This is a genomic window from Thalassospira australica (assembly GCF_000763295.1).
GTDB lineage: Bacteria > Pseudomonadota > Alphaproteobacteria > Rhodospirillales > Thalassospiraceae > Thalassospira > Thalassospira australica.
In genome coordinates this window covers 56,579-239,329 of sequence record NZ_JRJE01000003.1, presented here as the reverse complement: position 1 = coordinate 239,329, position 182,751 = coordinate 56,579, and the positions used below count along the sequence as shown (strand labels likewise).

General features: G+C 53.9%; 169 protein-coding genes, 5 tRNA genes and 1 other RNA gene (1 of these 175 running past the window's edge). 89 read left to right on the top strand and 86 right to left on the bottom strand.

Annotated elements, in window-relative coordinates; genetic code table 11:
- Positions 1-122: 122 nt before the first annotated feature.
- Both hemN and JF44_RS0102775 read right to left on the bottom strand, forming a co-directional pair.
- Positions 123-1,478 (bottom strand): oxygen-independent coproporphyrinogen III oxidase, encoded by a 1,356-nt coding sequence (hemN, locus tag JF44_RS0102780; RefSeq protein WP_033067405.1) that lies wholly within the window; start codon positions 1,476-1,478, stop codon positions 123-125.
- A 94-nt stretch (positions 1,479-1,572) separates the two neighbouring features.
- Positions 1,573-2,001: an HIT domain-containing protein gene (locus JF44_RS0102775; RefSeq protein WP_033067404.1), complete on the bottom strand. Its 429-nt coding sequence runs from the start codon at positions 1,999-2,001 to the stop codon at positions 1,573-1,575.
- Positions 2,002-2,166: 165 nt separating this feature from the next.
- On the opposite strand from JF44_RS0102775, the gene JF44_RS0102770 reads away from it, so the two are divergent.
- Entirely contained in the window at positions 2,167-3,459 is a 1,293-nt protein-coding gene (locus JF44_RS0102770; RefSeq protein ID WP_033067403.1) for an NAD(P)/FAD-dependent oxidoreductase, read from the top strand.
- A 58-nt stretch (positions 3,460-3,517) separates the two neighbouring features.
- On the opposite strand, the gene JF44_RS0102765 is transcribed toward JF44_RS0102770, so the two are convergent.
- Positions 3,518-4,207, bottom strand: a complete 690-nt coding sequence (locus JF44_RS0102765; protein ID WP_033067402.1) for an FMN-dependent NADH-azoreductase — start codon at positions 4,205-4,207, stop codon at positions 3,518-3,520.
- Positions 4,208-4,329: 122 nt separating this feature from the next.
- Between JF44_RS0102765 and gcvA the strand changes: the two genes are divergently transcribed.
- Both gcvA and otnI read left to right on the top strand, forming a co-directional pair.
- Positions 4,330-5,244: a transcriptional regulator GcvA gene (gene gcvA / locus JF44_RS0102760; RefSeq protein ID WP_052065394.1), complete on the top strand. Its 915-nt coding sequence runs from the start codon at positions 4,330-4,332 to the stop codon at positions 5,242-5,244.
- Between the two features lie 59 nt (positions 5,245-5,303).
- Positions 5,304-6,095, top strand: a complete 792-nt coding sequence (otnI, locus tag JF44_RS0102755; protein WP_033067401.1) for a 2-oxo-tetronate isomerase — start codon at positions 5,304-5,306, stop codon at positions 6,093-6,095.
- A gap of 20 nt (positions 6,096-6,115) precedes the next feature.
- Here otnI and JF44_RS0102750 read toward each other — a convergent pair whose 3' ends face one another.
- Both JF44_RS0102750 and JF44_RS0102745 read right to left on the bottom strand, forming a co-directional pair.
- Positions 6,116-7,378 carry a glycerate kinase type-2 family protein gene (locus tag JF44_RS0102750; protein ID WP_033067400.1) on the bottom strand — a complete coding sequence of 421 codons (1,263 nt, stop codon included), beginning with the start codon at positions 7,376-7,378 and terminating at the stop codon, positions 6,116-6,118.
- A gap of 51 nt (positions 7,379-7,429) precedes the next feature.
- The gene (locus JF44_RS0102745) at positions 7,430-8,179 is read right to left on the bottom strand and encodes a FadR/GntR family transcriptional regulator (protein WP_033067399.1); all 750 of its coding nucleotides are present in this window, start codon (positions 8,177-8,179) and stop codon (positions 7,430-7,432) included.
- Positions 8,180-8,496: 317 nt separating this feature from the next.
- Here JF44_RS0102745 and JF44_RS0102740 point away from each other — a divergent pair, with 317 nt between their 5' ends.
- From JF44_RS0102740 to JF44_RS0102705, 8 genes are all read left to right on the top strand, one after another.
- Positions 8,497-9,297: an N-formylglutamate amidohydrolase gene (locus JF44_RS0102740; protein ID WP_033067398.1), complete on the top strand. Its 801-nt coding sequence runs from the start codon at positions 8,497-8,499 to the stop codon at positions 9,295-9,297.
- A gap of 1 nt (position 9,298) precedes the next feature.
- Complete coding sequence (locus JF44_RS0102735) at positions 9,299-10,468, top strand: carboxylate-amine ligase (protein ID WP_033067397.1); 1,170 nt, start codon at positions 9,299-9,301, stop codon at positions 10,466-10,468.
- A gap of 113 nt (positions 10,469-10,581) precedes the next feature.
- Complete coding sequence (locus JF44_RS0102730; RefSeq protein WP_033067447.1) at positions 10,582-10,827, top strand: DUF2312 domain-containing protein; 246 nt, start codon at positions 10,582-10,584, stop codon at positions 10,825-10,827.
- Between the two features lie 90 nt (positions 10,828-10,917).
- Positions 10,918-11,373 carry an MmcB family DNA repair protein gene (locus JF44_RS0102725; RefSeq protein ID WP_033067396.1) on the top strand — a complete coding sequence of 152 codons (456 nt, stop codon included), beginning with the start codon at positions 10,918-10,920 and terminating at the stop codon, positions 11,371-11,373.
- A gap of 282 nt (positions 11,374-11,655) precedes the next feature.
- Positions 11,656-12,111, top strand: a complete 456-nt coding sequence (locus JF44_RS0102720; protein ID WP_033067395.1) for a hypothetical protein — start codon at positions 11,656-11,658, stop codon at positions 12,109-12,111.
- A gap of 36 nt (positions 12,112-12,147) precedes the next feature.
- On the top strand, positions 12,148-13,848 hold the full coding sequence (locus JF44_RS0102715; protein WP_033067394.1) for a methyl-accepting chemotaxis protein: 1,701 nt from the start codon (positions 12,148-12,150) through the stop codon (positions 13,846-13,848).
- A 72-nt stretch (positions 13,849-13,920) separates the two neighbouring features.
- Positions 13,921-14,391, top strand: a complete 471-nt coding sequence (locus JF44_RS0102710) for a cache domain-containing protein (protein ID WP_033067446.1) — start codon at positions 13,921-13,923, stop codon at positions 14,389-14,391.
- Between the two features lie 399 nt (positions 14,392-14,790).
- Positions 14,791-15,969, top strand: coding sequence for a patatin-like phospholipase family protein (locus tag JF44_RS0102705; RefSeq protein WP_033067393.1), 1,179 nt, complete (start codon positions 14,791-14,793; stop codon positions 15,967-15,969).
- A 42-nt stretch (positions 15,970-16,011) separates the two neighbouring features.
- Here the strand turns inward: JF44_RS0102705 and JF44_RS0102700 are convergent, their stop codons facing one another.
- On the bottom strand, positions 16,012-19,500 hold the full coding sequence (locus JF44_RS0102700) for an indolepyruvate ferredoxin oxidoreductase family protein (RefSeq protein ID WP_033067392.1): 3,489 nt from the start codon (positions 19,498-19,500) through the stop codon (positions 16,012-16,014).
- Positions 19,501-19,891: 391 nt separating this feature from the next.
- On the opposite strand from JF44_RS0102700, the gene JF44_RS0102695 reads away from it, so the two are divergent.
- The 5 genes from JF44_RS0102695 to JF44_RS0102675 all read left to right on the top strand — a co-directional run bounded on the left by JF44_RS0102695 (position 19,892) and on the right by JF44_RS0102675 (position 25,793).
- Complete coding sequence (locus JF44_RS0102695; protein ID WP_033067391.1) at positions 19,892-20,338, top strand: VOC family protein; 447 nt, start codon at positions 19,892-19,894, stop codon at positions 20,336-20,338.
- Between the two features lie 144 nt (positions 20,339-20,482).
- Positions 20,483-21,136: a Crp/Fnr family transcriptional regulator gene (locus JF44_RS0102690; RefSeq protein ID WP_033067390.1), complete on the top strand. Its 654-nt coding sequence runs from the start codon at positions 20,483-20,485 to the stop codon at positions 21,134-21,136.
- Between the two features lie 234 nt (positions 21,137-21,370).
- Positions 21,371-22,255 carry an MBL fold metallo-hydrolase gene (locus JF44_RS0102685; protein WP_033067389.1) on the top strand — a complete coding sequence of 295 codons (885 nt, stop codon included), beginning with the start codon at positions 21,371-21,373 and terminating at the stop codon, positions 22,253-22,255.
- A 24-nt stretch (positions 22,256-22,279) separates the two neighbouring features.
- The gene (locus JF44_RS0102680; protein WP_033067388.1) at positions 22,280-23,953 is read left to right on the top strand and encodes a bifunctional protein tyrosine phosphatase family protein/NAD(P)/FAD-dependent oxidoreductase; all 1,674 of its coding nucleotides are present in this window, start codon (positions 22,280-22,282) and stop codon (positions 23,951-23,953) included.
- Between the two features lie 67 nt (positions 23,954-24,020).
- Entirely contained in the window at positions 24,021-25,793 is a 1,773-nt protein-coding gene (locus JF44_RS0102675; RefSeq protein WP_033067387.1) for a SulP family inorganic anion transporter, read from the top strand.
- Between the two features lie 32 nt (positions 25,794-25,825).
- On the opposite strand, the gene JF44_RS0102670 is transcribed toward JF44_RS0102675, so the two are convergent.
- From JF44_RS0102670 to tkt, 12 genes are all read right to left on the bottom strand, one after another.
- Positions 25,826-27,025: a benzoate/H(+) symporter BenE family transporter gene (locus JF44_RS0102670; RefSeq protein ID WP_033067386.1), complete on the bottom strand. Its 1,200-nt coding sequence runs from the start codon at positions 27,023-27,025 to the stop codon at positions 25,826-25,828.
- Positions 27,026-27,303: 278 nt separating this feature from the next.
- The gene (locus JF44_RS0102665) at positions 27,304-28,263 is read right to left on the bottom strand and encodes a hypothetical protein (protein ID WP_156111570.1); all 960 of its coding nucleotides are present in this window, start codon (positions 28,261-28,263) and stop codon (positions 27,304-27,306) included.
- A gap of 160 nt (positions 28,264-28,423) precedes the next feature.
- Positions 28,424-29,608 (bottom strand): peptidoglycan -binding protein, encoded by a 1,185-nt coding sequence (locus JF44_RS0102660; protein ID WP_033067384.1) that lies wholly within the window; start codon positions 29,606-29,608, stop codon positions 28,424-28,426.
- A gap of 4 nt (positions 29,609-29,612) precedes the next feature.
- The gene (locus JF44_RS0102655; RefSeq protein ID WP_052065393.1) at positions 29,613-30,797 is read right to left on the bottom strand and encodes a hypothetical protein; all 1,185 of its coding nucleotides are present in this window, start codon (positions 30,795-30,797) and stop codon (positions 29,613-29,615) included.
- A 12-nt stretch (positions 30,798-30,809) separates the two neighbouring features.
- Entirely contained in the window at positions 30,810-31,988 is a 1,179-nt protein-coding gene (locus tag JF44_RS0102650; protein WP_033067383.1) for an OmpA family protein, read from the bottom strand.
- 265 nt (positions 31,989-32,253) lie between these two features.
- Complete coding sequence (locus JF44_RS0102645) at positions 32,254-33,063, bottom strand: inositol monophosphatase family protein (protein WP_202901467.1); 810 nt, start codon at positions 33,061-33,063, stop codon at positions 32,254-32,256.
- A gap of 67 nt (positions 33,064-33,130) precedes the next feature.
- Positions 33,131-33,697, bottom strand: a complete 567-nt coding sequence (gene efp / locus JF44_RS0102640; protein ID WP_033067381.1) for an elongation factor P — start codon at positions 33,695-33,697, stop codon at positions 33,131-33,133.
- Between the two features lie 193 nt (positions 33,698-33,890).
- Positions 33,891-34,532: a thiamine phosphate synthase gene (gene thiE, locus JF44_RS0102635; protein WP_033067380.1), complete on the bottom strand. Its 642-nt coding sequence runs from the start codon at positions 34,530-34,532 to the stop codon at positions 33,891-33,893.
- A gap of 72 nt (positions 34,533-34,604) precedes the next feature.
- Positions 34,605-35,039: a hypothetical protein gene (locus JF44_RS19810; protein ID WP_052065391.1), complete on the bottom strand. Its 435-nt coding sequence runs from the start codon at positions 35,037-35,039 to the stop codon at positions 34,605-34,607.
- Positions 35,040-35,052: 13 nt separating this feature from the next.
- The gene (locus tag JF44_RS0102625; RefSeq protein WP_033067379.1) at positions 35,053-35,775 is read right to left on the bottom strand and encodes a polyamine aminopropyltransferase; all 723 of its coding nucleotides are present in this window, start codon (positions 35,773-35,775) and stop codon (positions 35,053-35,055) included.
- Between the two features lie 121 nt (positions 35,776-35,896).
- On the bottom strand, positions 35,897-36,904 hold the full coding sequence (gap, locus tag JF44_RS0102620; protein ID WP_033067378.1) for a type I glyceraldehyde-3-phosphate dehydrogenase: 1,008 nt from the start codon (positions 36,902-36,904) through the stop codon (positions 35,897-35,899).
- A 113-nt stretch (positions 36,905-37,017) separates the two neighbouring features.
- A complete protein-coding gene (tkt, locus tag JF44_RS0102615; RefSeq protein WP_033067377.1) occupies positions 37,018-39,000 on the bottom strand; it encodes a transketolase in 1,983 nt (660 codons plus the stop codon).
- A gap of 386 nt (positions 39,001-39,386) precedes the next feature.
- Here tkt and JF44_RS0102605 point away from each other — a divergent pair, with 386 nt between their 5' ends.
- From JF44_RS0102605 to JF44_RS0102595, 4 genes are all read left to right on the top strand, one after another.
- Positions 39,387-39,653 carry a hypothetical protein gene (locus JF44_RS0102605; RefSeq protein WP_033067375.1) on the top strand — a complete coding sequence of 89 codons (267 nt, stop codon included), beginning with the start codon at positions 39,387-39,389 and terminating at the stop codon, positions 39,651-39,653.
- 3 nt (positions 39,654-39,656) lie between these two features.
- Positions 39,657-39,995, top strand: a complete 339-nt coding sequence (locus JF44_RS0102600; RefSeq protein ID WP_033067374.1) for a cell division protein ZapA — start codon at positions 39,657-39,659, stop codon at positions 39,993-39,995.
- Positions 39,996-40,166: 171 nt separating this feature from the next.
- A non-coding RNA gene (gene ssrS, locus JF44_RS20080) (6S RNA) lies at positions 40,167-40,327 on the top strand.
- Between the two features lie 172 nt (positions 40,328-40,499).
- A complete protein-coding gene (locus tag JF44_RS0102595) occupies positions 40,500-41,315 on the top strand; it encodes a TIGR00282 family metallophosphoesterase (protein ID WP_033067373.1) in 816 nt (271 codons plus the stop codon).
- Between the two features lie 97 nt (positions 41,316-41,412).
- On the opposite strand, the gene JF44_RS19805 is transcribed toward JF44_RS0102595, so the two are convergent.
- Positions 41,413-43,650, bottom strand: a complete 2,238-nt coding sequence (locus JF44_RS19805; RefSeq protein WP_052065390.1) for a methyl-accepting chemotaxis protein — start codon at positions 43,648-43,650, stop codon at positions 41,413-41,415.
- Positions 43,651-44,029: 379 nt separating this feature from the next.
- Complete coding sequence (locus JF44_RS19800; protein ID WP_081944311.1) at positions 44,030-46,204, bottom strand: HAMP domain-containing methyl-accepting chemotaxis protein; 2,175 nt, start codon at positions 46,202-46,204, stop codon at positions 44,030-44,032.
- Positions 46,205-46,665: 461 nt separating this feature from the next.
- Here JF44_RS19800 and JF44_RS0102580 point away from each other — a divergent pair, with 461 nt between their 5' ends.
- From JF44_RS0102580 to JF44_RS0102510, 15 genes are all read left to right on the top strand, one after another.
- On the top strand, positions 46,666-47,412 hold the full coding sequence (locus JF44_RS0102580) for a YebC/PmpR family DNA-binding transcriptional regulator (RefSeq protein ID WP_033067372.1): 747 nt from the start codon (positions 46,666-46,668) through the stop codon (positions 47,410-47,412).
- An 82-nt stretch (positions 47,413-47,494) separates the two neighbouring features.
- Positions 47,495-48,025, top strand: coding sequence for a crossover junction endodeoxyribonuclease RuvC (gene ruvC, locus JF44_RS0102575; protein ID WP_033067371.1), 531 nt, complete (start codon positions 47,495-47,497; stop codon positions 48,023-48,025).
- Positions 48,022-48,717 carry a Holliday junction branch migration protein RuvA gene (gene ruvA, locus JF44_RS0102570; RefSeq protein WP_033067370.1) on the top strand — a complete coding sequence of 232 codons (696 nt, stop codon included), beginning with the start codon at positions 48,022-48,024 and terminating at the stop codon, positions 48,715-48,717. The genes ruvC and ruvA overlap by 4 nt, the downstream gene beginning before the upstream one ends.
- Complete coding sequence (gene ruvB, locus JF44_RS0102565; RefSeq protein WP_033067369.1) at positions 48,714-49,781, top strand: Holliday junction branch migration DNA helicase RuvB; 1,068 nt, start codon at positions 48,714-48,716, stop codon at positions 49,779-49,781. Before ruvA ends, ruvB begins: the two co-directional genes overlap by 4 nt.
- The gene (locus JF44_RS0102560) at positions 49,781-50,242 is read left to right on the top strand and encodes a YbgC/FadM family acyl-CoA thioesterase (protein ID WP_033067368.1); all 462 of its coding nucleotides are present in this window, start codon (positions 49,781-49,783) and stop codon (positions 50,240-50,242) included. The genes ruvB and JF44_RS0102560 overlap by 1 nt, the downstream gene beginning before the upstream one ends.
- Positions 50,243-50,249: 7 nt before the next feature.
- On the top strand, positions 50,250-50,981 hold the full coding sequence (gene tolQ, locus JF44_RS0102555; RefSeq protein ID WP_052065386.1) for a protein TolQ: 732 nt from the start codon (positions 50,250-50,252) through the stop codon (positions 50,979-50,981).
- Between the two features lie 2 nt (positions 50,982-50,983).
- Positions 50,984-51,436, top strand: coding sequence for a protein TolR (gene tolR, locus JF44_RS0102550; protein WP_033067367.1), 453 nt, complete (start codon positions 50,984-50,986; stop codon positions 51,434-51,436).
- A 6-nt stretch (positions 51,437-51,442) separates the two neighbouring features.
- A complete protein-coding gene (locus JF44_RS0102545) occupies positions 51,443-52,423 on the top strand; it encodes an energy transducer TonB (RefSeq protein WP_033067366.1) in 981 nt (326 codons plus the stop codon).
- A 41-nt stretch (positions 52,424-52,464) separates the two neighbouring features.
- Positions 52,465-53,835 (top strand): Tol-Pal system beta propeller repeat protein TolB, encoded by a 1,371-nt coding sequence (gene tolB, locus JF44_RS0102540; protein ID WP_033067365.1) that lies wholly within the window; start codon positions 52,465-52,467, stop codon positions 53,833-53,835.
- 129 nt (positions 53,836-53,964) lie between these two features.
- Positions 53,965-54,462: a peptidoglycan-associated lipoprotein Pal gene (gene pal, locus JF44_RS0102535; RefSeq protein WP_033067364.1), complete on the top strand. Its 498-nt coding sequence runs from the start codon at positions 53,965-53,967 to the stop codon at positions 54,460-54,462.
- 152 nt (positions 54,463-54,614) lie between these two features.
- On the top strand, positions 54,615-55,667 hold the full coding sequence (gene ybgF / locus JF44_RS0102530; protein WP_033067363.1) for a tol-pal system protein YbgF: 1,053 nt from the start codon (positions 54,615-54,617) through the stop codon (positions 55,665-55,667).
- Positions 55,668-55,688: 21 nt separating this feature from the next.
- Positions 55,689-57,164, top strand: coding sequence for a tRNA lysidine(34) synthetase TilS (gene tilS / locus JF44_RS19795; RefSeq protein WP_052065384.1), 1,476 nt, complete (start codon positions 55,689-55,691; stop codon positions 57,162-57,164).
- Between the two features lie 85 nt (positions 57,165-57,249).
- Positions 57,250-59,193 (top strand): ATP-dependent zinc metalloprotease FtsH, encoded by a 1,944-nt coding sequence (gene ftsH, locus JF44_RS0102520; protein WP_033067362.1) that lies wholly within the window; start codon positions 57,250-57,252, stop codon positions 59,191-59,193.
- 13 nt (positions 59,194-59,206) lie between these two features.
- Positions 59,207-60,322 carry a dihydropteroate synthase gene (folP, locus tag JF44_RS0102515; RefSeq protein ID WP_033067361.1) on the top strand — a complete coding sequence of 372 codons (1,116 nt, stop codon included), beginning with the start codon at positions 59,207-59,209 and terminating at the stop codon, positions 60,320-60,322.
- Positions 60,323-60,587: 265 nt separating this feature from the next.
- A complete protein-coding gene (locus tag JF44_RS0102510) occupies positions 60,588-61,376 on the top strand; it encodes a response regulator transcription factor (protein ID WP_033067360.1) in 789 nt (262 codons plus the stop codon).
- A gap of 75 nt (positions 61,377-61,451) precedes the next feature.
- Here JF44_RS0102510 and JF44_RS0102505 read toward each other — a convergent pair whose 3' ends face one another.
- Positions 61,452-63,476, bottom strand: a complete 2,025-nt coding sequence (locus JF44_RS0102505; RefSeq protein ID WP_033067359.1) for a sensor histidine kinase — start codon at positions 63,474-63,476, stop codon at positions 61,452-61,454.
- Positions 63,473-65,473 carry a sensor histidine kinase gene (locus JF44_RS0102500; protein ID WP_162181377.1) on the bottom strand — a complete coding sequence of 667 codons (2,001 nt, stop codon included), beginning with the start codon at positions 65,471-65,473 and terminating at the stop codon, positions 63,473-63,475. Before JF44_RS0102500 ends, JF44_RS0102505 begins: the two co-directional genes overlap by 4 nt.
- Positions 65,474-65,764: 291 nt before the next feature.
- Between JF44_RS0102500 and glmM the strand changes: the two genes are divergently transcribed.
- The 3 genes from glmM to JF44_RS0102485 all read left to right on the top strand — a co-directional run bounded on the left by glmM (position 65,765) and on the right by JF44_RS0102485 (position 68,386).
- Entirely contained in the window at positions 65,765-67,114 is a 1,350-nt protein-coding gene (gene glmM / locus JF44_RS0102495) for a phosphoglucosamine mutase (RefSeq protein ID WP_033067357.1), read from the top strand.
- Positions 67,115-67,165: 51 nt separating this feature from the next.
- Entirely contained in the window at positions 67,166-67,963 is a 798-nt protein-coding gene (gene thiD / locus JF44_RS0102490) for a bifunctional hydroxymethylpyrimidine kinase/phosphomethylpyrimidine kinase (protein ID WP_033067439.1), read from the top strand.
- Positions 67,964-68,035: 72 nt separating this feature from the next.
- A complete protein-coding gene (locus tag JF44_RS0102485) occupies positions 68,036-68,386 on the top strand; it encodes a hypothetical protein (RefSeq protein WP_156111569.1) in 351 nt (116 codons plus the stop codon).
- Positions 68,387-68,410: 24 nt separating this feature from the next.
- On the opposite strand, the gene JF44_RS0102480 is transcribed toward JF44_RS0102485, so the two are convergent.
- On the bottom strand, positions 68,411-69,286 hold the full coding sequence (locus JF44_RS0102480) for an AEC family transporter (RefSeq protein ID WP_033067355.1): 876 nt from the start codon (positions 69,284-69,286) through the stop codon (positions 68,411-68,413).
- A gap of 202 nt (positions 69,287-69,488) precedes the next feature.
- On the opposite strand from JF44_RS0102480, the gene JF44_RS0102475 reads away from it, so the two are divergent.
- Positions 69,489-70,124, top strand: a complete 636-nt coding sequence (locus tag JF44_RS0102475; RefSeq protein ID WP_052065383.1) for a D-glycero-alpha-D-manno-heptose-1,7-bisphosphate 7-phosphatase — start codon at positions 69,489-69,491, stop codon at positions 70,122-70,124.
- Between the two features lie 34 nt (positions 70,125-70,158).
- Here JF44_RS0102475 and JF44_RS0102470 read toward each other — a convergent pair whose 3' ends face one another.
- Entirely contained in the window at positions 70,159-72,231 is a 2,073-nt protein-coding gene (locus tag JF44_RS0102470; RefSeq protein ID WP_033067437.1) for an O-linked N-acetylglucosamine transferase, SPINDLY family protein, read from the bottom strand.
- Positions 72,232-72,767: 536 nt separating this feature from the next.
- Here JF44_RS0102470 and ilvD point away from each other — a divergent pair.
- Positions 72,768-74,621 (top strand): dihydroxy-acid dehydratase, encoded by a 1,854-nt coding sequence (gene ilvD / locus JF44_RS0102465; RefSeq protein ID WP_033067354.1) that lies wholly within the window; start codon positions 72,768-72,770, stop codon positions 74,619-74,621.
- Between the two features lie 66 nt (positions 74,622-74,687).
- Here ilvD and ald read toward each other — a convergent pair whose 3' ends face one another.
- The gene (gene ald, locus JF44_RS0102460) at positions 74,688-75,803 is read right to left on the bottom strand and encodes an alanine dehydrogenase (protein WP_033067353.1); all 1,116 of its coding nucleotides are present in this window, start codon (positions 75,801-75,803) and stop codon (positions 74,688-74,690) included.
- 204 nt (positions 75,804-76,007) lie between these two features.
- Here ald and JF44_RS0102455 point away from each other — a divergent pair, with 204 nt between their 5' ends.
- Entirely contained in the window at positions 76,008-76,466 is a 459-nt protein-coding gene (locus tag JF44_RS0102455) for an Lrp/AsnC family transcriptional regulator (protein WP_033067352.1), read from the top strand.
- A 244-nt stretch (positions 76,467-76,710) separates the two neighbouring features.
- Positions 76,711-77,421 carry a TetR/AcrR family transcriptional regulator gene (locus tag JF44_RS0102450; RefSeq protein ID WP_033067351.1) on the top strand — a complete coding sequence of 237 codons (711 nt, stop codon included), beginning with the start codon at positions 76,711-76,713 and terminating at the stop codon, positions 77,419-77,421.
- Positions 77,422-77,517: 96 nt separating this feature from the next.
- Here JF44_RS0102450 and JF44_RS0102445 read toward each other — a convergent pair whose 3' ends face one another.
- From JF44_RS0102445 to JF44_RS0102425, 5 genes are all read right to left on the bottom strand, one after another.
- A complete protein-coding gene (locus tag JF44_RS0102445; RefSeq protein ID WP_033067350.1) occupies positions 77,518-78,357 on the bottom strand; it encodes an ABC transporter permease subunit in 840 nt (279 codons plus the stop codon).
- On the bottom strand, positions 78,354-79,295 hold the full coding sequence (locus JF44_RS0102440) for an ABC transporter permease subunit (protein WP_033067349.1): 942 nt from the start codon (positions 79,293-79,295) through the stop codon (positions 78,354-78,356). Before JF44_RS0102440 ends, JF44_RS0102445 begins: the two co-directional genes overlap by 4 nt.
- A complete protein-coding gene (locus JF44_RS0102435; RefSeq protein ID WP_033067348.1) occupies positions 79,292-80,458 on the bottom strand; it encodes an ABC transporter ATP-binding protein in 1,167 nt (388 codons plus the stop codon). The genes JF44_RS0102440 and JF44_RS0102435 overlap by 4 nt, the downstream gene beginning before the upstream one ends.
- Positions 80,459-80,849: 391 nt before the next feature.
- Positions 80,850-81,956, bottom strand: a complete 1,107-nt coding sequence (locus JF44_RS0102430; protein WP_033067347.1) for a polyamine ABC transporter substrate-binding protein — start codon at positions 81,954-81,956, stop codon at positions 80,850-80,852.
- A gap of 224 nt (positions 81,957-82,180) precedes the next feature.
- Positions 82,181-83,530, bottom strand: a complete 1,350-nt coding sequence (locus JF44_RS0102425; RefSeq protein WP_033067436.1) for a glutamine synthetase family protein — start codon at positions 83,528-83,530, stop codon at positions 82,181-82,183.
- 271 nt (positions 83,531-83,801) lie between these two features.
- Between JF44_RS0102425 and dgcN the strand changes: the two genes are divergently transcribed.
- The 3 genes from dgcN (at position 83,802) to JF44_RS0102410 (ending at position 87,356) form a co-directional block, all read left to right on the top strand.
- Positions 83,802-84,806, top strand: a complete 1,005-nt coding sequence (gene dgcN, locus JF44_RS0102420; RefSeq protein WP_033067346.1) for an N-acetyltransferase DgcN — start codon at positions 83,802-83,804, stop codon at positions 84,804-84,806.
- A 1-nt stretch (position 84,807) separates the two neighbouring features.
- A complete protein-coding gene (gene dgcA, locus JF44_RS0102415; protein ID WP_033067345.1) occupies positions 84,808-85,788 on the top strand; it encodes an N-acetyl-D-Glu racemase DgcA in 981 nt (326 codons plus the stop codon).
- 371 nt (positions 85,789-86,159) lie between these two features.
- Positions 86,160-87,356 carry a GGDEF domain-containing protein gene (locus tag JF44_RS0102410; protein WP_081944315.1) on the top strand — a complete coding sequence of 399 codons (1,197 nt, stop codon included), beginning with the start codon at positions 86,160-86,162 and terminating at the stop codon, positions 87,354-87,356.
- A gap of 7 nt (positions 87,357-87,363) precedes the next feature.
- On the opposite strand, the gene JF44_RS0102405 is transcribed toward JF44_RS0102410, so the two are convergent.
- From JF44_RS0102405 to JF44_RS0102395, 3 genes are all read right to left on the bottom strand, one after another.
- Positions 87,364-88,053, bottom strand: a complete 690-nt coding sequence (locus tag JF44_RS0102405; RefSeq protein ID WP_156111567.1) for a tetratricopeptide repeat protein — start codon at positions 88,051-88,053, stop codon at positions 87,364-87,366.
- A 697-nt stretch (positions 88,054-88,750) separates the two neighbouring features.
- Positions 88,751-89,329 (bottom strand): GNAT family N-acetyltransferase, encoded by a 579-nt coding sequence (locus tag JF44_RS0102400; RefSeq protein WP_033067343.1) that lies wholly within the window; start codon positions 89,327-89,329, stop codon positions 88,751-88,753.
- Entirely contained in the window at positions 89,329-90,195 is an 867-nt protein-coding gene (locus tag JF44_RS0102395; RefSeq protein ID WP_033067342.1) for an N-formylglutamate amidohydrolase, read from the bottom strand. The genes JF44_RS0102400 and JF44_RS0102395 overlap by 1 nt, the downstream gene beginning before the upstream one ends.
- A 234-nt stretch (positions 90,196-90,429) precedes the next feature.
- Here JF44_RS0102395 and JF44_RS0102390 point away from each other — a divergent pair.
- Together JF44_RS0102390 and JF44_RS0102385 are read left to right on the top strand one after the other, a co-directional pair.
- Positions 90,430-90,506 (top strand) — tRNA-Val (locus JF44_RS0102390).
- 16 nt (positions 90,507-90,522) lie between these two features.
- Positions 90,523-90,599: transfer RNA gene (locus JF44_RS0102385), tRNA-Val, on the top strand.
- Between the two features lie 54 nt (positions 90,600-90,653).
- Here the strand turns inward: JF44_RS0102385 and JF44_RS0102380 are convergent.
- The 6 genes from JF44_RS0102380 to JF44_RS0102355 form a co-directional block, all read right to left on the bottom strand.
- Entirely contained in the window at positions 90,654-91,796 is a 1,143-nt protein-coding gene (locus tag JF44_RS0102380; RefSeq protein WP_081944310.1) for an ABC transporter permease, read from the bottom strand.
- A 4-nt stretch (positions 91,797-91,800) separates the two neighbouring features.
- Positions 91,801-94,626 carry a ribosome-associated ATPase/putative transporter RbbA gene (rbbA, locus tag JF44_RS0102375; RefSeq protein ID WP_033067341.1) on the bottom strand — a complete coding sequence of 942 codons (2,826 nt, stop codon included), beginning with the start codon at positions 94,624-94,626 and terminating at the stop codon, positions 91,801-91,803.
- Between the two features lie 11 nt (positions 94,627-94,637).
- The gene (locus tag JF44_RS0102370; RefSeq protein WP_033067433.1) at positions 94,638-95,648 is read right to left on the bottom strand and encodes an HlyD family secretion protein; all 1,011 of its coding nucleotides are present in this window, start codon (positions 95,646-95,648) and stop codon (positions 94,638-94,640) included.
- A gap of 221 nt (positions 95,649-95,869) precedes the next feature.
- Positions 95,870-96,562 (bottom strand): hypothetical protein, encoded by a 693-nt coding sequence (locus tag JF44_RS0102365; protein WP_156111566.1) that lies wholly within the window; start codon positions 96,560-96,562, stop codon positions 95,870-95,872.
- A 104-nt stretch (positions 96,563-96,666) separates the two neighbouring features.
- On the bottom strand, positions 96,667-97,452 hold the full coding sequence (locus JF44_RS20075) for a cache domain-containing protein (RefSeq protein WP_081944309.1): 786 nt from the start codon (positions 97,450-97,452) through the stop codon (positions 96,667-96,669).
- A gap of 77 nt (positions 97,453-97,529) precedes the next feature.
- Positions 97,530-98,219 carry a FadR/GntR family transcriptional regulator gene (locus tag JF44_RS0102355; protein ID WP_033067339.1) on the bottom strand — a complete coding sequence of 230 codons (690 nt, stop codon included), beginning with the start codon at positions 98,217-98,219 and terminating at the stop codon, positions 97,530-97,532.
- Between the two features lie 173 nt (positions 98,220-98,392).
- On the opposite strand from JF44_RS0102355, the gene JF44_RS0102350 reads away from it, so the two are divergent.
- The 5 genes from JF44_RS0102350 to hydA all read left to right on the top strand — a co-directional run bounded on the left by JF44_RS0102350 (position 98,393) and on the right by hydA (position 103,399).
- Positions 98,393-99,190 (top strand): ABC transporter substrate-binding protein, encoded by a 798-nt coding sequence (locus JF44_RS0102350; protein WP_033067338.1) that lies wholly within the window; start codon positions 98,393-98,395, stop codon positions 99,188-99,190.
- Positions 99,191-99,272: 82 nt separating this feature from the next.
- Positions 99,273-99,944 carry an amino acid ABC transporter permease gene (locus JF44_RS0102345; protein WP_033067337.1) on the top strand — a complete coding sequence of 224 codons (672 nt, stop codon included), beginning with the start codon at positions 99,273-99,275 and terminating at the stop codon, positions 99,942-99,944.
- Positions 99,944-100,684, top strand: coding sequence for an amino acid ABC transporter ATP-binding protein (locus JF44_RS0102340; protein ID WP_033067336.1), 741 nt, complete (start codon positions 99,944-99,946; stop codon positions 100,682-100,684). Before JF44_RS0102345 ends, JF44_RS0102340 begins: the two co-directional genes overlap by 1 nt.
- A gap of 32 nt (positions 100,685-100,716) precedes the next feature.
- On the top strand, positions 100,717-101,967 hold the full coding sequence (locus JF44_RS0102335) for a cysteine desulfurase-like protein (RefSeq protein ID WP_033067335.1): 1,251 nt from the start codon (positions 100,717-100,719) through the stop codon (positions 101,965-101,967).
- A 16-nt stretch (positions 101,968-101,983) separates the two neighbouring features.
- Positions 101,984-103,399 (top strand): dihydropyrimidinase, encoded by a 1,416-nt coding sequence (hydA, locus tag JF44_RS0102330; protein WP_033067334.1) that lies wholly within the window; start codon positions 101,984-101,986, stop codon positions 103,397-103,399.
- A 127-nt stretch (positions 103,400-103,526) separates the two neighbouring features.
- On the opposite strand, the gene JF44_RS0102325 is transcribed toward hydA, so the two are convergent.
- The 3 genes from JF44_RS0102325 to vapB are packed head-to-tail and all read right to left on the bottom strand — an operon-like array spanning position 103,527 to position 105,151.
- Positions 103,527-104,471 carry a hypothetical protein gene (locus JF44_RS0102325; RefSeq protein WP_033067333.1) on the bottom strand — a complete coding sequence of 315 codons (945 nt, stop codon included), beginning with the start codon at positions 104,469-104,471 and terminating at the stop codon, positions 103,527-103,529.
- Between the two features lie 51 nt (positions 104,472-104,522).
- Positions 104,523-104,921, bottom strand: a complete 399-nt coding sequence (gene vapC, locus JF44_RS0102320) for a type II toxin-antitoxin system tRNA(fMet)-specific endonuclease VapC (protein WP_033067332.1) — start codon at positions 104,919-104,921, stop codon at positions 104,523-104,525.
- The gene (vapB, locus tag JF44_RS0102315; RefSeq protein ID WP_033067331.1) at positions 104,921-105,151 is read right to left on the bottom strand and encodes a type II toxin-antitoxin system VapB family antitoxin; all 231 of its coding nucleotides are present in this window, start codon (positions 105,149-105,151) and stop codon (positions 104,921-104,923) included. The genes vapC and vapB overlap by 1 nt, the downstream gene beginning before the upstream one ends.
- A 204-nt stretch (positions 105,152-105,355) precedes the next feature.
- Between vapB and JF44_RS0102310 the strand changes: the two genes are divergently transcribed.
- Positions 105,356-106,135: a hypothetical protein gene (locus JF44_RS0102310; protein ID WP_033067330.1), complete on the top strand. Its 780-nt coding sequence runs from the start codon at positions 105,356-105,358 to the stop codon at positions 106,133-106,135.
- 16 nt (positions 106,136-106,151) lie between these two features.
- Here the strand turns inward: JF44_RS0102310 and JF44_RS0102305 are convergent, their stop codons facing one another.
- The 5 genes from JF44_RS0102305 to speB all read right to left on the bottom strand — a co-directional run bounded on the left by JF44_RS0102305 (position 106,152) and on the right by speB (position 113,633).
- The gene (locus JF44_RS0102305) at positions 106,152-109,238 is read right to left on the bottom strand and encodes an FAD-binding and (Fe-S)-binding domain-containing protein (protein ID WP_052065375.1); all 3,087 of its coding nucleotides are present in this window, start codon (positions 109,236-109,238) and stop codon (positions 106,152-106,154) included.
- Positions 109,239-109,951: 713 nt separating this feature from the next.
- Complete coding sequence (locus JF44_RS0102300) at positions 109,952-110,752, bottom strand: ABC transporter ATP-binding protein (protein WP_033067329.1); 801 nt, start codon at positions 110,750-110,752, stop codon at positions 109,952-109,954.
- A gap of 14 nt (positions 110,753-110,766) precedes the next feature.
- Entirely contained in the window at positions 110,767-111,561 is a 795-nt protein-coding gene (locus JF44_RS0102295) for an ABC transporter permease (RefSeq protein ID WP_033067328.1), read from the bottom strand.
- A gap of 31 nt (positions 111,562-111,592) precedes the next feature.
- Entirely contained in the window at positions 111,593-112,570 is a 978-nt protein-coding gene (locus tag JF44_RS0102290; protein WP_033067327.1) for an ABC transporter substrate-binding protein, read from the bottom strand.
- 49 nt (positions 112,571-112,619) lie between these two features.
- The gene (gene speB / locus JF44_RS0102285) at positions 112,620-113,633 is read right to left on the bottom strand and encodes an agmatinase (protein WP_033067326.1); all 1,014 of its coding nucleotides are present in this window, start codon (positions 113,631-113,633) and stop codon (positions 112,620-112,622) included.
- A 173-nt stretch (positions 113,634-113,806) separates the two neighbouring features.
- On the opposite strand from speB, the gene JF44_RS0102280 reads away from it, so the two are divergent.
- On the top strand, positions 113,807-114,760 hold the full coding sequence (locus JF44_RS0102280) for a LysR family transcriptional regulator (protein WP_033067325.1): 954 nt from the start codon (positions 113,807-113,809) through the stop codon (positions 114,758-114,760).
- A 21-nt stretch (positions 114,761-114,781) separates the two neighbouring features.
- Here JF44_RS0102280 and JF44_RS0102275 read toward each other — a convergent pair whose 3' ends face one another.
- Positions 114,782-115,075: a type II toxin-antitoxin system RelE/ParE family toxin gene (locus JF44_RS0102275; RefSeq protein ID WP_033067324.1), complete on the bottom strand. Its 294-nt coding sequence runs from the start codon at positions 115,073-115,075 to the stop codon at positions 114,782-114,784.
- Positions 115,063-115,341, bottom strand: a complete 279-nt coding sequence (locus JF44_RS0102270; protein WP_033067323.1) for a CopG family ribbon-helix-helix protein — start codon at positions 115,339-115,341, stop codon at positions 115,063-115,065. Before JF44_RS0102270 ends, JF44_RS0102275 begins: the two co-directional genes overlap by 13 nt.
- A gap of 221 nt (positions 115,342-115,562) precedes the next feature.
- Here JF44_RS0102270 and JF44_RS0102265 point away from each other — a divergent pair, with 221 nt between their 5' ends.
- From JF44_RS0102265 to JF44_RS0102245, 5 genes are all read left to right on the top strand, one after another.
- Entirely contained in the window at positions 115,563-116,405 is an 843-nt protein-coding gene (locus JF44_RS0102265) for a hypothetical protein (protein ID WP_156111565.1), read from the top strand.
- Positions 116,389-116,967, top strand: a complete 579-nt coding sequence (locus JF44_RS0102260) for a hypothetical protein (protein WP_156111564.1) — start codon at positions 116,389-116,391, stop codon at positions 116,965-116,967. The genes JF44_RS0102265 and JF44_RS0102260 overlap by 17 nt, the downstream gene beginning before the upstream one ends.
- Before the next feature lie 157 nt (positions 116,968-117,124).
- Complete coding sequence (locus tag JF44_RS0102255; protein WP_033067320.1) at positions 117,125-118,258, top strand: LysR family transcriptional regulator; 1,134 nt, start codon at positions 117,125-117,127, stop codon at positions 118,256-118,258.
- 132 nt (positions 118,259-118,390) lie between these two features.
- Positions 118,391-119,314 carry a hypothetical protein gene (locus tag JF44_RS0102250; RefSeq protein ID WP_033067319.1) on the top strand — a complete coding sequence of 308 codons (924 nt, stop codon included), beginning with the start codon at positions 118,391-118,393 and terminating at the stop codon, positions 119,312-119,314.
- A 150-nt stretch (positions 119,315-119,464) separates the two neighbouring features.
- Positions 119,465-120,508 (top strand): patatin-like phospholipase family protein, encoded by a 1,044-nt coding sequence (locus JF44_RS0102245; RefSeq protein ID WP_033067318.1) that lies wholly within the window; start codon positions 119,465-119,467, stop codon positions 120,506-120,508.
- Positions 120,509-120,555: 47 nt separating this feature from the next.
- On the opposite strand, the gene JF44_RS0102240 is transcribed toward JF44_RS0102245, so the two are convergent.
- Both JF44_RS0102240 and JF44_RS0102235 read right to left on the bottom strand, forming a co-directional pair.
- Positions 120,556-121,020, bottom strand: coding sequence for a hypothetical protein (locus JF44_RS0102240; RefSeq protein ID WP_033067317.1), 465 nt, complete (start codon positions 121,018-121,020; stop codon positions 120,556-120,558).
- A 294-nt stretch (positions 121,021-121,314) separates the two neighbouring features.
- Positions 121,315-121,914 carry a TetR/AcrR family transcriptional regulator gene (locus tag JF44_RS0102235; RefSeq protein WP_033067316.1) on the bottom strand — a complete coding sequence of 200 codons (600 nt, stop codon included), beginning with the start codon at positions 121,912-121,914 and terminating at the stop codon, positions 121,315-121,317.
- Positions 121,915-122,093: 179 nt separating this feature from the next.
- Here JF44_RS0102235 and JF44_RS0102230 point away from each other — a divergent pair, with 179 nt between their 5' ends.
- Both JF44_RS0102230 and JF44_RS0102225 read left to right on the top strand, forming a co-directional pair.
- Entirely contained in the window at positions 122,094-123,062 is a 969-nt protein-coding gene (locus tag JF44_RS0102230; protein ID WP_033067430.1) for an alpha/beta hydrolase family protein, read from the top strand.
- Positions 123,063-123,178: 116 nt separating this feature from the next.
- The gene (locus JF44_RS0102225; RefSeq protein ID WP_033067429.1) at positions 123,179-123,730 is read left to right on the top strand and encodes a sugar O-acetyltransferase; all 552 of its coding nucleotides are present in this window, start codon (positions 123,179-123,181) and stop codon (positions 123,728-123,730) included.
- Positions 123,731-123,755: 25 nt separating this feature from the next.
- Here JF44_RS0102225 and JF44_RS0102220 read toward each other — a convergent pair whose 3' ends face one another.
- The gene (locus JF44_RS0102220) at positions 123,756-124,670 is read right to left on the bottom strand and encodes a LysR family transcriptional regulator (RefSeq protein WP_033067315.1); all 915 of its coding nucleotides are present in this window, start codon (positions 124,668-124,670) and stop codon (positions 123,756-123,758) included.
- 121 nt (positions 124,671-124,791) lie between these two features.
- Here JF44_RS0102220 and JF44_RS0102215 point away from each other — a divergent pair, with 121 nt between their 5' ends.
- On the top strand, positions 124,792-125,643 hold the full coding sequence (locus JF44_RS0102215) for a DUF4437 domain-containing protein (protein ID WP_033067314.1): 852 nt from the start codon (positions 124,792-124,794) through the stop codon (positions 125,641-125,643).
- A 94-nt stretch (positions 125,644-125,737) separates the two neighbouring features.
- Here JF44_RS0102215 and JF44_RS0102210 read toward each other — a convergent pair whose 3' ends face one another.
- Complete coding sequence (locus JF44_RS0102210) at positions 125,738-126,928, bottom strand: FAD-dependent oxidoreductase (RefSeq protein WP_033067313.1); 1,191 nt, start codon at positions 126,926-126,928, stop codon at positions 125,738-125,740.
- A 253-nt stretch (positions 126,929-127,181) separates the two neighbouring features.
- Here JF44_RS0102210 and JF44_RS0102205 point away from each other — a divergent pair, with 253 nt between their 5' ends.
- Positions 127,182-127,508, top strand: a complete 327-nt coding sequence (locus tag JF44_RS0102205; RefSeq protein WP_033067312.1) for a DMT family transporter — start codon at positions 127,182-127,184, stop codon at positions 127,506-127,508.
- A 5-nt stretch (positions 127,509-127,513) separates the two neighbouring features.
- On the opposite strand, the gene JF44_RS0102200 is transcribed toward JF44_RS0102205, so the two are convergent.
- Together JF44_RS0102200 and JF44_RS0102195 are read right to left on the bottom strand one after the other, a co-directional pair.
- Positions 127,514-128,431, bottom strand: a complete 918-nt coding sequence (locus JF44_RS0102200; protein ID WP_033067311.1) for an NAD-dependent epimerase/dehydratase family protein — start codon at positions 128,429-128,431, stop codon at positions 127,514-127,516.
- Between the two features lie 143 nt (positions 128,432-128,574).
- Complete coding sequence (locus tag JF44_RS0102195; RefSeq protein ID WP_033067310.1) at positions 128,575-129,042, bottom strand: RidA family protein; 468 nt, start codon at positions 129,040-129,042, stop codon at positions 128,575-128,577.
- Between the two features lie 582 nt (positions 129,043-129,624).
- Here JF44_RS0102195 and JF44_RS0102180 point away from each other — a divergent pair.
- Entirely contained in the window at positions 129,625-130,518 is an 894-nt protein-coding gene (locus JF44_RS0102180; protein WP_033067307.1) for a DMT family transporter, read from the top strand.
- Positions 130,519-130,584: 66 nt separating this feature from the next.
- Positions 130,585-131,205, top strand: a complete 621-nt coding sequence (locus tag JF44_RS0102175; RefSeq protein WP_033067306.1) for a TetR/AcrR family transcriptional regulator — start codon at positions 130,585-130,587, stop codon at positions 131,203-131,205.
- An 11-nt stretch (positions 131,206-131,216) separates the two neighbouring features.
- On the opposite strand, the gene JF44_RS20670 is transcribed toward JF44_RS0102175, so the two are convergent.
- Entirely contained in the window at positions 131,217-131,897 is a 681-nt protein-coding gene (locus JF44_RS20670) for a secondary thiamine-phosphate synthase enzyme YjbQ (protein ID WP_420340861.1), read from the bottom strand.
- 139 nt (positions 131,898-132,036) lie between these two features.
- On the opposite strand from JF44_RS20670, the gene JF44_RS0102165 reads away from it, so the two are divergent.
- From JF44_RS0102165 to JF44_RS0102145, 5 genes are all read left to right on the top strand, one after another.
- Complete coding sequence (locus JF44_RS0102165) at positions 132,037-132,357, top strand: hypothetical protein (RefSeq protein WP_156111563.1); 321 nt, start codon at positions 132,037-132,039, stop codon at positions 132,355-132,357.
- 128 nt (positions 132,358-132,485) lie between these two features.
- Positions 132,486-133,055, top strand: a complete 570-nt coding sequence (locus JF44_RS0102160) for a cupredoxin domain-containing protein (protein WP_081944308.1) — start codon at positions 132,486-132,488, stop codon at positions 133,053-133,055.
- 76 nt (positions 133,056-133,131) lie between these two features.
- Positions 133,132-134,817, top strand: a complete 1,686-nt coding sequence (locus JF44_RS0102155) for a copper resistance system multicopper oxidase (RefSeq protein ID WP_081944307.1) — start codon at positions 133,132-133,134, stop codon at positions 134,815-134,817.
- A gap of 3 nt (positions 134,818-134,820) precedes the next feature.
- Complete coding sequence (locus JF44_RS0102150) at positions 134,821-135,543, top strand: copper resistance protein B (RefSeq protein WP_033067303.1); 723 nt, start codon at positions 134,821-134,823, stop codon at positions 135,541-135,543.
- Positions 135,544-135,609: 66 nt separating this feature from the next.
- Complete coding sequence (locus JF44_RS0102145; RefSeq protein WP_052065371.1) at positions 135,610-136,818, top strand: ABC transporter transmembrane domain-containing protein; 1,209 nt, start codon at positions 135,610-135,612, stop codon at positions 136,816-136,818.
- 14 nt (positions 136,819-136,832) lie between these two features.
- Here the strand turns inward: JF44_RS0102145 and JF44_RS0102140 are convergent, their stop codons facing one another.
- The 6 genes from JF44_RS0102140 to JF44_RS20260 all read right to left on the bottom strand — a co-directional run bounded on the left by JF44_RS0102140 (position 136,833) and on the right by JF44_RS20260 (position 143,867).
- Positions 136,833-137,660, bottom strand: a complete 828-nt coding sequence (locus tag JF44_RS0102140) for a DODA-type extradiol aromatic ring-opening family dioxygenase (RefSeq protein WP_033067302.1) — start codon at positions 137,658-137,660, stop codon at positions 136,833-136,835.
- A gap of 151 nt (positions 137,661-137,811) precedes the next feature.
- Complete coding sequence (locus JF44_RS0102135) at positions 137,812-138,012, bottom strand: DUF3185 family protein (protein WP_033067301.1); 201 nt, start codon at positions 138,010-138,012, stop codon at positions 137,812-137,814.
- Between the two features lie 257 nt (positions 138,013-138,269).
- On the bottom strand, positions 138,270-138,836 hold the full coding sequence (locus JF44_RS0102130) for an isochorismatase family protein (protein WP_033067300.1): 567 nt from the start codon (positions 138,834-138,836) through the stop codon (positions 138,270-138,272).
- 74 nt (positions 138,837-138,910) lie between these two features.
- Positions 138,911-139,084 carry a hypothetical protein gene (locus JF44_RS20510; RefSeq protein ID WP_202901466.1) on the bottom strand — a complete coding sequence of 58 codons (174 nt, stop codon included), beginning with the start codon at positions 139,082-139,084 and terminating at the stop codon, positions 138,911-138,913.
- Between the two features lie 246 nt (positions 139,085-139,330).
- Positions 139,331-143,038 (bottom strand): vitamin B12-dependent ribonucleotide reductase, encoded by a 3,708-nt coding sequence (locus JF44_RS0102125; protein WP_033067299.1) that lies wholly within the window; start codon positions 143,036-143,038, stop codon positions 139,331-139,333.
- 517 nt (positions 143,039-143,555) lie between these two features.
- Positions 143,556-143,867, bottom strand: coding sequence for a hypothetical protein (locus JF44_RS20260; RefSeq protein WP_156111562.1), 312 nt, complete (start codon positions 143,865-143,867; stop codon positions 143,556-143,558).
- 100 nt (positions 143,868-143,967) lie between these two features.
- Here JF44_RS20260 and JF44_RS0102120 point away from each other — a divergent pair, with 100 nt between their 5' ends.
- From JF44_RS0102120 to JF44_RS0102085, 7 genes are all read left to right on the top strand, one after another.
- Positions 143,968-144,330 carry an NADH:ubiquinone oxidoreductase subunit NDUFA12 gene (locus JF44_RS0102120; protein ID WP_033067298.1) on the top strand — a complete coding sequence of 121 codons (363 nt, stop codon included), beginning with the start codon at positions 143,968-143,970 and terminating at the stop codon, positions 144,328-144,330.
- A gap of 150 nt (positions 144,331-144,480) precedes the next feature.
- On the top strand, positions 144,481-144,933 hold the full coding sequence (gene mlaD, locus JF44_RS0102115; RefSeq protein WP_033067297.1) for an outer membrane lipid asymmetry maintenance protein MlaD: 453 nt from the start codon (positions 144,481-144,483) through the stop codon (positions 144,931-144,933).
- A gap of 147 nt (positions 144,934-145,080) precedes the next feature.
- Positions 145,081-145,332: a hypothetical protein gene (locus JF44_RS0102110; protein ID WP_033067425.1), complete on the top strand. Its 252-nt coding sequence runs from the start codon at positions 145,081-145,083 to the stop codon at positions 145,330-145,332.
- Positions 145,333-145,340: 8 nt separating this feature from the next.
- Positions 145,341-145,778, top strand: a complete 438-nt coding sequence (locus JF44_RS0102105; protein ID WP_033067296.1) for a DUF2155 domain-containing protein — start codon at positions 145,341-145,343, stop codon at positions 145,776-145,778.
- A 309-nt stretch (positions 145,779-146,087) separates the two neighbouring features.
- Positions 146,088-146,678: a YceI family protein gene (locus JF44_RS0102095; protein WP_052065401.1), complete on the top strand. Its 591-nt coding sequence runs from the start codon at positions 146,088-146,090 to the stop codon at positions 146,676-146,678.
- A 116-nt stretch (positions 146,679-146,794) separates the two neighbouring features.
- The gene (locus tag JF44_RS0102090) at positions 146,795-147,349 is read left to right on the top strand and encodes a cytochrome b (RefSeq protein ID WP_033067294.1); all 555 of its coding nucleotides are present in this window, start codon (positions 146,795-146,797) and stop codon (positions 147,347-147,349) included.
- 1 nt (position 147,350) lies between these two features.
- Positions 147,351-147,926, top strand: coding sequence for a YceI family protein (locus JF44_RS0102085; RefSeq protein ID WP_033067293.1), 576 nt, complete (start codon positions 147,351-147,353; stop codon positions 147,924-147,926).
- Between the two features lie 111 nt (positions 147,927-148,037).
- Here the strand turns inward: JF44_RS0102085 and JF44_RS0102080 are convergent, their stop codons facing one another.
- Both JF44_RS0102080 and JF44_RS0102075 read right to left on the bottom strand, forming a co-directional pair.
- Positions 148,038-149,738, bottom strand: a complete 1,701-nt coding sequence (locus JF44_RS0102080) for a methyl-accepting chemotaxis protein (protein WP_033067292.1) — start codon at positions 149,736-149,738, stop codon at positions 148,038-148,040.
- Positions 149,739-149,982: 244 nt separating this feature from the next.
- Complete coding sequence (locus JF44_RS0102075) at positions 149,983-150,681, bottom strand: alpha/beta hydrolase (RefSeq protein WP_033067291.1); 699 nt, start codon at positions 150,679-150,681, stop codon at positions 149,983-149,985.
- A gap of 596 nt (positions 150,682-151,277) precedes the next feature.
- Here JF44_RS0102075 and JF44_RS0102070 point away from each other — a divergent pair.
- Positions 151,278-152,615 (top strand): MATE family efflux transporter, encoded by a 1,338-nt coding sequence (locus tag JF44_RS0102070; protein ID WP_033067290.1) that lies wholly within the window; start codon positions 151,278-151,280, stop codon positions 152,613-152,615.
- 102 nt (positions 152,616-152,717) lie between these two features.
- Here JF44_RS0102070 and JF44_RS0102065 read toward each other — a convergent pair whose 3' ends face one another.
- The gene (locus JF44_RS0102065) at positions 152,718-153,197 is read right to left on the bottom strand and encodes an Lrp/AsnC family transcriptional regulator (RefSeq protein WP_033067289.1); all 480 of its coding nucleotides are present in this window, start codon (positions 153,195-153,197) and stop codon (positions 152,718-152,720) included.
- Positions 153,198-153,661: 464 nt separating this feature from the next.
- On the opposite strand from JF44_RS0102065, the gene JF44_RS0102055 reads away from it, so the two are divergent.
- Together JF44_RS0102055 and JF44_RS0102050 are read left to right on the top strand one after the other, a co-directional pair.
- The gene (locus JF44_RS0102055; protein WP_052065369.1) at positions 153,662-154,162 is read left to right on the top strand and encodes a GNAT family N-acetyltransferase; all 501 of its coding nucleotides are present in this window, start codon (positions 153,662-153,664) and stop codon (positions 154,160-154,162) included.
- Positions 154,163-154,166: 4 nt separating this feature from the next.
- Entirely contained in the window at positions 154,167-154,613 is a 447-nt protein-coding gene (locus JF44_RS0102050) for an Rrf2 family transcriptional regulator (RefSeq protein ID WP_033067287.1), read from the top strand.
- 86 nt (positions 154,614-154,699) lie between these two features.
- Here the strand turns inward: JF44_RS0102050 and JF44_RS0102045 are convergent, their stop codons facing one another.
- Positions 154,700-156,577: a DEAD/DEAH box helicase gene (locus JF44_RS0102045; RefSeq protein ID WP_033067286.1), complete on the bottom strand. Its 1,878-nt coding sequence runs from the start codon at positions 156,575-156,577 to the stop codon at positions 154,700-154,702.
- Between the two features lie 267 nt (positions 156,578-156,844).
- Here JF44_RS0102045 and JF44_RS0102040 point away from each other — a divergent pair, with 267 nt between their 5' ends.
- Both JF44_RS0102040 and JF44_RS0102035 read left to right on the top strand, forming a co-directional pair.
- The gene (locus tag JF44_RS0102040; RefSeq protein ID WP_052065367.1) at positions 156,845-157,405 is read left to right on the top strand and encodes a hydrolase; all 561 of its coding nucleotides are present in this window, start codon (positions 156,845-156,847) and stop codon (positions 157,403-157,405) included.
- Positions 157,402-158,175 (top strand): alpha/beta fold hydrolase, encoded by a 774-nt coding sequence (locus JF44_RS0102035; protein WP_238318353.1) that lies wholly within the window; start codon positions 157,402-157,404, stop codon positions 158,173-158,175. Before JF44_RS0102040 ends, JF44_RS0102035 begins: the two co-directional genes overlap by 4 nt.
- Before the next feature lie 21 nt (positions 158,176-158,196).
- On the opposite strand, the gene JF44_RS0102030 is transcribed toward JF44_RS0102035, so the two are convergent.
- From JF44_RS0102030 to parE, 3 genes are all read right to left on the bottom strand, one after another.
- The gene (locus tag JF44_RS0102030; RefSeq protein ID WP_156111561.1) at positions 158,197-158,778 is read right to left on the bottom strand and encodes a hypothetical protein; all 582 of its coding nucleotides are present in this window, start codon (positions 158,776-158,778) and stop codon (positions 158,197-158,199) included.
- Positions 158,779-159,020: 242 nt separating this feature from the next.
- On the bottom strand, positions 159,021-159,941 hold the full coding sequence (locus JF44_RS0102025; RefSeq protein WP_033067283.1) for a glutaminase: 921 nt from the start codon (positions 159,939-159,941) through the stop codon (positions 159,021-159,023).
- An 88-nt stretch (positions 159,942-160,029) separates the two neighbouring features.
- Positions 160,030-162,012, bottom strand: coding sequence for a DNA topoisomerase IV subunit B (gene parE / locus JF44_RS0102020; RefSeq protein ID WP_033067282.1), 1,983 nt, complete (start codon positions 162,010-162,012; stop codon positions 160,030-160,032).
- A 290-nt stretch (positions 162,013-162,302) separates the two neighbouring features.
- Here parE and JF44_RS0102015 point away from each other — a divergent pair, with 290 nt between their 5' ends.
- Together JF44_RS0102015 and JF44_RS0102010 are read left to right on the top strand one after the other, a co-directional pair.
- Positions 162,303-162,728: an acyl-CoA thioesterase gene (locus JF44_RS0102015; RefSeq protein ID WP_033067281.1), complete on the top strand. Its 426-nt coding sequence runs from the start codon at positions 162,303-162,305 to the stop codon at positions 162,726-162,728.
- Between the two features lie 54 nt (positions 162,729-162,782).
- The gene (locus JF44_RS0102010) at positions 162,783-163,202 is read left to right on the top strand and encodes a hypothetical protein (protein WP_033067280.1); all 420 of its coding nucleotides are present in this window, start codon (positions 162,783-162,785) and stop codon (positions 163,200-163,202) included.
- A 57-nt stretch (positions 163,203-163,259) separates the two neighbouring features.
- Here JF44_RS0102010 and JF44_RS0102005 read toward each other — a convergent pair whose 3' ends face one another.
- The 12 genes from JF44_RS0102005 to JF44_RS0101950 all read right to left on the bottom strand — a co-directional run bounded on the left by JF44_RS0102005 (position 163,260) and on the right by JF44_RS0101950 (position 172,838).
- Positions 163,260-164,306, bottom strand: a complete 1,047-nt coding sequence (locus tag JF44_RS0102005; RefSeq protein ID WP_052065366.1) for a dipeptidase — start codon at positions 164,304-164,306, stop codon at positions 163,260-163,262.
- Positions 164,307-164,317: 11 nt separating this feature from the next.
- A complete protein-coding gene (locus tag JF44_RS0102000) occupies positions 164,318-165,082 on the bottom strand; it encodes an ABC transporter ATP-binding protein (RefSeq protein WP_033067279.1) in 765 nt (254 codons plus the stop codon).
- A 14-nt stretch (positions 165,083-165,096) separates the two neighbouring features.
- Complete coding sequence (locus tag JF44_RS0101995; RefSeq protein ID WP_033067278.1) at positions 165,097-165,939, bottom strand: ABC transporter ATP-binding protein; 843 nt, start codon at positions 165,937-165,939, stop codon at positions 165,097-165,099.
- Between the two features lie 2 nt (positions 165,940-165,941).
- Positions 165,942-166,865: a nickel transporter permease gene (nikC, locus tag JF44_RS0101990; RefSeq protein WP_033067277.1), complete on the bottom strand. Its 924-nt coding sequence runs from the start codon at positions 166,863-166,865 to the stop codon at positions 165,942-165,944.
- Positions 166,866-166,867: 2 nt separating this feature from the next.
- Complete coding sequence (locus tag JF44_RS0101985) at positions 166,868-167,935, bottom strand: ABC transporter permease (RefSeq protein WP_052065365.1); 1,068 nt, start codon at positions 167,933-167,935, stop codon at positions 166,868-166,870.
- Between the two features lie 26 nt (positions 167,936-167,961).
- Positions 167,962-169,551: an ABC transporter substrate-binding protein gene (locus JF44_RS0101980; RefSeq protein WP_033067419.1), complete on the bottom strand. Its 1,590-nt coding sequence runs from the start codon at positions 169,549-169,551 to the stop codon at positions 167,962-167,964.
- A 476-nt stretch (positions 169,552-170,027) separates the two neighbouring features.
- Positions 170,028-170,104, bottom strand: a tRNA-Asp gene (locus tag JF44_RS0101975).
- A gap of 184 nt (positions 170,105-170,288) precedes the next feature.
- Positions 170,289-170,365 (bottom strand) — tRNA-Asp (locus JF44_RS0101970).
- 288 nt (positions 170,366-170,653) lie between these two features.
- A tRNA-Asp gene (locus tag JF44_RS0101965) sits at positions 170,654-170,730 on the bottom strand.
- A gap of 304 nt (positions 170,731-171,034) precedes the next feature.
- Entirely contained in the window at positions 171,035-171,589 is a 555-nt protein-coding gene (locus JF44_RS0101960; protein WP_033067276.1) for a hypothetical protein, read from the bottom strand.
- Positions 171,586-172,080: a response regulator gene (locus JF44_RS0101955; RefSeq protein WP_033067275.1), complete on the bottom strand. Its 495-nt coding sequence runs from the start codon at positions 172,078-172,080 to the stop codon at positions 171,586-171,588. The genes JF44_RS0101960 and JF44_RS0101955 overlap by 4 nt, the downstream gene beginning before the upstream one ends.
- Positions 172,081-172,364: 284 nt before the next feature.
- The gene (locus tag JF44_RS0101950) at positions 172,365-172,838 is read right to left on the bottom strand and encodes a deoxycytidylate deaminase (RefSeq protein WP_033067418.1); all 474 of its coding nucleotides are present in this window, start codon (positions 172,836-172,838) and stop codon (positions 172,365-172,367) included.
- A 285-nt stretch (positions 172,839-173,123) separates the two neighbouring features.
- On the opposite strand from JF44_RS0101950, the gene pyk reads away from it, so the two are divergent.
- From pyk to JF44_RS0101935, 3 genes are all read left to right on the top strand, one after another.
- Positions 173,124-174,545: a pyruvate kinase gene (gene pyk / locus JF44_RS0101945; RefSeq protein ID WP_033067274.1), complete on the top strand. Its 1,422-nt coding sequence runs from the start codon at positions 173,124-173,126 to the stop codon at positions 174,543-174,545.
- A 377-nt stretch (positions 174,546-174,922) separates the two neighbouring features.
- Positions 174,923-176,431 carry a DUF2336 domain-containing protein gene (locus JF44_RS0101940; RefSeq protein WP_033067273.1) on the top strand — a complete coding sequence of 503 codons (1,509 nt, stop codon included), beginning with the start codon at positions 174,923-174,925 and terminating at the stop codon, positions 176,429-176,431.
- A gap of 5 nt (positions 176,432-176,436) precedes the next feature.
- On the top strand, positions 176,437-177,402 hold the full coding sequence (locus JF44_RS0101935; protein ID WP_033067272.1) for a hypothetical protein: 966 nt from the start codon (positions 176,437-176,439) through the stop codon (positions 177,400-177,402).
- A gap of 48 nt (positions 177,403-177,450) precedes the next feature.
- Here the strand turns inward: JF44_RS0101935 and JF44_RS19790 are convergent, their stop codons facing one another.
- The 4 genes from JF44_RS19790 to JF44_RS0101915 all read right to left on the bottom strand — a co-directional run bounded on the left by JF44_RS19790 (position 177,451) and on the right by JF44_RS0101915 (position 180,541).
- Entirely contained in the window at positions 177,451-178,251 is an 801-nt protein-coding gene (locus tag JF44_RS19790; protein ID WP_162181376.1) for a substrate-binding periplasmic protein, read from the bottom strand.
- Positions 178,252-178,362: 111 nt separating this feature from the next.
- The gene (locus tag JF44_RS0101925; RefSeq protein ID WP_081944305.1) at positions 178,363-178,695 is read right to left on the bottom strand and encodes a ribbon-helix-helix domain-containing protein; all 333 of its coding nucleotides are present in this window, start codon (positions 178,693-178,695) and stop codon (positions 178,363-178,365) included.
- A 119-nt stretch (positions 178,696-178,814) separates the two neighbouring features.
- Complete coding sequence (locus tag JF44_RS0101920) at positions 178,815-179,396, bottom strand: DJ-1/PfpI family protein (protein ID WP_033067271.1); 582 nt, start codon at positions 179,394-179,396, stop codon at positions 178,815-178,817.
- Between the two features lie 188 nt (positions 179,397-179,584).
- Positions 179,585-180,541 (bottom strand): mechanosensitive ion channel family protein, encoded by a 957-nt coding sequence (locus JF44_RS0101915; RefSeq protein WP_033067270.1) that lies wholly within the window; start codon positions 180,539-180,541, stop codon positions 179,585-179,587.
- A gap of 226 nt (positions 180,542-180,767) precedes the next feature.
- On the opposite strand from JF44_RS0101915, the gene JF44_RS0101910 reads away from it, so the two are divergent.
- Entirely contained in the window at positions 180,768-181,673 is a 906-nt protein-coding gene (locus tag JF44_RS0101910; protein WP_033067269.1) for an OmpA family protein, read from the top strand.
- Positions 181,674-181,844: 171 nt separating this feature from the next.
- Positions 181,845-182,492: a hypothetical protein gene (locus JF44_RS0101905; protein ID WP_033067268.1), complete on the top strand. Its 648-nt coding sequence runs from the start codon at positions 181,845-181,847 to the stop codon at positions 182,490-182,492.
- 94 nt (positions 182,493-182,586) lie between these two features.
- Here the strand turns inward: JF44_RS0101905 and JF44_RS0101900 are convergent, their stop codons facing one another.
- Positions 182,587-182,751 carry the 3' end of a CoA-binding protein gene (locus JF44_RS0101900; RefSeq protein WP_156111560.1) on the bottom strand. Its footprint extends 258 nt past the window's final position, so 165 of the gene's 423 nt are visible here — the last part of the coding sequence; its start codon lies beyond the right edge, outside the window; it ends in the stop codon at positions 182,587-182,589.

Genomic DNA, 182,751 nt, shown 5'->3' with positions numbered 1-182,751 from the left:
CATAAATCCGGCGTTATCCTGCTGCCTCCAAAAAAGACACATCTCGCTCTAAAAACAAAACCCCGCCTCTTAAAGACGGGGTTCGTCAGCAGTCTGAGGGGCTGGTTGCAGCCCCTTTTTTGTTATACGGCCTGTGAATGCCGGCCATGTTCCGGATCAAGATAGGTATCAAACGCCGCACAGACCGCCCGCACCAGCGGGCGGCCCATCTCACTCAGTTTAATGTAATTCGCCTGAACTTCGACAATGCCATCCTGGGTCATCACCTTGATGCGATCAAGTTCGGGCGCGAAACGATCTGCTGAAATGCCGTGACTTGTGCAAACCTCATCAAGGTTAACGGCAAGATTGCACATCAGTTCATTAATGATGTCGCGGCGCAATTTGTCGTCTGCGGTCAATGCGACACCTTTTTCTATGGCACATTTACCGTCTTCAACCGCGCGCTGCCAGTGGGCGAGTGCCGGATCGTTTTGGGCATAACCCTGCGGCAGCGATGAAATCGCAGATGGGCCAAACCCGATCAGGGCTTCGGCAAGGTCGGTGGTGTAGCCTTGGAAGTTACGGTGCAATTCACTACCGGCAAGGGCGTGTGCCATGCTGTCGGCCTGATGAGCAAAGTGATCAAGCCCGATGGCGACAAAGCCATGATCGCCAAGGCGGTTCTGGATTTCTTCGTATTGTGCCCAGCGTTCTTCGGTATTTGGCAGGGCCTCGGTCGGGATAAGCTGTTGGTGCTTTTTCATCCACGGCACATGGGCATAGCCAAACACCGACAGACGATCAGGGCAAAGTTCCACCGTCTGATCTACCGTTTCACGCAGGGTTTCAACCGTCTGGAACGGCAGACCATACATCAGATCGACATTGATGCCGTTAATTCCATGCGCACGCAGCTTGGCAATGACATTCTGGACAAGCTGCATGCTCTGGACGCGGTTGACGGCGATCTGGACCTGTTGGTTGAAATCCTGGATGCCGATGCTGGCCCGGTTAAAGCCGCATTCGACCATGGCTTCCATGAAGTCATCTGTTGCGGTGCGCGGATCCATTTCAATGGCGATTTCGGCATCATCAAGGATATGCAATCGGGCACGGATTGCCGCCATGATGGCACGCAGGTCTTCTGCCTTGAGGATGGTCGGGCTGCCGCCACCAAAATGAATATGCGAAACGCTGAAATTTTTGTCTGTTGGCAGTTTGCCAAGCGTGCCTTCGATCTCGGTCAGAAGGGCCGCGACATAGCCATTCACTGGCTTGTAGTTCTTGGTGATCTTGGTGTTGCAGCCGCAGAACCAGCACATTTCCTCGCAATAGGGGACATGCAGATAGAGCGACAGCGGTTGCTTGGGATCAAGATCACCCAGCCAGCCTTCAAACACCTTGCCGTCTACACCGGCATGGAAATGCGGCGCGGTCGGATAGCTGGTATAGCGCGGCAGTCGCAGGTCGTATTTTTCGTAAAGGGCAAGCTCCATGACGGACATCCCGATTAATTCGTTCTGTCCGTCTTTTGCATTATTCCAAATATGCAGGCCTTGATGTGCGTCAAGGGTTGGCGCTATTGCCCGGTCACAGATGCTTGAAAGCAGAAATCAGATCTGCACGCAGCGCCGCCAGTCGGTCGCGACCGGCATCTTCTTCGTAAGGGACGGCATCGCCAACACCCCAAACCGGTCCGGGCCAGGCGGGGTCATCCTTGAAACGCCCGATCACATGGCAATGAAGTTGCGGCACCATATTGCCCAGCATGGCGACATTGGTTTTGAACACGTCAAACCGGCTTTTGATCACCTTTGAGACGGCGGCAATTTCGTGACCAAGCGTAGTGCGGTCCTCGGTGGTCAGATCATCGTAGTCCACAAGATCAGGGCGTTTGGGGACAAGGATCAGCCAAGGGTAACGCGCATCATTCATCAAAAGCACATGCGACAGCGGTCCGTCGGTAACCAACGTGCAATCGGCGGCAAGCTGCGGATGAAGGGAAAAGGCGTTATTCATGTGGGACCTTTATCATCAGGACAACAGACCGTCCTTATAACGATAACACCCCGGCTTGTCTTGGCCCGTATGTGTCATTGATTGCATTGGTTTGTTTGCGCTTTCTTTCTGATGTTACTACTTGAAGCACGGGTTGGAACAATGGGCGGAACGGAGTGTCTCAAAATGTCTGATCGGAAACGTGTGGTCATTGTCGGGGCCGGATTTGGTGGCATGAGTGCCGCCAAGAAACTGGCGGGCAAGAATGTCGAAGTCATTCTGATCGACAAGCGCAACCATCACTTGTTTCAACCATTGCTGTATCAGGTGGCGACAGCCGATTTGTCCCCGGCCGAGATCGCCTGGCCAACCCGAAGCATTTTCAGCCATGCATCAAACGTGTCTGTTTTTATGGGCGAGGTTACCGGCATTGATCTGCCCAACCGGCGCGTCTTGTCTGGTGAACATCAGCTTGAATACGATTATTTGATCCTCGCGACCGGGGCGGTGACATCCTATTTCGGCAATGATCATTGGGCCGGGTTGGCATCGGGGCTCAAAAACATCACCGAGGCCACCAATATCCGCAAAAGACTGCTTCTGGCGTTTGAACAGGCCGAAAACAGCCAGGACGACGCGCAAAAACGCCGCCTGTTGAATTTTGTCGTTGTTGGCGGTGGGCCGACCGGGGTTGAAATGGCCGGGGCCATTGCGGAACTGGGCAAAAAGGCACTTTCCGATGATTTCCGCCGAATTGATCCACGCGATGCCCGCGTCATTCTGGTCGAGGCCAGTGACAGATTGCTTGGCGCATTTCCGCAAAGCCTTTCTGACTATACCCGTCAGGCACTCGAAAGTCTTGGTGTCGAGGTGCGCCTTGGTACCCCGGTTTCAGATATCACGAAACAGGGCGTTCAGATCGGCGAAGAATTTATTCCAGCGGCCAATGTCATCTGGGGGGCAGGTGTTCAGGTGCTCGATCTTAAGGATTGGACACAAAAACCGGCTGATCGCGGTGGTCGGATCCTGGTTGAACCCGACCTTTCGATTCCCGATCATGACAATGTTTTTGTCATTGGCGATGCTGCCCATATTCCGTGGGGCGATGGCGGGACTGTACCGGGCATTGCCCCGGCGGCAAAACAGCAAGGCAAATATGTTGCCGGGCGCATTCTTGATGCCATGGCCGGCACGAAAACCCCGGCATTTAAATATCGCCATGCGGGCAACCTTGCGACCATCGGCCGCCATCGTGCAGTGATTGATCTGAACGGGTTCAAGTTGAAAGGCTGGCTTGCGTGGTGGTTCTGGGGGCTTGCACATATCTATTTCCTGATCGGCATGCGTGCGCCGGCACTGGTGATGGTGCAATGGGTTTGGAGTTACCTGTTTCGTAAAAAAGGCGCGCGCCTCATCACGGGTGAAGACAAGGATAACGCGAGTGCCGTGGTGCCCGCGGTAAGACACGAAGCCAGATGATAACCTAAGTGACTTGCCGACCGGGCAGGGGGAGTGCCCCTTGCCCGGTCAGTGTTCGCTATCGAGTGGTTCTGGTGTTGTATTTCGTGATCAGATTCTCTGCGATTGTGATCGTTTCGGTTTCGGCCATGGTGATGGACCGTTCCGTGCGATCATCGCCGAATTCATCATATTCAATGGCAGCACCATACTGATCGGTGATCCCGATATATTGAAGCGGGGTGAAAAGTCCCCCTTCGACAAAATTCAGATGCGCAACCCGGCCACCGGGGTCATAGCCGTAATCCCCGCGAGACGATAAAACGACGATCGATTTGTCGCCGTTCACCATCGGCCAATAAGGTACGCCGTCTCGCGAACGATCAAACCCGAATGTTTTGCCGACACGTACGATGTTATCGACCCATGCCTTCATCTGGGCGGGCATGCCGAAATTATACATCGGAACGCCCGCAACAATAATATCGGCAGAAAGTAACTCATCGACCAGAAGGTCACTTTCTTTCAGGACATCATGCATCCAGTCTTCGCGGTCTTCCGGTTGGGTGAAGGCAGCGTGTATCCAGTCACCACTTGCCGGCGCAGGGGGATGGGCGCCAACATCGCGATAAATGATTTCATCCTGTGGGCGCGCGTTGTGCCAGTGTTCGATGAACTTGGCGGTCAGACGTCGGCTGTGTGATCCGTGGCTTTTCTGATCGGAACGGCCGGGGCGGGCGCTGCTATCGATATGAAGAAGTCTGGTCATCGAGGGATTCCTTATGATGATTTAAATTCACCTTTGATTGAGGGGTGCTCCAGACTTGTTACCTTTTGCCATTTAAGGCAAAATCGAATTCATCATGATACAGATGAGCTGAATTCATCCATATGTCTTTACCGCCCCTTGCAGCCCTGCGCGCGTTCGAAGCTGCTGCGCGCCATCAGAGTTTTAAAAAAGCCGCGGCCGAGATTGCCGTTACACCGACCGCAATCAGTCATCAGGTACGTCTTCTTGAGGAAACTCTTGGCGTGCGCCTGTTTGATCGCAGGCCAAGACAGGTGGTGTTAACCCAGGCCGGACAGGAACTTTATCCGGTGCTTCGTGATGGCTTTGTGTCTTTTGCAAATGCAATTGACCGTATAGGTCAGCGCAAGGCATTACGAAATCTGACTGTTTCGGTTGTTCCATATTTTGCGGCCAAATGGTTGCTGCCGCGTTTGCCGGATTTCCAGAAACGTCATCCGGATATTCATCTGCATTTACATACGTCGATCGAGGCAGTCGATCTTGCCAGCGGGACTGTCGATGCCGCCATCCGCTATGGCCCGGGTCCCTATCATGGACTTGTATCGCAACCGATGTTTCGCGAGAAGTTCGTGCCACTTTGCAGTCCGATGCTGGGTATTCGCAGCTTTGATGATTTGTGCAACACGACATTGCTGCATCTTGATTGGTTGAATTCGGATGATGCGACCCCGACTTGGCCGCGCTGGGCTGCGGTTCATGGGATCAAGGAGCTTAATACATCAGGCGGGATCAGTTTTTCCGATGATACCCACGCCATTCAAGCGGCAATTGCCGGGCAGGGCGTGGTTCTTGCCAGTTCCGTTCTGACCCGTGATGAAATCAGTTCCGGTCTTTTGACTGCGCCATTTGACCAGCACCTTGACGGTCACACCTATCATTTAGTGCATACCGGCCGGGGGAATAACCGGGCAGAGGCAGCAGTTTTCGGCGACTGGGCTGCATCTGAAGTCGTGAAATCACAGGCCACATCGGAAAATCCACCGAATGATGATTGACCTTGTCTGACGCATGGGAAACCATACCAACCCGTTTCCTCTCGCCCTTCAGGTGTAATATGCCCCGCTTTGCTGCCAATCTGTCTTTTCTGTTCGCCGAACTTCCATTTGAAAAGCGCTTCGCTGCGGCGGCGGATGCGGGCTTTGTCGGGGTGGAATATATCGGCGCCTATGACATGCCGATGTCTACGGTCAAATCGCTTTTGGACGACAATGGACTGGAACAGGTTCTGTTTAACCTGCCTGCGGGAAACTGGGAGGCAGGCGACCGTGGCCTTGCCTGTCGACCGGGGCGTGAGGATGCCTTTCGTGATTCCGTTGTCACCGCACTTGATTATGCCGCTGCAACCAACTGCAAGATGCTTCATTGTATGGCCGGTGTGAAAGGGGCAGGCGAAGATCCCGGTGAACTCGCACGTCTTTATTGCGACAATCTTCTTTATGCCGCCGACCTTGCCGATCAGGTGGGTGTTGATATCCTGATCGAACCGATCAATCCGCTTGATATGCCGGGATATTTGCTGAACTCAGTCGAACAGGCGGCCGTGATTCTGGAACAGCTTGAACACCCGCGCCTGAAACTGCAATTCGATATTTATCATGCCCAGATTGTTGGCGGAAATATCGCTGCACGGCTGGATAAACATATCGACAGCATCGCCCATGTGCAGGTCGCGGGCGCACCGGGCCGCCATGAACCCGACAGTGGGGAGCTGAACTATCCGTTCCTGTTCTATATGCTCGATCGCATCGGCTATGACGGCTGGATCGGGTGCGAATACAAACCCCACGCCAAGACCGAAGATGGTCTTGGCTGGGTTCGGCCATGGATGCCACAGCCCGGTGTCTGAGTGCGTGTATCCTATGTGTCCTATTCGATCAGGATGGCACGGAAATCATTCACATTGGTCAATGTCGGGCCGGTGATCAGCAGATCATCAATTTTGGCAAAGGCGCTATAGGCATCGTTATTGGCAAGATATTCCCAAAGATCGACACCCGCCTTCTGTGCCGTTTTCCAGCTTGTTGCATCAATGATCGCACCGGCATTGTCTTCGCTGCCATCAATGCCGTCGGTATCAATCGCAAGCGCACTGAAGCCTGCCTGATCGCGTAACTGCAACAAAAGCGACAGCAAAAATTCGCTGTTGCGCCCGCCACGACCACCTTTGCCGCGCACGGTGACGGTTGTTTCACCACCTGAAAGCAGCACGCAGGGTTTTGCCGCAGGTTGACCATGATTGGCGACCTGATGGGCAATCCCGGCATGCATGATGGCGACCTCGCGGGATTCGCCTTCAATCGCATCGCCCAAAATAACCGGATTAAGCCCCATCTCGCGGGCAACCTTGGCCGCAGCCTCAAGACTGTCTTGCGGGCGGGCCAGCATGACGGTTTCATGGCCGTCAAAACAGGGATCATCGGGCTTGATCGTTTCATCTTCGGCACTGCGCAGAAGGTCGTCGGCGGCTTTGGGGATGTCGATCCGATAATGGCGAAGGATATCAAGCGCGTCCTGACCGGTTGTCGGGTCGGCAACCGTCGGGCCAGATGCAATAATCGCCGGGTCGTCGCCCGGAACATCCGATACAAGATAGGTCACAATCCGTGCAGGCGCGCAGGCCTTGGCAAGGCGTCCCCCCTTGATCGCCGAAAGATGTTTGCGCACACAGTTCATTTCCGAAATGGTCGCGCCACTGCGCAGCAACGCCTTGCTGATTGCCTGCTTGTCTTCAAGGGTCAGACCCGGGCCGGGCAGCGCCAAAAGGGCCGATCCACCCCCGGAAATCATGCAAACCACAAGATCATCCGGACCGGCATTTTTGACGACATCCAGAATACGTTTCGCGGCCTCTTCGCCTGCCGCATCGGGTACGGGGTGGGACGCCTCGACAATTTCGATTTTGTCGCAGGCAACGGCATGGCCATAACGGGTCACAACCAGACCTTCGATATCGCCATCCCAGGCCTGTTCAAAGGCGCGCGCCATATTGGCCGACGCCTTGCCCGCGCCAATAACGATGGTCTTGCCTTTTGGCGGGGATGGCAGGTTGCGCGGGATTTGTACACCCGGGTCAGCAGCCTTAAGGGCCGCATCCATCAAAGCCAGAAGTTTTTCGCGCGAGGTCGTCATTTTGAGGTTCCCTGAGTAAATTATTTGATGTCGGCCATTATGGTTTTGCGATCACGTCGCTTGTTTGTCCGAGGCCGTTTTAAAGAAATCAATCACCGCCTGAAGATGGTTGGACATGGCTTTTTCGGCCGCGTCCGGGTCATGGGCAGCAATCGCTTCGATGATGTCGCGGTGGTGATCTTGCACCATGCGATCAAACGATGGACCGGTCATGTTGTTGAACCGGATTTCGGTCAGTGCGGCTTGCAATACGTCATGAAGCATCTTCATCACGTGATAATAAATGATCGATCCGCTCGCGCGGCCAATCATCATATGCAGACGATGGTCATCATCGGCACGGTATTTCGCCGCACGCCTTGGGTCATGGGCCTGTCGAAAGGCCATGCGCAACAATTTGATGTCTTCGTCGCTGGCATTGATTGCGGCCCGCCGTGCCGCCCAGGTTTCAAGGGTGCCACGGATTTCCTGCAAGTCGCGCAAGTTCGTAATCGAATCGCGAACCAGATCGGTCATGGCTGTATCCATGTCGATGCCGGTTGACGACAGAATTTCCGTACCACCACCCTGAACCGCGCGCAGGTAACCACGCGTTTTCAGTTTTTGCAGGGCTGCACGCACAGAAACGCGACTGACCGACATGCTTTCGGCAAGCTGGCGTTCCCCGGGCAGGCGGTCACCTGGCAGGAATATGCCGTCAGATATCTTTTCAAGAATTTGATCAGCAACCTGGTCGGCAATCCTTTTGGGCCGTTTGGGTTCCTGATCGTCCAATGCCTGATGTGACTTGCCAGACGGCATGTTTGGGTGTCTCCAATCGCATTTTTCTGTGCCATTCCAATCAAACCAACCGGGCATGAGCCCGGATCATCCTTCGAATGGTCATACCAGTTTAAGGGATGTTTGGGGCGGACGCAAAGTGTCGATATGTTGTGCGGTGCTTATGACAGGGCAATCTTGTCTTGATGGTGATTAATTGATAGTTCAACAAGGGCCGGTTGGCGCACCGACGGGCCTTTAACCCTTTTGGCCTTCTGTCATGTGATCGCCCCCGGTTTTGCCAAGCGATCGCTTGGCTGACCTGCCGCCTAAGATCATCGAATTTCAGGAGAATACGCGTGCCGAACCAAGCAGGGGCCCTTTTGGGCCATGATGATCCCGCCCCGTTTGAGGTTTTGAACAAAAACGGCAAGGGGCATTCGCTTTTTGTTTGCGATCATGCATCGCGTGAAATCCCCAAAAAGCTGGGAACGCTTGGTCTGCCCGAAGAAGAGCGCAAACGTCATATCGGCTGGGACATCGGTGCCCGCAAAGTGACGGAAATTCTTGTTGATCGCTTTGATTGCCCTGCGGTTCTGGGGGGCTATTCCCGTTTGGTGATTGATTGCAACCGCCAACTTTGGGACCCGACCGGGATGCCCGAAGTTGCCGATCAGACCGTGGTGCCAGGCAACCGGAACATCTCGCCGACAGAGCATATGGACCGTATCCGCGAGATTTTTTTGCCCTATCACTGGGCCATCGAAGAACAGATTGCCCGCTTCCATGCCCATAAAATTGCCCCGGCCCTGATCGCCATTCACAGCTTTACACCAGTGTTCCAGGATTTCGAACGTCCTTGGGAAATTGGCGTTTTATGGGATAAGGATGACCGTATCCCTTTGGCGTTGATGGAAACCTTGCGCACACAAAACCCGGATTTGACCATTGGCGACAATGAACCCTATTCCGGGCGTCAATTGGCCGATTACACCATTGATCATCATGGCGAAGCCGCCGGTCTGCCCTGTGTGTCGATTGAAATTCGTCAGGATCTGATTGATACTGATGAAGGATGCGTGAAATGGGCGAAGATCCTGGGCGATGCCTTCGTTGATATTCTCGCTGATCCGAACCTTTATAAAATCAGGAGAGACTGATTTGGCAGGGGCCAAGGCGCGCGAACCGGGATTTTCCATTGGCATCGAAGAAGAATTCTGGCTTGTGGATCGCGAAACCCGCGACCTGGCAACCGATCCGCCTGCCGATTTCCTCAAAGACGCCAAGGCCAAATTGGGGGATCAGGTATCATCCGAATTCATGCGCTGTCAGATCGAAACCGGAACTCAGGTCTGCAACAGTGCCGCAGAGGCCCGCGAGCAACTTATTCATATGCGCACCACGCTTTCCGAGGTGGCAGCAAAATATGACATGGCGCTTCTGGCGGCATCGACACATCCCTTTGCCCAATGGGACAATCAAAAACATACTGACGGCGAACGCTATAACACCATCGCGCGCGATTTGCGCACGGTGGTGGACCGGCTGCTTATTTGCGGCATGCATGTTCATGTCGGGATCGAAGATGATGACCTTCGCATCGAACTGATGGCACAGGCCAGCTACTTCCTGCCACATCTTCTGGCGCTTACGACCAGCTCGCCGTTCTGGCGTGGCAAGGAGACGGGGCTTCAGACCTTCAGGCTTTCGGTGTTTGATAATCTGCCGCGCACCGGCCTTCCCGAAGTTTTCGGGTCGTGGGCGGAATATCGCCGCCATGTGGACATGTTGATTGATGCAGGTGTGATCGATGATGGCACCAAGCTTTGGTGGGACTTGCGGCCCTCGGATCGCTGGCCGACCCTTGAGATGCGCATTGCCGATGTTTGTACCGATCTTGAGGATGCGGTTTGTGTGGCGTCCATCACGCGGTGCCTGATGCGGATGTTGTATCGTTTACGGCGCAACAATCAGCGCTGGCGGATTTATGCGAATATGCTGGTGCGTGAAAACCGCTGGCGGGCGTGCCGTTATGGCAGCGACCCCGGCGAGAAGGCCGGGCTGATTGATTTCGGCCGGAGCGAGATTGTCCCCTATGCCGATTTGCTCGAAGAAATTCTTGGGCTGATCCGCCCCGATGCCGAATTTTTTGACTGTGTGGCCGAAGTCGAACATGCACGCAAAATCGTCAGTCGAGGCACCAGTGCCCGACGGCAGCGCGAAACATACGACAGGGCAGTTGAAAACGGGGCCAGTTCAAAGGATGCATTGATCATGGTTGCTGATCAACTGATCGAAGAAACACAGCCCAAGGCAAAGTCTGATACCTAACGACTCTTGTCAGCGCGGAATGCATTGAGTATCGTCGCGCCGAAATGGGTTTGGGCCCTGTAAATTTCGCGCACCGGATATCCGCTGTGCAATCCATCATCGGAGAAGAATTGATGACCGAAGTCGGTGGTATCGCAGCCGATCAGCTTGCGAGCTATGTTGAGCGTATCGAACGCCTTGAAGAAGAAAAAGCCAACCTGATGGCTGACATCAAGGAAGTCTATGGCGAAGCCAAGGCGCTTGGCTATGACGTCAAAATCCTGCGCCAGATCATTCGTCTGCGCAAAATGGAAGACCACGAGCGCACCGAACAGGAAGAAATTCTAGAGGTCTACAAACGTGCTCTTGGCATGAATTGATCGCCCATCACTGACATCTTGTGTCAGGAGACCGATCCTTGACTTAAAAGCCCGCTTTTATGCGGGCTTTTGCTTTTGTAAGCTGTGCTTATGGCAACAGAAACAATGCCGACGCGCCCGGAAATCACATCTGATGTGACCCAGGGCGTTTGTCGACTTTTATATCATCACCGTATGGCGTGCCTGACGGAGCTTCGTCTGGGCAATGGACGCAGGCTTGATGTGTTGGCCCTTGGGGAGAAAGGCGAACTTTGGGCAGTTGAAGTCAAATCTTCAGTCGAAGATTTCCGGGTTGATCAGAAATGGCAAAGCTATCTGGATTACTGTGACAGGTTTTATTTTGCCGTCCCGATGCACTTTCCCAAGGAACTTATTCCTGAGGATGTCGGACTGATCGTGGCGGATCGTTTCGAGGCCGCCATCATTCGATCAGGTTCGGAGGAAAAGCTCTCCGCAGCGCGTCGAAAAAAGCTTCTGATCTCGTTTGGGCAAACCGCAGCAGGACGTTTAAGTGCATTTTCTTCAAAGGAAAACGTATTGGGATAGGTAAACCAAAGGTTATATTCCTATTATTCTTACAGATTAATATAAAATGCTAAGTCATTGATATTAAACTATAATTTTACCTGCAACTTTTACTAATCTATCGCATAGCATCAAAACGTATAAGTTTCTTTACCTCGAAACGCACTGGCCTAAAAGTTGTGTTTGTGCAATGCAATATAAGTATTGCGAGAGCGCTTGGGTCAGCGCGAGCGATTTTTGAAATTCGTTTCGACTGACCCGTGTTGGGTGTAATGCCCGGTTCCTTCTTTGGGGGACAAGGACATGGCGGAAACGAAACGTGCGATTGCTTTGGCTGGGGGCGGACCAGCTGTTGGTTTGAGTATCGGTGCCTGGCGTGCGGCTGCCTGGAAGCAATCCGATCTTGGGCGTGAATACGAACAGACAGTCGAATTTTTTAACAGGATCTGCCGGTCGCAAAAACGCTATGACCGGTGTCTGATTGCCGCTGCTTTTGCTCCGGATTTCTTTTCCCAGATCATCAACGCTGAAGAAGACGTCGAGCTGTTCAAATACAAGCTTGCTGGAGGCGTGCACGATATCCGGGTCATTGAAATCCCGGTGGAAGCCAATATCAGCTACGACTGGACGTCGGAAAACCTCGATCGCAGCATCGAGGACGGCTATTGCGCGACCGACGATGTTCTTTCTGCTTATCGAAATACGACCGGCGACGTGACCGTTGCCAAACTTCAGGCGGCTAGTAACGACGCTGCCTGACGTCACCTGTGAACGTTAATTTTGGATAGCCAAAGAATGAAGACTTTTGCGAATCTGAGTATCGGGACCAAACTTTCCATTTTGCCGGTTATTGCGGTTGTCACCATCATTGCTGTCAGCCTGATCGGCGGGCGAGCCATGATGTCGCTTTCTGATGGTCTGGAGTTCGCCGTCAGCGAAGCATATCCAGAGGTCAAGGATATCAGCGAGATTGATCGCAATGTGACCAGAGTACATCAGACCGTCTATCGTTTGCTTTCATGGTCTGCGGCTGGTGTTGATGAAGACCGGATGAACAGCGTTACCCAGGAACTTGATACGCAAATTGAAGAAGCAAAACTGTCCTTTGTGACGTTGCTTGAAAATGAAAACCTTACGGATTCCGGGCGTCAGATGTCGGTGGATGCTCAGGAACGTTTTGACGGTTATCTTGGCAAGGTCAATCAGGTCCTTGGGATGTTGGACATTGATTATACCGGCGCGCTTAGCTTTTCATGGTCCGCACAATCCGATTATGAAGCCCTGACCGATATTCTTTCAAAGCTGCGCGGTACTGCAGAGCTTCGAATGGATAGCGCAAGTGGTGCTGCAATGGCAGTGGGCAGTTCGGCCCAGGATCAGACCGTGATAGCCGCTATTCTGGCATCGGTTGCAATGGCCGTGATCAGCTTTGTGATCGCAAGCCTGATTGGCGGCCCGGTCAAAAATCTTACCCATGTGATGCGCGAACTTGCCGAAGGTAAGATAGACATTTCCGTACCCTACACCGGGCGCAAGGACGAGATGGGCAAGATGGCCGATGCGGTTGAAGTGTTCCGCCAGAATGCCGAAAGCCTCGAAGCTGCCGAAGAGCAACGTCAAGAGGATGAAGCCCGCGCAATCGAGGAAAAACGCCTTATTATGCAGGAGCTTGCCCAGGATATCGAAACCTCGGTACAGGGGACGGCAACGGCGGTAAGTGCAGCGATTGAGCAGATCGGTGCGTCCGCCTCGGCACTTCTTGGCAATGCTGAAAGAACCGACCAGCAAAGCGAAAGCGCCTTTGATGCATCGGGCAAATCGAGCCACAATATGGGCGAGATTTCCCAAGCTGCGGCCGGGCTTGCTGGGGCAATTGCCCATATCAGTGAAGAAATCCAGAAAAGCAGTCGGCAGGCGCAAGAAGCCAGCGAACAGGCCCGTGACGCGGACGAAAAAATCCGACGCCTCGAAGAAGCCAGCATCCGGATTGAGGATGTCGCAGCCCTAATCGGCAATATCGCCGAGCAAACCAACCTTCTGGCGTTGAATGCGACGATTGAATCTGCGCGCGCTGGTGAAGCGGGCAAAGGTTTTGCCGTGGTCGCAAATGAGGTGAAAAACCTTGCAAGCCAGACGGCAAAATCAACCGAAGAGATTGCAACGGAAATCGCCAATGTCCGTGCCGAAACCGGTCAGGCGGTCGAGGCGATCCGAACCATCGTCGAGAGTGTCCAGGGCATCAATGAAGTTCTGAGGCTGACGGCAGAATCTGTCATGGAGCAGGGGAACGCGACAGGACAGATCAGCACCAGTATCTCCGAGGCTGCCGGTTATGCCGAAACCGTGTCGGGCGGCATCGGTGATGTGCGCGATATCGCCCGCGCAACCCGCGATTCTGCGGGAAGTGTCGGCGAGGCAACCGCTGAGCTTAGCCGTGAAATGGCGGGCTTAAGCAGTTCGGTTGATGGTCTTGTCGCCCGGCTGCGCGCAGTCTGACGGACCAGTTTTTCTAACACTTCAACTAACCACTACTCACTACACTCATCTATGATCAAAGGGGAATTCAGGATGAATATGGTTTTGCGTTCGTTCGGTGCGGCTTTGGTGTCGTTCCTGATGGTTCTGAATGTATCGTCGGCCATGGCCCAGGATAAGGAAGCAACCGCCAAGGATCTGGTGGACAAGGCAATCGCGCTTTATGACGAAGTCGGGCAGGAAAAATCCTTTGCCGTTTTCAACGACAAGGCAGGCGAATATGTCTTTGACGAGTTCTATGTGATTGTCGCTGATGGCGAAAAGGGCACTTTCCTGACCCATGCCATCAACCCGAAACTGGTCAATAACCCTGGCCTCTGGGATCTTCAGGATGTGAACAGCAAGTTCATCATTCGTGACATGGTTGAAACCGGCAAGGCAACGCCGGATGGTGGCTGGTCCAATTATACCTGGACTCATCCGCAGACCAAAAAACTTGCTGAAAAGAAAACCTGGGTGAAAGCCCATGACAGCAAGATTTTCATGGTGGGTTATTACGAATAGAAAGTAATAACTTCGAAAAGCAAAAACCGCCCTCGGGCGGTTTTTGTGTTTCGGATTTAAAAATAATATCCAAAGTATTTGTTAAATTAAATCGACAGTGTTCAGGTTTGTAATTTAGATATTATAAATATAGATTTAATAAAAATGGTATTTTGGTATATGTTTTTCGGTTTTATATATATCTAGGTATATGTATTCGCGTGTTTTGTCACATCACTATTGAATAATTGTCTCAAATGTAGCGGCTTAAAATCATTATAATGATTGCCGTATCTACAGGTCCGCAAAGATGGACTGGTATCTCCTGGGGGTAAGCGATGGTGTAAGCGGAGGCATCCGCAACGCTTGCACCATGTTGTTTGGGCCGAAGTATTCGGTTTTCAACAAGGAGATTGCGACGTGGACAAGATCAAACGAGCTATCTTTCTTTCAGGCGGCGGGCCTGCTGTTGGCTTGAGTATCGGTGTGCTCAAACGCTTGCAGCAGGAACCGGATATCACGTTCGATATCTGGTCTTCTGCCTGTATCGGCGCCTGGCTTTCGGTTGCCTGGCATCAAGCGGACGAGGGCCAGGAACTTGACCAGACCATCGCCTTTTTTCGTAAAATTTTCCGACCGGCAAGTGTCTATGAAAGGTTTCCGATTGCATCGGCCTTTGCCCCGGATTTCTTTTCTGATTTCGCCAACAAACTCAATTACTTCTTTAACCCCGACAGCTATCAGGGATTGATTGTTCCTGATGCCATCGGCGAGGCGGTTGAACATGTGCAGCACTTCATGGGTAACCCCAAATACTGGACGCCTCACAATTTCAATGATGTTTTGCTAAACGGTTTTCTTGCGGCAAATCCGTTGTCACGTTTTCTCGTCGGATCGATTTACCAGACCCAGACCAAGGGATTGGCCAAGATCTATTCCCCAGACAGCATGTTTCTGGATCGGCTGAATTTTGATCGTCTTTATCAGCCCGACAAGCCCGCCATGTTCCACAATGCCTATAATCTTTCCAAGCAACGGCTGGAGCTTTTTACCAATAAACCCGATCACTACGATTTGCCACAGATGAATGCCCAGACGCTTTGTGCCTGTTCGGCCTTGCCGTTTATCGAGGAACCGGTCGAAATCAATGGCGACACCTATTGCGAGGGGGCAACGGTCGATTCCGTCAATTTCTTTGATTTCCTGCGACTTCACCCTGATGTTAATGAAGTTTGGGTCAGTCGCATTCTGGATCTCAAACAGGTGCGTCAGCCTGAAAATCTTTATGACGCGCTCAACAATCTGGTCATGCTGTTTGCCGCGTCGGCCAGCGAGGATGCGGTCACGGCTTTCAAACGCGAAGTCGCCGAAAGCGGTCGTAAAATCGATATCGTCGAAATCCCTGTATCTCCGCATATCAACTATGACTGGACGTGGGAAAACCTTGATCGCGGTATTGAGGATGGCTTTGTATCGACCGATCAAATGATTGCCGACTATCGGCAACGCAAACGCCACGCAAAATCCGTGCGAAGTTTGCGAGAAGAGGCGATCCGCCTTCTGCCGGAATTCCAGGGCCGTTTTCCGCGCTTCGTCTGAACAGCAAAAGGGCCGCATGTCGCGGCCCTTTTGATTTATCTTTTATTCCGCCGCCTTAAGGTGTTCTGGCGGATTGCGGAATTGTTCAAGCAGTTCGGCTTCGCGCGTTTTGACCTTGGCAATGTTGCCATCCTTTACATGACCATAGCCGCGAATTTGTTCAGGCAGGGCAAGAAGGGCGTTGGCAATGCGGACATTGTCATGATCAAGCCCGCCAATGACCTCTGCTACCAGTTTTTCGTAATCTGCAATCAACTGGCGTTCCATCTTGCGTTCGTGCGTGCGACCGAATGGATCAAGTTTCGTCCCGCGCAGGAACTTGAACTTGGCCAGAACGTGAAACGCGCTCATCATCCAGGGACCATAAACAGATTTCTTAAGCTGACCGCTTTCCGGATCCTTGTCGGCAACAGCAGGCGGTGCCAGATGGAAGTTGATCTTGTAATCCCCGGTGAAGGTCTGCGTCACTTTCTTAAGGAACGCCGGGTCGGTGTAAAGGCGTGCGACCTCGTATTCGTCCTTATAGGCCAGAAGCTTGAAGTAATATTTCGCCACCGTACGCGCCAGATCATCCTCATCGCCAAGGCGTTTTTCGGCTACTGCGACCTTATCAACAAGGGCGGTAAACCGATCTGCATAGGCCGCATTCTGATAATCGGTCAGGAAAGCACGGCGCTTGGCGATGATATCGGAAAGCTCGGTTGCAATCGGATGGGCTTCGGCATCATTCGGGCCGACCACTTCGATCACGCGCCTGGGATCATGAGCATACAGGCGGCCCCAATAGAAGGACTGCTTGTTCATGTCAATCGCCACACCGTTCAGATCAATTGCCTGCATCAGGGCTTCTTCACTGATCGGGATCAGGCCCTGCTGCCAGGCAACACCAAGCATGAACAGGTTGGTGGCAATCGAATTGCCCATCAGGCGGGTGGCAATGTCGCTTCCTTCCACGAACTTGACCCCATCCGCACCGCAGGCATCATTGATGACCTTCATATGCTCGTTGGTTTTAAGTTCGAAGTCCGGGTTGTGGGTAAAGGCCCCGGTGACGGTTTCGTGGGTGTTGATCACCGCTTTGGTAAAACCGCGACGCATTTTGGCAAGCCCTTCATAGCTTGCCGCGACCAAAAGATCACAACCAAGCACCACATTGGCTTCACCGGCCGGAATGCGTGCGGCATGCAGTTTGTTTTGATCATGGGCAAAGCGGATATGGCTGACGACAGCCCCGCCTTTTTGCGCAAGACCGGCCATATCAAGTCCGACAATGCCTTTGCCCTCGATATGGGCTGCCATGCCAAGCAACGCCCCGATGGTGACAACGCCTGTGCCACCCACACCGGTAATCAGAACCGACCACGGATCGTCAATTGCCGGCAAAGTCGGACGTGGCAGGCTGGCAAAGATTGCATCGCTGCTGGTATCTCCGCTTTTGGCGGCGGCTTCGGGTTTGCGCAACTCACCACCTTCGATGGTGACAAAGCTTGGGCAGAAACCATTCAGGCAGGAAAAGTCCTTGTTGCAGGCCGATTGGTCAATGGCACGCTTGCGGCCAAATTCGGTTTCGACCGGCACAACCGCAAGGCAGTTTGATTTTTCGCCACAATCGCCGCAGCCTTCGCAGACCAGATCATTGATGAACACCCGCTTGGGTGGATCAACCATAAGTTTGCGTTTGCGACGGCGGCGTTTTTCCGCAGCACAGGTCTGATCAAAGATCAGGATCGATACGCCTTCGATTTCACGCAGTTCTTTTTGGGTATCGTCAAGTGTATCGCGATGACGGATATCCACACCCGGCGCGAATTCCGCACCCATCGGGTATTTGTCGGGCTCGTCCGACAGAACGATGATGCGTTTGGCACCTTCGTCATACATCTGGCGCGTGATTTGTGGCACCGTCAGCGGCCCGTCTACGGGCTGGCCACCGGTCATGGCAACTGCGTCGTTAAACAGAATTTTATAGGTGATGTTCACACCTGATGCGACAGCCGCACGCACCGCAAGCGATCCGGAATGGTAATAGGTCCCATCGCCCAGGTTCTGGAAGACGTGTTTTGTATCGGTAAAGGGCGCCTGGCCAATCCATGTCGCACCTTCGCCGCCCATATGGGTAAAGGTTTCTGTCGAACGATCCATCCAGTTGACCATGTAATGGCATCCGATGCCGGCCATGGCACGGCTGCCATCGGGCACCTTGGTCGAACTGTTATGCGGGCACCCCGGGCAGAACCATGGAATGCGTGCGACATCCGGGCGGGGTTCGGCGATTTCGCGTTCTTTTTCCGCCAGCCAGTCAATGCGCTCATGGATGGCCGGGCTGTCATAAAACCGTTTGATGCGTTCGGCCAGCACCACGGCAATGCGTGCCGGGGTCAGTTCATCCATCGACGGCAGGATCCAGTCGCCCTTTTCATCGAACTTGCCGATCACGGTTGGGCGGGCGTCATCACGCCAGTTATAAAGCTGTTCCTTGACCTGATTTTCCATCACCGCGCGTTTTTCCTCAACGACGATGATTTCCTCAAGCCCCATGGCGAATTCGCGCACGTCATCGCGGTTCAGCGGCCAGCTCATGCCGACCTTGAGCACGCGAATGCCGATTTTGGCGGCGTCTTCCTCGGAAATGCCAAGATCATCAAAGGCCTGCATGACATCAAGATATGCCTTGCCGGTAGTGATGATGCCAAGCCGCGCATTCGGGCTGTCGATGACAGTCTTGTTCAGCTTGTTCGCCCGTGCATATGCCAGTGCGGCATAAAGCTTGTATTTCATCAGGCGATGTTCTTGTTCCTTGGGCGTATCGGGCCAGCGAATATGCAGGCCACCCTCAGGCATGTCGAAATCGGTCGGGATCACCGGCATGATGCGATCCGGGGCAACATCGGCGGCGGCCGAACTTTCCACGGTTTCAGCAATGGTTTTCATCGCCACCCAGCAACCGGAATAACGGCTCATGGCCCAGCCATGAATACCGAAGTCCAGAATGTCCTGAACACCGGATGGGTTCAGAACCGGGATTTGCGCATCAATAAAGGCATATTCGGTCTGATGGGGCAGGGTTGATGATTTGCAACTGTGGTCGTCACCGGCCAGAACCAGAACCCCGCCATATTGGGATGTGCCTGCATGGTTGGCGTGTTTGAAAACGTCGCCGGATCTGTCAACGCCCGGCCCCTTGCCGTACCACATGCCAAAGACGCCATCATATTTGGCATCCTTGTACATATTGACCTGCTGGCTGCCCCAGACGACGGTGGCTGCAAGGTCTTCGTTGACCCCGGCCTGAAATTCTATCTGCTGTTTGGTCAGGAACTTCTTGGCGCGCCAAAGTTGCTGATCAAGCCCGCCCAGTGGCGATCCGCGGTAACCCGAAATGCAGCCTGCGGTATTCAGCCCCGCGCGCGCATCAAGCTGGCGCTGCATCAGGGGCAGGCGAACCAACGCCTGAATGCCGGTAAGATACACCCGGCCTTCCTCAAGCGTATATTTGTCGTCAAGTTGAACTGCCGCCAATTGCTGTGCCATGACCGGTCTCCCTTGGGATCTCTCTGATATGCGGGGTCATTTCGGGCCCTTTGCGCTGCTGTTATTCATATGGGTGTTATTGCAGCGTTTCGGTATGACCTTGCGTTCTTTGTGTTTGAATGCGGTTGCGGGTCCGCTTTCACGCTTTGAATGGTAATGAATGCTGACCTTTTTTCAAAGATAACTCGCATCGCAATGAGCAAAACGCCTGATTGTATCGGTTGACGTTGGGTCAACTTATTATTTACTTATTCCGGTACCGATTTACGCGCAATAAAATTGCGATGTTGTTGCGTTGCGAAATTTCATCGGGCATCGAGTCCGTCCTCGGAACGGTAAAAACAACATGATATCCTCGCCCAGGTTTGGGTGCTCTAAACAGGAGCAGAATATGGAACAGCGTGTCTCGCTGATTACCCTTGGCGTCGCGGATCTGGATCGGTCGCGTCGGTTTTACGAAGGTGGCCTTGGTTGGCAGATGACCGAAATGGTCGAAGGGCAGGTGGTGTTTTATCAATTGTCCAACGGTCTTGCCCTTGGCCTGTTTGGACGTGCTGATCTGATCAAGGACGGTCAGTTTGAGGATGATACCGGCGCCAGCTTTGCCGGGCTGACACTGGCCTATAACACGCGCAGCGAAGAAGAAGTTGATCAGGTGATGGCACAGGCAGAAAAGGCTGGGGCCAAAATCCAGAAACCCGCCGAAAAAGTATTTTGGGGCGGGTATTCCGGCTATTTCCGTGATCCGGACGGCCATGCATGGGAAGTGGCCTTTAATCCGTTTTGGGAAATTGACGACAAGGGCAATCTGCATATCCCGTCCAAACAGCCCGATTGATCCCCCCATTTCGTTCCAACCAACGGGCAGCATTATGCTGCCCGTTTTCGGAAATATGCCAAACTACAGTTGCATCCGGGATAATTTACTTTTACATCAGTTGTGATGTAGTTTTAGTCAAAGCTTTCAAAGGGGGATAGGGGCTTGAGTTGGATTGACCAGTTTCCGGGTCTGTCAAGTTTGCCCGATGACATCCGAACCTATCTTGTTGAAGAAAGCAAAATTGTCACTGTTCCGGCCAATACGATCATTTTCGGGCCCGGAAAGTCACCGGAAAATCTGTTGTTGCTGCTTGATGGTACGGTACGTGTGCAGCAGACGTCAGATGGTGGGCGTGAAATTGTGCTGTATCGCGTCCATGCCGGGGAAAGCTGCGTTCTGACCACGGCGTGCCTTTTGGCCTATGAAGATTACTCTGCCGAAGGCATTGCCGAAACAGAAACCCGTGCGGTGGCGATCCCCAGAACCGTGTTTGACAAGCTTGTCTCGGACTCCATTGAGTTTCGCCAGTTTGTCTTTACCGCCTATTCGAAACGGATCACCGATCTGTTCATGGTCATCGAAGAAATCGCCTTTCAGAAGCTTGATATCCGCCTTGCCCACAAGCTGATTGAACTGGCCGGGGGCGAGGATACCGTTTCAGCCACGCATCAGAAACTGGCCGTCGAACTTGGCACCGCACGCGAAGTGATTTCACGTCAGCTTCAGGAGTTCCAGCGCCGGGACTGGATCGAACAATCGCGCGGCACCATCCGTCTCGTTGATCGCGCACCGCTGCAAAAACTGGCGGAAAGCTAATATTCCGGTGGTAATTCTGGCGGTAATTCAGGCGGTTCTACAACTTTAGAATTATTAGGTGCTGATATTGTGATGTTTGGTGACTTCATCACCGACAGGCAAATCGCAAATTCTTAAAATAACGGCAACAGTCAGATTTTTTGTCCGCAAATTCGGTGGGAGACAGGCGTTTTATCCCCATCCGATGCAAGCCCGTCATTGGGCAGCGCAGACACAATTGTTTAGGAGGAACTCATGTCTTCATACCCCGTAAACATGTCCGTAAAACCCGAAGTTACGGCCTTTTTTGACGAAGATACCAACACGATCAGCTATGTGGTCAAGGATCCCGAAAGCAACGCCTGCGCGGTTGTCGATTCCGTGATGGATATTGATTACGCGGCCGGTCGGATCACCTTTAGCCATGCAGACAACATCATTGCCTTTATCAAGGATAACGGCCTGTCACTGGAATGGATTATCGAAACTCATGTCCATGCCGATCACCTGTCCGCAGCGCCCTATATTCAGCAACAGCTTGGCGGCAAACTTGGCATCGGCAGCAAGATCACCGTCGTGCAGGATACCTTTGGCAAGGTATTTAACGAAGGCACCGAATTCCAGCGCGATGGCAGCCAGTTTGATCGCCTGTTTGAAGATGGTGATACCTATCAGATCGGCTCCATGACCTGCTTTGCTATTTATACCCCGGGCCATACCCCGGCCTGCATGGTGCATGTCATGGGGGATGCTGCCTTTGTCGGCGACACCCTGTTCATGCCCGATGGCGGTTCGGCCCGTGCCGATTTCCCGGGCGGAGATGCCGGCACCCTTTACGACAGCATTCAGAAACTTCTCGCCCTGCCGGGCGATATGCGCCTGTTTATGTGCCACGATTACGGCCCGAACGGCCGGGACATCAAATGGGAAACCACCGTCGGTGAAGAAAAGAAACACAACATCCACGTTGGCGAAGGCAAGACCCGCGAAGATTTCATCAAGTTCCGCACCGAACGCGATGCCCAGCTTGATATGCCGCGTCTGATCATTCCGTCGCTTCAGGTCAATATGCGTGCGGGCAAGGTGCCGACGGATAATAGCGGCAAGAAAATGCTGAAGGTCCCGGTCAACGGGCTTTAATCAAAACTCGGGTGAGGAAAAGCCATGGAAATCAATAAGATTAGCAGCGGGTTCTCTGTCAGCCCGCAGATCGTCGCAAACGATGTTGCGGAAATCGCCAAGCTTGGATTTCGCTCCATCGTCTGCAACCGGCCGGACGGCGAAGGATCTGATCAGCCGACCTTTGAAGAAATTTCAAACGCGGCAAAGGAAGCCGGCATTGAAGTCCGTTATCAGCCGATCGTCGCAGGCAAGGTCAGCGATGACGATGCCCGCGACTTCGGTCGCCTGTTTGACGAACTGCCCAAGCCGGTCTTTGCCTATTGCCGGACGGGGACGCGGTCAACAACGCTTTGGTCCCTAAGTCAGGCAGGGATTCTTGATACCAGTGAAATCCTGCGTGCTACCAAGGCCGCAGGCTATGACATGGGCGGTGTTGTGCGGCGTATCGTCAATGGTGGCAAGACACCCACCGATCAGGGCGATGCGAAATATGACATCGTGGTCATCGGTGGCGGGGCGGCCGGTATTTCCGTGGCATCCAGCCTGATGGCACGTCGTTCGGGTCTTGAGATCGCTGTGATTGACCCGGCCGATATTCACTATTACCAGCCGGGCTGGACCATGGTGGGGGGCGGCATTTTTGAAGCCAGCACCACAGCCCAGACCATGGGATCATTGATCCCCAAGGGTGTGCATTGGATCAAGGCGGCGGTTGCCGCGTTTGAACCGCAAGACGACGCTGTCATTCTCGATGGCTGTCGGGTGGTCAAATATGACCGTCTGATCGTTTGCCCGGGGCTTAAGCTTGACTGGAACCGGGTTGATGGACTGGTCGATACACTCGGGCGGAACGGGGTGACATCGAACTATCGCTATGATCTGGCACCCTATACGTGGGAACTGGTTTCCTCGATGCGTGAAGGCAAGGCGATCTTTACCCAGCCCCCAATGCCGATCAAGTGTGCCGGTGCGCCGCAAAAGGCGATGTATCTGTCAGCCGATCACTGGCATCGCAACGGTGTTCTTAAAAACATTGATATCGATTTCTGCAATGCCGGTGGTGTGCTGTTCGGGGTTAAGGACTATGTTCCCGCCCTTGAAAGCTATGTGAAGAAATACGATGCCCATCTTAATTTCTTCCACAATCTGGTGGCGATTGATGGTCAGGCGAAAAAGGCCTGGTTCGATGTTGCCAAGCCCGACACCAAGGTTGAACGCATCGAGAAGTCCTTTGACATGATTCATGTCTGCCCGCCGCAGGTGGCCCCGGACTTTATTCGTGTCTCCCCGCTGGCCGATACGGCTGGGTGGGTGGATGTCGATCAGGCAACGCTTCGCCACAAGTCGTTTAGCAACATCTGGTCGCTGGGCGATGTGATGAACGCACCCAATGCCAAAACCGCTGCAGCAGCGCGTAAACAGGCACCGGTGGTTGCCGAAAACATTGTCGCCGATATCGATGGTAAATCGCCAGTTGCGCAGTATGACGGCTATGGGTCCTGTCCGTTGACGGTGGAACGTGGCCGCATTGTTCTGGCCGAGTTCGGCTATGGCGGAACGCTTTTGCCATCTTTCCCGAAATGGCTGATCAATGGCACGCAGCCGTCGCGATTGGCCTGGCTGCTTAAGGAAAAGATCCTTCCACCAATTTATTGGAAGGCAATGCTGCGCGGCAAGGAATGGCTGGCCAAGCCTGAAAAAGTCACAAGCAAGTAAAACACCCTTCGCCCAAGGCAGTGATGAATGCTGCCTTGGGTTAACTCAGGTCTAAAGAGATCGATCAATGCGCCTGAACATGCTGCAGAAATATGTCCCGATTTTTGATTGGGGACGGACCTATGACCGGACGGCTTTTGGCAATGACATGATTGCAGCCGTGATCGTGACGATCATGCTCATTCCGCAATCGCTTGCCTATGCGCTGCTGGCCGGTCTGCCGCCCGAGGCGGGCTTGTATGCCTCTATCGCGCCGATCATTCTTTATGCCATCTTTGGCACCAGCCGCGCGCTTGCGGTCGGGCCGGTGGCGGTCGTTTCTTTGATGACAGCGGCTGCAGTTGGCAATATCGCGCAAACCGGCACCATGGGGTATGCACTGGCCGCCCTGACGCTTGCTGTGTTTTCCGGCGCGATCCTTTTGGCGATGGGGGTGTTCAAACTCGGGTTTCTCGCCAACTTCCTGTCGCACCCGGTGATTGCCGGTTTTATTACCGCATCGGGAATGATCATTGCCGCCAGTCAGCTCAAACATATTCTGGGTGTTGATGCCGGTGGGCATAATCTTTGGGAAATCGTGACGTCATTGATTGCCCATATTCCTGAAACCAATCAGACGACCCTGATCATAGGCATCTGTGCCACCGGCTTTCTGTTCTGGGTGCGCAAGGGCCTTAAGCCTGCGTTGCTTAAACTGGGTTTGGGGGCACGTTCGTCCGATATCCTGACCAAGGCCGGGCCGGTCTTTGCCGTTTTTGCCACCACGGCGGTAACCTGGTATCTCGGTCTGGCCGACAAGGGCGTTAAAGTCGTCGGGACCGTGCCGCAAAGTTTGCCGCCACTTACCATGCCGGATTTCAGCCCGGGACTGATGGCCGACCTTTTGGTGCCAGCGATCCTGATTTCCGTGATTGGGTTTGTTGAATCGATCTCGGTCGCCCAGACACTTGCGGCCAAGCGCCGCCAACGCATTAACCCGGATCAGGAATTGATTGGTCTGGGGGCGGCCAATATCGGTGCGGGCTTTACGGGCGGCTATCCGGTCACGGGCGGTTTTGCCCGCTCGGTCGTGAATTTCGATGCCGGGGCGCAAACACCTGCTGCCGGGGCCTTTACCGCCGTTGGTTTGGCAATTGCGGCAGTGGCGCTGACCCCGCTGGTTTATTTCCTGCCCAAGGCGACGCTGGCGGCCACAATCATTGTTGCAGTGCTGTCACTGGTCGATTTCTCGATCCTGAAAACCAGTTGGCAGTACTCCAAGGCAGACTTCATCGCGGTTCTGGCAACCATCCTTCTGACGCTTGGTCTTGGGGTTGAGGTTGGCGTAACCGCCGGTGTGGTGCTGTCGATTGGGTTGTTCCTTTATAAAACCTCGCGTCCGCATATTGCCGAGGTCGGCTTGGTCCCCGATACCCAGCATTTCCGAAATATCTTGCGCCATAAGGTGATTACCAGTCCGTCGGTACTCACCATCCGCATCGATGAAAGCCTGTATTTCGCCAATGCCCGTTATCTTGAGGACTACCTCTATGACAGGGTCGTGGGCTGCAAGAATTTGAAGCACGTTATTCTGATGTGCTCCGCGGTTAACGAGATTGATCTCAGTGCGCTTGAATCGCTTGAGGCCATCAATCACCGCTTAAAAGAGATGGGCATTTCCCTGCATATGTCCGAAATCAAGGGACCGGTGATGGATCGCCTGAAAAATGCGCATTTCCTTGATGAACTTACAGGCGAGGTTTTCCTGTCGCAGTTTGATGCGGCTACGAAACTTGCCGACGAGCAGATGAACGGGCCTGATTCAGACGAAACAACCGAACCAAAAATCAAACTGGTTTGAGGCATCCAACACCGGGAACACCGGGCTGCGGATCAGTCCGGTGTTTTTCCGCCATTCCGGCCATTGCGCAAATGCGTCAGGAAATAAATCAATCCTCCGGCAAGCAGGCCCCAGAATGCGCCTGATATGCCATAAAAGCTTAAACCCGCAGCGGTCACGATAAAGGTCACAGCCGCCGCTTCACGACCGTCTTCTTCCTTGAATGCCGCAACGGCCGACCCGGCAAACGCCCCGATCAGGGCAAGACCCGCGACCGCTTCAATCAGGATACCCGGTGCGAGGCTGATGAATGCTGTGACAAGGCCTGCGAGCAATCCAAACACGATATAAAAAACACCGCCAGAAACGGCTGCCCAGTATCGCTTGGCGGGATCGGGATGTGCATCCTTGCCCGCGCACAGGGCGGCTGTGATGGCGGCAAGGTTAACCGCATGGCCGCCAAACGGGGCCGATAGCAACGAGAATATACCTGTTACCGTAAACAGCGGTCCCGGTGGCGTATCATAGTCATTGGCGCGCAAAACGGCGGTGCCCGGAATGTTTTGCGATGCCATGGTGACGATGAATAGCGGCAGTGCAATGCCAATCAACCCGGTCAATGTGAATTCCGGCATGACAAATTCAACGGGCGGGGCGATGGCATGGCTCAAATCAGCCATCGCGTTTTCCGGGAAATCCACCCCAAAAAAGATGACAACGATAAAGGCAACAAGGGCCGCAGGCACAGCCAGCAAGCGGTTAAACCGCCCAACAACAATCCATGCAATTGCAATCGGAAGCCCCAGAAGCGGATCAAAGGCGACCGCCTTCACCGGCGCCAGACACAGCCCAAGCAACACACCGGCCAGCATCGCATTGGCAAGTGGGGCAGGGATACCCGCAACTGCACGGCCAAGCGGTTTCCAAACACCACTGATGATGATCAAAACCGCACAGACGATAAACGCGCCAACCGCGACCGCAAAGCCACCGCCAATCGCGCCGGATGTCGCAAGGAGTGCCGCCCCCGGTGTTGACCAGGCAATGCTGATTGGAAGACGGGTCTTAAGCGACAGGAATATCGCGCAAAGCCCCATGGAAATCGAAAGTGCCATCAGGCCCGATGCCGCCTGATCCGGCGTAGCCCCCACAGCACTCAGCCCCTGCAGAACAACGGCAAACGAACTGGCAGATCCAACAAACCCGGCCAAAAGGCCCATGAAAATACTTTGGGGCGAAATATCACGCAGCATATGGGCTCCACAGAAGGGAAAAGTTTCGCAGTGGCAGCAAACCCGGTGACCCTAGCGAGAAGCCATAAATCGGACCAGCGAAAAAGCAATATCCATAGGTTCTGATCCTCAACAGTGGATCAAGGCATAATGTGATGATCTCGCAGAAAGTGCGCAGCTATGGCGTTGGAAACGGCGCGTTGTGACCGAACCTTCGCAAGTCACCGTTGGCCTGTCACGTATCAATGAACCCCCGCCAGAACAATCCGGCGGGAGTTTGTTTATGTCAGGAAGTGTTTCTAAATCAGGGCAATAACTTGAACAGGATTGCGCGTTTTTCCGCGTCTGCCCCGCTTGCGATGAAATCTTGCGTCTCGCCGGTTCGTCCAGATGCCATCGGCAAACATGCCATCGTCACAGCTTAACGACCAGGTTCCGTTGGTCTTCGATGATTCATCTGTAATGGCGGAGCCGCTACAACTTGTGCCCGTTGTCGCGAGTTCGAGACTAAATTCGTACTGCGCGGCCCCCTTGATCGACGCCCGTCCTTCAAGGTTCTCTGTGACACCTTGCCAACTGCCGGTCAAGCGCGTTAATTCTTGCGGCGGTTCGGGTTTCTTGGGCAGTTTAAGTGGTTCAACGTTACTAAATGCCGCGATAATTTTTTCCCTGTCAGAATCATTCATCAGACCAATTTTCTGCGCCAACGTTTCGGCAGAAACCAGGAGTTTATCACTGCAAGTGCCAAATGTTACGACAGCATCGGAATAACCGCGATCATTGTCGTATGGCGTGGCTTTTTTGAAGCGTTTGGCAAATTGTCCAACTTTGCATTCAGGCGTTGATGCGATCCATCCCTTGGTTCGCGGCGATACTTGATCAAGCTCTACATAGGCGTCTGTAGGGATCGAATAGCGGTTTGCGATAACGTCGAAGTTTTCGACGTCCAGCATCCTGTCTTCAGTGCTGCGTGAAAACCACGCGCTATTGATGTACTCGATCTCTATGAACGATCGGCTTCCGTCCCAGATGACGGTTTCGCTCCAGCCTTGACCATTGTTTCGCTGTGTTGAGTTCGTAATGTACTTTTTGGAAGGTTCCAGAAACATAAAGGTATTGAACCTGCTTTCAGCAGGCTGAAATCCACCAAGTTTCTCCAGTTTCAAAGAACGCCCTGAAACGTCTCTTGGCCCGCCATCCGTCACACACGCCGATAACATAATTGCTGATAACGATAGAGCTACCGATCGCAAAAGCATGCCTTACCTCATATTGTTGTTTGCTTTGTCCCGTCGGTAAGTATGCGTAGAACAGATTGCTAAATCTACTTTTAATAGTTTTAGAATAGAAAAAAGCAGCCCCAAATTGTTTAGGGCTGCTTCTGTGATTTGGCAATCTGGCGGTGTTTGTTGTTGCAATCTACCGTTCGGTGATCTTGAACTCGATCCGGCGGTTGCGGCGATAGGCGATTTCATCATCGCGGTTATCAAGGGGCTGGTATTCGCCAAAGCCAGCAGCAACCAGACGGTTGGGCGGCACACCCTGTTCGATCAGGAATTTGACCACCGAAATCGCACGGGCTGACGACAGTTCCCAGTTCGATGCGAACTGAAGGTTACGGATCGGCACCTTGTCCGTGTGCCCGTCCACACGCATCACCCAATCAATGTCATCGGGAATTTCCGATGCAATCGTCGTCAGGGTCTGCCCCAGTTTGGCAAGCTGTTCCTGACCTTGTTCACCAAGATCAGCCGAGCCGGAGCCAAACAGAACCTCGGACTGGAAGACAAAGCGATCGCCAACCACCCGGATGTCCTGACGATCCCCAAGCACTTCGCGCAGGCGTCCAAAAAATTCCGAACGATAACGCTGCAATTCGGCAACCTTGGTCGCAAGGGCGGCGTTCAGGCGGTTACCCAGATTAACGATCTGGGCGTCTTTTGCTTCGTTTTCACGTTCGGATGCTTCAAGTGCATCCTGAATGCTGGCAAGCTGTTGGCGCAGGGCCAGCATCTGCTGATTAAGGGCTGCGACTTGTGCTTGTGCTTCTTCGCTCAGGTTTTTTTGATCTTCAAGTTCGGCTGCACGCGATGCCAGAAGGGCAGAGAGTTCGTCAATCCGGGTTTCCTGATCTTCGATACGGTTTTCCTGCGTCTCAATTGTCGCATCGGTGCTTTCGCGAAGCTCGGAAAGATCGGCCTCCTTGTCTTCAAGGGAGGCCAGCGCAGCCAGAAGTTTCTGTTCAATCTCATCAGCCGAAAGTTCGGCAGCAGCCAACTGATCGGCAAGGGTGGCCGCACGTGCCCGCAGATCATCACGTTGATCTGCGGTGTTGGAAAGCTCGGTCGTCAATTGCGTGAGCTCAAGTTCCATGCGCTGATTATTGCCACGTTCAAGCGACAGAAGGTTGGTCAGTTCGTTGACCTGTGCGGTCAAATCGCTAAGGGCTTCATCACGTCCCGAAAGGGCGGCACCCAGATAGACCTGCGCAATGACGAAGATCATCAGAAGAAAGATGATCACCATCAAAAGCGTGGCAAGCGCATCGACAAAGCCCGGCCAGGTATTTACATCGCGGTTACGACGGCGCGAAAGCCCGATCATGCGATCAGCCCTCCTCGGCGATGGCGGCGATGGTACGGGCAAGAAGCTTGATTTCGCTTCGGATTTCCTGTGTGGATTGCTGACGGCCCATGGTCAGCTCTTCGCCAACACGGGCAAGCGTATTATCAAGCGAACGGATGTGCGCCCGGGTATTGTCATCAATCCCGAAGCTGCCCATTTTCATCGAGTCTGCAAGCTGATCCAGCACCGGTTTAAGATGCATTTGGTTTTCGGCCAGCTTGACCATCAATTGTTGTTCGGCCTTCATCTGATCGGTCAGGGTGGAAAGCTTGTCTGCCAGATCAATCAATGTGTTATGCGATTTGATCTGCGAGCTTTCCGACCGCTGGATGGAGTTTTGCAACCCTTCCATATTATCGGCCATCTGTTCGATCAGGGCCGAAAGATAGGCCGGAACCGATTGCTCGCTATCGGAAATGCCACCACCCGAACCAAGGCGGGTAAAGCTTGAAAGCCATTCTTCAAGATCGTTAAAGAAGCGGTTCTGTGCCTGACCGGCCTGCATGTCCAGAAGGCCCAGAGCCAGTGAACCTGCCAAACCAAACAAAGAGGACGAGAACGCCGTGCCCATGCCGCTCAGCGGTTCGGCGAGACCCTCTTTAAGTTCCGAGAACCAAAGATCCATATTCGATCCGCTGCCGACATTGACGTTGCTGATTACACCCGCAACCGAGTTCACGGTTTGCAGCAGGCCCCAGAACGTGCCAAGCAGGCCAAGGAACACCAGAAGACCGACGACATAGCGCGACAATTCACGGCTTTCATCAAGGCGCGAACGGATGGAATCAAGGATGGTCCGGGTCGATGTGGTCGAAAGCTGCGGGCGATCGCGGCGCTGTTCGGCCATCATGCTGGCCATCGGCGCCAGAAGTTTTGGCGGTACCTGCGATGTCAGGCCGGGACGCGAACGCCGGAAATCTTCGATCCACGTCACTTCGGGCGACAGGCTGGCAGCCATACGGAAGGTGTAAATCACACCCACCACAAATACACCAAGGATCAGGCCATTAAGAACAGCATTGGCCATAAAGGCGTCCGACAAGGCCGGAAACAGCAGGGCACCAACCCCGGCAATGATGGCAACAAAAATTGCCATGCGTGTCAGATAATTTCCGGGCTTGGTAATGGGCGGGAGTGCTCCCGTGCCAGTTGCCGTATTGCTGCTCATAACGGATTAATCCTAGCGTTGAACGGTTTTGATATCGACACGATCTGACGGGCCGGACGGAACATTCGCGCCGAGCGCACGAACATCAATGCGCGTGGAACGCACACCCTTGTCGATCAGATAGGAACGGACCTGCAAGGCACGCGACAGTGACAGGCGACGTGCTTTTGATGCATTTGCGCCATCACCTGCGGCATAGGCCTGCAACTGAATGCGAAGACTGTCATCCTGCCCCATTGCTGCGATCACCTGATCAAGCTGACCGATTGCGGCCTGGCTAAGTTCAAAGCTCTCGGCGGCAAAGCCAAGGCTATATTCATCAGCACCCGTGGACGGCATCGGTTCCGGTGCCGTTTCAGGCGGAATGGATGCTTCTTCTGCCACCGGGGCCGGAGCTGCCGGTGCAGGTTGTTCGGCAACTGGGGCCGGGCTATCGGCCATCTCGGTTGCGGGTTGGGTTGTATCGGGTGCGGGGGCTGCGGGGGCTTCCGGAGTATTGTTGATCGGTTCAACTTCCGGTGCCGCAGGCGCAGCAGGGGCCGGGGCTGGAGCCGGCGGTGCGTCAGCCGTTTCGGTTATTTCTGGTTCTGGCGCGGGTGCCGGTGCAGACGCCGGTGCCGGTTCTGGTTTGGTCAGCGGTGTGGGTGCGTTTGAGGCACTGCTGCTTGCCGCGACGGTTGGTGCGGCTGGTTTGCTGCGCGGCGCTGCAGTTGGTTCCGGCTGGGTCATGACAATCGTCTGATTGGCACCATCGTCGCTGCCGGGGTCCATTCTGGGTGCGGGGGCAGACGCGGAAACACCCGGAACCCCATAAAATTCGGATTGGGTCGGAAAGGCGCTGCCGCCACTCGATCCGTCAATAACAACGGTCTCAAATCCACCGTCATCGTTGCCTGATCCGCCTGCATAGGCAAATTGTTCGCTGGCAAGGAAGGCTGATTTCGGTTTGGTTTCCGGGAAAATCAAATCCCCGCCGGGCATCACGATATGATCGCGTGAAACGTTGGATGAAAGATATTGCGGTACTGTTGGCTGCCCGCCGTAACCGTCGGCAACGTCCCAGTTGACCTGAACGCTGTTGTTAACCGATACGGGGGAGTATTGTTGTGCGGAAACGTCGCGCGCCACAAGCACAGTTGTGCCCAGTGCGGCCATCATCGCAAGCACCGAAATCTTGGAATACCCCTTCATCAAATCGCAGGCCCCTTAATACCCTGTGTTTGAAATCGTTTTGCCAACGTTGTTCTATTTCACACAGTTTTGTGTCGATCATTAGGCACCGGTAAACTTTCCGAATGCCCCCCCGTCGTGCGCGGGTCTGTTGTCAGGCCACGCAGTCCCTTGCACCATAGCTTAGAGACAGGTGATGGACAACCGCTTTGACCGATAACGCAAAAGGGGCGCTTCGGCAAATTGCGAAGCACCCCTTTCAAAAAACAGTAACAAAAGCCGGATGTTAGTCCGCAATTGCCTTTTTAAGCGTTTTGGCCAGCACTGGCTGGATATAGTCGTTGGCGGCAACCACGCTTCCCGTTGACAGCATGTTGGTGCCGCCTTTCTCGTCGCGGATGTAACCACCTGCTTCAGAGATCAGGATAATACCGGCAGCAATGTCCCACGCATTAAGGTGAGATTCCCAGTAACCGTCAAAACGACCAGCCGCGACATAAGCCATATCAAGCGATGCGGCCCCCATGCGGCGCACACCGGCACAACGGTCCATGACAGAATGCAGCTGTTTTTCGAAAACAGCATGATCGCCATGGCCCAGATGCGGTACGCCGCAGGCCAGAACACATTCGTTCAAACGACGACGGCCCGACACGCGCAGGCGGCGGTTGTCAAGAAACGCGCCAACGCCTTTTTCCGCCCAATAGCATTCATCCTTGGCAACGTCATAGATCATGCCAGCGATGATTTCGTTGCCCTTCTGCAGGGCAACCGAAATGGCAAAATGCGGAATGCCATGCAGGAAGTTGGTGGTGCCATCAAGCGGATCAATGATCCAGCGATGCTCAGGGTCGGAACCCTTGATCTCGCCACCTTCTTCCATCAGGAAGCCATAGCCCGGGCGCGAACGCTCAAGCTCTTCACGCAGGCGTTTTTCGGCACGGTGATCAGCCGCAGATACGAAATCTGCCGGGCCTTTCATCGATACCTGAAGGTTTTCGACTTCACCGAAGTCGCGTTTCAGTCCATAGGCTGCCTTTTCGACAGCCTTGTACATAACGTTGATATTCGCAGAACGACGGGCGGCGCCTCGCACGGCATATCTCCCGATAAATGAGTTAAAATAAGGCCAGCGGCCCTAAAACCAGAGAGCAGAGATGCCCTTAGTCCTTGGCACGCTCGACATAGGTGCCTTCAACCGTGTTCACGACAATGCGCGTACCCGATTCAATATGCGGGGGCACCATCACTCGAACACCGTTCTCAAGAACAGCCGGTTTGAAAGATGAAGATTGGGTCTGACCTTTGACGACAGCATCGGCTTCGACGATTTCAAAGACAACATGCTCAGGCAGCGTCACGCCAAGGGACTCACCTTCAAAGGATTCGATGGTCACAACCATGCCATCCTGAAGATAAACAGCAGCTTCGCCAACAAGGTCGGAATTTACTGTGATCTGGTCAAAGGTTTCGCTGTCCATAAAGGTGATCATGTCACCATCAGCAAACAGGTAGGTGTATTCTTTCTGCTCAAGGCGAACCTTCTCGACGGTTTCCGATGCGCGGAAACGTTCGTTCAGCTTGGTGCCGGTACGAATGTCTTTGAGTTCAACCTGGTTAAAAGCACCGCCTTTACCCGGCTTCACAGCCTGGCATTTTACTGCACGCCACAGGGCACCTTTATGTTCGATAAGGTTACCCGGACGGATTTCGTTGCCGTTGATTTTCATGGCACCAACCGTTCTTTCAGATCACAGATTCACAATGCAATAAGGGGCAAGCGCCCCATTTCAGGGGCCTTACCTATCAGTTTGCCTGTTTTGCTGCAAGCAGATTGATCAGGGATTGCGCGCATAACACCCCGTCATTCGCGCATGGCTTGGACAAATAATTGCCTGCCAAGCCGTTTCCGAATGTCGGCGGTTAGATGTCGGTCGCGGCAATTGCGGCCTTGATCGCCTTTGCCCCGGCTTCCGGTCCATCAGGGTGGTTCCAGACACCACCGGTGACCGCAATGAAATCGGCCCCGGCCAGAACGATGGGGGCAACGTTTTCGGCCGTAATGCCGCCAATCGCGACACAGGGCACGGTGGTAAAGGTCGTCCAGATTTCGAGGATTTCTGTCGTGACGCTGGTTTTTGCGTCTTTGGTTTGGGTCGGATAGAACGCGCCAAAGGCCACATAATCAGCCCCCTTGTCACCAAGAACCATCGCCTTGTGGCGGCTGTCATAGCATGACACACCAACGATATGTTCTTCGCCCATGATTGCACGCGCTTCGTCATAGCTGGCGTCGTCCTCGCCAACATGCACACCATCGCAGCCGGATTTTTTGGCAATATCAGGACGATCATTCAGGATCAGCGGAATATCGCGATCTGCGCACATCGGCAGGATGGCATCAATTGCGGTGCGGATTTCATCGTCGCTGACATCTTTTAAGCGCAACTGAAGACAGTCAACCGCGCCGGTATCAAGCACGGACTTGAGCCGTTCGCCAAAGGACGCAAGTTCTATTTTCGGCGGGGTCAGAAGATAAAGACCGGCAAGTTCGTCTGAATTCACGATGATAATTCCTGATGATTTCCTGCGTGTTATGTAACCCCTGACACGGGTTTTGGCAATCGCAGACAATGATCACGCGTCGCCAAGATACTCTTGCAATCGTCGATCCAGTTCCCCGTCCGGCAGCAGGTCATCACGCATTTCATATATGGCGTTCTGGGGGGGTAGTTCGGTCACAACCGTGCATCGCGCTTGGCGACCCATGTCCTGCAGGCGGTCAACCGGATCGTCGGGCAGGGGATCGACAATCACCCCATCAAGGCCGATTTCAATTGCCGTCAATGCCCCGGATACGCGCCCCCGGCAATCAAGAATGGTTGTGAACGTGCTGTCGGGAAATTCTTCAGATATCAATTTGATCAGGTCGGCAAACCATTGTGCCCCGTGTGACAGGGCGGCCTTTTCCGGCGACAGCAATACAAAGGGGCGTGCGCCCATCACGCGGCAGGCGGACCTTGCGCCGGTGATGCCATGAATGCGAATGATATGATCGGGAAACCTGTTCATTTCCAATCGAAACTCACACCGGTGTGCGTGCCACAAAGACCGTGTTGATGTCTTCGCGATCAATCAGGGGATGCTTGAAGGTAATCACTTCAGCCCGGATGGTGTCAAACGCGGCCTGAAGGTTTTCTTCAAACCATGGTTCGGGCAGTTCGGTCGACCACAGGGCAAAGATACCACCGGGAACGATGTGGCTTGCCAGTTTGGTCAGGCCGTCCTTGGTGTAAAGGCGCTTGTGGTCTTCGTGCAAAACATTGCCCGGCGAATGATCAACATCCAAAAGAATGGCATCATGGCGGGTCTCAGGGGCTTTTGGGTTCATGCCCGGCGTATCAGAAAGCGACGCAGCAAAGAAATCCCCATGCACTAGGGCACAGCGCGGGTCGTTTGAAAGTTGCTCGCCCAGTGGCAGCAACCCTTCGTGGTGCCATTCGATCACCTCGGGCAGGGTATCAAGCACGGTCAGTTTGCCGGTCTTGGGGTTATCAAGGGCGGCCTTGGCAGTATATCCCAGCCCCAATCCGCCAACGACAACATCGAGGTTGTCGCGATCAAGTTCCGCCAGCCCCAAATCGGCCAGCGCGATCTCGGCATCGGTAAACAGGCTCGACATCAGATATTCTTCATCAAGCTTGATTTCATAAACATCGATATCAAGGCTGAGCTCACGTCGGCGACGCAGGCTTAAAACCCCCATCGGGGTTGGCCGATAATCGAGTTCCTTGAACAAAAGGCTCACAGCCGGGCTCCTGTCTGCTTGATGGCGCGTGTTGGGAAAGAGTGACGGATTGACCGCCAAAAGAAAAGTGCCCGAAGCAGGAATACTTCGGGCACCTTTGAAATTTTAACCTAAGCGATGCTTAGAGGAACTTCGCCATTGCGACAGCAGTGTCGCTCATACGGTTGGAGAAGCCCCACTCGTTATCGTACCAGGACAGGATACGAACGAAGTTGCCGTCCATGACCTGGGTCTGGGTCGCATCAAAGGTCGAGCTGTTCGGGTTGTGGTTGAAATCAACCGAAACCAGCGGTGCTTCGCAAACGCCAAGAACGCCTTTAAGCGGGCCGTTTGCCGCTTCTTTGATTGCCGCGTTGACTTCGTCAACCGTGGTGTCACGACCCGCAACAAAGGTCAGGTCAACCATGGAGACGTTCGGGGTCGGGACGCGGATCGCAGTACCGTCAAGCTTGCCTTTGAGTTCCGGAAGAACAAGACCAACAGCCTTTGCCGCACCGGTCGAGGTCGGGATCATCGAAAGCGATGCCGAACGCGCACGGCGCAGGTCTTTGTGCAGGCTGTCCACGGTGTTCTGATCACCGGTGAAGGCGTGAACGGTGGTCATGAAGCCCTTGGTGATACCAACGGTCTTGTTCAGAACGTCTGCAACTGGTGCAAGGCAGTTCGTCGTGCAAGATGCGTTCGAAACAATGACATCATCTGCAGTCAGGGTGTCAGAGTTAACACCGTAAACAACGGTCTTGATGTCACCCTTTGCCGGGGCAGAGATCAGAACGCGTTTTGCGCCTGCGGTCAGATGTTTGCCAGCACCTGCTTCGTCAAGGAAGATACCGGTGCACTCAAAAGCAACATCAACGTTAAGGGCTGCCCACGGCAGGTTCGCCGGGTCGCGTTCGGAACAAACCTTGATCGCCTTGCCGTCAATGACGAGGTTCTCGCCTTCGGCTTTGACGTCATTGGCAAGAACGCCATGAACGGAATCATATTTCAGAAGATGTGCGTTGGTGTTGACGTCACCCAGGTCGTTGATGGCAACAACTTCAACGTCGGTGCGGCCGCTTTCAACGATAGAACGCAGAACCAGACGGCCGATACGGCCAAAACCATTAATCGCTACGCGAATAGCCATTCATCCCTCCAAAATTATAATGATTGCTACCTGGGGAGTATCAATCACGGCTTAGGGTTTCAAACCCATAGAAAAAAGGCCGGATCGGTATGTTACCGATCCGGCCCGGTATTTTAAACCAGTTCCTTGGCCGCTTTGACCAGCGCGTCGGCGGTGATGCCGAAATGCTCGTAAAGGACCGGGGCAGGTGCCGAGGCACCAAATCCATGCATGCCGATAACCTTGCCGTTATCGCCAACGTATTTTTCCCAGCCAAAGACCGAAAGTGCTTCGATGGCAACGCGCGGTGCGCTGCCCAGAACGTCTTTGCGGTATTCTGGCGACTGGGCGTCAAACAGTTCCCAACTCGGCAGCGACACAACAGCGGCATTGATGCCGTCTGCTTTGAGCTTCGCCTGAGCATCAACTGCAATCTCGACTTCCGAACCGGTTGCAATCAGGGTGACCTGACGATCGCCATCGCAATCGGAAATCACATAACCGCCGCGTGCGACAAGGTTGTCATCGCGATATTCGGTACGAAGCGTCGGCAGGTTCTGACGGGTCAGGGCCAGAACGGTCGGACCGCTTTCATTGGTGATCGACATTGCCCATGCTTCGGCGGTTTCAACCGCATCGGCCGGACGGATGACCGTCACGTTCGGCATTGCGCGCAGCGATGCGACATGTTCAACCGGCTGGTGGGTCGGGCCGTCTTCGCCAAGACCGATGGAATCATGGGTCATGACGTAAACAACGCGCTGGTTCATCAGCGCCGACAGGCGGATCGACGGGCGGCAATAGTCGGTAAAGACCAGGAATGTACCACCATACGGCAGAACGCCGCCATGCAGCGCCAAACCGTTCATGGCTGCTGCCATGCCGTGTTCACGGATACCGTAATAGATATACGCACCTTCATAACCGCCTTCGGCGGTGATCGGTGCCTGAACGCCGGTTTTGGTGTTGTTCGAGCCGGTCAAATCGGCAGAACCACCGATCATCTCCGGAATTGCCTTGGTCAGAACTTCAAGAACGTTCTGGGATGCTTTACGGGTCGCGACTTTCGGCAGGTCAGCGGTGATCTGCTTTTTATAGTCGTTGAATGCTTCGATCCAGTTTTCCGGAAGCTTGCCTTCGATGCGGCGCTCGAACTCGTCCTTCAGACCTGCATCAAGACCTTCGAAACGGCTACCCCAAGCATTGAAGTCCTCGGCACCACGTGAGCCTGCTGCAAGCCATGCGTCACGGATGTCAGCCGGGATTTCAAACGGCTCGGCCGTCCAGCCAAGTTTCTCGCGCATGCCAGCAAGTTCTTCAGCACCCAGCGGGGCGCCATGCGTTGCCGCGGTGCCACCTTTGGTCGGCGCACCAAAACCGATCTCGGTTTTGCACGCGATCATGGATGGGGTGTTGGTGGTTTTTGCTTTGGCAATGGCGGCTTCAATCGCAGCCGGATCGTGGCCGTCAATTTCCTGAACGTCCCAGCCAGCAGCTTCAAAGCGCTTCTTGTGATCTTCCGAAGTCGAAAGCGAGGTCGGACCATCAATCGAAATGCCGTTGTCATCGAACAGAACGATGAGTTTCGACAATTTCATGTGACCGGCCATCGAAATGGCTTCCTGCGAGATGCCTTCCATCAGGCAACCGTCACCGGCAATCACATAGGTGAAGTGGTCAACAACATCGTTGCCAAAGCGGGCATTCATGATGCGCTCGCCAAGGGCGAAACCGACCGAGGTCGCAATACCCTGACCCAGCGGGCCAGTGGTGGTTTCGATGCCTTCTCCGTGGCCGAATTCCGGATGGCCCGCGGTGCGGAAACCCATCTGACGGAAATTCTTGATCTGATCAAGATCGAAATCTTCATACCCGGTCAGGTGCAGAAGAGAATAAAGAAGCATCGAACCGTGACCAGCAGACAGGATGAAACGGTCGCGGTCCGGCCAGTTCGGGTGCTTCGGATCGAATTTCAAGAATTTGGTATAAAGAACAGTCGCAACGTCTGCCATGCCCATCGGCATGCCCGGGTGTCCGGATTTGGCTTTTTCGACAGCTTCGGCCGAAAGGAAGCGGATGGCATTGGCCATGCGGTTGTGTTCTACTTGCGTCGTCATGTGATGCGGTTCCTGGGGGTTTCGCGGTCGGGCGATGAAAACACTTTTCCATTTATGAACGGAATTCGCGCGGAAGATGCCCTTACAGGGGGCATACGTCAACCGCTTCTGTTGAAAATCTGCCTTGTTTCCCGAATTCTTCGCAAACAAAGTCCGCTTTTTAACATCATCGCAACCGGGCCTGTTGACCGTCACAGTTTCGCAGCCCTATGCTTTTTGATCTCTGGTTGATCTCTATGAGGCAAAACGGTTGTTGATCAGAATCTGTGGTGTTAAATCAGCCATGATCATGACATCTTCAACCGTTCAGATGGAACGTGATGATTCGGTGCAGGCCACTCCGGTCTGCGGTTTTGGGCAAAACAGCAAACAATCGGGTAGGGATAATGTCGCGGTTGCAACAGGCAAGTGATCGACTGAAAGCAGCATTGGAACGTTTGGAAACGGTTGCGGAGTCGGCGATCGAAGCAAAAAGCCAGAATGCAAACGCTGATACCGCCGAAGTTGAAGCCCTGCGCGGACAGCTTTCTGCGCTCCGCGAAGATTATGATCGGCTTAGCCGCACGACAGAGACTGTCTCAACCCGTCTGGATGGCGCGGTTGATCAGCTCAAACTCGTTCTTGATGACGACCCCGTAAAGAAACAGGCGTAATTCATGGCACAGGTTTCCATTCGCATTAATGGCCGCAGTTATGACATCGCATGTGACGATGGACAGGAAAATCGCATTCACGCGCTCGCTGGCTATGTTGATGAACGCGTTCGTGAAATATCTGATGCGGTTGGCCAGATCGGTGAACAGCGCCTGCTGGTGATGACCAGTCTTTTGATTGCTGATGAACTGGGGGCTGCCCAGGAAAAGCTCAATAATCCGCAAACCCCGATTGTCGAAGAAGGCAGTTTGTCCGCAGCCGAATGTGATGCGATGGCAGAAAATATCGAAACCATGGCTGAAAGGGTTGAGGCCATCGCAGGCAAGCTCGCCAAGGACTGATTGCCCCGCGACCTCTGCGGGATTGATGAACCGTCATTCGTCTGCTGCATGGCTGGTCCCGGTATGGGACGAATAAATGCAATCTACTTGAAATTCAGGTGTTCGAAGACTAAGTTCCGGTCGCTGACAGTTTGCGATGCGCCGTTCGCGGCGATCAAGAACCCAGCACCTAGGGGGCTGCCCTGTTCGTCAGGTTCGCTAATTCCCGGGGCCGATGCTCATTTCTCTAGGGAGCTGTCCCTGTCGAGGCCGTGGTCTCGTTATACGGCGCCCACCTGCACTCGCAGGTCACGAGGAATTACCAAATGGCCAACGGCAGTGGTGGCTCCCGTTTATTCTGCTTAGGGTCCAAACTCATTCACATGACCGACCCGATTATGTAAATGAGTTTGGACCCTGAAATTCCCTTTTCCATTGTGTGATGCCGATGACTGCGTCCCGGGGCAGGGTGCTTTAGATAAAACTTGTCTGCCTGCCTTTGGTTGACACAATACAGGAAACACAATGCGTTTACTTCATCTCGGCGACGTTCTCGGGCAAACCGGTCGCAAAGCAGCGCTTGAAGCCCTGCCGATGCTGCGTGATCGTTTGTCCGTTGATATGGCTGTGGTGAATGTCGAAAACGCGGCACACGGCTTTGGCGTTACCGCAAAGATTTGCAAGGAATTCTACGCTGCTGGTGCCGATGTTCTGACCACGGGCAACCATGTCTGGGATCAGCGCGAAATCATCGCCTATATCGATGAAGACGAAAAATTGCTGCGCCCCTGGAATTTCCCTGATGGCACGCCGGGCAATGGCGATTACGTATTCAAAACCAAGTCCGGCAAGAAGGTCTGTGTGATCAACATGATGGGCCGCCTGTTTATGGACCCGTTATCCTGTCCGTTCCAAGGGGCCAACAAGCTGTTTTCCAAACACAAGCTTGGCAAGAATGTCGATGCGATCATTCTTGATTTCCATGCGGAAACCACGTCGGAAAAAATGGCATTTGGTCATCATTGCGACGGGCGGGCATCGCTTGTTCTGGGTACGCATACCCATGTGCCAACCGCCGATGCCCAAATCCTGCCAAACGGGACGGGCTATCAGACCGATGTTGGCATGTGCGGCGATTTTGATTCCGTGATCGGCATGAAAAAAGAAAACTCGGTCCGCAAATTCCTGACCAAAATGCCCGCCGGCCGGTTTGAACCGGCAGACGGCCCGGCAACGGTGTGTGGGGTGTTTGTTGAAACCGATGACAAAACAGGTCTGGCCAAACGCATTGAATCAGTCCGCATCGGTGGCCGACTAAAAGGCAGCTGGCCCAGCGCCTAAGCACGTTCGCATTGTTTGCGACCAAAAAAACACAAAGGCCCGCCAATCTTGGCGGGCCTTTGTCGTTTGGCAGTGTTACTTGGTGGTGTCGTACCAATCAGGCAGCGCGATCACGGGCCTGCTGGCGCAGATCATCGAGAATGCTGGAAATACGTGTGCGCATTTCACCAACTTTCTCTGATGCCGATCGTGACGTTGTCAGAACCTCACCCGACAACTGACCGGTTCTGCCAGTTTCATTGGCAACTTCGGCAATTGATGCCGACACCGCACGGGTACGATCTGCTGCCCCACGCACATTGCGCGTGATTTCATCGGTGGCAGCGCCCTGTTCCTCAACCGCAGCCGAGATGGTGGTGGCAATTTCATTGAGACTATCAATGATCGAGCCAATTTCACCTATGGCAGTAACCGATTCACCGGTGGCTTTCTGAATGCCGGTGATCTGGCCTGAGATTTCCTCGGTCGCCTTTTCGGTCTGGTTAGCAAGGTTTTTGACCTCGGCCGCGACAACGGCAAAGCCCTTGCCGGCATCACCCGCACGGGCAGCCTCAATCGTTGCATTGAGCGCGAGAAGGTTGGTCTGTTCGGCGATGTCGGTGATCAGTGCGATCACCTCGCCAATACGTCCGGCCGATTGTGACAGGCTGTTGACCAGTTCGTTGGTGTGTTGGGCACGCTGTGCGGCTTCGTTTGAAATGCGCGTGGTTTCCGCCATCTGACGGTTGATCTCTGCATTCGAACTTGAAAGCTGCTCGGTTGCGGATGCCACTGTTTCGACATTGCCAGTGGCTTCATCTGCCGATTTTGACACTTCGTCGCTTTGTCCCGATACCAGTTCGGCGCTATCGGTCATCTGGCCCGAAACGCCCTGAAGCTGTTCGGCAAGGGTCGCGATTTCATTCACGGCACTTTCAACTTCGCCCTGAAGCGTATCGGCAAGTGACAGCAATTCGTCACGCAGTGCTTCGTTGCGTTCACGGTTAAGCTGTTCTTCTTCGGCCTGCATGTTCCGCACCTTGATGGCGTTTTCCTTAAACACATCAACCGCACGGCCCATGGCCGAAATTTCGTCATTGCCACCCGACGGGACGGTTGCATCAAGATCGCCACCCGCAAGCGAGATCATCGATTTCTGCAAGCCCGCCAAACGACGCAACAAGTTGCCACGCACATACACCAGATAGATCAGAAGCGGGATCACAATCGCCGCAGCACCAACCGCATACATAACAAACGAGCTTTGCTGGGTCAGTGTGCTTGCAGCATCTGCGGAACTGTCAACACCGGACTGAAGATCGGCAACAAGCATGTTGACCTCATCTTCAAGCAAGCTTGCGAATTCAGCACTGTCTTCAACGATGTCGATCTGTTCATCCGCAAGTTTAAGTTCCTTGCTGCGCAGCGATGAAATGCTGTTGCGGCCCATCGACAGTTTTTTGATGTCACCAAGGAGGCCGTTATAGAATTTCTTGAGCTTTTCATTCTCAAGTTCGTTGATCGTACTGCCAACCAGACCAACCGCCCCACGGACCTGAACCCCCATGATACGAAGCTGCATGCGGTCATCTGATGAGGCTGCGGTCAAAACCGTGTTGCTGATTTCAGCCCCATTGTTTGCAAGCTGCAGGATCGGTGCCCGGGCTGCCATCAATTCATCCAGTTTGAACAGAAGACCCTTGATTGAATCTTCCTGTTCCTGGGTCAGGAATGCGCCTGACTGACGCAAGTCATGAACCTGACTGGTGACGGCGGTGATGTTGGTCTGGGATGCCGACAGGATCGGCTGGATCATGGAGTTATATCGGCCGGTCAACTGCTGAAACTGCGACAAGGATTTCGAAAGCTCAGCAGCTATTTCAAACCGCTCGATTGTCGTGTCATGAAGCTCCTGCAACGCCGCGGCCAGTTTCTGGCTGTTGCCTTCAATCACGGCAAGCGTCTCTTCAGGCAGGCCGGACTGGTCAAGCACCGCAAGATTTTCACCTAGCGTATTAAGCAGTACATCCAGATTGTCTTTAACCGCCTGTTCTTCTTCAAGTGTGGACGCAGCGATGATGCGCGGTGCTGATGCGACGATTTTTGCACTGGTTGTCGCAAGCTGCTGGGCGGCAAACATCGGGGGGAGTTGCTCATAGGCAATCCGGTCCAACTCGTTACCGAACTTGGTAAACGAGAAAACCGATACAGCAGCAGCAAGAATTGCAATCAGGCCAACCAGAAAGAAGGCGCCAGCCAATCTTCCCCGGACACCCAGTCCCGTCTTGTTTGCTTTTTTTGTGTTTTTGGTGTTCGACGGTGACGGCTTCTTGCCGCGCTTAAAACTAAAACCCATATTTGTGTCTCCCCGTAGATCAAAGAGCCGAATGGCCGGCATGGCGATGCGCCGACGCACGTTATCGTGTCATTTGAACGTCTTTGTCCCTGCCAAGCCACATTTTGGGGATGCCCGTTTCCTGTAACAAACAGGTCAAACGGGTATAAGGCGTGGGGCTTGTTTTATTATTATGAGAACGAGCTATATCATAATAACCGCATTTCAATCATGGATTTTCGACAAGTATATACGCATGTATAGAATTTTGCGATCGATATGGCTGAGGAAACCCGCGTTGTATTTGATTTATCTGACTAAATTCGGTTCCCGATTTCTCGGGGGCCCACAAAAAAGGCCCGCCAGATGGCGGGCCTTGTCGTGAGGTCTGATGCGTTGATCAGGAAGCGGCGCGATCACGGGCCTGCTTGCGCAGATCATCAAGAATACCATTGATCCGAGAACGCAGGTTTTCGACCTTCTCGGATGCCTCTTGCGCGGTTGCAAGAACCTGACCGGAAAGTTCGCCGGTTTTGCCGGTTTCATTGGCAACTTCCGTGATCGACGATGACACCGAACGGGTACGATCCGCCGCACCGCGAACGTTACGGGTGATCTCGTCGGTCGCAGCACCCTGTTCTTCAACAGCAGCCGAGATGGTGGTGGCAATTTCATTGATGTTCTCAATGATGCGGCCAATGTCACCGATCGCGTTAACGGATTCACCGGTTGCTTTCTGAATGCCTGAAATCTGGCCAGAAATTTCCTCGGTGGCTTTTTCCGTCTGGTTGGCAAGGTTTTTAACTTCGGCGGCAACAACCGCAAAGCCTTTACCCGCATCGCCAGCACGCGCGGCCTCGATGGTTGCGTTCAGTGCAAGCAGGTTGGTCTGCTCGGCAATGTCGGTGATCAGGGCGATCACTTCACCGATGCGATCAGCTGATTGCGACAGGCTATGAACCAGTTCGTTGGTTTCCTGTGCGCGGGTCGAGGCATCGTTGGAAATCCGGGTCGATTCCGCCATCTGACGGTTGATTTCCGCGTTCGATGCCGAAAGCTGCTCGGTCGCGGCTGCAACGGTTTCCACGTTGCCGGTCGCTTCCTGTGCAGAACTTGCAACTTCTTCGGTTTGACCCGAAACCAGTTCAGCACTTGACGTCATCTGACCGGAAACACCCTGAAGCTGGTTGCCAAGTGCGGCAATCTCGTTCACGGCACTTTCAACTTCGTTCTGAAGCGTATCGGCAAGGCCAAGAAGCTCATCACGCAGGGCTTCGTTACGTTCACGGTTCAGACGTTCTTCTTCAGCCTGCATGCCGCGAACCTTAAGGGCATTGTCCTTAAAGACCTCAACCGCACGGCCCATGGCACTGATTTCGTCCTTGCCCTTGGAAGGCACGGTTACATCAAGGTTGCCATCGGCAAGCTGGACCATGGTTTTCTGCAATCCGGCCAGACGGCGCAGAACGTTACCACGAACGTACAGAACATAAATCGCAAGCGAAATCAGGATTGCGGCAATTGCCACGACACCCAGTGCCGCGAGACCCTGTTTCTCGACCACACGTGATTGTGCAGCAGCCTCATCAACTTCGGCATTAAGGCCCGCCACCAGTTCGGCAACGCTATTGCGCATCGCAATGGCGTATTGGGCACTTTGCACCACAAGCGACTGACTGGTTTCAGTTGCCGCAAGTTCCCGACCACGCAGGTCCGGAAGGCTTCCGTCACCAATCGAAAGTTTCTGCATTTTGCCGATCAGGTCGACGTAAAATGCCTTGAGGCGATCATTTTCAAGTTGATCAAGTTTGCTGAGCGCATCGGAATAGGTGCCACGGATACGCACCGGAATGATCGACAGGCGTACGGCCTGCGTTTCCGTCGTGCTGGCAATAATCATATTCGATGCCGCAGATCCCAGACGTTCGATCTCAAGAATTGGGCTACGGGTTTCGATTGCGTTGGAAAATTTCTGAAAGGCCTCAAGGACGGCTTGTTTTTCCTCTTCGTAAATCTTCGACGGATTTTCCGTGAAGGACGAGGCATACTCGGCACCTTGTGAAATGTCATTTTGCGTATAGGACAGAACCGGTTTCAGCGTATCCGCATAGCGCTTTGCAAGACCCTGGAATTCGTCAAGCTTTTCAGCTTTTTCTGCGCTGATCTGGAAGCGTTCCTGTGTCACAGCATGAAGCTGTTCCAGATTGCTTTGCAAAAGTGTGCGGTTGTCTTTGATGCTTGCGATGACATCCGGCATGAAACCGGTGCTCTCGATCTCGGCAATCAACGCGCCAAGCTCATCAAGGCGAACGGCAAGTTCGTCATTGATGGCATGTTCTTCTTCTGGATTGGCCGCGGCGACAATTCGTGGGGCAATTGCAACAATTTCCGCGCTTCCCGTTGCCAGCGATTGCGCTGCTGCAATGGGCGGAAGTTTTTCTTCGGTAATTGTCGTAAGTGCCTGGCCGAACTGGTTGAATGATATCGCGCCGACAACAGCGGAAACCACTGCCATCAATCCTACCACAGCAAACGAAATCAATAGTTTGCTTTGGACCCCGAATTTAGTTCCCATTCTATCTAACCTTTTTCCTGGCTGTTCCCGACTGGCTTCTTTGTCCATTCAGATTTTTAGCTGCGCCAAAAGATCATGCATGAGCTTACTGGTTGGCGCGGATTTGTTCCCCTAAGAGCCTTGTTCTTTAGTTTAGTGACTATTGCACAGTCTATTAATGAAAGAATATCTCGGCATCTGCAACACCTATCCGCGTCATGTGAAAAAAATGGATATGGTTCATCCCCGATCTTTGCTGTGGCCGGGCATGACCCGATGGACTGTTGCCAAGCATCGCTGGACCTTGCAGGGTAAACAGGTTATAGGAGCGGTCGAAATTTTCGTTCGTGGATGTTGCAGATGTGAATCTCTCACCCTGTACATGCCCGGACGGGCTGGTCTGTCAGGGGACGCCCGTATGACCGGCATGGTGTCTTCTGATACCGTTCCATATCGAGTTCAATGACGACAGGTTACAGGTTATGGCCGGCCATTCCCAATTTAAGAACATTATGCACCGCAAAGGTGCGCAGGATAAAAAGCGCGCCAAGATCTTCACCAAACTCGCGCGCGAAATCACTGTTGCAGCCAAGATCAGCGACGATGTCGACAGCAACCCGCGTTTGCGTGCTGCCATCGCTGCGGCCCGTTCACAGAACATGCCCAAGGACAACATTGATCGTGCGATCAAAAAGGCGACCGGTGCCGGCGAGGGCGACAACTACGAAGAAGTCCGCTACGAGGGCTACGGTACTGCCGGTGTTGCAGTCATCGTCGAAGCGCTGACCGATAACCGCAATCGTACCGCATCCGAAGTTCGTGCTGCCTTCACCAAGCACGGCGGTAACCTTGGCGAAACCGGTTCTGTTGGTTTCATGTTCAACCGTCTGGGCGAAATCGTTTACCCGGCGGACAAGGCGGATGCGGACGAAATCTTTGAAGCTGCGCTTGAAGCGGGTGCTGCCAATGCGGAGTCTGATGAACAAAACCACATCATCGACACCGAGCTTGAAGACCTCAACGCTGTGCGCGAAGTTCTGACCGAAAAATTCGGCGATCCGGAAAGCGCCAAGATGGTTTTCCGTGCCACGACCGAGGCCGACATTTCTGTCGATCAGGCCCAAAGCATCATGAAGCTTGTTGATGTGCTTGAAGACAATGACGACGTTCAGAATGTCTGGACCAACGTCAATTGGACCGACGAAATCGTCGCAGGTTTGGACAACTAATTTAATACTCTTGATAACACCCGCCTTTCGCTTTTGAATGGCGGGTGTTTTGTATCTGGTTTCTGGAAATTAGGGGCGCGCTGTGGTCAGAGTTCTCGGGATTGATCCCGGTCTTCAACGGACGGGCTGGGGCGTGATCGACCTCGAAGATAACCGGATGCGCCATGTCGCCAACGGTGTCGTTACATCTACACAGTCCCTGACACTGGCCGAACGTCTTGACCAGCTTCATACGGGGCTGATCGAGGTGATTAAAATCTGGACGCCTGATGAGGCGGCCGTTGAAGAAACCTTTGTGAATAAAAATCCGGTTTCGACCCTTAAACTGGGGCAGGCGCGTGGGGTTGCGCTGCTGGCACCGGCACGGAATGGCATTCCGGTAACGGAATATACACCCAATGCCGTCAAAAAGACTGTGGTGGGTGCCGGGCATGCTGCCAAACAGCAGGTGGAAATGATGGTTTCGACCTTGCTTCCGGGATGTGAAATTGCCGGGGCGGATGCCGCAGATGCTCTTGCGGTTGCCATCTGCCACGCGCAACATGCCGGGAACCGGTCGTTGGCCCAAAGCATGGCCGCGAACCCAACACGAAACGGGAGAAAATACAGGTGATCGCGAAACTGCGCGGAATTGTGGATTTCATCGGCGAAGACAGCGTCATTATCGACGTGAATGGTGTCGGCTATCTGGTTTTTGCCTCCCGCCGGACATTGTCGATGTTGCCGCCCAAGGGCGGGGACGCCGGGCTGATGATCGAGACCCATGTCCGCGAAGATCATATTCACCTGTATGGCTTTGCTGATAATGCTGAAAAACAGTGGTTTTCGCTTTTGACCACGGTGCAGGGCGTCGGCGCAAAAGTCGCACTGGCCTTGCTGTCTGTTCTGACCCCGACCGATCTTTTGCGTGCGCTGGCCGCCCAGGATACCACGGCCCTTTGTCGTGCGCCGGGCATCGGTCCAAAGGTCGCAACCCGCATTGTGGGCGAGCTGAAAGACAAGGCTGCCAAACTTAACCTTGGCCCGGTTGCCGCCCCGGCAAGCCCGGTCGAAGAACCGGCAAAGCCGGCGGCAAAATCCAAAAAATCAGCCAGGCCCGCCAAGGATGCGAGTGCTGATACCGTTCCGGCAGAACCCGTTGTGGATGATGGCGCGGTTTTGGCCGATGCCGTTTCGGCACTGGTCAATCTTGGCTATGGCCGCTCCGAAGCATTCGGTGCGGTGGGCAAGGCTGCCCAGCAGGCCGGTGACGACAAATCGATTGATACCCTGATCCGCCTGGGACTAAAGGAGCTTAGCGCGTGAGCGAAGAAGAAGACCGCCTGCTCAGTGGCGAGCGCCGTGATGAAGATCAGCAGGATGGATCACTGCGTCCGCGTCGGCTGGATGATTTTACCGGTCAGAAAGAAGTCCGTGAAAACCTTGACGTCTTTATCAAGGCCGCCCGTTCACGCGAAGAGGCAATGGACCATGTTCTGTTCTTTGGTCCGCCGGGATTGGGGAAAACCACGCTGTCGCAAATTGTTGCCAGCGAGTTGGGCGTCGGTTTTCGCGCCACATCCGGGCCGGTGGTGGCCAAGGCCGGTGATCTTGCTGCCCTTCTGACCAATCTTCAGCCGCGTGATGTTCTGTTTATTGATGAAATTCATCGCCTTAATCCGGCGGTTGAGGAAATCCTCTATCCGGCGATGGAAGACTTCCAGCTTGACCTGATCATTGGCGAAGGACCGGCTGCGCGTTCCGTGCGGATTGATTTGCCGCCCTTTACCCTTGTTGGTGCGACAACCCGTTCCGGGCTGCTGACAACGCCTTTGCGCGACCGCTTTGGCATTCCGTTGCGTTTGCGATTCTACGAGCCAGAAGAACTCGTCAGCATTGTTGCACGCGGTGCCAAGCTTTTGAATTTCGACATGACCGAAGAAGGCGCGATGGAAATCGCCCGCCGGTCACGTGGGACGCCGCGTATTGCCGGGCGTTTGTTGCGCCGTGTGCGAGACTTTGCTGCCGTTGCAGAAAAATCACCGGTCGATAAATTTATTGCCGATGCGGCCCTGACCCGGCTTGAGGTCGATAATCTTGGCCTTGATAGTCAGGATCGGCGTTACCTCAATTGTATTGCCGGGAACTACGGCGGTGGGCCGGTCGGGGTCGATACACTTGCCGCAGCCCTTTCCGAAGAACGCGATACCATCGAAGATGTGATCGAACCCTACCTGCTGCAACAGGGCTTGATCCAGCGGACCCCGCGTGGGCGGATGCTTGGCGTTAAGGGGTTCAAGCATCTTGGTCTGACACCGCCACGCGAAGCGGGTGGGGTGCCGCTGTCGGATCTGTTTGACACCCAACAAGGATCGGGGAACGATTCCTGATGTCACGCACCGATCACGATACCCTGTTGGGGACGCTCGATGGCAATCGGCATATCTATCCGCTTATTGTTTATTACGAAGATACCGATGCAGGTGGCATCGTCTATCACGCCAATTATCTGGCTTTCGCCGAACGCGCACGTTCAGCGATGCTTAACCTGTTGGGCTTTACCAATCGAAATGTTGCAGAACGCCACAAAGTTGCCATAGCCGTTCGACACTGTACGCTCGATTTTCGTCGTGCGGCACAGTTGGAAGATCGCCTGACCGTCGAAAGCCGGGTGATAAAGCTTGGGGGCGCGTCGCTTGGTTTTGAACAAAAGATCATGCGCGATGGCGACGAACTGGTGGTGATCGAGATTTATCTCGCCTGCATGTCGCTGGATGAACTTCGGGCACAAAGACTGCCAGAAGAATTAAGAACAGTATTTAGTCGATATCTGGATGTGAACAAGGACTGACGGGAATATGGAAAATCAAGTGGTCGACGCGGTAACGCTGGGGCAGTCGGTCATGGCACATGACATGTCTCTGTGGGGACTTTTCATGCAGGCTGGACTGGTCGTCAAAACAGTGATGATCGGGCTTTTGCTGGCTTCTGTCTGGGTATGGGCCATCGTTATCGAAAAGATTCTGCGCCTGCGCAAGCTGCGCGCTCAGGCACACACCTTCGAAGAAGCCTTCTGGTCGGGCGGGTCGCTGGAAGACCTCTATGACCGGATCGCCGATCAGCCGCGTGATCCGATGTCAGCCATCTTCGTTTCAGCCATGCGTGAATGGCGCCGATCAAACGCCAAGGGCGTTCACGGCGATACCATGCGTGCGCGCATGCAGCAGCGTCTTGAAAAATCGATGGAAATCACGCTGGGCCGCGAAATGGACCGGGTGGAACGTTATATGACCTTCCTGGCATCTGTGGGGTCGACCGCACCGTTTGTCGGGCTGTTTGGCACGGTCTGGGGCATCATGGTGTCGTTCCAGTCGATTGCCGCATCGAAGAATACATCGCTTGCGGTTGTTGCGCCGGGCATCGCCGAGGCGCTGTTTGCAACCGCCATGGGCCTTGTCGCCGCGATTCCGGCCGTGGTTGCCTATAACAAGATTTCAAGCGACCTGAACCGTTACAGCAACCGCCTCGAAGCTTTCGTGGACGAGTTCAGCTCTATCCTTTCGCGCCAACTTGACGATTCGAGAGACTGACCATGGGCGCACAGCTAGCCAAATCGGGCGGAGGACGCCGACGCGGTCGCCGCAATAACCGGCGCGCTGCCATGAGCGACATCAACGTCACGCCGATGGTGGACGTGATGCTGGTTCTTCTTGTGATCTTTATGGTTGCGGCCCCCTTGATGACTGTCGGGGTTGAGGTCGATCTGCCGGAAACCAGTGCCGCGCCAATGACCGGGCAGGATGAACCGCTTGTGGTGTCGGTGTCTGCCGAAGGCACGATCTATATTATGGATAGCGAGATCGCCCAGAGCACCCTGACGGAGAAACTGGCGGCCATTACGGAAAACAAGGCCGATACCCGTATCTTCGTTCGCGGTGACAAGGCGATTGATTATGGCCGGGTGATGGAAGTCATGGGGCTGATCAAGGATGCCGGTTTTACCAAGGTGGCCCTGATCGCCGAACTGCCCGCAAGGGATTCGTAACCGACTATGTTGCGCTACGCTCTCATATCGCTTGGCTTGCACGGTGCCCTGTTTCTGGTGGCGTGGCTTGGCCTGCCTGACCTGTTTGATGAAACACCGCTGGATTTGCAGTCCATTTCGGTCGAAGTCGTGACGGTAGATGAATTTTCTGCCGCCCCGACAAAGGCTTTGCCAAAGCCCGAGCCGAAAGAGGAACCAAAACCAACGCCCAAACCGGAACCAAAGCCAAAACCAGAGCCCAAGCCGGAACCGAAACCGGAACCCAAGCCTGAGCCGAAGCCAGAGCCAAAGCCGGAACCCAAACCCGAGCCCAAGCCAGAGCCGAAACCCGAACCAAAACCGGAACCGAAGCCTGCGCCCAAGCCCGAACCGGTGCCTGTGCCCGAAGTCAAAAAAGAGCCGGAGCCAAAGCCCGAGCCAGAACCAGAACCAGAACCGCAGCCAACCGAACTGGCGGCAGTAAAACCGACAAGCAAGCCGACGCCACCCAAACCGGAACCGGTTAAAAAGCCGGAGCCGAAAAAGGAAGAACCAAAGAAACGCGACCTCATGAGCGTTCTCAAGGACGTCAGCAAGCTTAAGGAAACGGCGGAAGCTACACCGGAACCGCAGCCCGACGAAGCCCCAGAGGAAAATGCCAGCGAGGTTGTCGCAACCCGACTGGACGCCAATCTGACCATGAGCGAACTTGATGCGGTCAAACGTCAGATTGAACGATGCTGGAGCCCGCCGGCTGGTGCGAAGGAAGCTGGTCAGTTTGCAGTGGAAATTCACGTCAGCGCAAATCCGGACGGCACGGTCCGACAGGCGCGCATTAGCAACCTGAACGAAATTCAGGGCGACGCTTCTCGCCGCACGATTGCGGAAAGTGCCCTGCGAGCAGTGCTAAATCCGCAATGCAGTCCTCTAAAACTGCCGCTGGATAAATATGAAATGTGGCGCACATTCACGTTTAATTTTGACATGCGTGAAATGCTGGGCCTTTAACTTACAAGTTCTTGAACACGCGTGGAAAATAGCGAGGCAGGATGACGATCAAGACCAACGCACGAAAACGATTTTGGGTTAAAAGCGGTGTCGCAGCACTGTGCGCCCTTGCCGTTGTCGCTGGCCTGAATGTCGGGTTCATGTCGCCGGCAAAGGCGGAACTGCGGATTGATATCACCAGAGGTGAGCTCAAACCGATGCCGATTGCGGTCACCAGCTTCCCGGGGGATGGCGTTTCGGAAACCGAAATCGGCCAGAACCTCACAAAGGTGATTGCTGCCGATCTTGAACGTTCCGGCCTGTTTTCGCCGATCAATGAAAACGCATTCATCCAGAGTGCGGCTTCATTGGCGGTGAACCCGAACTTCGCCGAATGGCGCGCGATCAACGCGCAGGCGCTTGTGAATGGCCGGGTTGTCACCGAAGCAAACGGTCTGTTGCGTGTTGAATTCCGTCTTTGGGATGTGCTGGCCGAAACCCAGATGTCGGGAGTAGCCTATCGCACGCAGCCCAATAACTGGCGTCGCATCGCGCATAAGATCGCCGATGAAATCTATAAACGCATCACCGGCGAAACCGGGTATTTTGATACCCGCATTGTTTATGTGTCGGAAAGCGGTCCGGCAGACAAGCGCGTCAAGCGTCTGGCGATTATGGATCAGGACGGGGCAAATCATCGCTTCTTGTCGGATGGTCGGTTCCTTGTGCTGAACCCGCGTTTCTCGCCGACCGCGCAAGAAGTGGTTTACATGTCGTATTTCAACGACAAGCCACGTGTTTATGTTTTGGATATTGATACCGGCGAGCTGGAATTGCTGGGCGATTTTCCGGGGATGACATTTGCGCCCCGATTCGCGCCAGACGGGAATTCGGTTGTGATGTCACAAGCGCTTGACGGGAACAGCGAGATTTATGAGCTGGACCTACGCACGCGTGAAAAGCGTCAACTTACGCGTCATCCGGCCGTGGATACCTCGCCGTCCTATTCGCCTGAAGGGTCGCGCATTGCGTTCAACTCCGATCGCAGTGGCGCACAACAACTTTATGTGATGAATGCCGATGGTGGCGGCGCACAGCGTATCAGTTTCGGTGGCGGGCGTTATGCCACACCGGTCTGGTCGCCGCGCGGAGACCTGATCGCATTCACCAAATCGCAAGGAGGTCGTTATTATATCGGCGTCATGCGGCCAGACGGCAGTGGAGAAAGGCTGCTGGCCGAAGGGTTCCTCGTCGAGGGACCAACATGGGCGCCGAATGGTCGAGTTCTGATGTACTACCGCCAACACCCGTCCAGGGACGGGACCAAGGATCGCTATCGTTTGTATTCGATTGATCTCACCGGTTTCAACGAACGAGAGATCGTTACACCGGCGGATGGGTCGGACCCAGCATGGTCACCCTTGATTCCCTGATATCTCAAGAGTATAGTCATCGCGAAGCACTGAATGCGATTCGCTTTAATCGCGGGCATTTTCGGTGTCGCGAGACATGGAAAACACCAACCTCGGGCGAATGCGTCCGGTGTTAAGGGGAAAACTTAAATGAAACTTCGTATTCTCAGCGTTTTTGCTGCTGCCGCTCTTCTGGCTGCGTGTGAAACTGCTCCTGATAGCACGGCGACCACCGGCGGCGACGGTGCAAGCACTTCTTCATCTAGCGCGTCTTCGTCAACCACGCTGTCTGAAAGCAGCCCTGAGTGGTTCGCTGTCAACGTTGGCGACCGTGTCTTCTTTGGCTTCGACAAATACGATCTTGCTGGTGAAGCACGTCGTACCCTGGAACTGCAGGCCGCTTGGCTGAAGAAATACCCGCAGTACAAGGTTGTTGTTGAAGGCCATGCCGATGAACGCGGCACCCGCGAATACAACCTTGCACTGGGCGAGCGTCGTGCGAACTCGGTAAAAGATTACCTTGTCGCTCTGGGCATCGACCCGTCGCGCGTTGAAACCATTTCTTATGGCAAAGAGCGCCCGGTTGCTCTTGGTCACGACGAAGAAAGCTGGGCTAAAAACCGCCGCTCTGTTTCGGTTATCCGTTAAGAGCGTGCAGGTGCAAGCCTGACTTGAAGATCAAGGCGCCTGTCCCGCTTGGGGCAGGCGCCTTATTTTTGCCGCCTGAAAATGTTTGAAAAGTCATAGTGTGTTTTCATAGTGCACTTTCAAAGACTGCATTGACGACAAAGGACCCGAAAATGATCCGTGTTCGATCCGCCATTTCGCCAAAAAGCCGAACTGTTTTGATGGCGCTGGCCCTTGGAACCGTGTTTGGCGTGACGTCGCTTGGGTCCGGAACAGTTCAGGCACAAGACGCCAATATGTCGCGACAGGTCGAAAAACTGCGCGAAGACCTGGATCTTCTGCAGCGCTATGTCTACCGCGAAGGAACGGGTGATGCCGGGCAGGCTGCTGCGTCTTCTGGCGGCGGGGCTTCCACACCGGCCGCGGCCCGTCAACAGGTTCAGATCAGCGACCTTGAACGTGCGACGACCCAACTGACCGGGCAACTTGAACAATTCGATTTCCGCATTCGCAAGATGGAAGACCGTCTGGAACGTCTGGTGGCCGACATTGATTTCCGCCTCAGCCAGCTTGAAGGCGGTGGTGCGTCAGGCGCAGGTGCCACAGGTGCTGCTACGCCATTGGCTGCCGGTGAAGCCGCATCGGGACAAGGGGCTTTGGCACCGGCAACATCTTCAACCGGGCAAGGCTCTGCTGCGACCGGCGAGACGCTTAATGATCAGGGCACCAAACTGTTTGGCGTGATTGAAAATGAAGGTCAGCCGCCGCAAATCCCAAGTGGCACGTCATCAAACACCGCGCCTGCTCCACAAACCCAGACCGCCGCAACCGCGACCGGGACGCCCGAAGAACAATATCGCGAAGCCTTTGGTCTTTTGCGCAAGCAGGACTTTGCCGCAGCAGAACAGGCACTTGGCAATTTCGTCAGCAGCCATCCCAACGATCCGTTGGCAGGCAATGCGCAATACTGGCTGGGTGAAACTTATTATGTGCGCGGTCAGTATGAAAATGCGGCCATTGCCTTTACCGAAGGCTTCCAGACCTATCCCGACAGCACCAAGGCACCCGATAACCTTTTGAAACTTGGTATGTCACTGGCAAATCTTGGCAAGAACGAAGATGCCTGCACGGCATTTGGGCATTTGCTCGACAACTTCCCGAATGCATCGAATGTTGTCCTTGATCGTGCCCGTCAGGAACGCCAGAACCGCGGATGCCCGCAGTAAGCGCTGCCTGCTGCAACCGTCATGATTGACCGCATCCCCCCATCTTCTGATCACACAACGGCATCCAGTGGAACACCACTGGATGCCGTTGTCTTTGATCGCCTGATGATGGATTTTGCGCCGTTCGAAGCCGTGCCAAAACTTCTTGTCGGCGTGTCGGGCGGGGCCGATAGCATGGCGTTGGCGCTGCTTGCGCATGAGTGGTGTCAGGCGCGGGGCGGGGGGATACTTGCCGTAACAATTGATCACGGTCTGCGCGCCGGTGCTGCCGACGAAGCACGCTGGGTCGGGCGGGAACTTGGCAAATACGATATCGATCACGTTATCAGGGATTGGCGGGGCAACAAGCCCGCTGCTGCTGTGCAGGAACATGCCCGCAATGCCCGGTACCAGATGTTCGATGATCTGATGCGTGAAATGGGCATTTTCCATTTACTGGTTGCCCACCATGCCGATGATCAGGCGGAAACCATCACCATGCGCACGGAACGCGGCACGACCCAGCTTGGTTTGGCAGGGATGTCAGCCCGGCGCAATTTGCGCCATGGTCGGCTGCTGCGCCCGCTTTTGTCGATCCCGAAGGCCGATCTGATCGCAACATTGAACGCACGTGGTCAGGCATGGGTTGAAGACCCGTCAAACCGCAACGAGAAATTCGAACGTGTGCGGGTGCGCCGCGCGCTTAAGGCCGGGCAGGCCTCCGATATCGATGAAACTGCAACGGCAACCCGCCGCCAGAACCTTGAAGCCCGCATCGGCCAGGTGTTGGCCGCTGCTGTGACCCTGCAGGACATCGGTGTGGCCGTTTGGGACCCGAACGCGCTTTGGGGTTGGGGGCAGGACGATGATGCATCCCGACACCTCCAACTTGCAGAAACGCACGCATTGGGGCAGGTCGTCCGCACAGTGGGCGGGGCGGCCTATATGCCTGCGTTGGATAAACTTGCAAGTGCCCTGGCACGGTTTGCGACTGATCCGGCATCAAGGATCAGTCTTGGCGGTTGTGTGCTTCATGGGCGCAAAAACCGGATTTATATTTATCGCGAACTTGGCCGGATGGATCAAAATCCGGTGGTGATAGATACCAAATCACATCCCCGCCCCATGTCGATGCGATGGGATAATCGCTTTGAATGGCGGGCGGAAGGCATGATGATTGCTGATGTGGCGGGGCTTTCGATTGGGCCGCTTGGCCTTTGTGATGTGTTTCACACGAAGTCTTTTCGGGCCGCATTGCGCGAAATTGCACCATTTATTGGTAATTTACCACGCGCAGCCCTTGCATCCATGCCTGCTCTCTACGATAAAGAAGCCTTGCGATCCGTTGGCGGGCTTGAGGTTTCGGAGCTTTCCGACGTACTATCCGCCGCCGGCTGCGCGCCGCCTCTGGGCAGGGGCGGGAACGCGTCTGGCGGAAGATGGCAGTTTGCGCCGCAAGTACCTTTGTGGGAAAGTGGTTTCAAATCGTCACCGAAACCCGACAACCTACTTGCGTAAGCGGGGCTTATGACTATTTGTTGGTCAGACCCTGCGCAGGAAGTTTTGCGTCACGGCACACATAAATTGCGACCAGTAGCTTGGAATGAATATGGGAAAAAATCTCGCACTGTGGGTTATCATCGCCATCCTTTTGGTGGCGTTGTTCAACCTGTTTCAGTCGCCCTCCGGACGGTCCGATCAGCAGACGCTGGCATTCTCGGACTTCCTTGCAGAAGTTGATAGCGGCCAGATTTCGGAAGTTACCATCCAGGGCAACAACCTGACTGCAGAAACGCGCGACGGTCGCTCTGTTACTGTTTATACCCCGGATTATCCGAACCTTGTCGAAAGACTGAACGACAAAGGCGTGCGCATCATCGCACAGCCGGAAGAAAGCCTGTCCCCGCTGATGAGTGCACTGATCAGCTGGTTCCCGATGCTACTGATCATCGGGGTGTGGATTTTCTTCATGCGTCAGATGCAAGGTGGCGGCGGCAAGGCCATGGGCTTTGGTAAGTCCAAGGCCAAGATGCTGACCGAAAAATCCGGTCGCGTGACCTTTGAAGACGTTGCCGGTATTGAAGAAGCCAAAAGCGAACTTGAAGAAGTTGTCGACTTCCTGCGCGACCCGCAGAAATTCCAGCGCCTTGGCGGTAAAATCCCCAAAGGCATGCTGCTTGTCGGCCCTCCGGGTACCGGTAAAACGCTTCTGGCCCGTGCGATTGCCGGCGAAGCAAACGTACCGTTCTTCACGATTTCCGGTTCTGACTTCGTTGAAATGTTCGTTGGTGTCGGTGCATCGCGTGTGCGTGACATGTTCGAACAGGGCAAGAAAAACGCGCCTTGCATCATCTTTATCGATGAGATCGATGCTGTCGGTCGTCACCGTGGTGCCGGTCTTGGCGGCGGGAACGATGAACGTGAACAGACGCTGAACCAGCTTCTGGTCGAGATGGATGGTTTTGAGGCCAACGAAGGCGTTATCCTTGTTGCCGCAACCAACCGTCCGGACGTTCTTGATCCGGCATTGCTGCGTCCGGGCCGCTTTGACCGTCAGGTCGTTGTTCCGAATCCCGATCTTGAAGGCCGTGAACACATTCTTGGTGTCCATGCCCGCAAGGTTCCTTTGGGTCCGGATGTCGATCTGCGCACGGTTGCACGTGGTACGCCGGGCTTCTCCGGTGCTGATCTGGCAAACCTTGTCAACGAAGCAGCCCTTTTGGCAGCCCGTCTTGGCAAGCGCGTTGTCACCATGGCCGATTTCGAAAACGCCAAGGACAAGGTCATGATGGGGGCGGAACGCCGTTCCATGATCATGACTGATGACGAGAAAAAGCTGACGGCCTACCACGAAGGTGGTCACGCCCTTGTCGCCTTGCACACCCCGGCTTCTGATCCGATCCACAAGGCCACCATCATTCCGCGCGGTCGCGCTCTTGGTATGGTGATGCGTCTGCCGGAACGCGATCAGGTGTCCAAATCCTACGAACAGCTTATCTCCGACCTTGCGGTCGCGATGGGCGGTCGTGTCGCCGAGGAAATCATCTTTGGCAAGGACAAGGTCACCACGGGCGCTTCTTCGGACATCAACATGGTGACGCAATATGCACGCAAGATGGTGACCGAATGGGGCTTCTCGGACAAACTTGGCAACGTCAAATACGTTGATAACCAGGAAGAAGTGTTCCTCGGCCACAGCGTCGCACAGCACAAGAATGTCTCGGAACAAACCGCACAGTTGATTGATGAGGAAGTCCGTCGTTACTCCGACGAAGCTTACCAGTTCGCCATGCGTGTTTTGACCGAACATATTGATGACCTGCACAAGCTTGCAAAAGGTCTTCTGGAATATGAAACCCTGTCGGGCAAGGAAATCGACGCGCTGCTGCGTGGCGAGGAAATTGACCGTCCGGGCCATTCTTCCGGCGGCGGCAAGGATTCTGGTGGTGGACGCCGTTCCACCGTGCCAACTTCCGGCAGCGCCCGCAAAGACAACCCTGGTGAAGGTGGCGGGGATCTTTCCCCGGAACCGCAACCGGGAAGCTAACAGAAAGAGACTGATGGACGAGATCAAAAGATCGGTCCTGCGAAGCCCCGCCGATGTGCGGGGCTTTGCCGATTTTGAAGGACCGCTTTACTACGCACCGACCGGTTTCATCGACCATGCCGATGATCCCAACACATTGCCCCTCGCTGGATCGCGTCGTGGCTTTTCCGCGCTTGAAATCATCCGTCGTCGCGAAGGCGGCGGGGCCGAAAGCATGATCCTGCCGTTGCTTGCGCTTGAAGGCTGGGTGCAAAACAGCGGGCGCGTTGATGAAATCAACGCAGTCCTTGACGGGCTGATGGCCAAACGTCCGGATTTTGCCGGGTTGGACATGGCGTCCTGCCACGTGATGGGCATCATCAATGTCACGCCCGACAGCTTCTCTGATGGCGGTGACTATAACTCGACAGAGCAGGCGGTTGCCCGTGGGCGTGAACTTGCCGCGCAAGGGGCATCAATCCTTGATATCGGCGGGGAATCAACCCGTCCGGGGGCGGATGATGTGTCCGAGGCAGCCGAAATCGACCGCGTCGTGCCTGTCATTCGCGAACTTGCCGCGGACGGTCATGTGATTTCGATTGATACCCGCCATGCTGCGGTGATGGAAGCCGCGCTTGAGGCCGGTGCAGCCATCATCAATGACGTCACCGGGCTTGAAGGCGACGAACGGTCGATGGAAGTTGCTGCGGCAAGTGGTAAACCGGTGATGCTGATGCACATGCAGGGCGAACCGGGCACCATGCAGGCCAACCCGCACTATGACTGCGCAGCGCTTGATATCTATGATTATCTGCTTGATCGCATCGAAAGCTGCGAGCGGGCCGGAATCGCGCGTGAGCGTATTTGCATTGATCCGGGTATCGGTTTTGGCAAGACGCTGTCGCATAATCTTGAATTGCTGTCGCGACTGGCGATGTTCCATGGTTTGGGATGCCCGGTCTTGCTGGGGACATCACGCAAGTCGTTCATTGGCAAAATAGACCCCAATGCCGACCCCAAGCAGCGGTTGGGTGGATCGATTGCCTCGGCGGTAAACGGGTGGCGCCATGGCGCGCAAATGCTTCGCGTACATGACGTTCAGGAAACCGTACAGGCAATTTCCGTCGTCAGCTCTACATCGATTGTATAGATAACCAGCTAATGCATATTCTGGTTGTATAGCTTGTGCTTTTTGCACCAATTGCTAAAAATAAGGTCCTTGATCTGTTCTGAAGGTGCACTTTGGGACGATTTTGGACCTTGTTTTTATAGGGGTCGGATTCTGGCATTTTCTGACCTTTGGTGGTTGGTGCTTGCAGAATTGCCGCCATGACCACATACCAAGAGACAGTAATTAAAATGGCGACAACGTCACTATCTATGGTTGGGCTGCAATCAAACGCGAAGGTCATTATATGAACGAGGTTGTCGTTCTGGCGGACCCGACTGCGGGCGACGCCACATCTGGCTGGAATGCGATGAAGCACTGTGTTTATGTTGTCGAAGATAATACGGATCTGAACAAGGATCTGTGTGAATATCTTGAAATGTGCGGGTTTGATGTGATCGGGTGCGAAACCGGCGCAGCATTTTACCGGGCACTTGATGCGCGTAAACCCGATGCCGTCATTCTTGATATCATGCTGCCAGATGCAGACGGATATGAATTGGCACAACATGTGCGCCAATCTGTTGACTGCGGCATTATGATGCTGACATCCCTGTCGGGCATGGATAACCATCTGACGGGCTACAAGTCCGGTGCAGATGTCTATCTGACCAAAGACAGCCCGCTTTCGGTGATCGAAGCCGCGTTAAAGCCTCTGCTTAGGCGTGCGGCACGCGTCGAAGATACGGTGACTGAGACCCCGGCAATCGCCGAGGATAGCTGGGTTCTTGATATGCTCAACTGGACGCTCAGCAATCCTGACGGTGCAACTGCAAGCCTGACGGCGACAGAACGCACGATCATCAAACTTCTGATTGAAGCCAACGGCGCATGGCTGACCCGACCGGAAATTGTCGAAGCACTTGGCAAGGCCGATACGGCCGAAAATTGCCGTAACCTTGATACGGCGATTCGCCGCGTGCGCCAGAAAATCCTCAAGGAAATCGGTGAAGAACTGCCCGTCCGCACGGCCTATGGCCGGGGGTATGCCTTTACGTCACCCGCTGCGGTTTCCGGCGAAGCAGAAGCTTCCTGATTTTACCGTCATGTCTGGCAACAACATCCGGGGATGACGCCGGGGCATAACTACCTGCTGTAGCCAATCTTGGGTTCAATTGGGTTCGGATTCTAATAGCAGGCACAGCTCGATGTTTTTTGTACTGTGCTTGCGTAAGACAATTGATCCTCCGTGAGCCTCGACAATGCGTTTGGAAACATGAAGCCCCAATGCCCGGCGCATGGAGTTTGTCTCCATGCTGCGTGTGATCAATGCGTCCCTGATCAGGATAATGTCATCTTCTTCAAGTCCTTCACCCTGACAGGGAATGCTGATTTCAATCAGCATGTCTGATTGTTGGCGAACGTCTATGGTAATCGGGCTTCCCGGCGAAAACCGGCGGGAGGTCTCAATCAGATTGGTAATGGCAAGCCCCATAAGGGTTTTATCAATCAAGATTTCATCCTGCCCAGTGTTGTGACACACCACCGCGACCCCGGCGCCTTCGCGGGTCGTCTGGGCGGCGAAATCCTGCAAAAAGCGGTCAACAGACACCAGTTCGCGATCAAGTGACATTTCCTGACTGTCAATGCCATCCTTGGTCAGGAAAATATCAACCAGCCGTGCAAGTTTCCGGGCTTGCAGCTGGATGCGTTGCAGACGTTCCAGCGCATCGTCCTTGCGATTTGCAAGTTGCAACATCAACATTTCCGATGACCGCTGAATAACGGCCAACGGGGTACGGAACTCGTGCGACAGCATGGAAATCAGTTTCCGCTGTTCTGCAACCAGTGTTGTGGTTTCCTCTGCCTTCAGCGACACCAGCACACGTTCCTTGTCCATGCTGGCCAACCTTACTGTCATCAGAATGCCGGCTCCGACCAGATGAAGGACCAATGTAAACTGATGTATCTGCATGCGCATGGGGGTCGCATCAATAACCCCTGAAAGTGCAAGCTGGATGATGATGCCACCTGCAGTCGGAATTGCCAAAACCACCAGATACCATAAGTCGAGCGGTTTTCGGTTGTCGCCAAAGGCACGCATGATCAGGATCACGCACATCACAGCCATAAACAGGGCATGACTGGGAACGATATAGGAGCCAAAGATTGTGTAAAAATCGCTGGTTGTTCCAACCGCAAAGGCCAGAATGCAAAAGCCATAGACGCAACATATTTTGTGGAATGTCGGGAAGTGCTTTTTGGCCTCGATGATATAAAGCCACAAGAATATCGCCATGCCGTATGTAGCGACATTGGTGATGCCAATCAGCACGTCATTCATCCACGGAATTTCCGGGCGCAATTCGCTTAGTGCGATACCATTGATAAGGGATGTGACCGTACCAATGGCAAGAACCCAGATACCATACAACACGACGGCCTTGTCACGTGCGATCAGACCAAGTGTCAGATAGGCCAGCCCCAATGTCAGGCAAAAACCAAAAAAGAAGTTAATCGCAAGGTTGCGAAAAGACAGCGATGAAATCAGTGCCTTCGCAGGCCAGATCTTCATCGTGATCCAATTGGCGCTATTACTTTGTATGCGCACATACATGTCATAGTCACCCGGCTCTAGCAGCGGCAAAGATGCAACATGTGTGCGCCCGCCATATGTGCGTTCGCTGCTGGGGATATGGTCGCCCAGATTGAATTCCTCGAACGGGGTGCTTTCGCCCGCACGCATCAGGAACACGTCAATGAAGTTCAAATAGGACGGCGTGATCTCAAGCAACGCGTGGTTGCTTAACGGCTGCTCGATCGAAAGACGAACCCGATGCCAGACTATATCGCTTGTATAGCCAAATGACGGAATGGCCTTGGCCTGTGCCTGTGCAAAGGCGCTTTCGGGTAGCGCAAGTATATCGCCCAATTCAAGTGCGCGGCTTGTATCGATAAATGATGCGACATGGTTGGTCAGGTCAACCGGGGATGTGACGTCGCCCGTCAGGATCAACCGGTCATCAACCACATCCGATGATGGTGCCTCTTGTACGGTCATTTGTGGGTGCGCAGACAGGGCCGGTTGCGCGATAGACAACGTCACCAGCACCATCAACAACATCATCATGATTTTGCGATGCCCCCTGCTTTGTGGCAGGGGTGGTGTATTTGGCGCAATGGTTGCTTTGGTCATGACCAAGGCCCCCCGTTGTCGGGGGTTTCTGAACGTTGTTCGTGGAACGCAACCCGGTTTCTGGTTCCATGCAGAACCGTTTTATCGCGATCAAAGGGCAGTTTGATCAGCACCGTCGTGCCGCCTTTTTCCCCAACGCTGAGTGAAAGCGTACCGTCATGGGCTTTGATAATTCTGTTGGTCAGATGCAGGCCCAGCCCAACGCCTTGGGTTTTGGCCGCATCGCGCCCGCGGTAAAAGGCATCCAGAACGTTGCCAAGCTCTTCTACCGGGATGCCGGGGCCTTCATCAACCACACGGATATAAAGATAGCCGTTCGCGGCACGTTCGCTCGAAACCCAAACGGCTGCGCCCGGGGCATATTTTCGGGCATTCTCAATAAGATTAAGGATGGCCCGTTCCATCAGGACACGGTCAATTTCCACAACTGCCATTTCTAAATGAAGCAGGCTGATGTTCTGACCGGGAACTTCACGGTGCCGCCGGGCGATCAATTCACTTAAAAACGTATCAATGGCCACTGCCTCGCGAGACGTGGTAAAGGCCGCATTATCAAGCGTATCCTTGGTCAGGAACGCATCAACAAGGCTTGAAAGCTGTCCGGCGTTGCTGCGGATCGTCGCAAGCCTGCTGATGATGGCTTGTTGTTCGTTTTGCAGATGTAGTCCCAGAATTTCGGCCGACCTTTGAATGATTGCCAAGGGGGTGCGAAATTCGTGCGATAGCATGGTGATAAAGGTGCGCTGTTCGCCCGCCAGCTGATCGGCATGTTGACTTGTGCTAAAGGCCTCTGCGCGACCATGTGCAAGTTTGAATGTCCTAAATCCCATGGCAATACCGATCATCACGATATGAACAGTCGAACTCATCGGATAAATGTTCTGGGTAAATGCATTGATCGGGGTCAGGCCGGTCAGCATCATCAGATGCACAATCACGGCGATGGTCGGGATGCCCAGCGCGACCATCAGAAAGCTGTACCTCATCAGATTTTTTTCGCGAAAACTGATGTAAACCAGAAGGATCAGCAAAACCACCAGCAGGCAGATATCGGAAATAAAGAACAGCTTGGCATATATGATGTACCAGTCTGATGTGCTGGTAACAAAACCCAGCATGGCAAGGGCTGCAAAGCTTGCAATTGCCCGGAAAGTTTTCGGGAAATATTCATTCACACGGATAATGTAACACCACATGATCAGGCTGCTGCCGATCGAAAGGGCGGTTCCGCTGCCGGTGATTGCATCGCTTGCCAGCGGCCAAAACGATGTGAACATCAAATGGGCGTATCCTGAAACACCCAGATTGATGAAAAACATCGCCAGGATATAGACCGAATACCAGCAGACTGCCTTGTCGCGCGACAGCATCCCAAATGCCAGATAAATGCCAAATGCAACGATCAGAACACCAAGGTAAACCCCCTTGAGATAACTGTCCTGGCCGGTGCTGGCGATCATGGTGCTCTCGGGCAAAAGCTTTGCTTCAAACACATGGGCGCTGTTGGTTTTGACCCCGATGGTCAACCAATAGTGTCCCGATGAAAGTTCCGGCCATTGAAGTGTGGGGTAGGGGCTTGTCAACTGATCAGCACGTGGTGGTACCCGGTCGCCAACATGATCCCACCAAACGGTTTGACCCGTTTCACCTGAAATGATCGACAGTGCAATATCATTCAAATAGGCAGCGCCGACCCTTATAAAGGCGGCGTTTTGATCCGTTGCCAAACGGTCATCAACGACGAACGGGGCGCGATACCAGACCGTATTTTTGGTATAGCCCGGCCCGCGTGTGTTCAAAACAGGTTCAAACGCCGTGCGGGGAATCTGGATCAGATCGGCCGGCTTGGTGATCCGTGCTTCTGTCGTCAATCGTTCCAGAAAATGCACCAGATCAATGTCATCGCGCGGGCCATGACTTCCGATCAAAAAGTGCGTTTTACTGTCATCTGCAAGGGACTTGGACGCGAACAAAACGCCAAGTAAGGCTGTAAGCAATATAACGATTGCAAACAGCACCAGATGTGGGCGGATATCGCGCAAAGTTACCCCGGGTCCAAACCTTTTGAATTTATCTGATCGTGATAGCTGTTTTTCCACGCAAGGTCATTGCTTTTATCAGTATGAAAGCATGTAGGATTGTTGCCCGGCTGCGTTAACGTATTTGTCGCCAACTTGCTTGTAAAATGTGTTGATTGCCGGTGGCATCGCGTCGTTACTTTGATATAACCGGCAATCAGAATTTAAAACAGGGCAACCATGCCCCTGACATAAGCAGAGACACAGAATATGAGCCGCAAATATTTTGGCACGGATGGCATTCGTGGAACGGCCAATACGGCCCCGATGACCGCCGAGGTCGCCCTGAAAGTCGGTATGGCTGCCGGGCACTATTTTACCCGGGGCAATCATCGCCATAAGGTCGTGATTGGCAAGGATACCCGTCTTTCCGGTTACATGCTTGAACCGGCTCTTGTTGCCGGTTTTACCTCGATGGGCATGGATGTCATGCTGGTTGGTCCGATGCCAACACCTGCGGTTGCCATGCTGACCAAATCCATGCGGGCTGATATTGGTGTGATGATCTCTGCATCTCACAATCCATTTCAGGATAACGGCATCAAGCTGTTTGGTCCGGATGGCTTCAAACTGTCTGACGAAGTCGAACTCGAACTTGAAGCCCTGATGGAAAGTGATCTTTCGGGCAAACTGGTTCCGGCCAATGCGCTGGGCCGTGCCAAACGTATCGATGATGCGCCGGGCCGCTATATCGAGGCCGTCAAATCCTCGCTTCCGGGCACCGTAACCCTTGAAGGTCTTCGCATCGTTCTTGATTGCGCCCATGGTGCAGGCTATTCCGTCGCTCCCAAGGTGCTGCGCGAACTTGGCGCAGAGGTGATTGAAATTGGCACCAGCCCGAATGGCATGAACATCAATGATCAGTGCGGCTCGACCTACACCAAAACCATGTGTGACCGCGTGCTGGCCGAAAAGGCCGATGTCGGGATTGCGCTTGATGGGGATGCTGACCGGGTTCAGATGTGTGATGAAAAAGGCCTTCTGATCGATGGTGATCAGCTGATGGGGCTTGTCACGACCCATTGGAAACGCACCGGTCAGTTGCGCGGGAATGCGCTGGTGGCAACCGTAATGTCCAATTTGGGGCTGGAACGCTATCTTGAACGCAACGATGTCCGTCTGATCCGCACCAAGGTTGGGGATCGCTATGTCGTCGAACAGATGCGTGCCCTTGATTGCAATGTCGGTGGCGAACAGTCCGGTCATATCGTGCTGTCGGATTTTGCATCGACGGGCGACGGTCTTTTGGCCGCCCTTCAGGTGCTGGCAGTTCTGGCAAGCCGCGAGGGACGCGTTTCGGAAATGAGCCGCGTGTTTGAACCGCTGCCTCAGATTTTGAAAAATGTACGCTATGCGGCGGGCAGTGATCCTTTGTCGCAAAGCAGCGTGATCGACGCCATTTCATCTGCCGAAAAGGCGTTTGACGGTGATGGGCGTGTTTTGATCCGTAAATCGGGAACCGAACCATTGATCCGTGTGATGGCCGAAGGCGATGACGCGATCAAGGTCGAACAGATTGTCGATGGCATTGTCGCCGAAATCACCGCTGTTGCCGGTTAAGGCCTGCACGGTGCCGCATAAAACTGAATTCGCAGGATAAGGATGGATCGTATGAAGGGTCGTGTCTTGATTATCGCCGGGTCTGATTGTTCAGGCGGGGCTGGCATTCAGGCCGATATCAAATCGGTAACCGCCCTTGGCGGCTATGCTGCGACTGCGATCACGGCACTCACGGTGCAAAACACCACCGGGGTCTTTGATGTTTTAGGCATCGCCCCTGATATGATCGTCCATCAGGCGACGGTGACGATTGATGATATTGGTGCAGATGCGCTTAAAACCGGCATGCTTCATTCTGTTCCGGTTATCACGGCGGTGGCGGAATTTATCAAATCAAAGGCCAATGGTATCCCGGTTGTGGTTGATCCTGTGATGATTTCCCAAAGCGGATCACGCTTGCTTCAGGAAGACGCGGTCGATGCGCTTATTGCCAATATGGTGCCCTTGGCGACGGTCCTGACGCCAAATATCCCCGAGGCAGAAGTGCTGTCTGGTATGAAAATCACCAGCGAAGGCGATATGATAGCTGCGGCCCATAAAATTGGCGATCTCGGTGCCGAGGCCGTCCTGATAAAAGGCGGTCACGCGGACGGCGATAAAATCGTCGATATTTTGTGGCGCCGCGATGGGGACGTCGAAGGCTTTGAAGGCACGCGCATCCCATCGGAGAACAATCACGGTACAGGCTGTTCGCTTGCAAGTGCCATTGCGACCGGACTGGCACAGGGTATGGCGCTAAGTGATGCCGTTGCCCGCGCACGGGCCTATGTCCGCGAAGCCATCCGAACCGCGCCGGGCTATGGCAAGGGAAACGGTCCGCTTAATCACGCCCATCCGGTCACCGGTTAGGGGTGGGGTCCGTGATGGACATCATGCGCCTGCCGTCTTTGGGCGCAAATCGGGCTGAAACAAGGGAAATTCATGAACCATAGAATGCTGCGCCGTGCCATTCTCGCTGGCGGGATTGCCATTCTCGCTGTGGTCAGTTTCGGTAATCCGCACCGTCATATTGCCGATCTGTTCTGGCCGGATGATGCTGCACCCTGGGAACATGTTACAGCGGTTTACACCCCCGATGTGACCCGACCCACCCGGGTTGATATTTCCGAGGCCGTCTTTGACGATCTTGATGCCTGCCAAGGCTACGTCATGGAACAAGCTGCCAAACAGGGTGACCCCAACCTTGAAAAAGGCCGGTTTGAATGCGCAATAGGCTTTTATGCCGACAAGGATGATGGCACGGGCGGTGAATATCGCCTGATCGTCAAATAACCAGCCGTTTTGGTATTCTGCTGTTTACAGAACATACCAAAGCAGCGCGGGCAGGGCGATGGCCGCAAGGAAGCTTGAGCTGATCACAACACCGGCGACTTCTTCTGGGTCGCGGTTATAAAGCTGCGCAAACAGATAACAGAACACCGCAACCGGCATCGAGCATTGCAAGATCACAACGCCGCGCTCAATCCCCGTAAGCCCCATGACTTCCGACAGGCCAAGACCAACGCCAAACCCCATGCCAAGGCGCAGCACACTTAACGCCGTGCTGCGCGCAAGGCTGACCGGGCGCAGCTTCGCAAGGGATACACCCAGCGTAAACAGCATCAGCGGAATGGTCAGTTGGCCGATCAGGTTGGTGGTGTTGTAAAGCCATTCCGGAACCGGCGTTTCCGTTGCCAAAAATCCCGTGGCAATCAGGGTTGCCGGAATGATCGGCATTTTCGCAAGTGACCGGATCGAAAAACTGCCCGACACAAAGGCAACCCCGACGGTGAGTTGGATCACCACATAGGCGGCAAAGAACGCCACCGACAAGGCAAGGCCTTCCTGCCCGTAGGCCAGCATACAAAGCGGCAAGCCGACATTGCCAACATTGGGCCAGGTCAGTGATTGCAGATATGTTCGGGGCGACAGCTTGAATACCTTCAGGATCGGCCAGCCGATCAGAACGAAAATCACATTCGCCGCAAGCGCTGCCGTCCCCATCGAAATCAGCGTATCACCCCCCAGTTCCACCGTGGCAAGTGCCGCAAAGGTCAGGCAGGGGGTTGCGAAATAGGTGACAATCGATGTGACAAGGTTGGTGTCAAAATGTTTGCCGGCCCGGGCCCAGAAATAACCCAGTCCGGTGGTAATGAAAACCGGGGCCAGAATGGCAAAAATATCGGCAAACATAAGACAGAATTCCTTGAGGTGTTCTTTTGTGTGGCGTGTTTGAACAGAAATTGTCACGTCATCTGGTGGCTCTGCAAGCGAATAATGGTATTACCACTTTGTTTTCCGCGCTGCGGAATGATTGATAGCGGCTTGTGAAGCCTTGCTATTTGGCATGTGAATACGCCATTCTTGGCAAAATTCGATAACACAAAGGTCATTCATGGCTGGGCAAACCAACACAAACGTCAAACGCCATCTGATTGATCCGGCGCCACGATTTCGCGATCAACGCAATCTTGTTCCTGCGGTGTTTCTGGATCGTGATGGCGTCATCAACGAAGAAGTCCATTATCTTGCCGATGTTGCCGATCTCAAACTGATTGCCGGGGCCGGGGATGCCATTCACCGTCTGAATGCTGCGGGCATTCCGGTCATTGTCGTGACCAATCAATCGGGCGTTGCGCGCGGTTACCTTGACGAAGACCAGCTGCTTGTCATCCACAAGGCACTGGCAACACTGCTTGGCGATCATAACGCATCGGTGCAGGGGATCTATTATTCGCCCTATCATCCCGATGGGGTGGGCGACTATGCACGTCAAAGCGATTGCCGCAAACCCGGTGCCGGCATGTTGCACGCTGCGGCACAGGATTTTGCCATCAGCCTTCGCGAAAGCGTGCTTGTCGGGGATCGCATCAATGACATCCGCGCAGGTCACACGGCAGGAACGCGCACGATCATGGTCAAAACCGGCCACGGTGCCCGCGAAACAACCCTGCCAGAGGCAACTGAAGCCGACTTTATTGCCGATGACCTAAGTGCTGCTGTCGATCATATCCTGTCGGAAATGTTCTAACCGGGAATGCGCAGGATATCGCCCGGACAACGCATTAGGGGTTCTCACGGCACCAGTTCTGCCACATCTCGCGGCAGGCCTCTTCGAATTCGGCTGCAACGGCAGGCGGGTGGAAGGCCCTGCTGCCCCGGATGCGTTCACGCATGTTTTCGCGAATACTGGCCAGCGCCTTAAGGTCGGATGCCAGCATCACGCATTTATCGACATATCCCTTTTCGGTCTCGGCCGCCAATGCGCCAAGCCCGATATCCCCCAGTAACGCAAGGCCAAGTCGCGACCCCGGCCGGTCATTGGCAAGCGATACAAACGGAATGCCAAACCACAGCATCTCGAAATAGTTTTCAAGGCTGATGGCCGGGAACGGTGCCAGTCCGATATCAATCTGCGCATACAGGGCCGCACGGTCTTCTGTTTTCACCTTACCGGCAAGATCAAGACGGTCGCGTTTGATCCCGGCTTGGCGGGCACGATCAAGAAACACTTTTGCCCCATATGAATCTTCAAGCACATCATCCTGAATGACGATGCGGCTGTTTTTGACCTTGTTGAGGATACGGGCAAAGCAATTCAGCGTTTCGTTGCTGATATTGGCCAACCGGTCAATGCAGCCAAACCGGATGATTTCCGTGCCAACCGCCGCCGGAAGCGGTGCCACGGGCAATGCGTCATCCAGTTCAATTGGCAAATACGGCCCAATCGCTAGCGGCTGAGGCCGTTCTGAAAACATTTTGTTGCTGACAGAACTGCCGCTGAACACATCCTTATGCCCGATCAGGTAATCCATCTCGGCGATGCCGGTGGTGATCGCCGATAAGCTTGCCTGCACCGGGGCGGCCTTAAGTGCGAAAACCTCAATCGGTTGGGTTGGGTGTGCTCCGCACGGATCAATCAGGATATCAACCTTGTCCTTGCGGATGCGATCAGCGATCTGCATCGGGTCCTGTCCGCACACCTCACGCCATCCATCGGCCATCACTTGCCATGACCGTGTCACGTCATCAGGTCGTGGTGTGGCCGAATATAAAAACAGCTCGATCTCATGGCGGTTCAGGTGGCGGGCGAGTGCGGCCAAAATCTTGTAAGACGGATGTTCACAGAAAAAGGGTGACAACCACCCGATCCGAAGCCGTTTATCGGCTTGCCTGCTGTTGGCAAACTCCGGTTTTGCCGCGATTGGCAGATGGTGTTTTGCCCATTCCTTGGCGGCCTTGGCGTGGCTGGTGCCTTCAATGCTGGCAAGTTTGGCCTTGGCCCGGATCAAAAGCGCATCTGCAGTAGCATTGCCCGGCGATGTCTTAAGCAACGCTTCAAGCGTCTCGATGGTGGCGACAAGATCACCGCATTTAAGCGTGATATCCGCCAGAACCATGTCGATATCATCGGTATCCTTGGTCAGGCGGCGCGCTGTTTTCAAAAGCGCAATCGCCTTGGCATACTGCCCTTGATGGGCAAGGGATTGCCCAAGTCCACGCAAACCCGGCACATATTTGGCATCGATGCTAAGTGCGCGCTGAAAAAGATCTTGTGCCGTCTTCGGATAGCCAAGGCGCAGCAGCGAAATGCCAACCCGGCAAATCAGTTCAGGCGAAATTCCGGCGGCTTCGGCCGCATGTTCCAGCGACATCAGGGCGGCTTCTTCCTGCCCCAGATCATGAAGCGCCTGCCCAAACAGCAACAACCCCTCGTAATGATTTGGCTTTAACCCCAGCAAACGGCCCAAAAGATCAACCGCCTGCCCAAGATGGCCACGCGGGATTTCAAGGCGGGCCAGATGATAAAGGGCGGTGGGAAAGTCGCCGTGATAGCTGATGGCCTGTTTGAACTGGTCAATCGCCTTGTCAATCTGGCCGGTGCTTTCCAGCGCAATCGCATAGTTGCATCGAACGGCCGGATTGGCCGCGTAACTTTTCAGGCAGCTTTCAAACAGATCAAGCGCTTCGCCGTGGCGACCAAGGCCGGTCAGAAGGGTGGCAAGAAGATGCTCCACTTCCGCATTGCCCGGTGAAAGATCAAGGGCAGCGCGATAAATCTTTTCGGCTTCTTGCGGGCGGTTGCCCTCATGCGCAGTTAGTCCACGTCGCAACAGTGTCTTGAGTTGGTCGGACATGGATGGTTGTTTCTCCGCCTTGGTAACTGATGCTTTGGACATTAAAGGGTTCGGCAGATCCTTTAAAGCATCCAGTTGCGTTTGGCGTGATAAGTTCAGAAAATTCAGACAAAAAAAGCCCCGAACCTTCGACCGGTCCGGGGCGAGAATGGGAGTGGGAGAATCGCCTGGCGGCGATAATCACCCATAGAATATGTAGTGTTTGGTTAGCAGTCGCCTATGCAATGGGATAGGTTTTTGGGTATTTGGAGTAGGTCCGACGGGACAGGGCGCAAAAACATGTGACCTCTGTCACAAAAACACACCTTTTGACTGGCACAATGTGATTTTCATGCAAATTCCAAGGGGAGAGCATCGTTGTAAAAAACAATGCCGCGTAGCAATCGTACCCATTGACGGAATTTGGCGAAATTTTCAGGCAAAAAACTGTCAAACTGCGCGAATACTGTGCTAGAACGCACCCATATAAGTAGGGTCAGGCCCGTGGGCCTTCGCCTGAAAGAAACGCACACCGCGAAGTAAGAGAGGTTCCTTCCATGCCGGAATATCGGTCCCGTACAACAACACATGGCCGCAACATGGCTGGTGCGCGCGGCCTTTGGCGCGCCACTGGCATGACAGACGAAGATTTTGACAAGCCGATCATTGCGGTCGTTAACAGCTTCACCCAGTTCGTGCCCGGCCACGTCCACCTCAAGGACCTTGGTCAGATGGTCGCCCGCGAGATCGAGGCATCTGGCGGTGTCGCCAAGGAATTCAACACCATCGCCGTTGATGACGGTATCGCCATGGGCCACGACGGTATGCTCTACAGCCTGCCGTCGCGTGAAATCATTGCCGATTCCGTTGAATATATGGTCAATGCCCATTGTGCCGATGCAATGGTCTGCATTTCCAACTGTGACAAGATCACGCCCGGCATGCTGATGGCTGCCATGCGCCTTAACGTTCCGTGCGTGTTTGTCTCCGGTGGCCCGATGGAGGCCGGCAAGGTCACCATCGAAGGCAAGGAACATCACCTTGATCTGGTTGATGCCATGGTTCAGGCCGCTGACCCGAACGTTTCTGACGAACAGGTCCTTGAAGTCGAACGTTCTGCCTGCCCGACCTGTGGGTCTTGCTCTGGCATGTTTACGGCCAACTCGATGAACTGTCTCGCAGAGGCACTTGGTCTGGCCCTTCCGGGCAATGGTTCGGTTCTGGCGACCCACGGTGCGCGTAAGGAACTGTTCCTTGAAGCAGCCCGTACCTCGGTCAAGCTGGCGCGTCGTTATTACGAAGAAGAAGACATTGGCGCGACCCCGCGTGGTATCGCAACCTTTGAGGCGTTTGAAAACGCCATGGCGCTTGATATTGCCATGGGCGGCTCGACCAACACGGTCTTGCACCTGCTGGCGATTGCCAAGGAAGCCGAAGTCGACTTCACCATGACTGATATGGACCGCCTGTCGCGCAAGATCCCGTATCTTTCCAAAGTTGCGCCGAACCATCCGATGTTCCACATGGAAGACGTCCATCGTGCCGGTGGTATCATGCGTATCCTTGGTGAACTTGATCGTGCAGGCCTGCTGCACACCGATGTTTCGACCGTGCATGCCAAAACCATGGCCGATGCCCTTGAAAAATGGGACATCAAACGCACCACCAACGAAGCTGTCCAGAAGTTCTTCCGTGCGATGCCCGGCGGCGTACCGTCCCAGACCGCGTTCAGTCAGGAACGCTATTGGGATGAGCTTGATCTTGATGAAAAAGAAGGCTGCATACGGGATGTCGAACACGCCTATAGCAAAGATGGCGGTCTTGCGGTCCTGTTTGGCAATTTGGCGGCTAATGGCTGTGTGGTCAAAACCGGCGGTGTGGATGAAAGCATCCTGAAATTCACCGGCCCGGCCGTGATCTGCGAAAGTCAGGACGAAGCGGTTGCCAAGGTTCTGGGCGGCGAGGTCAAGGAAGGCGACGTTGTTGTCATCCGTTACGAAGGCCCGAAAGGCGGTCCGGGGATGCAGGAAATGCTGTATCCGACCAGCTACCTGAAATCGATGGGGCTGGGCAAGGCCTGTGCACTGATCACCGATGGCCGCTTCTCGGGCGGGACATCGGGTCTTTCGATCGGTCACGTATCACCCGAAGCTGCGGCTGGTGGTGATATCGCTTTGGTCGAGCCGGGTGATACCATCGAAATCGATATCCCCAACCGCACGATCAAAATTGCCATCGATGATGCAGAGCTTGCAGCCCGTCGCAAGGCAATGGAGGCCAAAGGCCCCGAAGCATGGCGTCCGGCCAAGCCGCGCAAGCGTAAGGTCACAACGGCCCTTCGCGCTTATGCCGCCATGGCAACCAGTGCCGATCAGGGCGCGGTCCGCGATGTAACGCAGGTCGAATTCTGATCCAAATCGAACATGACGAAAATGGGCGCCTGATGGCGCCCATTTTTGGTTGTATGTTGGCGATGTTCAGGCCAAGGCTTTTTCGATTGGCAAATGGTCATAGCCAAGCGCATCGGCAACGGCCTTATAGGTGACCTTGCCGTCATGAACATTGAGGCCCTCGGCCAGATGCGGATCATCCTTGCACGCCTGTTTCCACCCCTTGTTGGCCAGGGCAAGCGCAAAGGGCAGGGTGGCATTATTCAGCGCAAAGGTTGATGTACGGGCAACTGCACCAGGCATGTTCGCCACACAGTAATGCACAACATCATCAACGATATAAATCGGGTCGGCATGGGTGGTTGCCTTGGATGTTTCAAAACATCCGCCCTGATCAATCGCCACATCGACAATCACCGATCCGGGTTTCATGCGCGAAAGCTGTTCTTTGCGGATCAGCTTGGGTGCTGCTGCGCCGGGCACAAGCACCGCACCAACCACCATGTCGGCCTCATAGACCAGTGCTTCGGTGTCATCGATGGTGGCATATTGGGTCTTGATACGTGGGCCAAACAGATCATCAAGATACGTCAGGCGTTTGACGTTTTTATCAAGGATCGTCACATCCGCGCCCATCCCCGCAGCAATCCGTGCGGCGTTGGTGCCAACAACCCCGCCGCCAATGACAATGACCTTGGCCGGGGCTACGCCGGGCACGCCACCCAGCAACATGCCGCGTCCGCCATTGGCTTTTTGAAGGGCGCTCGCACCAACCTGCGGGGCCATGCGTCCGGCCACTTCCGACATGGGCGCCAACAGCGGCAGGCCACCATTGCGATCGGTAACCGTCTCATAGGCAATTGCCGTCGCACCGGATTTGACAAGACCTGCGGTCTGGTCCGGGTCCGGGGCCAGATGCAAATAGGTAAACAGCAACTGGCCGGGACGGAGTTGTTCGTATTCGACTTTTTGCGGTTCCTTGACCTTGATGATCATTTCCGCAGTGGCAAAGATATCTGATGCGTTCGCGGCGATGCTGGCACCTGCCGCAACATAATCCTCATCGGCAAAGCCAACGCCCGAACCGGCCATGGTTTCGACCTGAACCTTGTGGCCGTGTTCTACAAGTTCGCGAACCGAGCTTGGCGTCAGTCCGACGCGGTATTCATGGTTTTTGATTTCCTTTGGAACACCAATCAGCATGTCGTTTCCTCCCGACAATAAACAGTGGCAATCGGGGTCTCTCCGCGGCGTTTCCGGGGATTCCCGGGCAGTATATGCCTCTTTTATCATTTTTTTGAATTATACCCTAAAAATTGGGCAATTAATCTTCAATTCAAGAGGGTTTTAGTGGTATCATTGCTAGATAATTCAACAGAACATAGCTTAAGTCGGAGGATTGTGCGAATGGAGATGGACGAACGTGATCGGATGATTCTGCGTTTGCTGCAGAAAGATGGCCGTATCAGCAATGCGGAACTGGCTGAAAAGGTGAACCTTTCGGCCTCTGCCTGTTTGCGCCGTGTGAGGCTTCTCGAAGAGGCAGGCTTTATCGATCATTACACCATGCTTCTCAATCCGGCACGGATCGGCAAGCCGGGCAACGCATTCGTAAATATTGCAATTACCCGTCAAACCCGCGAAGCACTGGAAACTTTTGAAAAGGAAATTCAAAAGGTTCCGGAAGTTGTCGAATGTTATTTGCTGGCCGGGCAAAGCGACTATTTGGTGCATGTCGTGTATAGCGACACAGCAGATTATGAACGCATCCACAGCGAAGTTCTGACCCAACTGCCCGGCGTTGAACGGGTTCAGACCGTCATCACGCTGCGCGAAGTCAAACGCACAACAGAACTTCCGGTCTGACCACCGGGTGCGCGAATCGGCCCAAAAACTGTACGATTTTACGAAAATTGATCAATTTGCTATACTGTGGTTGATCTTATGTGACCGCAATTCATCTAAAGGCTCTGGCATTCAGGTGGAAAAATCCATGAAATTTCAATGCTTCATGAATTTTGTCCATTTATTCCAACCCCGCAGTTTGACTTTTAGGTGAATTAAAATGCAATAATATGCCCGGGGAAAAACGCTGGGGGAATATAATCAAATGGAACAAGACAATCTTGTTCGCGCTCGAAGTCATGAGCAGAAACTACAACGTCGCGCCGATATTCTGGATGCTGCAAGAGAACTGTATCTGGAAGGCGATGGAACTTTGCCATCAGCCGCCGAAGTCGCACGCAAGGCCAATCTGGCAAAAGGCACGCTCTATCTTTATTTCTCAAGCAAGGAAGCATTATTTCTCGAAGTGCTGCGCCACTTTCAGAAAGGCTGGTTTGAGAACAATCTCGACATTATCGATCAGGAAGCCCTGCGTCGGCCCGAAGAACGGGATTCAACCCGTGTGGCCCGCCAGTTTGTGCAATATCTGGTCAAGAACGAGAAATTCCTTTACCTCGCGTCGCTCTCGCAAGGTGTTCTGGAATCCGGTTCGGATGATGAGCTGGTCGTTAATCAGCGACGTTTTCTGGCATCCATGGTCAAACGAACCGCCGATGCCCTGGCCGAGCTTTATGAAATCACACCCGACGATGCCAGCAAGCTGATGCGCTCTTCCTATGCGCTGGTGCTTGGTCTTTGGCAAATGTCACAGTTGCCCGACCGCGTGAAAAAGCTCATGGAGCAGAACGCGCTCAACAATCTGATCGTTGATTTCGAAGAAGCCGCCGAAGAAGCCGTGGTATCCTATTGGCAGGTCTCAGCCCCGGGCATGAAATGCCGGGAAATGATGCGTCGTGCCGCCGAAGGTAACTGCTAAGGTCAAATCGACAATCACAGTCTTTCGCCGACAAACGAAAACAGCGCCGGATGGAATGTCCGGCGCTGTTTTCGTTTTGCGATGCTTGGTGTCTGTCTACGGTTGCGGCTCTGTCCCGGCTGCGGCCCGGCTGCGCATCCGCTCGGATCGCAGGATCATCAGGCTGGCGATGATGATCATCACCGATACCGTCAGGATGATCAGGGTCGCCAACGCATTGATTTCCGGCGATACGCCAAGGCGCACCGACGAGAATACCTTCATCGGAAGGGTCGTTGACCCCGGACCGGCGACAAAGCTTGCAATCACAAGATCATCAAGCGACAGGGTAAAGGACAAAAGCCACCCGGCCAGCAGTGCGGGCAGGATCATCGGAAGCGTGATGACAAAGAAGATCTTGGCGGGCTTTGCCCCCAGATCCATTGCCGCTTCCTCGACCGAGGTATCCATCCCCGACAGGCGCGATTGCACGACAACCGCGACATAGGCCGCGCAGAATGTTGTATGCGCAATCGTGATGGTCGAAAGCCCGCGTCCGGCAGGCCAGCCGATCATTTGCTCCAGCGTCACAAACAGCAACAGTAACGACAGACCGGTAATGACTTCGGGCATCACAAGCGGGGCGGCAATCATCCCCGAAAACAGGGTGCGTCCCTTAAATCGGCCAAAGCGTGACATCACAAGCCCTGCGGGCGTACCAAGGGCCAGTGCCAATGTTGCCGACATCACCCCGATGCGCAGGCTGTTCCAGGCGGCATCAATCATGCCGTCATTAGAAAACAGCGACACATACCATTTGGTCGAAAAACCCGCCCAGACGGTCACCAGTTTGCCTTCGTTAAACGAATAGATGATGACAAGCAGGATCGGCACATACAAAAACGCAAAGCCGAACACCAGGGCGGAAATCAGGAAGGTTGACCGTTTGTTGCTCATTGCTGGCCTTCCTCCTGTTTGGTCTGGATATGCTGGAACCACATGATCGGCACGACAAGGAAGATCAGCATCGCAATCGCCACTGCCGATGCAATTGGCCAGTCACGGTTGGCAAAGAATTCATTCCAAAGCGTGCGTCCGATCATCAATGTATTCGGACCGCCCAGAAGTTCCGGGATGACAAATTCACCGACGGCGGGAATGAACACCAAAAGCGATCCGGCCAGAATGCCGGGCATCGACAGCGGCAATGTCACCTTGGCAAAGGCCTGCCAGGGCTTGCAACCAAGATCAAGGGCGGCTTCCACAAGACTGACATCCATCTTTTCCAGCGTCGAATACAGCGGCAGGATCATGAACGGCAAATAGGTGTAAACAATGCCGACATAGACGGCGAATTCGGTCTGGCGCATGATCAGCGGTTCGGAAATAATCCCGGTCCACAGCAAAAATGCATTGATCAGGCCTTCGCGGTCCAGAATGCCGATCCAGGCATAGACACGGATCAGAAAACTGGTCCAGAACGGCAAAATCACCATCATCAAAAGCACACTGCGCATCGACCCTTGCGCCCGGGCAATGCCATAGGCCATCGGATAGCCGATCAAAAGCGTGATGATGGTCGATATCGCGGCAATCCGGATGGAATTAAGGTAGGCCGTGGCATAAAGGCTGTCGGATAAAAGGAACAGATAGTTCCCGAAATTCACCGTGATGGTGATGCCTTCTTCAATCCATGAAAACAGCGGCGTATAAGGCGGCTGCGCATATTCGGCCATGGAAAAGCTGATCTTGAGAACGATCAGAAACGGCACAAGGAAGAATAAAAACAGCCAGAAATACGGGATGCCAATCACAAGCACCCGGCCATGTTTGATCATCCAGCGATCAAAACGTTGTTTAAGGGTAAGGGAACGCTCTTGCTTGTCACTGCTCATTTGTTCAGAACCGAAGCAGCCCCGGCCTCCCACGATACCCAGACATTGTCTTCCCACGTGTAGCGCGGCTCGATCTGGCGGGTGGAGTTCGGCTCTGTGACCTTGATGCGAAGCCCGCTTGCAAGGCGCACGTGATAGGTCGAAATCCCGCCAAGATAACCGATCTCCTCGACCTTGCCCGCAACGCAGTTGTATTTGCTTTCTTCCGGGGCTTCCTTGGTGATCCGCAGGCGTTCGGGGCGAAGCGCTGCCCAGAATGTCATGCCCTGATGGCCCTGAACGGCGTGATCAATATAGATATCGCACCCGGCTTCTTCGGATTTGATGACGGCGTATTTTTCATCGTCATCAACCAGAACGCCTTCGATCAGATTGACCTGACCCAGGAAGTTCGCGGTATAGCGGCTGTTGGGATATTCATAAAGCTCAAACGGGGTGCCGATCTGGTTGATCACTCCTTCATTCATCACGGCAATGCGCGATGCCATGGTCATGGCTTCTTCCTGATCGTGGGTCACCATGACAAATGTGGTGCCGACTTTTTCCTGAATATTGACCAGTTCGAACTGTGTCTGTTCGCGCAGTTTCTTGTCCAGTGCGCCAAGCGGTTCATCAAGCAACAGCACCTTTGGCCGTTTGATCAAGGATCGGGCAAGCGCAACACGTTGGCGCTGACCACCCGAAAGCTGATGGGGTTTGCGCTTGGCGAACTTGCTCATCTGAACAAGGCCAAGCATCTCGGCCACCTGCTGCTTGATCTCGCTGCGCGAAACGCCATCCTGGACAAGGCCGAAGGCAACGTTTTGTTCAACACTCATATGCGGGAAAAGTGCATAGGACTGGAACATCATGTTGGTCGGGCGTTCATAGGCCGGAACACCTGCCATATCGACGCCATCAATGAAAATCTTACCCGATGTCGGCTCTTCAAACCCGGCCAGCATCCGCAGCAATGTCGTCTTGCCGCAGCCCGATCCGCCCAAAAGGGCGAAAAGTTCGTGGCGATAGATATCAAGGGAAACATCATCAACGGCGTAGAAGTCGCCGAACTTCTTGGTCACATTCTCAAAGCGGATATAGGGAACCGCATCTGGATTGTTCCAAGGTTGCGTCTTGTGCACGTCCTCATGCGCGTCCTCCAAAACCGCCTCTGACACCAGCATTCTCCCCTTGTTCTCAATGTCGCGATAAACCAACGATATCAGACAACAGTCCCTGATGACCTGCGGCGCAATCCTTGTGTGCTGTGCCTGCGCTGATATCCCGGTTCGTTCTGATTAACAGGATGAAGCAAATCTACAATCTGTAAAGAGGGGTGTGCGATATTTTGAACAATCATCACCAAATGAACCAAAAAACGGCAGAAGAAGACCCTTGGGTGTTCAGAAAATGTGCATTATTCGATGTCGGGAATAAGGTGGGGCGCGATGTTGTGCGGGGTCTGCTGCACACATTTGTACGAGTCACGCGTGGCAGGATGTCAAACGCAAAAGAGGCGCGAAATAAATCGCGCCTCCTGGATCAGATCAAAGGCTGGCAATCGGTACGGATTGCTTATTGGCCGGTTTTAAGCTTGGTCCACGCACGGGTTCGCGTGCGCAGAAGGCGTGAGTCCGGCTCGACTTTCGAACGCAGGCGTTCTTTGACTTCCTGGGGCGGGTAGATGCCCGGATCGTTCAGCAGTTCTTCGTCTACCAGTTCCAGCGCTGCCAGGTTCGGCGTTGCATAGGCAACATAGTTGGCGATGTCTGCTTCGACTTCCGGGCGCAACACATAGTCGATGAACTTGTGTGCCAGTTCCGGGTTCGGGGCATCTTCCGGGATCATCATCGCATCAAACCAGATCAGCGTGCCTTCCTTCGGGATGACGTATTTGATCTCGTTGCCGTTGCCTGCCTCGTCAGCACGAAGTGCTGCCATGCCGACATCGCCCGACCAGCCGACAGAAACACAGGTGTTCCCGTTTGCAAGGTCGTTGATGTACTGCGAGCTATGGAAATAGGTCACATACGGACGCACTTTGTCGAGCTGCGCAAACGCGCTTTCGATTGTTTCCTTGGTCGGTGCGCCTGCGGGCGAGTCACCAAGATAGAAGTTCACAAGCGGGACCATCTCGCCCGGATCATCCAGGAACGAAAGACCGCATTTCGACAGCGGCTCGGCATATTTCGGATCAAAGATCATCGCCCAGCTATCGACCGGCGCGTCCTCACCGAGAACTTCTTTTACCTTGGCAACGTTATAGCCAAAGCCGTTCGTGCCCCAGAAGTACGGCACGGCATATTTGTTATCCGGGTCGTATTTGGCCTGCTGTTCAAGAATGACCGGATCAAGGTTGCCATAGTTTGACAGCTTCGATTTATCGATCGGCTGGAAGATTTTGGCTCTGATCAGGCGTTCGGCATCGGCCAAGGTCGGAACGACAATGTCATAGCCGGAATTGCCCGCCAGAAGCTTGGCTTCAACAACCTGGTTGCTGTCATAGACGTCATAGTTGACCTTGACGCCATATTCCTTTTCGAAGTTCGCAACCGTTTCCTCGCCGATATAATCCGACCAGTTGTAGATGTTGAGAACTTCCTGCGCTGATGCGCTGCTGGCAAAGCCTGCAAGGGCTGTTGCAACCGCGACCAAGCTGGTGGTTTTTAGAAGTGTTTTCATTGCGCTGAGCCTCCCATGTGGCAGCGTTTGAATGTTCGTCGGTTCTGTTGTTTGCGCCCCCCAGAACCCGGGGATGATGGCGATATCCTTCGAGTGCTTCGCGATATTGTCAAATAGAAGATGGAAAAATGTGCATTTTTCGCATTAAGTCGAAATTTGTACATTTAACATGCAATATTTTTGCGCCGGACGGCAAGATCCGGCGCAAAACCGTCACGCGTGATCTAGACGTTCAGCAACAGGTGCTCTCGTTCCCATGCACTGATCACGGTCTGATAAGCATCCCATTCCGCTTCCTTCACCGCGATGACAGCAGCGGCAAATTCCTCCCCCAGAAGCTCTTTTAGCTGCTTGCACCGATGGAACTTTGCCAGTGCTTCGTGGATGTGACGCGGCAGGGAATGCGCCCGATCATAGCCCGACCCTTCAATCGGGGCGGTGGCATCGACTTCTTCGATGATGCCCAAAAGACCACAGGCAAGCGATGCGGCAACCGCCAGATACGGGTTGGCATCGGCCCCCGGCAGACGGTTTTCAATCCGGCGTGCGGCGGGCGGGCCATTGGGTTGGCGCAGGCCAACGGTGCGGTTGTCCAGCGACCAGTGCATGTTGATCGGGGCATCCGACCAGGGCTGCAAACGGCGATAGCTGTTCATGTTCGGTGCCAGAAGCGGCATGGCAGCAGGCAAATAGCGCTGCAAGCCACCGATATAGTTCAGGAACATTTTCGAATTGTCGCCGTTGTCATCAGCAAACAGGTTCTTGCCGGTTTTGATGTCCAGCAGGCTCTGATGAATATGCATCGAGCTTCCCGGCAGATTGCCCATCGGCTTGGCCATGAACGTGCCATAGACCCCGTGTTTTAGCGCTGTCTCGCGCAGGGTGCGCTTGAACAGGAATGCCTGATCGGCCAATTCAAGCGGATCGCCGTGGTTAAAGTTCATTTCAAGCTGGGCCGGACCCGACTCGTGGCTCATGGTATCGGCGTCGATATTCATGGCCTCGCAATAGTCATACAGGTCTTCAATCAGCGGGTCGAACTCGTTGATGGCATCAATGCCAAAGGCGTTTGATGCCCGCTCCGGGCGGCCGGAACGGCCAATTGGCGGCTCAAGCGGATTGTCCGGATCGGTGTTTTTGGCGACCAGATAAAACTCAAGCTCCGGGGCGATAACCGGCTTCATGCCGCGTTCTTCAAACGCCTTGAGAACGCGCCTTAAAACCCCGCGCGGGGACGTTGAAACTTCCTCGCCGGAAAAATGGAAGCAGTCGCAAATGATCTGTGCCGTCGGCTCTTCATACCAGGGGACAACGCGCACGGTTTCCGGGTCGGGAACCATGACGACATCCTTTTCTGCCGGATCAAGGAATGCATCGGTTTCCTCGGGGTATCCGCCGGTCACCGTCAGGCAGAAAATTGCTTCGGGGATGGCAAGGCTTTTGGCCTCCAGCCCCTTTAGGAATTTCTGCGTTGGCAGGACCTTGCCCCGCGCTACGCCGGACATGTCAGGAACAATGCATTCGACTTCTTCGATTTTTCGCTCAGATAGCCACGTCTTGAGATCGGTGCTCATATGTAGTCGGGCGCTTTCACGCCAGTCCTTCAAAATTGCATTTTCTTGCGTTTTTCGGGCCATTCCCGACAAAATTCACAAGAAAGGATGTTGGTCTTCGAAGAGTGTTGTATTTAATTTTCTTATTGCCTTATTTTTTCGAATTATAGACGGAATATTGGGTGGATCGTCGAATATATCGTTTCATATCTCTGGAACGATCCCACCATATTGCGCTATAGTCCCACCACAATATTAAGGGCACCGTTTGGATGCTGGTCAAGGAGGTATTATGAAAATCGAACATCCCTATCTTATGTTTCTTGGTGACGCGCCGGACGAACTGGCGGCAAAAACCGCAATCGGCATCAAGCAATGGCGCCCGGAATGGTGCGTCGGTCAGCTCAGCCTGCCGAACTGCAAGGCAGATCTCGGTCTTCCGGAAATGACGATCGCCGAAGCCAAGGCAGCTGGCGTTAAAACCCTGGTTCTTGGTGTTGCCAACCGTGGTGGCATTATCGGCCCGGCATGGATGGAAACCTTGCTGGCTGCCATTGATGCCGGCATGGACATCGCCAATGGTCTGCACACCCGTCTTTCGACAATCCCCGAACTTGTCGAGGCAGCCAAGGCCAAGGGCGTAAATCTGTTTGACGTACGTCACTTCGACGGCAAAGTACCGGTCGGTAATGGCGAAAAACGTTCTGGCAAGCGCGTTCTGGCCGTTGGTACCGACTGTTCGGTCGGTAAGATGTACACCGCTCTGGCCATTGATGCCGAGTTCAAAAAACGCGGCATCAAATCCGATTTCCGTGCAACCGGCCAGACCGGTATCTTCATCGCCGGCGAAGGCATCTCGGTTGATGCGGTGATTTCCGACTTTATTTCGGGGGCGGTTGAAACCATTGCACCGGCCAATGATCCTGATCACTGGGATGTCATGGAAGGGCAGGGCAGCCTGTTCCACGCATCGTTTGCCGGTGTTTCCATGGGTCTGATCCACGGATCCCAGCCCGACGCGCTTATCGTTTGCCATGAACCAACCCGCGAACATATGCGCGGTCTGCCGGGCTACAAGCTGCCGGATCTGAAAACCTGCCTTGAAGTTAACCTGCAGCACGCCAAGCTCACCAACCCGGCCTGCAAGGTTGTCGGTTTTGCCGTCAACACCAAGGCGCTTGATGACGCAGCTGCAACCAAACTTCTGGCTGATATCGAAGCCGAATTCGGTCTTCCGGCGGTTGACCCGGTTCGGACCGGTGTGGCGTCCATCGTCGATAAACTGCAGGAGATTTAAGTTGCCAAAACTCAATGTGGTATCCGAGGTCTTCCCGCTCGCGCAGGTTTTTAAAATCTCGCGCGGTGCCCGGACCGAGGCGCATGTGGTCAAGGTAACCCTGACAGAAGGTGAAAATACCGGGTACGGGGAATGCGTTCCCTATGCCCGGTACGGCGAAACGGTGGAAGGCGTCATTGCCGACATCGAAGCGCAGGCCGATGCACTTGCGCGTGGCATGACCCGCAAGGAACTTCAGGATGCCATGAAGGCAGGGGCGGCGCGCAATGCGGTTGACTGTGCCTATTGGGATCTTGAAGCCAAGCGCACAGGGCGTCGTGTCTGGGAAATGATCGGGCACAAGGCACCCGAAGGTCTGATTACGGCTGAAACGCTGTCGATTGATACCCCCGATAACATGCGTGAAGCCGCCCGCAAGATCGCCCATGCGCCGCTGCTTAAGGTCAAACTCAATGGCGAAAACGTCCTTGAGTCGGTCCGCGCCGTGCGCGAAGGGTCGCCAAAGGCGCGCATCATTGTTGATGCCAACGAAGCCTGGTCACTTGATCTGCTCGAAGATATCGGTGCCGAACTTGATGGTCTGGGTGTGGAGATGATCGAACAACCACTCCCTGCCGGGCAGGATGATGGTCTGATCGATATCGATTGCCCGGTTCTTCTGTGCGCGGACGAGTCGGTTCACACGATGGCGGATATCCCGCGTCTGGCCAATCTCTATGACATGATCAACATCAAGCTCGACAAGACCGGTGGCCTTACCGGCGCGCTTGAATTGGCCGAGGCCGCATCTAAGGCAGGCATGCAACTGATGACCGGCTGCATGGTCGGAACGTCTCTTGCCATGGCGCCGGCGATGATTCCCGGTGCGATGTCGCGGATTGTCGATCTCGATGGTCCGATCTGGATGGCCAAGGACCGTGAAAATGCATTGACCTTCACCAATGGTGTGATGGGATTGCCTGATCGCGATTTGTGGGGCTGATCGAAGCTTTTTGCTGCGCAAGCAATGACTTGGCAAATGAGTCGGCAAAATGATTTGGAACGGCGCGTCGGATTCCCGGCGCGCCGTTTCCTTTTTGCGGGACGAAACTCATGGTTTTGCAGCTATTGGTAGCATCGCTATAGGTGGTTGCGTTCTTTTTACGGGAAATTGCCTAGAGGCAATTATGAATTTTTTGTTTATCAATCAATAGTTTGCCGAAGTGCCCTTGTTTAAGAGGGGCTTTTTTGGCGGCGAAACTGATTGCGCCACCCCTAATGTATAGTTGTGTATTTTCGTAATTAAGGGAAAGTTAAACGATTGGAAGTTGGGCGGGGATGTCTCCGCATATCAAGTGGTTGGAGCAAATCCGCGTGAAAACAAGTCCTCTCAAAAATGGCAACCTGCCCGTAAGGGGTTTTCGGTGTTGCTATCGGGACTTTCTCTACACGCCCCGTCATGCCGAACTGATGCATTTGCGCCGCAAGGAATCGATCCAGCTTTCTGCACGGTTTGCTGCCTTGTTCGTGCTTGTCCTTATGTTTGCGGCCCCGTTCTGGGATGGTTCTTTTGCCGCAGACATGTGGTTTTCCCAAACGTCGATAATGCGCCTTCTTGTCGCCGGTGTCGCTCTTGCCGTGGTTTTGAACCGTGCGGTCAGTGCGCGCTGGAACCGCCGGACACCATATCTTTCGATGGTGATGCTGATCATTGCTGCAAGCTTGCTGTGCGGGTTTGGCAGTCATGATGTATTGGCGTCAGACCGGATGCAAACGACAAACAGTGTGCTGGTTCTGGGGCTTGTCGTGATGATTGCCATCATGCCTGTCACGCTGGCCGAGGCGGCCCTTCTGGCATTCCCGCTTGTGGGCTTGCTGCTGGTCGGGGGGCAATCCGGGCTTTCGACCGGGGCGATTCCGCTGGAGATGCTGTTGACGGTGTTGCTGCCGCTCGCGCTGTTTTCTGCCTTGGTGCAGTTGTATCGCACCATTGCTGCGGCCCACGAAATTGCCATTGATCCGCTGACCGGGTGCTATACCCGTGCCTTTGGCATGGAAATGATTCGGGTCAGCTTTGATGGTGCTTTGCGCAAGAACGTCCCTTATACCGTGGCCTTCATTGATCTTGATGACTTCAAACAGATCAATGACCGTTATGGGCACGATTACGGTGATCGCATCCTGGGCGAGGTTGGCGGCAATCTGGTGCAGCGGTTCCGTCGCTCTGATCTTGTCGTGCGCTGGGGCGGGGAAGAATTTCTGATCCTGTTGCCCGAACTCGACAGCGTCAAGGCGACAGAGGTGCTTGAACGCGTCATGGCACCCGGTCTGGCCCAGCTCGAAGACGGTCAGGTCCAAAAAGCCAGTGTCGGCCTGTCAGAACGGATCGAAGATGCCATTTCCCTGCCGCAAAACCTGATTGATCTTGCTGATCAGCGCATGTACGAGGCCAAAAAACGCAGCGACCATGACGATATGATCGCCAAAGGTTACTCTGGGCAGAAATCCCCGGCGCGCACCAAGATTCCAGGTGCGGCGAAGTCGAAATCGGCGGATCAGGCTGCGAATTAAATCGCCTTTATTCCTCTTTATCCTCAAGCTTCTGCATGAATTGGAACAAAAGCGCCTGTGCTGCGAAATAGTTCTGGTCTGCAGCTTTCTGCAGATAGGGCAGGGCTTCTTTCGGTTTCTTCAATCCAAACAGTGCGGCGCCGAGCTGGAAATTAAATCTGCGATGATCCGGGTCCTTTTCCACAGCCTTGCGACATGCAGCTTCGGCCTCTACGGGGTCGTATTCTTCCGGTGCGATGGCCGCGCCAATGCGTTGTGTGTCAGCGTAAATACTGCCTGATTGGTCGCATGGGTCAATATCCTGACGGATTTCGTCGGTGTTCTGATCGTTGCCATATGATCGCCTGCGTTCGTCCATGCGATCAAGGAACGCTTGTGCTGCCGGGTATTTGCGGTTTGCTGCCTGCTTTATTGTTTCGAGTGCCAAATCATATTCGCCAAGCAACATCAATGAGATGGCCAGTTGATACATGTGCCGCGGATTGTCAGGGTTTTCTTTAAGGGCCTCGGCGCATGCCCGCCCAACTGCAAAAGGGTTATATGCCCGCTTTTCAACAGGATCGCTGATGGCGTTTTTGTCCTTGGGGACAGCGCCAATCCGGTCACACAAAGAAAGCCTTTCCTCGGCCACACTTTGACTGGTGCCCAGCATGAGGACGGTGATCAACGTAAATATACGCAGCAGGTGCCCGGTCACGTCGTCGTGCTTCCTATTGTGTTTGGTGCGTAAAAGCTTTCCCCGATTGACCAAGCTTATGAAAGACTGCGCCTGCGGGCAAGGTGGATGCGTCTGTGTTGATGTCTGTGGGCAGGGTGCGGGATGTGCTCTGATTCTGGTCTATATCGGGAATCCAGACGGTTAAAAGCTGCATTCTCGGTGTGGAATGGCATCGGATTCGCGCCGAGTCTTTGACGTATTCCGAAAATTCCATTTTCTTCAATGATCAAAAAGTAACCGCAAGATGGCAAAAAATCGGGCTTATTGCGGTGAATGCATCGAAAGTATGCATAAAAAAGTAGCAGTAATATTTCTGACAAAAAAATAGTCAAAAACCTGTTGCGTCCTCCCCGGCAAATCAGTAATCTCCATTTGTGCGCTGCGGTAGGACGCAGTGCATTCCGGCGAGCGACTTGTCGCTCGTTTCTTGGACGTTTCCTCCCTAGACTTGGGCCGCTGTCACAGGCGGCCTTTTTTTTTGTCTAAATTCAGGATGTTATGGCGTTTTGAGCATATGCTCCGCCGTTGAATACATAAATGATTTCCAAATTCGCGAAATGGTGCGCCGCAAATCAACTGGGGTGCGTCGTTGCCTGTTTCCACTAAAAGGCAGCGTTGCAAAACAAAAAGGCGCAGCCATTTGGCCGCGCCTTTTGTGCATGTGTCTTAAATTTGTTTATTTCTCGTGCTTTGGCTTGCCTTGCGGGGTGTCGCTGTCTCCGTCGCCCAGGCCGCGTTGCATGATCACGCTATCGACCCAGCGGCCCAGTTTGAAGCCTGCGGACTGCAATGTTCCGGCAACCCGAAAGCCCAGACGCGCATGCAGCCCGATAGAGGCCACGTTGGCGCTATCGCCGATCACTGCGACCATCTGGCGATAACCAAGCGCTGTGCAACGGGTAATCAACTCGGACAGCAGTGCCCGCCCGGCCCCCTTGCCAACCACATCAGGTGCAATATAGATCGTGTCTTCGACGGTAAAGCGGTATGCCGGGCGGGTGCGATAGGCCCCGGCATAGGCAAATCCCTCAACCCGGCCGTCAATTTCCGCCACCAGATAGGGCAGGCCGCGTTCGCGCACATGTTGCCAGCGCGATGTCAGTTCGGCAATTTCCGGGGCGCGTTCTTCAAATGACGCCAGCCCATGCAAAACATGGTGGCCATAAATCTCGGTGATGCGTTCGAAATCGGCGGGTTCGGCATCGCGGATGACCAGATCGCTCAAAACGTCGCTGGTGTCGGTGGTGTCTGTCATTAAAGCAGGGTCCCGTCGAGATCATGGAAGCGCGTGATCAGATCCGTCATCTGGTCGCGCAGAACGTCAAATCCGCGATGTGGGCTGATTGTGGCTTCATCCATATAAAGCGCGCGTGACAGCTCGATCTGAAGGCTATGCACATGTTCTTGCGGGCGACCGTAATGGCGTGTGCAATAGCCCCCGGCATATGGATCATTGTGCGACGGGGCAAAGCCCATATCGCGAAAGCAATCCTCCACAAACCGCGTCAATGACGGGTGGCAGGAACTTCCATAGCAATCGCCAAGCACCAGATCAACGCGGTTTTTCATGCTGTCACAAGAATCACCGGGCATGGAATGACAATCAATCAGAATGCAGTAACCGAAATGATCGCGCGTTTGGTCGATCAATTTCTGTAAAGCGCCGTGATAGGGCCGGTAAAAAGTGTCAATGCGCATGAAGGCTTCGTCGACGGGCAGGCGGCCCTTGTAAATCTCGACCCCGCCGCTGACCACACGCGGGATGGATCCCAGTCCCGAAAGCGCGCGCATCGAATTGATGTCAGAATCATCTGGCAGATCACCGTCAAACATCCGCGGATCAAGTTCCATCGCCGCCCGGTTCACATCGACATAGGCACGCGGAAACGTCGCACACAGCAACGGCGCGCCCAATTTTGGGGCGGCATTGAACAATTGATCGACAAAGGCATCTTCGGACGCACGCAGCTCAAACGACCCGATCCGGGCCTGCGCGATCAAATCCTGCGGGTATTGGCGGCCCGAATGCGGCGATGCAAATACCACGGGCAAGGTTTGCCGCGGGGGCAGGATGACGGTGGCGGGGCCGGTCGAGGCCATTTCCGAAGGCAGTTGGTTCATTGTCTTTCGTAAAACCCATCCCTGGTGACGCGATATCGGGGTTCCTGCGATCCACGCGATTGATATCTTCTAGCATATGGGAATTGCCACGGAATTGATGAACATTTTTTGTCAAAAAACCATTTCTGGGGTTGCGCCTTTGCCTGCCTTGGGCTAAATACCGCCTCGCCGACGCAAACGGCACGGACCGTTCTTTCACCCAGAAAGAGCTGGTCTTTTGAAAGATGGATTTGCGGGCCTATAGCTCAGTTGGTTAGAGCGTTCGCTTGACATGCGAGAGGTCACAAGTTCGAGTCTTGTTAGGCCCACCATCTTTCGCACCCATAGGGGCCTATAGCTCAGTTGGTTAGAGCGTTCGCTTGACATGCGAGAGGTCACAAGTTCGAGTCTTGTTAGGCCCACCATTCCCACCCCGCCGGGTTCCCGCGCGGGGTTTTGTGTGTCTGGTCCAAACCATTTTATCGCATCTGCGCGATACTTTTCCTGAACCGCATGGCGCTAAAGGCAAAGAACCCTGTGGCGATAACAAACACCAGCAGGAATTCCGGCCAGACCACCCCAATGCCCGCCCCGCGAAACAGGATGGCCTGCGCATATTTGACGAAATGGGTCGCGGGCGAGAATTGCATGATGTTCTGAAGCGTTTCGGGCATGCTTTCAATCGGCGTGCTGCCCCCCGAAAGCAATCGCAACGGCAAGACCACCAGAATAAACAGCAAACCAAATTGCGGCATGGAGCGCGTCATGGTCGCAAGGAAAATGCCCAAGGCTGTACCAAAGAACAGATACAGCACCACCCCACCCATGAATAAAAGCTTCGATCCGACCAGCGGCACGCCCAGCACAAGCTGCACGACAAAAACAAGCGACAGCATGCAGGCAATCAAAATCACAAGCCCGTTGGCCCAGACTTTCGCCAGCATGATCTCGATCGGGCTGAGTGGCATCACAAGCAGATGTTCGATTGTGCCATGTTCACGTTCCCGAATAAGGGCCGCCCCCGAAAGAATGATCGACAGCATCGTCACCGCATTGATGATTTCCATCGTGCTGGTGAACCATTCGCTCTGGACATTGGGATTATAGGCATAGCGCGTAACGATGGACGCGGCACTCTCGCTGTTCTGTCCGGCCCAGGCCGATTTGCCGCCAAGCCAGGTGCTGACCTCTTGGGCAATGATGTTGCTGATATAGCCTTCGCCGATCCCGGCCTGCATCATGGCAGTGGCATCAATGTTTAGCTGAACTTCCGGGCTGCGCCCGGCAACGATATCTGCTTCGAAACGCGGTGGGATCACCAGCACAAAGGTAAATTCACCGCTATTCATTGCGGCATCAATATCGCGTTCGGCGATGGATTTTGGCGTCTGGAAATAGGGATCAAGCAACGCATCGGCAATGCGCAGCGAAAGTGCGGAACCATCCTGATCGGCAATCGCGATCGAACCGTTGCGCAAATCATGGGAAAACCCGGTCGCGGCGTTATAGATCGCAAAGGAAAACGCCCAGACAATCAGCGCCATCAAAACGACATCACGCCGCAAACTGAACAGTTCCTTGACCCCAAGGCGATAGATATTGCTGATTTCGCGCATGCCCATGGTCTTATGCCTCCTGCTTTTTCAAAAGCAGTATCGAAAGGATCGTCAATGCCGGGAAAAAGACCAAAAGAGTGATCAGTTCGGGATAAAGCTCGGCAAAGCCCAGCGCCTTGGTAAAGGTGCCGACACTGATCGACATGAAATGTGATGTCGGAATGATGGTCGACAGCACCACCGGCACCCCTTCAAGGGATGATACCGGCTGCATCATCCCTGAAAACATCACCGATGGCACCATGGTGGCAATCGCCGTGCCAAACAGGGCGGCGATCTGGGTGCTGGTAAAGGATGAAATCAAAAGCCCAAGCCCGGTGGTGGCAATCACAAACAGGATCGCCCCGATCAAAAGCGTCAGGCCATTGCCCCGGATCGGCACGTCAAACCAGAACAGCGCCATCGCGCTCATCAACACGAAATTGACAAGCCCCAACCCGACATAGGGCAATTGCTTGCCCCACAAAAATTCAAGCCGTGAAACCGGTGTGACATAAAGGTTGGTGATCGATCCAAGTTCCTTTTCGCGCACCACCCCGACCGCCATCAGAACTGCCGGAATAAACATCAAAAGCAGGGCAATCACCGATGGCACCATCGCATAGATGCTTTTGAAATCCTGATTATAGCGATAGCGCGTTTCGATCTGCATGGTCTGGTTACGCTCGGAACTGCCAATGTCGCGTTTGGTCTTTTCGCCGAGATATTGCTGATGGATGCCTTCGACATAGCCATGAATGGTTTCGGCGCGAAACGGCATGCTGCCATCAATAAACGCGCCGATTTCCGGGCTGGTGCCGCGCCCGACATCGCGTCCGAACCCCGGCGGGATTTCAATGGCAAGCGTCACATCCCCCGAAAGCAATCGTGCTTCAAGATCAGCATTGCTGATCAGCGGTGCCTGCGGCTCGAAATAGCGCGAACTTGAAAGATTTTCGATATAGGTGCGGCTTTCGGGGGTCCGGTCGCGATCAAGCACCGCATAGGTCAGGTTTTCAACATCAAAGGTAATGCCAAACCCGAAAACCGGCATCAGGATCGCTGTGCCGATCAGGGCAAACATCAACCGGATCGGATCGCGCACCAGTTCCATGGTTTCCCGCAGCGAATAGGCCCATAACCGTCGGAAACTGAAAAGTGATGCACGCGCCGGTTTCCAGTGCGCCGCGTTGCCCTTGGCCGTTGCAAGCGCATCTTGCGGGGCGACCACTGCCTGTGCCGATGCCGGTTCCGTTGCGGTTTGCGTATCTGCGCCACCCGCGCCATCCGTGCCACCCGCGCCATCCGCTTCTTCAAGATAGCTGATAAACGCTTCTTCCAGGCTGTCGCTGCCGCGCCCTTTGGTGATTGCATCGGGGGTGTCACTGATCAAAACCTTGCCCGCATGCATCAAGGATATGCGATCACAGCGCTCCGCCTCATTCATGAAGTGGGTGGAAATGAAAATCGTCACCCCTTGATCGCGCGAAAGCTCGACCAGCAATTCCCAGAATCCGTCGCGTGCCACCGGATCAACCCCCGATGTCGGTTCATCCAAAATCAGGATTTCCGGGCTATGAATGATCGCAACGGCAAGCGAAAGACGCTGACGCACGCCAAGCGGCAAACGCGCGCTCAGATCATCGTGATAGGGGCCAAGCCCGAACCGGTCGGACAGTTCATCAATGCGTTTTCTGATCTGATCCTTGGGCAGGTGAAACAGATGGGCATGCAGTTCAAGGTTCTGCATCACGGTCAATTCGGAATAAAGCGAAAAGGCCTGGCTCATATAGCCAACCCGGTTACGAAGGGCGATATCCTGCCCGTCGACCGGTTTGCCAAACAGTTCTGCCGTTCCCTCGGTCGCATCCAGAAGCCCGGTCAGCATCTTCATGGTCGTGGTCTTGCCACAACCGTTGGAGCCGAGAAACCCGAAAATCTCGCCTTTTTCAATCCGGAAGCTGACATCATCGACAGCGGTAAAATCGCCAAACTTCTTGGTCAGATGTTCGGCCGAGATCGCCGGAGTTTCGCGGTTCACTGTGCGGGGCGGGATCGAAAGCGTGTGGTGACCCTGGCGTTCTTCTTCGGGCAACAGCGCGATAAAGGCCGCTTCAAGTGTCTCGGACCCGGTGCGGGCCAAAATCTCCGGGGCGGTGCCGGTTGCCAGAACCCTGCCATCATTCATCGCAATCAACCGGTCAAAGCGTGCCGCTTCATCCATATAGGCGGTCGCGACCAGAACCGTCATCTCGCTTTGGGTTTGGCGGATCGCATCAATCAATTGCCAGAATTGCTGGCGCGACAGGGGATCAACCCCGGTGGTTGGCTCGTCGAGTATCAGGATATCGGGGTCATGGATCAGCGCACAGCAAAGCCCAAGCTTCTGTTTCATGCCCCCCGAAAGCTTGCCCGCCGGGCGCGTGGTAAAGGGATCAAGCCCGGTCGCCGCCACAAGCCGGGCAATCCGTTCATCGCGTTCGTGCTTTCCCTGACCAAACAGACGGCCGAAAAATGCAAGGTTCTCACGCACCGTCAGATCCATATAAAGGTTCTTGCCAAGCCCCTGGGGCATATAGGCAATGCGCGGCAGGATCGTGTTGCGATGTTTGGCGTTCTCCATCGATCCGCCAAGCACTTTGACCGTGCCGCCCTGAACTTTGCGCGCACCGGAAATCAGGGCAAGCGCGCTTGATTTCCCGACACCATCCGGGCCAATGAAGCCGACAGTCTGACCCGCCGGGATTTCAAGGCTGATGTCATCAAGGGCTGTGACCTTGCCATAGCGGTGCGAAACGCCGTCAAGGTGCACGGCAAGCCGCGGTGCTGTATCGCTATTGTCGGCGCGCTCCACCATGTTGCGGCGCTCTATTGTGTGTTCTGACGCAGGGTCGCGTCATCGGGAACATTCGGGGTCAGGGCATCGGGCCAGTCCGTATGATCGGCGAGCATGATATATGCTTCTCCCGGAAGGCCGGTTTTTACTCGCTTGATATGCTCGGAAAGCAATTCCCGATTAATCCGCACCTTGACGCGAAACATCAGTTTGTCGCGCTCGGACCGCGTTTCGACTTCACGCGGGGTGAATTGCGCGTCATCGGCGACGAACGATACCTTGGCCGGAATGACAAAATCCGATGCAGCATCCAGAACAATCCGCGCTTCATTGCCAACAAAGGCAAGCCCGGCCTGACGGGTCGGCAAAAACACATTCATGTAAACATCGGTCAGGTCGATCATGGTGATGACCGGGCCACCCCCGGCCAGAACCTCTCCGGGTTCGGCAAGGCGGTACTGCACCCGCCCGTCACGCGGGGCCTTAAGGACGGAATCATCAATCTGTACTTCAATCCGTTCAAGTTCGGCCGCTGCTGCCGTCACATTCAGCCGCGCACTTTCCAGTCGGGCCTGTGCGGCACTTAAGGCTGCCTTGGCAACATCGCGATCGGCCTGGCGTTGATCGACCTGCTGGCGGGAAATATTGTTGTTTTTGACCAGTTCCTGTGCGCGTGAAAGCTGCTGCTCGGCGAAGGAAAGCTCGCTTTCGCGCTGGATGATCTGGGCCTCCGCCTCGGCAATGCCTTGTTCGGCGCCCGCAACTTCGGCACGTGCGCGGGCACGGCTTGCGATCAGTTCGGCGGTATCCATCCGTGCCAGAATCTGACCCTTCGTGACCTGATCGCCTTCCTGAACCAGAACGTCTTCAACCCTGCCGGCATACTTTGTGGCGACGCGGATTTCCTCGGCTTCGATGCGGCCATTGCCCCATGCGATATAATCGGGAATATCGGATTGCTGGGATTGCCAATAGGCATATCCACCCCCGGACGCTGCAATTACCACCACCAGCAAGATCACCACAATACGCAAGCTTTTCATGCCATTCTCCGGAAACGGGGCAGGGGCACCGATGTCGCGACTTGAGGTGCCCGTTAAATACTGCATCCTTAAGCGTCTTTTAGGTCCGGGTATCTGACCAAAATTCACTTATTAATGCAATGCAGCGATGTTGAGGGGGGATATTGGTGCCGGCACGATCCGGTTTCTTTGATGTCGCGCAACTTTCGCGCCTTTTTATCATCGGTGTAATTCAAAAGGCCCTATCGCAAATGCACATTGAGCGCATCGATAATCGTCTCTGCCTTATCAACCTCGCGATAAATCATGAGGTAAAGGTCACGCGAGCCGACATGGCTCATTTTCAGCAATCCCGCCTCAAGCGCACCGGATGCGGATTTTTCAAACATCCCGCGATAGCCCAGCACCGCATCAACCCGCTCTGCCAGTAAAAAGCGCGTCAGGTTTGCCGTTGACGGCAACGTCGTATAGGGGATGCCGCGCCCGGAAAGTTCAAACCCAAGACTGTCGCCCAGCAACACCGCCACATGCAGGTTTGCCAGCTCTTCATAGGCATAGCCGTCTGGCATAAACTTGTCGGGATGGGTCAGAACAAAGATGTCGATCTCGGCAAATTGGTCGCTGATGTAATAGTCGCGCCTGTACCAGCCGATATTCTGCGACGATACAAAACCGTCCAGCACGCCGCTTTTGATCTGGCTGTCGGCCCGAAGCCAGGGCAAAAGATGGAACTCGACGCAATATCCGGCTTCGGCCAGGGTCGGGGCCAGTCTGGTTTTTTCAATGTCAAAAAGCGAAACCGGGCCAAGCCCCTGACCAAGCTCGATGATTTCGGGCAATGCGATGCGCAACTGCCGGGCAATGTCACCCGCGCAGTCCGGTTTCTGCCAGTTTGACGGGGGGTGTTCCTGTTCCTGTGCCAATGTGGGACTCAAGCTACCCAAGCCACCCGTCAGGCAAACAACAGTGATGCCAAGGATAAAAGCCAAGCGCCGTACAGCACCCGAACGCAGGGCTGAAATTGCCGCAAAAAAGCCGATTATCGATAAGTACCCGAAGACACCATGCAATGTTCCAGCCCATAGGTATAAGCGGTCTTGTCGGCCAATTGTCCGGTCAAGGGATCTTGAAAAACATAATCTGTCCACGCTTCACCCTGTTCTTTTGTCTTTTTGACAATTTCCCTGCAGGCAAATTGACCATTCGGGTTTTGCAAGTCCCAGATGTTGCGCCCCACCAGGGCCGGGTTCAAACCATGGGCCAGAAAGGTGCATTTGTAGTCCTGCACGAAAACGTACAGATCCTTTTCTTGAAATCCCCCGTCAGGATCGGAAAAATCGCGGAATGCCTGGGACATACCTACTTTTTCAATATGGGCGACGGCCTTTTTGACCAATGCTTGCGCCTCGGCCGGGGTGCCCCGTTCAAGCCGGGAAGTCTCGGCCAGTGCCGGGCGGATCGCAAAGGCAAAACACATCAAAACCAATGTGGCAGCAAGGCGTGATAGAACCATGACATTCCTCATGGGGGACCACGGCCCCCGGATTCTACAAGATTCTATAAATTGTAAGCGCACCGATAAATTCAAGTATAACACGATAACCTGATGTGCCTTTATTTGGCCGGACTGCTGTGGGGGCGGGTCATGCCTGTGGCGTGGCGATGGCATAACACCATCGAGCTTGCCGGTCCTGTCTTCTTGCGCGGAGGGGGGTAAAAGGCCGTTCCGCACGACCTTTTCATCGTCAAATCGCCACTGCCGCTGTTGCCGGTGCCGCCCAAACTGGGCCTGCGTGTCATGACATCCAAACTCAACCCGACCCATGTGATCGACGCCTTTGCCGATCACATCAGAAAGATGCGGCCGTTTCTCTGATCGTTATGTCCGGGCGTTGGGGCAGGTCAGGTCTGCAGCCCGGCGCAGCGCGCAGTATTGCGCACATGGGCCTGCATTTCGCGGCGTGCGCCCTCGGCGTCATTGTTGCGAAGGGCTGCAATGATCTTGCGGTGTTCGCCAATTGACTCCCGCATCCGTTCCGGATCGGTGATCGGGATCGGCTGGCGCTGGGTTTCCGTGATCTTGTCACGCACTGTCTTGTAAAGGTCGCGCATCAGGCTGTTTGAGCACGCCTCGACAATCGTGCCGTGAAACTCCAGATCCGCCTCGACATTGGCAATCAGATCCTGCTTGGCCCAGCCCTTTTCCATGCGGTTGGTGGCCTCTTCCATGGCTTCAAGTTGGGTTGCGGCAAGGCGCCCGCACGCAAGGGCGGCGATTTCGCTTTCAAGGATCATGCGGGTTTGAAACACATCGAATACGCTGTGACTTTCCGAATAACGCCAGGGTGCCATATCAGCCGATGCCCGCGTGGCGGGGTCGGTCACAAATGTGCCGCGTCCGGCTTCGGTCTTGATCAGGCCCAATGTTTCAAGCGTCAGCAGCGCCTCGCGCAGGGATGCACGTGATATCCCGAATTTCTGAGCGAATTCGCGCTGCGAAGGGATTTTGTCACCGGGCGCGAGCTCGCCATTCTGGATCATTTCCTGAATTTGTCGCGCGACCGTCTGGGGCAGAGGCGTACGGTTGAACATTCCCTTGGGTCCTTCTTGCGTATTTTTTGTTCAGTGTAAGGTATAAAAACAAATCTGATTCCTTTTTGCACAAACAATCTTGCACAGGACATTCAAATATGTTTGTTTGGTCTAACTGGTCTGACCAGTTAGACCACTATTTCAGGGTTGGCTAAAAACACAAGGAAATCATAATGAAGTTCGCAAACTTTTTGACGTCATCGGTTGTTGGCGGTGTTCTTGCCGTTTCGGCTTTTGCGTCTGCAAATGCAGCAGATCTGACCGTTGGCGCCAATATCGGCAACGTTCCGTGGGAATTCGAACAAGCAGACGGCACCGTCGTTGGCTTCGAAGTTGATCTGGTCAACGAAATCGCCAGCCGTCTGGGTAAAACCGTTGAATTCGTCAACATTCCGTTCAACGGTCTGTTCCCGGCGGTTCAGTCGGACCGCATCGATATGGCGGTTTCCTCGATCACCATTACCGACAAGCGTCTTGAGTCTGTCACCTTCGCACAGCCGTACTATGACAGTGACCAGTCCCTGACCGCGATGGCCGATGGCGGCGTTTCCGGGCTTGCCGATATGGATGGCAAGGTTGTCGGTGTTGATACCGGCTCGACGGGCGATATGTGGGTCACCGAAAATGGCGGTGACTATGGCTTTGACGATGTTCGTCGTTACGAAGGTCTGTCGCCAGCCATGCTTGATCTGCAGGCCGGTCGTATTCATGGCTATGTCTCGGACATCCCGGCACTGCTGTATTATGTAAAAGACAAGCCGAACCTCAAAGTGGTCGAGCGGATCACCACCGGCGAAAAATACTCGATCATGTTCAACAAGGATGCCCCGCTTGCAACCGAAGTGAACGATGTGATTACCGAGCTGAAAAAAGAAGGCTTCATCGCAGACCTGCATGAAACCTGGTTCGGTGCAAAACCCGAAGACACCACCTCGACCGTCAAAGTGCTTGATATGCCGTCGATCGACTAAGCGCATATCGCACTTCAACACCACCGACGGCACCATGAGACTCCCGGTGTCGTCGGTGGGGCAACACTGACTTGGTGGTGAAATGGATTTATTTTCGACGTTCTTTAACATCCCCGTGCTGATGCAAAGCCTGCCGCAGCTTATGAACGGCTTGCTTGTCACCATCGGGATTGGCGCAACCAGTATTATTGCCGGGCTGATTGGTGGTCTGGTTCTGGCGGTGATGCGTCTTTATTCCGGGCCTTTGGTCAATGCGCTGGTGCGCGGCTACATCGATGTTTTTCGCTCCATCCCGCTTTTGGTCCTTTTGATCATTGTCTATTACGCGCTGCCCTTTGTCGGCATTCGCCTGTCGCCCTTCTTTTCGGCTGTGACGGCGCTGACCCTGGTGTCGTCGGCCTATACGGCTGAAATCTTCCGCGCCGGGATCGAAGCCATTCCCAAGGGCCAGTTTGAAGCATCCGCCGCCCTTGGTCTGTCAAACCGCTATACCATGACCGATGTGATCCTGCCCCAGGCGATCCGCATCGTCATCCCGCCGCTGACCAACAATTGCATCAACGTCCTTAAGGACACCGCCCTGGCGTCCGTCGTTGCCATGCCCGACCTGCTCAAACAAGCGACCCAGGCACAGGCGCTTGCCGCCAATCCGACGCCGCTGATCGGGGCTGCTGTGATCTATCTGATCCTGCTTCTGCCGATGGTGCGCTTTGTCGCGCGCCTTGAAAAACGTTTTAGCCGCGGGAGAAGCTGATGAAAGCGCCGCTGATCAAGATTTCCAATCTCCGCAAGACCTATGGCAATTTCGTTGCCCTGCATGGCATTGACCTTGAAATTGCACAAGGCGAAGTGCTGTGTGTTGTCGGGCCGTCCGGCTCGGGGAAATCCACCCTTATTCGCTGCATCAACCATCTCGAACCGTTTGAAGATGGCAGCGACATCACTGTTGATGGCATTCCGGTGCGTGCCGGACCCGATCTGGATCAGGTCCGGGCCGAAGTCGGCATGGTGTTTCAGTCGTTCAACCTGTTTCCGCATATGACCGTGCTGCGCAACGTTATGCTCGCCCCGATCCGGGTGCGCAAAATGTCGGAGGCGGACGCCGAAAAACGCGCGCGCGATTTGCTTGAACGCGTCGGCATTTCCGTACAGGCCGATAAATATCCCGCCCATCTATCGGGTGGGCAGCAACAGCGTGTCGCCATTGCAAGGGCGCTTGCCATGGAACCCAAGGTGCTACTGTTTGACGAACCGACATCCGCCCTTGATCCCGAAATGGTTGGCGAGGTTTTGGATGTCATGAAAAAGCTCGCCGGGACCGGGGTCACCATGGTGGTGGTCACCCATGAAATGGGCTTTGCCCGTCAGGTCGCCGACCGGGTTCTGTTCATGGATGGCGGCGCGATTATCGAGGCCGGAACCCCAGGCGAAATCTTTGACGCGCCCAACGAAGAACGCACGCGGAATTTCCTCCAGGCCGTTCTTGCTCATTAAAAACAAACTCAAAAATTCGGAGGATGCCTTCCATGGCAACACAGCGTACCCTTGATATGGACTATGTCCACAGCCAGTTTCCCGCTCTGTCACACGGCTGGACTTTCTTTGACAATGCCGGCGGGTCACAGATCCTCGCAAGGGCGGTCGAGCGGATGAACAGCTTCCTTTATGATCGCAATGTGCAGATCGGCGGGTCTTACGAAGTCTCCCAAAAGGCGGCAGAGGCGCTTATGGATGCCCGCAAGGCCGCGGCCCAATGGGTCAATGCCACGCGCCCGGAAGAAATCATCTTTGGCGCATCCACCACGGTTTTGCTGCAAAACCTTGCCCGCGCAATGGTCAGCCAGTTTGCCGATGGCGATGAAATCGTCGTGACGATTGGCGATCATGAATCCAACATCGGCCCTTGGGTCCGTTTGGAAGAGTCCGGTGTGAAAATCCGTTTCTGGGAACCCGATGTCCAGACCGGCCGGCTGGAGCTTGACGGTCTGAAAGCCGTGATGACCGATCGCACCAAACTGGTCTGTGTAACCCACGTGTCAAACATCATTGGTGAGATCAATCCGATCCGCGAATTTGCCGATTATGCCCACGCCAACGGTGCGAAAATCTGTGTTGATGCCGTGGCCTATGCCCCGCACCGTGCGGTGGATGTTAAGGCATTTGACGCCGACTATTATGTCTTTAGCCTCTATAAAACCTATGGCCCGCACGGGGCGCTGATGTATGGCAAATATGACCTGCTGCTCGAACTTGATACGCTCTATCATTATTTCTACGGCAAGGACAAAGTCCCCGGAAAGTTGGAGCCCGGCAACCCAAGCTACGAGATGGCCTATTCCGTCTGCGGCATTGTCGATTACCTGACCGAACTGGGCGAACGGGCAGGGGAAAGCGGCAGCACGCGCGATAAAATCGTTGCCGCCTATGACGCCATCGCCACGCAGGAAAATGCACTGACCGAACGTTTGCTGCGCTACCTTCGTGGTCGCAATGATTGCGTCATCATCGGGCAGGATGACAACCGCGACGGCACGCGCATTCCCACCATTGCCTTTCGTTTCGATGGCCGCAATGCCGAGGATATCTGCAAGGCAATTGATGCGGAAAAGATCGCCATCCGCTTCGGCGATTTCCATTCACGCCGTCTGGTCGAATATATGGGGTTATCGGATAATGCTGGCGTCGTGCGTGTTTCAATGGTGCACTACAACACGATTGAACAGGTGGACCGTCTGACGGCGGCGTTTGACCGCCTGCTTGATACGACCAATCAATAAGGGGGCAGGCCACATCATGCAGTTTGACCGCATCATCAAAAACGGCACCATCGTTACCGCCAGCGACACCTATGTTGCCGATCTTGGCATCACCGATGGCAAGATTGCCGCCATCGCGAGCGCCCTTGATGGTGCGGACGATATCGTCGATGCCACCGGGCTTTATGTCATGCCCGGCGGCATCGACAGCCACGTCCATATTGATCAGCCATCCGGCGATGGCATTGTCATGGCCGATGATTTCGAAAGTGGCACGCGCTCGGCCGCCATTGGTGGCAATACCTCGATCCTCGCATTCTGCATGCAGGAAAAGGGCGACAGCCTGCGGCATTCGCTTGATGTCTATCACGCCAAGGCGGACGGCAAATGCCATATTGATGTGGCATTTCATTTGATCGTCACCGACCCGACGCCGTCGGTTCTGGGGCAGGAGCTCCCGGCCCTGGTCGAGGATGGCTATACCTCGTTTAAGGTCTTCATGACCTATGAAAACCTGCGTCTGCGCGATGATGAAATCCTTGAAACGCTAAGTGCGGCCAAAAACACCGGCGCGCTGGTGCTGGTCCATTGCGAAAACGAAGACGCCATTCGCTTCCTGATCGGGCAGCACGAAGCAGCCGGCGAATTCTCCGCCAAATCGCACGCCACAACCCGCCCCATCGCCGCTGAACGCGAAGCCACCCATCGCGCATTGTCACTGGCCGAAATCGTCGATACCCCGATTGTCATCGTTCATGTCTCCAACCAGCAGGCGATGGAAGAAATCGAACGCGCCCGCGTGCGCGGCAGCAAGATCGTCGGCGAAACCTGCCCGCAATATCTCATGCTGACGGCAGATGATCTGGATCAGAACGAACTTGAAGGCGCAAAATTCGTCTGCTCCCCGCCGCCACGCGACAAGGAAAGTCAGGACGCCTGTTGGGATGGTCTGGAACGCGGCGTGTTTGACCTGTTCTCATCCGATCATTGCCCGTTCCGCTTTAACGACCTGGAAGGCAAGCTCAATGAAAAGGGCAAGAAAAGCTTCCGCTGGATTCCCAATGGCATTCCCGGCGTGGCAACCCGTTTGCCGATCCTGTTTTCCGAGGGTGTGCAAAAGGGCCGCATCGACCTCAACCGCTTTGTCGCGCTGACATCCACCAACCACGCCAAACTCTATGGCATGTACCCGCAAAAGGGCACGATTGCCATTGGCTCAGACGCCGACCTGGCCCTTTGGGACCCCAATAAAACCGTCACCATCACCAACGACATCCTGCAACAGGGCTGCGATTACAGCCCCTATGAAGGCTTAGAGGTCAAAGGCTGGCCCGTCCACACCATCGTCCGCGGCAAAACCGTGGTCAAAGACGGCGAAGTCACCGGCCAAAAGGGGGATGGCAAATATTTGCCACGGCAGAAATCAAATTTGGTGACCTCAACGCCGGTCTGATCAGACCGACACAACCTGCGACCATCCCACACCGTCATTCCCGCGCAGGCGGGAATCTCGAACTTCATTGAAGAAACAAGAAGAGCAGCGCAATTAAACGGCGCTGCTTTTTATGTCGCCTGCCGTCTTATTTTGTGAAGCGAAGGCGTCTGGCCGTAACGTGATCGTCACGCACGCTAGTTAGTAGTTCGATTACTGTGTTGTTAGTGGAGTTTATTATTAGTTGCTCGAAAATTGGTTCGAATTTGCCGTGGCTGAATGTGATCTGCGGAAGCTGGATATCGGCAAAAACTCCGGCGAGGTAGTCGGGTAGTCGAACAAATTCTGCATATTCCGTAGCCCCATCCATTCCGGGATAAGCAAAGTAGAACTTTGGACGAGTTAAATGCACGACAGGTGCCAAGTTTAGCCTAGTTACTTGGAAAAGGACCCAAGCAATATCAAATGCAACCCCATTATGTCGGTCAAAGATCGCATCACGGTCGGTTATCCAGAAAATATTCGAAGGCCTTTTGCGCTCAAGTAAGCGGAACGCGATACTAGCAAATGTTCCAGCAAGAAACATTTTACGTAATAGTTTTAGATTTGCCCTTTTCCCCTCAAGCTCCTGTTGAAGCGCGTTAAACCTTCTATCAAGGGGCGCATAAAAATGCGCATTTTCTGGTTCTTCAGCTAGCTTGTTAGCTATTGTCTCTCGCATACCAATTGCATGGTCTAGCATCGCTTCAGATGTAATAAAGGCTTTGAGATGGTCGCTATTGCGCGCAACGACAAACGTGATGCTGAAAGAAACGGGGCACGCTAAATATTTGATCAGTCCAGTTGATGGGGTGCGTGTTCCTTTGATGTCAACCGGTGCAACAGAATTGACATAAGATGATATATTCTCGGACGTGTCGTGGTTGAGCAGTATGACAAATGTGTAAGCATCATTTTGTTTGGATGAATTGTCGACACTGTAGTCAGATATCACACGCCATGCTGAACCGCTGGGGATACCTTCAAACCAACCTAAGAAATCTGACTCTACCGACGACAGGCTTTTTTCAATCAAGTCAATCAAATGAAGCAACTGGAGTCATCCTGCGCTTGAAGTTGTGCACAATAATGTGTCTTTTGTTCTCTAAACCCAATTCTCCAAACGCAGCCCATCCACGCGTGCAAACTCGCGGGTGTTGTTGGTGACAAGGACCAGACCGTGACTGCGTGCGTGCCCAGCTATCATCATGTCATAGGGGCCGATGACAGTACCTTTGGCTTCAAGGTTGCTGCGTATTTCGCCGTAATGGCCTGCGGCATGGGTGTCGAAATCAAGCACGGTCAGGCGGGCGGCGAATTCCTCGATGGTCCGTAGGTTGCTTTCCGGCTTGGCGGATTTCATCGCGCCATAGATCAGTTCGGCCATGGTGACCGATGAAATTGCCAAAGCCCCGCTATGGGTGGTGAATTTCTCCCGGCAGGACGGTGGGCGGTTCTTGATCACATAGATGCAGATATTGGTATCTAACATAAAGCGCAGCATTACAGCGCTTCCCGTTCCTGCATCGCGGGCTGATTGCGGTCTTCCATGAAGTCATCACTGACTGCATGCCCATCAAAAAACGTGTCCCACAAGTGATCGCTTGGCACAATCACCCGCGTCACCCCGACCGAAATCACCTCAACCGTTTTTGTGCCTTCAGGAAAGGCAACATCTTTGGGCAGGCGAACGGCCTGTGTTTTGTTATTCAGAAATACGGATGCCTGGGTCATCAATGCCTCCTTGCGCGGATAAGCTCTCAGGCATTGTGCGCTTGAGTCTTGTATATGTCAAGTGTATATACATTTGTGTGATTGTGAATGTATAGGGGTTAGAATTCTTTTTAGGTAACGCTTGTGAGGTGGTGGTCGATTTGCTTATTGGTGACGCATTGGCTTAGGTAGAAGGCAAATTAGAAGTGCTAGGGAAGTATTGGAATGATTACTCGATCTCAAGAAGTAACGCCTTTGGTATTTGGTGGGGCAATTCTGGGAATTGTCTGTTTTGGTTTGTTAATTGAGATTTCATCTCGGTCCGGTCTAAACGATTGGATCTACAACCATGAGACTTTAGCTGCAGGCATTCTTGGAGTTGGGGCCGCGTCAATGACTGCGCTGCTAGTTCTTTGGCAAATTCGCCAACAATACAAAGTTGTAAACGATGAACGAGAGCGTCAACTGGTTGCAGCAAAAAGTGCCATGCCTCTTGTGATTTCAGGTTTGCATGAGGTTTCTGCTATGTCGTTCGAAACTGCATTGAGAATGAGTAAAGGAGAAGCGTTCACACCTGATCTACCAGAGTTAAATGATGACTATGTTACGGCTCTTCAGGTTTGTATTCAGCATTCAGAACCCGTTCTGCAAAAGGCGCTTTCTAGGTTTATCCGAGAACTTCAAGTTCAGCGTGCTCGCTTAACTCGAGCTATTTCCAGCTATCAGCCGTGGTCTGAGCAAAAACGGTTGGAGAATGCAAAAACAGGTAATGCGTTGGCGGACAAAGCAACATTGACGAATGGCGGTTACTTATACAGTTCTGCTCTTGTGGTGATGATGGTGGACGAACTATGGGAGCTGGTAGGGCCTGAGGATGGTCAAGACCACGTGCCTAGCCGGGCACGTAGAATTGAAAATTTGTTCATTTTTGGCTGCAAAGAGGTGCCGGAGAATTGGCCGATATTCATAGGTCATTTCCAGAGGACTGCTGATAAGAGGCCTTAAGCATGTATCTAAGAGGTTAGTTCGTGACAAGCTTGGCAAGATACTCCACCGGATGCTGCGGCTTCGCGCCTTCATAGCGATCCACCTGACAGCGGCATGAATAGCCGGTCACCAGCATGTTTTGGGTGCCCGTGGCATCAACCTTCTTTTTCCAACTCAGGTCATAGAGCTCGCGCGAGGTTTCCTGGTGGCGGGTTTCGTGGCCATAGACACCGGCCATGCCGCAACAGCCGGTTTTTTCCGTGGTAAGCGTAAGCCCGAAGGCTTCAAAGATGTTCTGCCATTTCACGCCAACATCAGGAAGCGACGTCTTTTCCGTGCAATGGGGGAACAGGCTTGCCGGGGCCTCAGTCGTGCCCATGTTAACGCCGTTATCAAGTTTCGGCGGGGTCAGGCGGACGTGTTCGATCTCGCCCGCCAGCCATTCATGGAACAGATGCACGCGATAGTCCGGACGGTTTGAAAGGCGCTGGTCGTATTCCTGCCGATATGTAAGCGTCACACTGGCCTCGATCCCGATCATGGGCACGCCCGCCTGCGCGATTTTGCCCAGCACGATGTCATTTTGCGTCGCCTGATAATCAAAGCGTTTGAGGAACCCCTTCACATGCATCGCCTTGCCATTGGGGCGGTAGGGCGGCACGAAAACGCGGTATCCAAGGCGTTGCAACAGGTCGACATGGGCCAGAACCACGTCGGTGTCATAATGCGTGGTAAAGCAATCCTGCACGAGGATCACCGACTTGGCCTTTTCATCCGCACTCAAGCCATCCAGATCAGATTGCTTGAACTTGCCAATGCCGCGTGCGCGCAAGGCAGATTTCAGGCTTTGGGTATGGAGCTTTGGCAAATCGGTCAGGCCGATGAAGCGTTTGAAAATCCAGGGCATCGGCGGGATGGACTGCAGGGCGTTGAAAAGGCCGGGTGCGGTTGCCAGAAGCGGGGCCAGATATTCCAGCTTGGCAATCACATGGTCCTTGATCGGGCGTTTATAGCGCGTGTGATAGGTCTCCAAAAACCGGGATTTCATTTCCGGGATATCGACCTTGACCGGGCATTGCCCCGCGCACGCCTTGCAGGACAGGCAACCGGCCATCGCCTCATACACATCATGGGAAAAATCCCGGCTGTTGATGACGGCCAGGTCCTTGTTCATCGGATCGGTGCCGATGGAAAGCTGGCGGATCCATTCGCGGATCATTCCGGCGCGGCCCTTGGGCGAATGCACACGCGATCGCGTGACCTTATAGGACGGGCACATGGCATCCATCAGGTCCCAGTTAAAGCACGCCCCGTTGCCGTTACACCGCGTCGCATTAAGGTATTCATCGCGAAGCGCATCCTCAATCTCGCGGTCGAACTGGCCGCGCATCGGCGCTTCGTCAATCGCGGTGATGGGCGTGTTTTTGGAGTACGGCGAGGCGATCTTGCCGGGGTTAAGCTGCCCTTCGGGATCAAAGGCCTCCTTGATGCGGCGAAGAACGTCATAAAGTTCTTCGCCGAAATAGATCGGTGAATATTCCCCCCGGAAGCCCTTGCCATGCTCGCCCCAGATCAGGCCGTTATACCGTTTGGTAAGCTCCGCCACGGCGTCCGACACCCGGCGAATGCGGGCCTCGTCCTCCTCGTCCATCATGTCCAGCAGCGGGCGGACATGCAGGCACCCGACATCAACATGGCCAAACATGCCGTAATCAAGGCCCTCGGCATCCAAAAGGGCGCGGAATTCGGCAATAAAATCGGCAAGGTTTTCCGGTGGTACTGCGGTATCTTCGACAAACGGGGTGGCGCGGCGTTTGCCTTCAAGATTGCCCAGCAACCCCACTGATTTGGCGCGGATCGACCAGATCGCGGCAATTTGCCCCGGGTCGGTCGCCTGCACAAAGCCAATCGGCGCGAAATCTTCGGTCGGGTTGGCATCAAGATAGGTTTTCAGTTCGGCCTGCTTGGCGGCCACTTCGGCCTCGCTCTCGCCAACGAACTCGACCACGTTAAAGCCGCGTGTCTGAACCGTGCTGTTTTCCGTGCCAAGAAGCTTTCCCAGCATGTGCCAGCTTTCATCTTGCCGGGCCAGTTTCATGACCTTGTCATCGATGCTTTCAATCGCCACCGGATCAAACTGCACCAGGGTTTTGACGTGCCGCAGCGCTGAGTCAAAGCTGTCATAGCGCACCACCGTAACCGCTTTGTGCTTTGGCAACGGGATGACGCGGAAGGTAATCTCCTTGACCATGCCAAGGCTACCCTCGGCCCCGGCAATCAGGAACGACAGGTTCATGTCGCCTTTATCAGACACCGCTTCCTTCAGGTTATAGCCCGTCAGCCCCCGGTTCATTTCCGGGAAGGTTGATTTGATCTGATCCCGCCTTGGCGCGATTTCGTCATGGATTTTTTGATAAAGCTGCCCCACGCGATCCGGCCGGGCCATGGTTTCCTTGGCTTCAGTAGCACTCATCGCACGGGTATTGAAATCCGTGCCATCGATCAGCACGGTGGTCATGTCATGGATGTAATGGCTGGTTTTGCCATAAATCCGCGATCCCTTGCCCGAACTGTCCGACCCGATCATGCCGCCCACGGTCGCACGGCTTGCGGTCGACACCGCCGGCGGGAAGAAATAGCCATGTGGTTTCAGCCAGGCATTAAGCTGATCAAGCACCACACCGGGCTCAACATGCACAAGCCCGCGCTCCGCATCAAAGCCCAGGATGTTATTGAGGTGTTTGGAGGTATCGAGAATGATGGTGTTATTCAGCGACTGACCATTGGTGCCGGTGCCACCCCCGCGCGGGGTGATTTTGACCTCGGAAAATTTCTCCCGCCCCGCCAATTCCATCACGACATTGATGTCATCCCGCGTCTTGGGTTGCAGCACTGCGGTTGGCATCACCTGATAAACGCTGTTATCGGTGGCATGGATCAAGCGCGTCGGGAAATCGGCATGGATTTCACCGCGAAATTTCCCCTCCGCCTCCAGCGTTTTGAGGAACCCCAGCGTCAAGCTATCAAGCGACCGATCCGGGGTCAGGGCCGGCAATTTTTTGATCACGCTCTTATTCGACGCATTCGTAACCGGGGTGGCAGCCGGGGCAGGGACGGACATCGGGCTCTCTCAATACTCGTATGATAATATCATATGCCTTTTGGCGGGATTTTCCGGTGCGGGCCGGGGACCCCGATCTGGCATGAAAACCCATTTGACCTGATCGCGATTGAATACACAAATCGAAAATTCCGAACGATTATTCAAAAAAAATGAATAATCAAATTGCCGGGCAAAGCACCCCAAACCAGCGGTCAAAATGAGTGCCGACAGACGATTTTAAACCCTCATACAATTTGGTTCAGGCTGAATTTCAGGATGCAATATTTGCATCGGTCAGGGGATGGTCTTCGACTTGCCGCCGACGCCGATTTTGGTCGGTTTCCTGATGTAGGATTTCGTCCTGCTGCACAAGGAATTTTACCGCGTATGGCTGCAAAAGCTTGCGCAAGGCACGGTATTCTATCGTTTGCGGGTGATGGGGCGGTGGCAGTGGCAGTGGGGTGTGTTTGTTTGGGGCGGAAGCGGCTGCAAGGGGGCGATTTCCTTGCCTGAGGCACGGTATTGCCGGGCAGGCTGTGCTCTGCGGTGGTCGGGAGTCGTGGTGTGCGTAGCGCTGTGTTGCCCGGAATATGTGGCTTTGAACGGGTTTCCATGCCGGACAGGAGCGGGAATGTGCGGGGTTTGCTGTGAGCCGCACATTCCCTGTGCCTGAGCCTGTCGGGTGGTGGCAAGTCAGGCAGGTGTTTGTTTTGTCGCTTTGTTTGCGGGGCTTAGGCCGTTTTGCGGTGGTTGGCAGCGTCTTCGGCCTTGATTGCCTCGTCATGCATCAGTGACAGGATGGTGCGTTTGTAATCCATGAATTCCGGGCTGGTGAGCGCATCTATATGGCGCGGGCGAGGGATCGCGATATCAAGCGACTGTTTGATCAGGCCGGGGCGGGCGGACATCACGTGCACTTCATCGCCCAGGAAGATCGCCTCGTCAATGTCATGGGTGATGAACAGCACCGTCTTGCGGCGGCTTTGCCAGACATCAAGCAACAGTTCCTGCATCATCTGACGGGTTTGGCTGTCGAGCGCGCCAAACGGTTCATCCATCAACAGAATGCGGGGATCATTGGCCAGCGCCCGGGCAAGGGCCACACGTTGACGCATGCCGCCTGAAAGTTCCTTGGGATAGGATTTCTCAAACTCGTCAAGATGCACCGCCTTGATCAGATCATCGGCGATGTCTTCGCATTCGGATTTCGCAAGGTTTTTAAGCTTTGGGCCGAACATGACGTTTTCACGGACCGTGAGCCACGGAAACAGGGTGTAGCTTTGAAACACCATACCGCGATCAGCAGACGGACCGTTGATCGGTTCGCCATCAAGTTCAAGCCGCCCCGATGTCGGGGTTTCAAGCCCGGCGACAAGACGAAGTAAGGTTGATTTGCCACAGCCTGACGGGCCGACAATGACCGAAAAGGTATCATTGGCCACATCAAGCGATACATCATCCAGGGCCAGAACCGGCGGTTTGTCCTTGGGTTCGAAACGGACCGTGATGTCACGGAGGGAAAGCATGCTCATGAGTGTATCGCCCCTTAAAAATCAGCAGACCAGGGCAGCAAGCGCCGGCGTGCCCATTTAAAGAAGAAGTCGGTGATCAGGCCCAGAATGCCGATGGTAAAGACACCAAGCAAAATCACATCGGTAAACAGCCCGCGCATGGCATTGAGGATCATATAACCAAGGCCGGTGTCGGCTGCGACCAGTTCGGCGACAACAAGATAGGTCCAGGCCCAGCCCATGGTGACGCGCAGGTTATCCATCACACCGGGCATGCAGGCCGGAACCAGCACACGGGTGACGACGCGCCTGCGATCCGCACCAAGGGTGTAGGCGCAGTCAATCAGATCCTTGGAAATCCGGGCCGAAACGTCGGAAATCAGGATGAGCTGCTGGAAAAAGGTGCCGAGGAAAATCACCATGATTTTCTGTTCGATCCCGATGCCGATCCACAGGATCAGAAGCGGGATCAGGGCGGAAACCGGGATATAGCGCATGAAACCGGTGATCGGTTCAATCAGCGCCTGAACCGCGCGGAAACTGCCCATCAGGATGCCGATCGGAACGGCAAAGACGGAGGCAAGGATAAAGCCCGACAGGATGACAACAAGGCTTGCCGACATATGTTCAAACAGCGACATATTGCCAATGCGTTTGATGCCTGCTTGCACCACCTCGTGCGGGGCGGCAAGGAAGTCCTTGGGCGTAATCCCGCCATAGGTGAGCAAGCACCAAAGGGCCATGACAACTGCAACCGAAATCAGCGACAGGACGATATAGGTTGCCCTGTCAATGTCGGTCTTGGGCGAGAAAAGGGATCTGGTCCACATGATGCTTGCTCTTTAAGCTTGGGTGTTCTTGTTACTTGACGATGTCAGCAGCCAGAAGGCTTTCGGGATCGGCGTCCATGGTGAACAGGCCGCCTTCCTTGCCAAGGGTCATGGCATTGGCAATGGTGCTAACAATGCCGTCCGGGTTGGACGGATCCATGAAGGTCTTGTTCATGTCTGCATCGTAAAACGCAATGCCCGAACGGGTGTCGGCAAAGACCGCCGGATCATCAAGCCAGCCGCCAACGCCTTTGGCCATAATCGCGTCGGCTGCGTCTTCGTTTGCTTTCTGCCAGGCAACGGCCTTGGCCCATGCACGATACAGCGCTTCCATTTCCGGACGACGGGATTTGAGCGTTTCCTCGGTCGTGACCGCGATGTCAGTGATCAGGCCCGGTGCCTTGGAGCTGTCAATCAGCAGATGACCATGTTCGGTATCCTGCCCCCGGGTCAGCCACGGCTCCCAGGTCACAGCGGCGTCAACACGCTTGGCAACAAAGGCCGCACCGGCATCACCAGCCGACATGTTCATCGAGTTGACGTCATCAAGGCTCATGCCGGCTTCTTTAAGAAGGACACTGAGGAAGAACTGGGAAACAGACCCCTCGGTATAGGCAACGTTTTTGCCCTTAAGGTCGGCAAGGGATTTGATGTCGGCATTGGCAACAATACCGTCGCCGCCGCGTGAGTCATCAAGCGCAAACAGATAGGTCAGCGGATGGTCTTCGGTGTAGAAACCAAGCACGGTGTCAATCGTGGTGACGGCAACGTCAATCCGGCCAGCAGCCAGGGCGGGCATACGGGTTTTGACGTCTTCCATAACGACAAGATCAACATCAAGGCCTTCTTCTTCAAAGAAGCCTTCTTCCTGCGCGATATAAAGCGGGCCATAGCCAACCCAGGTGGAATGGGCGATGGTGAGTTCCTCGGCCGAGGCGACCTGGGAAAGCGAGAAGGCGGTTGCGAGTGCCGCACCCGACAGGCAGATTTTCGAAAGTACGCGTTTCATAGATGGTGTCTCCGGTGTGAGATGCTCTCTGATTGAGATTTATTGTGCCTCAGCCCGATTTTCGGTTCGGGTTATTGGTGGCGTTTGACCCGGCCAGTACGCACAGCAATTCATACATGAGCGAGATGCCAAGCCAGGCGGTTCCTCCCGAAGGATCAAACGGGGGTGAGACCTCGACAAGGTCTGCCCCGACAAGGTTCAGTCCGGCGAGCTGCCGGATCATTTTCTGGGCTTCGCGGCTGTTAAAGCCGCCAATTTCCGGTGTGCCGGTGCCCGGCGCAAAGGCGGGGTCGACGGAATCAATGTCAAAACTGACATAGGTTTTATGCATGCCGACAATGTCGCGCGCCTCGGCCATGACGGCGTCAATGCCGCGATCAAGGACCTCTTCCATGCGGATGATGCGAACCCCTTGGGCAAGGCCCCATTCAACGTCTTCGCCGTCATACATCGTGCCGCGAATGCCGATCTGAACCACGCGCTTGGGATCAAGGTAACCGTCCTCGATCGCGCGGCGGAAGGGCGTGCCGTGGGTGTATTTGTAACCGTTGAAATAGCTGTCAAAAAGGTCGGTATGGGCATCAAAATGCACCATGCCAAGCGGCCCGTCGGCTGCCAGTGCCTTGAGGATCGGATAGGACAGCAAATGATCGCCACCGGCGCTCAGCGGGCTGATGCCCTTTGATTTCAGCTTGGCAATAAAGCCGGTCACACTTTCGAGCGTATCCATGATATCGGCCGGATTGACCGGCGCATCGCCCAGATCGGCAATGTTGCGGTCTTCAAACGGGTTCTGGCCGGTGGCCGGGTGTTTGGGCCGGATCATGGTGGACAGATCGCGCAACTGGCGCGGACCGTGCCGCGCGCCGGGGCGGTTGGTGGTGCCGCCATCCCATGGCACGCCGATCATCGCGATATCGACCTCGCTTAAGGCTGCATCCTCAATCGAAAGATGCGGGGCGCGCATGAAGCTTGCGACACCGGCATAACGCGGCAGGGTCATCGCCGAAGGCGGAACAAAGGAAAGCGATGCACTATCGGGTTTGTCGGTGGCGTTGCTCATTGGCGATGTTCCTCAAGGCGATGGTGCTGGTAGCGCTGGTAGCGCGGTGGCGCAATAGAATGGTTCAAAGCGTGCGCAAACATTGCCACGGGGAGACGTGTTCAATAATATGAAACTTTCAAACTAAACGTCCGATTTTCTCAACCTATTGCTTTCACGAAGGTCTGCCGCCGATGTCAGTGACACTTCCGCCGCTCAGTGATGTGGATTTCCGCCAGTTGCGTATTTTCCGAACCATCGTCGAAAGCAACGGTTTTACCGCCGCCCAGGATGAATTGGGCATTTCCAGATCCACCATCAGCACCCAGATGTCCGCCCTTGAAACCCGGTTGGGGGTAAAGCTCTGTCGGCGCGGGCGGTCGGGCTTTTCGCTGACCGAACATGGGCAAAAGATCTATAGCGAAGTCATAAAACTTTTTGCCGCAGCTGACTCATTTCGCGCCGAGGTCGGGGCGATCCGCGGCAATATGGTCGGCGAGCTTCGCATTGGTGTGGTTGATGCGATGGTGGAAAACACCAATTGCAAGCTTGATCAGGCGATTGCGCTGTTTCATGAACGCGCACCGGGTGTGCATCCGACCTTTGTTGTCGTCTCGCCCAATCAGATTGAAAATGCGTTGCTCAGCCGGCAGATGGAAGTTGCCGTCATGCCCAACCAGCCGATGAATGCGGCGGTGCAGATGCAGCAGCTTTTTCACGAAGAACAGACGATGTATTGCGGCAAGGATCATCCGCTGTTTGAAAATGCCGACGCAAAAATGCCGATTGAACAACTGGCAGAGCAGAAATACGCCCGGCGCGGCTATTCAGTGGCGCTGGCGTTTCAGTCGCTGTTCAAACATCCGCCCAGTGCGACGGCCTATGACATGGAAGGTCTGGCGTACCTGATCCGAAGTGGGAAGTTTGTCAGCTTCCTGCCGACCCACTTTGCCCGGCAATGGGTGGAACGCGGCGAAATGCGGGCGCTGCGTCCCGATCTGCTCAGCTTCAAGATCGGCATGTGTGTGGCGAACTTCCCGCAATCGGTGATGTCACGTATGGCGCGCGTGTTCCGCGAATGTTTGATCGAGGTGCACCCGACGGTGACCGCAATCAAAACCGTGCCGCCGACGCTGGATAAGAAATGAGGTGGAGGCTGAAGCGGACTTTCAAGAATATCCTGCTTCGCGCTGATGCCGGATGACCAGAATGGTCACCGTATCCCCGTCAATCCGGTATCGCACGACATAGCCGCTGTCACCGAACTCGATAAGCCATTCCCGAAACGCTTCAGGAAGGTCATCGACCAGTCGGCCAAGGTTCGGGTGGGCGCCAAGCACTTTCACGCCTTGACGGATGGCTTCTCCGGCACGGCGCGCGGCATCGGGGTTTTGTGAGCGCAGAAAGTCACGGAGCCGTTGCAGATCCCGAATGGCTGCCGGTGCAAATCTTACTTGTGACATTTGGGTGCGGGTAATTCATCGTCCGTTCCCCAGCTCTCCAGCCAGCGGTCGACCTCTTCAGCCGTTGCATGAAGGCCTGTTTGCTGGAACTCTTCCCACGCCTGTAGCGTGTCACGCTTTAGCGCCTCACGCTTCTCCTCGCGTTCGACATATTGCGCGATCGCTTCGCGCATGATCCAGTGAGATGTACGCTGCCGGGCTTCGGCAAGATCCCGAACGCGACCTTTCATGTCGTCATCAAGCTTGATGGACGTTGCAGATACCATGTGAGCCTCCGAACCAAAAGGTAATACCTTGTACTACCCTATCGTGTTTCAGGCGGTTTTGTCTAGGTTCATCCCTTTCATATTGCCCCCCCCTGCGCTATTCAAATAGGGGGCTGTCCCTTTTTTTCGCGAGCAAAGCGGCTTTTTTGTTGCATATAACCTAATGTTTACCCAGGATTGTATGGTAATTTATTTGAGCAATTTAAAGGGTAGGGCTTGTCGTGTCGGGAGAGCTAAAATTCTATTTGTTTCGCTTGCAAATGTTTCAAACTCAGATGGATATGTTTCGTGATAACCCTCCACATGCGTCTGAACTGTTAGTGAAAACGCTATCAAACACGCTGAGGAAAGATACTCGATCAAGAAGCTACTTTACTGCCGACATTCATTTTGTTTCAGAAAGTGCTGTTTATCTGAAGCTGGCACGCAGCCGTCAAGTGAACACGATCGAATTTGAATCCGATAAACCTATCGTCATCGCTCATGAAGACAACCCCTATATCCACGTTTTCGTAGACTGTAAAAAACAAGTTCTAGCTTTGAATCGAGACAGCAGATTTGCCAACAGAGTAGAGTTCTCTGCAAAAAAACTATCAGACCTTATCGAAAATTCTAGTTTTTTGAAAGAGTGGGGGATGTCTGTAGAGTACTCTGCTCTAAAGGACCCAATTGATTTTATTCAATATTTAAAAGATGCAAAATACATTTCCAGGTTTAGTTTTGAGGTGCGCCGTGAGAATGTCATAGATCCATCAGAATATATTGTTCCCTTAAAAAAGCTTACGGGTAAAGCTGGAGGAACAAAAACAAGAGCAGATATATCTGGCGGTATGATCAAAAAAGATGTTGCTGAAGATATGGCTAGGGCAATCGCATCAACAGGTGACGAGGCATTTGCCGACGTTGTAATGCCTCATGAAGGTACTAAAACAAGAAAGCACTTAACTGGTGGGTTGGTTTCATTCTCATTTCATGGTGATGTAGAGGATAATTTCTCTGAAGTTTTCTCGATAATTGACCAGCAATACCGCTCAATACGAGATGGAAATGACCAAGAACAATAATGAAGTCTATGTCGGATACTGGACTTGGTTTTTAAAAGGGTCTGGGGGAAAGCCGGGGTATCACAGACTTTTAAGCTATTGGATAATGCTAGATGTTTTCGTTGGCGCTCTGTCAGGCTTAAAAATTTTGGAAATGTCTGATTTCTCAAGTCTTTTCTTGCCAATTATATCTGTAACGGTGGGATTGGTAATTGCTGTCGTCATTGGGGCAGTTTCAGTATATTCAAATTACCGGTTATACGAGTTGTCTGGAGGCCATTCAGGAGGATATTTTGATTATATTTATCCATACTTCATATCTTTAATGTTGTCGGTGTCATGTCTAGTATACTTTTTGTTTATGAAGTTAATCGGTGGCTCTTTGGAATATACGGAAATTAGTTGGTTATTGTTTGATGGGGTGCCTGTTCAAATAAACTTATATGTCTGTCTTGGCGGGGTATTGATTTCTATTCTGTTAAGAACTGTTTGGCGGACTGTTTGTGGTATTGCAACACAGATATTTTTTAGTCACAAATTTGAAGAATATAAAAAGACAGTCCGAGAAGATACTTTGGACTGATTTTACTTATCGGCAAAAGCGGACAGATTTATTTTTTAAGAATGATGCCTCTGGAGACGGAAACGGTTGCGCGAGCCAATAACACTTTTCCGCAATACCATTTGGGCGCTATGGTTTGATCGGGCAGGGGAATTAACCGAAACGGATCACCAAGACCATGCTGTCATCGCTGAATATCCGTCATATGCGTGTGTTTGTCGCAGTTGCCGATCAGGGGAATTTTACGGCTGCGGCCGGGGTGTTGGGCCTTGGGGTGCCTGCGGTTACCGCGACCATTCGCCAGTTTGAGGATGTGACGGGGGCGGCGCTTTTTGATCGTACGACGCGGCAGGTGGCGCTGACCCAGACCGGCGCGCGTTTTTTGCCGATTGCGCGTCGGTTGCTGGCCGATTTTGAAGAGGCGCTTGGCGATCTCGATGCGCTGTCAAAGGGTGTTGGGGGCAAGATTACGATTGCCGCAGCGCCATCTGTTTTGACCCGTATTTTGCCGACAGTGATTTCCGAATTTGTTGCCGCCCATCCCGATGCGCGCATTCGTCTTGATGAACGTAATGCTGGTGAAGTGCATGAGGCGGTGGCGAGTAATGCCGCCGATTTCGGGATTGCCGGGGAATGGCAGGCGTTGCCAGATATTGCCTTTCGCCCGCTGTTTTCCGACCGGTTTGGCGTGCTGTGCCGGGCCGATCACGCATTTGCCCGGAAATCGGTTTTGCGCTGGTCGGATTTGACCGGCGAGAGGCTTGTCGGGCTGGGGCCGGAATCCGGCACCGGCGCACTGATGGCGCAACCCGGTGTGACCAGCGATCTGTCATCAGATACCATGCCGGTTCTCAGTCCTGCTTTGCGTGACGCGGTGGCGGCAGGCATTCCGGCGGCGAAAACGGTTTTGGCACGGGCGCAAAAGGCGATGCGGGCCGAGGAAAAAGTGCTGCGGTCGCTTGATCCGAACGGCAGTAACGCATCAGACGAAGACGGCGATATCGCCTTGGGCGCGACCGGCCCGATCCTGCCGCGTCCGATTGTCGAAACATCGAACACCATCACGCTGGCGGCCATGGTGGCCGAAGGGGTGGGGATTACGGTTTTGCCGGAACTGGCCGCAAAGGTGTCGGATATGGCCGCCCCGGAAAAGCTGGTGTTTGTGCCGCTGACCACCCCGGAACGCCATCGCCATATCGGCGTGATTACGCGCAAAAGCAAAAGCCTGTCGCCGATTGCACGCCTGTTCCTGGATCAGGTGATTGCCCTTGCCCCCAAACAGGATCTTCCGGCCAGTTTGACGTGGTATTGAGCCGTTCCTGTCTTTGTAGGGAATAGTCGCATCGATCACCGATGATTGTTTTGTGTCTATATGTATTCAATCAATGATGTAATTCTGATATAACATTCCCCTGCCTTTGGGAAGGTTTCGGGGGGACTTGAGATGTTTGAACATCCGGTGATTGATGTCGCGTTGGGGCTGATCTTTTTTTATGTGACGCTCAGTCTGGTCGCATCGGCCGTGCAGGAGTGGATTGCCAGTTTTTGCGGTTTGCGCTCCACCAATCTTGAAGAAGGCATCACGCGGCTGGTCGGCGATAAATACGCCAAGGCGGTATATGCCCACCCCTTGATCAAGAACCTGTCGCGGAAAGGCAAGCTTCCGTCCTATATCGCGCCCGAGACATTGAGCACCGTGTTGCTTGAGGTGTTGGCCAAGAACGAAGACGGCAAGTCCTTTGTTTCCCTGAAAGCCGATGAAGTGCGCGATCTGATTGCCAAGCTGCCGCAAGGGGCGGGGGGCAATGTTGACGAGAAGAAGGACGATGACGACCTTGCTGCCGTTTTGACTGCGTTGGTAACTGATGGTGAGAAGGCGGCTATCGAATTGCAGGAGAAACTGGCGAGCTGGTTTGATGAAGGGATGACCCGTATTTCGGGTTGGTACAAGCGCAAGGTCAAGCTGATCATTCTTTGCATTGCAGGGGTTGTGGTCGTGGCGACCAACGCAAGCACCATCCATGTTGCCGAGGAACTCTGGACAAATGATGCGCTGCGGACCGAGATTGCGGCGCAGGCGACGGTCGCTGCGGGCAAGGAAAACGTGACGGAACTTGAAAGTGCCAATCTTGACGCGCTGAAATCGTTTCCGATTGGCTGGAAACAGCCGAGTTTTTCGGCAAATGTTGCGGCGTTTTTCACGGGGACGGAGTGGTTTAAATCCATCATCGGCTGGCTGATCACGATAGCCGCGATCAGTCTTGGTGCGCCGTTCTGGTTTGATCTGCTGGGCAAGGTTGCCAACCTCAAGGGCACCGGGGGCAAGGCGGCCGACAAGCCGAAAAAGACGCAAGAAGGTTCGAGCTGAAGAAGGGGGCTGATTTCCCGATTTGCGATTTCATTACTGGCAGCGCGGTCTGTTTGCGACATATCATGGGAGGGTCTGAACCCAATTGAATGCTTGAAATGGGTTCAAACCCTAGAAGCCTGACATGATGACCCTGTCGCAGGAGATGGCATGAGCGCGCACGCGAAAAGTTCTGACAAACCCCGCAAGAAGATCAGTCTCGCCCTTCAGGGCGGGGGATCGCACGGGGCGTTTACCTGGGGCGTTCTTGATCGGTTGCTTGAGGATGAGGAAATCGAGCTTGAGGCGATTTCGGGCACGTCGGCCGGGGCGATGAACGCCGCCGTGGTGACATCGGGCTTTTGCAAGGGCAAATATGATGGCGCGCGCGAGGATCTTGAGGCGTTCTGGTCGGCAGTTTCAGAAGCCGCGCGGTTCAGTCCGCTGCAACGTTCCCCGATTGATGTTTTGTTTGGCAACTGGTCGCTTGGCAATTCGCCGATGTATCAGTGGCTGGATATGAGTGCGAAAATGTTCTCGCCCTATGATCTGAACCCGGTGGGGGATAATCCGCTGGCGGGGCTTTTGGATGATGTGGTTGATTTTGATCTGCTCAACAAAAGTCCGACCAAGCTTTTCATTACCGCGACCAATGTTGAAACCGGACAAGCCCGGGTGTTTCGCAATCCTGATATCAGTCTGGATGTGTTGCTCGCCTCGGCCTGTTTGCCCAATATCTATAAGACCGTCGAGATTGATGGCGTGCCTTATTGGGATGGGGGGTATTCCGGTAATCCGAGCCTTGGGCCGCTGGTGCGGGAATGTTCAGCCAATGACACGGTTCTTGTGCAGATCAATCCGGTCAAACGGCCGGGGATCCCGAAAACCTCGCACGAGATTTCAAGTCGCCTGAACGAGATTTCGTTTAACAGCAGCCTGGTCAAGGAGTTGCGCATGATGTCGGTGATCCGCAAGGACATGCCAACCCATATGTGCGAAGCCAGCAAATGGGGCACCATGCGCATGCATCTGATTGCCAGTGACGTGATGTTGGAGCTTGATCATACCTCGAAAATGAATGCGGAATGGGACTTCATGACCATGCTGCGTGACAAGGGGCGCGAGGCTGCAACGGCGTTTCTGGAGGCCCATCGTGGTGATATCGGTGAACGACCGTCGCTTGATCTTGAGCTGTTTGCGCCGGACTATGTCTGAGAGACCGGCCTACGGTGCGTGGCCTGTTGTGTAAGATCAGGTGTTGATTATGTGCAATTTGCCGTACCGGAGAATTGAACAACCGCTTTGGGCCCAACCAATTTATAACTTGGCGCAAAATTGAACTGGTACGTGTCAGGAGCTTCCATCGGTGCACCGTTTTTAGATCGCATCGCCCAGTGAAACTCAAAGAACGAGAAGGTTGCGCCGGGTGAGAGGCTGTGCCGTTCAAAAGTCTTTATCGGGATGCGCTGATGTGTGTCCGAGAGATATGCCTCCCATTGTGTGGAGTTGTTGGTCAATGTCATTTCAATGTTGATATTCGCCAAGCTGCAGCCATCAGGATTGATATTTTTGATCGAAAGCGTGGATGTGAAGTAAGTGAATACGTCGTTCAGGTTGGCTATGTAATTTGGGTAGTTGAGCGTCAGTTCGAGATTTTTGTCGTAGCAAGTTTTGCTCTCGGATGACACTGCACCGTGACTGCCCGCCCAGTATTGTATTTGGGACATCGTCGTTTTTCCTTTGTTGTTTAAAGTTGCGAAAAAACAAAAAATACAATTAATGGTGTTTGTTCGCCAGTGCAAAGGTCGTCACCTCGCTATACTGCCGTGACGGATTAATCGGGAGGCGGGTAATTCGATAATCTGAACCTTGGCCATTGATGAGAGAATCTTTGATCGATTGCGCTGTGCTGGTGCGAATCAATCTTGTGAGGCACCTGGCGATGCCGGAAACCACATGCAGATATCGGCACCCGCACGACGCTTGATCTGGGGTAGTTTGCGCCGGATTATGTCTGAGCGTTAATCCGCGCGCTTGCCAAAACGCAACCCGTCAATCATCAGATCAACCATGCGATAGGTATGTTCCATGCCTTCTGTGTCGGCTGATTTTCTGCCGGCGCTGGCCAGATTGCCGATCGCGCGCAGCAGATCATAGGCATCGATATCCGAACGAGCTTCGCCCGCCTTGGCGGCAGCAGCCAGCAGGTTTTCAAGCGCGGGTTCAAAGTTGCTGCGGAAGTAATCGGGCAGGGCATCAAAGGCCGGATCGCCCGAATGAAGGGCTGATGCCAATCCTTTTTTCGTGACAATAAACTGGCAATAGCGGCGGAGCCAAAGCGACAGGGCCTCGCCCGGCGGGTAATCACGTGCAAGCGTTTTGGCATCAGTAGCGCAGCCATCGACTTCGCGTTTGAATACGGCGACGACAAGGTCGCTTCGTTTGGGAAAACGGCGATACAGCGTGCCGACACCAACTCCGGCGGCTTTGGCAATTTCACGCACCGGCGCATCAACACCCGATTTGGCAAAAACGGTTTTGGCGGCCTCAAGCACGGCGTCTTCATTGCGTGCGGCGTCTGCACGGATGCGTTTTTTTGTGCCGGTAAGATCTTCCTGCATCTCTTTGTTTTTCCACAGTAAGTCAGAACTCTTGGGCGCGGACGGAATCCAAGTGTTGAAAATCGCACTTGTTAAACGGAACATTGTTCCGTATATGAATTGACAACAGGAACGTTGTTCCGTTTGTTGGTTTATAGGCGAGATCAGCCGTTTCGCCAAGCAAAACAAGGATGTTTGCCATGAATAACCTGATCACCAGTGCCCACCATATTCCGGTTCGCGATGCGGTTCCGGCGGTATCAATCTGTCCGGTCACCTTGCCCATGGCAGATCGACCGCATCCGATTGAAATGCGGATTACGCTGCCAGCGGTTGGCGATAACCTTCCCATCATCTTGCTGTCGCACGGGCACGGGCCATCGCTTTACATTCCGTCGATGCATGGCTATGGGCCTCTGGCGCAATTTTATGCCGAGCAAGGCTTTGTCGTGATCCAGCCAACGCATGGCAATTCGAAAGTTGCCGGGTTTGGTGCGAACGCGCCGGGCGCACCGTTTTTCTGGCGGTCGCGGGTGGAGGATTTCAAGCATATTATTGATCATCTGGCCGAGATCGAAGCAACCCAGCCGATCCTTGCCGGGCGTCTGGACCATGACCGGATTGCGGCGGTGGGGCATTCGTTGGGCGGACATACTGTTGGCATGTTGCTGGGCACGCGCCTGAGTGATAAGGCGGATCCAGCGGTACAGGATGTGAGCCTGATTGAGCCGCGGATCAAGGTTGGGGTCTTGTTGGCCGCACCGGGAAATGGGGGCGAAAGCCTGAGCGCGCATGCACGTGCGAACTATACAATCATGAACCCTGATTTTTCCCACATGACCACACGGACCCTTGTGGTGGCGGGCGATGCGGATGACAACCCGCATCTGACCACACGCGGGCCGGCATGGCATACCGATCCGTTTCATTGCAGTCCGGGCAGTGACTTTTTGCTAACCCTTAAGGGCGGCAAACACGGGCTTGGCGGCATTGCCGGATATGATGCCAAGGAAACTGATGACGAAGATCCCGATCGCCTTGCCGTGACCCAGCGTATGACAGTGGCCTATTTGCAAAGTGCATTTGATGAAGATGACCTGGTGTGGGCAAGGGCGTGTGATGCGCTTGCGACCCGGGGTGCGGATCTGGCGCATGTGACGGGCAAGTAGGGTACTGCTTTGCCGGGCATGGTGGTCCGTGGCGGTCAATGGCGGGCGGTGCAGATTGCGGTTGTCGTCAATCCGGCGTAACCTGTTGTCCGTTCCCAACAACGTTCCTGAACATCATGTCCCACTCCGAACTTGAAAAAATGCAGGCCGGGGAATGGTATTCCTGCCTTGACCCGGAACTGTCGGCGATGCGTGCGCGTGCCTATGATGCCGTGCATGAACATAGCGTCTTGCATCCGGTGGAGCGTGGCAATATCGGGCCGAAATTGCGCGGGCTTTTTGCCGAATGCGCCGATGATGCCCGGATCGAGGCGCGGTTTCATTGTGCCTATGGCATCAACATTCATTTGGCCGAGGATGTGTTTTTAAATGTCGGCTGCGTGATCCTGGATACGGCACCGGTCAAGATCGGCAAGCATTCGATGCTGGGCCCGAATGTGCAGATTTATTGCGCCGATCATCACCGCGATCCGGAGCTTCGCAAGCAGCATCTTGAAATCGCACGACCGGTAACGATTGGCGAGAATGTCTGGATCGGCGGTGGCGCGATTATCCTGCCCGGTGTGACGATTGGCGATGCGGCAATTGTTGGTGCCGGATCGGTTGTGACGCGTGATGTGCCTGCCGGGGCGACGGTTGTGGGTAATCCGGCGCGCATCAGGGCGTGATTACCGGGCATATCGGACGGGATCGTTAATCGGGTTTGTGGTTTGACAGGGCCGGAATCGAACGAAGTTTCTGGCCTAGAAAATCACCAAAGGCACGGACACGCGCAGGTGTCAGGCGCGAGGGAGAGCGCAGGGCATAAACGTTCCATTCCGGTGTGATGGTATAGTCCGAAAGCAATGGCACCAGCGCGCCGCTTTTGAGATGTTCGGCGACTTCCCAGCGGCACTTTCGCGCAATCCCCAGCCCGGTCAGGGCCGCTTCGGTGACGGCTTCGGCAGAGTTGCTGGCGAAGTTGCCGGAAATCTTGATTTCATAGTCATCCGCATCCGGGCCGGTCATTTTCCACGTGCGCATATCTTCGCGGGCCAGACAGTTGTGATCCTGAAGGTCTTCGGGGAACTCTGGCTGTCCGTGTCGTGCGATATAGTCTGGTGCGGCCACAATCATGCGCGGGCTTTCGGCAAGTTTACGCGCCTTGAGCGTCGAGCTTTGCAACGCGCCCAGCCGGATTGCGAGATCAATACCCTGTTCGACAATGTCGATGACGGAATCGGTCAGATGCAACTGAATGGAGACATTCGGATGCAGGTCGATAAATTCGGCAATATAGGGGGCGACATGAATGCGCCCAAAGGATGCCGGTGCGGCAATGCGCAATTCACCGCGAATGGATTGCGGTTCGTATTGAATATCAGCCAGCGCGTCTTCGACATCGGCGATGATTTTTCGCGCATGATCGAGGAAGGCCTCGCCATCTGCCGATAAGGACACAGCACGGGTTGTGCGGTGGATCAGTTGCGTTCCGACCGCTGCTTCGAGTGCCTGAATGCGTTGGGTCGTCGCCGTGGGCGACAGGCCGAATTCCGCCCCGGCCTTGCCGATCGCGCCCAGGGTTGCAACCCGAATAAACAGTTCGATGGATTTCAGATCAAGATTCATTATTTGGGTATATCACATAGTATTTTTGATTTGCATCCGATTATTTTATAAAAATGGATTGTGTATAGCTTGTCCTTAACAGGCGTAGGAGCCTGAGTGATGACAAGCAAAGGGTTTCCCCATGAGTATACGTGCATTAATTTTCGGCGCCATGATGACTGGCGCGTCCGCAATTGTTCCGGTTCACGCAGAACCGGCCAGTGACGTTGTTTTACGATCTGATGTTGTGTTTGAGCCGCTTAACCCCGCGCGCGGTGACGCGAGCCCCCAAGCCGGGGTTCTGTGGGGCGACATGCGCAAGGATGTTCCGACCGGTGCGATTATCAAATTCGCCGATGGTTTTTCATCGCCGCCGCATATCCACAACATTACCTATCGTGCCGTCGTGATCGAAGGGGCTGTGCATAATGATGACCCCACTGCCGAAAGCATGTGGATGGGGCCGGGGTCATTCTGGACCCAGCCGGCGGGCGAGGCGCATATTACCGCGGCCCGTGATGGCGGCAGTGCGACGGCATTTCTTGAAATTCTTGAAGGGCCGTATCTTGTCCAGCCGACCGAAGAGCAGTTCGATAATGGCGAACATCCGGTCAATCTTGATGCGGGCAACATCGTCTGGCTGGCAGCATCAGACGTGACCTGGATCGATCATCCCGATACCGATGATGCATCAGGTGCCCAGATGGCATTTCTTTGGGGGCAGCCCAAAACGGGCGAGATGAACGGAACGTTCCTTAAGCTGCCCGCCGGATTTGACGGCGAATTGATCAGCAACGATTCCCAATTGCGTGCGGTGCTTGTTTCCGGGGCTGCGACCTATGAACTTGCTGATACGGGCGATGCCAAAGCGCTGACACCGGGTAGCTATTTCGGATCACAGGAAAAAGTCCGCCATCACCTTAAGGCCGATGCCAATCAGGACAGCGTTTTCTATGTGCGCACCGAAGGAAAATACGAACTGCGCGCCAATTAAAAACGCGGTTGATCCGTGATCGTATCAAGCATGCCGCACCGTGAAAGGTGCGGCATGTTTTTTGTGCCAAGGCGTGCGTTCGGGCAGGCTGGGCTTACTTGCCGACACCGACCTTGATGGCAAGTTTGCGCAGCGGGCCGATGCGGTTGATTGCGGTCAGGCCTGCGTAGCGCAGATCACGCAGCGGCTTGGGTTCGAACATGGAGGCGCGGTTCAGCAGATCAATGCCGCCAACGCGGGCCAGCGTTTTGGGAAGCTGACGGCGTTCCCAGGATTTCAGAAGCGCGGTTGCGCCGATATCCTCATTATGCAGTTTGGCCTTGGCCATCATTTCGGCCAGGGTTTCGATGTCATGCAGGCTCATGTTAAGCCCTTGCGCGCCAATCGGCGGGACGACATGGGCGGCTTCGGCAATCAGGGCAAGGCGCGCAGCAATCAGGCGATTTGGCACCTGTGACACCATCGGCCAGACCGCACGTTGGCTGGCGACTGTTAGCGGGCCAAACAGGTTCATGGTGTCATGGGTGATTTGTGATGACAGGGCATCGTCGCTCATGGCGTTGAGTTCATCGGCGTGGGCGGCGGGCGACATCCAGACGACCGACGAGCAGGGCTTGCCATCAAGATCGGGCATGGGAACCAGTGTCAGCGGGCCGCCAGTGCGATGAATCTCGGTCGAGATATTGTCGTGCGGTTTGTCGTGTGTAACGACAAAGACCAGCGCAGCTTGATCATAGGCCCAGCGTTTATGCTTGATGCCCGCCATATCGCGCAGGGACGAGTTGCGGCCATCTGCGGCGATGACGAGTTTGGCGCGGATGACAGCATCATCTGACAGGGTAACGTCGGCAAAACGCGCGGTATTTTTGAAACCGGTCACGGTGGTCGAAAAGCGGAAATCGACATTATCAAGGTCAGCCAGACGCGCCATCAGGGCAACGCGGGCGGCCTTGTTTGACACGTTCCAGCCAAAGAAACCGTTTTTGGTTTCGATGCCATCAAAGTCAGCAGTTTCACGCGGTTCGCGAAATTCACCGCCCGCATCGACGATGCGCATGACGCGCAGTTCAGCCCCCGTGGGTTTGATCGCATCCCAGACACCGGCTTTTTTAAGCGTCTCGATGCCCGGTTCGAGAAAGGCGGTGGTGCGTAAATCCGTGCCTTCGCCGATGTCAGCGGGGGCAGGGTCGACAATCACGATCTGATGGCCGTCCGCGGCCAAGCGTGCGGCGGCACTCATTCCGGCGATCCCGCCGCCTGCAATCAGAATATCGGTTTCGATCATGACTGTTGTTCCTGTCTTCTGGCCAGCATTGTGTTGCGACACTGTGGGGGCAATGTGCCCTGTCAAAATACTATACGCAACGGTTTTGCCATCCGTTTTGATCCAGATTACGTGTGGTTGATTTTATCCGCGAACGATTGCCCGACCGTAAGGATTGCCCCGGCAGGGAATTTCAGCCATTTTGAGCGGGCCTTGTACCAAGCTTTCTGATGATTGGTATCGCGCCACCACCCCCAAACAAGGACGTTTAGCCATGCTCGCCTGGGTATATCTGTTTATTGCGATCAGTCTTGAAGTGATCGGGACGATATCGTTGAAGTTTTCCGACGGATTTACAGACTGGCGTTTTACGGTGCTTAGTCTTGGTGTCTATGGACTGAGTTTCTGGGTGTTGGCAATCACACTTCGGATTATTCCGGTTGGCACGGCCTATGCGGTGTGGGCCGGGCTTGGCACGGCATCGGTTGCCATGATCGGCTGGTTGTTCCTGAAGGAGCCGATGACAGCGCTTAAGGCGGTTTTCCTGCTGATGATCATTGGCGGGGTGATCGGGCTCAAGACCATCAGCACGGAAAGTTAATGTCGTTAACTTTGGCCGGTTAAGGCTGCAGCAGAGGCCTTGATGTCTTGGTCGATATCAAGGTGTTTGGGTTTCCAGCCCAGCTCACGCATCGCCTTGGCACTGCTGACATGTTGATGATGGGCAAGTCCCGCTGCCCAATTGCCCAGACGGTCCATCGCAGTTTGTTTGCTGATGGTTTCAAATCGGCATTCCGCAATCGCGAAATGTTTGGCGATCAGTTCGGCAACCGTTTTGTTGGACACACCGTTAATGGCAACACCGATATAGCTTGAGCCGGCTTTGGCATTGATCAGGGCACGGTAATAAAGATCGGCGAGATCATCGGTGTGAACCATCGGCTGATTGATATCATCGCCGCCGACAATCGTGATCCGTTTATCGCTTTGGCCGGATGTGATGGCGCGGTGAAACAGGCCGATATGACCATGCCGTCCGGTGGCATAAACGCATCCCGGGTGAATGATGATGCCGTGTAATTTTTCATCGCCAAGAATGCGGTTGATCCCGGCAATCATCCAGTCAAAATCGGGCAGGGACGCAAAAGGAACTGTTTCATCGGCGATTTGCCCAGGTTTGGTTTCCGGGTAGCTCCAGACGCCGCCGGTGTAAACGAAGCGCACAGTACCGGGCATGCGATGCAGGGTGGGGATAAGATGATCAAGCAGATTGGCATCAATGCGGGGCATCTGATCGGAAAAATCACAGGCCGCATGAATGACGGCATCAATATCGGGCAGGGCAGTGATCCAGTTTTGCGGGGTGGTGATGTCGCCCATAAGCGGGGAGGCCCCGGCGACACGCAGTTTACTTGCCGATGCGCTTGATCGCGCCAAGGCGATGACGTGATGGTCCTTCTTGATCAGTTTGTCGATGATCGCTGATCCGATCAGCCCGGTGCCGCCTGTGATGAAAACGCGCATGAATTATTCCTTCTGTTAAGGGGATGCGCGTGGTTATCGGACCTGAACCACAGTTGAGGTCAAGGCCGTTTTCACACGGAAGTGACGCATGAAAAAGCCGGGCACATATGGCCCGGCTGTTTTGAAATTTATGATCGCATGGATCAGTTGGCGATTTCAAAAATCCCGTCGATTTCAACCGCAACACCAAGTGGCAGGGATGCCACCCCGACAGCCGAACGCGCATGTTTGCCTGCATCGCTAAAGATTTCGACCATGGTGTCAGACGCGCCATTGACGACTTTCGGCTGATCAACGAAGGACGGAGCCGAATTGACAAAGGCGTTCAGTTTGACAACGCGGGTGACCTTGTCGAGATCGCCAATAGCTGCTTTGAGTTGTGCGACAAGGTTAAGCGCGCACAGACGGGCGGCCTTTTGTCCGGTTTCAACGTCATAGTCTGCGCCAAGCTTGCCGACGAATTTCAATTCGCCATTTTCCATGGTGATCTGCCCGGAGATATGGACAAGGTTGCCCGCAATAACATAGGGCACATAGTTGGCAACCGGTGCGGTGGCCTGCGGCAGGGTAATACCAAGATCGGCAAGATGAGCGTCGATTTTTCCAGCCATGATGATCCATCCTTTTTTGGTGGCAGATGTTCAAACTTGCGGTCAATTTATCGGGGTTGATCGGCAAACAAAACAGTTTCTTTGTACCCATGCAATCATGCCGGGAGTGCATTGGATGTGCCGGGGTGTTTTGATCACAAGCCGACAAACCGGCGGGCATGACAGGTGCATGAGACCTATTTGCCAACAGTTGAAAAAAATCGAATTGCCATTAACGATCAGGATCGTAACAATGCAGCTTCTGCAGCACAGCCAAAACGCGTGCTGCTTTGTTTTTTGCGAGTTTAGGATCAGGACCTATTAATTTGATTTGAATGGCAGACGTTATATTTGTGAAACCCAAGGAAAAGCTCGCCGGGCGGGCTGGTATCCCGACCAAGGGGTTTGACGCCGGAGGTTGCAAATATAACGTCTGTCATTCGGATTCACCGGATTTGCACGGGCTACTTTGTCGTAAAGCCTTGAAAGATGCATATCTTCCGGCGGCTTTGCTTCGCGTATCCGCACAAATCCGGTGAACCATTCAAACCAAATTAATAGGTCCTGATCCTAACGGTGTGAGCCGGGAAAAGGTTGGGACAGATGGGGTTGCGGGATCGGTTTAACAATTTGCACGGTGGGGTGATCGCCCTGTTGGGGGTTTTGATCCTGTCGCCCGATGCGCTGTTGCTGCGGTTTATTGAGGCCGATGACTTTTCCACGGCTTTCTGGCGGTTGGGCTTTTTGTCCATGGCGCTTTTGATGGTCGCGCTTTGGAACGGGGCCAAGCGCGGAGACAGTGTTTTGCAATCGATCCTGCCCAGCCGGTTTGAGATGCTGACGGGGTTGTTTTACGGCGGGACCTGTACACTGTTCATGTTCTCAATCCGCAATACGGATGCGGCCAACACCTTGATCATCATCGCAGCAACCCCGCTTTTGGCCGGGTTGATCGGGGTGTTTATTTTCAAACGTGCCCAGCCAATGCGAACGTGGATTGCCTCGATTGTGGTGTTTGCAGCCTTGCTCAGCCTGATCAGTGCCGGGTTTGGTGGCAAGAATGCGCTTGGCGATGTATTGGCGCTTGGCGCTGCGATCTGCATGGCGTGTTATTTTAACGTGCTGGGTGCCAGGCCCGAGATTGATGCAATCAAAGGCATGCTGGTTGGGGCGTTTGTCGTGACCCTTTTGCTGCTGCCCGGTGCCGAGCCGTTAGCAGTGCAGGGCATGGATTGGGTGTGGCTTCTAATATTGGGATTCTGGGTGTTGCCGGTTTCCTTCCTGATGATTTCGCATGCATCGCGCAAAATTCCTGCTGCTGAAGTCAGCCTGATCATGCTGAACGAAGCGATCTTCGGATCATTTCTGGTGTGGTTGTTCATCGACGAAGTACCCAGCCAGACAACCTTTGTCAGTGGGGCTGTGGTGATTGTAACCCTTGTCGCGCACAGCATGCTTGGTCTGCGGGCCAGGAAACACGCACGCGCGCAGGCTTGACGTCAGGGGACTGTCGCGATAAATGAGTTCACTCAATGAGTGTGCTCATGTCCAAAGAGGCGACAGATGAATACGCGGACCCGCCAACGTGAAGAAACCCGCCAAAAGATACTGGAAGCGGCGCGCAATTGCTTTGATTGCGGGGATTTTGCCCGCGTTTCAACCCGCGAGGTCGCACGACAGGCCGGTGTTGCCGAAGGCACGGTTTTCAATCATTTCCCGACCAAGGAAGATCTGGTGATGTCATGCATCTGCAGCCAGATGGCCGAGGCGATTGAGATGGGGCTTTATACCATGGACCCGGAATGGTGTTTTGTGGACAAGCTGATGCATGTTGCATCTTATCGCTTTGCCCAGATTGGCCTGCATCCGGGGTTGTGGCGGGTGATCATGCAGCAGATTGTCTTTACCCCGCGCAAGGGGGTGGTGAATGAGGTCCTGGAAACCAGTGGCCTGCTTCGGGCGGTAAAGAACCTGATCGAAGAAGCGCAATTAAGCGGGGAACTCAACCCCGACCTGTCGCCGGAAATGATCCGCAAGAGTTTGATGGCGCTGTTTATATTTACCATCCACGAACATCTCAGCACCCAGAATTATGACAGCGAAGACATGTGCGCGACGTTGCGTGAATTGGTTATGGTGCAAACGGTCGGCCTTTGGGCGGCCAAACCGGAACTGGCCGCCTAAAGGCAACAGCCTTATTGCCCGATCAGATGCAGGGTGACCTGACGCCGGTGCGGTGCGTGGCGATGTTCAAACAGATAGATCCCCTGCCATGTGCCAAGCACAGCCTGGCCATCAGCGACCGGGATGGTCAGGGACACATCGGTCAGCGCGGACTTGATGTGGGCGGGCATATCATCCGGGCCTTCGCAGGTGTGGCGATAGAGGCTTGGGTTTTCCTGAACCAACTGAGCAAAAAATGTTTCCAGATCACGCCGGACATCTGGATCGGCATTTTCCTGAATGGTCAGGCTGGCCGATGTGTGCCGGACAAAGACGGTAAGTTGGCCGCAGGCAAGGCCTGTTTGCGCCACCCACGATTGAACCGGATCGGTGATTTCCGTCAGGCCCTGTCCATTGGTTTGAAATTCAAGCGTGGTCTGATCTTGTGACAGCATGGCGATGATGTCCTGTCTTGGTGTCAAGGTACTGAGCGTTTGCGCAGCACTTTTTAATGAGCAGCTATATTCCGGTTCATCAACCACGACAGAGGTTTGTAACTGGTGCCGGTTCACGGAATTGACATAGCAGTCGACCGAGGTGGGCCGAAGCCCAAGTTCAAATGCAATCAGCACGGTATGTGCGGTTATGTCTATCGGACCCTCGGTCGAAAACTTTATCGTCAATCTTTCCTGAGCCGCAAGGTCAAGAAACATGTTTGTGATCAGGCCCCCAACACAGGCTGATCTTGACAGCCATAATCCTGTCGGGTTTGCCACAATATTGCCACTTGACGCTATCTGAAACTGCCGATAATTGTTTTGCGTCGCAGTAGTGCAGATAGGATACCTAACGTTGCGGTTCATTTCCTGCTTAGTTTCAATCGTCGTTGTTCTGACAGTCATGCTGTCGGGGATCGGTGGTGTGCAGGCGAATGTTGGGAATTCTCATGATATGCATCATGGTGTTTCTGCAACTACTTCAGAAGGTATGCCTCACAATCAAAAAGATTCGCACAGTGATCTTTGCGGTATGGCTGTTTGCGGCCCGTTTGTTCAGGAAGCCGACGGTTCCTGGCAGACTGTGCCGACGTTGTTTTCAGTGCAATACTGGGGTGTCGATCGCATTGTGACATCCGTTACCCTGGATGTAAGCGGCAAGCCACCGCGCGCCTGAGATAATTCAGACCTTTTACGTATTTCCCTTTGCCAGTTTACTTGCGTCCACGTGGAAAAATGTGGGCAAGGACGCCAATGTGCGGCTGGAAAGGGGCGTTCAACTGATTATCTATCAGGAGCATTTATATGCCCATTTTCAAGACTTCTTTCATGCGTCGTTTTGCTGTTTCAACGATGGTCCTTGGAGCACTGGCTGGTTATCAGACATCTGCGTTCGCAGGTGCTGGGCACAGCGGTGGTCATGGCGGGGACGGTGCATCCGAGATCGGCGCACCCGGTGAAATCTCCGATGTGCGACGTACCATTCGGATTGCGATGGAAGACAATTTCTACGACAAGGAAAAAATCATCGTCCGGGGCGGTGAAACCGTTCGCTTCATTGTTGAAAACAAGGGTGAATTTGTTCACGAATTCAATATCGGAACTGCAGCCATGCATGCCGATCACCAGGACGAAATGATGATGATGATGGAGCATGGCGCGCTTGAGATCGACAAGATCAACATGGACATGATGGAAATGGACATGGGGAATGGAATGTCGATGAAGCATGATGACCCCAACAGTGTTTTGCTGGAGCCGGGAAAAACGGCCGAAGTGATCTGGACGTTCCCCAAAAAGGCAGAGCTGGAGTTCGCCTGTAACGTACCGGGTCACTATGAAAGCGGCATGGTGGGCAACGTCCGCTTGCAGTAACTCGCCGCCCTGTGTTTTGCGCCAGAGGTTGCTGTTCTTGATGCCTCTGGCGCTTCTGACTTTCTGGAAATGAAAAATGAAAATCAAATTCGCTGGACGCGCCATTTTGGGTGCGCTGGCCGCGATTGGTGTGTCTTTCACAGCAAATGCGGCGACATATGATTTGTCGGTAGATTATGTCACCATCGATACCGGCGGCATGCAAACCAAAGGCATCGGATATAATGGTGCCTCGCCGGGGCCGACCTTGCGCCTCAAGGAAGGAGAAGACGCTGTCATCAAGGTAACCAACAATCTTGATGAGGCGACGTCAATTCACTGGCATGGTTTGATCCTTCCATATCAGATGGACGGGGTGCCTGGGATCAGTTTCCCCGGAATTGAGCCGGGGGAGACTTTTACCTATCGTATTCCGGTCAAACAAAGTGGGACATACTGGTTCCACAGTCATTCCGGTTTTCAGGAGCCGGACGGGGCGTATGGTTCGATTATTATTGAGTCAGAAAAACGCGAGCCATTCAAATTTGACCGCGAATATGTCGTGGTGTTGAAAGACAAACACCCGCATTCGGGCGCACGTATCATGCGGAACTTGAAAATGATGCCCGATTATTACAACCGGAATCAACGCACCTTTGGTGACTTCATCAGTGATGTGTCTAAAAACGGTTTGGGCACGACACTGTCTGAACGTGGAGACTGGGGCAGTATGCGCATGATGCGAACGGATATCGAAGATGTTCAGGGTTTTGTCGGTCTGATCAATGGCAAGTCACCTGAACAGAATTGGACAGGATTGTTCAAGCCGGGAGAGCGTGTACGCCTGCGGTTCATCAACGCATCGGCAATGACGTATTTCGATGTACGGATTCCGGGGCTAGACATGACGGTTGTGCAAGCGGACGGCAACAATGTGCAACCTGTGAAGGTTGATGAGTTCCGTATTTCGGTTGCAGAAACATATGACGTGATTGTTCAGCCAAAAGACGACAAAGCGTATGGCATCATGGCGGAATCCACGGGGCGATCGGGATATGCTTTTGCCACACTAGCCCCCAAAGAGGGGATGCGTGCCGATATACCGGAACGTCGAATGGAGTCTCCTTTACTGACGATGGCCGATATGGGGATGAGCCATGGCAACATGGACGGCATGGACCATGGGGCCATGAGTGATACCGATCCGGGCATTATGGCTGGTATGGATCACAGCAATATGGCCGGAATGGATCATTCCAAGATGGGAACAACCAAAACCGACCCGTTCTATGCCGCAGGCAGCGGTTTGGCACCCGAGGCGGCAAATGGGGGCAAGTTTCTGTCATATGCGGATTTGAAAGCACAGAAGCCGCTTTATCCCGAACGTCCGGCAACACGTGAAATTGAATTGCGGCTGACCGGCAACATGGAACGTTACACATGGTCGATCAACGGTGTGAAATATGAAGATGCCGAGCCTATCCGCCTTAAATATGGTGAGCGTGTCCGGTTCAAATTCGTCAATGAAACGATGATGTCCCATCCCATGCATCTGCATGGCATGTGGTCAATCCTTGATACTGGACAGGGCAAATGGAACCCGGTCAAGCATACGATCAATATCAATCCCGGCACGACCGTCTATTCCGAAACCGAAGTCGATGAACCGGGGCAATGGGCATTTCATTGCCATCTGAGCTATCACATGGCGGCGGGCATGTTCCGCAAGGTCATTGTTGAAGGTGGCCCTGCAGTTGCTGCACTTGAGAACGGGAACCTGTAAGTCATGAAAATCATTAAACTGATTGCGCTGAGTGGTGGTGTTCTTGCCACTGTGCTGTCGTTCTCCTTGTCGGCCAAGGCAGATAATCACGTCTTTTACGGACTTCAGATGGAGCAGTTTGAGTATCGCGCCGGAGACGAAAGCGAGAAGCTGTTTGTCTGGGATGGTGATGCGTTTGTTGGCACTGATGAACTGAAGTTAAGGTGGCAGGGAGAAGGCGAACGTGACCTTGATGCTGATATCAATGAAAGCCTAGAAAACCGTTTGGTTCTTCAGACACCGATCAGCGATTTCTTCGATGCCAAAGCCGGGGTGCGTCTGGATACCCCCAAAGGAACGGATCGTTGGTATGGCACCGTCGGGGTTATGGGGCTTGCTCCGCAATGGTTTGAGGTCGATGCCGATCTGTTTGTCAGTGAGGCCGGGGATGGCAGTGCGCGACTTGATGTCGAGTATGAAGGGTTGATTACCAATCGCCTGATCGTGACACCATCTGTCGAGCTCAATGCGGCCTTTTCCGAAGATCGCGAGGTCGCAGTTGGTGCGGGTCTTTCAAGTGTCGAGCTTGGCCTGCGTCTGAGTTATGACCTGATTGATCGCAGTGTGGCACCTTATATCGGTGTTGCTTATGAGAGGAAGCTTGGTGATACCGCCGATTTTGCCAAGGATGAAGGCGAGGATTACGTGGCAAGCTTTGTGGTCGTCGGTGTCCGCCTGCTGTTCTGATCCTATGGCCGGGGAGAGGACTTCTCCCCGGCTGTTTTGTTGCTGTGACAATCGGAAACCTCTCCTGTGGTCTTTGAATTTGCCCATGATGTCGGACATCAGTTAACCCATTATATTTCCAGTGACACACACTGGTGGATCCATTTTGTGTTCCACTTGGTGGTGTTTGGGGTGCCGGTGGCTTTGATCATCCTGATCACGGCGGCAGGATTCCATTTTGTCCGGCAGCGAAAGAATAAATCGAAAACGCAAGAAAAAGGTGCCGGCAACTTAGGGGAGGTGGTGCGGCAAAATCACCTTTTGCGATATATATGTCGGATGACCTGGCAACAGCAATTACGGCTGGCCGTCTTGGCGGTCTTGTCTTTGCCGGCATTGTATATGAGCCTTGAGCTACCCAAGCTCATCATTAACAATGCAATTGAATCAGGTCACTTTCCGGCTGTTTACATGGGCGTTGAGCTGTCCCAGACGCAGGCTTTGTTGGGGTTGTGTCTGTTGTTTCTGCTGGTGATCGGCATCCACGGATGGTTGAAATATCAGGTCAACCTGAATTCCGGGAAACTTGCAGAACATATTTCACATCGTTTGCGGCTGGATATATCGCGGCATAGTTTTCGGCATGAAGGCAAAGGTCGTGGACATCTGATCCCGGTGATTGTGCAGGAAGTTGAACCGATTGCTGGCTACGGGGCGGAAGCACTTGTTTTACCGCTGCTACAAGGTGGGACATTTCTGACAATTCTTGCTTTTATGCTTGTACAAGACCCGGTTCTTGGCGTGGCGGCCATGGCGTTGTTGCCTATCCAGATTTTCATTGTACCAAAGTTCCAGCGCAAGATTAATGTCTTGTCACGGGCCCGTTTGCAGACCGTTCGTGACCTAGGGGAACGAATAGAGGGGCTGGGGCGGGGCAACAGATCAGAGTTGCGTGGCATCTACAAAGCGTACCGCAATATGCATAGTCTCAGACTGATGATCCACAAGAAGAAGTTCATGATGAAATCTTTGAATAATTTCATTTCACAACTGACACCGTTCTTTTTTTATACGATCGGCGGGTATTTGGTGATCACGGATGAATTGACACTGGGAGCGCTGATTGCTGTGTTGACGGCTTACAAGGATATGGGAGCACCGTTAAAGGAATTGTTCCGGTATTATCAGGCCCAGGCAGATGCGCATGTGCGGTATGGCGAAATAGCGCCATATGCGTTGGCGCAGCAACCTTTTACGGGAACCGAGGTGTCGGTGAGACCGGCTGGGGTGCCGTGATTTTGCCCCTTATCTCATGTTTGACTGGTAGTTTCGGTTTCATCCTGATCGTAAAAGCGCAGTGCCGTCATGGCAAGGTTGCCAAATTCATAGCTGTCATGGAGGACATCGGGCGTGAAATCATCAGACGCCGCACCCAATGCCACGTAAAACGGCATCAGATGGTCGTCTTCGGGGTGGGCCAGAACCGCGTGCGGCGCCAGGGTGCGATAGGCAAGCAGGGCGTCGATATCGCGGGTTTTGACCTTGTCGATCATCCAGTTGGTAAATTCCCTTGCCCACGGATCAATCGGCCCTTCGTTGCGATCAAGTGTGCGCAAATTATGGGTCATGGCACCGCTGGCAACCACGAGTACGCCAAGATCGCGCAAACCACGCAGTTTCCGGCCCAGTTCATAATGATCTTTGGGACTGCCGTTCACCAGCATGGAAAGCTGAAACACCGGAATGTCGGCAGCGGGGCGGGCAAGGATCAGGGGCATCCATGCGCCGTGATCCAGACCGCGTGAATTGTCTGTGGCAATATCGATCTGGCCCGCGATCTGAGCCGCCAGTTCCGGGTCACCAGCCACATCATATTTCAGGTCATAAAGCGGTTGCGGAAAACCGTAAAAGTCATGGATGGTTTCCTGCGTTGCCGCTGTTGAAATGGTCGGTTCTGCTGTTTGCCAATGGGCCGAAACCATTAGAATGGCACGCACATTGTCGGTCAGCGGGCCGAGTTCGCGTGAAAAGAAATCAAATGCCGGGGTGCTTTGACGTGCCACCAGCATGGGCGACCCGTGCGATATAAAGATCGGGGTCAAGGCGGGCGCAAGATATTTGGTCGATGCATCGGTCATGGGGCACCTTGATCAATTATATTCTGTACATTGAATATGATCGTATTGGCGAAGGATGACCAGACGCGGTTCGTCAACAGTGTGTTGCCATCGCCACGGCAAACAAATGTTTCAATCAAGGCAGAACGGTGCAACCTAATCGGAATAGACTCTAGTTGCGGGTCTCAAGCATCATCAATATTGACCCGGCAAGGATACCCGTTATGCCGGTAATCAAATACCAGATGGTTGCATCAAAATAGTGCCCGATATGCGGCTGAGAAACCATTGCTTCTGATGTGACATAGCCCATTACCAGAAGAACAGAACCAACAACAACAATGATCGAGCCTGTGACATGAACCATGAACATGACGGGTGCTCCTATATCGTGAGTACATTTGATCTGCGATATGTGCCTGTTTTGAGCCGTCTCATGGAAAAGCCATAGATACAAAAACCCCTAGAGGCCAAGGGGGAAGTGCGGGAAAAGGGCGATTTTGACGTTTTGCGGATATCGACAGCGTAAATCGGATATCGAATACTGTGAGAGCACCGAAAACACCCCCGACCCATGACCGGGGGTGTTTCGTGTGAAAGGTGCAATGGGAAGTAGTGCCGCCAAATGGGTTAATTGGGCAGGGCGACCATGACATCCTTGCTTTGGGCAAGCTTGCAATATTCCGAGGACAGCACAGCGGCATAGAGATCAAACACGTCCTGTGCGGCGAAGTGTTTGCCGTTGGCATCGGTCACGTCAATCGCACTGGTGGCGTCCAGCACCAGCCAGTTTTCAAAGCCAAGGCAATGGGCCATGCGGATGGTGATATCCATGGAATTATGGATGACCACACCGGTAAAGATCAGGCGTTTGATACCGCGGTCGTGCAGATGTTTTTCAAGTGTTGTGCCGACAAAGGCGCAGTTTTGCTGCTTGGTGATGACGGTTTCGTCGTCCATCGGCATTGCCTCGTCCTTGAATGGCTGACCCGGCCCGTTGACATAAAAACTTGAGGCCGGGTTGGCTTCTTCGTGACGGACATGGATGACGGGCAGGTTGGCGCTGCGGAATTTTGCCAGCAGCCCGGCAATCACATCGGCATAGCCGGGATTGTTTTTGGAATTCCAGCGCGGATCATCAATGGCTTTTTGTACATCAAGGACGATGAGAGCGGTGTCGTTTGAAATTGTAAGCATCTGCCCGATACTCTGCAAAACAAGGACACCCTCGCAATCATAAACCGCGAGGGTGTCCTCCGGTCTAGATAGAATTAGCGTTCTTTACGAACGCCCTTGAACGGTGTTCCATCTTTTTTACCGTCCATGAATTTGCCAGTTCTACTGTCGCGTTTAGTCCACGTTTCCGTTTTGGGATTGTGAACCTGTGAACGGCCTTTGACAGCGCCATTGCGTCGTCCGTCACCTGACGGAGGGTTAGTTGCCATGGTAGGCTCCTATACAAATGCGCCAAGGTTCCGCTCGACAAACTCCCCCGAATCAGTAATGGTCGTATTTCTCACGTACAAGCATGCCAACTCGGTGTGTTTGCCCCCATAAGTGCCTTGGCTGGTACTTCATGGGAAAGCCGAAGCTTTGTGCTTCGGCTTTTTTCGTATCAGGCAACCGTTGTTAGTTGGATGATGCGAAAATGTAAAAAGCCCCTCCCAATGGGAGGGGCTTTTTCTTTTTTGTTACGAGCAGCCGGTGGTCCCGCCGCAAGAGTCGCATTTAAGGCAGGTGCCGTTGCGCACCAGGGTGAAGTTACCGCAATCAGGGCAACCATCCCCTTCGTAGCCTTTCATTCGCGCTTCGCGGATCTGGTCCATTTTGGCATCAGCCTTGGCCGTGACTTCTTCGCCAGCGGTCAGGATCGCCGCAGTTTGCGGTGCGGACGGGGTTGCCGTCGTGGTCGCAGCACTTGCGGTTTCCGGGGTGTGGCTGTGGCCATCGGTGCCGGTCGATTTGACTTCGACAACACGTTCTTCGCTTTGGACACCACCATCTACAACATAGAGGTTGCGACGCACGAAGCCGCTTGATGCCACCTTGCGGATGGTTTCAATCGCCTGATCGCCGGCTTTCTCGGCGGTTTCGCCAAGGTCGCCTTCGGCAACGCCTTCGCCAACCGCATCGGGAAGAATGTCGGACGGCTGAACATGGGCGAGGTCGTTACGACCAAGATAGGAAATCGCCAGTTCACGGAACATGTAATCAAGGATCGAGGTCGACATCTTGATCGCATCATTGCCCGAAACCATGCCGGACGGCTCGAAGCGGGTGAAGGTGAAGGCTTCGACGTATTCTTCAAGCGGCACGCCATACTGCAGGCCGATGGACACTGCGATTGCGAAGTTGTTCATCAGCGAGCGGAAGGCAGCGCCTTCCTTGTGCATGTCGATGAAGATTTCACCAAGCTTGCCATCTTCATATTCGCCGGTGCGCAGGTAAACCTTGTGACCGCCAACGGTGGCCTTCTGGGTGTAACCTTTGCGACGGCCCGGAAGGGAACGACGATCGCCACGGATGACGCGTTCGATGATTTTCTCGACGATCTGTTCAGACGCCTGGGCTGCCTTGGCAGCGGTCGGCTGATCAGCGTAATCGTCTTCTTCAACCAGTGCGGAGTTGAGCGGCTGGCTGAGTTTCGAACCATCACGATAGAGCGCGTTTGCCTTAAGGCCCAGACGCCAGGACAGCATGTAAGCGTCTTTACAATCCTGGATGTTTGCGCTGCTTGGCATGTTGATGGTTTTGGAAATCGCACCCGAGATGAACGGCTGGGCCGCTGCCATCATGCGGATGTGGCTTTCAGCGGAAAGGTAACGCTTGCCGATACGGCCACACGGATTTGCGCAATCAAAGACCGAGAGGTCTTCGTCACGCAGATGCGGGGCCTGTTCAAGGGTCATTGCACCGCAGACATAGGTGTTGGCCTGTTCGATCTGTTTTTTATCGAACCCAAGGGCCGCCAGCATGTCAAAGTCCATGCTGTTGATCTGTTTGGCGTCAAGACCAAGCTGGTTGATGCAGAAATCGTCGCCAAAGGTGTATTTGTTAAACACGAATTTGACGTCGAATGCGTTTTTAAGCGCGCCTTCAACCTTGGCAATCGCATCATCGTCAAAGCCTTTGGCCTTGAGATCATCATGGGTGATGGACGGCGAACCAACCAGCGTACCGTGACCGACCGCGTATTTTTCAATGTCGCGGATCTGGTTTTCGGTATAGCCGAGCGTTGCCAGTGCCACCGGAACCGTGCGGTTGATGATTTTGAAGTAACCGCCGCCCGCAAGCTTTTTGAACTTCACGAGTGCGAAGTCAGGCTCAATGCCGGTGGTGTCGCAATCCATGACCAGGCCGATCGTGCCGGTCGGCGCGATAACGGTGGTTTGCGCATTGCGGTAGCCGTGCTTTTCACCAAGCTCGACCGCCTTGTCCCAGGCAGCACGCGCAGCAACCGGAAGATCGGCATAGGGGCTGTCAGCAGCAACCAGCGGAACCGGATTGATTGACAGGCCTTCGTAGCCTTCCTGTTCGCCATGGGCCGCACGGCGATGGTTGCGCATGACACGCAGCATTTCGCTGGCGTTGTCGTCATACCCCGGGAAGGCACCCAGTTCGCTGGCCATCTCGGCCGAGGTTGCATAGGACACACCACACATGATCGCGGTCAGGGATGCGCCAATCGCACGGCCTTCGTCGCTGTCATACGAGATGCCCATGCTCATCAGCAGGCCGCCGATGTTGGCATAGCCAAGACCAAGAGTACGGTAGCGATAGGAAAGTTCGGCGATACGATCAGACGGGAACTGTGCCATCAGAACCGAGATTTCAAGAACCACAGTCCACAGACGGACAGCATGTTCATATGCCTCGATATCAACGCCACCATCATCAGAACGGAAGTTCATCAGGTTAAGCGATGCAAGGTTACATGCGGTGTCATCAAGGAACATGTATTCCGAGCACGGGTTGGACGCATTAATGCGGCCCGAGTTCGGGCAGGTATGCCATTCGTTGATCGTGGTGTCGTACTGGATGCCCGGATCAGCACATGCCCAAGCCGCTTCGCCGACCTTGTCCCACAGATCGCGCGCCGAGATCGACTTGGCAACCTTGCCATCGGTACGACGGATCAGTTCCCAGTCACCGTTATCAAGAACAGCCTGCAGGAAGTCGTTCGAAACACGTACCGAGTTGTTCGAGTTCTGACCCGATACGGTCAGGTAAGCCTCGGAGTCCCAATCGGTGTCATAGGTCTTGAAGCTGATTTCGGTGAAGCCCTGACGGGCGAATTCGATGATCTTGTTGATATAGGAATCCGGGATCATCACAGCGCGTGCGGCCAGCACAGCTTCTTTGAGCTGCGGGTTGGCACGCGGCAGGAAGCGGTCTTCGGATTCGGCGTCGCCATCCCAGTTGGTGCAGGCGGCCAGAACAGCGGTCAGGTGCTTTTCAGCAAGTTTGGAGCCGGCAACAAGGGCAGCAACTTTCTGCTCTTCGACGACTTTCCAATCAATGTATTCTTCGATGTCCGGGTGATCGATATCGACCACAACCATTTTGGCAGCACGACGGGTGGTGCCACCCGATTTGATTGCGCCAGCAGCACGGTCACCAATTTTCAAGAAGCTCATCAGACCGGAAGAACGACCGCCGCCAGACAAGCTTTCACCGCCACCACGTACGTTCGAGAAGTTCGAACCGGTACCGGAACCGAATTTGAACAGACGCGCTTCACGGGACCACAGGTCCATGATGCCGCCTTCGTTCACCAGATCATCGGCAACGGACTGAATGAAGCAGGCATGCGGCTGCGGGTGCTCATAAGAGCTTGCCGATTTGGTCAGTTCACCGGTTTTGAAATCGACATAGGAGTGACCCTGTGCCGGACCATCAATCCCGTATGCCCAATGCAGACCCGTGTTAAACCACTGCGGAGAGTTCGGCGCACCCATCTGGTGGGAAAGCTGATAGCGCATTTCATCAAAGAAGGCCTGCGCATCAGATTCGGCGTCAAAGTATCCGCCTTTCCAGCCCCAATAGGTCCAGGTGCCTGCCAGGCGGTCAAAAACCTGGGTGGCGCTGGTTTCGCTGATGTAGCGCTTTTCGGACGGCATTTTGTTAAGCTTGGCGGTGTCGGCGGTCTGGCGCCACAGCCAGCTTGGCACGTCCTTTTCCTTAACCGGTTTGAGCGCAACCGGTACGCCCGCCTTGCGGAAATATTTCTGAGCCAGAACGTCACTTGCAACCTGTGACCAGGAGCCGGGGACGTCGATGTCGTTCATTTCAAAAACGACAGAGCCGTCCGGGTTTTTGATGACACAAGATGACTTGCGAAATTCGATATCGGCGTATGGGCTGACGCCTTCCTGGGTGAACTTTCTGGTGATCCGCATGGTCTGCTCCGGTTGTGATCAGACGTGACAGGGCGCTTACGGGTGATGCGCCAACATCGCCTGACTTTATATAGTTTGCTCAATGCTATTGCGCTGCCCCTGTAGCCGATATTTTCCGGCATTTTTAGAGCCACGCAGATATGGGTGTTCGGTGGTTTGGTCCCCCCTGGAACCATCCGGTCCGTGGGGAAGACTATAACGGCAAAATTTCGCCTCAGTCCACTAATCTTTGTGGTTGACAGTAATTTTTACCACAACATGTAGTGGGTCGGTTGTTGTCTTGCTGATTCGATGCTGGTGGGATTCTCGTTAACAATCTCTGAATCCGTCCGTAAGGCCCGGAAAACTGCGCTTTGTATCGCAGCGTGATTGTGTGTAAGTCGTAAGACTCGGACTACATATTGTGTGGGAGCGAGAGGGGCCCGCACAACGCAGGATCAAGCTAACGCTGTTTTCATTCCATTTCCAGTGCGAAGCCGAAAAATCATGGTTTTGGCGGTTTTGCTTGTGTCTTGGCCTATGATAACAGGTTGATATTCATATTAAAGTTTTCTTTTTGTTGCAGGCTCAAAGCCAAGCGTTCCAAGCGTCTTGGGATACTACATGTATGGCCTGTGTTGTGGATAAGCGGGTGGACAAAGCCCCCAGATGCAGGGGGATCAATGAGTCGTCGCACTACAAGCAGTTGTGGGTTGTTTTGGCGCTTGGTTTTCAGCGCAGGGAAGGCCCGTTTTTGAGATGTTTGCAGCACGGGTTGCGGGCAAGGGATGCGCGAGGTTTGTTTTACCTTGCCACGCACCTTGAAACATTGACTTTCACGCAACATCACGACATATAAGTCTCTTGCTTATCAGGGTGTGTTGCCCATATGCCTTGTGCCGCCGTCCCGTATGACAGGCGGACAAATCAAATCTGGAGAGAGACTCAACATGGCCACCGTCGGCACCCGTATTTATACTGCGCTGTTTGGCAAGCGCGTTGGCGAAGACCGTTTCGGCAATGCCTATTACACCGAAAAGACTCCGGCCAAGGGCCGTCGCACCAAACGTTGGGTCGTTTACAAAGGTGTGGTCGAAGGATCGAAAGTACCTGCAGAATGGCATGCATGGCTGCATTACACCGTTGATGCGCCGCTGTCGGAAAAGGCAGAAGACCGTTACGACTGGCAGAAAGAACACCAGCCGAACCTGACGGGTACCAAACATGCCTATCGCCCGAAAGGCCACGAATACAGTGGTGGCAAGCGCGCACCGGCGACTGGCGACTATCAGGCATGGTCGCCGGAAGGCTGATCGGCCATAAAATTCCGATACAGGCGGGCGCGGGGCAACTCGCGCCCGTTTTAGTTTGGGGGATTGTGAAATCGCCTGTTTTGAGCGGTTGTGTTTTCGAACTGCGCAATACAATATAAGTATCAATTAGATACAAAACGGATAAGGTCTATGAGCAACAGACTGATTGAAACCATTGCCGGTGCCGCCGTGATCGCAGTCGCGATCGGCTTTGCTGCCTATTCCTATTCCCGCGCGGGGATCAATACGGTGGAAGGCTATGAAATCATGGCCAGTTTCAATCGCATTGACGGTCTGGTTGTTGGCAACGATGTCCGTGTTTCCGGGGTAACTGTTGGCAAGGTTACCGCACAGGACCTTGATCCAGATACCTATATGGCGGTTGTCAAAATGTCGGTGCGTCCCGATATCGCCCTGCCGCTTGACAGTTCGGCCAAGATTGCCTCTGACGGGTTGCTTGGCGGCAAGTTTGTAGCCCTTGAGCCGGGCGGGGATATCGATATGATCGAGGCCGGTGGCGAGATCGAATACACACAAGGATCGGTAAACCTTGAAGATCTGATCGGGCAGGTTATTTATTCCTCGACCAGCAGTGATCAGTAACATCTGTTAAAATGCCCTGATCACAGCCATGATTTTGCCGGTTTTTCTGCGCAAGGTCCGTGGGGCGGCCAGTTGGCGCCCAAATCAAGCAGATCAAACAGATCAAAAGACAATCGGGAAGTCGTGCACAGAATGTCGGAGCGGCTGATGAAAAAGACCGGAAACCCGCAACGGGCGGAACATTTTCCCACATGGCAGGCAACCGATGGTTCGCCGCTGTCGTGTGTTGAGAAAATCAAGGTCCTGAACGATAATTTCGGTGAATTGCGCGAAATCATGCAGGATGCGCTTGAAGATGCGCTTCTGATGGGCTGTGACGAAGAGCAGTTCCGGGCTGTGATGCGTGATCTGGTTGCCGAACTGCACAATCCTTATGACAAAAGCGATAAACAGGACTGAAGACCACCATGAAACGATCTTTTGCGATTGCCGCGATTTGTTCGACATGTGCAATGATCGGAACGGCCTCTTCGGCGCTTGATTATCGCCCGGCCCCCGTCGCCCAGCTTCAGGGGCTTGATAAAATCACCGCACGCATTTCAACCTTTGAAGTGCCGGTCGGGCGCACGGCAAGTTTCGGCACGCTCGAAATTCGGGTCGATGCCTGCTATCGCACGCCGCCTGAAGAGCGCCCGGAAAGTGCAACCTTCCTTGAAATTGCCGACATCCGCGATAACGATCAGGCAAACCGCACGCAATTGTTTTCCGGCTGGATGTTTGCATCAAGCCCCGGTTTGTCCGCCCTTGAACATCCGGTTTATGACGTGTGGTTAAAGGAATGCCTCGACCCGGCAGAAGGCGGTGAGGCTGCCGAACAAGGGCAGGCCGCGCCGGAAAACCCTTAAGCTTAAGGGACCGGGAAAAGCATCATTCCGTCTTTGACATGATCAAAGCTGATCCTTTTGGGGCAGCTTTTTTATCGGGTCATTGTGCATGAAAGACGCATGCAAAACCAACGCAGACGTGCGATTTGACCAAAAATCAGGGTGATTTTGTCAAAAATAAGGTGTACTGATCGCGCATTGTTTCCAAAATCGAAAATATGTGTTGCGGTTTCACTGGCTTGAGAGGCGTTTGTTGGCCTGCCATTCTCCCCCCATGAATTATTGCGGTGCGGCAAGTCCTTGTCGCCCCCAGACATGAGGGAAAAAACAATGATGAATTCGCTTAAAAAAGCCGGTGTTGCACTGGTCGTTGCTGCAGGCCTTTCGGGCGCTGCATTTTCAGCACAGGCTGCCGAGACCTATAAACTCGATCCGACCCACACCAGTGTTGTGTTTGTTGTAAACCATCTTGGGTTTTCGAATTTTCAGGGCCGTTTCGGTGGCATTTCCGGCGAGCTTACCCTTGATCGCGAAAATGTATCGGCATCATCCGCAACCATCACGATTGATCTGAACCAGATCGATAGCGGTGTCGAAGCACTTGATAATCATATGAAAACGGCTGATTTCTTTGACGTTGAAAGCCACCCGACCGCGACGTTCAAAAGCACCTCGGTTGAGCTGGTTGGTGACAGCGCAGCAAAAGTCACGGGCGATCTGACCATTCTTGGGCAAACCAAGCCGGTGGTTCTTGATGTGGTTCTGACCGGGCAGGGCGAACACCCGATGACCGGTGATCAGGTTGTTGGTTTTGGTGCCACCACGACCGTGACCCGTTCCGATTTCGGTATGAACTTCCTTGTTCCGGGTGTTGGCGATGAGGTTGCGCTTCAGATTTCTTCGGAATTCCTGAACAAATAATCATCGGGTGATATGTCGATTTGCTGTGCGCGGTGACTCAAGGGATGCCGCGCACAGCATATTTCTGGATTTATGTCCGGATTTTTGGCCCGCACAGGTAAAGAGGGATACCGGTTATGGCGATGCGGAGTGACAAAAAGGCGTTTGGCGCGGTCACCAAATCCATTCATTGGCTGATGGCAGCATTGGTCATCACGGTGTTTTCAATTGGCTGGTACATGGATTTTCTGCCGCTGGGCATGGAAAAGCTCGAATGGATGTCGCGTCACAAATCACTTGGCATTACGGTTCTGGTCCTGGTGGTGTTGCGCGTGGTGTGGCGTATCAGCGAACCAAGCCCTGATGCGCTTGGGGCCTTGAAAATTGAAAAATGGGCGGCCAAGGCCGGGCATCTTGGATTGTATCTTTTGATGTTTGCCATGCCGTTGACGGGATGGACCATGTCTTCGGCGGCGAATTTCCCGGTCAGTGTGTTCGGGCTGTTTACCCTGCCAGATCTTGTGTCACCTGACGCGGAACTGTTTGAGACACTTCGGACCGTGCATTGGGGATTGTCGTGGACGATTGGCGGTTTGGTCGGGGTGCATGCCTTGGCAGCTTTCAAACACCATTTCCGGGACGGTGACGCGACATTGCGTCGGATGTTGCCGGGCAAAATCAAGGAAAACTGAGATGTTTCAGATATCACGCAAAAGCTTGTCCTCCCTCGCTGTTCTGACCACACTTGCCGGTTTTTCCGGCGGTGCGCTGGCTGCGGATCCTTGGGTGGTGGATGCCAACGAAAGTGAAATTGAGTTTACCGGTACCCAGCTTGGTGCCGAGTTTGAGGGCGAATTTGAATCCTTTGACGCGACCATCGTGTTTTCGCCCGATGATCTTGCCGGATCAGCGGTAGAGGTTGTGATCGATATTGCATCGGTCAACACGCAGAATGCCGATCGCGACAGTCAGATTGTCTCAGCCGACTGGTTTGACGCAGCGCAGTGGCCGACGGCAAAGTTCGTCACCAAGTCATTTCGCGAAATCGCACCAGGAAAATATGAAGCGGTCGCCGATCTGACCATCCGTGATGTGACGCGCGAAGTGACCATGCCGTTTGATCTTGAGATCACGGGAAATGAAGCCGAAGCCGAAGGCAAAGTTACCATAAAACGTACCGACTTTGGCGTTGGCCAAGGGCAATGGATTGATACAACCCAGGTCGGTGATGCGGTGACCATCAAGATTGAGATAGAGGCAACGCGTTAAGAAAAGCGGCGCCAGTACGCCAAGCGATTTTCACCAGATATCCATAAAAAAGCCGCCCCGAAAAGAGTTCGGGGCGGCTTTTGTTTTGATCAGGTCGTGTCGTTAGAGCGGTTAGTCTGTCGCCCGCTTGCGAAGATCGGCGAGGAAGTTTTCAACCGCTTCGTCAAGAGATTGTGCTTCATCGACCAGTTTTTCTGCCGAATGGGCCAATTGGGTGGTGCCGGAAGAAACCTGACCGGCATTTTCATTGACGGTTTCGATCCGTTGGGAAACTTCTGCGGTGCCGTCCGCAGCCTGTTGCACGTTGCGTGAAATTTCGCCAATGGCGGCATGCTGTTCTTCAACCGCGGCTGCGATGGCGGTTGAACTGTCAGCAACCTTGGCAATGGTTTCGGAAATCAGGCGGATCGCATCAACTGCTTCGCCCGTTTCGTTCTGAACCGAAAGGATCTGCTGATTGATTTCCTCGGTCGCCTTGGCGGTTTGGTTGGCAAGGTTTTTGACCTCGCTTGCGACCACAGCAAAGCCCTTGCCAGCGTCACCGGCACGAGCGGCCTCGATCGTTGCGTTCAGAGCCAGCAGGTTGGTCTGTTCTGCAATGTCACCGATCAGTTTGGCGACATCACCAATGCGTTGTGCCGCATCGGCAAGGCCGGTCACGGTTTCGTTGGTGCGTGCAGCCTGGTCGTTGGCCTGGTTTGCGATGTCTGCTGACTGCGAAATCTGATGGGCGATTTCATCAGAAGATGCCGTCAGTTCTTCGGTTGCAGAAGACACTGTCTGGACATTGGTCGATGTCTGGGTCGTTGCAGATGCCACGGCGGCGGACAGCTGGCTGTTGGTGCTGCTGGCCTCTTCCATCGTTGTTGTTGCCTGTTTCATCTCGGCGATGGAACTGGAAATCGACCGGATCAGGCCCTTGACGCGCTGTTCAAGGCTGTCTGCCATATCAGTAATGTCTGCACGGCGCTGTTTGTCAGCCTGTGCTTCCATTTGTTTTTGGCGTTCCTGAAATTCGCGATTTTCAACCGCCTGCTGACGGAAGGAGACAACCGTGCGCGCCATATCGCCCACTTCATCACGACGGTCCTGACCTTCGATATCACCTTCGAGGTCACCTGAGGCGATGATGTGCATCCGCGATGCGAGTTTGCTCAAGCCACCTGTGATGTCCCGGCCGATGGCAATGCCGATGAGAACGATGATTCCGACAATCAGGATGCTCAGCAGAACGACTTTGGTGGCCTTGTCCCAGAAAATTGTGTCGACATCATCGATGTATATGCCTGTACCGATGACAGCCCCCCAAGGCAACGGATGAGCATAGGAGAGTTTTTCAAAGGTTTGTTCCTTTGGCTCGCCGGGTTTGGGCCAGTGATAGGAAGAAAAACCGCCTTCAGGTTGGCTTCCGGCCGTGACCAGATCACGTATGAAATATGCCCCGTTCGGGTCTTGGATGTCGCCCATGTCCCGGTCGACCAGGGCGGCGTTGGCCCCATGCATCACCATGACATTATCCTTGGTCAGGGCAAAGAAATAGCCGATTTCGCCATCATATTTTCCGCTGGAGACAACCGTGTAATAGGCGTCAATGGCAGCTTGCTGATCGAGTTCGCCTGCGGTGACTTTCGCCTGATAGTCGTTGGCGATCGATACGGCGAATTCAGTGATGGCGCGGATTTTTTCCTTGCGGTCTTCAAGCAGGGCCGTGCGTAAACTTGACAGTTCAAAGGATGTGATACCGATCAGACCGATCAAGGAAATGACGGAAAGAATGGCAATCTTGCGACCGATTTTTATTTTCTGGAGCATGGAACTTTTCCCCGAGACGTCCTTTTTTTATCAACATACATCCCGTAACAAAAAACTACGGGATAGGATTGATACCCTTGCGTAGTATCAAACCTATACATAATAGGGTGTATGACGCAATTGGCGATCTGTTTCGGCAGTTTCAATAAGAAGTAGAAAAAAAATCCTGCAGGTTTCCCAAAGAAAAACGCCTGACATCAACAAGATGTCAGGCGTTTCAAAATTTCCCGAAGAAAGGGAACAGCTAACCGAGGTGCTGTTTCAGGAACTGTGTCGCCAGCCCCAGACCTTCTTCATCAATACCGTGTTGCAGACCGGCGCGTTCATGCAGGCTGACCTCTATGCCGTTGGTCGCAAGGGTATTCTTGGCCAACTGTGATGCTTCAATCGGGACAACCGGGTCGGCTGTGCCGTGAACAAGCAGCATGGGCGGGCGGGTTTTCAGATCGGCGGCAAAGGCCGCTTCGCCAAGCAGGGCACCGGAAAAGCCAACAACGCCGGCAATCTGTTTTTCACGCCGCGGGGCGGTTTGAAGCGACATCATCGTGCCTTGCGAGAAGCCGACCAGTGCGACCTTATCTGCAGATACGCCGTGAGCCTCCATGACGTGATCGATGAAATCATCGACATAGGCAGCGCTTTTGCGCGCGCCTTCGGCCATGGCGGCAAGGGCGCCTGACATGGTTTCAGGTGCGCGGCGCAGGAATTCCGGATCATATTCGGCCAGACTGAACCACTGGCGCCCAAATGGTGACATTTCACAGGGGAACGGGGCATTGGGCGAATAAAACGCCGTATCGGGCAGGGCACGCGCCAAATGCGGAGCGAGACCAATCAGGTCATTGCCATCCGCGCCATAGCCATGAAGCAGGATTACAACGCTTTTGGTCGTGCCGGATGCCGCTGGCAAGGTGGGGCCAGATAATAAGGTATCGGTGCTCATTATAACTTTCCTGAATATTCTTTGCCGCTGCTTAGCGATCAGGGACTATCAATTTGATTGGAATGGCAGAATTTATAGGTCCAGAGCCTAGCAATGCAGCGCCATTACCACCAGTGTTTTTTGGCAAAGCGGCAAAAGACCACAGGGCATTTTACCTGAGCCTGCAACAGCGTTTCAGAGGCCTGTGGATAACTTTGTGGATGGAAATTGAAATATCAGAGAAAACGCAATAACAAACCAATGTATGGTCTGTTTAGACCCCGACGTTCTATGCCCTGGTATAGGTTTGTCAGGTTTTAAAAATAGAACAGCATCGAATTTGTGAAATAAAATTTATTGTTCAATATCAGCGTATTGTATTGGTTCTCTGAGGCGGTCTATTGTTCCTTATGCCAAAAGACCGTCAGCGATGATCGGAAAGATGTATGCAAATTCGCCTACAGGCTGCATGTCTGATTGGGAAAAGTTAACAATGTGGATTTTTTGGATAGCCGGTCATTAAAACCCTTCTTTTGCCGCTTCTCATTCTGTGTCACAAGAAATCTTCCGGTTAACGCCGGTTGCCCCACAGCATGACGTAAAAACCGAGGCCCATTATGAACCGTACGCGCCGCTGGTTCGGTAAGGGAGATCGACGCGTACTGTCGTTGACCCTGCCGATTATTTTGTCCAATGCGACTGTCCCATTGCTGGGCGCGGTTGATACGGCCGTGGTCGGGCATCTTGATAGTCCGCATTACATCGGGGCGGTTGCGGTTGGTGCGCTTGTTTTTTCCTATGTGTTCTGGAGCTTTGGCTTCTTGCGCATGGCGACCACTGGCCTTGCTGCACAGGCCCATGGCCGGCGCGATGCCAATGGGGTGCGTGCGGTCTTTGCCCGTGCTGCGGTGATCGCACTTGCAGCCGGGTTGGCGGTGATGGCGTTGCAATGGCCGATCATTGAGCTGGCCATGGCGCTGATTTCACCAACACCGGCGGTCGAGGCCGCCGCACGGGAGTATTTCAATATACGTATCTGGGCGTCGCCCGCGACATTGATGCAATATTGCATGCTGGGTTGGCTGCTTGCCATGCGTGACAGCCGGGCCGTGTTCATCTTTCAGGTTGTTCTTAATTCGATCAACATCGTGCTTGATATCCTGTTCGTGCAGGGGTTCGGCTGGGACGTGCGCGGGGTGGCAGGGGCCACGGTGATTGCCGATTATTCGGGTGTGGTGCTGGGCTGGTTCTTGATGCAAAAGCACCTCAGGCGGCTTGGCGGGACGTGGCGCGGTATTGGCATTTTTGATCGCGTGCAACTGGCACGGCTTATGAAGATCAACGGTGATATCTTTGTGCGCACCATGGCGCTGACATCGGCCTTTGCGCTGTTTACCAGTTTTTCCGCCCGTTTTGGCGAGGTCACCCTTGCCGCCAATGCGGTGTTGCAAAACTTTCTGATGTTCGGGTCCTTTGCGCTTGATGGATTTGCCCATGCGGCAGAAACCCTTGTCGGGCAGGCCTATGGGGCGGAAAAGCGCAAACAATTCATGTGGGCGGTGCGCAAGACGACGATCTGGGGCATTGTTTCTGCGATCGGGATGTCGATTATTTTTTCCCTTGCCGGGCCATGGATCATCGATGCGCTGACCAGCATTCCCGAAGTGCGCGCAGCATCGTATGAGTATTTACTGTGGGCAGTGGTTTTACCGATTGCCGGGGTGCTTGGTTTTCAGTTTGATGGCGTATTTCTGGGCGCAATGCAGACCAAGCACTGGCGCAATATGATGCTGCTGTCCGTCGCGATATTTGCAGGCTTTGCCTGGGGCGCGGTTGTAATGGACAGCAATCATTTGCTGTGGGCCGCGTTTAACGGATTTTTCCTGCTGCGCGGTCTGACACTGGTTGTGCTGTTTCCGACAATCATCCCGGACCGACGGACTGCGGTGGCATAGGGCAAGGGTCAGGTCAAGGATCCCCGCCTTTGCGGGGATGATGGTGCGGTAACCGCCAATATGGATGTCGCCGTGCCCGCGACGGCGGGCATCCATCCGATGTTATTCGGCGTCGGCGACCGGCAGGGTGGTGCTGTTTTTGACTTCGTGGAGCGTGAAGCTTGATTTCATGTTCGCCACACCGGGCAGCTTCATCATGACTTCGGACAGGAAGCGCTGATAGCTGGCGGGATCGGGCACGACAATGCGCATCATATAGTCCTGATTGCCGACCATGGCATAGCAATCGACAATTTCCGGGTGTTCCTGCACGGCACTTTCAAAGCGGCGCAGGGACGGTTCGTCATGCTGGGTAAGTGACACCGTGACAAAGACATTGACGCCAAGCTGAAGATGGGCCGGATCAAGCAGGGCAACATATTTGCGGATTACACCACTTTCTTCGAGTTTGCGCAGGCGACGCAGGCAAGGGGAAACGGACAGGCCGACCTTGTCAGCCAGTTCGACCATGGAGATTCGCCCGTCTTCCTGAATTTCACGAAGAATTTTGCGATCAATTGCGTCGAAACCGTTGCGCGCCATAGCGTGCTGCACTCCTTAGGGCGGTAAAATATCAGGCCGTTTGCGGCCGCATCGGATTTTAGGTCCTGAGCCTGGATACAGGGGAGCAGATATTGCCAAATTTCTGATCGCCTGTGGGCATTCCTTGCTGCGCGATAAGCCATGACTTCACGTTTCTGTCAATCTTTGCGTCGCCAAAAAGGGCATTTTTCACCTTGTCTGCGTGTATTTCAGGGCGGGGCGGTGCAGGCGGTTTAGCCATGTGGAGACTTGCAAGATTTGTATAATCCCGGTATGTCGTTCAACTCCTTGTAATGCTTGGGTTCGGTACCGGATTCCCGCATGCGCAGCGGAACTTATCATTGCCGTGTGCCATCTGTGCAGTGTAGTATAATCGTACCAATTTACTTATTTTGAGTGTGGTCATTCTTCCGTCGGGAGCCGGGAGAGGTTGGCTTGGTCAACCGGGTTACTGAAAGGCACATATGGTGGACGCTGCGCAAAACACGCCGGGATACAACCTGGTCACTATTGGCGAGCATAAAATCAATATCCGTCCGGCGGTCCTGAAAGACTTGCCAAATGTCGTTGATCTTGATGACCGGACCACAGGGTTGCGAAAGCCCGATTATTGGGACGATTTGTTCACCCGCTATGGCAATCGCAAGGATTCCCGTTTTTTCCTGATCGCTGAAGAAGATGGCAAGCTGCTCGGCTGCATCTTTGGGGAAGTGCGGTCGTGGGAATTCAATTCTGTACCTTGCGGCTGGGTTGGTACGGTCAGTGTTGAACCGAACCTGCGCATGGGTGGCATTGGGACGATTCTTTATGATGAAATTTGCCGCTGCTTCCGCAATGCCGGGGTGAAAAAGGTTCGTACCATGATCCCGCGCGATGCCACCGACCTGATGTCGTTCTTCCGATCGCAGGGCATGATGGCTGGCCCGTTCATTCAGCTGGAAACAGATATGGAAGAGGGGGAATAAGCCAATGATGTCCTTGCAAAAGGCAACGCTGTTTGCCCTTTATGCCGTTCTGGAACTGGCCGAGGATACCGACCGGCAGCTTTCCGCATCCGAAATTGCCGAACGTTACAATATCTCGACCAACCATTTGGCAAAGGTACTGCGCGATCTTGGTCGTGCGGGGCTGGTTGAATCGGTACGTGGTGCCGGGGGCGGGTATCGTTTCTGCGGCAATGCCAAGCGCACCACGCTTCTGGATGTGGTGCAATTGTTTGAAGAAGTTGGCACAAGTCCATCAAACAGCATTGTTCAGGACACCAATGCAGGGGCGGCGCTGACCCTTGTCATGGATGAGATCGAAGAGATCACCCACGCGACACTGTTGTCGATCACGATTGAGACCATGCTGAAATTGATGCGCAAGCGTCGCCCGGAAAAACCGGCATCCACCGGATTGTTCCGCGCGGTTTAACCGGCTGGGATCAACAGCGCACAAGATACGAAAAAGGCCGCCAGAGAAATCTGACGGCCTTTTTGCATGATTGCTTGTCGCGCAGCTTAGCTTTCGCTGGTTGCCGGTGCTTCGCTTGGGGATTCTGATGAAGATTCCGGTGCGGGTGCTTCGGCACTTTCCGCAGCCGCGCTATCAGCCTTGGGGGCTGCTTTCTTGCGCGGGCGACGGGGGCTGCGTTTTTTGACTTCCTTGGCCGGTGCTGCATCGGTATTTGCATCAGCAGCAGGGGCTTCGGTCGTTTGCGCTTCTGGTGCTGCCTCGGCAGCCGGGGCATCGTCCGCAGGTTTTTTAGCCGAGCGACGCGGCGTTTTGGCGCGCGTGGTTTTCGGTTTGCTTGCGGCTGCCTTGCGCGTGGTCTTTTTCGGTTCGTCTTCGTCTTCCGATGGCTTGCGCAGCAGGCTTGATGCCGGGACCTTGGTCAGCAGGAAGCTTGGGACGTGATCGCCAAAGCCGACAACCGTTTTATCGTCGCGATCGTTGTGGTCGCGGCGGTTGTTGTTGCGGTTCGGCCGATCATTACCATTACGATCGTTACGATCATTACGGTTGTTGTTGCGATCATTGTTGCTTCTGGCGTCGCGGGCCGGTGCCTTTTGGGCTTCTGGCTCTTTGGCCTTGGCAGGAGCCGGATCAGCAGGCGCTTTGTCCTGAGGTGCAGGCGAAGCAGCCTTGGCAGGGGCATCAGATGCATCGCGGTTGCTGCTTGGTTTGGCTGATCGTGCCGGTTTGTCATCACGCGTATTGGGCTTGCGGCTTTTCTTGTTACGCCGTTTCTTGCCGGAAAAGTCCAGCTCAAGCGTTTCAATGCCATCAAGTTCGGACAGCGGGATGTCCATATTGATCGTTTTATTAATCGCAGCGACCAGTTTGCCGTCTTCGGGAACCGCAAGGGTATAGGCCTTGCCAGCGCGGCCAGCACGGCCGGTACGCCCGGTACGGTGAACGTAATCTTCGGCGTTGAACGGCACATCAAAGTTAAAGACGTGCGAGACGTCAGAAACGTCAATGCCGCGTGCGGCAACATCCGAGCAAACCAGAAGGGTGATCTCGCCGGTTTTGAACTTTGCCAGCGTCTCTGTACGTTCGCTCTGGGCCAGATCGCCATGCATGCGACCGGCATTGAATCCGTGCTTGGTCAGCGATTTATACAGGATATCGACGTCTTTTTTGCGATTGCAAAACACAAAGGCGTTGCGGACATCTTCGGCGCGGATCAGGCGACGCAGGGCTTCGCGCTTATCGAAATCGTCCAAAACAACCAGTTTATGTTCAACCGTGGTCGCCATCGTCGAGGGCGGGGAGACGGTGATTTCCTTGGGATTGGACAGGAACTTGTCGGCAAGGCGTTTGATTTCCTTGGGCATGGTCGCCGAGAAGAAAAGCGTCTGGCGCTGCTTGGGCAGCATGTTGACGATCTTTTCAATGTCGGGAATGAAGCCCATGTCGAGCATGCGGTCGGCTTCGTCGATCACAAGAAGTTTGCAATCAGACAGCAGAAGCTTGCCGCGCTCAAACGTATCAATCAGGCGACCAGGTGTCGCGATGATGACATCGGCACCTTTTTCCAGAACCTTGCTTTGTTCAGCAGCAGATTCGCCACCGATGATCAACGCCTTGGACAGCGAGATATATTTGCCATAGGTATCGAAGTTCGCAGCGACCTGGGTTGCGAGCTCGCGGGTTGGTTCCAGAATGATGGAACGCGGCATGCGCATGCGGGCCCGACCGTGATGCAGGATATCAAGCATCGGCAAGGTGAAGCTGGCGGTTTTGCCCGTGCCCGTCTGTGCACAGCCCAAAATGTCGCGTGCCATCAGCACCGACGGAATAGCTTGGGCCTGGATCGGGGTTGGGGTGTCGTAGCCGGCATCAGTGACGGCTTTGAGGATATCTTCGCTCAGACCGAGATCGGCGAAATTCATATGGTTCGTTTTCCCGCAATGAAATGCGTTGATGTAAAGCTTAGCGTCAAAAATCTGATTGCGTCGTAAAGCCAAGCCTTAATTAAGTCAAGAAAAACGCCGCAAAATAACTGTTGAATGCCCATTCTTTGGTTGTTGAGAGACTTGTTTGCAACAATTTGGCAGCGTAGGGTCAAAACTCATTCACGTGACCGACCCGGTGATACGAATGAGTTTTGCCCCTAATCTGCATGAATATAAAATTTTCAGGGAGATAAAGCAGTGCTGATGGATGCGACACGTTCAACTTTGCTGATCATTGACGTTCAGGAAAAGCTGTATCCGGCCTGTCAGGAGCCCGAACAGATCATTGCCAATGTCTGTTTCCTGATGAAATGTGCCAACAGATTAGGGGTGCCCGCAGTCGTGACCGAACAATACCCCAAGGGGCTTGGTCACACTGCCAAGGAAATTGCCACACTTCTGGAAAAACCCGGAGATACATCCGAGGGCGGCAATGTTGTCTCCAAAGTCGCGTTTTCAGCCATTCCGGCAGACGGTTTCATCGAAAAGATCGAAGAAAACCCCGGACGTGATCAGGTCATTGTCGTGGGCATGGAAACCCATGTCTGTGTCCTGCAAACCGTCATGGAACTGATTGAGCGCGGTCGCGAGGTTTATGTCGTGGCAGATGCGGTGACATCGCGCAGCATGCCAGACAAGATTTTCGGCCTTGAGCGGATGCGTGATGCCGGTGCGAAGATCGTTACCCGTGAAAGCGTGATGTTTGAATGGTTGCGGGTTGCCGGGACACCGGAATTCAAGGAACTGAGCGCGCTGATCAAATGACGCCGATGACAGAAACGGCGTCTGACCAGCAGGGCGGGCACACATCATCAGATGGCGTGCCCGTTGTATTTCTGTCGGGCATGTTGGCCGATCAGCGTATGTGGCATCCTGCACTTGGGGCCTATGACCGATTGGAACTTCCCGAGAAACGCTTGATCCGGCCGGTGTTTTGCGAGCTGTTTGAACAGGATACGGTTGCGCAAATGGCGCGTGTTGTTCTGACCAATGCGCCAGAGCGTTTTGCCTTGGTGGGGATGTCGATGGGCGGATATGTCGCCTTTGAAATTCTGCGCCGGGCACCCGAACGGGTTAGTCACCTGTTGCTGGTAAATACCCGCGCAACTGCCGATAGTGCCGATGTGCGGCGCAGACGTTTGTTGTTGTCACGTATTGTCGGCATAAAGCAGCCGTTTGTGGCGATTAACGACAGTATGCTTGATGATATGCTTCATCCCGATAACCGCCATGATGCGGCGTTGATCAAGCTTATCCATGATATGGGGGATCGCGGTGGTTCGGCGGGGTTCGTTCACCAGAACAATGCGGTCGCCAACAGACCCGATAGTATGGATATGTTGGCAGATATTGCTATTCCCTGCAGCGTTTTGGTGGGAAGCCATGATCAGGTGATCAGCCCGCAAAGCCACCGGGAAATGGCAAAAGCCATCCCCGGTGCGGTCTATGCCGAAATTGCCGGGGCCGGGCATTATGTGCCGCTTGAACAGCCGCGAATATTTGCCCGGTCACTTGCAGATATCTTGATGCGTTAAACCGTCACGAAATCCGAATGCTTAGCAAACCGGAAGCATTGGTGAGCAATGTTTGTCGCCCGTTTTATTCAGCGTGCGCGGGAAGAGCTTGTACATCACGGTGTCTGCATTTCGGTCCACCTGATTGGTGAAGTCTTCTTTGGTGAAACGCGCACGCAGTTCCGAAACGATCTTGTCACCGACGCAGAACCCATAGCGGACAACATTGCGTTCTGCGGCAGCATCACTTCCAATAGATTCCGGCGAGGTGCAAAGTGCAGAAGACATCGTTCCCTGACTTGGGTTGACCACAACCACCAACCGGTTTTCAGGTTTGATGACCGCATTTGCATCAATTTCGGCCGGGTCTGTTACAAATGTCAGGCGCGGGGGATAACCATGGTTGGACATGGTCGTGGCCCATTCCTGTTTTGGGATAAGGTTATCCTTGTCATGGACTTCAATCATCATGACACGACTTGGCGCACCGGCAACCTTGAAGCTTTCAACTTCGTGAACCTTGTAGTTCGGGGCTTCGATCAGGCCGCCTGAACAGCCCGCAAGCACGACTGCGCCAATTCCAGAGAGAACGAATTTCGATAAGAATCGTTTGCCGGTTTTCATGATGCTGCTCCTGCTGTCGTGGCCCTCGTGAAGGTCGATATAGTCGGTTTGTTTCGAACCGCCAGAGTTTAACAATAAAACCCCAAAGCCCGCTGTGCGCGAGATCACCGCATTCATCTTTTCAAAGTGTTTGGAAATCATACGCTGCAAACAGCGGGTTTTGATTACAAAAAGTGTAATCTCACGCCATTGTTATCACAAAGGTTGTGTGATGGTTCACGCTTTGGAAGATGGTTCACTGTCTAGAAGACTGAGCGGCCAATGGCGCGGATCAACATTTCAAGAGCGCGAATGCCCGCTGCTGAATTGCCGCGTTGATCAAGGCGGGGTGACCAGACACAGACCGAAAATTCACCGGGGATGACCCCAATGATCCCGCCGCCGACACCGCTTTTTGCCGGAATACCAACCGTAAAGGCAAAGTCGCCAACCCCGTCATACATGCCGCAGGTCAGCATAAGTGCGTTGATGCGACTGGTTTCTTCGGCATGGATGACGGGCGTTCCGTCCATGCCAATCCCCTTGCAGGCGAGAAAACGACAGGCACGTGCCAGTTCACGCGCGGTCATTGCGACCGAACATTGCTTGAAATAGGCGCGAACAACGTCTTCGACCGGGTTGTCGAGCTTGCCGAAGCTTTTCATCAGATAGGCGATGGCGCGGTTGCGATCCCCATGCTGGTCTTCGGACATGTAAACATCGTTATCAACGCGAATATCTGCATTGCCGCAAAGCTGCCCCAGAAATTCGGCAACGGAGCGATCGGGATTGGCATAGCGTGACGTGATCAGGTCTGCGACCCGGATCGCGCCGGCATTGATAAACGGGTTTCGCGGAATGCCATGTTCCTGTTCAAGCTGGATCAGGGAGTTGAAGGCGGAGCCAGACGGTTCGCGGCGCACGGCCTGCCAGAGGTCATCACCGTGTGCGCGTTGGGCCAGAACAAGTGCAAACACCTTGGAGATGCTTTGAATGGAAAAAGGCACATCGGCGTGACCGATGGAAAACTCCTGTCCGTCTGTGCCACAGATCACCATGGCAAAATGATCATCGGGTACGCAAGACAGAGCCGGAATGTAATCAGCCTTGCGCGCGGTGCCAAAGTCGGCCTTGGCGACCTCAAGCGCGATCTGTTCAAGAATGGCAGCATAATTGTGCGACATTATGCGTTCCTGTCTTGTGGCTTTTGGGGAAAGCGGACAAAAAACCCGGCACACATGGCCGGGTTTTTATGAAAATGCAGAGCGTCGATCAGACGTCGATATCCTCGACAAAGCGGGCATGTTCCTGAATGAACTGGAAGCGAAGCTCCGGCTTTTTGCCCATCAGACGGGTGACCAGATCCTTGGTCTGTCCGCGGGCATCGGGTTCGGCGGCATCGGGCAGGGTGACGCGCAGCAATGTGCGCTTTTTCGGCGCCATTGTGGTTTCACGCAACTGTGCCGGGGGCATTTCACCCAGACCTTTAAATCGGGAAATCTCGACCTTGTTGCGGTTTTTGAATTCGCTTTCGACCAGGACTTCTTTTTCGGCATCATCCATCGCATAGATTGATTTGCCGCCCTGGGTCAGACGATAGAGCGGCGGCATGGCAAGATAGAGATTGCCGCCTTCGATCAGACCGGGCATTTCCTGATAGAAGAAGGTCATCAGAAGGGATGCGATATGTGCGCCATCAACGTCAGCATCGGTCATGATGATGACGCGTTCATAGCGCAGGTCATTGATGCGGAAATCAGACCCAGAACCGCAGCCAAAGGCTTCGATCATGTCCTTGATTTCCTGGTTGGCCATCATTTTTTCACGGGTGGCTGACGCGACGTTCAGGATCTTGCCACGCAGCGGCAGGACGGCCTGTGTTTCACGGTCGCGGGCCTGCTTGGCCGAACCCCCTGCAGAATCACCCTCCACCAGAAAGATTTCAGTGCCAGATGCGATGGAACGTGAACAATCGGCAAGTTTACCCGGAAGACGCAGGCGACGCGTGGCCGACTGACGTTTGGTTTCCTTTTTTTCCTTGCGGCGCTGGCGTTCTTCGGCGCGCAGGATGATGCGTTCAAGCAGACGCTTGGCGTTTTCGGTGTCGCCCGTCAACCAGTGGTCAAAATGGTCACGAATGGCCGTTTCAACCAGTTTGGTTGCGGTTGCCGTGCCCAGTTTTTCCTTGGTCTGGCCCTGGAACTGCGGATCGGGGATAAACAGCGACAACATGACACACGCGCCGCCCAGAACATCCTCGGCGGTGATGTTTGCGGCCTTTTTCTGACCCAGCATATCGCCGTAAGACTTGATCGCCTTGGTCAGCGCATAGCGGATGCCTGCTTCGTGCGTGCCACCCAGCGGTGTCGGGACGGTATTACAATAGGAATGGAAATATCCCTCGCCGCTTTCAGGCCAGCCAACAGCCCATTCAACCCGACCGGCACTGTCAGAAAACTTGCCTTCGCCTGCGAACGGACGTTCGGTGACCATTTCGCGGCCTTCGAGCGTCATTTCGAGGTAATCGAGAATGCCATTGGGGAATTTCAGGACTTCCTGCTGCGGGGTCGGATCGTCGCTTGTCAGAAGTTCCGGATCGACGGACCAGCGGATTTCAACACCCTTGTAGAGATACGCCTTGGAGCGCGCCATGCGGAAGATCGTCGCTGCCTTGAGCTTGGCACGAGCGCCGAAAATCTCGGGATCGGGTTTGAAAATAACCGTGGTGCCGCGACGGTTGTTGATCGCACCGCCATCCTGAAGCGGACCAAGCGGGGTGCCCTTGGAGTATTCCTGAAACACCATCTTGCGGTCGCGGCAGACTTCAACGCGAAACTTTTCGGTCAGTGCGTTCACAACAGACATGCCGACACCGTGAAGGCCGCCGGATGTTTCATATGCCTTGCCCGAAAACTTACCGCCCGAATGCAGGGTGGTCAGAATGACTTCGAGTGCGGATTTGTCCGGAAACTTCGGATGCGGGTCGGTTGGAATACCGCGCCCGTTATCACGCACAAGGACAGTGTTATCTGGTTTGAGTTCCAGTTCGATCCAGTCGGCGTGGCCAGCAACGGCTTCGTCCATCGAGTTATCGAGAATTTCCGCGACCAGATGGTGCAATGCTGCATCATCCGTACCACCGATATACATACCGGGGCGTCGACGGACGGGCTCAAGGCCCTCGAGAACTTCAATATCCTTGGCGGAATAGGCTTTGTCGGTAGACTGGTTTGAATCTTCAAAAAGGTCGGTCATGCCCCGGAACGCAACTTCTTTTATTGTGTTAAAACAAGGACGAAAGCCACATATCTGTTAATCGATATTCTGGGCTTGGAAGCCTTGGCGCTAAACGAGTACCATAGATTTATCGGTTCGTACCAGATGATCGGTGCGCACCGCCCATAAAAATGTGTTTTTAAATCCATTGCAAGTGGTGGTCTTGCACCGGGACCATATTTTAAATGCAGGGGCGCAGAAAACCGTGACCGGGAGGTCCAATAAAAAATGGCGTGTCAAATGACCATGCCCAGACAGGAGTGAGCCTGATGGCGACAGACAAAGAGAATGCCCTATTTGCGGAAAGCACGATGCCGCGTGGCGATCTGTGCACCCGAACCCTTGCCATGCCCAAAGACACCAACCCGAGCGGGGATATTTTTGGTGGGTGGCTGATGTCGCAGATGGATATTGCCGGTGGTGTTCTGGCAAGCCAGATCGCAGAAGGCCGTGTAGCGACCATCGCGGTTGATGGCATGACATTCCACCGCCCGGTTTATGTTGGCGATACGGTATGTGTATATGGCGATATCGAAAGAATCGGCACCACATCGATTGTTTTGCATCTGGAATCCTGGGTGCTGCGCCGTAATCAGCCGCCGCGAATCAAGGTGACTGAGGCAACCTTTACCTTTGTTGCCATCGATGCCGAGGGCCGCCCGCGCAAGGTGCGCAAAGACGAGGACGAGGCATAGGTGTCGCCCCATAAACCCAAACAAACACCCAAACAAACTTCGAGGAGCCCCGCGATGCAAAACCAACTGAGATCCCGTCTGGTGACCTGTCTGGTTCTGGTGTGCGGGGCTTTTGTCTGGAGTTCGACAATTTCTGCCGAGGAAGCCGATGTTGTGGGCGCAAAGGCGACAAAATCATCAGATGACACATATCGGTTTGATGTCACCGTGGCCCATGACGATACCGGCTGGGATCATTATGCAAATGTGTGGGAAGTTGTCGGCCCGGAAGGGTCCGTTTTGGGGCGTCGTGTGTTGGCCCATCCGCATGTGAATGAGCAACCCTTTACGCGAAGTCTTTCGGGCGTTGCCATCCCAAGTGACGTATCGCGTGTGACCATTCGTGCGGGGGATCTTGTGCATGCGTTTGGCGGGAAGGAAGTGATGATTGATTTGCCATCCGCGGTTGGTCAGTCAACATCAATCAGCCCGTAAAGCTGAATAGCTCAAAAGAATTGCGGGGACCATCACCGGATGGTCCCCGTTGTTGGATTACCAGCTTTCCTTGGCGATGCGCATGAAGTTTTCACCCATGATTTTATCGACGTCATCGGGTGAATAGCCGGACGCAACCAGGGCATCGGCAAGGGCAGGGAGCTTGCGTGGATCAAATACCGCAGCCCCGCCAGCACCGGGACCGTAGCCGCGATGGGCGGGCCAGTAATAGGCTTTGTCGACCCCATCGGGGAAGTCGTTACATCCGGCGACTTCGGGCATGGTATCCAGACCAATGCCGACATGATCGACGCCCACCAGATCAACCGCATATTTGATATGGCGGACCATGTCGGGGACTTCTGGCGCGTTGGGTGATTTGATAAAGCGCTGGAAACCGCAAATGCCGATCACACCGCCCGTATCGGCACAGGCCTTGATCTGTTCATCGTCAATGCAGCGTTCATGACCGCCAAGCACCTTGGGGTTGGCGTGGCTGAATACGACCGGTTTGGATGATACCCGCATGATATCAAGCGAGCTTTGCCGCCCGGTGTGTGAACAATCCATGATCATGCCGCTATTGTTCACGGCCATGACCATTTCAACACCCAGATCGGTCAGCGGGATATCATTATCGTGACAACCGCCTGCGACCGAATTGTTGCGGTTATAGGCAAAGTGGATTTGTTTGACGCCGAGCCTGGCAAAGACCGGCACCATTTCGGGCATGTCTTGAAGCATCACCGATCCTTCAAGATCAAACCCGACACCCAGCAGTCCCTTGGATTTGGCAATGGCCAGATCATCGAAACTTTCGATCAGCATGTATTTGTCGGGGTGGGCGGCGATCTTGGCACGGAAGGCGGCGATCACGCGCAGGATGTGCGCAACAGAGTTCATATCCATGCCGACATTGACACAGACATAATCGACATGGCCCGCGACATAGGTATCAAGCAGTTCTGCCGGTGTTTTGGGATCAAGCGGCAGGCAGGCATGGGCATCCCAGGTAAATGACGGGACATGCGTGCGTTTGTAGTTGGTGATGGTGCTGTCCGCAGGCGCGAACGGTGTTGCAAAAGAGTTGGTGGCGGCGCTCATGGTATCTCCGGTCAATCCCAGTCTACGAAGCTGTCGACAACAGCACGGTCGTATCCTCCGGCCGCTTTGTAAAGCTGTTGCGAATAAGGATGTTCGAGTGTGCCATCGGCAAGCTGGGTCGCGGTTGCCCGTTCGACAATACGACCGTGGTTCATAATGGCAATATCGTCGCACATATGCGCAACAACGGCGAGGTCGTGACTGACCATGACATAGGTCAGGCCAAGTTCGCGGCGTAACCGCCCCAGAAGGTTGAGAACTTCGGCCTGAATGGAAACATCAAGGGCCGATGTCGGTTCATCCAGCAGCAGGATTTTGGGTTCAAGGATCAGCGCACGGGCAATTGCCACGCGTTGACGTTGCCCGCCCGAAAGCTGATGCGGGTAGCGAAAACGAAAAGCGTTATCCAGCCCGACCTGATTAAGTGCCTCGACCACGCGGGCATCGGAATTGCCAAGCCCGTGAATGTTGACCGGTTCGGTCAGGATGCGGTCGATGGTATGGCGCGGATGAAGGGACCCGAACGGGTCTTGAAACACCATTTGTACGAGACGGTAAAACGTCTTGTCGCGCTTGGGCCCAAGTTCCTTGTTGTTGACCAGAATGTTGCCTTCCCAGTCATCGACAAGGCCGGTGATGGTGCGAAGCACCGTCGATTTGCCCGACCCTGATTCACCGACAAGGCCAAAGGATCCGTTTGTGGGAACGCTGATATCGACATCTTTGAGAACGTGATTGTCATCGAACCAAGCGTTTAATTTGCTAATTTCAATCATGTTTGTCTTTCCCCTTAGCCTTCGGCCCAGCTTGCTTCGCGTTCAAGGATCGGCAGGTCGCTGTGGTCGCCATCCATTTTCGGCAAGCAATTCAAAAGGCCTTTGGTGTACGGGTGCTTGGCGTTGTGCAGTTCGGATGCACGCAATTCTTCGACAACGTGGCCCTGATACATCACCAGAACCCGGTCGCAGAAACTTGAGACAAGTTGCAAGTCGTGGCTGATGAAAATCAGCGCCATGCCACGATCGCGCACAAGGTCATCCAAAATTGCCATCACCTGAAGCTGTACCGTGACATCAAGGGCGGATGTCGGTTCATCGGCAATGATCAATTCCGGATCGGGGATCAGCATCATGGCAATCATGACGCGTTGCCCCATGCCGCCCGAAGCTTCGTGCGGATAGGCATTGAACACACGTTCCGGATCACGGATTTTGACCGCTTCGAGCATTTCAAGTGCCCGGCGGCGGGCTTCCTTGGCGCCGACCTTGTGGTGTTCACGGTAAGCTTCGATGATCTGGTCACCGATGGTCATGACAGGATTAAGCGAGTATTTCGGATCCTGCATGATCATGGAAATCCGCGCACCGCGCACCTTGCGCCATTGTTTGGGCGAAAGATTGGCCAGATCGACATCATGGAATTGCAACTGGTCGGCGGTGATTTTGCCGTTGGCTGCGGTCAGGCCAAGAATGGCGCGTCCGGTCTGGGATTTGCCGGACCCGGATTCGCCAACAATGCCAAGACGTTCGCGCCCAAGGTCGAATGACACGCCACGCACGGCATGCACATCGCCCTTGGGCGTGTTGAAGGTGACTTCGAGGTTTTTGACCGACAGAAGGGTTTCATTGGACATGATCAATCGCCTCCACGCGGGTCAAGAACATCGCGCAGGCCATCACCCAGAAGGTTGAAGCCCAGACTGACAACAAAGATGGCAAGACCCGGCACGGTGGCAACCCACCATTGTTCAAGCAGGAACTGGCGTCCATCAGAAACCATTGCCCCCCATTCCGGCATGGGCGGTTGCGCGCCAAGACCAAGGAAGCCAAGACCAGCGGCAATCAAAATCATGCCCGCCATATCAAGGGTGACACGCACAACAAGCGAACTCATGCACATCGGCGTGATGTGCCCGATGATCAGACCAAGGTTCGAGGTGCCCTGAAGGCGGGCAGCTTCGATATAGTCGGCCTTGCGCACGGTAATGGTTTCCGCCCGTGCGATCCGGGCATAGGGCGGCCATGCGGTAATCGCAATTGCCAGAATGGCATTTTCGATCCCCGGGCCGAGGGCCGAGACAAAGGCAAGTGCCAAAATCAGTTTCGGAAACGCCAGGAAAATATCGGTGATGCGCATCAGCACCGCATCCACCCAACCACCAAAGAACCCGGCAGCCGTCCCGACCAGAAGCCCAAGCGGGGCGGCGGTAATGGCAACAAGGCCGACAATCAAAAGCGTATATTGTGCGCCATAAATCAGACGCGAGAGAATATCGCGCCCCAGCTGATCGGTGCCAAACCAGTGTTCGGCGCCGGGGGGCTGAATGCGGTTGGTCAGATCCGCAGCCAAGGGATCATAAGGCGCAAGAATCGGGGCAAATATGGTGACCAGAATAAGCCCGATCACGATTGAAAGCCCGACCATCGCCAGTTTGTTTTCGGTAAACTTGATCCAGCCCAACCACGTGCGCCCGCATTGTGCCTGAAAGCGCGATTGCGGTGTGTCGGATGTCAGCCAATTTTTCAGGCCCGGTTTGGAGATGTGTGTTTGTGTGTTCATGATTATCTCCGCGCCCGCGGGTCAAGCAGGCGGTACAGCACGTCAGACAACATGTTTACGCCAATAAAGACGGCACCAACGACAACCGTACCGCCAAGAACCGCATTCATGTCGGCATTGAGCAGCGAGTTGGTGATGTAAAGGCCAAGCCCCGGCCAGGCGAAGATAATCTCGGTCAGAACCGATCCTTCGAGGAGGTTGGCATAGGAAAGCGCAATCACGGTCACCAGCGGCACCATGACGTTGCCAAGGGCATGACGCCAAATGATGCGGGTTTCGGAGATGCCTTTGACACGTGCGGTCAGAATGTATTCCTGACTAAGCTGTTCAAGCATGAAAGAACGCGTCATGCGCGCAATATAGGCCAATGAAAAATAGGCCAGAATAGATGCAGGCAGAATGATGTGTGACACAGCATTCCAGAACAGGTCCGTGTCACCTTCGATCAGGGTATCGACAAGCATCAGGCCGGTGGTCGGTTCGATGAAATCAAGATAGAACGAATCAAGGCGTCCCGGTCCCGCGACCCAGTCGAGTTTCATGTAAAAGATCAACAGCCCCATCAGGCCGAGCCAGAAAATTGGCATCGAATAACCTGCAAGACCGATGATTCGCACAAGATGATCAGGCCATTTTCCCTTGTGTACAGCGGCAAAAACCCCGGCAGGAATGCCAAGCGATACACCGATGATGGTGGCAAGGGTTGCCAGTTCAAGCGTTGCCGGAAAAACACGTTTGATGTCTTCGAGAACCGGGTTGGCGGTGAGCACCGACTGACCGAAATTGCCCTGCAGGACATTTGAAATATAGATAAAGAATTGCTGCCAAAGGGGCAGGTTGAGGCCCATTTCCTCGCGCACGCGGTCATAGACTTCTTGTGGTGCACGGTCACCAACAGCTGCCAGAACCGGATCGATTGGCAAAACACGCCCGATCAGGAAAGTGACAAGCAACAGGCCGAAAAATGTAATGGCCAGCGAAAATACCAACCGCAGGACCGTTCCTGTCGGGCCGGAGGTGAAACGGGCGCGTTTGCGCCCGTTTCGGTTATTGCGTGTAACAGCGGACATTACGACCGTTGTCTCCTTCGTCGAGGTTAGTCTTTGGTCACATAACGATAATAGTTGTTATCGAACGACGGACCGAGGACGAAGTTGTTTACATTGCCACGCATGGAGGCAATTTCGGTTTCCTGGAACATGATCACGAACGGGCCATTTTCCAGAACCTGCTTTTGCAGATCCACGTACATTTCAGCACGTTTGGTATCGTCGCGCTCAAGGGTTGCGGCATCGGTTTTTGCGGTCAGATCACCGGCATCCCACGAGTTGCGCCATGCAAGCGGCTTGGCAGAAGCATCGTCGGAGTTGTCCGGGTTCCAGGCAAAGGTCGATGCGTTGGTGTGCGGATCCTGATAATCCGGGCCCCAGCGACCGATATAGATATCGTGCTGACGGGCACGGTATTTGGTCAGGGTCTGTTTGCCATCGCCCGGAATGATTTCCAGATTGATGCCAACCTGTGCCCAGGTTGCCTGAATCGACTGCGCCATCGCCATGATCGACGTGGTGTTACGCGTATCCATGGTTACGCTGAACCCGTCCGGATAACCAGCTTCGGCCAGAAGGGATTTGGCTTTTTCGATGTTAAGCGAGTAGGGGTTCTCGTTGTAGGCACCCAGGAAGCCTTCTGGCAGGAAGGCCTGATGGATTTGCGAACGACCAGCCAGGATGGTTTCAGAAATGCCCTTGTAATCGACAAGGTATTTCAAAGCTTCGCGGACTTTCGGGTTCGACAGATATTCATTTTTCTGCGACAGGCCGAGATACCAGAGCGCGCCTTTACCCTTGGACAGCAGTTTGATGTCATCATTGTCAGCAATTGAGGCCAACTGATCTGCTTCAAGGTTACGGGCAATATCAATATCGCCTTTTTCAAGCAGAAGCTGCTGAGCGGCTGATTCCTTGACGCTTCGAATGATCACGCGCTTCATTTCCGGTGCGCCATCCCAATAGTCTTCGTTAGCCGTCAGGCTCAGGCTTTCGCCCGCAGTCCATTTGTTCAGCTTGAACGGGCCGGAACCGGCATAGTTGGTTTTAAGCCATTCGTGACCAAGGTCGCCGTCAACTTCATGGGCCAGGACTTCTTCCTTGTCGACAACTGCACCAACGCCGGCCGTCAGGCAGTAAAGCACGAAGCTTGGGGCGTAGGGCTGATCGACTTCCATGACAAGCGTGGATTCGTCAGCGGCATAAATCTTGTCTTTGACGTTTTCGGCAGTGAAGCCGAACTGGCCAAGGATAAAGGCCGGTGACTGATCAAGCAGGATCACACGCTGCAGCGAGAAGGCAGCGTCTTCGGCAGTCAGGTCATTGCCCGACGCGAATTCGATTCCGTCACGGATTTTAAAGGTGAAGGTCTTGCCGTCTTCGGAAACTTCCCAGCTTTCGGCAAGGACGCCATGGATTTTCGACACGTCTTCATTGTCGAAGCCAATCAGACGGTCATAGGTGTTACCGGCATATTCCGCGCCGGAAAATTCGAAAATCTGTGCCGGGTCAAGGGTGATGATATCATCGATGGAGAATGCCATGACCAGCGCGTTTTTAGGCGTTTCAGCCTGCGCCATCATAGGTGCGGTAGCGAGCGCGGTCCCCATGACCAGCCCTGCAATTAATTTGCGCATGATGCGCCTCCCGTTTTGTTGTTGTGGGACTGCAGGCCCAGGCGATGACCGATAGACAATCAAGTAATTCCCGATGGCTGAAAAGGTCATAAGCCCTTCTGACAGCGGGATGTGATCATTGCCCACAGGCCCAAAAGTGGGGCAGCCTGCAAGTGTTTTGCTAATAGCCTGCAAAGCTGAGCATAATTTATACGATTAATCAATGACCAGACGGTCAGGATTGCCAAATAAACAGTCAAAATTCAGTTTGCTGAGCGAGAAGCTGAACGACAGGTTGAGCAGCATCGGGCGTGATTGTGGTCATGGTAGTGGGGGCGGCACCGACGCGTACATGGCAGACCGTCAATTGGATTTGCGCTTGTGGGGGACGGCGATTGGGGAAGGGGCTATGGCCGGAAAACAAAGATGTAAAAACAAAAAAGCGCCAGCGAATAATCGCGGCGCTTTTTTTGTGCGGCATTCCCATCGGGAGGGAATGGCGCGAGTGACGAGACTTGAACTCGCGGCCTCCGGCGTGACAGGCCGGCGCTCTAACCAACTGAGCTACACCCGCATCGTGTGTGGCGCGGTTTATATAAAGACATCCCGGGACTGGCAAGTGTTTTTTGGTCGAATTTTCCAAGAAAAATTCAGCAGCCGATTTTGTCGGTGTGACGCGGGGAAAGAGGCGGAAAACAAAAAAGCGCCAGCGAATAATCGCGGCGCTTATTTTGTACGTCATTCCCATCAGGAGGGAATGGCGCGAGTGACGAGACTTGAACTCGCGGCCTCCGGCGTGACAGGCCGGCGCTCTAACCAACTGAGCTACACCCGCATTGTGTGTGGCGCGGTTTATATAAGGGGTGGTTCGCTCTGGCAAGGGCTTTTTTGCAAAAAAGAGACAGGCAGTGATTTTCATTCACGAGCGTCGCGAACTGGTTTGATTTCAAGGCCGTTATCACGGCCGAAAACGCAAGGGATCATGACCGGGGCAAAAGGCCTGGTTAAGGAAAAACGCAGACATTGATGATCGCGGGCAAAGCGACAGGGCGGGATTAAAAACAAAAAAGCGCCAGCGAATAATCGCGGCGCTTTTTTTGTGCATCATTCCCATCAGGGGGAATGGCGCGAGTGACGAGACTTGAACTCGCGGCCTCCGGCGTGACAGGCCGGCGCTCTAACCAACTGAGCTACACCCGCATGGTGCGTGGCGCGGTTTTTAGCAGTCGGTCACAAGGGGCGCAAGCGATTTCTCATCGCTATTTTCGAATTTTAAAGGTGGTTCTTCTTGCGGTGGAAACGCGGGATGGGCTGGGTGCGCATAAGTTCATTTCAAGTCCGGTTTTGCCGGTGTTCAGGCCGTTGGATGACTTATGTGATTTATGTGGTGTAAGGGGCGCCTGGCAGGTGGGGTGGATAAAAACAACAACACCGCCAACGCGTCTGGCGCGAGAGCGGTGCATTCAACCCGGCATGGTAGCCTGGTATGTGTGGGGTGCGGACCTTATTCGCGCGGGGCTTCGTAGCGTTCGGTCAATTTGGTGAGGGCAGCGACTGTTGCCTGTTCCACCGTGGTGCCAAATCCGGTCACACGGCCCGCCAGAATGACATAAAGCGAATCGATATGAAGCTGGATGACCAGCAACTGTTTTTCGTTTGCAGTTGTGCGATCCGCGACAAAAGTTTCCATCGACTTGGCGATTTGGGTCATTAGCGGATACTGGAACGTGCCCCCAAGCGCCTTGACCGAATAGGCGAGGTCGCTTGCGGCAACGACAGCCGCAGGTCGTTTGGATTTGTCGCCAAGAGCCGTGATGACGGTTTTGCGGCAATCCATCAAATCCTTGCCGATTTCGCGGACAAAGGTGTCAGAACTGCGTTGAACAACCTGTTCAAGCTCTTCGAGCTGTTTGGGCGACAGGTTGATGTCAAATCCCTTGATGAAATTTACAGCCCGGCGTTTCAGATCAGTCTGTGCAGGGATAATCTGTACGTTCTTTTTTTTCTTGGAATCTTCAGGCTTCACGACAGCTCCGCTTCCCCAGTCAAAATGGCTCATTCGTCGAGGCTCCTACGATCAGGACCATCAAACTGGACCTGTCTGCGACGTCGGTCCGGGCCAAAATACGTTCCGGTATTAATGAAACGTCTTGGTCGGGCGATGACCGAAACCAAACGACTGTATAGTGCCTTGGCATTGAAGGGTTTGGCTAGAAACTCTGTAATACCAAGGTCACGCGCAGTCGTCACATAACGGAGCTCTGAATGCGCGGTTAGCATAATCACCGGAATAAACCGGTTGGGCGAATTCGTTGAGTTGCGCATCACATCAAGAAATTCAAGGCCGTCCATGCCGCGCAGGCGCCATTCACAAACGACAATGTCAATTTTCTCGGTGCGCAATACATCAAATGCGTCGTTGGGTGTTTTCACCCGCTGGATATGACTGGCCCCCAAATAGGCGAGCGTGTCATAGACCACCTGAGCCGAAATCTTGTCCCCGTCAACGATCAAAAAACTAATTTTACTAAAGTCTATTTTCGCGTTCATCCGGCCTCGGTTCCTGAGCGTCATTACGAAATGCATCGCTGTTCAGGATTATACTGCAGCAGATCCCACCCTTCGCTGATGCATAAATCCTTATACCTTTGTCTGGTTTCCAGCAAGGCCAAACCGATGTGGCTTGCCTGTCGGAATCTGACAAATACTGACCCAAAGCCAGTTGATTTTGTTGAACAGTCGACGATTACGTCTTGTTTTTATCTGTGCTCGTGCCCAGTTGAACACACCCAATATTGGATATTCTTTTGCAGAGTTAAAGGGGAGAATGGTTTTTATTCCATGGGTTTGGTCGTGCCGTCATCGGCAATGACCTGAACGACCACGCCGGACTCCTCGAACATTTCTGTTGAGATTTTCATATCCTGTTCCCAGCGTTCAAGGAAATCGGGGGTTAATTTGGTCTTGTCGACAAAGACTTCGGCAATGCCTGCCTGTATGATGGCACGTGCGCAATCGCAGCAGGGAAAGTGCGTTACATATAGTGCGCAACCATCAAGCGATGTGCCGGTGTAGCTGGCGTTATAGATCGCGTTGCGTTCGGCATGTTCGGTATAGGCGTATTTTTCCGGGCGCTGATGGCGGTTTTCGACGGTGTCATCCACACCACGGGGGAACCCGTTATAGCCAACTGCGCGAATTTCCTTTTTCGGGCCGATCACGACCGCACCGACCTGTGTGCTGCGATCTTTTGACCAATCGGCAATATGTGCTGCGAGTCCAAGAAAGCGGTGGTGCCATTTGCTCATGAAGGGGGTCCCGTTCGCGCCAGAAATTTTTGTAATTGGTTTGCTGATCGTGACCGGCATTTTGTGCCGACACCTGTACTTTAAAGAAGGGGTGTATTGTAATTGTCCAGTTAAAAATCACATTTTTGTAAAGGCTTTTCTTGAAAACTCCCTGTTCAAATAGGGGATGATTGATTATTAAGGGGGTACCCCCAGAAAAGATCAGGACGCCTTTTCGTCTCGCCGCAGATGCAGGCCGAAGCGGGAAGGCTCATGTGTAAACCGAATAACAAGAGGTAGTAGCCGATGCGCCGTCAACGTAAGGCGAAAATCATCGCGACCCTGGGGCCGGCGAGTTCAAAGCCAGAAATCCTCGAGAAAATTGTGGAATCAGGTGTGGATGTTTTCCGCCTGAACTTCTCGCATGGGGAGCACGCAGAACATCTGGCCCGTTTCGAGGCAATCCGTGCCGTTGAAGAAAAAATCGGCCGCCCGATCGGTATTTTGATGGACCTTCAGGGTCCGAAAATTCGTGTAGGTACCTTTGCCGACGAGCAAATCGAGCTTGAGGCAGGCGACACCTTCAAATTTGATATGGATAAAAAGCCGGGTGACAAAAAGCGTGTTTCGCTGCCGCATCCGGAAGTTTATGCAGCACTTGAGCCGGGTGCAAACCTGTTGCTTGATGATGGCAAGCTGCGCATGCGTGTGGAAAAGTGCGACGACAAATCCGCTGAATGCACGGTGATCACGGGCGGTCCACTTTCGAACCGCAAAGGTGTGAACCTTCCGGATGTGATGTTGCCGTTGTCGCCCCTGACCGACAAGGACCGTGCCGATCTGGATTACGGTTTGGAAATGGGTGTTGATTTTGTCGCGCTTTCCTTTGTGCAGCGTCCTGAAGACGTTGCCGAGGCGCGCAAGATCATTCAGGGCCGTGCGGCCATTGTTTCCAAGCTGGAAAAACCGCAGGCGATTGATCACCTTGAAGGTATTGTCGAGCTGTCGGACATGATCATGGTCGCCCGTGGGGACCTTGGTGTTGAATGTCCGCCCGAAGATGTGCCGATCCTTCAGAAACGTATCATCAAATCGTGCCGGGCAGCTGGCAAGCCGGTGATCGTTGCCACCCAGATGCTTGATTCCATGGTGAGCAATCCGGCCCCAACCCGTGCAGAAGCATCCGACGTTGCGACCGCCATTTATGACGGTGCCGATGCGGTGATGCTGTCGGCTGAAAGTGCCGTTGGCAAATACCCGCTTGAAACCGTATCGATCATGAACCGGATTCTGGTGCGCGTTGAGCAGGATGAGCTGTATTACCGTATGCGTGATGCCAACCGTCCTGATCCCGAACATAACGCGCCTGATGCCATCAGTGCTGCTGCCCGTCAGGTGGCCGCGACCATCGGATCGAAGGCCGTTGTCAATTACACCACGTCGGGATCAACCGCACTGCGTGCAGCGCGTGAACGTCCGGAGGTGCCGGTTCTTGGCCTGACTCCGCGTATTCAGACTGCGCGTCGTTTGGCGCTTTGCTGGGGTGTGCATCCGGTCTTTACCCGTGATGCGACCAACTTTGCCGAAATGGTCGGTATTGCCTGTGAAGTGGCACAGCGGGAAGAATTTGCAGAGCCGGGTGACTCGCTTGTGATTACTGCGGGTGTTCCGTTTGGTACACCGGGGGCGACCAATATTCTGCGCATCGCCTGGGTCACCAATAATTAAGTTGTGGCCTGACAGCGATTGATTTTCTTAAGACGGACGTCCATTCGGGCGTCCGTTTTTTTGTGTTCTGCGCGCAGCAGAACAGCCAGGTTGTCTGCGGGGACCGGTAAAATCGGGCAGATCAAATGCAATATGCTTTAGGACCCTGTTTCGTTAATGTTTTTTTGAGTCTTTGCGTCGATAGTCGTTCTGTAATCAAGGCTCTATCCATTGGTTGGGGCCATTAAGGTTGGGCTATCAAATTTAGACGCCTTGTCTGGTTGTGTAACTTGGTCAGTTTCGGTTAAGCTGTTCTGACAAAACATAAAAACAAGGTATTCCGCCAAGGAATACCAAACCTGCCGCCAGGCAATGGGACCAGGGGAATAACTGCGATAATGCTGAGTTGGATGTTCAATCGGCAGAAAAATGCGGGCGATGGGGGGCTTGATGACAAAGCCTCGGCGAAGCTGCGTGATTTGGCCGACACTGTCCGTACAGTCGCACCCGAGACGTTTGGATCTGAAGCAGGTCAAGCGCAGGGGCGCGCAATCCCTCGTAAAAGCAATTCCGACGAGAATGCAGGTCCCGCAGGCCTTGAGCATGCCGCACGCCTTTCAAGCGAACTTGAGGATGACGGCAATATTGATGATGTGCCTGATTTCGACAGTGACGTGCGCATGGATGTTGCGCGCCGCCTGCGTCGCCACCTGACCGATGTCAGCCCGTCGCAGCGTCTTGAAATGGTCGACGAATTTGTCGCAGCGATGACCAACATGGGCGATTGTTACCGCCCGCAGGTGATTGCCCTGATCGAGCAGGAACTGGGCCATACCCCCTATATGACACGTCAGGCGGCCAATCGTCTGCGTCAGGATATTCAAGCCATCGGTCGGGTCTCGATCGCGGACTATATCGAACTTCTAAGTGATTCTGATTTCCTTGATATCATGCGTGGGCGCGGAGAATTTGTTCAAACTGCAGCCGAACGCGAACGTGCCGAGATCGAGGCCGCCGCCAAGGCGCGCCTGATCGAACAACAGGCCGAAAAGGAAAAAGTCGGGTTGTTGAACCGGTTGCTGTCGTCTGACGATGCGCCGCGCAATGTTGTGCCGATGACACCGCACCTTGCCGAAACCAGGGCCACGAAGCCGAATGTACCGGCAAATGATATTCTTGGTGGTCAGAACCGAATTTCCCGTCAGGCGCAGCGTCGCATTGCCCATTTCACCATGGCGTCCCTTTTTGACACGCTAGTGGAACAGGGACGGATGCGTACCGAAGTTGCGCGCGCCTTGCGTCAGTCCGTGCGTCAACGGATTGAAAAAGCCCGGTTTGAAAACCGCATGCCGTTGCGTCCTGAAAGTGATATGGGCGTTGAAATCGCCGATCATGAAATGGTTGAAAACGACATCGTTGAAGAATCCGATGCCAAGATGACGATCGACCAATATGTGCTTGATGCCTTGTCGCGCAACGACGATCCGCTTGTGGTACAGGCGTTGGCGCATTATGCGCAAATTCCGGTCAATGCCGTTTCAAAGATTTTGGATTCCGGGAGTGCGCGGGCGATTACAGCACTTGCATGGCGTGCTGGTATGACTGCACCGGCTGCTGTGGTTTTGCAGATCAGCAATGGCATTCCGGAATCTGCGATTGAAAGTGCCGCGGCGGGTGGTCGCTATGCGATGGCGGCAGCCGATATGGATTGGTATATTGATTTCTTTAGTGACGTGCGACCTGCGGTTTCGAGCGCGCGCGTTGAAAAAGAAAACGTGGCCGAAGAAAAGAACAAAGCAAAATCATCTTCGCGCAGTTCCAGAATGCGCCCACGTGCTGGCCGCAATAGTAGCGGTCTTGAAGGCTTGGTCTCTGACAGGCGATCCAAAGGTCGTAAAGAGGACTGAGTGCCATGCGCAGCAATCACGGCATCTCATATGACGGGCTGAAATACGCTCTGAACATCAAGGAAAGCTATCAAAGTGGTGAGCCCCTGACCGTTATGGGGGCGGCCAAGCAACAGCGCCTTTTGATGCCGGAACATTTGCTTAGCAATGACCTTGCCCTCATGCAGTATGATGATCCTTTGGCACTGGCGGTGATCGCAACCAAGGATCCGGAAAGCCCGATGGCGCTGGCAGCTGCCATTCGTATGGGGCCGCATGCCAAGTGCAAGGAACTGATTACCGGCGTGTTTGAAGTGGTTTCAGATGCCACCAAACACGAACTGGTTGCCGATTGCGCCAAGCTTCTGACCAAGAATGCCTTTAGCCCGGAAGCCTTCCATCTTGTGCGCACACGGGCATCGAACCACGTTGTTGAAATCCGCGAAGCCTATCGTCGGGCGATGGGCGATAACCTGCGTGCGTTGCTTGATGGTAAAATGGCAGCCCGGGAATTCGTTGAAGAATTCATCGAACTCGCATCGAATGGTAATCTGCGTATTGATATCTATCGCCGGCTGGTGATGAAGCTGATGCGTTCTGATGCAGTGCGTCCGAGTGTGAAGTTCATGTTGCTGGAACGGCTTGATCGTTTCCCGCAGATGGTCAAACTTCAGATTGTCAGCGAAGTAAATTCGGCACCCGATACGCCGGAATATCAGACGCTGAAACAGGAATTGCGCTGGATTTACGAAACCAGACAAAAAAGCCAAACCCCGCAGGCACCCCAGACACCGATCAATGCATCGGCACCGCGGATTAAGGCGGCTGATCTTGTCGGGCGTTCACAGATTGACTTTGGTGCTGCTGCAGGCATGCATCAGCGCAACAGCATCATCAAGCCAGCCGAACCGAGCTTAAGGCGCAATACCAATCCCCCGATCATGAGCAGTGGCGGGTTTAGCTCACGCGAACTTTCTTCTTGGTTGAACTAAGGGTAATCCGTTTACGGGCAGCATGCGTTAAACCAACGTGAGTGCGCCTTAATTGACCTGTGGGGGGCTTGATTGAATGTCGCGCACTGCAGCGTCTGTCACGCGCTTAACGATGCGTTCGTGGGTTCCATCTTCAAAGATTTCTGCCAGTGCTGTGTTGATCGGTGCAATCAGGTGGCTTTTGCCCAGTATCTTGGGGATTCCAAGATAGTTTGGGTCAAGCTTATAGGCAGGTGAGACGATCACGAATTCGTCCAGATGGTCGGTCAGCCAGTCATTGCTTGCCATGACACTTGCAAAGGCAATTTTCCCCGGACTGAGAAGAACAGCGTCTACGCGTCCCTGTGAAAGCATCAGCATCTGACCCGCCCGGTCAGGGGATTCAAGGATACTGAGCAATCCAAGCTCGCGGGCAAGTTCAAAGTCGTCGCCATATGATGCCCCGCGCTTTACCCCGATGGTGTAACCGCGCATGTTGTCTAGACCGGTAAAAGAAAACACATTGTCGCGGCTGGTCACAAAAACCAGTTCGTCGAAATACATCGGTTGGCTGTAATCAAAGGTGATTTTCCGTTCCTGTGTTTTTGACAGGCCGATAATCCCGCCCCAGCCTTTGCGGGCGGATTCATAGGCCCGATTCCACGGGACAAATGAATATGTGAATTCAATTCCGGTGCGCCGGGTGACTTCTTGCAAGACTTCGATATTGATGCCCTGTGGGGTGCCGTTTTCGTCAAGCCAGTTCTTTGGTATGGCGTTATCGTCAGCAAAGATATGCAAGGTTTCCCAAGCCTTGAGAGAGGGGCTTAGCAACATCAAAAAGCAAACGAAAACGAAAAGTTGTCTCACAACGGCTCCAAAGATGAGGGATGCAGGAAGGGCCATGCACGGTCACACTGTGCAAGACCTATTTGGCATATGCGCATCTTTGGCAGGCATTTAAATATACGGGCGCAAATTTCAGCTCGCGGTACGCGATGAGGCCGCGGGATGCTGTGTTGGCAAATGGGCCAGCATATCTTGATGCTCGGCCGTTTGCTTTTCGAGGTAAACCGTACAAATGACGCGCAGAAGTGATGCGAAGTTGGGAATATCGCCACGTTGGGCGACAACTTCGTCGTGAATTTTTCCAAGAAACTGCGGTGTGCTGAAACCCTCGCCAGCGGCGATTTCGTCAAGGATTTGCCAGAACCGCAGCTCAAGACGCAAGCTGGTGACAACACCATTGATCCGTACGGACCGGCTGACAGACTGGTACAGCTCGGTTTCGGTACCTGAATAAATTTGACACATCTGGACGGCCTTTCCTGTGAATGCTGCCGGTTCAAAGCATCCGGCGGCGTTTTAATTCGGGCAGGGCCATGGTCAGGCAAATGTCGCCCAAGCGCAATCAGCGATTGGGCGACCGGTCATCACAATTTGATTTCTGTGCCCAGAACCGCAAGGAAGGCTGCCATCCATTTCGGGTGAGCAGGCCATGCAGGTGCTGTAACAAGGTTGCCGTCAGTACACGCATCGTCAATGGCGATATCGGCATAGATGCCACCACCCAGTTTCACCTCAGGTGCGCAGGCCGGATAGGCTGATACATTGCGGCCCTTGATGATGTCAGCGGCAGCAAGAATCTGTGCGCCATGGCAGACAGCGGCAATCGGTTTGCCCGCGTCATTAAAATCACGCACCAGACGGATCACGTCTTCGTTCAGGCGCAGATATTCAGGGGCACGGCCGCCGGGGATGACCAAGGCATCATAGTTCTCGGCACGTGCAGACGCGAAATCAGCGTTGAGTGCAAAGTTGTGGCCGCGCTTTTCGCTGTAGGTTTGATCGCCTTCAAAATCATGGATGGCGGTTGCGATGCTGTCGCCGGATTTTTTGTCCGGGCATACCGCATCAACATGATGGCCAACCGCCAACAAGGTTTGAAACGGTACCATCGTTTCATAGTCTTCAGCATAATCGCCGGTGATCATGAGAATTTTTTTCGCAGACATTGGATGTCCTCCCGCTTGTTTTGTTGTGCCATTCAAGGGCAGTGAACTATAGGCCGCAACGAGGCCTTGCGGGTAACAGCGGGATACTACGCGTTGGCATAAGGCCAACCATTTGTCCCAATCAACTGGGAAAGCACAAAAAAAGAGGCCCGATCGGACCTCTTTTAATTTGATTTTGCAAAGATCGATCAGCTTTTCGCAGCAGGTGCCTTTTTGGCAGCCGTGGTTTTGGTGGTCGATTTTGCGGCAGTGGCGCGCGAACGCGTTGCCGGTTTCTTGGCAGGTGCCTTGGCCGCTGTTTTTGGTGTGCTTGCGGTTTCCGGGCTTTCGATGATGTGCAGATCGCGTTGCGGGAACGGGATCGAGAAGCCAGCGGCTTCGAGTTCCGTTTTCGACTTGCGGGTCAGATCAAAGAAGGCTGGCCAGAAGTCACCCGTTGCGACCCAGCCACGTGCCGTAAGGTCGACCGAGCTTTCACCAAGGTTGGCAACAAAGCTCATGGGTTCCGGATCCTTGAGGACGCGTTCATCAGATGCGACCAGTTTGGTCAGGAACTCAAGAGCAGCATCCACATCGTCGTCGTAGGCAATGCCAACCTTGATGTCGAGACGTCGGGTCGGGTTGCGGGAATAGTTTTTGATCGCGCTGTTCCAGATTTGCGAATTTGGTGCAGAGATAAACACACCATCTGGTGTTTTCAGCAAAGTGGTAAACAGCGTGATTTCAACGACGGTACCGGAAACAGAACCGGCTTCGACGAATTCATCAATCTTGAGAGGGCGCAGGATAAGAATCATGACGCCAGCTGCAATGTTCGATAGCGTTCCCTGCAGGGCCAGGCCAATGGCCAGACCGGCGGCACCAAGAACGGCGATGATACTGGTGGTTTCAACGCCAAAGTTCGACAGAACCGCGATGATGACAAAAACCAGAACGGCATAACGCACAATGCTTGATGCCAGCGGCTTGAGCGTCGCATCAACAAACTTTGTATTTTTCAGCGAATGGCGCACCAAGGCGGCTGCGCGACCGGCAACCCACCAGCCAACAATAAGTATGAGAACTGCGCCAAGCAGGTCGAGGCCAAAGCCCAGCGCAAATCCCTTAAGCATTTCTGTAATTGTCGAGACGTCGGTTTCGAGCATATGAACCTCGTGCGTTCCGTGTCATAATTGTGTTTATTGCAACTCATACATCTGTATGAAAGAATTACCATTGCAGGTTTAAGCGTTCTTGAAAAGCGCGATACAATCACCAATTCATTTTAGGTGTATGGAACAAATCGCGTTTTCGATCGTTTTAAGACATAATTCCACCATCATTGGTGTTAAAGTAGTATCCGAAGAACAACCTTCAAGGTAGGGGTAAAACATGCAAATTCGTCCGTCTATTCTTTGTGCACTCGGTGGCGTAGCGCTTCTTGGTGCGTGTAGCACTGTCGAGAATACCGGTACCGCTGTACCCTATGGCGGGAACCCGTTCACATACAGCAGCTCTGTTTCATCTGCGATGCAGAACGCGGAGCCGACCTCTGCGTTTGGCAAGGCGCTTAAGGCTGAGTACATCGCCTATGCACAGCGTGAAGCCGACGAATGGTACGATTATTTTGACGCCGACTTCTTTGCGAAGAAAGCTGGCAGCGTATCTGGCGACCAGGTGCCGCTTCCGGAAGATCCGGCAAACTGGCGTTTCTCCGATGAAGAAATCGCACAGAAGCGCGCTGTTCGTGACGAACTGCTTGGACTTCTTGATGATGGCAAACGTGAAGAGAAGCCTGATACCGCAGCAATCGCCCAGGCACGTTATGACTGCTGGGTTGAGGAAAGCGAAGAAGGCTGGCAGACCGAGCTGATCAGCCAGTGCTGGAAAGATTTCGAAGCTGCAATGGCAGAACTTCGTGCAGTAGAGCCTGAGCCGATGGCCGCTGCAGAGCCGGTTGCTGCTGCAGAGCCGCGCCTGTTCACCATCTTCTTCGATTTCGACAGTGTTGAAATCACCCCGGTTTCCGAGCGTGTTCTCGATGCCGCTTCTGAACAGTGGGCGACTTCGATGGGTGATGTTTCGATCGTTGGTCACGCCGATGCTTCTGGTTCGGCTGCCTATAACTTGCGTCTTTCCGAACGTCGCGCTGCAGCCGCTCTTGGCGAGCTGACCGGTCGTGGTGTTAAAGGTGACATGGTTGATAGCGACGCCGTTGGTGAAGGAGATCTTCTGATCCCGACTCCGGATGGTGTTCGTGAGCCGCGTAACCGTCGCGTTACGATCTCTGTCGACTAATCGCCGACATTTACCAAATCTTTGGCAACGAGGTGGCATTATGCCACCTCGTTGTTTTTGTATGTGCTTTTGGGAACGCAAGGTTATTTCGCAGAAACAGGTGTTGAATTTGGGACTAATGTGAATAATCTCTGCGATATATTCCTGATTGTGAGTGAGAGGCGGGAACATATGCTTAAGGTCATCACGTCGGTGTTTTCGCAACGCTCAGCGGGCGTTGTACTTGCATTGGCGGTTGCTGCAACCGCAGCCATGACACCAGCGGCAAATGCGGCGGACAAAACACCCGTCGTGCCGTTCGAACGTTATTTCGCTGATTTGCGTGGCGACGGGAAAACCTTGCGGTTTAATGCATTTTCCGGCGAGATTCCGGGGAAACGCATCAAACAGCTTCTGCGGTCCGGTCAGGTGATTGGGGATCGCATTCTTCTGGCCGAAGACGTGGCTGTTTATTTCCCCGATGGCTATATTGTTCAGTCCCAGACACATTTTGGAAAATATATTCCCAAGGCAGGGCTCAAGCCCGGTGCGGTATCGGATCGTGATCATCTGATGGAAAATCCGCGCTACGCTCTGGTCGAGCGTTTTGACACCATACTTGGCCGCGAATGCGCGCGCACTGAATATGCCAATGGCTTTGCTTCACTTCGGATGAAGCCAGATGGCGTGATGTCATTGGTGCTCGAGACGGCAGGCTACTTTGATGCGTTGGTTGATGAACACACCAAGGCCTATTCGGTTACCAGCGCGGTTCAACCGGTCTTTATTGGCAATCAGGGGCTTGTTCCCGAACTGATGGCGCAATGTGGTCGCGGCTGATAGCCACACCACACAGCAAAAACTCCCAAAGGGTACCGTATCGCAAGTACGGTGCCTTTTTTAGTGGGTTCAAGCGAAATGAAAAGACCCCGGTTCAGGACAGGCGGGGCAGCTCAATCGCCGGGCAGCGATCCATCACGGCGATCAGTCCATGTTCTTTCGCCTTGGTGCAGGCATCGGGATTGATGACGCCAAATTGCGTCCAGACCGATTTTGCGCCAATCGCAATCGCATCATCAATAACGCCCGCAGCGTCGTT

Bases quoted from the DNA above. Each gene is read 5' to 3' on its own strand.
- hemN (WP_033067405.1), bottom strand. From the start codon at position 1,478: ATGGAGCTTGCCCTTTACGAAAAATACGACCTGCGACTGCCGCGCTAT.
- JF44_RS0102775 (WP_033067404.1), bottom strand. From the start codon at position 2,001: ATGAATAACGCCTTTTCCCTTCATCCGCAGCTTGCCGCCGATTGCACG.
- JF44_RS0102770 (WP_033067403.1), top strand. From the start codon at position 2,167: ATGTCTGATCGGAAACGTGTGGTCATTGTCGGGGCCGGATTTGGTGGC.
- JF44_RS0102765 (WP_033067402.1), bottom strand. From the start codon at position 4,207: ATGACCAGACTTCTTCATATCGATAGCAGCGCCCGCCCCGGCCGTTCC.
- gcvA (WP_052065394.1), top strand. From the start codon at position 4,330: ATGTCTTTACCGCCCCTTGCAGCCCTGCGCGCGTTCGAAGCTGCTGCG.
- otnI (WP_033067401.1), top strand. From the start codon at position 5,304: ATGCCCCGCTTTGCTGCCAATCTGTCTTTTCTGTTCGCCGAACTTCCA.
- JF44_RS0102750 (WP_033067400.1), bottom strand. From the start codon at position 7,378: ATGACGACCTCGCGCGAAAAACTTCTGGCTTTGATGGATGCGGCCCTT.
- JF44_RS0102745 (WP_033067399.1), bottom strand. From the start codon at position 8,179: ATGCCGTCTGGCAAGTCACATCAGGCATTGGACGATCAGGAACCCAAA.
- JF44_RS0102730 (WP_033067447.1), top strand. From the start codon at position 10,582: ATGACCGAAGTCGGTGGTATCGCAGCCGATCAGCTTGCGAGCTATGTT.
- JF44_RS0102725 (WP_033067396.1), top strand. From the start codon at position 10,918: ATGGCAACAGAAACAATGCCGACGCGCCCGGAAATCACATCTGATGTG.
- JF44_RS0102720 (WP_033067395.1), top strand. From the start codon at position 11,656: ATGGCGGAAACGAAACGTGCGATTGCTTTGGCTGGGGGCGGACCAGCT.
- JF44_RS0102715 (WP_033067394.1), top strand. From the start codon at position 12,148: ATGAAGACTTTTGCGAATCTGAGTATCGGGACCAAACTTTCCATTTTG.
- JF44_RS0102710 (WP_033067446.1), top strand. From the start codon at position 13,921: ATGAATATGGTTTTGCGTTCGTTCGGTGCGGCTTTGGTGTCGTTCCTG.
- JF44_RS0102700 (WP_033067392.1), bottom strand. From the start codon at position 19,500: ATGGCACAGCAATTGGCGGCAGTTCAACTTGACGACAAATATACGCTT.
- JF44_RS0102695 (WP_033067391.1), top strand. From the start codon at position 19,892: ATGGAACAGCGTGTCTCGCTGATTACCCTTGGCGTCGCGGATCTGGAT.
- JF44_RS0102685 (WP_033067389.1), top strand. From the start codon at position 21,371: ATGTCTTCATACCCCGTAAACATGTCCGTAAAACCCGAAGTTACGGCC.
- JF44_RS0102680 (WP_033067388.1), top strand. From the start codon at position 22,280: ATGGAAATCAATAAGATTAGCAGCGGGTTCTCTGTCAGCCCGCAGATC.
- JF44_RS0102675 (WP_033067387.1), top strand. From the start codon at position 24,021: ATGCGCCTGAACATGCTGCAGAAATATGTCCCGATTTTTGATTGGGGA.
- JF44_RS0102670 (WP_033067386.1), bottom strand. From the start codon at position 27,025: ATGCTGCGTGATATTTCGCCCCAAAGTATTTTCATGGGCCTTTTGGCC.
- JF44_RS0102665 (WP_156111570.1), bottom strand. From the start codon at position 28,263: ATGCTTTTGCGATCGGTAGCTCTATCGTTATCAGCAATTATGTTATCG.
- JF44_RS0102660 (WP_033067384.1), bottom strand. From the start codon at position 29,608: ATGATCGGGCTTTCGCGCCGTCGTAACCGCGATGTAAATACCTGGCCG.
- JF44_RS0102655 (WP_052065393.1), bottom strand. From the start codon at position 30,797: ATGAGCAGCAATACGGCAACTGGCACGGGAGCACTCCCGCCCATTACC.
- JF44_RS0102650 (WP_033067383.1), bottom strand. From the start codon at position 31,988: ATGAAGGGGTATTCCAAGATTTCGGTGCTTGCGATGATGGCCGCACTG.
- efp (WP_033067381.1), bottom strand. From the start codon at position 33,697: ATGAAAATCAACGGCAACGAAATCCGTCCGGGTAACCTTATCGAACAT.
- JF44_RS19810 (WP_052065391.1), bottom strand. From the start codon at position 35,039: ATGAACAGGTTTCCCGATCATATCATTCGCATTCATGGCATCACCGGC.
- gap (WP_033067378.1), bottom strand. From the start codon at position 36,904: ATGGCTATTCGCGTAGCGATTAATGGTTTTGGCCGTATCGGCCGTCTG.
- tkt (WP_033067377.1), bottom strand. From the start codon at position 39,000: ATGACGACGCAAGTAGAACACAACCGCATGGCCAATGCCATCCGCTTC.
- JF44_RS0102605 (WP_033067375.1), top strand. From the start codon at position 39,387: ATGTCGCGGTTGCAACAGGCAAGTGATCGACTGAAAGCAGCATTGGAA.
- JF44_RS0102600 (WP_033067374.1), top strand. From the start codon at position 39,657: ATGGCACAGGTTTCCATTCGCATTAATGGCCGCAGTTATGACATCGCA.
- JF44_RS0102595 (WP_033067373.1), top strand. From the start codon at position 40,500: ATGCGTTTACTTCATCTCGGCGACGTTCTCGGGCAAACCGGTCGCAAA.
- JF44_RS19805 (WP_052065390.1), bottom strand. From the start codon at position 43,650: ATGGGTTTTAGTTTTAAGCGCGGCAAGAAGCCGTCACCGTCGAACACC.
- JF44_RS19800 (WP_081944311.1), bottom strand. From the start codon at position 46,204: ATGGGAACTAAATTCGGGGTCCAAAGCAAACTATTGATTTCGTTTGCT.
- JF44_RS0102580 (WP_033067372.1), top strand. From the start codon at position 46,666: ATGGCCGGCCATTCCCAATTTAAGAACATTATGCACCGCAAAGGTGCG.
- JF44_RS0102560 (WP_033067368.1), top strand. From the start codon at position 49,781: ATGTCACGCACCGATCACGATACCCTGTTGGGGACGCTCGATGGCAAT.
- tolQ (WP_052065386.1), top strand. From the start codon at position 50,250: ATGGAAAATCAAGTGGTCGACGCGGTAACGCTGGGGCAGTCGGTCATG.
- tolR (WP_033067367.1), top strand. From the start codon at position 50,984: ATGGGCGCACAGCTAGCCAAATCGGGCGGAGGACGCCGACGCGGTCGC.
- JF44_RS0102545 (WP_033067366.1), top strand. From the start codon at position 51,443: ATGTTGCGCTACGCTCTCATATCGCTTGGCTTGCACGGTGCCCTGTTT.
- tolB (WP_033067365.1), top strand. From the start codon at position 52,465: ATGACGATCAAGACCAACGCACGAAAACGATTTTGGGTTAAAAGCGGT.
- pal (WP_033067364.1), top strand. From the start codon at position 53,965: ATGAAACTTCGTATTCTCAGCGTTTTTGCTGCTGCCGCTCTTCTGGCT.
- ybgF (WP_033067363.1), top strand. From the start codon at position 54,615: ATGATCCGTGTTCGATCCGCCATTTCGCCAAAAAGCCGAACTGTTTTG.
- tilS (WP_052065384.1), top strand. From the start codon at position 55,689: ATGATTGACCGCATCCCCCCATCTTCTGATCACACAACGGCATCCAGT.
- ftsH (WP_033067362.1), top strand. From the start codon at position 57,250: ATGAATATGGGAAAAAATCTCGCACTGTGGGTTATCATCGCCATCCTT.
- folP (WP_033067361.1), top strand. From the start codon at position 59,207: ATGGACGAGATCAAAAGATCGGTCCTGCGAAGCCCCGCCGATGTGCGG.
- JF44_RS0102510 (WP_033067360.1), top strand. From the start codon at position 60,588: ATGAACGAGGTTGTCGTTCTGGCGGACCCGACTGCGGGCGACGCCACA.
- JF44_RS0102505 (WP_033067359.1), bottom strand. From the start codon at position 63,476: ATGACCAAAGCAACCATTGCGCCAAATACACCACCCCTGCCACAAAGC.
- glmM (WP_033067357.1), top strand. From the start codon at position 65,765: ATGAGCCGCAAATATTTTGGCACGGATGGCATTCGTGGAACGGCCAAT.
- thiD (WP_033067439.1), top strand. From the start codon at position 67,166: ATGAAGGGTCGTGTCTTGATTATCGCCGGGTCTGATTGTTCAGGCGGG.
- JF44_RS0102485 (WP_156111569.1), top strand. From the start codon at position 68,036: ATGAACCATAGAATGCTGCGCCGTGCCATTCTCGCTGGCGGGATTGCC.
- JF44_RS0102480 (WP_033067355.1), bottom strand. From the start codon at position 69,286: ATGTTTGCCGATATTTTTGCCATTCTGGCCCCGGTTTTCATTACCACC.
- JF44_RS0102475 (WP_052065383.1), top strand. From the start codon at position 69,489: ATGGCTGGGCAAACCAACACAAACGTCAAACGCCATCTGATTGATCCG.
- JF44_RS0102470 (WP_033067437.1), bottom strand. From the start codon at position 72,231: ATGTCCGACCAACTCAAGACACTGTTGCGACGTGGACTAACTGCGCAT.
- ilvD (WP_033067354.1), top strand. From the start codon at position 72,768: ATGCCGGAATATCGGTCCCGTACAACAACACATGGCCGCAACATGGCT.
- ald (WP_033067353.1), bottom strand. From the start codon at position 75,803: ATGCTGATTGGTGTTCCAAAGGAAATCAAAAACCATGAATACCGCGTC.
- JF44_RS0102455 (WP_033067352.1), top strand. From the start codon at position 76,008: ATGGAGATGGACGAACGTGATCGGATGATTCTGCGTTTGCTGCAGAAA.
- JF44_RS0102450 (WP_033067351.1), top strand. From the start codon at position 76,711: ATGGAACAAGACAATCTTGTTCGCGCTCGAAGTCATGAGCAGAAACTA.
- JF44_RS0102445 (WP_033067350.1), bottom strand. From the start codon at position 78,357: ATGAGCAACAAACGGTCAACCTTCCTGATTTCCGCCCTGGTGTTCGGC.
- JF44_RS0102440 (WP_033067349.1), bottom strand. From the start codon at position 79,295: ATGAGCAGTGACAAGCAAGAGCGTTCCCTTACCCTTAAACAACGTTTT.
- JF44_RS0102435 (WP_033067348.1), bottom strand. From the start codon at position 80,458: ATGCTGGTGTCAGAGGCGGTTTTGGAGGACGCGCATGAGGACGTGCAC.
- JF44_RS0102430 (WP_033067347.1), bottom strand. From the start codon at position 81,956: ATGAAAACACTTCTAAAAACCACCAGCTTGGTCGCGGTTGCAACAGCC.
- JF44_RS0102425 (WP_033067436.1), bottom strand. From the start codon at position 83,530: ATGAGCACCGATCTCAAGACGTGGCTATCTGAGCGAAAAATCGAAGAA.
- dgcN (WP_033067346.1), top strand. From the start codon at position 83,802: ATGAAAATCGAACATCCCTATCTTATGTTTCTTGGTGACGCGCCGGAC.
- JF44_RS0102400 (WP_033067343.1), bottom strand. From the start codon at position 89,329: ATGACAGACACCACCGACACCAGCGACGTTTTGAGCGATCTGGTCATC.
- JF44_RS0102395 (WP_033067342.1), bottom strand. From the start codon at position 90,195: ATGAACCAACTGCCTTCGGAAATGGCCTCGACCGGCCCCGCCACCGTC.
- JF44_RS0102380 (WP_081944310.1), bottom strand. From the start codon at position 91,796: ATGGGCATGCGCGAAATCAGCAATATCTATCGCCTTGGGGTCAAGGAA.
- rbbA (WP_033067341.1), bottom strand. From the start codon at position 94,626: ATGGTGGAGCGCGCCGACAATAGCGATACAGCACCGCGGCTTGCCGTG.
- JF44_RS0102370 (WP_033067433.1), bottom strand. From the start codon at position 95,648: ATGAAAAGCTTGCGTATTGTGGTGATCTTGCTGGTGGTGGTAATTGCA.
- JF44_RS20075 (WP_081944309.1), bottom strand. From the start codon at position 97,452: ATGGGTCGGGTTGAGTTTGGATGTCATGACACGCAGGCCCAGTTTGGG.
- JF44_RS0102355 (WP_033067339.1), bottom strand. From the start codon at position 98,219: ATGTTCAACCGTACGCCTCTGCCCCAGACGGTCGCGCGACAAATTCAG.
- JF44_RS0102350 (WP_033067338.1), top strand. From the start codon at position 98,393: ATGAAGTTCGCAAACTTTTTGACGTCATCGGTTGTTGGCGGTGTTCTT.
- JF44_RS0102345 (WP_033067337.1), top strand. From the start codon at position 99,273: ATGGATTTATTTTCGACGTTCTTTAACATCCCCGTGCTGATGCAAAGC.
- JF44_RS0102340 (WP_033067336.1), top strand. From the start codon at position 99,944: ATGAAAGCGCCGCTGATCAAGATTTCCAATCTCCGCAAGACCTATGGC.
- JF44_RS0102335 (WP_033067335.1), top strand. From the start codon at position 100,717: ATGGCAACACAGCGTACCCTTGATATGGACTATGTCCACAGCCAGTTT.
- hydA (WP_033067334.1), top strand. From the start codon at position 101,984: ATGCAGTTTGACCGCATCATCAAAAACGGCACCATCGTTACCGCCAGC.
- vapC (WP_033067332.1), bottom strand. From the start codon at position 104,921: ATGCTGCGCTTTATGTTAGATACCAATATCTGCATCTATGTGATCAAG.
- vapB (WP_033067331.1), bottom strand. From the start codon at position 105,151: ATGACCCAGGCATCCGTATTTCTGAATAACAAAACACAGGCCGTTCGC.
- JF44_RS0102310 (WP_033067330.1), top strand. From the start codon at position 105,356: ATGATTACTCGATCTCAAGAAGTAACGCCTTTGGTATTTGGTGGGGCA.
- JF44_RS0102305 (WP_052065375.1), bottom strand. From the start codon at position 109,238: ATGTCCGTCCCTGCCCCGGCTGCCACCCCGGTTACGAATGCGTCGAAT.
- JF44_RS0102300 (WP_033067329.1), bottom strand. From the start codon at position 110,752: ATGAGCATGCTTTCCCTCCGTGACATCACGGTCCGTTTCGAACCCAAG.
- JF44_RS0102295 (WP_033067328.1), bottom strand. From the start codon at position 111,561: ATGTGGACCAGATCCCTTTTCTCGCCCAAGACCGACATTGACAGGGCA.
- JF44_RS0102290 (WP_033067327.1), bottom strand. From the start codon at position 112,570: ATGAAACGCGTACTTTCGAAAATCTGCCTGTCGGGTGCGGCACTCGCA.
- speB (WP_033067326.1), bottom strand. From the start codon at position 113,633: ATGAGCAACGCCACCGACAAACCCGATAGTGCATCGCTTTCCTTTGTT.
- JF44_RS0102280 (WP_033067325.1), top strand. From the start codon at position 113,807: ATGTCAGTGACACTTCCGCCGCTCAGTGATGTGGATTTCCGCCAGTTG.
- JF44_RS0102275 (WP_033067324.1), bottom strand. From the start codon at position 115,075: ATGTCACAAGTAAGATTTGCACCGGCAGCCATTCGGGATCTGCAACGG.
- JF44_RS0102270 (WP_033067323.1), bottom strand. From the start codon at position 115,341: ATGGTATCTGCAACGTCCATCAAGCTTGATGACGACATGAAAGGTCGC.
- JF44_RS0102260 (WP_156111564.1), top strand. From the start codon at position 116,389: ATGACCAAGAACAATAATGAAGTCTATGTCGGATACTGGACTTGGTTT.
- JF44_RS0102255 (WP_033067320.1), top strand. From the start codon at position 117,125: ATGCTGTCATCGCTGAATATCCGTCATATGCGTGTGTTTGTCGCAGTT.
- JF44_RS0102250 (WP_033067319.1), top strand. From the start codon at position 118,391: ATGTTTGAACATCCGGTGATTGATGTCGCGTTGGGGCTGATCTTTTTT.
- JF44_RS0102245 (WP_033067318.1), top strand. From the start codon at position 119,465: ATGAGCGCGCACGCGAAAAGTTCTGACAAACCCCGCAAGAAGATCAGT.
- JF44_RS0102240 (WP_033067317.1), bottom strand. From the start codon at position 121,020: ATGTCCCAAATACAATACTGGGCGGGCAGTCACGGTGCAGTGTCATCC.
- JF44_RS0102235 (WP_033067316.1), bottom strand. From the start codon at position 121,914: ATGCAGGAAGATCTTACCGGCACAAAAAAACGCATCCGTGCAGACGCC.
- JF44_RS0102230 (WP_033067430.1), top strand. From the start codon at position 122,094: ATGAATAACCTGATCACCAGTGCCCACCATATTCCGGTTCGCGATGCG.
- JF44_RS0102225 (WP_033067429.1), top strand. From the start codon at position 123,179: ATGTCCCACTCCGAACTTGAAAAAATGCAGGCCGGGGAATGGTATTCC.
- JF44_RS0102220 (WP_033067315.1), bottom strand. From the start codon at position 124,670: ATGAATCTTGATCTGAAATCCATCGAACTGTTTATTCGGGTTGCAACC.
- JF44_RS0102215 (WP_033067314.1), top strand. From the start codon at position 124,792: ATGAGTATACGTGCATTAATTTTCGGCGCCATGATGACTGGCGCGTCC.
- JF44_RS0102210 (WP_033067313.1), bottom strand. From the start codon at position 126,928: ATGATCGAAACCGATATTCTGATTGCAGGCGGCGGGATCGCCGGAATG.
- JF44_RS0102205 (WP_033067312.1), top strand. From the start codon at position 127,182: ATGCTCGCCTGGGTATATCTGTTTATTGCGATCAGTCTTGAAGTGATC.
- JF44_RS0102200 (WP_033067311.1), bottom strand. From the start codon at position 128,431: ATGCGCGTTTTCATCACAGGCGGCACCGGGCTGATCGGATCAGCGATC.
- JF44_RS0102195 (WP_033067310.1), bottom strand. From the start codon at position 129,042: ATGGCTGGAAAAATCGACGCTCATCTTGCCGATCTTGGTATTACCCTG.
- JF44_RS0102180 (WP_033067307.1), top strand. From the start codon at position 129,625: ATGGGGTTGCGGGATCGGTTTAACAATTTGCACGGTGGGGTGATCGCC.
- JF44_RS0102175 (WP_033067306.1), top strand. From the start codon at position 130,585: ATGAATACGCGGACCCGCCAACGTGAAGAAACCCGCCAAAAGATACTG.
- JF44_RS20670 (WP_420340861.1), bottom strand. From the start codon at position 131,897: ATGTTTCTTGACCTTGCGGCTCAGGAAAGATTGACGATAAAGTTTTCG.
- JF44_RS0102160 (WP_081944308.1), top strand. From the start codon at position 132,486: ATGCCCATTTTCAAGACTTCTTTCATGCGTCGTTTTGCTGTTTCAACG.
- JF44_RS0102155 (WP_081944307.1), top strand. From the start codon at position 133,132: ATGAAAATCAAATTCGCTGGACGCGCCATTTTGGGTGCGCTGGCCGCG.
- JF44_RS0102150 (WP_033067303.1), top strand. From the start codon at position 134,821: ATGAAAATCATTAAACTGATTGCGCTGAGTGGTGGTGTTCTTGCCACT.
- JF44_RS0102140 (WP_033067302.1), bottom strand. From the start codon at position 137,660: ATGACCGATGCATCGACCAAATATCTTGCGCCCGCCTTGACCCCGATC.
- JF44_RS0102135 (WP_033067301.1), bottom strand. From the start codon at position 138,012: ATGTTCATGGTTCATGTCACAGGCTCGATCATTGTTGTTGTTGGTTCT.
- JF44_RS0102130 (WP_033067300.1), bottom strand. From the start codon at position 138,836: ATGCTTACAATTTCAAACGACACCGCTCTCATCGTCCTTGATGTACAA.
- JF44_RS20510 (WP_202901466.1), bottom strand. From the start codon at position 139,084: ATGGCAACTAACCCTCCGTCAGGTGACGGACGACGCAATGGCGCTGTC.
- JF44_RS0102125 (WP_033067299.1), bottom strand. From the start codon at position 143,038: ATGCGGATCACCAGAAAGTTCACCCAGGAAGGCGTCAGCCCATACGCC.
- JF44_RS0102120 (WP_033067298.1), top strand. From the start codon at position 143,968: ATGGCCACCGTCGGCACCCGTATTTATACTGCGCTGTTTGGCAAGCGC.
- mlaD (WP_033067297.1), top strand. From the start codon at position 144,481: ATGAGCAACAGACTGATTGAAACCATTGCCGGTGCCGCCGTGATCGCA.
- JF44_RS0102110 (WP_033067425.1), top strand. From the start codon at position 145,081: ATGAAAAAGACCGGAAACCCGCAACGGGCGGAACATTTTCCCACATGG.
- JF44_RS0102105 (WP_033067296.1), top strand. From the start codon at position 145,341: ATGAAACGATCTTTTGCGATTGCCGCGATTTGTTCGACATGTGCAATG.
- JF44_RS0102095 (WP_052065401.1), top strand. From the start codon at position 146,088: ATGATGAATTCGCTTAAAAAAGCCGGTGTTGCACTGGTCGTTGCTGCA.
- JF44_RS0102090 (WP_033067294.1), top strand. From the start codon at position 146,795: ATGGCGATGCGGAGTGACAAAAAGGCGTTTGGCGCGGTCACCAAATCC.
- JF44_RS0102085 (WP_033067293.1), top strand. From the start codon at position 147,351: ATGTTTCAGATATCACGCAAAAGCTTGTCCTCCCTCGCTGTTCTGACC.
- JF44_RS0102080 (WP_033067292.1), bottom strand. From the start codon at position 149,738: ATGCTCCAGAAAATAAAAATCGGTCGCAAGATTGCCATTCTTTCCGTC.
- JF44_RS0102075 (WP_033067291.1), bottom strand. From the start codon at position 150,681: ATGAGCACCGATACCTTATTATCTGGCCCCACCTTGCCAGCGGCATCC.
- JF44_RS0102070 (WP_033067290.1), top strand. From the start codon at position 151,278: ATGAACCGTACGCGCCGCTGGTTCGGTAAGGGAGATCGACGCGTACTG.
- JF44_RS0102065 (WP_033067289.1), bottom strand. From the start codon at position 153,197: ATGGCGCGCAACGGTTTCGACGCAATTGATCGCAAAATTCTTCGTGAA.
- JF44_RS0102055 (WP_052065369.1), top strand. From the start codon at position 153,662: ATGGTGGACGCTGCGCAAAACACGCCGGGATACAACCTGGTCACTATT.
- JF44_RS0102050 (WP_033067287.1), top strand. From the start codon at position 154,167: ATGATGTCCTTGCAAAAGGCAACGCTGTTTGCCCTTTATGCCGTTCTG.
- JF44_RS0102045 (WP_033067286.1), bottom strand. From the start codon at position 156,577: ATGAATTTCGCCGATCTCGGTCTGAGCGAAGATATCCTCAAAGCCGTC.
- JF44_RS0102040 (WP_052065367.1), top strand. From the start codon at position 156,845: ATGGATGCGACACGTTCAACTTTGCTGATCATTGACGTTCAGGAAAAG.
- JF44_RS0102035 (WP_238318353.1), top strand. From the start codon at position 157,402: ATGACGCCGATGACAGAAACGGCGTCTGACCAGCAGGGCGGGCACACA.
- JF44_RS0102030 (WP_156111561.1), bottom strand. From the start codon at position 158,778: ATGAAAACCGGCAAACGATTCTTATCGAAATTCGTTCTCTCTGGAATT.
- JF44_RS0102025 (WP_033067283.1), bottom strand. From the start codon at position 159,941: ATGTCGCACAATTATGCTGCCATTCTTGAACAGATCGCGCTTGAGGTC.
- parE (WP_033067282.1), bottom strand. From the start codon at position 162,012: ATGACCGACCTTTTTGAAGATTCAAACCAGTCTACCGACAAAGCCTAT.
- JF44_RS0102015 (WP_033067281.1), top strand. From the start codon at position 162,303: ATGGCGACAGACAAAGAGAATGCCCTATTTGCGGAAAGCACGATGCCG.
- JF44_RS0102010 (WP_033067280.1), top strand. From the start codon at position 162,783: ATGCAAAACCAACTGAGATCCCGTCTGGTGACCTGTCTGGTTCTGGTG.
- JF44_RS0102005 (WP_052065366.1), bottom strand. From the start codon at position 164,306: ATGAGCGCCGCCACCAACTCTTTTGCAACACCGTTCGCGCCTGCGGAC.
- JF44_RS0102000 (WP_033067279.1), bottom strand. From the start codon at position 165,082: ATGATTGAAATTAGCAAATTAAACGCTTGGTTCGATGACAATCACGTT.
- JF44_RS0101995 (WP_033067278.1), bottom strand. From the start codon at position 165,939: ATGTCCAATGAAACCCTTCTGTCGGTCAAAAACCTCGAAGTCACCTTC.
- nikC (WP_033067277.1), bottom strand. From the start codon at position 166,865: ATGAACACACAAACACACATCTCCAAACCGGGCCTGAAAAATTGGCTG.
- JF44_RS0101985 (WP_052065365.1), bottom strand. From the start codon at position 167,935: ATGTCCGCTGTTACACGCAATAACCGAAACGGGCGCAAACGCGCCCGT.
- JF44_RS0101980 (WP_033067419.1), bottom strand. From the start codon at position 169,551: ATGCGCAAATTAATTGCAGGGCTGGTCATGGGGACCGCGCTCGCTACC.
- JF44_RS0101960 (WP_033067276.1), bottom strand. From the start codon at position 171,589: ATGAGCCATTTTGACTGGGGAAGCGGAGCTGTCGTGAAGCCTGAAGAT.
- JF44_RS0101955 (WP_033067275.1), bottom strand. From the start codon at position 172,080: ATGAACGCGAAAATAGACTTTAGTAAAATTAGTTTTTTGATCGTTGAC.
- JF44_RS0101950 (WP_033067418.1), bottom strand. From the start codon at position 172,838: ATGAGCAAATGGCACCACCGCTTTCTTGGACTCGCAGCACATATTGCC.
- pyk (WP_033067274.1), top strand. From the start codon at position 173,124: ATGCGCCGTCAACGTAAGGCGAAAATCATCGCGACCCTGGGGCCGGCG.
- JF44_RS0101940 (WP_033067273.1), top strand. From the start codon at position 174,923: ATGCTGAGTTGGATGTTCAATCGGCAGAAAAATGCGGGCGATGGGGGG.
- JF44_RS0101935 (WP_033067272.1), top strand. From the start codon at position 176,437: ATGCGCAGCAATCACGGCATCTCATATGACGGGCTGAAATACGCTCTG.
- JF44_RS0101925 (WP_081944305.1), bottom strand. From the start codon at position 178,695: ATGTGTCAAATTTATTCAGGTACCGAAACCGAGCTGTACCAGTCTGTC.
- JF44_RS0101920 (WP_033067271.1), bottom strand. From the start codon at position 179,396: ATGTCTGCGAAAAAAATTCTCATGATCACCGGCGATTATGCTGAAGAC.
- JF44_RS0101915 (WP_033067270.1), bottom strand. From the start codon at position 180,541: ATGCTCGAAACCGACGTCTCGACAATTACAGAAATGCTTAAGGGATTT.
- JF44_RS0101910 (WP_033067269.1), top strand. From the start codon at position 180,768: ATGCAAATTCGTCCGTCTATTCTTTGTGCACTCGGTGGCGTAGCGCTT.
- JF44_RS0101905 (WP_033067268.1), top strand. From the start codon at position 181,845: ATGCTTAAGGTCATCACGTCGGTGTTTTCGCAACGCTCAGCGGGCGTT.